This is a genomic window from Chryseobacterium sp. MDT2-18, from assembly GCF_030815285.1.
GTDB lineage: Bacteria > Bacteroidota > Bacteroidia > Flavobacteriales > Weeksellaceae > Kaistella > Kaistella salivictor.
Genome location: NZ_JAUSWQ010000004.1, coordinates 115,343 through 286,669 on the forward strand (window position 1 = coordinate 115,343; position 171,327 = coordinate 286,669).

Annotated in this window: 168 protein-coding genes and 4 tRNA genes (1 of these 172 running past the window's edge); 89 read left to right on the top strand and 83 right to left on the bottom strand. The window is 37.8% G+C overall.

Features of this window, described 5'->3' with window-relative positions; all coding sequences use genetic code 11:
- From QF004_RS05765 to QF004_RS05790, 6 genes are all read left to right on the top strand, one after another.
- On the top strand, positions 1–477 hold the 3' portion of the coding sequence (locus QF004_RS05765; RefSeq protein ID WP_307423846.1) for a hypothetical protein. The gene continues 288 nt to the left of window position 1, outside the view; only the last 477 of its 765 coding nucleotides appear in the window; its start codon lies off the left edge, out of view; the stop codon is at positions 475–477.
- Positions 444–959 (top strand): acyl-CoA thioesterase, encoded by a 516-nt coding sequence (locus tag QF004_RS05770; protein WP_133439065.1) that lies wholly within the window; start codon positions 444–446, stop codon positions 957–959. Before QF004_RS05765 ends, QF004_RS05770 begins: the two co-directional genes overlap by 34 nt.
- A 101-nt stretch (positions 960–1,060) precedes the next feature.
- Positions 1,061–1,996 carry a 2-hydroxyacid dehydrogenase gene (locus tag QF004_RS05775; RefSeq protein WP_307423849.1) on the top strand — a complete coding sequence of 312 codons (936 nt, stop codon included), beginning with the start codon at positions 1,061–1,063 and terminating at the stop codon, positions 1,994–1,996.
- An 80-nt stretch (positions 1,997–2,076) separates the two neighbouring features.
- The gene (locus QF004_RS05780) at positions 2,077–3,336 is read left to right on the top strand and encodes a serine hydrolase (RefSeq protein ID WP_133439067.1); all 1,260 of its coding nucleotides are present in this window, start codon (positions 2,077–2,079) and stop codon (positions 3,334–3,336) included.
- 28 nt (positions 3,337–3,364) lie between these two features.
- Positions 3,365–5,071 carry an Ig-like domain-containing domain gene (locus QF004_RS05785; RefSeq protein ID WP_307423852.1) on the top strand — a complete coding sequence of 569 codons (1,707 nt, stop codon included), beginning with the start codon at positions 3,365–3,367 and terminating at the stop codon, positions 5,069–5,071.
- Positions 5,068–5,526: a heme-binding domain-containing protein gene (locus QF004_RS05790; RefSeq protein ID WP_307423855.1), complete on the top strand. Its 459-nt coding sequence runs from the start codon at positions 5,068–5,070 to the stop codon at positions 5,524–5,526. Before QF004_RS05785 ends, QF004_RS05790 begins: the two co-directional genes overlap by 4 nt.
- Positions 5,527–5,601: 75 nt before the next feature.
- On the opposite strand, the gene QF004_RS05795 is transcribed toward QF004_RS05790, so the two are convergent.
- From QF004_RS05795 to QF004_RS05810, 4 genes are all read right to left on the bottom strand, one after another.
- Positions 5,602–5,934 carry a hypothetical protein gene (locus QF004_RS05795; protein WP_133439070.1) on the bottom strand — a complete coding sequence of 111 codons (333 nt, stop codon included), beginning with the start codon at positions 5,932–5,934 and terminating at the stop codon, positions 5,602–5,604.
- A gap of 3 nt (positions 5,935–5,937) precedes the next feature.
- Positions 5,938–6,786, bottom strand: a complete 849-nt coding sequence (locus QF004_RS05800) for a prolyl oligopeptidase family serine peptidase (protein ID WP_307423860.1) — start codon at positions 6,784–6,786, stop codon at positions 5,938–5,940.
- Positions 6,767–7,582 (bottom strand): 3-methyl-2-oxobutanoate hydroxymethyltransferase, encoded by an 816-nt coding sequence (gene panB / locus QF004_RS05805; protein ID WP_133439072.1) that lies wholly within the window; start codon positions 7,580–7,582, stop codon positions 6,767–6,769. The genes QF004_RS05800 and panB overlap by 20 nt, the downstream gene beginning before the upstream one ends.
- A gap of 173 nt (positions 7,583–7,755) precedes the next feature.
- The gene (locus QF004_RS05810; protein WP_133439073.1) at positions 7,756–8,469 is read right to left on the bottom strand and encodes a Crp/Fnr family transcriptional regulator; all 714 of its coding nucleotides are present in this window, start codon (positions 8,467–8,469) and stop codon (positions 7,756–7,758) included.
- A 91-nt stretch (positions 8,470–8,560) separates the two neighbouring features.
- Between QF004_RS05810 and QF004_RS05815 the strand changes: the two genes are divergently transcribed.
- The 8 genes from QF004_RS05815 (at position 8,561) to QF004_RS05850 (ending at position 17,422) form a co-directional block, all read left to right on the top strand.
- The gene (locus tag QF004_RS05815) at positions 8,561–10,951 is read left to right on the top strand and encodes a heavy metal translocating P-type ATPase metal-binding domain-containing protein (protein WP_307423867.1); all 2,391 of its coding nucleotides are present in this window, start codon (positions 8,561–8,563) and stop codon (positions 10,949–10,951) included.
- A gap of 117 nt (positions 10,952–11,068) precedes the next feature.
- Complete coding sequence (gene ccoS / locus QF004_RS05820) at positions 11,069–11,290, top strand: cbb3-type cytochrome oxidase assembly protein CcoS (RefSeq protein WP_133439075.1); 222 nt, start codon at positions 11,069–11,071, stop codon at positions 11,288–11,290.
- Between the two features lie 5 nt (positions 11,291–11,295).
- On the top strand, positions 11,296–13,575 hold the full coding sequence (ccoN, locus tag QF004_RS05825; RefSeq protein WP_133439076.1) for a cytochrome-c oxidase, cbb3-type subunit I: 2,280 nt from the start codon (positions 11,296–11,298) through the stop codon (positions 13,573–13,575).
- Positions 13,576–13,599: 24 nt separating this feature from the next.
- Positions 13,600–13,791 (top strand): cbb3-type cytochrome c oxidase subunit 3, encoded by a 192-nt coding sequence (locus QF004_RS05830; protein WP_133439077.1) that lies wholly within the window; start codon positions 13,600–13,602, stop codon positions 13,789–13,791.
- 19 nt (positions 13,792–13,810) lie between these two features.
- Positions 13,811–14,686 carry a c-type cytochrome gene (locus QF004_RS05835; protein WP_307423875.1) on the top strand — a complete coding sequence of 292 codons (876 nt, stop codon included), beginning with the start codon at positions 13,811–13,813 and terminating at the stop codon, positions 14,684–14,686.
- Positions 14,687–14,775: 89 nt separating this feature from the next.
- Positions 14,776–16,224: a cytochrome c oxidase accessory protein CcoG gene (ccoG, locus tag QF004_RS05840; protein WP_133439079.1), complete on the top strand. Its 1,449-nt coding sequence runs from the start codon at positions 14,776–14,778 to the stop codon at positions 16,222–16,224.
- An 8-nt stretch (positions 16,225–16,232) separates the two neighbouring features.
- The gene (locus QF004_RS05845; RefSeq protein WP_133439080.1) at positions 16,233–16,688 is read left to right on the top strand and encodes a FixH family protein; all 456 of its coding nucleotides are present in this window, start codon (positions 16,233–16,235) and stop codon (positions 16,686–16,688) included.
- Positions 16,679–17,422, top strand: coding sequence for a sulfite exporter TauE/SafE family protein (locus QF004_RS05850; protein ID WP_133439081.1), 744 nt, complete (start codon positions 16,679–16,681; stop codon positions 17,420–17,422). Before QF004_RS05845 ends, QF004_RS05850 begins: the two co-directional genes overlap by 10 nt.
- Positions 17,423–17,533: 111 nt before the next feature.
- Here the strand turns inward: QF004_RS05850 and serS are convergent, their stop codons facing one another.
- From serS to QF004_RS05895, 9 genes are all read right to left on the bottom strand, one after another.
- Positions 17,534–18,802 (bottom strand): serine--tRNA ligase, encoded by a 1,269-nt coding sequence (gene serS / locus QF004_RS05855; protein WP_307423879.1) that lies wholly within the window; start codon positions 18,800–18,802, stop codon positions 17,534–17,536.
- A 68-nt stretch (positions 18,803–18,870) separates the two neighbouring features.
- Positions 18,871–19,365, bottom strand: coding sequence for a hypothetical protein (locus QF004_RS05860; RefSeq protein WP_133439083.1), 495 nt, complete (start codon positions 19,363–19,365; stop codon positions 18,871–18,873).
- A gap of 147 nt (positions 19,366–19,512) precedes the next feature.
- Positions 19,513–20,445 (bottom strand): lipopolysaccharide biosynthesis protein, encoded by a 933-nt coding sequence (locus QF004_RS05865; protein ID WP_307423884.1) that lies wholly within the window; start codon positions 20,443–20,445, stop codon positions 19,513–19,515.
- A 331-nt stretch (positions 20,446–20,776) separates the two neighbouring features.
- The gene (locus QF004_RS05870; protein WP_307423887.1) at positions 20,777–21,913 is read right to left on the bottom strand and encodes a glycosyltransferase; all 1,137 of its coding nucleotides are present in this window, start codon (positions 21,911–21,913) and stop codon (positions 20,777–20,779) included.
- Between the two features lie 71 nt (positions 21,914–21,984).
- On the bottom strand, positions 21,985–22,482 hold the full coding sequence (locus QF004_RS05875; RefSeq protein ID WP_307423889.1) for a hypothetical protein: 498 nt from the start codon (positions 22,480–22,482) through the stop codon (positions 21,985–21,987).
- Positions 22,483–22,647: 165 nt separating this feature from the next.
- Positions 22,648–23,430 carry a (Fe-S)-binding protein gene (locus tag QF004_RS05880; RefSeq protein WP_133439087.1) on the bottom strand — a complete coding sequence of 261 codons (783 nt, stop codon included), beginning with the start codon at positions 23,428–23,430 and terminating at the stop codon, positions 22,648–22,650.
- A 69-nt stretch (positions 23,431–23,499) separates the two neighbouring features.
- Positions 23,500–24,828, bottom strand: coding sequence for a 4Fe-4S dicluster domain-containing protein (locus tag QF004_RS05885; protein ID WP_307423892.1), 1,329 nt, complete (start codon positions 24,826–24,828; stop codon positions 23,500–23,502).
- A gap of 11 nt (positions 24,829–24,839) precedes the next feature.
- Positions 24,840–25,790 (bottom strand): MlaD family protein, encoded by a 951-nt coding sequence (locus tag QF004_RS05890; RefSeq protein ID WP_133439089.1) that lies wholly within the window; start codon positions 25,788–25,790, stop codon positions 24,840–24,842.
- 129 nt (positions 25,791–25,919) lie between these two features.
- Positions 25,920–28,061: a peptidylprolyl isomerase gene (locus QF004_RS05895; RefSeq protein ID WP_307423896.1), complete on the bottom strand. Its 2,142-nt coding sequence runs from the start codon at positions 28,059–28,061 to the stop codon at positions 25,920–25,922.
- A gap of 235 nt (positions 28,062–28,296) precedes the next feature.
- On the opposite strand from QF004_RS05895, the gene lon reads away from it, so the two are divergent.
- From lon to QF004_RS05940, 9 genes are all read left to right on the top strand, one after another.
- Positions 28,297–30,702 carry an endopeptidase La gene (gene lon, locus QF004_RS05900; RefSeq protein WP_133439091.1) on the top strand — a complete coding sequence of 802 codons (2,406 nt, stop codon included), beginning with the start codon at positions 28,297–28,299 and terminating at the stop codon, positions 30,700–30,702.
- Positions 30,703–30,759: 57 nt separating this feature from the next.
- Positions 30,760–31,887: an AI-2E family transporter gene (locus QF004_RS05905; protein ID WP_307423899.1), complete on the top strand. Its 1,128-nt coding sequence runs from the start codon at positions 30,760–30,762 to the stop codon at positions 31,885–31,887.
- A 293-nt stretch (positions 31,888–32,180) separates the two neighbouring features.
- A complete protein-coding gene (gene pgi, locus QF004_RS05910; protein ID WP_307423903.1) occupies positions 32,181–33,821 on the top strand; it encodes a glucose-6-phosphate isomerase in 1,641 nt (546 codons plus the stop codon).
- A gap of 29 nt (positions 33,822–33,850) precedes the next feature.
- Complete coding sequence (locus tag QF004_RS05915; RefSeq protein ID WP_307423905.1) at positions 33,851–34,735, top strand: bifunctional 5,10-methylenetetrahydrofolate dehydrogenase/5,10-methenyltetrahydrofolate cyclohydrolase; 885 nt, start codon at positions 33,851–33,853, stop codon at positions 34,733–34,735.
- The gene (locus QF004_RS05920; RefSeq protein ID WP_307423908.1) at positions 34,728–35,360 is read left to right on the top strand and encodes a 7-carboxy-7-deazaguanine synthase QueE; all 633 of its coding nucleotides are present in this window, start codon (positions 34,728–34,730) and stop codon (positions 35,358–35,360) included. Before QF004_RS05915 ends, QF004_RS05920 begins: the two co-directional genes overlap by 8 nt.
- Positions 35,361–35,394: 34 nt before the next feature.
- On the top strand, positions 35,395–36,768 hold the full coding sequence (locus QF004_RS05925) for an exopolysaccharide biosynthesis polyprenyl glycosylphosphotransferase (protein WP_307423911.1): 1,374 nt from the start codon (positions 35,395–35,397) through the stop codon (positions 36,766–36,768).
- 37 nt (positions 36,769–36,805) lie between these two features.
- Positions 36,806–37,558 (top strand): ABC transporter permease, encoded by a 753-nt coding sequence (locus tag QF004_RS05930; protein WP_133439095.1) that lies wholly within the window; start codon positions 36,806–36,808, stop codon positions 37,556–37,558.
- Positions 37,558–38,367, top strand: coding sequence for an ABC transporter ATP-binding protein (locus QF004_RS05935; protein WP_133439096.1), 810 nt, complete (start codon positions 37,558–37,560; stop codon positions 38,365–38,367). Before QF004_RS05930 ends, QF004_RS05935 begins: the two co-directional genes overlap by 1 nt.
- Entirely contained in the window at positions 38,360–38,977 is a 618-nt protein-coding gene (locus QF004_RS05940; protein WP_307423915.1) for an outer membrane beta-barrel protein, read from the top strand. Before QF004_RS05935 ends, QF004_RS05940 begins: the two co-directional genes overlap by 8 nt.
- Positions 38,978–39,015: 38 nt before the next feature.
- Here the strand turns inward: QF004_RS05940 and QF004_RS05945 are convergent, their stop codons facing one another.
- Positions 39,016–39,342 (bottom strand): DUF1049 domain-containing protein, encoded by a 327-nt coding sequence (locus QF004_RS05945; RefSeq protein WP_133439098.1) that lies wholly within the window; start codon positions 39,340–39,342, stop codon positions 39,016–39,018.
- Between the two features lie 73 nt (positions 39,343–39,415).
- Positions 39,416–40,225, bottom strand: coding sequence for a M48 family metallopeptidase (locus QF004_RS05950; protein WP_133439099.1), 810 nt, complete (start codon positions 40,223–40,225; stop codon positions 39,416–39,418).
- Between the two features lie 100 nt (positions 40,226–40,325).
- Here QF004_RS05950 and QF004_RS05955 point away from each other — a divergent pair, with 100 nt between their 5' ends.
- On the top strand, positions 40,326–40,856 hold the full coding sequence (locus QF004_RS05955; protein WP_307423920.1) for a DUF4251 domain-containing protein: 531 nt from the start codon (positions 40,326–40,328) through the stop codon (positions 40,854–40,856).
- Between the two features lies 1 nt (position 40,857).
- Here QF004_RS05955 and meaB read toward each other — a convergent pair whose 3' ends face one another.
- Positions 40,858–41,841, bottom strand: a complete 984-nt coding sequence (meaB, locus tag QF004_RS05960) for a methylmalonyl Co-A mutase-associated GTPase MeaB (protein ID WP_133439101.1) — start codon at positions 41,839–41,841, stop codon at positions 40,858–40,860.
- A gap of 234 nt (positions 41,842–42,075) precedes the next feature.
- On the opposite strand from meaB, the gene QF004_RS05965 reads away from it, so the two are divergent.
- Genes QF004_RS05965 through QF004_RS05980 form a run of 4 tightly spaced genes read left to right on the top strand, consistent with a single transcriptional unit; the run spans position 42,076 to position 43,802 of the window.
- Complete coding sequence (locus QF004_RS05965; RefSeq protein ID WP_307423924.1) at positions 42,076–42,387, top strand: cytochrome C; 312 nt, start codon at positions 42,076–42,078, stop codon at positions 42,385–42,387.
- A 13-nt stretch (positions 42,388–42,400) separates the two neighbouring features.
- Positions 42,401–42,742, top strand: a complete 342-nt coding sequence (locus QF004_RS05970; protein ID WP_307423927.1) for a tRNA-binding protein — start codon at positions 42,401–42,403, stop codon at positions 42,740–42,742.
- Between the two features lie 19 nt (positions 42,743–42,761).
- Positions 42,762–43,460, top strand: a complete 699-nt coding sequence (locus tag QF004_RS05975) for a 3'-5' exonuclease (protein WP_307423929.1) — start codon at positions 42,762–42,764, stop codon at positions 43,458–43,460.
- A gap of 15 nt (positions 43,461–43,475) precedes the next feature.
- On the top strand, positions 43,476–43,802 hold the full coding sequence (locus QF004_RS05980; protein ID WP_133439105.1) for an SUF system Fe-S cluster assembly protein: 327 nt from the start codon (positions 43,476–43,478) through the stop codon (positions 43,800–43,802).
- A 40-nt stretch (positions 43,803–43,842) separates the two neighbouring features.
- Here the strand turns inward: QF004_RS05980 and QF004_RS05985 are convergent, their stop codons facing one another.
- From QF004_RS05985 to QF004_RS05995, 3 genes are all read right to left on the bottom strand, one after another.
- Positions 43,843–44,247 carry an OsmC family protein gene (locus QF004_RS05985; protein WP_133439106.1) on the bottom strand — a complete coding sequence of 135 codons (405 nt, stop codon included), beginning with the start codon at positions 44,245–44,247 and terminating at the stop codon, positions 43,843–43,845.
- A 139-nt stretch (positions 44,248–44,386) separates the two neighbouring features.
- A complete protein-coding gene (locus tag QF004_RS05990; RefSeq protein ID WP_133439107.1) occupies positions 44,387–44,794 on the bottom strand; it encodes an OsmC family protein in 408 nt (135 codons plus the stop codon).
- A 28-nt stretch (positions 44,795–44,822) separates the two neighbouring features.
- Positions 44,823–45,671 carry a hydroxymethylglutaryl-CoA lyase gene (locus tag QF004_RS05995; protein WP_307423934.1) on the bottom strand — a complete coding sequence of 283 codons (849 nt, stop codon included), beginning with the start codon at positions 45,669–45,671 and terminating at the stop codon, positions 44,823–44,825.
- A gap of 186 nt (positions 45,672–45,857) precedes the next feature.
- Between QF004_RS05995 and pepT the strand changes: the two genes are divergently transcribed.
- Positions 45,858–47,117, top strand: a complete 1,260-nt coding sequence (pepT, locus tag QF004_RS06000; protein ID WP_133439109.1) for a peptidase T — start codon at positions 45,858–45,860, stop codon at positions 47,115–47,117.
- A gap of 111 nt (positions 47,118–47,228) precedes the next feature.
- Here the strand turns inward: pepT and QF004_RS06005 are convergent, their stop codons facing one another.
- From QF004_RS06005 to QF004_RS06035, 7 genes are all read right to left on the bottom strand, one after another.
- Positions 47,229–47,795: a hypothetical protein gene (locus tag QF004_RS06005; RefSeq protein WP_307423937.1), complete on the bottom strand. Its 567-nt coding sequence runs from the start codon at positions 47,793–47,795 to the stop codon at positions 47,229–47,231.
- 242 nt (positions 47,796–48,037) lie between these two features.
- Positions 48,038–48,223 (bottom strand): hypothetical protein, encoded by a 186-nt coding sequence (locus tag QF004_RS06010; protein WP_307423940.1) that lies wholly within the window; start codon positions 48,221–48,223, stop codon positions 48,038–48,040.
- Between the two features lie 3 nt (positions 48,224–48,226).
- On the bottom strand, positions 48,227–48,469 hold the full coding sequence (locus tag QF004_RS06015) for a hypothetical protein (protein ID WP_307423942.1): 243 nt from the start codon (positions 48,467–48,469) through the stop codon (positions 48,227–48,229).
- Between the two features lie 403 nt (positions 48,470–48,872).
- Positions 48,873–49,643, bottom strand: coding sequence for a hypothetical protein (locus tag QF004_RS06020; RefSeq protein WP_307423945.1), 771 nt, complete (start codon positions 49,641–49,643; stop codon positions 48,873–48,875).
- Between the two features lie 721 nt (positions 49,644–50,364).
- A tRNA-Asn gene (locus tag QF004_RS06025) sits at positions 50,365–50,438 on the bottom strand.
- Between the two features lie 74 nt (positions 50,439–50,512).
- The gene (gene rseP, locus QF004_RS06030) at positions 50,513–51,850 is read right to left on the bottom strand and encodes an RIP metalloprotease RseP (RefSeq protein ID WP_307423948.1); all 1,338 of its coding nucleotides are present in this window, start codon (positions 51,848–51,850) and stop codon (positions 50,513–50,515) included.
- 110 nt (positions 51,851–51,960) lie between these two features.
- Positions 51,961–52,404: a DUF6646 family protein gene (locus tag QF004_RS06035; RefSeq protein ID WP_133439376.1), complete on the bottom strand. Its 444-nt coding sequence runs from the start codon at positions 52,402–52,404 to the stop codon at positions 51,961–51,963.
- Positions 52,405–52,533: 129 nt separating this feature from the next.
- On the opposite strand from QF004_RS06035, the gene QF004_RS06040 reads away from it, so the two are divergent.
- Positions 52,534–53,292, top strand: coding sequence for an amidohydrolase (locus QF004_RS06040; RefSeq protein ID WP_307423951.1), 759 nt, complete (start codon positions 52,534–52,536; stop codon positions 53,290–53,292).
- A gap of 164 nt (positions 53,293–53,456) precedes the next feature.
- On the opposite strand, the gene QF004_RS06045 is transcribed toward QF004_RS06040, so the two are convergent.
- The 13 genes from QF004_RS06045 to QF004_RS06105 all read right to left on the bottom strand — a co-directional run bounded on the left by QF004_RS06045 (position 53,457) and on the right by QF004_RS06105 (position 62,331).
- A complete protein-coding gene (locus QF004_RS06045) occupies positions 53,457–53,759 on the bottom strand; it encodes a co-chaperone YbbN (RefSeq protein WP_133439374.1) in 303 nt (100 codons plus the stop codon).
- 48 nt (positions 53,760–53,807) lie between these two features.
- Positions 53,808–54,008, bottom strand: a complete 201-nt coding sequence (locus tag QF004_RS06050) for a hypothetical protein (RefSeq protein ID WP_307423954.1) — start codon at positions 54,006–54,008, stop codon at positions 53,808–53,810.
- A complete protein-coding gene (locus QF004_RS06055) occupies positions 54,005–54,316 on the bottom strand; it encodes a rhodanese-like domain-containing protein (RefSeq protein WP_307423957.1) in 312 nt (103 codons plus the stop codon). The genes QF004_RS06050 and QF004_RS06055 overlap by 4 nt, the downstream gene beginning before the upstream one ends.
- Complete coding sequence (locus tag QF004_RS06060) at positions 54,309–54,521, bottom strand: DUF6132 family protein (protein WP_133439371.1); 213 nt, start codon at positions 54,519–54,521, stop codon at positions 54,309–54,311. The genes QF004_RS06055 and QF004_RS06060 overlap by 8 nt, the downstream gene beginning before the upstream one ends.
- Positions 54,518–55,183, bottom strand: coding sequence for a methyltransferase domain-containing protein (locus QF004_RS06065; RefSeq protein WP_307423960.1), 666 nt, complete (start codon positions 55,181–55,183; stop codon positions 54,518–54,520). Before QF004_RS06065 ends, QF004_RS06060 begins: the two co-directional genes overlap by 4 nt.
- 15 nt (positions 55,184–55,198) lie before the next feature.
- The gene (locus QF004_RS06070; protein ID WP_133439369.1) at positions 55,199–55,573 is read right to left on the bottom strand and encodes a rhodanese-like domain-containing protein; all 375 of its coding nucleotides are present in this window, start codon (positions 55,571–55,573) and stop codon (positions 55,199–55,201) included.
- Positions 55,573–56,982: a rhodanese-like domain-containing protein gene (locus QF004_RS06075; protein ID WP_307424175.1), complete on the bottom strand. Its 1,410-nt coding sequence runs from the start codon at positions 56,980–56,982 to the stop codon at positions 55,573–55,575. The genes QF004_RS06070 and QF004_RS06075 overlap by 1 nt, the downstream gene beginning before the upstream one ends.
- A gap of 86 nt (positions 56,983–57,068) precedes the next feature.
- Positions 57,069–57,452, bottom strand: a complete 384-nt coding sequence (locus tag QF004_RS06080; protein ID WP_307423964.1) for a hypothetical protein — start codon at positions 57,450–57,452, stop codon at positions 57,069–57,071.
- The gene (locus QF004_RS06085) at positions 57,449–58,255 is read right to left on the bottom strand and encodes a sulfite exporter TauE/SafE family protein (protein WP_133441066.1); all 807 of its coding nucleotides are present in this window, start codon (positions 58,253–58,255) and stop codon (positions 57,449–57,451) included. Before QF004_RS06085 ends, QF004_RS06080 begins: the two co-directional genes overlap by 4 nt.
- Positions 58,256–58,331: 76 nt before the next feature.
- Positions 58,332–58,775, bottom strand: a complete 444-nt coding sequence (locus QF004_RS06090; RefSeq protein ID WP_133439367.1) for a hypothetical protein — start codon at positions 58,773–58,775, stop codon at positions 58,332–58,334.
- Between the two features lie 95 nt (positions 58,776–58,870).
- Positions 58,871–60,862 (bottom strand): TonB-dependent siderophore receptor, encoded by a 1,992-nt coding sequence (locus tag QF004_RS06095; RefSeq protein ID WP_307423969.1) that lies wholly within the window; start codon positions 60,860–60,862, stop codon positions 58,871–58,873.
- A 132-nt stretch (positions 60,863–60,994) separates the two neighbouring features.
- Positions 60,995–61,858: a hypothetical protein gene (locus QF004_RS06100; RefSeq protein WP_307423971.1), complete on the bottom strand. Its 864-nt coding sequence runs from the start codon at positions 61,856–61,858 to the stop codon at positions 60,995–60,997.
- 110 nt (positions 61,859–61,968) lie between these two features.
- A complete protein-coding gene (locus tag QF004_RS06105; RefSeq protein WP_133439364.1) occupies positions 61,969–62,331 on the bottom strand; it encodes a hypothetical protein in 363 nt (120 codons plus the stop codon).
- Positions 62,332–62,464: 133 nt separating this feature from the next.
- On the opposite strand from QF004_RS06105, the gene QF004_RS06110 reads away from it, so the two are divergent.
- From QF004_RS06110 to QF004_RS06155, 10 genes are all read left to right on the top strand, one after another.
- Positions 62,465–63,991: a helicase HerA-like domain-containing protein gene (locus QF004_RS06110; protein WP_133439363.1), complete on the top strand. Its 1,527-nt coding sequence runs from the start codon at positions 62,465–62,467 to the stop codon at positions 63,989–63,991.
- A gap of 14 nt (positions 63,992–64,005) precedes the next feature.
- Positions 64,006–65,232 (top strand): PolC-type DNA polymerase III, encoded by a 1,227-nt coding sequence (locus QF004_RS06115; RefSeq protein WP_133439362.1) that lies wholly within the window; start codon positions 64,006–64,008, stop codon positions 65,230–65,232.
- A gap of 210 nt (positions 65,233–65,442) precedes the next feature.
- A complete protein-coding gene (lysA, locus tag QF004_RS06120) occupies positions 65,443–66,642 on the top strand; it encodes a diaminopimelate decarboxylase (protein ID WP_133439361.1) in 1,200 nt (399 codons plus the stop codon).
- A gap of 202 nt (positions 66,643–66,844) precedes the next feature.
- Positions 66,845–67,336 carry a hypothetical protein gene (locus tag QF004_RS06125; RefSeq protein WP_307423978.1) on the top strand — a complete coding sequence of 164 codons (492 nt, stop codon included), beginning with the start codon at positions 66,845–66,847 and terminating at the stop codon, positions 67,334–67,336.
- Positions 67,337–67,628: 292 nt separating this feature from the next.
- A complete protein-coding gene (gene miaB / locus QF004_RS06130; protein WP_133439359.1) occupies positions 67,629–69,062 on the top strand; it encodes a tRNA (N6-isopentenyl adenosine(37)-C2)-methylthiotransferase MiaB in 1,434 nt (477 codons plus the stop codon).
- Positions 69,063–69,085: 23 nt separating this feature from the next.
- Complete coding sequence (locus tag QF004_RS06135) at positions 69,086–69,382, top strand: hypothetical protein (RefSeq protein ID WP_307423983.1); 297 nt, start codon at positions 69,086–69,088, stop codon at positions 69,380–69,382.
- A gap of 34 nt (positions 69,383–69,416) precedes the next feature.
- Positions 69,417–69,662, top strand: coding sequence for a PDDEXK nuclease domain-containing protein (locus tag QF004_RS06140; protein WP_307423986.1), 246 nt, complete (start codon positions 69,417–69,419; stop codon positions 69,660–69,662).
- Positions 69,663–69,687: 25 nt separating this feature from the next.
- Complete coding sequence (locus tag QF004_RS06145; RefSeq protein ID WP_307423988.1) at positions 69,688–70,959, top strand: sigma-54-dependent Fis family transcriptional regulator; 1,272 nt, start codon at positions 69,688–69,690, stop codon at positions 70,957–70,959.
- The gene (locus QF004_RS06150; RefSeq protein ID WP_133439355.1) at positions 70,959–71,531 is read left to right on the top strand and encodes an LptE family protein; all 573 of its coding nucleotides are present in this window, start codon (positions 70,959–70,961) and stop codon (positions 71,529–71,531) included. Before QF004_RS06145 ends, QF004_RS06150 begins: the two co-directional genes overlap by 1 nt.
- 1 nt (position 71,532) lies before the next feature.
- Positions 71,533–73,350, top strand: a complete 1,818-nt coding sequence (locus tag QF004_RS06155; protein WP_307423993.1) for a hypothetical protein — start codon at positions 71,533–71,535, stop codon at positions 73,348–73,350.
- A 31-nt stretch (positions 73,351–73,381) separates the two neighbouring features.
- On the opposite strand, the gene QF004_RS06160 is transcribed toward QF004_RS06155, so the two are convergent.
- The 4 genes from QF004_RS06160 to QF004_RS06175 all read right to left on the bottom strand — a co-directional run bounded on the left by QF004_RS06160 (position 73,382) and on the right by QF004_RS06175 (position 75,826).
- Positions 73,382–74,029, bottom strand: coding sequence for a DUF4126 domain-containing protein (locus QF004_RS06160; RefSeq protein WP_307423995.1), 648 nt, complete (start codon positions 74,027–74,029; stop codon positions 73,382–73,384).
- Between the two features lie 63 nt (positions 74,030–74,092).
- Positions 74,093–74,473: a ribonuclease P protein component gene (rnpA, locus tag QF004_RS06165; RefSeq protein ID WP_133439352.1), complete on the bottom strand. Its 381-nt coding sequence runs from the start codon at positions 74,471–74,473 to the stop codon at positions 74,093–74,095.
- Positions 74,466–75,194: a tRNA threonylcarbamoyladenosine dehydratase gene (locus tag QF004_RS06170; RefSeq protein ID WP_307423998.1), complete on the bottom strand. Its 729-nt coding sequence runs from the start codon at positions 75,192–75,194 to the stop codon at positions 74,466–74,468. Before QF004_RS06170 ends, rnpA begins: the two co-directional genes overlap by 8 nt.
- The gene (locus QF004_RS06175) at positions 75,191–75,826 is read right to left on the bottom strand and encodes a TatD family hydrolase (protein ID WP_133439350.1); all 636 of its coding nucleotides are present in this window, start codon (positions 75,824–75,826) and stop codon (positions 75,191–75,193) included. Before QF004_RS06175 ends, QF004_RS06170 begins: the two co-directional genes overlap by 4 nt.
- 93 nt (positions 75,827–75,919) lie before the next feature.
- On the opposite strand from QF004_RS06175, the gene QF004_RS06180 reads away from it, so the two are divergent.
- The 11 genes from QF004_RS06180 (at position 75,920) to QF004_RS06230 (ending at position 86,942) form a co-directional block, all read left to right on the top strand.
- Positions 75,920–76,546: a TetR/AcrR family transcriptional regulator gene (locus QF004_RS06180; protein ID WP_133439349.1), complete on the top strand. Its 627-nt coding sequence runs from the start codon at positions 75,920–75,922 to the stop codon at positions 76,544–76,546.
- Between the two features lie 107 nt (positions 76,547–76,653).
- Complete coding sequence (bamD, locus tag QF004_RS06185) at positions 76,654–77,628, top strand: outer membrane protein assembly factor BamD (RefSeq protein ID WP_307424003.1); 975 nt, start codon at positions 76,654–76,656, stop codon at positions 77,626–77,628.
- 41 nt (positions 77,629–77,669) lie between these two features.
- Positions 77,670–77,993 (top strand): DNA-directed RNA polymerase subunit omega, encoded by a 324-nt coding sequence (locus QF004_RS06190; protein ID WP_133439347.1) that lies wholly within the window; start codon positions 77,670–77,672, stop codon positions 77,991–77,993.
- A gap of 135 nt (positions 77,994–78,128) precedes the next feature.
- Positions 78,129–79,325: a bifunctional phosphopantothenoylcysteine decarboxylase/phosphopantothenate--cysteine ligase CoaBC gene (gene coaBC, locus QF004_RS06195; protein ID WP_307424008.1), complete on the top strand. Its 1,197-nt coding sequence runs from the start codon at positions 78,129–78,131 to the stop codon at positions 79,323–79,325.
- Positions 79,326–79,362: 37 nt separating this feature from the next.
- Positions 79,363–80,268 carry a DUF4835 family protein gene (locus tag QF004_RS06200; RefSeq protein ID WP_307424011.1) on the top strand — a complete coding sequence of 302 codons (906 nt, stop codon included), beginning with the start codon at positions 79,363–79,365 and terminating at the stop codon, positions 80,266–80,268.
- Positions 80,269–80,445: 177 nt separating this feature from the next.
- Complete coding sequence (locus QF004_RS06205; protein WP_307424016.1) at positions 80,446–82,095, top strand: DNA repair protein RecN; 1,650 nt, start codon at positions 80,446–80,448, stop codon at positions 82,093–82,095.
- Between the two features lie 258 nt (positions 82,096–82,353).
- Positions 82,354–83,820: a DUF5687 family protein gene (locus QF004_RS06210; protein ID WP_307424018.1), complete on the top strand. Its 1,467-nt coding sequence runs from the start codon at positions 82,354–82,356 to the stop codon at positions 83,818–83,820.
- A 27-nt stretch (positions 83,821–83,847) separates the two neighbouring features.
- A complete protein-coding gene (locus QF004_RS06215; RefSeq protein WP_307424021.1) occupies positions 83,848–84,561 on the top strand; it encodes an ABC transporter ATP-binding protein in 714 nt (237 codons plus the stop codon).
- 147 nt (positions 84,562–84,708) lie between these two features.
- Positions 84,709–85,275, top strand: a complete 567-nt coding sequence (locus tag QF004_RS06220; protein WP_307424023.1) for an RNA polymerase sigma factor — start codon at positions 84,709–84,711, stop codon at positions 85,273–85,275.
- A complete protein-coding gene (locus tag QF004_RS06225; protein ID WP_133439340.1) occupies positions 85,256–85,870 on the top strand; it encodes a hypothetical protein in 615 nt (204 codons plus the stop codon). The genes QF004_RS06220 and QF004_RS06225 overlap by 20 nt, the downstream gene beginning before the upstream one ends.
- Positions 85,871–85,901: 31 nt before the next feature.
- Positions 85,902–86,942 (top strand): outer membrane beta-barrel protein, encoded by a 1,041-nt coding sequence (locus tag QF004_RS06230; protein ID WP_307424028.1) that lies wholly within the window; start codon positions 85,902–85,904, stop codon positions 86,940–86,942.
- Between the two features lie 593 nt (positions 86,943–87,535).
- Here QF004_RS06230 and fumC read toward each other — a convergent pair.
- The gene (fumC, locus tag QF004_RS06235) at positions 87,536–88,918 is read right to left on the bottom strand and encodes a class II fumarate hydratase (protein WP_307424031.1); all 1,383 of its coding nucleotides are present in this window, start codon (positions 88,916–88,918) and stop codon (positions 87,536–87,538) included.
- A 402-nt stretch (positions 88,919–89,320) separates the two neighbouring features.
- Positions 89,321–90,478 (bottom strand): ATP-binding protein, encoded by a 1,158-nt coding sequence (locus QF004_RS06240; protein WP_307424034.1) that lies wholly within the window; start codon positions 90,476–90,478, stop codon positions 89,321–89,323.
- A gap of 246 nt (positions 90,479–90,724) precedes the next feature.
- Between QF004_RS06240 and QF004_RS06245 the strand changes: the two genes are divergently transcribed.
- From QF004_RS06245 to scpA, 4 genes are all read left to right on the top strand, one after another.
- The gene (locus QF004_RS06245; protein ID WP_307424037.1) at positions 90,725–92,332 is read left to right on the top strand and encodes a fumarate hydratase; all 1,608 of its coding nucleotides are present in this window, start codon (positions 90,725–90,727) and stop codon (positions 92,330–92,332) included.
- 92 nt (positions 92,333–92,424) lie between these two features.
- Positions 92,425–92,703, top strand: coding sequence for a hypothetical protein (locus tag QF004_RS06250; RefSeq protein WP_133439335.1), 279 nt, complete (start codon positions 92,425–92,427; stop codon positions 92,701–92,703).
- A 453-nt stretch (positions 92,704–93,156) separates the two neighbouring features.
- Positions 93,157–94,245 (top strand): peptide chain release factor 1, encoded by a 1,089-nt coding sequence (gene prfA / locus QF004_RS06255; RefSeq protein WP_133439334.1) that lies wholly within the window; start codon positions 93,157–93,159, stop codon positions 94,243–94,245.
- Between the two features lie 192 nt (positions 94,246–94,437).
- Positions 94,438–96,555: a methylmalonyl-CoA mutase gene (gene scpA, locus QF004_RS06260; protein WP_307424041.1), complete on the top strand. Its 2,118-nt coding sequence runs from the start codon at positions 94,438–94,440 to the stop codon at positions 96,553–96,555.
- Between the two features lie 103 nt (positions 96,556–96,658).
- On the opposite strand, the gene QF004_RS06265 is transcribed toward scpA, so the two are convergent.
- From QF004_RS06265 to QF004_RS06290, 6 genes are all read right to left on the bottom strand, one after another.
- Positions 96,659–97,165: a hypothetical protein gene (locus tag QF004_RS06265; RefSeq protein ID WP_307424044.1), complete on the bottom strand. Its 507-nt coding sequence runs from the start codon at positions 97,163–97,165 to the stop codon at positions 96,659–96,661.
- Between the two features lie 449 nt (positions 97,166–97,614).
- The gene (sufD, locus tag QF004_RS06270; RefSeq protein ID WP_133439329.1) at positions 97,615–98,934 is read right to left on the bottom strand and encodes a Fe-S cluster assembly protein SufD; all 1,320 of its coding nucleotides are present in this window, start codon (positions 98,932–98,934) and stop codon (positions 97,615–97,617) included.
- Between the two features lie 52 nt (positions 98,935–98,986).
- A complete protein-coding gene (locus QF004_RS06275) occupies positions 98,987–99,355 on the bottom strand; it encodes a four helix bundle protein (protein ID WP_307424047.1) in 369 nt (122 codons plus the stop codon).
- A gap of 64 nt (positions 99,356–99,419) precedes the next feature.
- Positions 99,420–100,163: a Fe-S cluster assembly ATPase SufC gene (gene sufC, locus QF004_RS06280; RefSeq protein WP_133439328.1), complete on the bottom strand. Its 744-nt coding sequence runs from the start codon at positions 100,161–100,163 to the stop codon at positions 99,420–99,422.
- A gap of 120 nt (positions 100,164–100,283) precedes the next feature.
- On the bottom strand, positions 100,284–101,735 hold the full coding sequence (sufB, locus tag QF004_RS06285) for a Fe-S cluster assembly protein SufB (RefSeq protein ID WP_133439327.1): 1,452 nt from the start codon (positions 101,733–101,735) through the stop codon (positions 100,284–100,286).
- Between the two features lie 25 nt (positions 101,736–101,760).
- A complete protein-coding gene (locus tag QF004_RS06290; protein WP_133439326.1) occupies positions 101,761–102,090 on the bottom strand; it encodes an iron-sulfur cluster assembly accessory protein in 330 nt (109 codons plus the stop codon).
- Positions 102,091–102,238: 148 nt separating this feature from the next.
- Here QF004_RS06290 and QF004_RS06295 point away from each other — a divergent pair, with 148 nt between their 5' ends.
- Complete coding sequence (locus QF004_RS06295; protein WP_133439325.1) at positions 102,239–103,048, top strand: GLPGLI family protein; 810 nt, start codon at positions 102,239–102,241, stop codon at positions 103,046–103,048.
- Positions 103,049–103,102: 54 nt separating this feature from the next.
- Here QF004_RS06295 and QF004_RS06300 read toward each other — a convergent pair whose 3' ends face one another.
- On the bottom strand, positions 103,103–103,867 hold the full coding sequence (locus tag QF004_RS06300) for a murein L,D-transpeptidase catalytic domain family protein (RefSeq protein ID WP_133439324.1): 765 nt from the start codon (positions 103,865–103,867) through the stop codon (positions 103,103–103,105).
- 217 nt (positions 103,868–104,084) lie between these two features.
- Between QF004_RS06300 and QF004_RS06305 the strand changes: the two genes are divergently transcribed.
- The 3 genes from QF004_RS06305 (at position 104,085) to QF004_RS06315 (ending at position 107,622) form a co-directional block, all read left to right on the top strand.
- Positions 104,085–104,252, top strand: a complete 168-nt coding sequence (locus QF004_RS06305) for a hypothetical protein (protein ID WP_165983195.1) — start codon at positions 104,085–104,087, stop codon at positions 104,250–104,252.
- Positions 104,253–104,454: 202 nt separating this feature from the next.
- Positions 104,455–107,121: a TonB-dependent receptor gene (locus tag QF004_RS06310; protein WP_307424056.1), complete on the top strand. Its 2,667-nt coding sequence runs from the start codon at positions 104,455–104,457 to the stop codon at positions 107,119–107,121.
- A gap of 33 nt (positions 107,122–107,154) precedes the next feature.
- Positions 107,155–107,622, top strand: coding sequence for a hypothetical protein (locus QF004_RS06315; RefSeq protein WP_307424059.1), 468 nt, complete (start codon positions 107,155–107,157; stop codon positions 107,620–107,622).
- Between the two features lie 94 nt (positions 107,623–107,716).
- Here the strand turns inward: QF004_RS06315 and QF004_RS06320 are convergent, their stop codons facing one another.
- The 8 genes from QF004_RS06320 to QF004_RS06355 form a co-directional block, all read right to left on the bottom strand.
- Complete coding sequence (locus tag QF004_RS06320) at positions 107,717–108,223, bottom strand: hypothetical protein (protein WP_133439320.1); 507 nt, start codon at positions 108,221–108,223, stop codon at positions 107,717–107,719.
- Positions 108,224–108,277: 54 nt separating this feature from the next.
- A complete protein-coding gene (accD, locus tag QF004_RS06325; RefSeq protein WP_133439319.1) occupies positions 108,278–109,129 on the bottom strand; it encodes an acetyl-CoA carboxylase, carboxyltransferase subunit beta in 852 nt (283 codons plus the stop codon).
- Between the two features lie 80 nt (positions 109,130–109,209).
- Complete coding sequence (gene fbaA, locus QF004_RS06330; RefSeq protein ID WP_307424066.1) at positions 109,210–110,277, bottom strand: class II fructose-bisphosphate aldolase; 1,068 nt, start codon at positions 110,275–110,277, stop codon at positions 109,210–109,212.
- A 71-nt stretch (positions 110,278–110,348) separates the two neighbouring features.
- The gene (locus tag QF004_RS06335; RefSeq protein WP_133439317.1) at positions 110,349–111,215 is read right to left on the bottom strand and encodes an NAD kinase; all 867 of its coding nucleotides are present in this window, start codon (positions 111,213–111,215) and stop codon (positions 110,349–110,351) included.
- Positions 111,216–111,294: 79 nt separating this feature from the next.
- Positions 111,295–111,948 carry a CBS domain-containing protein gene (locus QF004_RS06340; protein ID WP_307424069.1) on the bottom strand — a complete coding sequence of 218 codons (654 nt, stop codon included), beginning with the start codon at positions 111,946–111,948 and terminating at the stop codon, positions 111,295–111,297.
- Positions 111,949–112,084: 136 nt separating this feature from the next.
- Positions 112,085–112,999 carry a DMT family transporter gene (locus tag QF004_RS06345; RefSeq protein ID WP_307424073.1) on the bottom strand — a complete coding sequence of 305 codons (915 nt, stop codon included), beginning with the start codon at positions 112,997–112,999 and terminating at the stop codon, positions 112,085–112,087.
- Positions 112,996–113,643, bottom strand: coding sequence for a leucyl/phenylalanyl-tRNA--protein transferase (gene aat / locus QF004_RS06350; protein WP_307424076.1), 648 nt, complete (start codon positions 113,641–113,643; stop codon positions 112,996–112,998). The genes QF004_RS06345 and aat overlap by 4 nt, the downstream gene beginning before the upstream one ends.
- Positions 113,644–113,691: 48 nt before the next feature.
- Positions 113,692–114,066: a DUF3127 domain-containing protein gene (locus QF004_RS06355; RefSeq protein WP_133439313.1), complete on the bottom strand. Its 375-nt coding sequence runs from the start codon at positions 114,064–114,066 to the stop codon at positions 113,692–113,694.
- A 161-nt stretch (positions 114,067–114,227) separates the two neighbouring features.
- Between QF004_RS06355 and QF004_RS06360 the strand changes: the two genes are divergently transcribed.
- The 4 genes from QF004_RS06360 (at position 114,228) to QF004_RS06375 (ending at position 115,377) form a co-directional block, all read left to right on the top strand.
- Positions 114,228–114,309: transfer RNA gene (locus QF004_RS06360), tRNA-Leu, on the top strand.
- A 31-nt stretch (positions 114,310–114,340) separates the two neighbouring features.
- Positions 114,341–114,416, top strand: a tRNA-Gly gene (locus QF004_RS06365).
- Positions 114,417–114,419: 3 nt separating this feature from the next.
- Positions 114,420–114,503 (top strand) — tRNA-Leu (locus tag QF004_RS06370).
- A 532-nt stretch (positions 114,504–115,035) separates the two neighbouring features.
- On the top strand, positions 115,036–115,377 hold the full coding sequence (locus tag QF004_RS06375; protein WP_307424079.1) for a hypothetical protein: 342 nt from the start codon (positions 115,036–115,038) through the stop codon (positions 115,375–115,377).
- A gap of 18 nt (positions 115,378–115,395) precedes the next feature.
- On the opposite strand, the gene QF004_RS06380 is transcribed toward QF004_RS06375, so the two are convergent.
- From QF004_RS06380 to QF004_RS06390, 3 genes are all read right to left on the bottom strand, one after another.
- A complete protein-coding gene (locus QF004_RS06380) occupies positions 115,396–118,068 on the bottom strand; it encodes a hypothetical protein (protein ID WP_307424081.1) in 2,673 nt (890 codons plus the stop codon).
- Between the two features lie 65 nt (positions 118,069–118,133).
- Positions 118,134–118,925: a DUF2797 domain-containing protein gene (locus tag QF004_RS06385; protein WP_307424084.1), complete on the bottom strand. Its 792-nt coding sequence runs from the start codon at positions 118,923–118,925 to the stop codon at positions 118,134–118,136.
- Between the two features lie 75 nt (positions 118,926–119,000).
- Positions 119,001–119,279 (bottom strand): hypothetical protein, encoded by a 279-nt coding sequence (locus QF004_RS06390; RefSeq protein ID WP_133439309.1) that lies wholly within the window; start codon positions 119,277–119,279, stop codon positions 119,001–119,003.
- Between the two features lie 201 nt (positions 119,280–119,480).
- On the opposite strand from QF004_RS06390, the gene QF004_RS06395 reads away from it, so the two are divergent.
- The 5 genes from QF004_RS06395 to msrA all read left to right on the top strand — a co-directional run bounded on the left by QF004_RS06395 (position 119,481) and on the right by msrA (position 126,050).
- Positions 119,481–120,509 (top strand): GDP-mannose 4,6-dehydratase, encoded by a 1,029-nt coding sequence (locus QF004_RS06395; protein WP_307424087.1) that lies wholly within the window; start codon positions 119,481–119,483, stop codon positions 120,507–120,509.
- Between the two features lie 94 nt (positions 120,510–120,603).
- Positions 120,604–120,825: a DUF2795 domain-containing protein gene (locus QF004_RS06400; RefSeq protein ID WP_133439307.1), complete on the top strand. Its 222-nt coding sequence runs from the start codon at positions 120,604–120,606 to the stop codon at positions 120,823–120,825.
- Between the two features lie 116 nt (positions 120,826–120,941).
- Positions 120,942–124,013, top strand: coding sequence for a preprotein translocase subunit SecA (gene secA / locus QF004_RS06405; protein ID WP_133441065.1), 3,072 nt, complete (start codon positions 120,942–120,944; stop codon positions 124,011–124,013).
- 336 nt (positions 124,014–124,349) lie between these two features.
- Positions 124,350–125,318 carry an ROK family protein gene (locus QF004_RS06410; RefSeq protein ID WP_307424092.1) on the top strand — a complete coding sequence of 323 codons (969 nt, stop codon included), beginning with the start codon at positions 124,350–124,352 and terminating at the stop codon, positions 125,316–125,318.
- Positions 125,319–125,399: 81 nt separating this feature from the next.
- The gene (gene msrA, locus QF004_RS06415) at positions 125,400–126,050 is read left to right on the top strand and encodes a peptide-methionine (S)-S-oxide reductase MsrA (protein WP_133439305.1); all 651 of its coding nucleotides are present in this window, start codon (positions 125,400–125,402) and stop codon (positions 126,048–126,050) included.
- 15 nt (positions 126,051–126,065) lie between these two features.
- Here msrA and QF004_RS06420 read toward each other — a convergent pair whose 3' ends face one another.
- From QF004_RS06420 to QF004_RS06440, 5 genes are all read right to left on the bottom strand, one after another.
- Positions 126,066–126,638 carry a DUF3267 domain-containing protein gene (locus QF004_RS06420; protein ID WP_307424095.1) on the bottom strand — a complete coding sequence of 191 codons (573 nt, stop codon included), beginning with the start codon at positions 126,636–126,638 and terminating at the stop codon, positions 126,066–126,068.
- Between the two features lie 114 nt (positions 126,639–126,752).
- Positions 126,753–128,891: a S46 family peptidase gene (locus QF004_RS06425; RefSeq protein ID WP_307424098.1), complete on the bottom strand. Its 2,139-nt coding sequence runs from the start codon at positions 128,889–128,891 to the stop codon at positions 126,753–126,755.
- A gap of 162 nt (positions 128,892–129,053) precedes the next feature.
- Positions 129,054–129,503 carry a GNAT family N-acetyltransferase gene (locus QF004_RS06430; RefSeq protein ID WP_307424101.1) on the bottom strand — a complete coding sequence of 150 codons (450 nt, stop codon included), beginning with the start codon at positions 129,501–129,503 and terminating at the stop codon, positions 129,054–129,056.
- Positions 129,504–129,528: 25 nt separating this feature from the next.
- The gene (gene yihA / locus QF004_RS06435; RefSeq protein WP_133439301.1) at positions 129,529–130,146 is read right to left on the bottom strand and encodes a ribosome biogenesis GTP-binding protein YihA/YsxC; all 618 of its coding nucleotides are present in this window, start codon (positions 130,144–130,146) and stop codon (positions 129,529–129,531) included.
- Positions 130,147–130,203: 57 nt separating this feature from the next.
- Positions 130,204–130,968 (bottom strand): alpha/beta fold hydrolase, encoded by a 765-nt coding sequence (locus tag QF004_RS06440; protein WP_133439300.1) that lies wholly within the window; start codon positions 130,966–130,968, stop codon positions 130,204–130,206.
- Positions 130,969–131,215: 247 nt separating this feature from the next.
- On the opposite strand from QF004_RS06440, the gene mraZ reads away from it, so the two are divergent.
- From mraZ to QF004_RS06520, 16 genes are all read left to right on the top strand, one after another.
- Positions 131,216–131,686 carry a division/cell wall cluster transcriptional repressor MraZ gene (mraZ, locus tag QF004_RS06445; protein ID WP_133439299.1) on the top strand — a complete coding sequence of 157 codons (471 nt, stop codon included), beginning with the start codon at positions 131,216–131,218 and terminating at the stop codon, positions 131,684–131,686.
- Between the two features lie 42 nt (positions 131,687–131,728).
- Entirely contained in the window at positions 131,729–132,625 is an 897-nt protein-coding gene (gene rsmH / locus QF004_RS06450; protein ID WP_307424106.1) for a 16S rRNA (cytosine(1402)-N(4))-methyltransferase RsmH, read from the top strand.
- A gap of 31 nt (positions 132,626–132,656) precedes the next feature.
- Positions 132,657–133,022, top strand: coding sequence for an FtsL-like putative cell division protein (locus QF004_RS06455; RefSeq protein WP_133439297.1), 366 nt, complete (start codon positions 132,657–132,659; stop codon positions 133,020–133,022).
- Entirely contained in the window at positions 133,006–134,997 is a 1,992-nt protein-coding gene (locus QF004_RS06460) for a penicillin-binding transpeptidase domain-containing protein (protein ID WP_307424111.1), read from the top strand. The genes QF004_RS06455 and QF004_RS06460 overlap by 17 nt, the downstream gene beginning before the upstream one ends.
- A 67-nt stretch (positions 134,998–135,064) precedes the next feature.
- Positions 135,065–136,525 carry a UDP-N-acetylmuramoyl-L-alanyl-D-glutamate--2,6-diaminopimelate ligase gene (locus QF004_RS06465; RefSeq protein WP_307424114.1) on the top strand — a complete coding sequence of 487 codons (1,461 nt, stop codon included), beginning with the start codon at positions 135,065–135,067 and terminating at the stop codon, positions 136,523–136,525.
- A gap of 29 nt (positions 136,526–136,554) precedes the next feature.
- On the top strand, positions 136,555–137,796 hold the full coding sequence (gene mraY, locus QF004_RS06470) for a phospho-N-acetylmuramoyl-pentapeptide-transferase (RefSeq protein WP_133439294.1): 1,242 nt from the start codon (positions 136,555–136,557) through the stop codon (positions 137,794–137,796).
- A gap of 72 nt (positions 137,797–137,868) precedes the next feature.
- Positions 137,869–139,206, top strand: coding sequence for a UDP-N-acetylmuramoyl-L-alanine--D-glutamate ligase (gene murD, locus QF004_RS06475; RefSeq protein WP_307424119.1), 1,338 nt, complete (start codon positions 137,869–137,871; stop codon positions 139,204–139,206).
- Between the two features lie 12 nt (positions 139,207–139,218).
- Complete coding sequence (locus QF004_RS06480; RefSeq protein WP_133439292.1) at positions 139,219–140,442, top strand: FtsW/RodA/SpoVE family cell cycle protein; 1,224 nt, start codon at positions 139,219–139,221, stop codon at positions 140,440–140,442.
- A 60-nt stretch (positions 140,443–140,502) separates the two neighbouring features.
- On the top strand, positions 140,503–141,615 hold the full coding sequence (gene murG / locus QF004_RS06485; RefSeq protein WP_307424123.1) for an undecaprenyldiphospho-muramoylpentapeptide beta-N-acetylglucosaminyltransferase: 1,113 nt from the start codon (positions 140,503–140,505) through the stop codon (positions 141,613–141,615).
- A 1-nt stretch (position 141,616) separates the two neighbouring features.
- Positions 141,617–142,975: a UDP-N-acetylmuramate--L-alanine ligase gene (murC, locus tag QF004_RS06490; RefSeq protein WP_307424126.1), complete on the top strand. Its 1,359-nt coding sequence runs from the start codon at positions 141,617–141,619 to the stop codon at positions 142,973–142,975.
- Entirely contained in the window at positions 142,975–143,811 is an 837-nt protein-coding gene (locus QF004_RS06495) for a cell division protein FtsQ/DivIB (protein ID WP_246012456.1), read from the top strand. Before murC ends, QF004_RS06495 begins: the two co-directional genes overlap by 1 nt.
- 113 nt (positions 143,812–143,924) lie before the next feature.
- Positions 143,925–145,298: a cell division protein FtsA gene (gene ftsA, locus QF004_RS06500; protein WP_133439289.1), complete on the top strand. Its 1,374-nt coding sequence runs from the start codon at positions 143,925–143,927 to the stop codon at positions 145,296–145,298.
- A gap of 16 nt (positions 145,299–145,314) precedes the next feature.
- Complete coding sequence (gene ftsZ / locus QF004_RS06505) at positions 145,315–147,153, top strand: cell division protein FtsZ (protein ID WP_133439288.1); 1,839 nt, start codon at positions 145,315–145,317, stop codon at positions 147,151–147,153.
- Between the two features lie 103 nt (positions 147,154–147,256).
- Positions 147,257–147,703, top strand: a complete 447-nt coding sequence (locus QF004_RS06510; RefSeq protein WP_133439287.1) for a GatB/YqeY domain-containing protein — start codon at positions 147,257–147,259, stop codon at positions 147,701–147,703.
- Between the two features lie 205 nt (positions 147,704–147,908).
- The gene (locus QF004_RS06515; protein ID WP_307424132.1) at positions 147,909–148,319 is read left to right on the top strand and encodes a BrxA/BrxB family bacilliredoxin; all 411 of its coding nucleotides are present in this window, start codon (positions 147,909–147,911) and stop codon (positions 148,317–148,319) included.
- A gap of 102 nt (positions 148,320–148,421) precedes the next feature.
- Positions 148,422–149,936 (top strand): GH3 auxin-responsive promoter family protein, encoded by a 1,515-nt coding sequence (locus QF004_RS06520; RefSeq protein WP_133439285.1) that lies wholly within the window; start codon positions 148,422–148,424, stop codon positions 149,934–149,936.
- Positions 149,937–149,967: 31 nt separating this feature from the next.
- Here QF004_RS06520 and QF004_RS06525 read toward each other — a convergent pair whose 3' ends face one another.
- From QF004_RS06525 to QF004_RS06555, 7 genes are all read right to left on the bottom strand, one after another.
- Positions 149,968–150,312 carry a hypothetical protein gene (locus QF004_RS06525; RefSeq protein WP_133439284.1) on the bottom strand — a complete coding sequence of 115 codons (345 nt, stop codon included), beginning with the start codon at positions 150,310–150,312 and terminating at the stop codon, positions 149,968–149,970.
- A gap of 39 nt (positions 150,313–150,351) precedes the next feature.
- Positions 150,352–150,714, bottom strand: a complete 363-nt coding sequence (locus tag QF004_RS06530) for a hypothetical protein (RefSeq protein WP_307424136.1) — start codon at positions 150,712–150,714, stop codon at positions 150,352–150,354.
- A gap of 2 nt (positions 150,715–150,716) precedes the next feature.
- Positions 150,717–151,697 (bottom strand): endonuclease/exonuclease/phosphatase family protein, encoded by a 981-nt coding sequence (locus QF004_RS06535; RefSeq protein ID WP_246012454.1) that lies wholly within the window; start codon positions 151,695–151,697, stop codon positions 150,717–150,719.
- 10 nt (positions 151,698–151,707) lie between these two features.
- Positions 151,708–152,349 carry a rhomboid family intramembrane serine protease gene (locus QF004_RS06540; RefSeq protein ID WP_133439282.1) on the bottom strand — a complete coding sequence of 214 codons (642 nt, stop codon included), beginning with the start codon at positions 152,347–152,349 and terminating at the stop codon, positions 151,708–151,710.
- 3 nt (positions 152,350–152,352) lie between these two features.
- Entirely contained in the window at positions 152,353–154,113 is a 1,761-nt protein-coding gene (gene mutL, locus QF004_RS06545; protein ID WP_307424139.1) for a DNA mismatch repair endonuclease MutL, read from the bottom strand.
- A gap of 204 nt (positions 154,114–154,317) precedes the next feature.
- Positions 154,318–154,959, bottom strand: a complete 642-nt coding sequence (locus tag QF004_RS06550; protein ID WP_307424142.1) for a hypothetical protein — start codon at positions 154,957–154,959, stop codon at positions 154,318–154,320.
- Between the two features lie 108 nt (positions 154,960–155,067).
- The gene (locus QF004_RS06555; RefSeq protein ID WP_307424145.1) at positions 155,068–157,404 is read right to left on the bottom strand and encodes a TonB-dependent receptor; all 2,337 of its coding nucleotides are present in this window, start codon (positions 157,402–157,404) and stop codon (positions 155,068–155,070) included.
- A 35-nt stretch (positions 157,405–157,439) separates the two neighbouring features.
- Here QF004_RS06555 and QF004_RS06560 point away from each other — a divergent pair, with 35 nt between their 5' ends.
- Positions 157,440–157,943, top strand: a complete 504-nt coding sequence (locus QF004_RS06560) for a superoxide dismutase family protein (protein ID WP_307424148.1) — start codon at positions 157,440–157,442, stop codon at positions 157,941–157,943.
- Between the two features lie 81 nt (positions 157,944–158,024).
- On the opposite strand, the gene QF004_RS06565 is transcribed toward QF004_RS06560, so the two are convergent.
- A complete protein-coding gene (locus QF004_RS06565; protein WP_133439278.1) occupies positions 158,025–160,544 on the bottom strand; it encodes an ATP-dependent Clp protease ATP-binding subunit in 2,520 nt (839 codons plus the stop codon).
- Positions 160,545–160,703: 159 nt separating this feature from the next.
- Between QF004_RS06565 and QF004_RS06570 the strand changes: the two genes are divergently transcribed.
- Genes QF004_RS06570 through QF004_RS06585 form a run of 4 tightly spaced genes read left to right on the top strand, consistent with a single transcriptional unit; the run spans position 160,704 to position 163,449 of the window.
- Positions 160,704–160,922, top strand: a complete 219-nt coding sequence (locus tag QF004_RS06570; RefSeq protein WP_133439277.1) for a uroporphyrinogen decarboxylase — start codon at positions 160,704–160,706, stop codon at positions 160,920–160,922.
- 9 nt (positions 160,923–160,931) lie between these two features.
- On the top strand, positions 160,932–162,029 hold the full coding sequence (locus tag QF004_RS06575) for a glycosyltransferase (protein ID WP_133439276.1): 1,098 nt from the start codon (positions 160,932–160,934) through the stop codon (positions 162,027–162,029).
- 38 nt (positions 162,030–162,067) lie between these two features.
- Positions 162,068–162,487: a SufE family protein gene (locus tag QF004_RS06580; protein WP_133439275.1), complete on the top strand. Its 420-nt coding sequence runs from the start codon at positions 162,068–162,070 to the stop codon at positions 162,485–162,487.
- A complete protein-coding gene (locus QF004_RS06585) occupies positions 162,487–163,449 on the top strand; it encodes a glycosyltransferase family 9 protein (RefSeq protein ID WP_133441061.1) in 963 nt (320 codons plus the stop codon). Before QF004_RS06580 ends, QF004_RS06585 begins: the two co-directional genes overlap by 1 nt.
- A 51-nt stretch (positions 163,450–163,500) precedes the next feature.
- On the opposite strand, the gene QF004_RS06590 is transcribed toward QF004_RS06585, so the two are convergent.
- The 7 genes from QF004_RS06590 to QF004_RS06620 form a co-directional block, all read right to left on the bottom strand.
- Positions 163,501–164,583: a mannose-1-phosphate guanylyltransferase gene (locus QF004_RS06590; protein WP_246012451.1), complete on the bottom strand. Its 1,083-nt coding sequence runs from the start codon at positions 164,581–164,583 to the stop codon at positions 163,501–163,503.
- Positions 164,584–164,585: 2 nt separating this feature from the next.
- Entirely contained in the window at positions 164,586–165,176 is a 591-nt protein-coding gene (locus tag QF004_RS06595; protein ID WP_133439274.1) for a SprT-like domain-containing protein, read from the bottom strand.
- Between the two features lie 76 nt (positions 165,177–165,252).
- Complete coding sequence (locus QF004_RS06600) at positions 165,253–166,602, bottom strand: TolC family protein (protein ID WP_307424158.1); 1,350 nt, start codon at positions 166,600–166,602, stop codon at positions 165,253–165,255.
- A gap of 156 nt (positions 166,603–166,758) precedes the next feature.
- Positions 166,759–168,546 carry a DNA mismatch repair protein MutS gene (locus QF004_RS06605; protein WP_307424161.1) on the bottom strand — a complete coding sequence of 596 codons (1,788 nt, stop codon included), beginning with the start codon at positions 168,544–168,546 and terminating at the stop codon, positions 166,759–166,761.
- 6 nt (positions 168,547–168,552) lie between these two features.
- Positions 168,553–168,939 (bottom strand): hypothetical protein, encoded by a 387-nt coding sequence (locus QF004_RS06610; RefSeq protein WP_307424164.1) that lies wholly within the window; start codon positions 168,937–168,939, stop codon positions 168,553–168,555.
- 121 nt (positions 168,940–169,060) lie between these two features.
- Positions 169,061–169,432: a four helix bundle protein gene (locus tag QF004_RS06615; protein ID WP_307424167.1), complete on the bottom strand. Its 372-nt coding sequence runs from the start codon at positions 169,430–169,432 to the stop codon at positions 169,061–169,063.
- 141 nt (positions 169,433–169,573) lie between these two features.
- Positions 169,574–170,977, bottom strand: a complete 1,404-nt coding sequence (locus QF004_RS06620) for a nucleoside recognition domain-containing protein (protein ID WP_307424169.1) — start codon at positions 170,975–170,977, stop codon at positions 169,574–169,576.
- Positions 170,978–171,327: the final 350 nt, after the last annotated feature.

The window sequence follows — 171,327 nt, forward strand, 5'->3', positions numbered from 1 at the left end:
GTAGAAGTAGATCATTTAGGAACTTTCTTCCTGGAAGACAGCAAAATGTTTTTTCAAGGAAACAGAGCTGAAAACCTTTCCGCCGATTTTTATGGATTAGAAGAAATAAACCTTTCGGACATTAAAAACAGCACGAAGAAAACAGGCAATTCCTACACATTAAAGACTTCTTTTTTATGGATTACACCTTTACTCATCGGAATTATAGCACTGACCTATTTCGGAGTTACCCAACCGGAAATGATTTTCGGCAGGAAATCTTTTTATAAAGAAACGCCAAAAAAAGAAGTAAAGCCCATTAAAACAGATACCGTAAAAAGAGATTCGCTCAAAGCAGTTCAACTGGCTGCGGATTCTATAAAAAATGATTCTTTGCAAAAAGCAATCGCCCCTGTAAAAACTCCAGCTAAAAAATGGAGTTCAAAAACCTATTCAAACTCTCAATGGAAAAAACCAAAACAGCATCAGAATCGCTGACCATAATGACCAATATCGTTCTACCGAATGAAACGAATTCCCTGCGGAATCTTTTCGGCGGCGAACTTTTAGCAAAAATGGACCGGTGCGCGTCCATCTCCGCGGCGCGACATTGCGAAAGACGTGTGGTAACAGCTTCGGTAAATCACGTCTCCTTTGACAAACCCATTCCGGAAGGTGGAATCGTGGTTTTAGAATCGAAAGTTTCGCGCGCTTTTTCAACTTCCATGGAGATTTATGTGGATGTTTGGCTGGATGATCCGATCAATCAGAAGAAAGTTCATACCAATTCCGGAATTTACACTTTTGTCGCGGTAGATGAATTCAACCGCCCTATTCCCATTCCGAAAATGACCCCGGAAACCGAAGAAGAAATTCAAAGATTTGAAGCGGCATTGCGCAGAAAGGAACTTTCCCTCATTCTGTCCGGAAGAATGAAAGCTGCAGATTCTGTGGAACTTCGGAAACTTTTTGGTTCATAAACAAGAATACTTTAACACTGATAGATACGCACAATAGTGCAAACTTAAATAGTGTCTTTCGTGTAAATAATTTGTGAAATTTCTTTTTAAAACACAAGAAAATGAAAATCCTGCTCCTCGATAAAAACCATCCTTTAATTACAGAACAGCTTTCTGTGAAAGGTTTTTTGTTTGAAGAAGATTTCACATCGCCTTACGAAGATGTTTTAAAAAAAATCGGGCATTACGACGGCATTATTATCCGCAGCAGAATTCCTATCGATCAAAACTTTCTGGAACATGCAAAAAATCTGAAATTCATTGCAAGAGTCGGTGCCGGAATGGAAAACATCGATGTGGAATTTGCGAAGAAATCAGGAATTCAACTGATCAGTTCGCCGGAAGGAAACCGCGATTCGGTTGCGGAACACGTTTTGGGAATGCTTTTGATTTTAATGCACAGATTATTTATTTCTTCTCAGGAAGTAAAGAATGGAATCTGGAAAAGAGAAGAAAACCGCGGCGATGAAATCCTTGGAAAAACAGTCGGCCTTATCGGTTATGGAAACATGGGAAAAGCCGTCGCAAAAAGGTTTTCAGGATTTGGGTGCAAAGTTATTTTCCATGATATTTTACCCGACATCGGCGACGAATTTGCAACGCAGGTTTCCTTAGACACCTTAAAAAAAGAAGCAGATATTCTCAGCATTCACCTTCCGATTACGAAAGAAACTCATTACATCATTGATGAGAAATTCATTTCGGAAATGGCAAAAGATTTCTATTTCATCAATACGGCAAGAGGAAAAAATGTAAAAACGAACGATTTAGTAAAAGCCTTAAAATCCGGTAAAGTTAAAGGAGCCGCGCTGGATGTTCTGGAGTTTGAAAAAGCATCTTTCGAAAATCTGGATACTGAAAACGACGATTTACAGTTTCTGCTTCAATCCGAAAAAGTAATTGTTACGCCCCATATTGCAGGTTGGACGGTTCAAAGCAAACAAAAACTGGCACAGGTTATTGTAGATAAGATTTTGGCTCAGTTTTCCGGGCATTAACAAATTTTTATGACTTCGGTCTTATTTGTTTTTACGAAAATCCCCTATATTGCGGAGATTTTTAAGCCAAAACTTTTTTAATGAAACTTTCCAAATCCTTCCTTTTCCTTCTTTTAATTACACTGGTTTTACTCTCCTGTAAAAAAGAAAGTTCTGAAGAAGCGCAAATCAAAACAACTTTACCCAATTACGGAAATGTCGATTTAGACGATGTTTTTACCCGCAAAGACAATAAGCTGGAGAACAAAGATTCCATTACTGCTGTACTACACCGTTACTATAAAAATGTTTGGGAAAAAGGAGATTTGTGGGGCGGATTTATCGTTGCCAAAGGTGACGAAATTCTGTACGAAAATTACCGCGGTTTTGCTCAGGACAAACAGCAGGAACCTATTAACGATACCGTTGCCCTACATGTTGCCTCGGTTTCGAAAACGCTTACCGCAATGGCAACGTTGAAATTAGTAGAAGCCGGTAAAATTAAACTGGAGGATCCTCTAACCAAATATTTCCCAAAATTTCCTTATCCGAAAGTGACGGTCTTCACGCTTTTAAGTCAAAGAAGTGGTTTACCGAAATACGAGCACTTCGTTGATAAAATAAAACCGGCACCGGCAGAACTTTCAAAAAAATTCCTGACCAATCAGGATATTTTAAATATGCTGATTCAATACCAGCCGGAACTTGCCCGGAATACAGACACGGGTTTTATGTATTGCAATACCAATTACGCTCTCTTGGCTTTGCTCATCGAAAAGGTGACCGGAAAAACATTCCCCGAGGCGATGAAACAAATGGTATTTCGTCCTTTAAAAATGAAAAACTCATATATCTTTCAGGAAAAAGATACATTAACCGCTGCGAAATCTTTTTATCAAAGAGGTCCAAAAGTTTATCCATACGATCAACTTGATTTGATTTATGGTGACAAAAATGTCTACACAACACCACGAGATTTGTTGAATTTTTCAAAAGCCCTTTATTCAAAAGAATTCCTGCGCGCCGATTTAAAAGAAAAAATTTTCGAGCCTTACAGCAACGAACGTCCAGGAATCAATAATTACGGCTTAGGTTTCCGGATGAAAATATTTAATAATAATGAAAAACTCACCTATCACAACGGCTGGTGGCACGGAACCAATTCTGTATTTGCCCATTTATTAAAATCCAAAGTGACCATTATCGCAATCGGCAACAAATATTCTACGCGGGTTTATTCTGCATTGGCGCTGTCGGGGTTGTTTGAAAACCTGCCTTATGAAAAGGAAAAAATCAAGAAAATGCTGAATGAAACCGATACGCTGAAACAGAATCAAGCGAATGACAGCTACAGTGAATAAATTTCTTAATTTTGTACAAATTCCTTTCATGAAAAGATTATTCTTTCTGGTTTTCATCAGTCTTCTATTAACCTCCTGCGCAAGAGTCGGCTCGCCGGTTGGAGGCGCGAAAGACAGCATCCCGCCAAAAGTTACCGGAAGCAATATCGACAGTCCGAGAGTGAATGTTCCGCGCGATATCAGGGAACTCAGAATCGATTTTGATGAATATATCACCCTGAAAGACATCAACAAACAACTGATTATTTCGCCGCCGTTAAAACAGATTACCAAAATGCTGCCTTCCGGAATGGCCAATAAATTTCTGCTGATTAAATGGGCAGATACTTTAAAAGAAAATACCACTTATAACTTTAATTTCGGAAACGCGATTGTAGATAATAATGAAGGGAATCCTCTCGGATATTATAATTTTGCATTTTCTACGGGTTCTAAAATAGACAGTCTTTACATCAGTGGTGAGCTGAAAACCATCTTTAATGATAAAGATAAAAAAACAGAAGAAGGAAATTTGGTCGTCGGACTTTATCAGGAAAAAGATTCGATGGATTACCGCCAAAAGCCTTATTATATTACGAAAGCAGATACTGACGGCTACTTTGAACTCAACTATTTAGCGCCAGGAAATTACCGGCTTTTAGCTTTTGAAGACAGCAACTCCAATTCGGTATATGATAGCGGAAAAGAAAAGGTAGGTTTCTTAAAAGACAAAATTACTTTAGATAAAAGTATTTCCGGTTTAAAAATTAATCTTTATCCCTCAAAAAAACCATTGAAATATATGGAAATGAAAGAGGTTCCGGGTGGAGTTTTAATGACTTTCGAAGGACAGCCGGATGAGGTGAAAATCATTTCATTAAACGAAAAACTGAAAGATTATAAAGTGACCCATTTGCCAAAATCAGATTCTGCAATGATCTGGTTTAATGCAACGGCACAAAATGTTGGAATTACCAGCAATGAAAATCTAAAATTCAGTTATGACAACGGCGTTAAAAAAGACAGCGTTTCGCTTTTCTACCGTTATAATACAAAGAACGAAATGTCGGTATCCAATAACCGCGGAAATTTACTGGCACCACAACAGGACTTCGTGATCACTTCTAATTATTTCGTAGATAAAATTCAACCCGAAAAATGGTCGTTGGTTTCTGATAGTATTAAACAGGATTTTACGGCAGAAGTTTCCGAAAAGAACCCTTTTGAAATTCATATTAAATCGAATTTTAAAGAAGGGAAAAAATACGCGCTTACCATTCCAAAGGAGACCCTGTCTTCATTCTATGAAACCATTAAAAAAACATACCGTTTTGAATTTGAAGCCGATAAAACAGAAAACTTTGGTGATCTATTGTTGACTTTAGAAAACGCACCTGAACATAAATTCTGGATTCAACTGATCAACGAAAGCGGAGCAGTCACCTATTCAAAATACGGAACTGAAAAGCAGATTAATTTCAAATCGCTGAAACCTGGAAAATATGAACTCCGCATTTTAGTTGACGAAAACGAAAATGGTCTTTGGGATCCTGCAGATTTCGCAAAAGACATTTTTGCAGAACCTGTTTATATTTTCGATAAAAAAATAGAGGTAAGGCCACTTTGGGAAATTCGTGAAACCTGGGATCTTTTAAAAGAAAACGGCAAAGATGCTTTAAAAGAAACCACAAAAGAAGTTGAAAAGCCAAAGAGTATTAATGCCAAAGAACCTCTAATTATAGCAAGCCCGAAATGAAAACTTTTTTAAACATCCTTTATTGGTTTCTGATTGTGATCGCGTTGATACAGTTTATTCCGATTGACAGAACCAATAAACCCGTGGATTCAAAAGTAAATTTTGTAAAGGTTTACAACACGCCGAAAAACGTACAGCAACTCCTGAAAACAGCTTGTTACGATTGCCACAGCAACGAAACTGTTTATCCGAAATATGCATATGTCGCACCGATTTCCTGGTCTGTAAAACATCATGTGAATGAAGGGAGAACCTATCTGAATCTTTCTGAATGGGGAAACTTCAACCGGGACTTGAAAAAAGACATGGTTAAAAAAACAGTTAATGCACTGAAAGTGTACAGCATGCCAATGCCGGGTTATATCGCCCAACATCCGGAAGCAAATCTAAATAAAGAGGAAAGAACTCTCCTCATCCATTACTTCGAAAACATTTTAAACACAGAGAATTACTAGATTTTCTTTACGCTAAAAAAGGACTAACGCGATTGCATCAGTCCTTTTTTCTATTCCATTTTTAATAAAATCAGCTTACTGTTGTCTCGGTGCTCTTGGTCTGCTGAAAATTGACATTAAAACTCCGGCAAAAAGACCAACCGTTTTCATCGCTGCGACCTGCGAATCAACCGGGATAAAAGCTCCAATGATGCAAAGTCCCGCCGCTGCGTACATCGGATAGAGAAAGTTTTTATTGGTTAATGTCGGAGCCTGTACAAAGAAACTGGCACCAATTAAAATGTAAAATAATTTCTGGTACAGAAAGTCATTGATTTCCGGTGAAAGAAGATTGAAAAATCCAACCAGGATGCACAGTAAAGCACCGATCGATAAAATTCCCTGAATAGTTGCTGTATTTGTTTTCATTGTCTATTTTTTTTGATTAAAAAGCCATTGTGGCATTGCATCTGCGAGTTTCGCAGATAATATATTGTTATGATATTTGTCTTTAAATTCCCAAAAAAGAACTTGCCCTTTATCCTTCATCTCTTCGTAAAATTTTAAATTACTTTGAGGAAAATTATCCGTGTCTAAACTTCCATGAACAAGCCATATCGGTGTTTTAAGAAGTTTTTCATTATTGTCAAATTGTGAAATTCCCGAAATATTAATTGCTGCTGCAAACAGATCCGGTCTTTTGGAAATCGCATTAGAAACAGTTGCTCCGCCCATCGAAAATCCCATCACGTAAATTCGGGACCGGTCGATATTTTTTGAATTTGCTAATGAATCGATAGATTTTAAAAGCAGATCCAAATATTCATTCGACTCCGAAGCAGAAACTCTGCGTTTTTCATCCAGATGATAATTGGAAGAACGCACAGGAAATTGCGGTGACAAAACAAACGACGGATATTTCTTTCTGTTTTCCGGCAGCAGCCACATTTTAGACAAAATTCCCATTTGAGATTTGTTGTCAGTGCCAACTGCGCCGGAGCCATGAAACACCACGATCAGCGGATATTTTCTCTCCAACTTTATTTTTTCCGGGCTTAGCATTCGGTATTTTAAGGATTCTTTTCCATTGCTGAACTGGCCTTCTTCAAATTCAGAATCATCTAAACTTTTAATAAAGGAAATTTTGGCAATACTTCGGGCTGAATCTTTCGAACCGTGGATTTCTGTCTTTTTTCCAAACTCTGTTTTTTGAGAAATACAGGATTGAAAAAGACAGAATAAAATAAGTAAAGAAAAGAACTTAATAACTTTCGTTTTCATTAGGAAAATCCCCGGTTTTAACATCTTTCACAAAACTGGAAACTGCGCCCGTAATTTCGGTATATAAATCAAGATATCTTCTTAAAAACTTTGGCGAAAAACCTTTGTTCATGCCGACCATATCGTGATAAACAAGAACCTGCCCATCACATCCTGCGCCTGCTCCAATCCCAATGGTTGGAATTGAAATGCTTTCTGAAACTCTTTTTGCAAGATCAGCCGGAATTTTTTCCAGAACTAAAGCAAAGCATCCTAATTCTTCGAGCAATTTTGCATCACTCATTAATTTCTCAGCTTCTTCATCTTCTTTTGCTCTTACCTTATATGTTCCGAACTGGTAAATCGACTGCGGCGTAAGACCCAAATGTCCCATCACAGGAATTCCGGCGTTAATAATTTTGGTAATCGATTCTTCAATTTCTTTTCCACCTTCAATTTTCACTGAATGCGCACCTCCTTCTTTCATCATTCTTACGGCAGATTCCAGAGCTTTCTCAGAATTACTCTGGTAAGAACCAAAAGGCAGATCTGCTACGATCAAAGCACGGTCTACACCACGAACCACACATTGGGTGTGGTAAATCATCTGATCCAAAGTAATGGGAAGTGTTGTTTCATGTCCGGCCATAACGTTGGCTGCAGAATCTCCGATGAGGATGGCATCAATTCCACCGGCATCCACCATTTTAGCAGTTGTGAAATCGTATGCGGTAAGCATGGTGATTTTCTCTTTGTCGAATTTCATTTTTCGCAAAGTTTCGGTGGTGATTTTTTTTATTTCTGAATGTACAGACATAATTTAATGTGATAATGGGTTGATGTTTGTGATGATATGCTGATGTGGATGATGTGAAAATGTGATTGATGGGTTGACCGATACTTACAGATCGATTTAAAATATTAAAAATAAGTCAATTAATAATATTAAAAGCAGTTCCTGAAGTAACTCATCAGCAAATCAAAACAGGATTAAATGATCACGTGCCCCAACCTAATTAGTTTTTCGTGGTTCAGGATTTTGATGTTTCTGCCTTCCACTTCGATGAGTTTGTCCTGTTTGAACTCAGAAATCAAACGGATTGCACTTTCAGTCGCGGTTCCGATGATGTTGGCAATTTCTTCTCTTGTTAAAGAAATCTTGATAAATCCCTCAGGATCTGTTCCTAATTTCTGTTCTAATAAAAGCAGGATTTCTGCCAGTCTTTCACGCACGGTCTTTTGTGCTAAGAAAGTAACGGTATTGGAGGATTCGCCCAATTCGAAGGCGATTTTCTGCAGCATTACAAATGAAAACTTCGGCGCTACTTCCAACATTTGAAGAAATAAATCAGACGGTAAAAAAGTCGCTTCCACTTCGGTCATTGCCTCCGCTTTCGCCTGAAAATCCTCACCGCAAAGTAAGGAACGGTATCCGATTAAATCGCCCTCTTTAATAAATCTAAGAATTTGATCTTTACCGTAAACTCCCTGTTTAGAAAGCTTTGCAGTTCCTTTATTTAAAAAATAAACTCCGTTTGGGATTTCACCATCTTCGAAAATAATTCCACCTTTATTAAATTTTAAAATTTGCTTGGCAGCAATGTATTTTTCATAATCTTCTGCCGGGAGCATTTCTTTGAAAGATTCATCATTAAATAGTTTCTGTAAATTCTCCTCGATTTGGGTTTGTTTCGCTAACGACATAATTGCATGACATTTATCAGCAAAAATAGGATATTTAAAACCCTAACACAAATATATTTATCATAATTTTGCCACTTCAACTTTAAATAAATTGTCAGAAAACTGTTTTCACTGTGGGCAAACCACAGACAAAGAGCTTATCAACTTCGATGAAAAATCCTTTTGCTGTAATGGATGCAAATCGGTGTACGAAATCCTGAATATGAATAATTTGGGGAATTTCTATGAACTTAATAAAAGTTCCGGAATCAGGCCAAATGATGATAACACTTCGCAATTCGATTATTTAGACACCCCGGAAGTATTTGCAAAAGTAACCGATTTCTCAGAAGGCAATACTTCTTTAGTTACTTTTAAAATTCCTGTAATTCACTGTTCGTCATGCATCTGGCTTTTAGAAAGCTTACAGACTCTGAATGGGAAAATCAATTATTCTCAGGTCAATTTCACCAGAAAAAATGTTCAGATTTCCTTTAATCATCAGGAATTAAAACTTAGCGAACTCGCCAAGTTCCTCACGAATCTCGGATATAAGCCGGTCATCAATCTGGAAACTGCCGACAAAAAAGAAGAAACTTTCGATAAAACTTTAATTGTAAAATTAGCCATTGCCGGATTTGCATTTGGAAACGGAATGTTTTTAAGTTATCCGGAATATGCCGAACAAGTAATGGGTACCACCGATTTCTGGATGGATACTTATAAAAATCTGTTCCGGTTTATCATGTTCCTTCTGGCGACTCCAGTCGTTTTTTATTCTGCTTCCGATTATTTTAAATCTGCCTGGTTTGGACTGAAAAACAAGATTGTAAACATCGATGTGCCAATTGTTTTGGGAGTTCTGATGCTTTATGGCCGAAGTATTTATGAAGTTTTAACCGATTACGGTCCCGGATATTTCGATACTCTATGCGGTCTTTTATTTTTCATGCTGATGGGAAAACTCTTTCAGAAGAGAACTTACAGTGCTTTATCCTACGACCGCGACTATAAATCCTTTTATCCTATCGCCGTTACAAAAGTAGATTTCGAGGGGAAACAGCAAAATATTTTATTGAATGAGTTAAAAATCGGTGACCGGATTATGGTCCGCAATCAGGAAATCATTCCGGTTGATGCGATTTTAATTCAGGGTGAAGGAAATATCGACAATAGTTTTATTACTGGAGAAAGTGCTTCGATACCGAAAAAACCGGGCGACAAAATCTTCGCCGGCGGAAAACAGGTTGGTTCTGTATTGGAACTGGAAGTCATTAAAAACGTTAATCAAAGTTATCTGACGCAACTCTGGAATAAAGAAGCCTTCAAGAAATTCGAAACCGGTCTCGACACGATGACCAATGACCTCAGTAAATATTTTACTTTTATCATTTTGGGAATCACGCTTATTGCAGGAATTTATTGGGGACAACACGATTTCGAAAAAATGTTTCAGGTGGTTGCAGCGATATTGATTGTGGCTTGCCCGTGTGCTTTGGCACTTTCTGCTCCCTTTACTTTGGGGCACATTATGCGGATCATGGGACGCAATAAATTTTATGTAAAAGACACTTTAACAATTGAGAAATTAGCAAAAATCGACACACTGGTTTTCGACAAAACAGGAACGATTACACACAATAAAAAAGCGAATGTCGTTTTCGAAGGTGAAGAAATTTCTGAATTTGATTTAAAGAATTTAAAAAGTCTATTAAAAAATTCAAATCATCCTTTATCAAAAAGTTTATATCATTTTCTGGAAACTCAGGAAGAATACTTCCCAACGGAGAATTTCGCGGAAACCCCGGGGAAAGGATACATCGGTACCGTCAGAGGAAAAAACTATAAAATAGGATCGGCCACTTTTATCGGGCAACCGTCTAAAAACCTTGAGACTGCTGTTTATATTTCAAGAGACGGTCAGTTTTTAGGCAAATATATTTTCACCAATGAGTATCGGGAAAATATGTCGGAAATGTTTTCAGAATTAAATGATTATCAAATTCATATTTTAAGTGGTGATAATTCTTCGGAAGAAAGTTCATTAAAGCATTTGGTCCCGAATGTAGATAAAATGAAATTTAACCAAAGTCCGGAAGATAAACTGAATTTCATAAAAGCCCTGCAGGATGACCACAAAAAAGTAGCGATGCTTGGTGACGGACTGAATGACGCAGGAGCTTTAAAACAAAGTAATGTAGGAATCGCTGTGGCAGATGACACCCATTCTTTCACGCCATCATCTGATGTCATTATGGGCGGTGATCAAATAAATGAGCTGAAAAAATATTTTGATTTATCGAAAGATGCAGTAAAAATTGTGAAATTCACTTTTGGAATCAGTTTATTTTACAATGTAATCGGGCTCTCCTTCGCTGTTACGGGGCATTTATCTCCGTTAGTAGCTGCGATTTTGATGCCCATCAGCTCTATCAGCGTCGTAATCTTTACATCCCTGGCTACCTGGATCCGATCGGCTAAATATTTTAAAATCAACCAATAAACCCACTTTGACCAATTATTTAGAAATATTTTAAATTAACGACATTTAACATTTAATGATGAATATCATAATTTTTAAGTAAATTTGAACCGGTTAAAAACTAAATTTGCAAAAGATATGGATATATTATATTTAATGATTCTTTGCAGTGTCTCTTTAGCTGTAATTTTCTTGATCATTTTTATAATAAGTGCAAGAAATGGCCAGTTTGAAGATGATGAATCCCCCGCAGTCCGCATATTGTTGGATTCAGAAATTATTAAAGAAGATTCACCCGTTTCTAAAGAAGCAGAATCAACAGAGAAGTTAGATAAAAGAACAGAAGAAAAAAGTGATTAGTATATATGGAAACACAGAAGTTTAGTTATGACAATAACATTGTGCGAGCCTTCCTTTATGCAACAATAGTATTTGGTATTGTTGGATTTTTATTAGGCCTTACGGCAGCATTAATGTTATTCTACCCAGAACTTCCGGAATTCTTTTTCGGAACAGATGATGCAACGATTGTAAGTTTGCGAAGTGGAAATCTACAAGGTCTTATCAACAGCCACGGTGCTCTTGGTTTTGGCCGTATCAGAATGCTGCATACCAGTGCGGTAATTTTTGCATTCGTTTGTAATGGTTTTTTCGCGGGAGCGTACTACTCTATGCAGCGACTCCTTAAAACAAGAATGTACAGCGACACCCTTTCCTGGATCCATTTCTGGGGCTGGCAGCTGATGATTGTATCCGTTGTTATTACTTTTTTAATGGGTATCAATACTTCAAAAGAATACGCAGAACACGAGTGGCCAATCGATATTTTGATTTTAGTAATCTGGTTGGTTTTCGGATTCAACATGTTCGCAACGATTATAAAAAGAAGAGTCCGTCACCTGTATGTTGCCATCTGGTTTTATTTGGGGACATGGGTTGCGATTGCGATGCTTCATATTTTCAACAACTTAGAAGTTCCTTTATCATTTACAGGCTGGAAATCTTACTCCGCTTATGCTGGAGTTAAAGATGCTCTTGTACAGTGGTGGTATGGTCACAATGCAGTAGCGTTCGTATTGACCACGCCTGTTTTAGGATTAATGTATTATTTCTTGCCAAAAGCTGCCGACAGACCGATCTTCTCTTATAAACTGTCGATTATTCACTTCTGGTCATTGATCTTCGTTTATATCTGGGCAGGTCCTCACCACTTGCAGTACACCGCAATTCCTGGCTGGGCACAAGCTTTAGCGACGGGATTCTCGATTATGCTGATCGCACCATCTTGGGGTGGAATGCTGAACGGTTTGTTAACCCTTCGTGGAGCGTGGGATAAAGTTCGGGAAAACCCAATTCTTAAATTCTTTGTCGTTGCAATTACCTGTTATGGGATGGCAACTTTCGAAGGACCAATTTTAGCAACAAAAACTTTAAATAAAATTGGACACTACACTGACTGGGTAATTGGTCACGTTCACATTGGTGCACTGGGATGGAATGGTTTCATGACTTTCGGTATGATCTATTATTTGATTCCAATTATGTGGAGAACAAAAATATGGTCTGTAAAATTAGCTAACTGGCATTTCTGGCTGGGAACTTTAGGAATTATTTTCTACGCTGTTCCTTTATATATTGCAGGATTTACCCAAGGATTAATGTGGAAACAATTTAATCCGGACGGAACATTACTATACAAAAACTGGCTGGATACTGTAACCGCAATCATCCCTTATTATCAAATGAGATTCGTTGGTGGTTTGCTTTATATTGCCGGAGCTATCCTGATGTGTGTGAACGTTGTTGCAACGGTTAGAAACGGTTCATTCCAAAAGAACGTTCCTGCGGAAGCTCCCGCTTTAGCAAAAATTTCAAATCAGAGAAAAGAAGGAGAAGGTCTTCACCTTTGGATAGAGCGTATGCCGACACTACTTACCATATTATCTTTTGTTGCGGTAGCTATCGGTGGTTTTGTAGAAATTGTACCTACTTTATTAATTAAAGAAAATGTGCCGACGATCGCAGCGGTAAAACCTTATTCACCGCTTGAATTAGAAGGTAGAGATTTATATATCAGAGAAGGATGTAACTCCTGTCACACCCAAATGATCCGACCATTCCGTGATGAAGTTGTACGCTTCAACGGTAAAAATGGTCAGTATTCAAAAGCGGGTGAATTTATCTACGACAGACCTTTCCTTTGGGGATCAAAAAGAACCGGACCGGATTTGCACAGAGAAGGCGGTAAAAACCCAAGTTCGTGGCATTACAAACACATGCTGAACCCAAGAGTAACTTCAGCCGGATCGATTATGCCGCGTTACCCATGGTTAATCGCAAGAGATTTAGACAGAAGCCAAATGGTTGCTAAAATCGAGCTGATGAAGAATACATTCGATGTACCTTATACCAAAGCACAAATCGATTCTGCAGATTCATGGGCAGACAATCAGGCAAGTTTCATCGTTAAGCAGATCTTCTCGGAAGCAGCAGACGTGAAAAACGCTTACGAAGCTAAGAAAAAAGCAGACGGTGCGAACTTTGTTCCATTAGAGAAAAAAGAGATTATTGCATTGATCGCTTATTTGCAGAGACTTGGAACTGATATCAAAACAACTGAAATTCAAACCGCAAGTATAAAGTAATTCATCTAAAAAGGAGCTAAAATAATGATACCTCAAAGCGTAAAAGACATTTTATCAAACGGCGAAAATGTAGGTTTTTACCAGACATTATCGATGATCCTATTTTTAATTTTCTTTTTAGGTATTATCTTTTATGTTTTCTCGCGACCGAAAAAACATTACGATAAAGAAGCAAATGCCCCTTTAGATGATGATATTGAAGATCAAAATCTTTAATTTAAAAAATTAAACTATTATGAGACAAAGAACGCCCGTATATGTAAACATTGCCGTAATACTTACGATTTTATTGGTCGTGTATTATATGTTTGTGCAGGAATCAGCATTCCTATCTTCTCCCTATTTTTGGGGCACAGTGGTAATCAGTATAATTCTTGCAATGATTCAGCATGCAATTGGCGACCTGATCGAAAATGATCAATTCAAAAAATTAACTGATGCAGAGAAAAGCGAATACATCACTGCTAAAAAAGTACCTTATTTCAAAGGATTATATGCAAGTGCTTTTAAAAAGCAGTCTACCACCGAAGAAAAAGACATCCTTATCGACCACGGTTTCGACGGGATTATGGAGTTAGACAATCAGTTGCCAAAATGGTGGTTAGGTCTTTTCTATTTTGGAGTTGCATACTGTGCGGTTTATATGATTTCCTATTTCACCACAGATTTTGCACATCAATATGTAGAATATGATGCGGAATATAAAGCGCAGACCGCGAGCATCGCAGAATATGTTAAAAACACACCGCCGCCGACCATAGAAAATGCAGTATATTCTCCAGACAATATCGCAGCAGGTGAAGAAGTTTTCAAAACAAACTGCGTGTCCTGTCACAACGAAGGAGGAAGAGGAGGAATTGGTCCGAACTTAACAGATAATACCTGGATCAACCAACCGGAAAAAACATTGTTTAAAAATGTCTTCCACGTTGTAGAAAACGGAGTTGCCGGAACTGCGATGCAGGCATGGGGCAAAAATGGTGTACTTACCGGTTTCGACATTCAAAATGTTGCAGCCTATGTTTACCATATCAACCAGGAACAACCTCCTATTACGGCATCAGAAGGTGGGGCAGCCCCGCAGGGAACTCCTGCTAACTGGCAAAAATAAGAACTAAAAACAAAATTACTATGAAAACATAATTCGTTATCTTTAACAAAAGAAGGTAACGGATTATGTTTTTTTAATTTAAGAAAGAAATGTCAGAAGATAACAATTTCAAAGGCGGACAAGGACAGGTAGTTGAAGCCGAAACTTTCAGAGATTCCGTGGGTACCATGGAACAGTCTGGAAAACGGAAATGGGTCTTTCCCAGAAAACCACAGGGCAGATACACCAACTACAGAACACTGGTGGCCTATTTTTTACTTGCCCTTTTTTTTGCGCTTCCGTTCATTAAAATTAATGGAAATCCTTTTTTACTTTTAAATATTCTCGACCGTAAATTTTTTATTCTCGGTCAACCCTTTTTCCTGCAGGATTTTTTCATTCTTGCCCTCGGAGCAATTACCTCGATAGTATTTATTATTCTTTTTACGGTAGTTTTCGGAAGAATTTTTTGTGGCTGGGTTTGTCCGCAAACCATTTTCCTGGAAATGATTTTCCGTAAAATAGATTATCTTGTCGAGGGTGACCGCAACAAGCAGATGAAATTAGACCGGCAGGAATGGAATGCCGAAAAAATCGGTAAACGTGCATTGAAATATTTTATATTTCTGATAATATCTTTAATTATCACCCACTGGATGTACATGTACATCGTTGGTTATAAAGAAGTTTTCAACATCATGCAGCAAGGCCCTTTCGCGAACTTCTCAAGCTTTTTAGTAATGATCATCTTTACCGCAGCGTTCTACTTTACCTTTGCCTGGTTCAGAGAGCAGGTGTGTACATTGGTTTGTCCATACGGAAGATTGCAGGGGGTATTAATCGATAAACAAACCATTAATGTTTACTACGATTTCAAAAGAGGAGAAAACCGCTCAAAATGGAGAAAAGGCGAAGACCGTTCCGCAGAAGGAAAAGGAGACTGTATCGACTGTAACCAATGTGTCGTAGTTTGCCCAACCGGCATCGACATCAGAGATGGTCAGCAATTAGAATGCGTCAACTGTACTGCCTGCATCGATGCCTGCGACGAGGTAATGGTAAAAGTGGGTCTTCCAAAAGGTCTTATCCGGTATGCAACTGAAGATGAGATCGAAAAAGAAGTTCCTTTCAAATTCACCAACAGAATGAAAGCGTATACGGCTGTTTTATTATTAATGGTGGGTTTCTTAGGGTTTCTGTTAAGTAACAGAGGTTCACTGGAAGCTAAGTTCATCAAACCTGCAGGATCTACATTCTTTGTCAGAGACGGTAATATTACCAACATCTACAATTATACTTTCCTGAATAAATCTACAAAAGATCAAATGGTGACCATCAAAGTAATCGAACCGCAACACGGTAAAATTACACTGAGTGGTGAGGAGAAAATTCTTCTTAAAAAAGATCAAATAACAAAAGGTACAGTGAACTTAAGTTTTCCTGAAAATGAAATAAAACTGTCGAAACAAAAAGTGAAAATCGGCGTTTACGATCCATCAGGAAAATTACTCGACTCTTTCGAAACCAGTTTCGAAGGACCATTTAAAATTCAATTCTAATTAAAAATATGTTTAAAAAGTTAACGTGGGCACACGGCGTAATTATCGCATTAGGTTCATTTATAGCATTTATTTTGTTTATGGTTTTTGGGTTTACCTATGGCCAGCAAACCTCCGAGTTAGTTTCAAATGACTACTACGGTGACGAACTGCTTTATCAGGAAGTAATCGATGCTAAAAGAAATGCAGAACATCTGGCTGAAATTCCAAAATACCAGGAAATGGCGGCAGGAATGAAAATCACTTTCCCAACCGAAATCGTGCCGGAAAATAAAAATGTAAAATTTGAACTTTTCCGCACCGACGATGCCAATCTGGACGTGAAAAAAGAAATTAATTTAGATACCAACAATGAAATTCTTGTCCCAAAACAGGTCATATCAAAAGGTTCATACACTCTAAAAATAAAATGGTCTCATGATAAAAAACCTTATCAGGTAGACTACGACGTTTTATGGAAATAGCACTTATCATTTCTGCACTTGGGTTGGGATTTGCGTCGGGCTTTCACTGTATTGGAATGTGTGGTCCCATTGCTTTATCGCTGGGACTTACCAAAAAACAGGCAACTAATTTCTATCTCCAAAATTTAACGTATCAGTTTGGAAGGATCATCACCTACTCTATTTTAGGAGCGATTTTAGGAATTATCGGGCAAGGTTTTGAAATGGCCGGATTTCAACAATACCTGACTATTGGTGTCGGGATCCTGTTAATCCTGATGGCGGTATTTTCTTTCGGAGGGAAAGATTTCGCCTCAAAAATTCCTTTTCTGACTACTTCATTATTAAAAGTTAAATTAAATTTATCTAAACTCCTTCAAAAAGCGGACTACCGCTCAAGATTTGCAACCGGACTTCTCAATGGACTTCTGCCTTGCGGTATGGTTTATATGGCATTAACTGCGAGTTTGGTCTCAGGTGGAATTTGGCAAAGTGCATTATTTATGGGACTTTTCGGATTAGGAACATTGCCATTTATGTTTATGGTAGTACTGCTGGGGAATTTGATGACTACCGCTTTCCGAATTAAAATTCTAAAATTCGTTCCTGTGATGATGATTGTTTTAGGAGGTCTTTTTATTCTTCGCGGTATGGAAGTCGGCATTCCTTATCTTTCTCCAAAAAAAGAAGCAATGCAGGTCATCCACAATGATTCTCCTGACCATTTGAAAGGAAACCATGAAAGCTGTCATTAATATTTTTGAGAAACTCTATAAAGTTTAAAATAACACTTACAGCAGATTTTAAAAAATAAAAAACCATCGGAATTCCGATGGTTTTTAGTTATTGTAAAGATTTTAAGACTTCTAATTTATTAAATCAAATTTGGCATATTCTGCAACTTTCGCCGGAAGTTTAATTCCGTGTTCCGTTTGATTATTTTCTAACAATGCTGCCATAATCCTTGGTAAAGCCATCGCAGAACCATTTAAAGTATGAACCAGCTGTGTTTTGCCGTCACCTTTATATCTGCATTTCAATCGGTTTGCCTGAAAAGTTTCAAAATTAGAAACCGATGAAACTTCTAACCACATTTCCTGAGCAGCACTCCAGACTTCAAAATCGTAAGTCATCGCTGCAGCAAAACCGGTATCGCCTCCGCACAATCTCAAAATCCTGAAAGGCAATTCTAAATCGACCAAAATTGATTTCACATGTTCTACCATTCCTTCTAAAGCAGCATACGAGTTCTCTGGTTTTTCAATGCGGACAATCTCTACTTTTTCAAATTGATGCAATCTGTTCAAACCGCGAACATGAGCGCCGTAACTTCCGGCTTCTCTCCGGTAACATTGTGAAAAGGCCGTGTTTTTTATCGGCAGATCCTTTTCATCCAAAATCACATCACGGTAAATATTCGTCACCGGAACTTCTGCTGTAGGAATCAGGTACAAATTATCTTCATTGATGAAATACATCTGCCCTTCTTTGTCCGGCAACTGCCCGGTTCCGTATCCTGACGCTTCATTCACCACGTGTGGCGGATTCACTTCCATATACCCGGCATCTACATTTTTATCTAAAAAATACTGAACCAAAGCCCGCTGTAATCTTGCCCCTTTCCCCAAGTAAACAGGGAAACCTGCACCTGCGATTTTCACGCCCAGTTCAAAATCGATGATATTATATTTTTTCGCCAATTCCCAATGCGGAATCGCGCCTTCGCCCAAACCTTCAACATCATGAGACTGATAAATAATTTCATTATCATCCGCGCCATTTCCGGCCACTACTTTTTCGTAAGGAATATTAGGAATTAAATAAAGAATTTCTAAAAGACGTGCTTCAGCAGCTTTCAGTTTTTGTTGAAGATCTTGTGCATTTTCTTTAAATTCCGAAGTTTTCGATTTGGCAGCTTCGGCCTCCTCTTTTTTACCTTCCCTCATTAATAGACCGATTTCTTTGGAAATGGTATTCATTTCTGCTAAATTCTGATCCAGTTGGAACTGCAATTTTTTTCTTTCGTCATCTACAGAAACCGCCTCACCGACCAATTCCGTTTGTTTGAAATTTCTTTTATGTAAACCTTCTAAAACGCGTTCTTTATTATCGCGCAAAAACTGAACTTGTAACATATCCTAATTGATGTATATTTCTGTGAATTTCTTCCTGACAGTAGAAGAATGAACTGCAAATTTAGTGATTATTTGACGATTTTCACGGTATTTGGCTGCCCGTCAACTTTAGTAAACTGAAGCACGCCGTTATACCAGATTTTCGAAACCTGAAAAAGTTCCGGTGTCGATTGATATTGAACTGTCATGGTATCATTGGTAATCCGGTTGGAATTATTAATTTTCTTCGTAAGCTGTAACGCAATTTTGGACTCATACGTTTTGGAATTTCCAGAGGAATCGATCCCAATTCGTTTTGCCCCAGCGAGATATTCAATATAATTAATGGTATCTGCATCCTTCTTCATTGAAACTGAAACCGGAGCATTATCTGTCAGTCCATAAACATCATTCATCGAAGAAGAAATATAAGATCCCGGTATTTTCGCATTCAGCATATCCTGTCCCAAAGAATCGATGTACAAATTGATGACCTGATCTATTTTCTGCACCGGTTCCTCCTCATTTCTACAGGAAAGGAAAGCAAAAAACACCAACAAAGTTATAAAAAACAAATTTTTCATTGATACAAAGATAAATAAATATGTATGTTCGCTTTTACTAAAAAAAATTATAATGCTAAGATTCCCAAAGATTATATTTACAAAACCCTGTTTTTAAGTCTATTTTTAAGTTCGTAAAAGCGTCATCATAAAATGATAATTTTTAATTTAAGATAACTTTCTTACTATCTTTCTTAGGTAAAGATTGAGATCTGATTTGGAAATGAGATAATCTTGAATTTTAAAATTGGTTATCGAAAAAAATTTCCAAAAAAGCACCCCTGATGAAACACAATAAGAAACTGTAGTAACTAAACAAGCGCCAAATATCCCCCATTTAGGAATAGCATAAAATGACAAACAAATAGTAATTAAAAATCCTATAACTGATTTAACATTTAATATTCCTAACCGATTGGTTCCCGCAAAATAATACCCTATAATATTGCTTACTGCGATGGCGACAATTCCAGGTGACAGCAATAATATAATCTTTTTGGTTTGATAAAAATCTTTACTGAAAATAACTGTATATACCTTTTCCGGAACCAAAAGCATGATTGCGAGAAAAAACACAGTTACAAATAACGTAATTTTCAGAGACGACTTTGTTTTTGTAATGGAATCCTGTTCATTTTTACTGTTAATTACGTCTGCATATAAAATAACTGCGAGACTTCTACTAAGGGTCCATATCGCTTCGGAAAACGCTACTCCAATAGAGAACACTCCAACGGTAGCGATTCCTTGGAAATATTCTAAAAAATAGAATGAAAGCCGGTAGTTTAAAAATTGAATAAACGCACTTAATTGTGTTTTCCAACCATAACTGAACATTGCTACAATTATTACAATAGAAAATGTAAAATTTGAAAGTTTAGATTTACTTAATATTTGAAAGCTGCTCAAAAAAAACAATATCGTATAACAGAAAATCTGGGCAATAAAGTAAGTTGCAACATCTTCAAAACCTACAACATAGATCAAAACTATAAGAAATAAAAAATGGACCAACTGTTGTAAAATCGTATATAAATTAAAGCGACGGATATCTTTTCTGCCAATAAATAAATTGATATTGGCCGAGAGCAGCGAAAACAATATTGATATAGGTATTAAGTACAAAAGATAGTCATCCTGCCGAAAAACTAAAGAAAAAGTCAATGGCACGACAACTCCTACAATGATTGACCAAAGATAGGCGTAGAGTAAAACCTGCTCCGTTTTAAATTTCGAGGAAAAATAAGAAATACTGCTGCCCGAAAACACGCTGCTGAAAAAGCCTACAATTGCCGCATTGGCAATAAGAATTGCAATTACACCTTTTCCCTCGGTTCCCCACATGTTCGTGGAAAAAATAACCAAACCAAAACTTAATACTAAAATTAAAAATCGGGAAATAAAGGTTTGAACGATTGTAAGTTGTTTCATCTTAATCCTTATGAATAAAAAGCGTTACGAAATCCGTAAAAGAACGTCGAATAATTTCCCAATTATATTTCCCTTCATATTCTTTTCGCGCAGCCACGGCGTGTTTATCATATAAATCCGTATTCTCGATATACTGAATGATATAATCTGCAATTAAATTTGAATTTTCCGGATTGACTAAATACCCGAATTTAGAAACATTTACAAATTCTCTCGTCGCTTTGAGATCAGTGTAAATGACAGGTTTACCGGCAGCGGCGTAATAGAAAATCTTTATCGGTAAACAGTGATTATTTTCAATATTGCTGGTTCGTAAGTCAAAACAAATATCTGCTTCCGAAAATGATTCTGTAAACTTTGCAAATGGAGTAGGTTTCTGAATTGAAACATTTGCCCATTTATACATTTTTACTAAATTTTCAAAATGGAACTGTTCTCCTTCCGATCTTGCTCCGCCAATAATAAGAATTTTAATTTGAAGAAGGGGTCTTTTTTTTCGTAATGCTCTACTAGCATTAAAGAAGTTATCTATTCCTTTTTCCTTGGAAATTTCGCCAGTATAACAAAGTGTAATTTCATTGGCTTTTAATTTTTTAATGTTTTTTTGAATATAAATTTCGCTCGGAAAATAGGGCAAAACCAACTTTAATTTGCGGGGAAAAAGATAGGCCAAAGGAAACTTCTTCGTGTGTTCGCCGAAAATAAATGCCGAACTTATAAAACCAGCATATAACTGAATGAGGCCGAATTTTATAAAATGAAATAATTTACCAAAAAAAGAGTAATTTTTAAGCATCCTTTTAGACGGGTACCACTCGGTAATGTCATACAAAACAGGCGCTTTCCGGTATTTCGTATACTCTTTTGTAGCAATCACTGCTAAAGGTTCCGAACAGATAATACAATCTGGCGAAAAACTAGTGCATATATTCCTGAATTTTTCAGTCTTCTCTTTACTAGAAAGCGTCAATATTCCAAATGACTGAATGAGGACACCTTCAATAACGCCTTGAAAATCAGAGCACAGACTACTTACCATAACCTCATGGCCTTGGGACTTTAATTCCTTTGCCTGATGATAAAAAATTCGGTCATCATCATAATTATGGGCCGTAGTTAAAAAAAGTATTTTTGCCATGTATATAAGAAAAATCCAATATTTAGCCTATCCGGAACCTATTTTAAAACCAAGGAATATTGAGAGTAGATTTACGTGAGATCGGTGAATGTCCCAGCCCAACTTCTCCTCAGGGGCAATAGGAAATCGCTTAAAAAAGCAACATAAGTATTTTTAGAAAAATCGAATACTTCGATGTCCGTTGAGATTTCGCCATTCTTCAAACCACTTCGGAAATCCTGTAATTTCATGGTTTTAATTTCTCCGTTTTCCACAAAAGTTGCTTTCATGCGGTCAAATAAACCGAGTTGAAATTCCTGATCAATTCTTTTCATCACAACGCCTAAAGCGTCAATTGAACAGCCCGAGGCCACTTCTATCTCTTCGTCAACACAAATAATGATGAATTGGTTTTTCTCAATTTTAAAGGAAGATGACAATGGTTTCCCATGTGCTGCCCATGTTGCCAAAAAATCATATAATTGCTCGGTAATCACTTTACTTTCTTTCGCTGTAAAAGGTCTGGAAGCCGGATAAATAATTACCCGGTAATCATTGGTTTCTACGATGGTTGATTCTTCAATTTTCATTTTTCTGCTTCTTTTTTAATTCAATAAATCCTAGAACGATCATCATAAGACTTGCTCCCGCACTCCAAAAATTAATTTTTTCGGTATCGAAATCTGCTGACCAAAGGTTAAGCACCAATAAAAATGCACCTGCAGTCATCAAAAAATAAGGAATGTTCTTTCTCATTATAAATCGTCGGCTTCTGCTAAAAGCTCGGCGATATCTTTTACGGAAACTTCCGTATTATTAAAATGTTTCACACCATCAGTCATCATCGTATTACAGAACGGACAACCGGTTGCAATAATATTCGGGCTTTCCCCTAACGCTTCTTCTGTTCTTTCAACGTTGATATCTTTATTTCCTTTTTCAGGTTCTTTAAACATCTGAGCGCCGCCTGCTCCACAGCATAAACCGTTGGATTTACAACGTTTCATTTCCACCAGTTCTGCATCTAATTTTTGCAAAAGCTGTCTTGGTGCTTCATATTCGCCGTTTCCCCGTCCAAGATAACACGGATCGTGGAAGATGATTTTCTTTCCTTTAAAAATACCGCCTTCAATTTTCAGGCGACCTTCTTCCATTAATTTTCTTAAGAATTGAGTGTGATGAAGAACTTCATAATTCCCGCCCAATCCCGGATATTCATTTTTAATGATATTAAAACAGTGCGGACAGGCGGTAACAATTTTCTTTACGCCATACCCGTTCATGATTTCGATATTGGTGTGCGCCATCATCTGAAAGATAAACTCGTTACCGGCACGCTTGGCAGGATCTCCGTTACAGGATTCTTCCTGACCCAATACGGCAAATTCTACCCCGACTTTATGCAAAATTTTACATAATGATTTGGTAACTTTCTTTGCGCGGTCATCAAAACTTCCCATACAGCCTACAAAAAATAGAACCTCTGGCATTTTTCCTTCGGCAGCATAATCTGCCATTGTTTTTATAGTGAAATCCATAATTAGTTTACCCATTTATCAATATAACAATTTACCGATAAATTGTTATGCTGCTACATTATTACATTGTTATTCGCTTGCCCACTTCAGTCGGTCAGCCTGATTGTACTGCCATGGAGCGGCGTTGTTTTCTATATTGGACATCATCTGATTGAGCTCCTGCGGTGCTGCAGATTGCTCCATGACTAGGAATCTCCGCATCTCGATAATAATAGAAAGCGGATCGATCAGAATCGGACAGGCTTCTACACAAGCGTTACAAGTGGTACACGCCCAAACTTCTTCTCGTTGAATATGGTCGTCTAATAACTTCTTACCGTCATCTACGAATTTTCCATTTTTGTTGATGTTTCTGCCCACCTCTTCGATCCGGTCACGGGTATCCATCATAATTTTACGTGGAGACAATTTCTTGCCCGTAATATTTGCCGGACAAACGGCCGTACATCTTCCACATTCTGTACAGGAATAGGCGTTGAGAAGCTGAACCTGTTTTAAATCGAAGATATCGCTGGCGCCAAATTTTTCGGGAACTGCGTTTGGATCTGCATCTGGTGTTGCGGCGTAGGGATCAGCATTGGGATCCATCATTAACTTAATTTCTGCGGTAACAGAATCTAAATTATTAAATTTCCCTTTCGGTTCTAAATTAGCGTACCACGTATTCGGGAAAGCCAAAATAATATGAAGGTGTTTCGAATAATACAGGTAATTCATGAAGAATAGAATCCCTATAAAGTGAAACCACCACGCTCCTCTTTCTGTAAAAATTAAAGCTCCGTCACCAAAGTTCTGAAAAATTGGGCCTAATAAAGTTGAGGAAACCGGAAAACTACCATGAGCAGCGAGAACCTGTCTTTGCTGCAAAACCCAGTCAGAAGAATTCATGGTTAAGAAGGCAACCATTAAGGCAAACTCAATAATCAAAATCCAGTTTGCATCATGTTTCGGCCAACCAAAAAGCTCCTTCATCGTCAATCTTTTGACCCCGTAGAAATTTCTTCTGATAAAAAAAACGACCACCGCAATGATAACAAGAAAAGCTAAAATTTCTAAAGTCGCCGTAAAAGCACCGTATAGAGAATCACCAAAAATACTTGCTAAAAACCGGTGGGTTCCGAAAATCCCATCGACAATTATTTCGAGCAGCTCGATATTGATAATAACAAATCCCACATAAACGATCACGTGAAAAAATCCGGCAATAGGTCTTTTTCCCATTTTACTTTGACCGAGAGCTACTTTTGCCATGGTTTCCCACCGTTTCGATTTCTGGTCAGAGCGGTTGCTTTCTTTACCGAGTTGAATGTTGCGGTAGATTTCCTTCAAACTTTTAAAAAAAAGGCCAAACCCTACAACCAGGGCGATGAAGAAAATAATATTGTCAATATACTGCATATTGAAGGGTTTTAGTCTTTGTTATTTTTCCCGAAAACCGAGAAATTCAAATATCTTTTTGGATTTGCTTTTAAATCTTCTACCAATTTATTCATGTTTTCGGCAGTTTGATTTAGGTTATCGTAAAGTTGCTCATCTTTTGTGAGTTTACCAAGACTTCCTTCACCGTTTTGTATGCCAGAAATAATACCATTCATTTTATCTGCAGTAAGACTTAATTTATCAATGGTATTATTTAATTTTTTCACATCAACTTCATCAGCTACCCGACCATATTTATCGATTGCAGCTTTCGCACTTAAAGTGGCAAGATTGGCGTTGTCCAACACTTTTTGTATGCGCGGATCGCTGTTTGCAAGTAGTGAATTGGTCTGTCTGGATGTTACTTCGAATGCCGCAACGGTTCTATTTAAGTTATTGAGCAATTCCCGGATTTCTGCACGGTTCTGTTCATCAAAAATTTTATTGGCATTATTCGTTAATGAATCCACTCTTTTCAAAACGGTTTGTAACTGGTCTTTTACGGGACCTACCTGAGACGAAATATTGTTCATCATCGATAATTGGAAGCTTCCGGAAAGGGTATCACCATCTTTTGCCATAGGTCTGCCGTACTGCAGATTCAGCCGCATTTCTTTTCCAGACATCAAACCGGGTTCAAAAATCTCTAAAGTCGATTTTTTGGAAAACTCAAAATTATCATCAATTATTACCTTTACCACAAAATGAATTCGGCCGTCTTTTTCGGTAACAGGAATGATCTTGTCAACCTGACCAACTTTCAAACCGTTTATAGACACTGGATTAGAAGCCGCTAACCCCTCAACATTGTCGAACTTGGCATAAAAGATATTATCGGTAGTGAAGAGACTTTTTCCCTTCATAAATTGGAATAAAAATACGAATCCAATAATTGCTAAAATAGCGATAAGGCCTGCTTTTATTTCTTTTGTGAATTTCACTTTTCTTTAAATTTTAGGGAACAAATATAATACATTTTAAATAAACCGCCGACAGAAGCAAGAAAACTGAAAACAAAAAAAAGCGACCTTTTACAGTCGCTTTCATCAATTATTTTATTTATAAAATCACTATTGTGAAACTTTATTATAAATTTCGATTCTATAATCTTTAATTTTTGCGTTGTCTTGTAAGCTTTTCAATAATGCCTGACCGAACTGCTGCGAACTTTGTCTTGCAATAGCTTCAGTCATTTGCTTTAGGTCTCCCGGTTGTTTATTGGTGGTTTCGGATTTTTTCAAAACAACATATACTCCAGTCATTCCTTCAACAGGATTAGAAAGTTTGTTTTTCGCAACTCCAAATGCGGCTCCGGCAACCTTAGGCTCCATTGCTCCATTAACCTGTGGGTTCAGCATATTTACCTGGGCAGATTGTTTGGCTACTCCAAACTGTTTCGCGATTTGATCTAAGTTTGTCGCTTTGGCTGCATTGATTTTATCAGAAATCTGGTTGGCCATCAATTTGTTTTTCACAATCGGTTCGATTTGCTCTCTTACCGCTTCCGGATTTGCTGTTCCCGCATCCTGGATTCCATTTACATAAGCAATAACCTTATCACCTGTTCCATCAACCGTAAAAATATCGGTATCTCCTTTTTCTCTTTTCTTATTAAAAGCCCAAGCGATGATTTCCTCATCTTTGTCTGTTCCTAAGCCAGGAAGTTGTCCCTGAAATCTTCCAACTTCTGTCGGATTAGAGAAGTTATAATTGTTTTTCTTCGCAATGTTTGCAAAATCATTGAAGCTTTTTCCCTGAACCTGCTGGATAAATTTGGTCGCTTTCGTATAGACTTCATTTTCCGTTTTGTCAGAAGCTTTAATCGCTTTTACTAAGTTAGCCACTTTATAAGTCATGGCACCTGATTTCTTATCTTCGATATTGATGATATGGTAACCGTACTGCGTTTCTACAACCGAAGTTGCGCCTTTTCCGTTGGTCGCCAGGAAATGTAAATATTCTGGAACGAATGGTGTAGCAGGTGTAGTCCAGCCTACGCTACCTCCCTGTGCTGCAGAACCCGGATCGGAAGAATATTTTAAGAATTCTGTAAACTTGGATGGATCCGCTTTCACAACAGCACCAATTGAATCGGCCAATTTCTTAGCCTGCTCTTTGGTTCTCGTTGCATCTCCGCCTGCCTGATTTCCTTTATAGCTAACCAAAATATGACGGGACAATGTAGAATCTGATGGTTTTTTATCTAACAGTTTAGAAACCACATAGAAATTCTGTTCTTTGTAAGGTCCGAAAGTTGCGCCAACACTCGCAGTTGCAACCTTGTCTCTAATCGGCATCGGCAACTGATCTTTCGAGAAGTAGCTTGGGTTAAATGGCAAATCAGAATTCAAAGCAATAAACATGGAATCGTTTTTTGTGTTTTGAAAACTTTCTTTTCCGCTCAGGTCATTTCCTTCTGTAAATAATTTATTGATATCTGCCTCGGTAGCTGCATCATCCTGCGCACTGGGTGCAGCCGGAAAATATACAAGACCTAAATTTCTACTCGCCTCTCTCTTGAACAGGATCGGATGTTTCTTGATATAATCAGCCAGATCATTGGTCGTTACTTTAACCGGATTTTTTTTAGCATATTCCGCATAGTCCACTTTTACAAAATCGATGTCTGCAAGTTGATCTCTTTGCTTCATGATTTCCTCTGCTTCTTTTTTGCTTGCGGTAATCCCGGTAGTAACGTTAGCGAAAAGTTGTCTCGCCATCATTCTGTACTCGATCGATTTTCTCGTTTTCAACCAGTTATTATATGCTTCAAGGTTGGTTCCTTTCATTTGCTCTACCTGACCTTTGATCTCCTGAACTTTGAAATTACCTTTCTCGTCAAACAATTCTTTATTCTGTGCAAACATAGGATCAAACTGCAGTTGATTCCAGAACATATCTTCTGTTAAAGTCAAACCCATTTTTTCAAACTGTTGCTTGATAAGTTTAGACTGTACCAGCAATTGCCAAGCCTGCTCTTCCAAACCTTTTGTAGGCTGGCCTTGCTGTTGTGCTTGCTGCTGAAGCATAAAAAGTTGATCATCGAAATCTTCTTTAGAAATCTCTTCACCGTTTACTTTACCGTAAACACCTGGCTCTGCGCCAAATAACTTTTCAAGACTATCCGGATTAACCACGAAAGCCAACATTGCTACTGCAATAATTCCCATCAAAAGCCAGGGTCTGTTTCTTATTTGTCCTAAAATTGCCATCTTTTTTGTATAATTTTATCAGTTTGCGAAAATACACATTTTTAACAGATTAGAAAAAAAATTGCACACTTATTTAAAACTGTCTGTAAAGTGGCGGTAATTTTGTCTAAATTTTTGCTTGGCATAATGCTTGTCAATTTATGCAAACCTTTTTAATACCCGCACATATAAGACAAATACGGGTAATCACCTTTAATTATTTATAAAAAATGACAATTTGTCATTCCATAATATTATGACAGAATTTGAAGACATCAACTTTGATGAAATTTTAGACGACGCTTTCGGTATTATATCAGAAGGAATTAACATTACCGATATGTTGGATACAGAAGAAAACAGTGAACAAACCGTATTTCCAATCCTTCCGGTAAGGAACATGGTGATGTTTCCTAAAGTAATTATTCCCATTACCGCAGGGAGAGAAATGTCCATTAAACTGTTAGAAGAAGCACAGCGAAACAATGAGTTCATAGGTATTCTCACTCAAAACAATTCCGGTATTGAAAATCCTACCACCGGTGATTTATTTCAAGTGGGAACATTGGCGAAAATCCTTAAGATCATTAAACTTCCTGAAGGCAATATCACCGCCATAACCAGAGGTTTCCAAAGATTTAAAATAAAAGAATTCACCGGAACAAAACCGTATTTTACCGCAGAAATAACCAAACTCAAAGACACTTCCAGCAAGAAAAAAGAAGAGTATGAAGCGTTATTGGATAACATAAAAGACTTGGCACTCAAAATAATCGACATCGATCCAAACATTCCGAACGGCGCCAATTTCGCGATTAAAAACATTTCCAATAATGAAGATCTTCTGAACTTCGTTTGTTCCAACGCTAATTTTTCACCAGATCAAAAGCAGAAATTGCTGGAAGAAAAAAGCCTGATGATCCGTGCTGAAAAGTGCTACACTCTGATGCATGATGAATATCGAAAACTTGAACTGCGAAGCCAGATTCACAATAAAACTTCCAAAGACCTCGACAAACAGCAACGGGAGTATTTCCTGAATCAACAAATCAGAACCATTCAGGATGAATTGGGCGGCGGTCCCGAATCTGATGTCGATGAACTTTTGGAAAAAGCCAAAAAAGTAAGATGGAACGACGAAGTTGAGGAACATTTCAAAAAAGAAATCAACCGGCTGCAAAGACAAAATCCGAATTCTCCGGATTATAACGTTCAAAGGAACTACCTGGATTTCTTCACAGAATTACCTTGGGAAAAATACTCAAAAGACGTTTTTGACATTATTAAGGCCGAAAAAGTTTTAGACAAAGCCCATTATGGTTTAGAAGATATTAAAAAGAGAATTTTAGAACACATGGCGGTTCTGAAACTCAAAAACAATATGAAATCGCCGATTCTCTGTTTAGTTGGCCCTCCGGGAGTTGGGAAAACGTCATTGGGAAAATCGATTGCAGATGCTTTGGGCAGAAAATATGTGCGGGTTTCCCTGGGCGGACTGCATGACGAATCTGAAATCCGTGGCCACCGCAAAACCTATATCGGTGCGATGGCAGGGCGAATTCTTCAATCCATTAAAAAAGCAGGAACCTCCAATCCTGTAATTGTTTTGGATGAAATCGATAAAATCGGACAGGGAATTCATGGCGATCCAAGTTCTGCATTATTAGAAGTTTTGGATCCGGAACAAAACAATTCGTTCTATGATAATTTTCTAGAAATGGGTTACGACTTATCGAAAGTGATGTTTATTGCGACTGCAAACTCTCTTTCCACCGTTCAAAGACCACTTCTTGACCGAATGGAAATTATCGAAATCGCGGGTTATACTTTAGAAGAAAAAGTAGAAATCGCCAAACGACATCTCATTAAAAAACAGCAGGAAGAAAATGGTCTAAATGCAAAATCATTCAAACTTGGCAACGCGGAACTGAAACATATTATCGATGCGCACACTTCAGAAAGCGGCGTTCGTGGTTTAGAAAAACAAATCGCTTCCATTGCGAGATGGGTCGCTTTGCAAACTGCGATGGAAAAAGAATATGATCCGAAAATAACCATAGAAAAAGTGGACGAAATCTTAGGGGTTCCCCGTCCTAAAAGTCTGTCAGAAATTACCGGAGTTCCGGGTGTTGTCACCGGTTTAGCCTGGACTCAGGTTGGTGGCGACATCCTCTTCATCGAAAGTATTCTGAGTGAAGGAAAAGGAAACCTGACCATGACCGGAAATCTTGGAAATGTGATGAAAGAATCTGCCACGATCGCGCTTGAATATATTAAAGCAAAACACGACGAATTGGGAATTTCTTCAGAAGATATCCAGAAAAACAACATTCACGTTCACGTCCCGGAAGGCGCAACACCAAAAGACGGACCGTCTGCCGGAATCGCAATGCTGACTTCGATTGTGTCGAGTTTTAAGAATAAGAAAGTCAAATCACATTTGGCGATGACCGGCGAAATTACCTTGCGTGGAAAAGTACTTCCTGTGGGCGGAATCAAGGAGAAACTTCTTGCCGCGGCAAGAGCCGGCATCAAAGAAATCATTCTTTGTGAAGCCAATAGAAAGGATGTAGAGGAAATCAAAAAAGATTACCTTAAAAATCTGAAAATCAATTATGTACAGCGAATGAGCGAAGTCATTGATCTGGCCATTGAAAAATAGAAAAACAGAAAACGCTTCAATTTATTTTGAAGCGTTTTTTTATAAAAAAAAGAAAATTTGTCGTTATTTTGTGATATGAAAGATATTAAACTCCCTTTTATTGCTAAATTAGCCTTGGTACTCATCAGTATTTTGGCTTTAGGATATTTGGCCAAAATCGGCAAAGGCGTTTTAGCACCCCTCTTTTTCGCTATTTTAATGGCGTTGTTATTTCTTCCTTTTGCCAATTTTCTGGAGAGAAAACTAAAGTTCTCAAGAACAGTTTCTACCTTTTCATCGCTTTTGATCATGTTGCTTTTTTTGACAGGATTAATCTATTTTTTCTCCACGCAATTAAGCGATTTTGTCAATGATTTTCCCATTTTGAAAGAGCAGGTTACAAGGTCATTTAATGAATTGCAAATCTGGGTTTCCCAAACTTTCCATCTCAATTTTGCCAAACAAATGAGCTATATCAATCAGGCATTAGATAAATTGCTTTCTTCTACAGGACTCATTTTAGGCTTCACCGTTTCGATGTTTTCATCGACGATGGCGTTTTTTCTTTTCAGTGCCTTATTTTTCATCTTCATCCTGAATTACCGGCGTGTTTTATACCAGTTCATTATATCTATCTTTCAAAGCCAACATTTTAAGAAAGTAAATGAAGGAATTGTTGAAATTCAGAAAATCATCAAAAATTATATTTCTGGATTATTTATTCAGATTATTATAGTCAGCAGTTTAACGAGTATTTTGCTTTCCGTTTTAGGAGTAAAATATGCCATCCTTTTAGGCGTTTTAAGCGGCTTGCTGAATGTAATACCTTACATCGGCATCCTATTCTCCTGTTTAATCGCATGTGTGATCTCTTTTGCAACCGGTGGAACTCATATCCTTTTTGTCCTGATAGGTTACGTAGTCATCCATTTGATAGACGGGAATATAACCCTGCCTTTGGTGGTAGGTTCAAAAGTAAAAATCAATGCCCTGTTTACTTTTATCGGCCTTTTAATCGGTGAGGAATTGTGGGGGATTTCCGGTATGTTTTTGAGTATTCCTTTTTTAGCAATTTTGAAAATTATTTTCGAAAGAGTTGAAGGCTTAGAACCTTGGGGCAGAGTTTTAGGGGAAGAAACGAAAGTAAAAAAAGCGCGTAAAAAATACAAAATAACTAAAAATATTACTTTGGAAGAAAAGGAATAGTCTAAAAATCTGTTTATTAAGCTATTGTATTTTAAAATTGATTATTTGTAACTCCAGGAAATAATTCAAAAATCTCAGTTTTGCTTGATTTAAATCCAAATTTTAAAAAGCGGTGATTGCGGCGAAAGATTGACAGAACCTACTTCTATAAAAAGATTAATTACAGACAAAATAAGTTTTTGAAACCCACAAGCCTTACTCTCCTTATATTTCTTGGAGGTTTTATTTTTCCGTAAATTTGCGATTATTTTTAAAACATCAAAGTTTAAAATCTCTAATTTAAAATCTCTCAAATGTTACCCAAAATAAATCCTACCCACACCACAGCCTGGAAAAACCTCCACGAACATTTTGCTCAAAACGATTTCGATCTGCGCACTCTTTTTCGACATAATCCTGAACGTTTTCAGCAGTTTTCGGTTAAAAGAGAAGATTACCTTTTCGATTTTTCTAAAAATTTAATCGATCAGAAAACCTTTGATCTTTTACAAAGTCTGGCAGCAGAATGTGATTTAAAATCCGCAATCGAAGCCATGTTTTCCGGTGAAAAAATAAATGAGACCGAAGGACGGGCAGTTCTTCACACCGCATTACGGGATTTTTCAGACAAAGAGATTTTAGTGGATGGAGAAAATATAAAACCGGCGATCAAAAGAGTTTTAGACCAGATGAAAAACTTCTCCGGGAACGTTATTTCCGGCGAACACAAAGGTTTTTCAGGAAAAGAAATTACCGATGTCGTGAATATCGGAATCGGCGGCTCAGATTTGGGACCGGTGATGGTTTGTTCAGCATTAAAGCATTTTAAAACAAGATTGAATGTTCATTTTGTTTCGAATGTTGATGGAAATCACATCGCAGAAGTTTTGAAAAATTTAGATCCGGAAACCACGCTTTTCATCATCGCTTCTAAAACTTTTACGACTCAGGAAACGATGACCAATGCAGAATCTGCGAAATCATGGTTTTTGAAATCGGGAAAACAGGACGAGGTTGCGAAACATTTCGTGGCACTTTCTACCAATATCGAAGCCGTGAAAAATTTCGGGATCGCCGAAGAAAACATTTTCGAATTCTGGGACTGGGTTGGCGGAAGATATTCACTCTGGAGTGCGATTGGCTTAAGCATCGTACTTTCGGTAGGTTACGAAAATTTCGAACAGCTATTAATGGGAGCGAATGAAACCGACATTCATTTTCAAACCGCAGATTTTAAAGAAAATGTTCCGGTATTAATGGGACTTCTCGGAATTTGGTACCGTAATTTCTTCGATGCCGGAACGTATGCGATACTGCCATACTCTCAATATTTAGATCGTTTTGCGGCATATCTTCAACAGGGAGATATGGAAAGTAATGGAAAATGTGTAGACAGAAATGGTGAATTTGTAGAATATGAAACCGGCCCTATTATTTGGGGAGAACCAGGCACCAACGGTCAACACGCTTTTTACCAGTTGATTCATCAGGGAACAGAATTGATTCCGGCTGATTTTATTGCTTATGCAAAATCATGCAATGTGGTTTCTGACCATCAGGAAAAATTATTAGCAAACTTTTTTGCCCAGACAGAAGCATTAGCTTTCGGAAAAACCGAAGAAGAAGCAAGAACAGAATTAGAAAAATCAGGCATTTCGGAAGAAGAAATTCACAGGTTGGTCAACTACAAAGTCTTCCACGGAAACACGCCAACCAACTCATTAATTATCAATGAACTAACCCCATTTTCACTGGGACAGCTGATCGCCTTATATGAACATAAAATATTTGTTCAGGGCGTGATTTGGAATATCTTTAGTTTTGACCAGTTCGGCGTAGAATTAGGGAAAGTTTTGGCAGGGAAAATTTTATCTGAATTAAAGAATAATGAACCTGTTACCACTCATGATTCCTCTACAAATGGTTTGATCAAATATTTCAACGAGAAAAAGTAAATCTAAAATAAATCTAAAGTAAAAACGAAATGGCACAAATTCTCGATGGACTGAAAGTCTCCAAAGAAATAAAAGAAGAAATACGCATGGATGTTGACAAAATTGTTCAACACAATAGACGTCCGCCACATTTGGTAGCGATTCTGGTTGGGAAAAACGGCGCAAGCATGACTTATGTGAATAACAAAATCAAAGATTGCAAAGAAGTTGGTTTCAAATCTTCCCTAATCGATTTTCCAAGCACGGTGTCCGAAGCGGAACTTTTGGAAAAAATCGATGAACTCAATAAGTCGAAAGAGGTGGATGGATTTATCGTTCAGCTCCCTTTACCAAAACAAATTGATCAGGAAAAAATCATCATGGCAATCGATCCAAGGAAAGATGTAGATGGCTTCCACCCGGAAAATTTCGGAAAAATGGCTTTGGAAATGGACACCTTTTTACCCGCAACTCCATTTGGAATTTTGACTTTATTAGAAAGATATCATATCGACACCAAAGCCAAACACTGCGTGGTAATCGGCAGAAGCAGGATCGTAGGAAAACCGATGAGTATCCTGATGGGAAGAAAAGATTTCCCCGGAAATTCTACGGTCACCCTTACGCATTCTTACACTCCTCATATCGAAGAATTCACCAAAAAAGCAGACATTATCATTACCGCTTTGGGCGATCCCAATTTCTTAAAAGCAGATATGATTAAAGAAGGCGCAATCATCATCGATGTAGGAATTACCCGCGTTGAAGATCAATCTGAAAAAGGATACAAACTGGTGGGCGATGTAGATTTTGAAAGTTGCAAAGAAAAAGCGAGTTGGATCACTCCCGTGCCAGGCGGAGTGGGTCCTATGACACGGGCCATGTTGATGAAAAACACCATTTTGGCTTATAAAACCTCAGTATATAATGATTAAAAAAGAAGAAAATATTTTATTGGAACAAGGTAAAATGCTCCCCGTGATGGAGCATTTTTACACTTTACAGGGCGAAGGCGCCCATACCGGAAAAGCCGCCTATTTCATCAGACTGGGAGGCTGCGATGTCGGCTGTCACTGGTGTGACGTGAAAGAAAGCTGGGATCCCAATTTGCACCCTTTGATGGATACTGTAGAAATTGCAGAAACTGCAGCGGGTTTTTGTAAAACCATCGTTTTAACCGGTGGCGAGCCTTTAATGTGGAATCTGGAAATCTTAACCAACAGACTGAAAGAACTTGGTTGTGAAATTCATATCGAAACTTCCGGGGCGTATGAAATGAGTGGGACGCTTGATTGGATTACCCTTTCACCAAAGAAAACAGGCTTACCAAAACCAGCAATTTATGTTAAAGCCAATGAGTTGAAGATGATTATTTTCAATAATAATGATTTAAAATTTGCGGAAGAACAGGCAGCGAAAGTTTCGGCAAACTGCGTTCTCTATCTTCAAAGTGAATGGAGCAAAAGAGATGAAATATATCCGAAAATTACCGATTTTATCCTGGCAAATCCAAGATGGCAGGCATCGGTACAAACACATAAATATTTGAATATTCCATAAATTACATTAGATTTACTTCTAATTAAAAGGCTATATGCAAAGAATCCGATACTCCAGATACTTCAGAACCGGCTTTATTCTTCTTGACGTCTTGGTGATAGCGGCAGTTTTTGTCTATTTTTTTCTGCGGAATAATGATCACCTTTTTTCAGAAGAAACTTCGGAGCAAAATATATTATCGATTATCCTGCTGATTTTTTACTGGATTTTACTCAGCAGCAGAACAAAATTATACTCCGTTGCCAGAAATATTACCTACACTCTTTATTTGGAAAGATTTGTTACCCATATCTTTATTTTCATTTTCGGCGTTATTTTATTGGCAAAAGTTAGCAATAATGAATTTCTGAAGCAAGACCGGTTTTTACTGGGGTTATGTCTGTTTCTTATTCTGCTCATCATCAAATCCACCCTGTTTTTTGCTTTAAAATACATTAGAACTTTAGGTCTTAACTATCGGAATATAATGTTTCTGTCAAGTGATTCATCGTCAGAAATATTAAAAAATATTTTAACAGAACGAAAAGATTATGGATTCAAAATTTATGATTATCCGGCAGATGACCGGTTTAATTTTGAAAAACTCGCAGCATTCTGGAAAGAAAATGGAATACACACCATGTATATTTCTACTGAATTCAAAAAGTACAATAAAAAACAGGAAGCAGAAGTTCATGGTTTAGCAGAAAGCCACAAAGTACGGATCTCGCTAATTCCCAGCATCATAGAAAACAACTTCTTTCAATATGATTTGGAATATACGGAAACCCAGCCTATATTGGTACGGTCTAAATTTCCTTTGGATTATTTAACGAATGTTGTTTTGAAGCGGACATTCGATCTCCTGTTTTCAGTTTTAATATTGGTATTTATAGGCTCATGGCTGTTTCCGATTATCGCGATATTAATTAAACTGGATGGTAAAGGCCCCGTCTTTTTTGTCCAAAAAAGATATGGCTTTCATGATGAAGTTTTTAATTGTATAAAGTTCCGTACCATGCATATCAACAGTGAATGCACGACTAAAACAACGGAAGAAAATGATCGCCGGATCACAAGAATCGGCAAATTTCTCCGAAAGACCAGTTTAGATGAAATGCCGCAATTTCTGAATGTTTTAAAAGGTGAAATGTCAGTCGTAGGGCCGAGACCGCACATGCTTTTGATCGATGATTTTTACAAATTAAAAATTGGCCGTTACTCCATAAGAAGTTTGGTGAGACCTGGAGTAACAGGCATGGCTCAGGTAAACGGGTTGCGCGGCGACACGGGAAATATGGATCTTAAAATGCAAAAAAGAATTCTAGCAGATGCGTTTTACGTAAAAAACTGGACGTTAAGTTTAGACTTGGTTATTATTTTGAAAACGATTTTTTTAGTCGTCGGCGGAGATAAGAATGCCAATTAAAACCCTATTAAAAAATAAAAAACACTAATTTTGCAACATGTTAAAAAATCTGTTGAGCCAAGTTGGCGCATATTTCTTTCTCTTATCGAAAACATTAAAAAAGCCACAAAAGGCTTCGATATTTGGTAAATTATTCATGCGTGAGATTTATGATCTGGGAGTTAATTCGTTCGGCTTAGTACTCTTTACTTCCACTTTCGTGGGAGCAGTTGTAGCTATTCAAATGTTCAATAACTTCAATGCATCGTCATTTCCGATCCCCAACTCTTTTATTGGTTATGCAACCAAAGTTGTTCTGATATTAGAATTTGCACCAACTATTATATCTGTTATTCTTGCCGGTAAAGTAGGGTCCTACATTGCATCAAGTATCGGAACAATGCGTGTTACCGAGCAAATTGATGCTTTAGATATTATGGGAGTTAATTCTCCTAACTTTCTGATTTTACCTAAAGTTTTAGCCAGTGTCATTTTTAATCCTTTACTCATTGCAATCAGTATTGTTTTTGGAATTTGGGGCGGATATCTGGCGGGAACTGCTACAGGAAGCTGGAGTAAAGCAGATTATATCACCGGAATCCAAATGTATATGCCACAACATTTTATATGGTATGCCTTTTTCAAAACAGCCGTATTTGCTTTTTTAATTGCAACAATTCCTGCTTATTTTGGTTATAATGTAAAAGGCGGCTCGCTGGAAGTTGGCCGCGCAAGTACACAGGCTGTAGTTTGGACCATTGTCGCCATTATTATTATGAACTTAATATTAACTCAAATGTTCCTCAGCTGATGATAGAAGTAAAAGATTTAAAGAAACGTTTTGATCAGGTAGAAGTATTAAAAGGAATTACGACAACCTTTGAAACAGGCAAAGTAAACCTCATCATCGGTCAGAGTGGCTCTGGAAAAACAGTATTTCTAAAGAGTTTGCTTAATGTTTACCAACCAACTTCCGGTGAAATATTATTTGACGGCAGAAACATCAATAATATGTCACGGGACGAAAAACAGCAGCTTCGTTCTGAAATAGGAACCGTCTTTCAGGGAAGCGCACTTTTCGATTCGATGACAGTGGAAGAGAATATTACTTTCCCTTTGGATATGTTTACCAATCTGACTTTCAGAGAAAAGAAAAGAAGAGTTTTCGACGTGATTGGCCGTGTCCATCTGGAAAAAGCCAATCGTAAATATCCATCGGAGATTTCTGGAGGAATGCAAAAAAGAGTTGCCATCGCAAGAGCAATTGTCAACAACCCGAAATATCTTTTTTGCGATGAACCAAACTCTGGTTTGGATCCCTATACTTCAAATATTATTGATGATCTACTTTTGGAAATCACTAAAGAATATAACACTACAACCATCATTAATTCCCACGACATGAACTCGGTGATGACGATTGGCGAGAAAATTGTATATCTCCGTCTTGGGATAAAGGAATGGGAAGGTAACAAAGACATCCTGATCAATGCAGGCAATAAAAACCTTATCGATTTCGTTTATTCATCAGAGTTATTTAAGGAATTACGCGAGTATTTCTTAGAGACCAAAAAAACCTCAATAGATAATATAATAACAAAACCCCATTCTAATGAATAAATTATTCAGTTTCGTTCTAATTGGTGCAAGTGTTCTGGGTTCTGCACAGATTAAATTTGCAGCAAAAGCCAACTTACTTTTCAAAACCGACAGTCCTTCCTGGGAAAGCATAAAAGGCAGCGCTGTACAGGCCTACAACGATTCAGGAAAAAACAGTGCCGGCTTTAATGTTGGTCTTTCCGCGAAAGTTAATTTACCAGCGTCACTATTTTTAATGCCGGAAATTTATTACACTACTTTTAAATCAGAATTTGATGTTCCCACAGAAAACACCACTATAGAAGCAAAAAGCAATCGTGTGGATGTACCTGTCCTTTTGGGATATAAGCTTTTAGGAGACAACTTAGGAGTATTTATTGGTCCGGTTGCATCTTATAATCTTTCTACAGATAATCAGTTCAAAGACTTTAAAGAAAATGCCACCAAAGATTTCACAGTAGGATATCAGTTTGGAGCACAGGTTCAACTTCAAAAACTGATTGTGAATGCGAGATATGAAGGTGCTTTCAGCAGCGATCAAAGAAATTTCATTAATAACAATACCAATGAAACGATTCGTTATGACAGCCGACCAAGTTTGTTTATGGTAGGTTTAGGGTATGAGTTTTAAGAAAAACCAAACTTTAAGAAAAAAAAGAATCCTCTGAATTAGTAATTCGGAGGATTTTGGTTTTCTTCTGTTGTTGTATAGGTTACCGTCTGTTGCCTTGCCAATTCAGCCGCCTGCTTTTCAAGATCTTCTTTTTCTTTCCGTAGCTGTTTTAATTCTCTCCGCTTTTCTTCCTGTTTTAATGCGGTTCCCTTGCTGATATAACCGACAATTCCTCCGATTATTAAACCAATTCCAATTCCTGCAAGAATACCCATTAAATTAGTGGGCTCAAAAAGCTTAACCGCAGAAAACTGCGGCGTAATATAATACAGCAAAAAAGCTAAACCCAGTAAAAGAAATCCTATAAATGTTAAATTTTTCATGTCGGTATAAATTAAAAAACCTTTCCAAATTTAAGAAATTTTCGGAAAGGTTTACTATAAATTTAATTAAGTGTTAGATTTTGCCGCCAGCAGCTGCATAATATTGCAGGGCTTTTGACATGTGTTTTTCTAAATCTGCTCTTCTGGTATCTGGATTAGGGTGAGTTGACAAAAACTCCGGAGGTCTGTTTCCTGTAGAAGCCGCCTCCATTCTTTGCCAGAAAGGTTGCGCTTCTCTCGGATCATAGCCAGCCATACTCATTAAATAAAGTCCCATTTCATCAGCTTCTAGCTCCTGGCTTCTTCCGTATTTCAATAAAGCAACCTGAGCACCGAGTGGATAAGCCTGTTGGAAAATTGACGCTAGCTGCCCATTGGAAATAGTACTTCCTAAAATGGCGCCGCCATATTCTGCGATCATGGCTTGTGAAATTCTTTCATTTCCGTGGCCAGCAAGTGCGTGAGAAATTTCATGACCTAAGACCACCGCTAAACCAGTATCAGTTTTAGTAATAGGTAAAATACCCGTATATACTGCTACTTTACCACCAGGCATACACCAGGCGTTAACTTGTTTATCGTCGAGTAAATTAAATTCCCATTGGTAATTCGCAAGATCTGCTTCTCTGCCAATTCCCCGATAATAATTGTTTGCGGCGTTCTTAATCCTTAAGCCTACATTCTGTACGCTCTTTGCCTGAGTCGTTCCTGAAATAACTTTTGCCTGAGACAGCGCCTGCTTGTATTGCTGCAGAGCCATCGCAGAAATCTCCTGATTATTGGCCAATTGCAAAGATTTACGCCCCGTGATTGGGTTGGTGGTACACGCAATCATCATGGCAGATACAACACCTATTCCTAGTATTTTGTTAATGTTTTTCATAGTAGTCTAAATTGATTTTAAAGGATTAAACAATTTTTATTCCAAATCATGAGTTAGTAGTTAATATTGCATAATTTTTGTACATTTATAAAAAAATCACATGAAAAATCTACCCAAAATACTGATTGCTCTTTTGACGATTACTTTAGTATTATCATGCAGTTCCCAGAATAATATCCCATCGGCAAACACAAGCGCTCTTTTACAATCCAATGAATTTACTTTTGTAGCTGAGCATGCCAACCCTAATAACGCAGACGTTATTAATGTTTTAAATTCGCTTCCCAATGGTTCCTCCCGAATGCTCAATTTAGATTCCGGTTACACCATTGAAATCAGAAAAGATAAAATAGATGTGACCCTGCCTTACTTCGGACGAATGTACACTCCAAACATAGATCCCAGTAAAAACTCCTACAGGTTTACGTCAAAGGATTTTACAATTACTAAAAAAGAAGGTAAAAAAGGAAGTTCTGTTTTTAACATCATCGCCAAGGATCAACAAAACATTATTACATTTAATATGGAAGTATTCAAGAATGGGAAAACTTATGTATCTGTAGACTCCAATGACAGACAACCGATTTCCTATGATGGATATATTACTGCGAATTCGACCACAAAAAATTAATTTACCGGCCTATTAATTTCTCGACAAAAATTTTCGCTTCTGTACTTGGATTTGATTTCAATTCAGAAGCATTTTTTTTATGCTCTTCGTAAAAGTTTTCTGTCGGTTTATCCGATTTTGTTTTTTGCAGAATATATTCCTGCACCCAGTAGTCAAAGCGTTTCTCCGCTTGTTTTTTTCGGGTCTCCTCAAAAGAATGATTTGAAATTTTCAAATCAATAAACTCCTGAATCTTTTCATAAACTTCTTCCAAACCAGTATTATTCAAAGCAGAACCGAGCAGAACCGGAACTTTCCAGTTTTTTTCTTTTGACGGCAAGAAATGGAGCGCGCGCATTAATTCTACTTTTGTATTTTTAGCTTTAAGACGGTTATCTTCCTCAACTTTATTAATGAAAATAAGATCGACCATTTCCATAATTCCACGTTTGATTCCCTGGAGTTCATCGCCACCGCCAATAATTTTTAAAAATAAAAAAACATCGGTAATATCAGAAACCAAAACTTCACTTTGTCCAACGCCTACAGTTTCAATTAAAATAAAATCATAACCTGCAGCTTCACAAATCAACATGCTTTCAAAAGTCGCATTGGCTACTCCACCCAAAAATCCCGAAGTGGGACTCGGCCGGATGAAGGCATTCCTTTCTCTGGCCAACTCTTCCATTCTGGTTTTATCACCCAAAATAGATCCTTTGTTTAATGACGAACTCGGATCAATCGCTAAGACCGCTACTTTTTTCCCGTGTTGAATGGCCAACTTCCCAAAACTTTCAATGAAGGTCGATTTTCCCGCACCGGGAACTCCTGTAATTCCGATTCTGACTGATTTTCCAGTAAAAGGCAATATTTCTTTTAAAAGTTCCTCTGCTTGCGCGCGGTGTTCCTCTTTTTTACTTTCCACCAACGTGATTGCTTTTCCGAGCAATCGTTTGTCGCCGGACTGTATTCCTTTTATCAGGTCTTGGTTAGAAGGAGTTTTCATTGAGTCAAAAATACAATACTTTTACGAAATAAATTCTGTAATGCCCAAAAGAAGCAGCCGGGAACTATTTTAATTAAATGTGAATACCAATAAGAAAACATGCGTTGTAATAACGCATATCCGATTTCAGATAAAAGTTATCATTTATTGCCATTGCCTTAATTTTCTACGACTGAAACAAATCTAAGAAGAAATTTACTTATTTTTGAAATGAATTAATATTAAATTAATAAAATGAAAAACCAAAAACGAAGCAGAAACCAGACCGCTCACAACTTATTAATCGCTGTATTTGGTGCGGCAGGATTAATGGCCTCCTGTAGTCCAAAATCCGCAGTTAAAGGAACAAAAGTGATGACCGCGGAATATCTCTCACAAGGCAAAGTTATTTTCGATAATTCTTGCGGAAAATGCCATGACTTGCCCAACCCAAAAGATCATTCTGCCCAGAACTGGGTAGGAATTATGAATTCGATGGCTCCGAAAGCAAAGCTGAATGACACACAACATCAAATGGTGTACGACTATATCGTATCTGTAAAATAGAAATAATTTTTGAATGATTAAACCTGAAATCAGCTGGACCGACTTTGAAAAGATTGATTTAAGAACTGGAACAATCGTTTCCGTTTCGGATTTTCCAGGTGCAAAAAATCCTGCCTATCAATTGGAAATCGATTTTGGCAATTTAGGAATTAAAAAATCTTCAGCTCAGATCACAGAATTATATACAAAAGAAGACCTCCTCGGAAAGCAAATTATCGCCGTGGTCAATTTTCCTAAAAAGCAAATTGCCAACTTTTTCAGCGAATGTTTGGTCCTGGGAGTTTATGGCGACAATAAAGAAGTGACGGTTCTCACCTCCACATTACCCGTGAAAAACGGTTTGCAAATTGGCTGAAAGCTTAAAAACTAAAATTATGATTCAAAACATCCCGTTAGAAAAAGTATTATTTCTGGATATTGAGACCGTTCCGCAATTTGGAAACTGGGAAGATTTAGATGAAACCGACCAATATCATTGGGATAAAAAAACAAAATTCCAGCGGAAAGAAGAATTTACCGCAGAAGAATATTACCGCGAAAGGGGCGGAATTATGGCAGAATTCGGTAAAATAATCTGTATTTCTGTGGGGATCGTAGAAAAATCCGGCAAGCTGATGGTAAAGAGCTTTTACGGTGATGATGAAAAAAAATTACTGGAAGAATTCGGCGAAATTTTTAACAGACCAAAACTGCGCGACGTCATTCTTTGTGCGCACAACGGAAAAGAGTTTGACTTTCCATGGATTGCCAGAAGGTTTTTGATCAATGGAATGCAGCCGCCGGTTCCCCTTCAGATGTTCGGGAAAAAACCGTGGGAAATCCCTCATCTCGACACCATGGAACTTTGGAAATTCGGCGACTATAAATCATTTATCTCACTGGAATTACTGGCGCATCTCTTCGGAATCCCAACACCGAAAGACGATATCGACGGTTCAATGGTGGCATCAATTTACCATATAGAGAAAGACTTATTTAGAATCGTTACATATTGTGAGAAAGATGTCTTAACTTTGGCAAATGTTTTTCGGCGCATGCGCCAGGAAGACCTTTTAGAAAAAAGTGAAAATTAAATGTTCCCAAAATAAATGAAATATACAGACGACAAAATTGCCGAAATCGGTGAAAATATTATTACAGCCCTAAAAACAGTTTACGATCCAGAAATCCCTGTCGACATTTATGAATTAGGATTAATTTATGATGTACAAATTTCTGATGAAGGTAAAGTAAAAGTAATTATGACTTTGACAACACCCAATTGCCCGGTGGCAGAAAGCTTACCTGCAGAGGTCAGAGAGCGCGTCACCGAAGTGGAAGATGTGACAGAAGTCGATTTGGAACTCACCTTTGAACCTTCCTGGAACAAAGACATGATGAGCGAAGAAGCCCGGTTCGAATTGGGAATGATTTAAAATAAATGCCGGAAATTTCCGGCATTCGTTATTTAAGGATTTATCCTTCAAACTCAAACATCACTGTTTTCTGAACATTGGGATGTATGGATAGTGCTACAGGACAGTTCAGTGCTGTTTCTTCTATAAATTTCTTTTCTTTATCCGTAAACTTTCCAGGAATTCTCACGATACAGAAAATCGTCCCTATTCTCTTCGGTTCGGGATGGGTTGATTTTTTCAACTCACAGGTGGCTCCGGTGATGAAGATTCCTCTGGGCTCGCCCAAAACCGCCACCGCCATTAACATCGACTGGCCGTAAGATATTCCGAAAATATCAGAAGGGGAAAATAATTCTGAAGTACCGCCTTCTCTTAATGGAGCGCAGGTTTCAATGGTAGCACCCGATTTCTCATGTTGCGAAACTATTTTAAAGTCGCCCAAATAGGTAATTGTTGAAGTCATAATCTGTGTTATTTTGATATAAAGATAACAAAAGTTTTATCACAAACTATAATTTATAACCTGCTATTAATCAGATATTAAAAACAAATACTTTTTTATATATTCTGTCTTTTTCGAAATGACAAAATCCAGAAACAGACTATGCTGAGTAATTAAAACTGACTGTTTTTTTTACCTCAGAACTCAGTGACAATGCAACCGGACAGTTCATCGCAGTTTCTTTGATGAACTCCTTTTCACTATCCGAAAAGTTTCCTTTAAAATGCAGGTCACAAACAATTTCCGCAATTTTTCTCGGTTTTGGATTCATATTTTTTTGGATTTCTCCATAAGAACCGTCAATAATAATTCCCTTGTCTTTTCCCAAAATCGCAATCGTCGTCAGCATGCACTGCACTAGAGAAGTTGCACAAAGATCCGTAGGTGAAAAAGCTTCTCCTTTGCCGTGATTGTCGGTAGGAGCATCGGTGAAAATTTTCGATCCTGACTGCAGATGCTCGGATTCGCACCGCAAATCAGTAAGGTAAGTTACTTTTGAAGTTGCCATAAATTGCAGGTTTTAATGGTGATAAAAATTAAAAATGAAAAATATCTTTTGCTTTATTATAAGCACTTTCGAAATGGAGTAAATTTAATGAATGCTCGATTTTTTCTAAGGCCATAAAATTAATCACCTGCTCAGTGGGCATATTTCCGACCAGATCATCTTTAGCCATCGGACAGCCGCCGATTCCTTTAATTGCAGAATCGAATCTGCGGCAACCATTATCGTACGCCGCTTTTAATTTTTTGTAAGAATCTTCATAGCGGTTATGAAAATGCGCTCCAAAATCAATTTCAGGATATTTTGCCGGAATGGTTTTAAAAAGCAGTTCGATTTGTTCTAATGTACCTGTTCCGGTCGTATCGGAAAGTAAAATATTTTTAATACCAATATCATTAAATCTTTGCGCCCAATAATCAACATCAGCCGCTTTCCAGATTTCACCGTAAGGATTCCCGAAGGCCATCGAAAAATAAACGTTCAACACCCGGCCATCTGATTCTAAAAGTTCCGTGATTTTCTTAATATCTTTAAAGGCTTCTTCCTGATTCTTATTGGTATTTCGGTATTGAAAAGTTTCGGAAATAGAAAAAGGAAACCCTAAGATATCTACAGATGGATGTGCAAGCGCTTTCTCAGCCCCGCGATAGTTGGCAACAATTACGGAAAGTTTGGTATTCGAAACCCCTTTATCAATCTCATCGACCACGGTTCCGGAATCGGCCATCTGCGGAATTGCTTTCGGGGAAACAAAACTGCCGCAATCCAGCACATCAAACCCTACTTCCATTAACGAATTAATGTAATCAATCTTCTTTTGCGTCGGGATAAATTCACCCCAACCCTGCATTGCATCTCGTGGACATTCAGTTAGAAACATTTCTATTTTTTGATGTTCTCAAATATACCAAAACTTTAAAAAAGGTCTGATTAAAATTTAAATACTTTTAAAAAGTTGACTATCAGTAATTTAAATAAAATTCAATTACAGAAACAATAAAAATAATTACAACATATTTGCCTTAACCTTCGCCTAAAATTTTAACTTTGTTTAAAATATGCAATTATGATAACCATAGATTTTAACCTCGACTGGAAACTGAAATTACAAAACCGTTTTATTAATTATGTAAAAATATATTCAACCAGCGATCCCGAAAGTGAAGCAACGCCTTCAACGCCGCAACAGTGGGATATTGCCAAATATATTTTTGAAGAACTGAAAACCTTGGGTCTGAGTGATGTTTCCATGGATGAGCACGGCTATATTTACGCTTACGTGCCTTCAAATCTGGAAAACGACGATGAGCCGGTAGTCGGATTTATATCGCATTACGACACCTCTCCTGACTTTAACGGAGAAAATGTAAAACCACAAATTTGGGATGATTACGACGGTGGCGACCTGGTTTTGAATAATGAAACCGGATTTACCCTTTCTCCTTCAAAATTTGAAAGATTAAAAGATTACGTTGGCAAAACATTGATTACGACCGACGGGACAACTTTACTGGGCGCTGACGATAAAGCAGGTATTGCAGAAATCGTTACCGCGGCAGAATATTTATTGGCACACCCGGAAATTAAACACGGCCGAATCGCCATCGGATTTACCCCCGATGAAGAAATCGGAAGAGGTGCACATAAATTTGATGTGAAAAAATTCGGCGCAGAATGGGCGTACACCATGGACGGCAGCGAAGTTGGAGAACTGGAATATGAAAATTTCAATGCCGCCGGAGCCGTGGTGAAAATCCACGGTTTGAGTGTGCATCCCGGTTATGCCTTCGGGAAAATGGTAAATGCTTCTTTACTGGCAGCAGAATTCATTAAAATGCTTCCTGAAAACGAAACGCCTTCTACCACAAAAGGATTTGAAGGTTTTTATCATTTAACCGATTTAAAATCTGAAGTTTCAGAGGCAAAAATTCAGTATATCATTCGCGATCATGATCATGAGAAGTTTGAAGCAAGAAAAAAATTCATGACGGATGTGGTCGCAGAATTCAACAAAAAATTTGGAGCCGGAACTGCCGAAATTGAAATCAAAGAACAGTATCTCAATATGAAACAGCAGTTTGAGGGAAAAATGCATATTGTAGACATTGCAGAACAGGCCATGAAAGACGCCAACATCGAACCGAAAATAAAGGCCATCCGCGGCGGCACAGACGGCGCACAGCTTTCTTATATGGGATTGCCGTGTCCGAACATTTTTGCGGGCGGATTAAACTTTCACGGACCTTACGAATATGTTTGCCTGGAATCAATGGAAAAAGCGGTGAAGGTAATTGTGAACATTGCGAAAGCCATCAAGAAGAGATAAACCGGAACAATTCTTATTAAAGCCATCAATGTGATCAGTGGTGGCTTTTTTTTGTTCTTTTAGTTTTATGGGTACGAGCGTGACGCTCGCAGCAGCGGGGGCTTTGTTACTTTATTTATACTTCGTAATTATATATTTACCTCCATAATCATCAAATGAAATTAAATAATTATTTATAAACATTTTGTACAAGATTGTTTGATTTTGGTTTAAATCGATATCTTTTGGATAAAAATAAAAAGTTTCATTATTTATTTTTTTCAAATATTTTTTTTCTATTTGGTTGGCAGAAGTTTGTATTATATTATTATCCAAACTAAACATTATCACTTCATATTTTTGCACTTGGTTTGTTTTTAAACTAACTTCTTGTTTTAAGGCTTTATTTAAAAAATTATAAAATGTTTTGTAATTATTTTTATAATAACTGCTATAAATATCCTGTAACTCCAAAGCATTAATAGATATCATTTTGTTATTATCTAATTTCAAATATAATAAGTTTGTCGCCTTTTCTGGGATATAAGATATAACACTATCGTTGTTCCCATTATCAATGATTGATATTTCTCTAATTAACTTATCATTTATATGAATTTCTGATTTGGAATAAGAAATTAAAATAAATACTATCGATAAGAAAGCTGGTTTAATATTAAATTTCACAGTCGATTTCATTTTTATTGTATTCTGTTGCTTTCAGGTAAACCAGTTTTTTTCTTTCTTCCCTAATTTTTTGACCTGGTAAAATGTAGTTTGATGGATTAGGATTTACTTTGTCTCAATCATAAGTTGTCCGTTTCGGTATCCCTTCTATTTCTCTTGCTCGCTTTTCTGTTTGAACAGCTCTTTGTTCATTTGGATCTCTTGCTGTTTGTCTGTCAGAATATTTTCCATCGAATGCATTCTCTATCTCATAGTCATACTGATGCTGTTTTGGCAGATGGATTTTGAGAATTCTGATAATAGCCTGCCCTAAGACGGTTCAAGTCATCATATACGTAACCGTATCTCCGTAAAATACCGTCATTAGCAGTTGCCCAATCAACTTCTGCGATATTGCCCCACCGCTGTCGCACGAATCCTTTAGTGTGGCTATCGCACAACTTTTAAAGACCAATCTCAACTGGTTTGATCTGCTGTTGCCAAAATTGATGTTTTTTGACATTTGAATTTCTTTTTCCTGCTTGTCCAAACATCCAGAGCAGCCATTGGCTACGCCGAATCACTTCGTTACTTTCCTGCTTTTTAAAAGCTTTCAACCATCCAATCACGCCGGATTTCTGGTTCAAACTGTATCCCACACCGACAACACCTCCATCCCAAAAGCATCTCCCCCGGTCAATAAACATCTTTTCCCATGAACCGTCGGATAAAATGAAACCCTAGCTACCGAAAACAAAATCCCGTTACCCGCTGCGCAAAGTCTCCGACTTTGAGCCTCTTCGATCTCACTCCTCACCATTATTATATTTCCAAAACTCATTAGTTTCAGTGATGTTTATAATCGAAGAATCTGCCAATTTTATATTCTACAATCCTTTTCCCGAAACATAGTTGCTTGCTGAAAAATTATAATGTTGTGCTTTTCCAACCAAACCCTTTCTAATGGGATTAAGAGGCCCATAATTCAGTTGATCCCATAGGAAAGATAAGGTATAAATTTCTTCCGCGTGTTTTCAATATTTCAAAAACTGACAATTTTTATTTGTGCCGTGAGTTTCGGTTGCTTTTCGAAAACTTTCGACCATCCAATCACGCCGGATTTCTGGCTTCAACTGTATCCCACACCGACAACACCTCCAGCCCAAAAACATCTCCTCCAGCCAATAAACATCCTTTCCCATGAACCATCTGATAAAATGAAACCCTAGCTACCGAAAACAAAATCCCGTTGCCTTCCGGTATTGTATCGAAAAGAATCTCAAAAGAATCTTCTTTGAAATCAGGGGCGATAATCATTGGGGCCGCAAATACCTGTTGGTAAGCAAGCGCCTCAAAATCAAAACGGATCAAACCGACACGTACTTCCATAGCGTCTGCTTCCTCAGGAAATCCGGTTTCATCCGCTCTAAAGTCATGCACTTTTAAACTCCGGCTTTCCCAGTCAAATATATAGGGACACGGTAAAATAGCAGGCCGCTGAGGAGTGAAAATAAAATGCTCTAAAAGCTGTTTCCCCGATGTTGAAGAAATCCCATGAAAAACCGACCGCTTTCCTCTTTCTGAACTGTGATCACAATCTCTGATTGTTAAAAACAACTTCATAAGCCTCTGGTGTAATTTGCCGTCTTTATGACCGGCAAGAAAAGGCGCTATGGATTTTTTGAATTCCTTATTCACCTTAGAGCAGGCCGTAAACTCGCTGCAGGTTTCACGTACCCTCGCCATATTTTTACCGTTTCTGATCGCCTCACCGTTAAAACCGCCACCCGACATACGCGCCAGTGGTTCTCCGTCCTGCACATAAAAGTTCACCTCTCCTATCGTGCCTTTAAGTAAAATGCCCCCGATCTGCTTTGCCATTGTAATTTATTTTTAACATTGTTATAGTGATCGCTTCCTCTGGTCATCTCCATAGCAACCCGCAGTGTATGCTGACTGTATGCTGACTGTATGCTGACCTGACTCCTCATATAAACCTTACAATAAGCAGACAATTCTCTATCATCCGAACCCTGTTGAAGTTCCCTCAACACTAATCCATATCATTCACATTAAAGAATAAATCCGCTTATATATCCAGACTAAATTAGTAAATTATTTTCAATTACACAGCAAATCAAACACTTATAAAGCCAAACACATGACAAAGTCACAAACAATACAAAAATATAATAACTTCTGTATTTAAAACGATATCTTAATTCCACAGCATTACCAACTTCCAGTAGTATCGCAGCTTGAAGAAATGTACTTTGCCTAAGTGCAATGTATTGACGCCTTAAAAAATGAAAAAAAAGCCTTTTGGCAACTGAAATATTTGCCGGGTTCAAGACAAGATTAAAATATTCACTATCATTAAAAACGGATATACAGATAACACTACATCCCGTAAAATGGATTTCTTATAACCCTGATCTTTCCAATCAGCGAAACCGGAATTGCGTCTTAAAGCAGAATCAGAAAAGAAATTTTTCGTTTGTTTTTAAACAAGCACTTGACTTTAAACAACTTAGAATCCTTAAAAACCCTTCATCTTTAAAATTAAACACAAAAAAACCACCACATTTCTGTGATGGTTTTGCTCCTCTTCTTGGGCTCGAACCAAGGACCCTCTGATTAACAGTCAGATGCTCTAACCAACTGAGCTAAAGAGGAGTGTAGCTCTTTGCTTTAAGCGTGTGCAAATATAGAAACTTTTTTTATACTACCAAAATAATTTTAAAAATATTTTAAAATTTTCCGGTAATCCATTTTAAAATATCGTTTCCGAAGATCAGAACCATGAGTCCCATTAGGAAAATAACGCCTATCATTTGTGCATTTTCTAAAACTTTCTGCGGAACCGGTTTTCCGGTGATCATTTCCCAAAGTGTGAAAACCACGTGTCCACCGTCTAATCCCGGAATCGGAATCAAATTGAGAAAAGCCAACCAAACTGAAAACATCGCTGTAAAGCTCCAGAAAAACTCCCAATTAATCGTCTCAGGCATCTGTTTGATGATTCCAATAGGTCCGGAAACTTTTTTATACCCTTGCGTTTTGGTGTTGAAAACAATTTTAAACTGCTTGATCTGCATCGTCAAAACATCAACTGTTCTGGTTAATCCTCTCGGAATTGCTTCGCCAAGAGAATACTTTTTGTTCACCTGTGTTTTCTCGAATTCTTTCTGAGCGATCGACAGGTCATTTGCGAATCCAAGTTTGCCTTCGCCGCTTACTTTTACATTCACTTTTTCAAGCTGATTATTTCTTTCAACATCTAAAACAACCTCTTGATTTTTTAACTTAGACAGCTCAGGTGCCAGTTCATCGAAAAAATTAACAGGCTTGCCATTAATGCCAACGATTCTGTCGCCTTTCAACAATCCGGCCGCCTCCGCATTGCCTTTCGGGAAAAGACTGTCGATAACCACAGGATAACGTGGCCCGAAATACATCTTAGCTTCATTCTCTGCCAGTACATCTGCGACACCATCTTCGTTTACAGGAAAAGTAACTTCTTTACCTTCTCTTAAAACGGTGACATGATTAGCGAAAAGCATGTTAATAGTTGAAGTTTCCATTCTTTCCGCCGGTTTTTCATCGATTTTCAGAATTCGGTCTCCGTTTTTCAAGCCCATTTTTTGACCTGCTGCTGACACTGAAATTCCGTTTTCAAACTTGGCATTATCGTGATAGGTTTCCCCTTTAAAATAACTTAATGAAGAATAGATCAACCATGCTAAAAAGAAATTAACCGTAACTCCTCCCATCATGATGATTAACCGCTGCCACGCAGGCTTACTGCGAAATTCCCATGGCTGAGCAGGTTGCTTCAATTGCTCGGTATCCATACTTTCGTCAACCATTCCTGCAATCTTTACATAACCCCCAAACGGCAGCCAGCCAATTCCGTACTCTGTACCCCGGAATTTTAATTTAAATAAAGAAAACCATGGATCAAAGAAAAGATAGAATTTTTCAACTCTTGTTTTGAACAGTTTAGCAGGAATAAAATGTCCCAGTTCATGGAGGATTACAAGAATTGAGATGCTCAATATAAATTGAAATAACTGTATTAATGTCATTGAATATTTTTAAATTATTTTAAAGATTTGCGAAGATACAAATTATCAAAGTATGCCAAACAAAAAAGGCTCTCAAAATGAGAACCTTTTGTCTTATGTGCCTGAATTTCTTACAAGTTGAAAGAAACCCCGATGCTTCCGTTATTCCCTGCTTCAAGGAAAATACCGACATTATTGTTGAAGAAATATCTTACTCCTAAATGCGCTCCGAAGTAGGTACCGCTTTTACCCAAAAGTCCTAAATCAACACCTGGATAAATGTCCCATTGTGAAGGCAATCCCAAAGGCTCCTGTAGGTGAAAATTCAATCTACCGAATACTCCGAAGTCATCATCTTTGTATTTGTCGTTACTATGATCAAAAAAGAAATTAGCACCTGCGCCGATTGATATCAATTTGGATAAACCGTAATCATATGTTGCTGTAATACCTGTTCCGTAACCCCAACCGTTAAGACCTACCTGAATTTTTTGGTCTCCTTTACCTTGCCATGCTTGTGCAAATGCCATTTGTCCTAAAAAGAAAAATGAGCAAACTACTAATAACTTTTTCATAATGTTAAAATTTTAATGTTAATTTATAATAATGTATTTCACCATTCAAAAATGAGACCACTTTATGATTTTATTAACTTTTTTAAGAAAAAATATGTATATTGAAGTTCATTTTATAAAATAATAATCATGAATGATTTAATAATTAGTGGGTTAAATTTAAATATCGCCTGGAAAAACAAAAGTGAAAATTTTAAGCAAATTGAATTGGCCTTCAAACAAACCTCGGCGGATCTGCTTATTCTACCCGAAATGTTTTCCACTGGTTTTTATATGAAGCCGGAGGAAATAGCAGACCGAAATGAAGAAACACTGCAATGGATGAAAAATTTCGCAAAACAAAAAAACACAGCAGTCTGCGGGAGCGCTTCTGTTTTTGGAGGCGACCAGTATCTCAACCGGTTTTATTTTGTGAAACCCGATGGCGAATATTTTTTCTATGATAAAAGGCATCTCTTTTCTTACTCCGGTGAAGATAAAAAATACAGTTCCGGACAGGAACGGGTGATCGTTCAATATAAAGGATGGAGAATTTTGCTGCAGGTTTGCTACGATTTGCGGTTTCCTGTTTTTTCCAGAAACAATAATGATTATGACGCCATCTTATATGTTGCCAATTGGCCGAAAAGCAGAATTGACGCCTGGCAGACTTTATTAAAAGCAAGAGCAATTGAAAACCAAGCGTATGTTTTTGGCTTGAACAGAATCGGAACTGATGGCAATGATTTAGAATATCCGGAAAGCTCTTATTGCTATTTTGCTGACGGAAGTGAAACCTCATCAACAAAAAACAATATCATATCCACTATTTTTGAAGCAGAAAAGCTGGACAAATTCAGAACGAAATTTCATTTTCTATCGGATCGTGATGAATTTGAATTAAAGTAATTCTTATCACATTTTCAACATTAAGGCCCTGTTTAAGAATTTACGAAAATAAAGATTCCCCCAGAATTGACTGCTTTACGACACAAACTGCACAAATTATTTTCATCAATAATACAAATGTTTAATGAAATTTGTGAAAAAGATTCGTGCGATTTCTGTTAAAATTACGAAGCAAATCCTTTCAACAGATCTGTCAGTGTATTAACATCGTGTACGCCGCTTTGCTTATAAAGCATTTCGCCTTTTTTGAAAACCGCCAAAGTGGGAACACCACGAACGCCATATTCTGCGGCAATTGCCGGGAACTGATCAATATCTATCTTTACGATTCTGGCCAGATCACCTATGTTTTCTTTAACAGTCGTCAGGACCGAAGACTGTACTTTGCAGGGACCGCACCAGGTGGCAAAAAAATCAATCAATACTGGACGTTCTGAATCTATAAGTTCTTTAAATTTTTGTGACATCACTTTTAAATAAAATAGTTACTGAAATTGCTCAACTAAAACTTTAGTTTAAATATTATTTTCCTCTTTTCTTGGCACTTCACAAGCTCCGGCTACACAACCCAATTTAAAAATTGCCATCGCCATGAAATACAGCCCGAAAGGAATCATCAACCAAACCCGGTCATTTGCTGCGATGAGTACAAAAAATATTCCACCGGCTAAATATAAGAACCGGCTCAAAGTCCAGCTTTCAAATAAACTTTTCATTTGTTCAATTTATTCTGAAGGGAGCTCCAACCGCCTCCGTTATATGCTTCGAAACCATTTTGCTGAAGAATTGCTTTGGCAGAAGCGCTTCTCATTCCGCTTGCACAACAGGTGATGATTGGTTTTTTCAAGTCGAGTTTTTTCATTTCACTTTGCAGCTGCTGCAAGGGAATATTCGCCGACTGTTTAATATGACCGTTGCTGAATTCAGCAGGAGTCCGCACATCAATTATTTGTGCACCGGCGATAAAAAGCTGTTTAAAATCAATATTTTTTACACCAAAAATATTTTTAATAAAATTAAACATGTTCTTTTTTTGTTTTAGATTTCTGAAATACCGAAAACATTAAATAGCCCATCACCATTCCGTAAACGGTCGAATTAAACGGTTTGGATGTTATTGCACAGGTTCCTGTCGTGCAGCCAATAAAGTGATAATATGCATAACCCAGAATTCCGCCGACCAGAATTCCGGTCAATGCAATTTTATATTGTTTTAAAATAGATATCATATTATTTTCTTCTTTTTTAGGTTGATGAAAACTTCGCTTCCTTTTCTGGGTTCGATGCTGTTATAGCATTCTTCCATTTTTTGAATATTAAAATATTGGCTGAAAAGAGTCTGATATTCCTCAACGCTTCCACCAAAAGGCGGTCCGTTTTTATCAAAAACTTTATTAAACAACACTCCGATTATCCGACCGTTTTCGTTTAATAATGAATGCATTTTTTCTGCATACCGAGTTCTTAACAAAGGAGAAACTGCACAGAAAAAAGTCTGTTCAATAATGAGATCGTAAATTCCTGTATGGTCAAAGAAATCTTCACAAATTACCTTCACACCTTCCCTATCTTTGTATTTCTCTTTTAAAATATCAACTGCTGTTGGCGAAATATCAACAACGGTAATGTTTTTAAAGCCAAGATTATAAAGCGATTCAACTTCGTAAGCATTCCCACAACCGGGAATCAAAATAGCCGCCTTTCTATCTGGATATTGCAACAAATATTCTACAATTGCCGGTGAGGAAAAACCAATACCCCAACCGGTTTCCCTTTTCGCCCATTTACTTTCCCAAAAATTTTTATCGGGAACATTTGGGTCAGGAACTTTATCGCAAGGGAAATCGTCCATCATATTATTGAGTGAATGAAAATAGATTTTCTTCTGCAAGAACTACGCTGTTTTTCACTTCTTTTCTTTTTTAACTGCGGTTACATTTTGAAGCGTTTTGGCATCATAAACATTTTGAATTCCGTTCTTTTTCAAAATTTCAACTGCCTGAGCGGCTTGCTTTCCACTATTGCAGAAAACGACGGTTTGTTTTTGTTTTCTGAAAAAATCGAGATGATCTTCAATTTTGGCTAAAGGAATATTAATAGCTCCTGGAGAAGTCTTCTCAGAAAACTGTTCCGGAATTCTAACATCCACCAAAGTGGTTTCCGGACTGGTAATCATTTCTTTGACTTCTGCACGGGAGACTTCTGAAACTGGCGTTGCTGTTTTACAGGACCATGAAATCATTGAAATCACCGCTACAATAAAAATCTTTTTTAAACTCATCACTTTAAAGTTTTTGATTGACAAACGAAATTACTTTTGGGAACATCCGTTTCTTTAATTTTATTGAAACCACCTTCAATTTCTGTAAAATTTCTAATCCCTCTGGAATTTAAAATACTTGCAGCGATCATACTTCTGTAACCACCGGCACAATGCAAAAAGAAATGTGCCTCTTTATCCAAAGTTGATGCCCATTCATTGATATCAACCAAAGGTCTGCTATACGCTTCATTCACATGTTCTGCGGCATATTCGGTTTCGTTCCTCACATCGATAACTTTTGAATCTTCTTTGAACTGCTCTGAAAAAGTCTGGGCAGAAATCCTGTTAACATTGTCAGTTTCCTTTCCGGAATTTCTCCATGATTGAAAACCACCTTCCAAATAACCAATCACATTATCAAAACCAACTCTTGACAAACGGGTAATTGCTTCTTTTTCGAGTCCCGAATCAGTCACCAATAAAAGCGGTTGTTTCACATCATAAATCATGGCTCCAACCCAGGGTGCAAAATCTCCCTGTAAACCTATATTGATTGAATTAGGCACAAATCCTTTATGAAAATCGGCAGCATTTCTGGTGTCTAGAATCAAAGCTCCGCTATCTTCTGCAACCGCTTCAAAATCCTGGGCAGAAACTGGATGCGATCCTTTTTTAAGAATCACATCGAAATCTTCGTAACCGCTTTTGTTTAGAGCGACATTCATTCCGAAATATTTTGGCGGCGCAGATAAACCATCCAGAACTTCTCTGACGAAGGATTCCTTGTTTGGCTGGTTCAGTGCATAATTTGTTTTCTTTTGATTCCCCAAAGTATCTACTGTTTCTTTCTGCATATTTTTGCCACAGGCAGAACCGGCGCCATGCGCAGGATAAACTGTGATATCATCAGACAAAGGCATGATCTTATTTTGCAAACTGTCATATAGAATCCCGGCCAATTCTTCCTGAGTCATGCTTGCTGCTTTTTGCGCCAGATCAGGTCTCCCGACATCACCTAAAAAAAGCGTATCTCCACTGAAAATCGCAGTTTCTTTTCCGTGTTCATCAATCAAAAGATAGGTAGAACTTTCCATGGTATGACCCGGAGTATGCAAAACTTTAATCTTAATTTTTCCGATCTCAAAAATCTGTCCGTCTTCGGCAATGATGGCATCAAAATCTGGATTTGCTGTCGGTCCGTAAACAATTGGCGCACCCGTTTTCCTGGATAAATCAACATGTCCTGAAACAAAATCTGCATGGAAATGGGTTTCAAAAATATATTTCAACTGTACCTTATCTTTTTCTAAACGGTCGGTATAAGGTTTTGTTTCCCGTAACGGATCGATAATTACGGCCTCATTCTCTGAGACAATATAGTAGGCTCCCTGGGCGAGACATCCTGTATAAATCTGCTCTATTTTCATCATATTCAATTTTTTCGACTTTACACTTATTTTTTTTTAAATAAGATGTAAAGGTATTTTCGTCTTAATTAATTAAGGAATAAGGTTTAGTTAATTTCCTCGATTTCACTATATTGAGTTGCGTTACCCTGGTCGTCCGTCAGTTTTCCTCCGGCTCCGAGAGCACCTTCCCACATCATTTTTTCATTGGCGAAAACAGGTTCACCTTTGGTGTTGATTTTTTTCGCAATCAGTATTTCTTCTTTTTTACCGTCCTGCTCCAACTTCACGGCAATATCATCTCCCTGCGCAAAATAAGTGACGTTCATCTCTTCCCCTTTGTCATTTTTCAACTTTGTGGTTTCCTGCACCAAACTCACTTCTTTCGGATCTTTTGCAGAAACCTCAGTAGTGTTCAGGGTTTTTGCCTGTTCTTTGTCACACGCGGTCACTAAAAACAATCCTAAGGTAAAAATCAATAACTTCTTCATATTGCTATTTGTTGTTTAATAAATATTTCTTTAATAATGATAAATAATCCCATAAACAGGACGACCCAACCAAAAAGGGGTTTCAATTTCCGCCCGTCCATTTTTTTCGCCAATACGATTCCTATGAAAATTCCGGCTACGGATAACGAGGAAAAAACAATGAGGAAAGTCCAGTCGTGTGCAACCATCTTCATGGTGCTGAGAAAACCAAGAATCGAATTCAGTGCGATAATAAAAAGCGAAGTTGCTACTGCTCTTTTCATCGGCAGACCGATTAACATGACCAAGGCCGGCACGATCAGAAATCCGCCGCCCGCACCGATTAAACCCGTGATGATGCCGACTAAAAGCCCCTGCGATATTAGAATGGTGTAATTATTTTCGGTTTGTTTTCTTCCCGAAGGTCTTTCGGTTTTCCTGATCATTTTGGCAGAAGCGATCAACATCAGTATTGCGAATAAAAAAAGCAGAAACATATCTCTGGTCATGGTAATCCCCCAACGGCTGATAATGTATTCAGGCAAATGGGGCAAAACCAGTCTTCTCGAAAACAACACGCCCAAAACGGAAGGAATACCGAAAATTAAGGCGGTTTGAAAATCAATCATTTTTTCTTTTACAAAACCGGCAGAGCCTACCAAACTGGTAACACCGACCACGAAAAGCGAAAGCGTTGTTGCGGTTACCGGATCAAAGCCAAAAACATAAACAAAAACCGGGACACTGAGAATACTTCCGCCACCGCCGATCAATCCCATCACGAGACCAATAACGACTGCTGAAAAATATCCTAATAACTCCATTGAAATAATTTCAGCAAAAATACTCTTTAATTTTTTCATAAAATGTAACCCAGGTTACAGAAGGCAAATCATTCATTTAACAGAAATCAATAATCTGAAGTGATTTTGAGCCAACCTCAATGCTCTCGCCCTTATTCTTTCTTTTTATATTTTGGAAAACAGGAGCATGGTCTGAAAAGGTAACCACTTCCTTACTTTCAAATATAAAAACAGGCACAGAAATCCCAACGAATAAAAAACTCTGATCAGTTTCTATCAGGGCTCCCCTTTCAATTTTATCGTGTGAAGTCTTAAGCTCCCCTTCCAGAAAGGCAAGATTTTGTTCCGCTTCTTTCAACGTTTTCTCGTAACGGAGCTGCATATCCTTTGCTTGCGTCTGCTGCGAAAAATCTTCCGGATCATGCGTGCTCTCTTCATCCATATCAGAGGCTGTTTTATAACGCTCAACCGTTTGTTTTAAACTGTCGATAACTCCTTTTTGTTTTTCAATAATAATGGTGATGATATCTGCTCTTTTCATGATTTCGATTTTGTGATCTAACAAATTTACAGAAATTTTCCCGGAACTTCTTTTGTAAAACAGCCAACATTTAGCAGGTTTAAATCCTTCTTTTCCTACCAACTAAAAGTGAGATTGATAAAGAAATTCCTCCCGGGTTGTGGGATTTTATTCCAATCGGAATAAGTGGTGTAGTACCAGTCAAAAACATTCTCCACGCCAATTTTCGCATACGTTTTAGCGTATCCAAGCGGGAATGAATAGCCTAAATTTGCATTTACAACCGCATAACCCGGCGTTTCAGATTCGCCATATTGGGGTGCAAAATCCCGATATTCCGTATTTCCAAAAACCGAAATTTCCGAAGAAAATTTATTTCTTTCATACCGCAAGACGGTTTGGTAACTGAACGGACTCATAAATGGCAAATTGCCTTGTTCATTATCTTTTCCACGCGTGTAAACGAATTGAGTTGTCCATTTCAACGGTTCTGTAATCCGTAACTCTGTCGATAAACTGACATTAAATAAAGTCGCGTAATCTAAAGCCGTATAACTTTTCACCCCATTTGCACCAATAGTCATGGGAACAAGATGAGGAATGATTTTCCCTACGATGTAATTGGAAATATGAAAATAAGACGATGAAATTTTAGCACTGTATTTTTCTTTTTTCAAACCGATAAAGGCATTGGCTTCAAGTGATGACTCATTTTTCAAATAGGGATTTCCAATATAATCGTATTTCTCAAAACTGTTGAACAAATAAAATCCGTAGCCTTCTGAAACCGAGGGCGCACGGTCACCATATCCCAAACCGAAACCGGCCTGAAATCCATTTTTATCAAACTGATAATTGGCCGCGAAACTTTTCAGAATTCTGTTTTTTTCAGCTTTCATTTCAGGGTAAAAAATCTGTAAACTGTTTAAGCCGAATTCACTTTCCACTTTATTTTGATGCATCGTGACAGAAGCAGACAATCTCACACTTGAACTTTGATTAAAATTGAGCTGATCTTCCAGATAAAGTGACTGTGCCAAAGTTCTCACATCCGGCCAAGTCAGCATAAACATCAGCTTCTCATTTTTATCTTCAGGATACATCGTCATTTCTGCTGATGACTTATTGTAAAACCCATTGATATTTAATAAAAAATGATGCTGATCAACCACCGATTTCAAGTGAGAATAATATCCGAAAGTTTTACTCCAGCCGGGCATATCCATGTGAATCGGAACATTGGGTCTTTTGGTATCATCCATTCTGTGCATGATCGTATTAAAATAAACTTTGGTTTCCCAGCTTTTCAGGAAATCACTTTTGGGCAACATCTGAAATTTCAAGGAGGCAATTAAAGCTTCTGCAATTGAAACATCCATTGGCAAGGCAGGATAACCTACATCATTGGCTTTGTCGTAAATAACAGCTGCTTCTAGTAATTTGTTTTCCCCCAGTTTCACTCCGGAAATTCCTGAAATATTTATTTTTTGAAATTGAGAATAAGGAACTTCGATATTTTGGCCGGCTTTATAATTCTCCGCATCACGCGTCATAAAATTAACGTCGGTGTAGAATTTCTCTGTCTTAAAACGGGTTCCGGCACCAAAGATTTTTTGCTGATTAACCGTTTCATACCCGCTGTTGACATTAAAGTTCCATTTCTTTTGACCAAACATCATTTTATTTCTTTTCAAATCAATAGCGCCACCGATGGTATTCCCGTGACAGGAACCTTCCTGACCTGAACTGATGCTGGCTTCCATTAAATTGGAAACTTCAATATAAGAAGTAATCGGATCCATTTTATCGGTACATGCGCCGAAAATTCTCATTCCATCAATGGTGATCAAAGTTCTTTCCGTCGGCATGCCATTAATAAGCGGTTCCCACGCATAAGCTCCCCGTTTAATCATATCTACTTTTGCAGATTTTTGCAGGTATTCGTCAATCGAACCCAATGGCTTGTTTTCTTTGCTCGAAATTTTGGTTGTTCCAATCACGATGACTTCCTGAATATGTTGTGATTTGGTAGAATCTGATGAATATTGTTGCGCAAAACTATTGGTAAACAGAAGGACAGAAATAGTTGGAAATAGGATTCGTTTCATGATAAAGCATTTTGGTTAACAGAATAGCTCTAACCTTTTTAATAAAAGATTCAGCATCTGAGAAAAAGAGAAAATCAAGACTAACCCATATTATTTCAATCAATCAGTCCTGATGTTTTTTGTAATAAAAAATTAGAAATCGATTTCGAAAAAGAGGTTGCTCGCCAAATTGGTTTCTGTAACTTCCTGTCCCGCCAAAACGGTTCCGTCTGCTTTCGCCAGCTGTAAATTGATTTTCCAGTAACCCGTCATAGTCAATGAAAATTTACCTTTATACAATTGTCCGGCAGCAGTTTGAGTTGCGTGAACATTATTTGGAGAACCGTGATTTCCCATTCCCGGCATTCTTGGATCTACTTTTACGGTAAAACCATCTACCACAGGAAAAGTCATCATATCCTGCATTTTCCAGACTCCCAGAACCATATCATTAATGGCAACTTTTGGAGATTTCGGTTCAATATATGCCACCACATATTTTACATTATCGCTTCCCGTAAAAGAGTTGACTGTTTTTTTGGTTTCAACAGGAACGTTTACCACAGTAGTTGCAGTATAAGCAGTTGCGCCAATGGTATAATCAATTTTCAGATCCCAATATTCACTTTCATTTCCCGGCATTTGAAAAACAATATAACCGGAATAAAGAGATCCTTCGGGAGTTACTTTTTGAATCACAGAATTAGGGCAGGAATGCGTCATCATGGTCATGTGCATCAGCGGTTTCCAGGTAATGACTGCGTTTTTTTCGTACTGATTGGTTGCTTTATTTTTAAGCCGAAGTTTAATATCATTATACCCTAAACTGGTCGCTCCCGACTTAGAATACAATTCGATAATATGAGTATCATTGGTTATTTCTTTTATTTTTAATAAACCTTCGATTTCAGTATTTGGATTTGCGGGATCCACCGGATCATCGTCAGAAGTTCTACAGGAGATTACAAGAAATGCCATTGCCAAAAGGGCAAGTATCGTTTTGAATGAAAATTTCATTTTTTTTTAATTTAGTGATAATTTGACTGAATATTTTTTTCTCTTTTTAAGAGACGGTCAAACCGCTTCAGTTTCTGTTGAAAAAGAAGAGTTTAACACTGGAAATCAAATCACACTTGCGGCGGATGGGGAGGAATACTGAGCAAAATTTCGGGAATGAAAAGCTCTTGGTAGCTGAAATCCGCAGATCTGGAAGGAGCGGAGTTTTGTTTTTTAATAAAAAAATCAACCGGTGCTGTCGGCAAAATATTAAATTCAAAAGCGTATTTTACCAGATTAAAAGGGTTCGTGCTTTTATCACTTTCTTTTTTCATCTGACATTTTCCGTGACAACTAAGCTCCGGTTTCGCTTTATTGATACAGTGAATTTCGTAGAAATCCTGATTGATCTTATAATCAATCATAAAAAGCGAGTTCTGAAAACTTGCTCCAAAAATGATAAATGAAAATATGACCGTTATTAAGGATTTCATAACAGGTCAAAATTAAGACTTTTTAATCTTAATTAAAAAATGATTTTCATCATCTAAATCAGGGAATTTTTCGCCCAACGCATTTCCTAATCTCTATTATTTTTTATCTTTAACCTCTCAAAGAATATTAAAGATGGCAGATAAAGCAAAATTCGTTCAGGAACTTTCTTCAAGATACGCCCCAAAAGGCGAATTCATCACTTTAGGAAAAGCCATGCTCGACGGCGAAGTAGTGAGCGAAGTGGATATAACCATTCCATTAAAAACGATCAACCGCCACGGATTAATTGCGGGAGCCACCGGAACCGGAAAAACAAAAACAGTTCAGGTTTTTGCAGAACAACTTTCCCACGCCGGAATCCCCTCTTTGGTTCTGGATATTAAAGGTGATTTCTCTGGTATCGCAGAACCGGGAACCGAAAACGCCATTATTAATGAAAGATACGCCAAGACAAAACTTCCTTATCAACCACAGGCTTTTCCTGTAGAACTCATGTCGATTTCGGGAGAAAAAGGAATTAAACTAAGAGCAACCGTTACCGAATTCGGCCCGCTTTTATTATCGAAAATCCTTAATCTTAATGATACGCAACAAAGCATTATTTCGATCGTTTTCAAATATTGTGACGACAAAGGCTTACCGCTTGTCGATTTAGATGATTTGAAAAAAGTCTTACAATATGTGACCGATAATGCGCAGGGAAAGGCTGATTTGAGCAATAACTACGGTTCGATTTCTACCGCTTCTCTGGGCGCGATTCTTCGTTCAATCGTGGCATTGGAACAGCAAGGCGCCACCTCATTTTTCGGAGAACCAAGTTTTGATGTAGAAGACCTGCTTCAAAAAAGAGATGGAAAAGGCGTTGTGAACATTTTGAGAGTCGCCAATATCCAAAGCAAACCACAACTTTTTTCTACCTTCATGCTTTCTTTGTTTGCTGAAATTTATATGATGTTTCCGGAAGAAGGAGATTCCGGCAAACCGAAACTGGTGCTTTTCATCGATGAAGCCCATTTGATTTTTAATGAAGCCTCGAAAGTTTTATTAAGTCAAATTGAAACCATGGTAAAACTGATTCGTTCCAAAGGAGTCGGAATTTATTTCATCACGCAGATTCCTGGAGATGTCCCCGAAAATGTTTTATCTCAGTTAGGCTTAAAAATACAGCACGCCCTTCGCGGATTTACCGCCAAAGACAAAAAAGAAATTTCGAAAGCGGTTGAAAATTATCCGACCACAGAATATTACAATGCGAAAGACCTGATTCAAAACCTGGGAATTGGCGAAGCATTCATTACGGCATTGGATGAAAAGGGAATCCCGACACCGTTAGTTCAAACTTTCTTAATTTCACCAGAATCAAGAATGGATATCCTAAGTGACGCAGAAGTTGCGGATTTAACAGGCAAATCGGCAATGGTTGCGAAATACGAACAGACCGTCAATAAAGATTCTGCCTACGAAATGCTGACCAGCAGAATGGAACAGGCAGTTCAGCAAGCAGAACCAACATTGAAAACGCGCCCTGTAAAACAGGAGCCCGGCATGTTTGAAAGTGTAATGAAATCTCCTGCAGGGAGAACATTTGCCACGACTTTGGCTAGAGAAGGCGCAAAATTTGTTTTGGGAATGTTTGGTTTAGGCGGAAGAAAGAAATAATAAAAAAATAAATTTTGTACTCAGTAATAGATATAGAAAGTAACGGTGCCCCTTTCCGGAAGGAGAGTATCATCGAAATCGCCGTATATAAATATGACGGCCACCGGATTATAGATCAGTTTATTTCTTTGGTCAATCCGGAGCGAGACATCACCCCGTTTGTTCAGAAATTAACCCAAATTTCACCGAAAATGGTGAGAACTGCGCCGAAGTTCCATGAGATCGCAAAAAGAATTGTAGAAATCACCGAACACACCACTTTGGTTGGGCACAATATCGAATTTGATTACCGGATGCTCCGACAGGAATTCAAGCGGTTAGGCTACGAGTTCAAAATCAACACGATAGACACCATTCCTTTAGCCAAAAAATTAATTCCTGAGGCCGAAAGTTATAATTTGGGGAAACTGGTAAAGTCGCTGGGAATTCCGCTGGTTGACCAACACCGTGCGTCGGGGGACGCCAAGGCGACGTTGGAACTGTTCAAATTATTGATGATTAAAGACAAGGATTCCGAAATCATTCAACAACATCATGACGAAGTTAATTCGAAATCTTATTTGAATAAAATCCGGGATCTAACACAGGATCTGCCTGCAGAAAAAGGAATTCTCTATTTTCAGAACAGAGAGGGAGAAATCATTTATTCAGAATTTGTGGACGATCTTAATAAATCTTCCAAAAACATTTTCCACTCGAAATCAAAGCGTTGGGTTACCGTTCAGGAGGACGTAGAACAGATTCAGTATGAATTAACCGGAAGCGATATTCTGGCAAAACTGATGATGAGAACCAAAGGCCTGAAAAAGAAAGAATCGTTACCGTTTGGGCTTTACCACAAAAGTGAAAAATATTTCGTCGATAAAATCACCAATCAAAAAGTAGACAAACCACTGTTGAAATTTAAATCCTTTACGCAGGGAATAAAAGCGGTGAGTTTCATCAACGGAAGACCCGAATTAAAGGAAATAAAAAATCTTGAACAATTAATTACCATTAATAAAACCGATGAACTATGGTTGTCACCCGGAAGGATTTTAGGAGAAAAATCATTCTTACAATTTGAAAAAGGAAAACTCATTGCGTACGGCTTTTACGAATTATATACCCAAATCGAATCTTTGAAAAAATTATCGGGTTTAAAAATTAACATCGATTTCCCAACCGAAGATTTGAAAAATGATTTGAAAATGGGGCTTTTACGGGGTGATTTTGAAATAATTCCAACTCCTTTAAAATAAATAGCGCAGAATTAAATTAAAAATTTTAATTTTGACGGGAATTTAACAAAACAAAATAATGAAAATTCAAAAATCTATAAAAAAGGGTGCTTCTAAAGGGAAAAAGTTTTTCTCTAAAGCAAACTCCGTGGATTAAGAGCAGATATTTTAATAATATTGTAAAGCAGGCTCTTTGGGGTCTGCTTTTTTTAATGTAAAAAATAAAATAATATGACAGATAAAAATTTAATTAAAATCGCCGAGGAATTCGGAACGCCCACCTACGTTTATGACGCAGAAAGCATCAAAAATCATTATGAAAAACTCACCTCATCGTTTCATAAAAGCACCCGCTTTTTTTATGCTGCAAAAGCACTGACGAATATTAATATTTTAAAATACATTAAAAACTTAGGTGCCGGTTTAGACTGCGTTTCGATCAATGAGGTAAAACTGGGTCTGAAAGCAGGATTCACGCACAACAATATTCTCTTCACGCCCAACTGTGTCGATTTATTGGAAATCGAAGAAGCGATGAAATTAAAAGTTCATATCAATATCGATAATATTTCAATACTGGAGCAGTTTGGCACCAAATACGGCAATACCTATCCGATTTTTGTCAGAATCAATCCGCATATTTATGCAGGTGGAAATCACAAAATATCGACCGGTCATATCGATTCTAAATTCGGAATTTCTATCCATCAGCTTCGTCACATTACCCGGGTAATGAAATCGACAAACCTTTTAATAGAAGGTCTTCACATGCATACCGGAAGTGAAATTAAAGATCCGGAAGTATTTATTCAGGGACTCGAAATTATGTTTGAACTGGCCGAGCATTTCCCCGATTTAAAATATATCGATATGGGAAGCGGCTTCAAAGTCCCTTATCAGGAAGGCGACATCGAAACCGACGTGAAAACTTTGGGCAAAAAAGTGGAAAAAGTTCTGGCGGAATACCATAAAGAAAGCGGAATAAAATTCGAATTATGGTTTGAACCGGGAAAATATCTGGTGAGCACAAGTGGACATTTTTTGGTAAAATCAAACGTGATCAAACAAACAACCGCCACCGTTTTCGTGGGAATTAATTCCGGTTTCAATCATTTAATCCGCCCGATGTTTTACGATTCTCACCACATTATCGACAACTTGTCAAATCCAAAAGGAGCGGAAAGAATTTACACCGTCGTGGGAAACATCTGTGAAACTGATACTTTTGCCTGGGACAGAAAATTAAATGAAGTCCGTGAAAATGATATTTTAGTTTTCAGAAACGCCGGCGCTTACGGTTTTGAAATGAGTTCTAATTTTAACTCACGCTTAAAGCCTGCAGAAGTTCTGTTCCTTGATGGAAAAGCACATTTAATAAGAAGGCGCGAGGAATTCGATGATTTGCTGAAAAATCAAATCGAAGTTTTGTAAAAAACATTCAAAACGAAATGACGGAAATTTCCCTAATTTCCGTTATTCTACTTTATACAAAAATCCGGCACTCTGTCGGATTTTTTTGCTGTGGATTCAATCTTGGATCGAAGCTAATTTTAATCAGTTTAAACAACAAGGTCTTTTTTGTTTTGTTTTAATTTTAAAAATGAAGTAACTTTCAATATTAAAATTTCAAACCATGAAAAAAATATTTTTGCTATTAATTTTTGCTTCCGTTTTTTCTTACGCCCAAGAAGTAGAAGATTTGCAGGAAGGTTATTTTTTCTCTGAAAACAGTAAAAATTTCTTCAGAGTTGACATTAAAAAACCTTACGATTACTATAAAGTAACCTCTTGTTTGGATGATTCCCAGTTTACAAGAGCACAATTCGACGGCGGTGATGCCGCTTTTAACAGAGAACTATTCAAATATATTTCGGCTTATGTAGATAAAGAAATTTATGTGGTAAACGGGACTTTCTTTCTTCACCTCAATATCGATAAAGATGGAAAAGTCACCAATCTGGAAGTCACGCCGAAAGCAGCAAACAGCGAAGGATTTTTACGTGATTTGAAATTCGCTGTAAAAAAAATCAAAAAAACCTGGACGCCCTCAAAATGCAATAATGTGCCGGTAGATTCTAGAATCCGGATTAAATTAAATTTCGTCACAGAAAGTGTTGACGCCTAAGAAAAACAAAAGTATATTTTTAAAAACTTTGTCGGTAAGCGCAAAGTTTTTAGTGTTTATATTGAGTCAGCAGGAAATTTACCTTGATTTTTTTGTAGATTGATGGCCAAATCAGCTTTAACAAAAAATGGAATCTCCTTTCTTCCGTGGAATTGCTATAAATCCAGAATGTCGATTCGGATTGGTTTTCTGTTAATTACTATCCGGAACAAACCCTGCCATTCTGTCATAGAAATTTGTATCTTTGCACTCTTATTTTGAATATAAAATTCGAAATCTAAAATTTTATACCGTGCAAGAAAAATATATAGACGAAACCAAACAAGGGGAAGCCTTTGCCATAGCAGAAAAACCACAAAACTCTAAAAAATTGTTTCTGGAAAGCTACGGCTGCCAGATGAATTTTTCTGACTCGGAAATTGTTGCTTCGATTTTGAACGAGCAAGGCTACAACACGACTCTACTGCCGGAAGAAGCAGATCTTATTTTACTGAACACATGCTCGATCCGTGAAAAAGCAGAACAAACCGTCCGGATGCGACTTTCTCAGTTTAAAAATTTAAAAAAAGAAAAACCAAATTTAACCGTAGGCGTTTTAGGGTGCATGGCGGAACGTTTGAAAACCAAATTTCTGGAAGAAGAACATTTAGTTGATTTGGTTGTTGGACCAGATGCTTACAGAGATTTACCCAATTTATTAAAAGAAACAGAAGGGGGCCGCGATGCCATCAATGTTATTTTATCCAAAGAAGAAACGTATGCCGATATCAGCCCGGTTCGTTTAGGTGGAAACGGTGTTACCGCTTTTGTGACGATTACCCGTGGTTGCGATAATATGTGTACGTTCTGCGTCGTTCCTTTTACACGTGGTCGTGAGCGCAGCCGTGATCCTCATTCAATCATTGAAGAATGCAAAGAATTGTGGACCAATGGTTACAAAGAAATTACGCTGCTCGGACAAAATGTAGATTCTTATCTCTGGTTTGGAGGCGGCGCTAAAAAAGACTTTAAAAAAGCGACTGAAATTCAGCAGTTGACAGCAATTAATTTCGCACAGTTAATGGAAATGGTGGCCGTAGCAGTTCCGGAAATGAGAATCAGATTCTCAACTTCTAATCCGCACGATATGAGTACGGAGGTTTTCAAGGTCATGGCGAAATATGACAATATCTGCAAATATGTTCACCTTCCCGTACAAAGTGGAAGCGACAGAATGTTGGAAAAAATGAACCGTCAACATACCCGTGCAGAATATCTGGCTTTAATTAATAAAGCAAAAGAGCTGATTCCTGAAGTTTCATTTTCACAGGATATGATTATCGGATTCTGTGGCGAAACAGAAGAAGATCACCAACTGACTTTAAGTTTAATGCGCGAAGTAGAATACGATTACGGTTATATGTTTGCGTATTCGGAACGCCCGGGAACTCCGGCAGAGAAAAAAATGGAAGACGATATTCCGGCGGATGTTAAACAAAGAAGATTGGCAGAAGTAATTGCATTGCAAGGCGAACTTTCCCGAAAAAGAATGCAGGGTTATGTGGGCAGAAATCACGAAATCCTGATTGAAGGAACTTCCAAAAAGAATCCCAACCAGTGGAAAGGCAGAAATTCTCAGAATGCAGTTTGTGTTTTCGATAAACTCGAAGGCCAGAAATTGGGCGATATTGTGACGGTTTTCGTTCATGGAAATACACAGGGAACGCTTTTGGGGGAAACGGTTTAGAGTTACCAGCTTCAAGTTTTTTAATGATGAAAAAAATTAAAATCAATAAAGCGGTATTAATTTACTTTTCAATAAGTTGGATTCTAGGAATCTTTGTTTATTTTTTTGGCTTTTATAAAGAAGATAGTTTTATGATATTCTGGTTTTTTGCTGTTGCATTTAATGCAGTAATCAATCTGACAGCTTTAATTTTTTTATTGATTTTGACCTTAGTTTTTATAGAAAATCGAAAAGAATTTGTCACATCAAGTCTTGTGTTACTTTTTAATTTTCCTTTTATAGTAAGCTTTATAGTATTAGTAAATTCATTATTGGAATAAAAAATCATTTTAAAGGAAATAAGTTCCAATAAACTTGAAAAAATGTAAATTCCGCAAACAGCAGATGCAGATGTACATAAACTATTACGACAGAGAAGTAAAATTAGAGGACGGGAATAAGACCATAGGAATCATTCTTTGTCAAGATAAAAGCGAAGCCTTGGTACGCTATACATTGCCAGAAAACAATGAGCAGATATTTGCGAGTAAATGCTTAACCATTTTGCCAAGCAAAGAATCATTGAAAAAATTATTAGAGGAAAACACATTTGAAATCTGATGCCAGGCATCTAAATTTATTAAAAATGACAGACTTACAATCCATAAAGACACGCTTTGGAATTATCGGAAATTATCCGGTCCTTAATCGGGCATTGCAAAAAGCAATTCAGGTAGCACCCACAGATATTTCTGTTTTGGTGATGGGAGAAAGTGGTGTAGGGAAAGAATTTATACCAAAAATAATCCACGCCGAATCCCGCCGCAAACACCAACCTTATATTGTGGTCAATTGTGGTGCAATCCCGGAAGGAACCATTGATTCTGAATTATTTGGCCACGAAAAAGGAGCTTTCACCGGTGCAACTTCAACCCGAAAAGGATATTTCGAAGTCGCAGATGGCGGAACTATTTTCCTGGATGAGGTGGGCGAACTGCCTGTTCAGACGCAAGTCCGTCTTCTTCGTGTTTTAGAAAGTGGCGAATTTATGAAAGTGGGTTCTTCCCAAGTCCAAAAAACCAATGTGAGAATTGTAGCCGCAACCAATGTGAATATGCTGAACGCCATTAATGACGGAAGATTTCGCGAAGATTTATATTACAGATTAAATACCGTACAAATCGACATGCCGGCTTTGCGTGAAAGAAAAGGTGATATACATTTGCTTTTCAGGAAATTCGCCATTGATTTTGCGGAAAAATACAGAATGCCGGAATTGGTTCTTACTGACGACGCCATTAATTATTTAGAAAACTATCCTTTCCCTGGAAATATCCGTCAGCTGCGAAATCTGGTAGAACAAATGACAGTTGTGGAACAGGAAAGAACGGTCAACTCTGTGAAGTTAGCAGAATACATCCCGATACAGACCCAACTTCCAGCGGTGATTCAAAATGGAAGCGGCAGATCGTCGAACGATTTTAATTCGGAGCGCGAGATCATGTACAAGATTCTTTTCGACATGCGAAATGACCTTAATGATTTAAAATCCTTAACTTCAGAACTGATAAAAAATCGTGAAAACAGTGATTTCAGTCATCACGAAAAAAATCTGATTAACCGTGTTTTCACCCCTGAAACTCAGGTTCAGAATCCGAATTCAATGCTCTATTTTGAAAATCAAAATCAATATCAAAACCCGATAATTTCAAAAACAGAGGAGGAATACAGCGATGTAGAAGATATCGAAATCGAAGAAACAAAAGCAGATTCCTTATCGCTTCAAAACAACGAAAGAGAACTGATTGTCAAAGCATTAGAAAAACACAAAGGCAGACGAAATAAAGCGGCGGACGAACTGGGAATTTCCCAAAGAACCCTGTACCGAAAAATTAAACAATATAATTTAGAAGACTAATGAAGAGATTTCAAACAGCAAAACCTACATTGCAAGCCGAGAAAACCCGCTTCATCCGGCTCTTTTTCCTTGGCTCTTTTTCCTTGGCTCTTCTAACCAGTTGTTACAGTTTCACCGGATCATCATTAAGCCCCGAAACTAAAACGATTGAAATACGTGATTTCCCTAACAATGCACCTCTGATGAATGCCAGTTTATCGCAGGAATTTTCCACAGCGATCCAAAACAGGTTTTTGCAGCGAACAACTTTAAAAGGGACAAAAGAAAAGCCGGACATTTTAATTGAGGGAGAAATTACAGATTACTCCATTACGCCAACGACCATTTCCAGTTCAGTAAATGCACCGGGTGGAAATATTCAGGCTGCCCAAAACAAACTGACCATTACAGTGAAAGTACATTATGAAAACCACGTTCCTAATGAGGAAAACAAAAGTTTCGACCGGGTTTATTCTGACGAGGCGGTTTTCAGCAGCGACTTAGACATCAACACCATTGAAACCTCCCAGGTTAAAGTGGTGAATGAGCGAATCATCAATAAAATTTTTAATGATATTGTAGCCAACTGGTAAAATGAACGGACGAATTTTAGAATTAGCAAAAAACCCTGACCAATTTCAAATCAAAGATTTGGAACTGCTGAGCAGTGAGATCAACAAACATCCTTATATTCAAAGTTTGCGGGCGTTACACCTTTTAGGAACACACCGATTAAAGCCAGAAAATTATTCGAATGAACTTTCAATAACTGCCGCCTACACCACAGATAAAAAAATTCTTTATCAGTTGATTAATGCGGTGAAAGAAACTAAACCTTCTATTGAAAGCATTCCTGAAACCATTACCCCAAAAGAAACCGAAACCGCCCCAAAAAACAAATTCACCGAAATTGAATCTAAAGTAACCGAAACCCCAAAAGCGGTTTATGTTAATGGTGAATTGAACAGGATTTTATTTGAAGGTGAAGAAGATTTTCTCGAGAGAGAAACCGAAACCATCGATTTAGAATCCTCTCTGGAAGCCGGGCAAATTGTAACACAAAAAACCGAAAAATTAATCAATGCGGAGGAAAAAGAAGCGTTCTCTGAAATAGAGGATGCCGAAACTTTCAGCACTGAAACTATTATTAAAGAGGAAATTGTTTCCGAAGAAAAAGCGGTTATTGAAAACCCTTCTGAACTTAGTTTTCACGAAACGGCAGAATTTCTACCTGATACTAAAGTGGAACCGAAAGCCATTACCAAAGAAGTTCAGGAATTCGAAGAAAGTTCGGATTATGAATCCTTCAGCAAAGAAACAATTATTGAGGAAGATCTTATTTTGCAGGAAAAACCCATCGTAGAAGATCCAAGTGAGCTAAGTTTTCACGCTACAGATGATTTTTTACCGAACGTTAAAATAGCTTCAAATCCGGAAAAAGCAGAAATTCAGGAAACGGCAAAACCTGCTTTGAACAAACATGAAGAAGAAATGAAACGCCTGATTGCCGAAGTGGAGGAAAAAATGAAAGCCTCGAAAAAGCAGAAAACTCCGTCACAAACAAAAGACGAATCTCCCCAAAGCGCTGAAGTTAATTTTTCTGAAACCCAAAGTTTTGAAATCGAAAAAGCAGAGCAAAAAAATAGTGAAAAACCTGAAAATATTCAAAAAACAGAACATTTAATTAAAGAAAAAACACAAATTCAACCCGTTGAAATTTCTCAAAAAACAATTGAACTTGAAACAGAATTTATTCAAGAAGAGAAACCTGTTTGGAAGCCAATGTCATTTTCCACCAACATTCCCGATGCTTTAATTTCTAAAAAAACAGAAGAAAAATCGGTAGGAAAAGAAGACATTAAATTAGCAGAAGCTCCGGTCAAAACTGAAATGTCCGGAACGAACACAGAGCAAAACGCCGTGGTTGAGCGACCGGTTTTCAATGTTTCGTTTTTTACCCAAAATGTTTCGGCGCTCGAAAAAGCAAACAGGGAAGAGGAAACTCAAACCTTTCAAGAAGAGGGAAAAACCAACGAAATCTTAGAAGACAGCAATGTTCCTGATTTCATCAACACCTGGCAAAGCTGGCTGAAAATCGACCGGACTAAAGAGGAAGCCAAAGAGAAAATAGAAATATCGATAACGGAAATTAAAAACAAAGTCATCGAAAACTTCATCGAAAAAGAACCGAGAATATCGAAACTCAAAGAGGAATCGGATTTCGTAATCAAAGAAAGAAATGACGATATTTCGCATTTGATGACCGAGACTTTAGCCAACCTTTATACCGAACAAAAACTATACACGAAAGCGATTAAAGCCTTCGGAATCTTATCCGAAAAACATCCAGAAAAGAAACCTCATTTTGATGATAAAATAAAGCAAATCAAAGAATTAAGGCAAAACAAATAAAACGATAACCCACTGAATTTAGTGGGTTATTTTATTCTATATTCCTGCGGTCAACCGCTTCTACATTGATTGTTTTCGAAGTTCGGTCTGTCTTAAAGTTTTGAAATTTCCGCCAAAGTTTTCGGCCCAAAACCAAAACAATTATAATTAAAATAATCGTCACAATAAATGCGATAATTGGTGCAGCCATAGCTAAAATTGACATTACTCCGGCGCCAGCAGTTTCGGTGGTTGCGACAACCGAATTCCCTAATCCCCCAGTAGTTGCGGTTGATGCAGCACGAGTTCCGGCAAAACCCGAACTGATTGCAGCAGCCGTTCCGCCACCGGCAATTAATGCTAAAGTCCATTGGGGAAAAGTTCCTAAATCTGCAAACTGACTCGCAAACATCACAGAACCCGCAATGGTCGCCAAGGGCACCGACATGGTATCCAAAAGATGATCTACGAAAGGAATATAATAGGCAAGAATTTCAACAACTGTTGCAATACCCGTGGTAATTAAAACAGGTAAACCGGCAAGCCATGCGAAACTCTCATTCATCGGAATCCAGCCCATGTAAGAAGCGAGACTTACGGCAAACATCGGCAGAAAAACCCTGAATCCAGTTGCTGCAGCTAAACCAACGCCCATAAAAGCACTCAGAACATAAGGCAAATAAGGAATATTATCAAACATTTGTGTGGATTTTAAGTGTATTTGTTTTCCAAATTTACAAAAAACGTGCTACGCTTTTAAATTTCACTTCACTGATTCACAAAGCTTTAAAAAATTCTTTTCTACAATCTCAAAACGGGCAGGCATTTCGGTAGAAACCCAAAACAGCATTGACAGTGAGTTCGTTCCAAATTTTTCAATGAACAGTTCTTTGTTTAACCGATAACATTCCCGCAATAATCTTTTGATTCTGTTTCGGTCATGGGCTTTTTTAAAATGTCTTTTGGAAACAGAAACTCCGACTTTTTGATTGTTAAAAGAGAAACCTTCCTGCGGTTTTTTATCTAAATTGAGTGTTATGATTCTTACATGGTCACACGTTTTCCATTTGCCTTTCTCAAAAAGCAAACCGATTTCTTTCTTATGTTTCAGTTTTTCCTCTGTCGGAAATTTGCAATCACTCATCTCTTTTTATTAAATAATTAATGACTTCTGCCGCAGCATAAAGCCCGAAAATAGCGGGAATATAACTGATGGTTCCGTAAAAAGATCTTTTGAAATTTGTTCCGTCGGTCATTTTCAAACTTTTTTCATCCTGAATTTCAGTAGAAAAAACACACCTGATTCCTTTGTCTATATTTTCCTTTTTCAGCCGTTTGCGAACCTGTTTGGCAAGATGGCAACTTTGCGTTTTGTGAATATCCCGCACCAACACTTTTGAAGGATCCATTTTCCCGCCAGCTCCCATACAGCTTACAATTTTCACTTTCCGGCGGCGGGCATTCAGAATCAGCGTAACTTTTGGCGAAACGCTGTCAATGCAATCTAAAACATAATCATACTGTTGGTTATCGAAAATGGTATCCATGTCCTCGGGATTTAGAAACTGATTCAACTGTGTCAGTTTTAAATCGGGATTAATGTCTAAAAGCCGGTCTCCAACCACTTCAACTTTTGGTTTTCCAAGGGTAGAATTCAAGGCTGGAAGTTGGCGGTTAATATTTGTTAAATCTACAGTGTCACCATCAACAATCGTCATTTTTCCCACTCCAGCTCTGGCCAAAAACTCCGCAGCAAATGAGCCAACTCCACCCAAACCAATCACCAACAGATTGGCTTTCTGCAGTTTTTCTACACCGTTTTTTTTAATCAGCAATTCTGTTCTTTCGAGCCAGTCTTTTTTCATCTTATCAGGGAAATATTAAAAATTTTCAGATTTTCTTCGATTTGTAAAATAAGATCTTCCACATTCAAATTCTTCAATTCCGCTACTTTGTGATACAGTAACTGAAGATCAAATTCAGCGTTATCTGTTTCCAGAAAAAGTTTATCGGCCGGAAAATCCTTTACAAATTCCTGCAAATTTACATTTTGCAAAACAGATTTTCCAAAACTTAAATAAAAATCGTGCTTTTGTAACTCTTCACCAATGGTTTTTCTTTTATTAAAACCATGAATTATCATCGGAACCTTAGCAGATTTCTGAAAATGAATCATTTGTGAAAACCTTCTGACACAATGAATAATTAAAGGTTTCTGGCGTTCATTGGCCAATTCAATCTGTCTTTTAAAAAGTGATTCCTGTATCGCATCATCAATGCTGATCGATCCATCCAAACCGCACTCACCAATTGCCACGCAATTTTCATTTTTTGAGATTTCTCTGAGCCAGACAAACTGTTCTTCCGTAAATTGCAAACTTAAATCAGGATGAAATCCGGCAGAGAAAAAGCCATCGGGCGGAGATTCTCCAACACCCAAATTATAAATCCCAGCATGTTTTTTGAAATGATGATGATGGAAATCAAAATAAGCCATCCTCAAAAATAACTAAAAGTGATCGTTTGCGATTAAACATTTGTTTTAAATTTTGTTATATTTTATTTAACTTTACTAAAAACTACAACACCGATGAAAAAAAAATTTACCGAAAAACAAATCCATATTTTAAATGTGGCAGAAAAACTGATTGCAAAGAAAGGCTTTGAAGGTACTTCTGTACGGGACATTTCTACCAATGCCAATATTAATGTAGCAATGATTTCCTACTATTTTGGGTCAAAAGAAAAAATGATGTCTTACCTCTACCGTTACCGCGTGCAGAAAACAAGAGAAAGTTTTGCGGAATTTGCAGAAATCATCAGAGAGGGAAAACCTGAAATGCAGATGAAAGAACTGATTAAATATGTGGTGAATCAACTATTTAAGTTCAATTATTTTCATGGCTTTGTCACCCAGGAACTCCGTCACACAGAACATTTGAAAGAAGATTTACTGGGATTCTATACCACTTTCACATCCAAAATTGATGACGTTATTAAAAAAGGGGTTGCATCCGGAATTTTCACCAATGCTCCAAAACCAGAAGATATTTTAACACTTATCGTAGGTTCTTCTTTATTTGTTATCAGAAATAAAAACTTTTATGAATTATATGTGTCTGGCCCGGAAGAAAATTATTTCGAAGAAGCAGAGAAAAAAGTGATGGCGAACGTTTTGGTGACCGTTTTTTCACTTTTGGGCTACCATGCTGATTAAATTATTAGTTAAATTATCATAAAAAAAAATCTATTGATAAAAAAGTTATATTTTTGCACCCTAAACCGCAGAAATTAGAATTATATAATTTCTGCTATATTTTATTTATGAAAAAGTATTTGATTATTACACTTGCATTCTTTGCATTATCTGCCTGCAACAAACAACAGGATTTAGCATTGAAAAGTGCAGATAAAGATTATATCCTGAAAGTAGCGAACGAAAAATTCGAAAAGAAAAAGTGGAAAGACGCTTTGGCTTTGTACGAAAGGCTTTCGAATCTGGTAGCAGGAACCGATGACGCACCAAACGTCGTCTATAATTCTGCGTATGCCAATTATTATGATAAGAACTACAAGCTGGCCGGGCACCAGTTCAAAAACTTCTCGGTAACATTCCCGCAGGACAAGCGTGCAGAAGATGCTGCTTACATGTCGGCACTATGTTATTATGAAGGAAGCATGGATTATAACTTAGATCAAACGAGCACAGATTTAGCGATCAATGAAATGCAGAATTTCCTCAATAATTATCCGAATTCTGACCGATCCAAAAACATCAATCAACTGATTGATGAGTTAACCTACAAATTAGAGTTTAAGGCTTACGAAAACGCGAAGCAGTATTATAAAATGGCTGATTATAAAGCCGCAAGTACCGCTTTTGAAAACGTACTGGATGATTACCCAAGTACGAAACTGCGTGATAAAATCTACGATTACATGTTGAAATCGAAATATGAATTAGCCGTTAATTCAATTTACAGCTTAAAGAAAGACCGTATTGAAAGTGCTTTGGCCTTTACCAAACAAATCGAGAGAGAGGTACCGGGAACCGAAAATGCAAAGACTGCTACAGATCTTCGAAACAAATTATTAAAAGAAAAAGAAACGTTTGCTGAACTTGAGAAAAAAGTAGAAGCACGAAATAAGGAACTCAAAGACAAACAACAAGCAGAGGAAGCAAAAATCAACGCGGAGAAAGACCTGCGTGAGGCAGCAAAGAAAGCTGAACAAATGCGGAGAGATAGCGCCGCCTTGGCAACTCCTGCTCCTGCGGCCACTTTCAAAATCAAAAAGTAATCCGTATATTTGCAAACTCCAATTATAACAACTAACTGAAAATGAGCGTAAAAGATTCTAAAGCCGAATTAAGTACAATAACTTACGATAGAGATAAAATCGAAGAAAACGTAGGTTCTATCTACGAAGCAATCGTAGTGATGGGTAAAAGAGCAGAGCAGATCAATGCAGAAATCCGCTCTGAACTCCATAATAAATTAGATGAATTTGCGGTGCATAATTCAACTCTTGAAGAAGTTTTTGAAAATAAAGAACAAATCGAGATTTCTAAACATTACGAAAAACTTCCGAAACCAACTTCTATAGCAATCAGAGAATGGTTGGATAACGAAATCTACTACAGAAAAACCGAAGAAAGAAACTAATTATTTATTTCTTTAATTATTTTAAAAGTCACAGAACATCTTGTTTTTGTGGCTTTTATATTTAATATAGTCCCTGAAATCCCGGTCAGTTTGTAAAAATTTAAGTAAATTCGTTCAACTTTTAAATTCTAATTAATGAAACTTCAAGGTAAGAAAATCCTCATCTGTATTTCCGGCGGAATTGCCGCGTACAAAATCAATTACCTTATCCGGGATTTCATAAAAAAAGGAGCGGAAGTTCAGGTTTTGATGACGCCTTCTGCCGAACAGTTTGTGCCGAAACTTACGCTTTCTACCCTTTCTAAAAATCCCGTTTACAGCGATTTTTATTCTGAAAACGGCACCTGGAACAATCATGTGGAATTAGCGCTCTGGGCAGAGGTTATTTTAATCGCGCCCTGCACCGCAAATACTTTATCGAAGATGGTTCACGGCCTGTGCGATAATTTAGTTCTAGCAACTTATATGTCGGCGAAATGCCCGGTTTTTATCGCGCCGGCGATGGACTTAGATATGTATCAGCATCCTTCCACGAAGCAGAATTTAGAATTGGCTGAAGATTTCGGACATCATATTATTCCTGCAGAAGACGGCGAATTGGCCAGTGGGCTTTCCGGGCTAGGGAGAATGGCAGAACCGGAAAACATCGCTCAAATCATTGAAGAGTTCTTTTCTTCAAATAAAAATCTGGCAGGTAAAACCGTACTGATCACAGCAGGACCCACTTATGAAGCTATTGATCCCGTTCGGTTTATAGGAAATCATTCTTCCGGGAAAATGGGTTTTTCATTGGCTGAGGAAGCTGCCAACCGAGGAGCAAAAGTAATTCTGATTTCCGGACCGAGTGCTGAGAAAACAAATCACCCGGATATTGAAGTTCATCGCGTAACTTCTGCAAAGGAGATGTTTGCAAAGGTATTTGAATATTACGGAAATGCCGATATCGCCATTGCAAGTGCGGCCGTAGCAGATTACGCACCGAAAGAAATCGCTCAGGAAAAAATCAAAAAAAATGATGATTCCTTAACAATTGAACTGGTGAAAAATCCGGATATTCTGAAAACAATGGGCGAAATGAAAACCAAACAATTTCTGGTAGGTTTCGCACTGGAAACTCAAAATGAAGAAGAAAACGCCAAAGGAAAACTCCACAAAAAAAACCTGGACATGATTATTTTGAATTCACTTCGGGATGAAGGCGCCGGTTTCAAAGGGACAACCAATAAAATTAAAATTATTACAGAATCATCGCTTACAGAATTTCCTTTAAAATCAAAAGAGGCGGTGGCCAGGGATATTTTAAATTTTGTGGAAGACCAGATTTTGAAATAATATCCTTAAATTTCCGTTTTCAAACTTTAATTTAATAATGAAGAAACTTTCTACGATATTCATCATTCTGCTTTCCTTTAACTTTAGTTTTTCTCAGGAACTTTTGGCAAATGTGCAAGTCAACACCCAGCAGGTCAGCGGCAGCAATATGCAGGTTTATAAAACTTTAGAGAAAAACTTACGGGATTTTATCAACAATACAAGTTGGACCGGAAAGAAATTACAGAATTTTGAAAAGATCAAATGTAATTTCGCCATCGTTATCAATGAAAAGGCCGGCAGCAATAATTTCAAAGCAAGTATTGTGGTGCAGGCGGTCCGTCCGGTTTTCAACACGACTTATGAAACGCCACTTCTGAATGTTAACGACACCAACTTCAGCTTTGATTATACCGAAAACGAAAACCTTGTCTTCAACGAAAGACAGTTCTCCGGGAAGAATTTGATCGATGTGATCAGTTTTTATGTTTACACCATTTTAGGCTACGATGCCGACAGTTTTAAAGTAAGAGGCGGCCAACAGTGGTTTGAAAAAGCACAAAAAATTTCGAACAATGCGCAGAACCAAAAATTCGCCGGTTGGTCTTTGATGGAAGGAACGAAAACCCGGGCTGCCCTGATCGACAATATGCTGAAACCGGATCAGAATACCCTGCGAACCGTTTACTACACCTATCACCGTGCCGGTTTAGACAATCTCGGCAAACAGGACCAGTCGTCCGGTAAAAAAATTATTGCAGACGCGCTGATGCAGTTGAAAGCCTACGAAAATAATTTTCAGATGAATTATCCGGTGAATGTTTTTATTGATACCAAAAAACAGGAAATTTTCGATATCTTTAATAACGGAAATAATACCAACGTCAATATGGCAGATTTAAAAGCACTTTTCAGCACATTATCGCCCAAAGACATTGACAGCAAATGGAATAAGTGGAAATAATTCCCGGTTTCATTCCACCGTAATTTAAAAGCAAACGTCAGCAATTCATTGTTAAAATCTGCCAGAACCGCGATTTTAGGCTTTTGCAATTTGCTTTTGTATTTCATAATCTCTTTTAAAGTCTTAAATTTACAGTCCGAAGTTTGATTTAAAACTTCGTAATTGATTTTTCAAAATATGCTTTCAAGAATATTCATTCAAAATTTTGCCCTTATTGATTCACTTGAGATTACTTTAAACAAAGGTTTACAGGTAATTACAGGCGAAACAGGTGCAGGAAAATCGATTATTCTGGGAGCGTTGCGTTTGATTTTGGGCGAAAGAGCGGACGTGAAATCGATCCAAAGTACTGAAACCAAAAGTGTCGTTGAAGCCGAATTCATCATTAATGAAAATTTCAAAAATTTCTTTGAAGAAAATGATCTGGATTTTGAGATCAATACCGTTATCCGAAGAGAAATTTTGCCGACCGGAAAATCACGGGCATTCATAAATGACGTTCCCGTTACTTTGGAAATACTGAAAAAACTTTCTGAAAAACTCATTGACATTCATTCTCAATTTGAAACATCTAATCTTTTTGATGAAGAATATCAGTTCCGAATGATTGACGGACTTTCGAAAAACAAAACATTACTTTTAAAATATCAAAAAGAATTTACCGCTTATAAAAAACTGCTGCGGGATTTAGAAAACTTTAAAAAACAACTTTCAGAAGGCAACAAAGAAAGCGATTATAAAGGTTTTTTATTAGAAGAACTATTAGAAGTTAATCTGGATGAATTCGATCTGGAAGATGTTCAGAACCAGTTAAGCAAACAGGAAAATGCCGAAACCATTATCGAAAATCTTTCGATGATTTTTAATAAAATCGATGCGGAAGAAATCGGCGTTCTCGATTCTCTGCTTGATGTTAAAACAAAATTATCAAAAGTTGCTTCTTTATCGCACGAATATTCCCAACTCAATCAGCGGTTTGAAGAAGCTTTTGTAGAGTTCAAAGACCTGCTTTTCGATCTTCAGAACGAGGCCGAGAAAATGGAAACCAATCCGGAAACGCTCGAGCATTTGAGTTCGCAGCTCAGCAAGATCAATTCTTTATTCCTGAAACATAAAGTAAATTCTGTAGAGCAATTGAAGCAGATTCGCGATCAGATTCAAAATGAACAGAGCGGTTTCGCAGATTTAGAATTTCTCATCAGCCAAACTGAGAAGGAAATAGAACTTGCGGCGGAACATTTAGAAAAATCTTCTGCGGAATTATCGCAGAACCGAAAAAAAGCAATTCCGAATTTCATTAATAAAACCGAGAAATTACTGCATCAGTTAGGTTTGGAAAAAGCCAAAATAGAAGTGCAGTTAACCGATCTTGAACACTTCACTTCTTTTGGAAAAGAAGGTATTCAGCTGTTATTTCAGGCGAATTCGGGCTTTCCTTTAAAGCCGATTCAAACTGCAATTTCCGGTGGCGAACGTTCCCGCGTTATGCTTTCCATTAAAAAACTCATGGCGGAAAATTCTGAACTTCCGACTTTAATTCTGGATGAAATCGACACCGGAGTTTCCGGAAAAGTCGCGGAAGAAATCGGAAATGTGATGAAAGAAATGTCGGAAAACATGCAGTTGATTGTCATCAGTCATCTTGCACAGGTCGCTGCCAAAGGAAATAACAATTACAAAGTCATCAAACGGGAAATTTCCGGTAAAACCCAAACGACGATTATTTCATTGAATCACGACGAGAAATTACAGGAAATCGCGCAATTACTTTCCGGCAGTAAAATTACCGATGCCGCAATTTCGCAGGCAAAGGAGTTGATGAAATAAACCTTTAAAGCAATGGACTTTCTTTATGCCGGAGTTTTACTGTTTTTCGCTATCTATCTTCTTTTATTTTTAAAAATTAAAAGAAAGACAGTTAAAGAAACTTCTAAGTTTAAAGTACAAAGTCCTGATGATCTAGGTGAACTTTTCCAATTGTACTTAACCCTTACGATTCTTGCTGGTTTCATAATTTATTTTATTTTTCGCTAATTTATCTGTAACATTTTCCTTATTTTTAGACTTATCCTAAAAAGTAAGACTATGTACTGGAGACTTCTACAACTTGAATTCAAAAATTTTATACGGAATCCACAATTCGGCGCCAATCTCGCAATGAAAATTCTGATGTTTTTCGGAATGGCCTATTTCAGCGCCATATTCGCAGCATTGCCTTTTATACTTTATTTCTTTGCCAAGAAAAAATTACATGCAGATCCGATTCTTCTCTTCAGCAAATACTTTATTTATTATTGGGCGTTTGATTTATTAATAAGGTATTTCATGCAGCAGATGCCGACGCAGAACATCAAACCTTTTCTAACTTTAGGAATTACCAAGAAAAAACTGGTGAATTATACGCTGCTGAAAATCCTCTTTAATTTTTTCAACTGGGGAAATCTTTTATTTCTTCTTCCCTTCGCCGGCTTGCTGATTTTCGATGGCGGTTACCCTGTAATTCAAGTCATCCTGTTCACCATCGGGATTTTTGCAATTTTTTATTTTAATAATTTTCTGAATATTTTATTGAATGGAAAAGATATCGTGGTGATTTCAGTTTTTGGATTGATGGCCATTTTCGGAGCTTTAGAATACTATAAAATCATTGAACTTTCTCAATATTCTCAGAAAATATTTTATAGTTTTTATCAATATCCGGGCGCTTTTTTACTTCCCGTGATTTTGGCAATTTTAGTTGCATATCTCGCTTATCAGGAAATTTATAAAAACTTTTATTTAGACAAAGGGCTTGAGTTAAAAGTCGCCGAAGGAAAAACCGAAAACATCGCTTTTCTTAACCGTTACGGCGTGATGGGAACTTTCATTAATAATGATATTCGTTTATTAAAGAGAAGCAAAGCCGCAAAATCTGCTGTAATAATGAGCATCTTCTTTTTATTTTACGGGTTATTGACTTTCTCAAAAGGCTACGAAAACAGTTTCATGCAGTTATTTACCGGAATCTTTGTAACAGGCGGATTTATGCTCATGTTCGGTCAGCGCGTGCCAAGTTGGGACAGTTCTTATTATCCGCTGATGATGACGCAAAACGTTCCTTACAAACAGTATTTAAAAGCAAAATGGGCTTTGATCGTCATGGCAATTTTCATTTCCATTATATTGTCTTCGGCTTATCTTTTGATCAGCTGGGAATTTTACCTTACCGTTCTTGCAGCAGGATTGTACAATCTGGGAGTGAATTCTTACATCACTTTATTGGCGGGAGCTTTTAATAAAAAACCAATCGACCTGAATTCTAAAGCGAAATCTTTCGGCGCCGGCGGAAATAATTTCAATATGAAAATTATGCTGCTCCTCCTTCCACAGATGATTTTACCAATGGGCGTTTTTGCGGTTGCCAAATATTTCTTCGGAATTTATCCGGCGGTTGGAAGTTTGGCCATTTTGGGAATTATCGGTTTTATTTTGAGAGATAAAGTCTTTGACATTATTGTTAAAGTGTACAAAACCGAGAAATATTCAACGCTCGAGGCTTTTAAAAAAGTTTAAATTCTACTAATTATTAATATTCATACCATGATTTCAATTCAAAATATATCTAAAGTTTACGGCAACAAAAAAGTTCTTCACATCGAAAACCTCGAAATTCCGAAAGGCGAAAGTTTTGGTTTGGTCGGTAATAACGGTGCCGGAAAAACAACGCTTTTCAGTCTTTTACTCGATTTAATTCAGCCTACGACAGGTTTTATAGAGATCGACGGCCATAAAGTCAATGAAAATGAAAACTGGAAAAATAAAGTTTCTGCTTTTATTGACGACACTTTTTTGATCGGCTACTTAACTCCCGAAGAATATTTTTATTTTCTGGGCGAGCTTCGCGGACAAAACAAAGCCAGCGTTGATGAATTTCTAAAACAGTTTTCGGATTTTTTCAATGGTGAAATTTTAAATGCTAAAAAATACGTGCGGGATCTCTCCAAAGGAAACCAGAAAAAAGTCGGAATTATCGGTGCGCTGATCGGCACGCCGGAAATCATTGTTCTCGATGAACCTTTTGCCAATCTGGATCCTTCCACGCAAATCAAGCTTAAAAAATTAATCAAAGACTGGTCTCAGAAAGAACAGGTAACTTTTCTAATTTCCAGCCACGATTTGGCGCATACAACGGAAGTCAGCAACAGAATTGTTTTGTTAGACAAAGGTCAGATGATCAAAGATATTATCACGGCACCGGAAACTTTGCAGGAACTGGAAGATTTTTTCACCAGTTCGGTGGAAGTTTTTATCTAAATTCGCAGAGACCTCCATTTTCCCTTACCGGAAAATGGATTTTTTTTCAATTCATTATCAAGCACTTATAATTTAAACTAAGAGAAATAATTATTTTCTGTAACCTTTTCAATATTTTTTTGTCTTTAAAGTAGAAATAAAATAAGTATGAAGATTTTGTTCAATCATAAAAAAGATGATTTGTTGAGCCGCCTGAAAAAGCAGGATCCGGTTGCGCAGAAAATCTTCTATGAACAGAATGTAAAGAGATTCTTAAGCATCGGCAAAAGTTACGTAACCGATCTGTACCAAGCGGAAGATTGCGTCATCAAAGGATTTTGTAAAATCTTTAAAAGCATCGACAGTTTCCGCGGCGAAGGCAATCTTGAAGGTTGGGCCAGAAGAATTGTAGTCAACGAATGTTTAAATTTCATTAAAAGCCACAAAACGGTTTTTTATATTGATGACATCAATCCCGCTTTTCTGGAGGATTTTCAGGACGAGATCACAGACTCTGATTTTAATGCGCAGGAACTTTTGGACCAACTTCCCGATGCGTACCGAATGGTTTTCAATCTCTATGTTTTAGAAGATTGCTCGCATCAGGAGATTTCCGAAATACTTAACATTTCTGTTTCAGTGAGCAAAACGCAACTCTTTCGGGCAAAAGAGAAACTCCGAAAAATCTACTTTCAGCAACAGAAAAACTTGAAAAATGAATACCTCGAAATATAATATCGAACAGCAGATTAAAAAACAAATCGACGAACGGGAAATTACTCCATCGAGAGATTTGTGGGCAGAAATTGAAGTTCAAAAAGCCAGTAAAAAGCCTGCCAATGCAAGAATGAACTGGTTTTTAGCGGCGGCATGTCTGGCTTTAATTTTAAGTTTGGGAATTATCCTGATCTCTAATAATGATGAAGTTCCCCAACCGCAAATGGCAGAAACAAAAACTCAACCTGAGAATATACGGGCGGAAAAAAATCTTAAAACGGAATCTTCTTTCCTTGCCGAAAAAACCGAAACGCTCTCTACAGAAAATAAGGTTGCAGTTTCTACTCCGGAAGCAAAATTTGCTAGATCAGAAATTACTGCAAAAAAAAGCGAAGCTCCATTAATAAAGGAAAAACAGGAACAGATTATTTCTGGAATCACCCAAATTCAAATTTCCAGCAGTATTGCGAAAATAGATTCTGCAAAAATTCCGGTTAAGAGAAAGAAATTTGTAGATCCGTCGACCTTACTTTTCTCTGTGGAACACAAAGACGTTATCGAAAATTCCAAAGATGGAAGCAATGTGGCGACGATTGACCTCAACTCTAAATAATTCAATATAAACTTTAAAAAAAATTACTAAGATGATCAAGAAAATTATCATGATGGGATTGCTGTGCCTTTTTTCAACCTCCCAGATGTATGCACAAAAATCATTAAAAATCAACTTGCCTTCCAAAAAAGAATCCGAGATAAGCCCTATCGTAAAGGAAAAAGTTGAAGAATATGCTTTAAAAATAAACGCCATTATTCAGGAAGAAAAAGTATTAATGGAAGCAGAACTTAAAGTTCTTCAGGATAAAAACCTCGACAAAACTGAATTTAGCCTCCAAAAGACAGCAATTGCTGACCGTTTTTCAGAAAAAATAGACCGCAGAATCGAAGCTTTAGGATTTGATCTGGATTCGGTAATCCAAAAGCAGGTGCGATTTTCACTGCTTAATTCCGACACCACTTCCGATGCTGAACTAAAAGCCAATTTGCTGAAAAAATACAGTGCAACAAGAAATGTCTCAGGATATTTTACTTACGGAGTGATGACGCTTACCAATAATTTACCCGACAATGATCTGGATAAAAACATTGGCTACAACAGTAATCTGGAAGTAGGATTAAAACTCAATCATCAGTTTAGCAGAACGAGTCCGTGGGGTTTAATTTCGGGAATAGGTTTGTCCTGGAGAACAGTTCGTCTGGAAAATAATATGATTTTTGCAAAAGACGGCAGCCAGGGTGTTTATGTAGAAAATTATCCCGGAAACACAGATAAAAGTAAATTGAGAACAGCTTATCTAATGGTTCCGTTTGGCTTACAATACAATTTTTCGAAACTGAAAAATGCAGGAATGGATATTCAATACAGAAGTTATTCTGACGGTTTCAGAATTGCGGCAAATGTTTACGGCGGTGTACAGATGTCAACCAATAATATTGTACGTGGAAATCGGGATGATTATAAAAACAGATCAAATTATCAGGTGAATCCTTTTGTTTATGGTGGCCAGCTTACTTTCTCCTATAACAGCATCAGCGTTTTCGTCAAGCGGGATTTCAGCAATTATTTCAAAGACCAATATTTCAAAAACGACAAAGCTTTAATCATTGGCTTGGGCATTGGCTTATAAAATTTCATTCACATTCATATCAACAAAGAATTCCGAGCGATTTGCCCGGAATTTTTATTTTAAAATGGATGTGGAAAATTGCTTTTGCACTGGAATAAATTCGGATCAGTTTCAAAACTTGGGGACTAGGCAAAAATTTTGAATAATCTGAAAATGATACAGTCATTAGTCAGCAATCGGATTTCTGTGCGGGAGCTAAAAAGACATTGTAACTTCGCAAACTATACCCATTTCTACACAAAACCAAAGTGCACCCATCCCCATACCAACCCCTGGCTTATGCTGACTGTATGCTGACTCTTATCATGGTTTCAGGAGGTGAATATCGGTATTCGGAGAATAATTGAAGGTCTGGCTCCTCTTTATTGCCTGGTTGAATCAGCAGGAATTTAAAAATTAACATTCTTCAAAAATAAATATTTCTATCTTTCTCTCCAAGTTTTAGACTTGATCCATAAATTCCAGTGTTGTAATATCGGTCGTTCCTCTGGAACTCTTATCACATTTTAATCATGTTAAGAAAACTTTAATTGATCTTTTCAACCTTTTATCTATAGTCTATAATCCATCAGTCTATTATCTATCCGTCTATTTTAAACCATATCTTCCGGTTTCACCCATTCATCAAACTGTTCAGCAGTCAGAAGTCCTAAATTGATCGCTTCTTCCTTCAAAGTTGTTCCGTTTTTGTGAGCGGTTTTTGCAATTTTTGCGGCATTTTCATATCCGATATGCGTATTTAAAGCAGTGACCAGCATTAATGATTTCTCTACCAGTTCTTTGATTCTCGGTTCATTCGGTTCAATTCCAATGGCACAGTGGTCGTTGAAAGAAATACAGGCATCGCCCAACAATTGTGCGGATTGCAGAAAATTATACGCCATCACCGGTTTGAAAACATTGAGTTCGAAATTCCCCTGCGTTCCCGCAAAAGAAATCGTGGTATCATTTCCTAAAACCTGCGCGCAAACCATCGTCATTGCTTCATTCTGCGTCGGATTTACTTTCCCCGGCATAATCGACGAACCCGGTTCGTTTTCCGGAATATGAATTTCGCCAATCCCACTTCTCGGCCCGGAAGCCAAAAACCGAATATCCTGCGCTATTTTGTAAAGTGCTACTGCAAGCTGTTTCAGCGCGCCGTGACTTTCTACAACCGCATCGTGAGCAGCCAACGCTTCGAATTTATTCGGAGCCGTCTCAAACGGAAGTCCTGTAAATTCGGAAATATATTTCGCGACCAAAATATCGTAACCTTTTGGCGTATTCAATCCCGTTCCAACCGCAGTACCGCCCAAAGCAATTTCCTGCAAATGTTCGAACGTATTGGTAATCGCTTTCATCGCATAATCTAACTGCGCCACATAACCGGAAAATTCCTGACCGAGCGTCAAAGGAGTTGCGTCCATCAAATGCGTTCTGCCGATTTTTACAATGCTTTTGAAATTCTCTTCTTTTTCGTGCAGAGTATTGCTTAGTTTTTCAACTGCCGGCAAAGTATGTTCCACCACTTTCTTATACGCTGCAATATGCATCGCTGTGGGGAAAGTATCGTTTGAACTCTGGGATTTATTTACATCATCGTTGGGATGAATTTCAGATTTTTCTCCTAAAGTTCCGCCATTATTTACATGAGCTCTATTAGATATCACTTCGTTCACATTCATATTCGACTGCGTTCCGGAGCCGGTTTGCCAAATCACCAGCGGAAACTGATCGTTTAGTTGACCTTCTAGAATTTCATCACAAACCTTCGCAATCATATCTCTTTTTTCAATAGAAAGTACGCCCAATTCGGCATTCGTGTAAGCGGCAGCTTTTTTCAGATACGCAAATGCTTCAATAATTTCATGAGGCATCGAAGCTTCCGGACCGATTTTAAAATTATTTCTGGAACGCTCGGTTTGCGCGCCCCAAAACTTATCTGCAGGCACCTGCACATCGCCCATGGTGTCTTTTTCTGTTCTGTAATTCATTGCTTTATTTTTTTAGGAGCAACAGTATTTTCTCTGTTTTTCAAGTTCAGTCCCGCTTTCCACTATATCTTTTATTCCACTGCGTTTCATAAAAGGATGCCGTTGCAATCGGGGCTATTTATTCAATTCGGCTTTTTTTTCCAAAGGTTTGAAAATCCGGCTCTTTAAAATTAAACAATTATAAATCATCCAACGATTTATAACCATTTTAAATATCAATCAAAAGGACAGATTAAATTTATTAAAAGGTAATATTCCTACATTTGAATAAAACCCCCTACATCAATTTTGAATTTACATCGCTTTTATTTTGAATTTACATAAACTATAATCTTATTAAACAATTAGTTATAATTTATAATCACAAATTTATTTTGAATTTACATAACTTTTATTTTGAATTTACATAAAATTATTTCTCCAGGAAATAATCTCGATATTGTTTTTTTTTATCGAAGTTTCGCCTCCATAAATCAACCATTTCTCATCGATCTTCAAAGGAAAAGTTTTCGAAAAATAATGCAGTCCCGAAAACAACTTATCGCTAATTGTTTTGGTGGATTTTATTTCTGCAATTTTCAAATTGCCTTTTCCTTCACTTATCAAATCAACTTCGTTTCCATTACTGTCTCTCCAAAACCAAAAATTCTGCAGCGAATAATGGTGTGCATTTTCTTTTTGCAGATCTGCAATGATGAAATTTTCAAAAATATTTCCCATCATTCTGTTTTCGGAGAATTTCGTGGCATCTGGAATGTTCAGAAGATAACATAATAATCCCGTGTCGTAAAAATACAATTTCGGACTTTTGATAATTCTTTTATTGAAGTTTTCATAATACGGTTCCAACAAAAAAATAACAAAACTGCCTTCCAAAATCGAAAGCCAGGATTTTGCCGTTGGCTGAGAAATCCCACAGTCTTTTGCCAATGCACTCAAGTTCAAAATTTGTCCTGCTCTTCCAGCACAAAGCCGTAGAAATCTCCGAAAAGTCATTAAATCCCGAATATTCAAAAGCTCGCTCAAATCTCTTTGAATATAGGTTTCAATATAATTTTGATAAAAAATATCAGAAGGAATTTCGAGGTCGAAAAGGGCAGGATAAAACCCTTTGGTAATTAAAGTTTCAAAATGGGTTGGCAACAGATCCGCCGCAGAAAGCTCCTGATTATCAAAGGGAAAAAGTTTAAACATCGCAACTCTTCCCGCCAGACTTTGGGTAATATTCTGCAAAAGATGAAAATTCTGAGAGCCCGACAGAATATATTGTCCTTGAATTTTGTCGTTATCAACTTTGGTTTGTAAAAAAGAAAAAAGTTTCGGCGTGCGCTGCACTTCATCAAAAATTATTTTATCTGAATATTTTTCCAGAAAAGAATTAGGGTCTGCTTCCGCAATCGTTCGAATGTCAGGATTCTCAAGAGAAATATATTGATATTCAGGAAAAGCAGATTTCAAAAGAGTGGTTTTTCCCGACTGTCTGGGCCCATTTACGGCAATTATAGGAAACAATTGAATGTATTTTCTTATCGTGTCTTCCAATGTTCTTTTTACAATCATAGCCTCATTACTTACCTACAAAGATAATCTTAATTTTGAATTTACATAGCTTCTATTTTGAATATACATAACTTTAACAACTGATTAATAATAGATTATAATTTTTATCCTTTTTTTACTTTGAATTTACATAAGTTTTAGTTTGAATAATAAATCAAAAAATATCAACCTGATAATAATCCTGAAAATGCGGTTTCGTGGCAAGTCTAAAATTCCTTAATTTTACACTTCAAAAAAAATTAAAAAATGGAATTCCACTACCAAGAACCTTATCCGATCTTAAAAGACGATACCCAATATAAAAAACTCACCTCCGAATATGTAACCGTGGAACAGCTCGGCGACAGAGATATTTTAAATATCGATCCAAAAGGATTAGAACTTCTTGCAGAAAATGCTTTGGCAGACGTTTCTTTTATGTTGCGTTCTGCACATTTACAAAAACTGAGAAACATTATTGAAGATCCTGAAGCAACTGATAACGACCGTTTTGTGGCCTATAATCTTTTACAGAATGCTGCAGTTGCGATTGAAGGAGCACTGCCTTCCTGCCAGGACACAGGAACCGCAATCTGTGTAGCAAAAAAAGGTGAAAACGTTTACACCGGAGCTGACGACCCAGAATGGATTTCAAAAGGAATTTACAACACCTATCAGGAAAAAAACCTGAGATATTCCCAAATCGTTCCTTTAACAATGTTTGAGGAAAAGAATTCCGGCTCTAATCTTCCCGCTCAAATCGACATTTATGCCGAAACTGGAAACGAGTACAAGTTTTTATTTTTAGCAAAAGGCGGCGGCTCAGCAAATAAAACTTTTCTCTATCAGAAAACGAAATCTTTGCTCAATGAAAATTCTTTGGATGCTTTTGTCCGTGAAAGAATTATGGATCTGGGAACTGCGGCTTGCCCGCCCTACCATTTGGCTTTGGTGATTGGCGGAACTTCTGCAGAAGCCAATTTAGCAGCAGTGAAAAAAGCGAGCGCCGGATATTACGATCATCTTCCAACTGAAGGAAATATGGGCGGACAGGCATTCCGTGATTTGGAATGGGAAAAAAGAGTTCAGAAAATATGCCAGGAAAGTTCCATCGGAGCACAGTTTGGCGGAAAATACTTAACCCACGATGTTCGGGTGATACGACTTCCCCGTCACGCAGCTTCCTGTCCCGTTGGAATGGGCGTTTCCTGTTCTGCCGACAGAAATATCAAAGGAAAAATTACCAAAGACGGAATCTTTCTGGAACAGCTGGAAACCAACCCAAAACGTTTTTTACCGGAAACAGCACCACACTTGGAAGCAGCCGTAAATATCGATCTAAACCAACCAATGCCGGACATCTTAGCGGAACTTTCAAAATACCCTATTAAAACACGGCTAAGTCTAAACGGTACTTTAATCGTTGCCCGGGATATCGCTCATGCAAAAATCAAAGAATTGTTAGACAGCGGAAAACCGATGCCTGACTATTTCAAAAACCACCCGATTTATTACGCAGGTCCGGCAAAAACCCCAACGGGAATGGCTTCAGGAAGTTTCGGTCCCACCACCGCCGGCAGAATGGATGTTTATGTAGACGAATTCCAATCTCATGGAGGAAGTATGATTATGCTCGCCAAAGGAAACCGAAGTAAAGAAGTTACCGACGCCTGTCACAAATATGGCGGATTTTACCTAGGATCGATTGGCGGACCGGCAGCAATCTTAGCAAAAGAAAACATTACCTCCGTAGAAATTGTTGATTTTGAAGAGCTTGGAATGGAAGCTGTGCGAAAAATTGAAATTAAGAATTTCCCGGCTTTCATTATTTCGGATGACAAAGGAAATGACTTCTTCGAATCAATCGCCCATTAAGTAAATTTATAATCAATTAAAATAACAAAAATCAGGAGCAAATTTTTTGTCCACATCAAAATTTATCCTATTTTTGCCTAAAATCTATTACAATGATCCTGTTATCATCATTTTGGCCTTTCTACCAGTTCCTTTGGACCATATATTTCGTATGTATGTTCTTGATTGGGTTCTGGTGTATTTTTATGTTTTTTGGATATATCATTCCACTTTGGCTTACTGTCGGATTGGCAGAATATTTTGGAAAAACAAAACCTTTTGATCCAGAAGAAGTAAGAAGAAAAATCATGACCGAGCAGGAAGGAGTAGAACTTCTTTACAGCAACCCAAAAGGGCGCGGTCCATTTCTTCACACCGACGGTCATCACTAGTTGATGTCATTGCTTTCCCTCATTAATTCGGGAAAAGCAATCACAAAGCAAAATCATATATAACAATCAGTTTCTATTTTTAGGAACTGATTTTTTTGTGCGGCTCCACTCTCGCAGAGAGCTGTCATTTGAATTATCGAAGGACGCGGTGTTTTTTTAAGGAGCTACAAAACTCCGTTGTTTTACAAGACCCCACCCGTTTTCCGCTGTATCTTTTACTCCACTTCGTTCCGCAAAAGGATGCCGCTGCAACCGAGGCTACAACAACTTGCAGTTCTTATTTCCACAGGCAGAATCAACGTTGCCCTCCTCCAGAAAGGGATTTAAAATGAGAATCCCAGCTGCAAGACGATTGATTAAAAACATCCATTTCTTCAGCAGTCCTATTTAGGAAACCTGCTCTTTCTACTTGGCTCATTTTTCTTTATCTTTGCACACTACAAAAATCCCAAAATGTCAAAGTCACTTATACCGAAACTCGAAGCCATAAAACAACGCTATAACGAAGTTGCAGACCTTATCATCCAGCCGGAAATCATTTCTGACCAGAAAAAATACTCCACGCTGAATAAAGAATACAGCGACCTGGGGAAAATTGTTGCTGTTTTCGACCAATACATGCAGGCTTTGAACACGATTGAAGAATCCGACGAAATCATCGCCGACGGTTCAGATAAAGAGTTTGTCGAAATGGCAAAAGTAGAAAAATACGAAATGCTCGATAAAATCCCAGGATTGGAAGAACAGTTAAAAGTTCTTTTGATCCCAAAAGATCCGACCGATGACAAAAACGTTATCGTCGAATTAAGAGCCGGTACTGGTGGCGATGAAGCGGCAATTTTTGTAGAAGATGTCTATCGCGCCTACGCCATGTATTTCAAATCAAAAGGCTGGAAACATGAAATAACCGATTTCAGCGAAGCTTCAAAAGGCTACAAGGAATTGATTTTAAGAGTTGAAGGAAATGACGGCGTTTATGGCATCATGAAATTCGAATCCGGCGTTCACCGGGTACAGCGCGTTCCTGAAACAGAATCGCAAGGAAGAGTTCACACCTCGGCAATTACCGTAGCCGTTTTACCGGAAGCAGAAGAAATTGACTTTGAACTAAATCCGGCAGACATCGAAATGCAGACTTCGAGATCTGGTGGTGCAGGTGGGCAAAACGTAAATAAAGTAGAAACAAAAGTTCAGTTGACGCACAAACCTTCCGGAATGGTCGTGGTTTGTCAGCAGGCACGTTCCCAGTTGGCTAACCGTGAACTGGCAATGGAAATGCTTCGTACCAAATTATACGATATCGAATTGCAAAAAGCAGTTGGTGATGTTGCCGCCCAAAGAAAATCAATGGTTTCCACCGGAGACCGTTCGGCAAAAATTAAAACCTATAACTATTCTCAAGGAAGAGTTACCGATCACAGAATCAACAAGTCAATGTACAACCTTGATGCATATATGAACGGTGATATCCAGGAAATGATTGACGCCGTGATTATGGCGGAAAATGCAGAGAAAATGAAAGGCGAGGAGGATAATTATTAATATAATCCTTAAACAGGTTCAACATATTTATAAAACTTTCAGATTTTTCTGGAAGTTTTTTTTAATAAATCTTTGGTCGCTGCGTTATTGAATTCGTGAATGCACAAAAATCAACAGTTAAATTGCGATATTTTTTCTGCCATAAAAATTTCTTAAAAAACCGTAACTTTACTTCCTCTAAAGCCAAGAACAATGCGCCAAAAAATACAAAACACAAATCCAGACTTTTCCCTAAAACCGGAACAAACAGTTCCCTATTTTTTCGAAAAAGACGGTTTGGAAATGAAATCCTCTTACACCGAAAAAGATTCAAAAACTTTAACAGAAAAACAATATTCTGCAGGAGTTGCACCTTATTTGAGAGGACCATATTCAACCATGTATGTTCAAAAACCTTGGACGATTCGGCAATATGCAGGATTTTCGACGGCGGAAGAATCCAATGCTTTTTATAGAAGAAATTTAAAAGCTGGACAAAAAGGTTTATCTGTTGCATTCGATTTGGCAACGCATCGTGGCTACGATTCCGATCATCCGAGAGTGGAAGGTGATGTCGGAAAAGCTGGCGTTGCGATTGATTCCATCGAAGACATGAAGATTTTATTTAATGAGATTCCTTTGGATGAAATCTCGGTTTCTATGACGATGAACGGCGCCGTTTTACCGGTATTGGCATTTTACATTGTGGCGGCAGAAGAACAGGGAGTTTCACAAGAAAAGTTATCAGGAACCATTCAGAATGACATTCTAAAAGAATTCATGGTTCGGAATACCTATATTTATCCACCGACTCCTTCCATGAAAATCATTGCTGATATTTTTGAATATACGGCTAAAAACATTCCGAAATTTAATTCCATTTCCATTTCGGGTTATCACATGCAGGAAGCTGGTGCGACGCCGGTATTGGAAATGGCGTACACTTTAGCCGACGGTTTAGAATATGTAAGAACCGGAATGAAAGCCGGAATGAAAGTCGATGATTTCGCTCCCCGTTTATCTTTTTTCTGGGCAGTTGGAATGAATCATTTTATGGAAATTGCCAAAATGCGGGCAGCGCGCTTTATCTGGGCAAATTTATTAACGCAATTCAATCCGCAGAATCCCAAATCTTTAGCCTTAAGAACCCATTCGCAAACTTCGGGTTGGAGTTTAACAGAACAGGAACCTTTCAATAATATTACCAGAACGGCTATTGAAGCTTTGTCTGCAGCACTAGGCGGAACGCAATCTTTGCATACGAATGCCTTGGATGAAGCGATCGCTTTGCCAACCGATTATTCCGCAAAAATTGCCAGAAATACCCAAATCATTCTACAACAGGAAAGTGGAATCTGCGATGTCGTCGATCCAATGGGCGGAAGTCACCTGGTAGAAAGTTTGACTCAACAAATGATTGATGAAGCTATGAAATTCATCGATGAAGTTGAATTGGAAGGCGGAATGACCAAAGCCATAGAAGCCGGAATTCCGAAAATGAGAATCGAAGAAGCCGCCGCAAAAAAACAAGCGAAAATCGACAGTGGCGAAGAATTTATCATTGGGGTAAATTCCTTTAAATCCACTCAAAAACAAATGGATTTAGAAATATTGGATATCGATAATTCCGAAGTTCGAAGAAAACAGATTGAAAGATTGCATCAAATCAAGAACGATCGAAATCCCGAAGCGGTTGCAGAAGTTTTAAATCAATTAAAAGAAGCTGCAAAATCCGGCGACGGAAATTTACTTGAAATCTGCATTGAAGCGGCAAGAAGAAGAGTAACTTTGGGAGAAATGAGCGACGCTATGGAAGAAAGTTTCGGACGTTACAAAGCCAATATCAGAACCATACAAGGAGTTTACGCCATGAATGCAAGCAAAAATGAATACTTCGGTAAAGCACTTTCTTTAGCGGAAAAGTTTGAAGAAAACGAAGGACGAAGACCGCGAATTATGGTCGTGAAAATGGGACAGGACGGTCATGACCGTGGTGCAAAAGTAGTGGCAACAGCATTCGCCGATATGGGATTCGACGTTGATGTGGCACCATTATTCCAAACACCGGAAGAAGTGGCAAAACAGGCGGTAGAAAATGACATTCATATTTTGGGTGTTTCCTCTTTGGCGGCCGGCCATAAATTTCTAGTTCCGCAGGTTGTGGCAGAATTGAAAAAGCTCGGTGCAGATGACATTACCATCGTTGTTGGAGGCGTAATTCCTAAACAGGATTATGAGTTTCTTTATGAAAACGGTGCTGATTTTATTTTCGGACCTGGAACGAATCTACCTAAATCGGCTTGTGAGATTTTGGAAGGATTTTTAAAATAGACTAATAGATAAAAGAAGAAAGATAAAAGACTTCGAGTCGTAATATTAAATTAAGAGAGAGAAATAAAGTCTAATTACTCTCTTTTAATTATTTTAAGTTAGATTAAAGAGCAATAATCAAATTTTCTACTTCCGACTTTCGGTCGAAATATTTCTTTTGTAAATCCGAATTCTCTCCCATTCTTTTATAATATTCCAAAGCTTTTTGTCCGAAGAATTTTTTATGAAAATCAGAAACATCGGGAACTAGTGGAAATTCTTTATGAAAGAGCATTTCGTAATACGACTGAAATTCTCTTTCGTTTTTATCTTCTACTAAAGTTTCCTGCGCTTTCTGACGAACGTGCAACATTTCATGCGCAACCATGTTTGCAACCAAATTCAGATCGAAATCAAAAAGGTTTCGGGGAATCATAACCATTTGTTTTTCGCCGAGAACTCCTTCTGTGGTCAACAACATTTTATCAGGTTCCAATTCTGTCCGGAAACCGAAACCTGCAAAGTTTTCGCTTTCTAATCCGAAGAAATTAATGAGAAATTGTGCAGCATCGAAAATCTGATCATGCTGTTTGTAAGCGTTGAGATGGTCTTTGACATGTTCTAAATTCATCACTTAAAGATATTAATTTTTGCTTCAAAACATGATCTGTAACTAAAGTTTTTTAATACAAATGGGCAAAGAAACTACAAATACACTTAAAAAATTACGGTCGCAAAGGCGTTTGACTTCGTCGAATCTTCGGTTCCACTTAGCAAAGTGCAGATTTAAAAATATTAATATTGAATTTACGATTGAATGAAATTTGTAAACCGTTGATTTGGCTAAAGCCACTCACTTGTTTTCATAAAAAAACGAGCCGAAGCCCGTTTCTATTGATGGTTTTGTTTAGAAAACAATTTTATTTTTAAATCCCAGTTGCGACCCGACTTGAGTGGAGCTCTTTTTAATTGTGGGCTGAGCGATGCAGAAGCCGATAATTAAAAAAGCGGGAACGGAAGGCGGAAAAGTCGCCAAAAAAAAATAAAAAATTAACTTTCGACGTAGTCAAGTTTGTCGCCCTAATAAATATCTTCAAACTCCATATCCACTTCTAATTTCTCTGCCAAAAGTTTGGAAATTTTAACTCTAAGTGGTTCAATATCGATATTTTCCATTGCGTCATTCGCAAAGGCGAACAATAACATTGCCTGCGCTTCTTTTTTGGAAATTCCACGGGCACGAAGGTAAAACAAAGCGTCTTCATTCAATTGACCGACTGTACAACCGTGAGAACATTTCACATCATCTGCGAAAATTTCGAGTTGTGGTTTGGTGTCAACCGATGCTCCTTCATCCAACAGAATATTATTGTTTTGCTGATAAGCATTGGTTTTCTGCGCGATTTTATCTACAAAAACTTTACCGTTGAAAACCCCGTGAGATTTGCCTTTGTAAATTCCTTTGTAGTTTTGGTAGCTCTCGCAATGTGGCGTTTTGTGATGAACTGCGGTATGATGATCCACCAATTGCTCGCCATCGATGATCGTAATTCCGTTCATAAACGAGTTGATATTTTCACCGTTATGAATGAAATCCAAGTTGTTACGCACTAATTTTCCTCCGAAAGAGAAAGTGTTCACCGTCGTTAAACTGTCACGTTCCTGTTTGGCGAAAGTGTGATCCATCATGTACGAAGTGTCGCTGTCATTCTGCACTTTATGCCAATCTGCTTTTGCATTTTGGTACGTAAAAATTTCAGTCACAGAATTGGTAAAAACGTAAGTTTCATCGAAATTATGGTGGCTTTCGATGACTTCGATTTTAGAGCCTTCTTCAGCAATCAATAGATTCCGGGTGTTGTAAACTGTGTTTTCTTCCTGGTTCTGAGAAATATAGAAAACGTGAATCGGTTTTTCGATGACCACATTTTTTGGGACTTTTAAGAAAAATCCTTGCTTGCAATAAGCAGTATTCAAATTCGTAAACGCTAAATTTTGATCAGCGATTGTATTGAAATACTGATCGAAAACGTCTTTATGTTTTGGATCGTTGAGTGCATAATTGAACGAAAGTAACTCTACATTTTCAATGGTAATTTTTGACAGTTCTTTATGCAACTTTCCATTAATGAAGACAATCCAGTCGAAATTTTCTTCGCCCAAATGCAGTTCCTCAATCTGTTCTTTGGAAATCGTATGTGCTTCTGTAGGGAAGAAATTATAATTTTTCTCGGTGATTTCCCGTAAGTTCGTGTATTTATATTCCTCGTCTTTTTTAGTGGGAAAACCGTAATGAAAGAACTTTTTGAGTGCTTCATTCCGGGTCTCATCCAGAAAACGGTGTTGAAGCGTTTCTAAAAAAGCGGTGTGGTTATTCTGTATATTTTCTAATAGAGCCATTATTTATATTTGATATTTGAAGTTTGATATTTGAAATTCTTATGCTCAAACATCATTCATTTTCTTTATTCCTATTAAATTTATTGCCTTTATGTTCCGAATTTTTAAGATAAGTAATAAATCCTGACAGCATTTCCGACATGTTAGCTGCTTCATCTTTAAGAGCTAAAAAAGTACTTTCATCCAGATAATTCCGATCAAATGCCCTTATTAACTGAGAACGGACTTCTCCTACAGACCCTTTCGACATGGTAAGGAAATTTACAAATTCTCTGTTTCCCTCCCTTTCGAAACCTTCAGCAATATTATCCATCACAGAAGCAGAAGACCGATCGATTTGATTTTGATCATGTTTTTGAAATTTGATATTTTTAAGACCATGCCTGTCTATATTTTGACAAAAAATCCTTGATTTTTCCAAATTTCCAGATCTTCGAAGTTTTTATCGTTCGCATAATATCAAATTTCTAGCATCAAATTTCAAATTAATTAAGCAGCCAATCGTACCCTTTTTCTTCCAATTCTAAAGCAAGAGATTTATCACCGGTTTTGATGATTTTTCCGTCAGCTAAAACGTGTACAAAATCGGGTTGAATATAATCTAAAAGTCTTTGGTAATGAGTGATTAAGAGAACCGCATTTCCTTCACTTCTGAAAGAGTTTACGCCGTCTGCAACGATTCTTAAGGCATCAATATCCAATCCGGAATCGGTTTCATCCAGAATCGCTAATTTCGGATTCAACATCATCATTTGGAAGATTTCGTTTCTTTTTTTCTCGCCACCGGAAAAACCTTCGTTGAGTGAACGGGCCAGAAAATCTCTTTTGATATTTAATTTCTCAGAATTTTCTTTGACCAAAGCCAACATTTCTTTCGCCGGCATCGCTTCTAAACCTTTTGCTTTTCGGTTTTCGTTGATGGCCGCTTTGATAAAGTTGGTCACGGTAACTCCCGGAATTTCTACCGGATATTGGAACGAAAGGAAAATTCCTTCGTGCGCTCTTTCTTCAGGCGCATCTTCGATGATATCTTTACCTTCGAAAAGAATTTCACCGTCGGTAACTTCATATTCCTCTTTCCCTGCAATAACTGAGGCTAAAGTAGATTTTCCTGCTCCATTGGGTCCCATAATAGCGTGTACTTCGCCGGGATTGATTTGTAGATTGATTCCTTTTAAGATTTCTGCTCCGTCCTGGATTCTCGCGTGTAAGTTGTTAATTTTTAACATAATATGAAATGAGGTAATTAGATAATTTAAAAGTTAATTACTTCCTGTTTTTTTACTGTTATGATATATAATTTCTTTAAAAAAAGTTTTGAAATGAAAGTTCAAATGGAAAGATCATTTTTACCCAACACTTCCTTCTAAAGAAATTTCTAATAATTTTTGGGCTTCAATCGCAAATTCCATCGGTAGCTTATTCAAAACTTCTTTTCCGAAACCGTTGACGATCAATGCAATTGCTTTTTCGGTGCTGATTCCTCTCTGATTGCAATAGAAAATTTGGTCTTCACCTATTTTTGAAGTCGTCGCTTCGTGCTCGAGTTGAGCGGTCGGATTTTTTACTTCGATATAAGGGAAAGTATGTGCGCCACATTCATTGCCCATTAAAAGAGAATCACATTGCGAAAAGTTGCGTGCTCCTTTTGCAGAAGGCATCATTTTCACTAATCCTCTATAAGAGTTGTTTGATTTTCCTGCGGAAATTCCTTTAGAAATAATCGTTGATTTGGTATTTTTCCCGATGTGGATCATCTTGGTTCCGGTATCTGCATACTGGTGATGATTGGTTACCGCAATTGAATAAAATTCTCCAACAGAATTATCACCTTTTAAGATACAGCTCGGATATTTCCAGGTTACAGCAGAACCGGTTTCAACCTGCGTCCAGGAAATTTTTGCGTTTTTCTCACAAATTCCCCGTTTGGTTACGAAATTGAAAACGCCACCTTTACCTTCTGAATCTCCGGGATACCAGTTTTGAACGGTAGAATATTTAATTTCTGCATCATCCATTGCGATTAACTCTACGACCGCCGCATGCAGCTGATTTTCATCTCTTGCAGGTGCAGTACAGCCTTCCAGGTAAGAAACATAGCTACCTTCATCAGCGATTAACAAAGTTCTTTCAAACTGACCGCTTCCGGATTTATTAATTCTGAAATAAGTGGAAAGTTCCATCGGACATTTCACGCCTTTTGGAATATAGCAGAAGCTTCCGTCTGAAAATACGGCTGAGTTTAAAGCTGCATAGTAGTTATCCCCTCTTGGAACTACCTTTCCGATATATTTACGCACCAATTCCGGATAATCTCTGATGGCTTCAGAAATAGCGCAGAAAATAATTCCTTTATCTTTTAAAGTTTTTTGAAATGTAGTTTTTACAGAAACTGAGTCAATCACAATATCCATTGCAACCCCTGAAAGTCTTTTCTGTTCCTCAATATTGATTCCTAATTTTTCAAAGGTTTTCAGTAATTCCGGATCTACTTCATCTAAACTGGCTAATTCCGGTTTTACTGTTGGCGCCGCATAATAACGAATGGCTTGGAAATCTGGCTTTTCATAAGTCACATTTGCCCATTCCGGCTCCTCCATTTTCAGCCACATTCTGTAAGATTCCAGACGCCACTCGGTCATCCATTCTGGTTCTTCTTTTTTCGCAGAAATCATTCTTACGATTTCTTCAGATAAACCGGTCGGAAAATCGTCATATTCTATATCCGTGGTAAACCCGTATTCATATTTTTGATTTTCAAGATCGACCCTAAGATCGTCTTCCGTATATTTTGTTGCCATTTTTTATATGAAAATTAAATGTGTTTTACAGCGAGAAACTCTCACCGCAACCGCAAGTTCTGTTTGCATTGGGATTGTTGAATACAAATCCTTTCCCATTCAACCCTGCTGAAAATTCTAGTATTGTTCCTGCTAAATAAAGCACTGATTTTTTATCGACAATGATCTTAATCCCATTATCTTCGAAAACCTGATCTGAATCTGTTTTTACATTATCAAATTTCAGAACATATTCTAAACCGGAACAACCGCCGCTTTTTACACCGACTCTTATATAATCTTCCAAAGGATCGAAACCGTCTTCAGTCATTAACTGAAAGGCTTTTTCTTTCGCTAGATCGCTAACTTTTATCATTGTTTTTATTTAGAATCATTTTAGATTGCAAAATTACTAATAATATAATGAATATCAAATTTGCTTCGGTATATTTGTCTATCAATCTTATAGACGGTGAAATTTAACTTTTACCTTTAATTATTATCAAAAATCAAATTATTTAAGAATGAAAAAAATCGCCGTGCTTACCCTGGGCTTAGCTGCCCAAATTATTTTCGCTCAAGCGAACCGTTTTGTGTATCAAGTCACTATGAAACCAGATTCTACGGATAGAAGTGCCACAAAAACAGAATTAGCCCATCTTGACATTTCCGGAGGAAACTCTATTTTCTACGCTGAAAACAGATTGAAAAGAGATTCCATTATGGGACGGATGAGACAGACCGGAAGTTTTAATTTTGACAGAAGCCAAATGCAGAATTTGCGAACCAATATGGATTTCATTATTGAAAAAGATTACAAAACCGCGAAAAAATTATATAAAGCAAGAATTCTGCGCGATCAGTACGCTTATGAAGAAGACCGGCCAATGAACTGGAAAATCCTTCCCGAAACAACAACTATTGGCGAATACAAAACCCAGAAAGCAGAAACACAATTTGCTGGGAGAACTTGGCACGCTTGGTTTACGACCGAAGTTCCTTTTCAGGATGGCCCTTATAAATTTTCAGGATTGCCGGGTTTAATTGTAAAAGTTGAAGATGCTAAAGGCGATTACAGTTTCGATTTAAAAGAAGCAAAGAAAATTAATGAAATTGCTGCTTTCGAACAATTTGGCTCTACGATTTCGGTGAAAAGAGCTGCATTTGAAAAGCAGCAGGATCAGTTCAGAAAAGACCCAGCTGCAGCGATGGCAGCGATGACACGTGGTGGTGGATCATTTAGAATTCAGATGGATCCAAATCAGCGAAAACAAATGGAGGAACGCCAAAAAGAAGAACAGAAGAAAAATAACAATCCGATTGAGTTAAAATAAATTATAAACAATCCCGGTTCGCAATTGTGAACCGGGATTGTTTTGTTTTAGGTTTTAAATATTCTCCTCAGCCTTCAGCCATTTCGAACTGGAAAGGTATTGATTGTCGGGATAATAAATAAAAAGACAATTTTTCCCTTTGATGGTATTGATAATCGGTTCAGCCAAAGCGCGGGGAACAGCGGGGCAACCCCAGCTTCTGCCAATGCGTTTTTGATTTTTAATAAAACCTTCGCTCACATAATCTGCACCGTGCATCACGATCGCGCGACGGAAGGCGGCATCATTGTAACCGGAATCCATTCCTTCAAGTTTCAACGAATAACCGTTGGAACCATTATAAGTACTTTCTGTAATGAAAAAACCAAGACTGCTTTGCAAAGAACTCTCGGTATTTGAAAATTTCTGAGCGAATTCTTCACCTGTGTTTTTTCCGTGTGCAACCAGCGAGTTATAAAGGACTTTTTTTTCATTCAAATCAATGACCCAAAGTCTCTTCTCTGTGGACGATAACGAAAAATCGCAAATGGTTAATAAATGAGAATCTTCATCTAATTTTCCTTCTTTTTTAAGATTGGTAAATCCTAAAAAGGCTTTTGAAAAAACTTCGGACTGCAGCCGGTTGATGTTGTCGAAACTGATCGAACTGTAAATTTCTTCCGCATATTTTGCGGTGGAGCTCGGCTCTGCTTTCAGGACTAAATTTTGTGTTTGTTTATTTAAAGGAGTTTCTGTCGGGTTTTTCTCCAAATCTTCTAATTTATAAAAAGAGGTAGCGAAAAATAAAACAGTTATTAATGGTAAAAGGACCTTCTTCATTCTATATTATGTTAAACGATTTTTCGTTGGCAAAATTACAATTAATTAATTGTCAAGCAATTGAATAGTAAATTTTTAACTTTATTTAAGAAGATTTAACGATTATCAGGTTACGTCGATTATATTTATTAATTTTGCAAAAGCATGTCACGAACTTTGAAAATATTTTTTATCGTTTTGGGATTGAGTATTTTTATTCTTCCCAAGCAGATGATTTATGCTCAAACTACTGTTCAGTGCTGTGATCAGAAACCGACCAAAGAAGAGTGTTGCAAAACAAAAAAACCAATCTCCTGTCATTCTGAAAACTCCACAGACCATTCCCAAAAAAACAAATGCGGCGACGATTGTAACAAATGTCATTCCTGCACGGTTCATTTCGTAATGAATTATCTTTCATCAGAATTTAATTCAAATTTAAAAAAGCATTTGTTTATTCAGGACCTTAATTTCGGGTATGGGAATTCTTATTTCTCTTCCAACATTCAAAACATCTGGCAACCGCCTAAAATAGGTTAACACATTAGACTACAGCCAAAAGAACGTTCTTTTGGCAACCTTTTTATGTTAATTAACTTATTTTAAAAATGAAAACTTTGTTAAAAAGTCTTTGCTTATTTTCCCTGATATTCACTTCATTCTTATACGCACAAACGGTCACAAAATCAACTTTTCTGGTTAAAGGAGAATGTGCGATGTGTAAAGAAAGAATCGAAAATACCGCAAAAAAAACAGGCGCAAAAGCCGCCAACTGGAACGCCAACACTCAGCAGCTTGAAGTAGAATTTGATGCTACAAAAACTTCGGCTGATCAAATTTTAAAGAAAATCGCAAATGTTGGACACGACAACGAAAAATTCACTGCAGCTGATACGGTTTACGAAAACCTGCCTTCCTGCTGTCATTATGATCGAGCGCCTTCTTTTCTAAAAAAGGAAATTGTTACGAAACCTTTGAAAAATGACAATCAATTTTTTGTACGCGGAAACTGCAGTTCATGCAAAGCAAGAATCGAAAAAGCAGCGGCCAATGCTGGTGCAGATTCGGCAACCTGGGATGCAGAAACGCAGATTGTAACTTTAAACTTTAATCCTGAAAAAACTTCAGCGGATTTAATTTTAAAAAAGATCGCAGATGTTGGTCATGATAATGAGATGTACACTTCGAAAGATGATACTTACAAAAATCTTCCCGGCTGCTGCCTGTACGACCGGGAATTACCTTTGGGTGTAAAAAGCGATTTGGTTCACCATGACGAAGCGCCAGCACCTAAAAAAGATTTTTCACAACATGCTGACCATTTCGATAAATCCATCGAAGAAGTCCGGTTAATCAAACTGGCAGATGCGACCGCTTTAAGCAAGAAAGAAACGGGATTAACCTTTAATATCGGAACCAAAGAGTTATTGAAAGCAGCCTGCTGCAATTTATCGGAAAGTTTTGAAACGAATGCGACCGTTGACGTTTCTTTCACGAACGCTGTTACCGGAACCAAGCAACTTAAAATGTTAGGTTTGGATCAGAAATACACCGCTTTAACAAAAGAACTTTTGCCCTCAATCCGTGGTTTAGCAGCACCTTATGGCCTGAATTTAATTCCCGGAAGATGGATTGGCGGAATCCAGTTGACAAAAGGCGGAAGTACCGTGGTTAATGGCTACGAAAGTATCACGGGTCAAATTAATACTGAACTTTTAAAAGTTAATGAAAAACCGGAAACAGCGATCAACTTTTTTGCAGACGCAAACGGAAGACTGGAGAGCAATATTACCGCGACTTCTCAGTTGAACGAACATTGGAATCAGTCGATATTGCTTCATGGCAATGCAACTTTAGGAAAAATTGATTCTAATAATGACGGCTTTCTGGATCAACCGACGGGAAATCAAATTAACGCTGCCTATCTTTTAAATTATAATGATTTGGAACATTCCGGCTTAGGAACTCATTTCGGAGTTAGCTTTGTAAAAGATGAACGTTTTGGCGGACAAACTGCTTTTGATAAAAAGATTGACCGTTCTCAACAAACTGCTTACGGCGTCGGAATTGATCTTTCGCGTTTTGAAATCTGGAATAAAACCGGATATATTTTTAAAGGTAAACCTTACCAAAGTATCGGCTGGATGAATCAGTTCACGACGCATCAACAGGACAGTTTTTTTGGAAACAGAAATTATTGGGGCAACCAGAATACTTTTTACTCGAATTTGGTTTTTGAAAGCATTATCGGAAACACCAATAATAAATTCAAAACGGGTGCAAGTTTTCTGTATGACCAATATGATGAGGACTATCTGACTCAAAATTATAAAAGAACGGAAACCGTGCCTGGATTATTTTTCGAATATACTTTGACAGGACTGAAATACACTTTGGTTGCCGGCGCCAGAACAGATTTTCACAATTTGGCAGGAACGCAGTTTACGCCGAGATTAAACTTTAAATATGATGTTTTGCCTAAAACCATTCTTCGCCTTTCGGCCGGAAAAGGTTTTAGAACCGCTAATGTTTTTGCAGAAAGTCAGCAATATTTCGGATCGAACAGACAAATTGAAATCTTAGGAAATGGCGGAAAAATTTATGATTTACAACCAGAAATTGCCTGGAATTACGGGGCAAGTGTACAGCAGGAATTCAAGTTGTTTAACAGAAAAGCAACTTTGGTAGCCGATTTTTTCAGAACAGATTTTCAAAATCAGGTATTGAGCGATTTAGATATTTCACCACAGAAAATCGTTTTCTATAATCTGGAAGGAGAATCATTTGCGAACAGTTTTCAAACCCAGTTAGATTTTGTACCAGCGAAAAATTTAGAAATGAGACTGGCTTATAAGTACTACGATGTAAAGGCCGATTTCTTGGGAGGGAAAAGAGAAATTCCATTTATGGCAAAAAACAGAGGTTTCTTTAATGCTTCCTACGCTACCGATAAAACAGACAAAGGAGCTTTCTGGAATATCGATGCAACGCTTCAGCTGATTGGAAAACAGAAGCTTCCCAATTTAAATGCGAATCCATCAGAATACAGATTACCGGAATATTCTAAAAGTTACACGACCCTTAATGCCCAAATTTCCAGAAACTTTAATAAAAACATTCGTGCATATATCGGTGGTGAAAACCTGTTAGGTTACACCCAGAACCGTCCGATTATCGATGCTGAAAACCCTTTTGGGAATTACTTTGACGCAGGAATGATTTATGCACCGGTTATGGGAGCAAATGTATATTTCGGCTTGGATTTTAAGTTCTAATTAAATTTCATACTTTTGAAAAAAATAGAAAACATGAGATTATTACCTTTATTAATAGCAGGTGCAACGCTTCTTTATTCCTGCGATAAAAAAGAGAAAACCGTTTCAGATACTGAAAATGTAACGGAAGTACAGAAAGATTCGGTTATGAAGGATGGATCTGTTACTTACACCGCTGAAGAAGGCGAAGTTGCGACCGCCGTCGCCGCAAATAATCAGGCAGTAAAACCGGCATTGAATCCGGAACATGGTCAGCCTTATCACCGTTGCGAAATCCCCGTTGGCGCACCGATTGACAGCGCGCCTTCTCAAAGTGCGGCACCTCAGGTAATGCCTCAACAAAATGCTTCAGGCAATAATTTTGACACGAGACCCATTTCGCCTTCAGTTTCGTCTTCGCCTGCACCAATGCAGGCCTCAGGACCGAAACCTGCTAATAATCCAGCACACGGCGAACCTCATCACCGATGTGATTTAGCAGTTGGTGCTCCTTTAACTTAAAAATCAAAAATTAAAAAAGCGGAAAATACAAAATATTCCGCTTTTTGAAACTTGAACTTGACTTTTAAAACCTCGGCAATGTCGGGGTTTTTTTCTATTTTAAATAAACCAGGTCGCCTTTAAAATCATCTTCTAAACTATTCAGGACTTTTGCTGTTTTGGTTTTTTCAATAAGTCCTTTCACAAAAAAACTGGTTTCGAAGAATTGGCGGTGGACACCCGGAAGCAGTTCCATGAAATAATCCATCCCAACTTGATTGTTATGCAGATCCATTTTGGTTTCGAGCGGCTTATTGGGGAAGAGTTCTTCGTGCAAGTCAGTCATTTCCTTACAATACTGCAAAGCTTTTTGTGGCGAAGAAATTTTACAACAGTACATCAGAATCAGGCAGTTCCAAAGCGCATGTCGGAAAGCGTTTCCTTCTCCATTGGTCGCATGGGATTTGGGGAAATGTTTTTGTGCTAACGAGAAACTCCTCACGGTTGCGTAAAATCCCAGAATTGAAAATAACGGATGCGCAAGAATCAACCGCAAAAGTTTCATAATTTTGGTAAAACTTAAGGATCTTAAAGCATTAAATATTATTTTGATGTTTCTCATAAAAAGAAATCCCACCTTCAATTGAGGTGAGATTTTATTGATAATTCAAATGTGTTAAGCGTGCGCTAACAATCTAACTGTTTTAGAAACTTTATCTTTGATTTCGGTTCTTTTAACGATGAAATCTACGAATCCTTTTTCCTGCAGAAACTCTGAAGTCTGGAATCCTTCCGGTAAATCTTTACCGATTGTTTCACGGATCACGCGAGGTCCTGCGAAACCGATCAAAGCTCCCGGTTCTGCAATAATAACATCAGCAGTCATCGCAAAAGAAGCGGTAATTCCGCCGAAAGTAGGATCACATAAATAGGCGATGTACAGCAAGCCTGCTTCGGAAAGCTGAGCCAGCTTCGCCTGCACTTTTGCCAACTGCATGAGTGAATAGGTGGCTTCCTGCATTCTGGCTCCACCTGATTGGCAGATAATCATATACGGAAGTTTGTGTTCGATACAGTAATCAATTGCACGACGGATTTTCTCGCCCATCACGGAACCCAGGGATCCACCGATAAAACTAAAATCCATACAGGAAATTACCATTTTTTCACCATTAACAGTTCCTACGGCATTTCTGATCGAGTCTGTTAATTTCGTTTTGGCTTTTACTTCTTTCAACCGGTCTGTGTAAGACTTGGTATCTTTGAAACTCAACATATCTACACTTTCAACACCAGCGTCGAGTTCCGTAAATTTGTTGTCATCAAAAAGAATTGAAAAGAATTCTTTACTGCCTATTCTCACGTGGAAACCATCTTCTGGAGACACATAATTATTGGCTTTCAGTTCTTCATGTTCCACAATCTTTCCGCTTGGCGTCTGATGCCAAAGTCCTTTGGGAACGTCTTTTTTATCTTCTGTGGAAGTGGTAATGTTTTGTGTTTTCCTTTTAAACCAGTCGAATGCCATTGAGTTTAATTTTAGATTATAAATTTCAGACTGCAAATAAAAACAAATTGCTTTTAAAAACAATGTCTAAAATAATTTAATTACAAAGTATTAATATTGTTAAGGTCTTCAAATGCCTGCTCCAATCTTTTGCTAAAGGTTTCTTCGCCTTTTCTCACCCAACCTCTTGGGTCATAATATTTTTTGTTCGGTTTATCACCACCGTCAGGATTTCCGATCTGGGTTCTTAGATATTCGATGTTATTGACCATGAAATCTCTGATTCCTTCAGTGTAAGCAAACTGCAAGTCGGTATCGATATTCATTTTAATTACCCCATAATCGATTGCTTCTCTGATTTCTTCTAAAGAAGAACCGGATCCTCCGTGGAAAACAAAATTAATTGGTTTTGCGCCCAGTCCGTATTTCTCTTCTACATATTTCTGAGAATTATCAAGAATTTTCGGCGTCAATTTTACATTCCCCGGTTTGTAAACTCCGTGAACATTTCCAAAAGCAGCAGCGATCGTAAAGTTCGGTGAAATCGCATTTAATCTTTCGTAAGCATAAGCAACTTCATTAGGCTGGGTATATAATTTTGAAGAATCTACCCCTGAATTATCTACGCCGTCTTCTTCACCACCGGTAATTCCCAGTTCAATTTCCAGAGTCATGCCCATTTTTGCCATTCTCTCGAAATATTTGCAGGAAATATCCAGGTTTTCTTCGATTGATTCTTCAGATAAATCAAGCATGTGAGAGGAGTAAAGCGATTTGCCGGTTTGGGCAAAGAATTCTTCGTTGGCATCCATCAGTCCATCAATCCACGGCAATAATTTCTTCGCACAGTGATCGGTATGCAAAATAACGGTTGCTCCGTATGCTTCTGCTAAAGTATGAATATGTTTTGCTCCGGCGATCCCTCCTAGAATTGCGGCTTTCTGGCCATCGTTGTTCAATCCTTTTCCTGCATTAAAAGCGGCGCCACCATTAGAAAACTGAATAATTACGGGAGAGTTCAGTTTTGCGGCGGTTTCCATGGTTGCATTGACGTTGCTGGAACCAATAACATTCACTGCGGGAAGTGCAAATTTATTTTCCTTTGCGAATTGGAAAATGTCTGAAACCATTTGCCCTGTGGCAACTCCTGCCGGAAATTTCTTGCTCATAACTGATATTTTTATAGATTTATTATTTGCTGATTTTGAACAGTAAAGTTAAGTATTTTAAAGTTGAATATCTAATTTCTTTTGTCATTTCCCCACAGCAGTTTCTGACGGATTGTTTCGTAAAAACTGAGATTCGTGGGGTGAATCAACAGTATTTTAAAATGGGCTTTCCGCAAGATGACTTCTACATCGGTTTCCATGTGAAACAGGCGGGAATCCAGTGACAGTGAATATTGTGGAACACGGCTTTTGACCTTTAATCTGATCTCAACATCATCATTGACGATGAGTGGGCGAACATTCAAATTATGTGGCGCAATAGGTGTAATGACGAAAGTGTTGTTATTGGGCGTAATAATGGGACCGCCACAGCTTAGTGAATAAGCAGTTGATCCCGTTGGAGTCGAAATAATAATCCCATCACCCCAAAAAGTATTGAGAAACTCATTATCAATAAAAGATTCCACCGTAATCATTGCAGTAGTTTCTTTTCGTGAGATGGTTAAATCGTTTAATGCATAAGGGAAAAACAGCGAATTATTGGGAGAAATAATTTCAATGACCGACCGTTCACTGATTTTCATATCTCCTTTGATAATCCCGTCGAGCTCCAAAAAAACTTCTTCTTTGGTGAAACTCGCCAGGAAACCGAGGCGTCCTGTATTAACACCGACCACCGGGATCAGTAAATCCTGCACAAAAAGAAGGGAATTCACAATGGTCCCGTCGCCACCGAAAGTAAAAAACAAATCTACTTTCTTTTCCTTCAAATCCTGTTTTCCGGCAAAGGTTTCAAAGATTTTAGAAAACTGCATTGCATCGGCCATTTCCTCATACAGAATCGCTTGAACTCCTCTTTTTTCGAGTTCAGATACAAATTTACTCAGATACAAAAAGGTATCTAAATCATTTTTCTGGGAATAAATAGCTGCTTTCATCTTCTTATTTCATTTGTCAGATATAACACCGACAGATTTTCATTTCCTTTCAATAAGCGGTTACCGCATTTCATCTGTTTCAGATTTCCATATATTTTTGAAAAAAACCGAACCGGTCTTTCAACAGTTCTTCTTTTTGGTCATCATAGTATTTATGAACCACGCTGTATCCGTAGCGTTCAAAAGTTTCATCAATCGAGCTTAGGTTTTCGCTGTTTATTTTTAAAGTAATCTGTACGTCATCTCCTTCAAAAGCACTGATATAGCAGCCATAAATCCTACCATTGTTCGATTCTACGATTTTACAGATATCAGTCATCGAGTAGTTTCTTTTATTGTTTTGGATAACCAACAATGCCCCATTCTCTGAGAATAACGGGTATTTTGCAAACTCACAGAAAACGTCGTCACAGGTAAGATAACCCTGGTATTTTTCCAATTTATTGATCACAGGAATGACGTTGCTGTTGAAGGTATAAAAAAGTTTAATCGAATCTAAAACGTTTCCATCCTCTAGCAATGCAAATTTTTCAAAATGATGCTCCAGGGTCTGCAATGTTCCTTCAGGACTTTCCTCCAAAAACTGCTGGCTCAGGGCTCCCTGGTAAACCCCTTTCTTCTTGATAAAAATGTGGGTATAGCCAAATTCTTTAGCTACCTCATTGGCCTGCTCTATGGAATCACTGGTATTGAACGCAGGATAATCTTTAGAAATGTAATCTTTGATAAACATTAGCCAAATTTAGCAAAATAATAAAAGAGAATGATCCTTTTTGAAATAATTTAAAATTTACAAAAAAAGATTTGGATAGTATAAATCTAATTATATATCTTTGTCGCCTTTCATTTTTACTTTTTATTAGATTTATTTAAAACCGCACCACTTTAGAGTCTTGCGGTTTTTCTTTTTTAGGGCTTTTCGCTCGCAGGAAAATGAGTCCAGCAAGGATAATAAATGCCCCTGCAAACTGCATCGCCGTTAATTTTTCACCATCCAATAATCCCCAGATCACAGCAACTACCGGCATTAACAAAGTGACCGTAGAAGCAAATAAAGGCGTAGAGATATTGAGCAGGCGATAATTCAGCATCATGGCCAGCCCGGTTCCGAAAACTGAAAGCAAACTCACAAAACCCAATCCGATGAATAAATCTTTGTCCGGATGAAGATCATTAAAGAATCCTGCAAATACAAGCGCAATGAGCGACGGGACAATTAATACAAAAGAAAACACAAATGCAGACAGGATTTTCGCCGGTATTTCATGGAGTTTGGATTTTACAGTAGTCATCGAAATGGCGTAACCCAAAGTAGCAACCAAGAGCAAAACAATGGGTATTAATTTAAGTTCACCGCCTTCACCGCCGGAAAGCGCTAAAATACACGCACCAGAAAAACTTATTCCCACGCCGATTAATTGTCTTTTCGTTGTTGAAAATTTCCAGAAAAGAAATCCAACGATGATTACAAAAATGGGCATCATCGAATTGACAATTCCTGCAATACTGCTGCTGACTTTGGTCTCAGCAATTGGAAAAAGAAACATCGGAATAAAATTCCCTGTTAAAGCCGCCAGGACTAACCACTTTAAATGTTTTCTGGGAAATTTTCTAATATTACTTATTGCCATTGGAAGCAAAAGAATTCCGGCGATTAAAACCCGTAAAGCACCCACTTCATAAGGATTAAAATGCTCGAGCGACTTTTTAATAAGAATAAATGAAGAACCCCAAATTACAGAGAGCACTATCAGCAAAACCCATCTTTCTTTTTCAGGATTCATATTTGTTGATTTTTTAAGAGATTTAAATAGTCTTTTTTAGAAATCATGGTTGCGCCCAAACTTTCCAGATGTTCGGAATAAATCTGACAATCAATCAGTTCCAAGTTTTCTTTCTGACTTTGAATAAAATGAATAAATCCTGCTTTGGAGGCGTTACTCACTTTCGCAAACATGCTTTCTCCACAGAATATTTTCCCGATCTGCAGGCCGTAGAATCCACCGACTAACTCATCGTTTTGCCAAACTTCAATACTTTTTGCAATCCCATTTTTCTGAAGTTCCACAAAAGAATCGATTAATTCATCTGAAATCCAGGTTCCATCCTGATCTTTTCTAAAGGTATTTTTGCATTCTTCCATGACTTCGCGAAAATGTGTATTTTCGGTAAAAGTAAAAACCTCATCGCGCAAAATCTTTTTCATCGATTTAGAAATTTTTAAATCTTGGGGAAAAAGCACGAATCTTGGATCAGGACACCACCAAAGGATTTCTTCGCCCGGATTATACCACGGAAACAGCCCGAGTTGATAAGCAAAATACAACCTCTGAGGCGACAGATCGCCACCCATGGCCATGATTCCGGATTCTGACTCCAGCAAAGCGGGATCAGGAAAAGAAATTTCATTGGGATCTAGGAGAATCATCTGAAAATTAAATCCTGCCAAAAAAGCAGGATTTATAAAATTTCAATATTAAAACGGCAAATCGTCTTCGTCTTCTTCAAAAACGCCTTTTCCTTCCGCAGGTTTAGTTGCAGATGGTGTTGCCTGAGTTGGTTCAAAACCTCCGGCTGATTCTAAGTTTTCAACTTTCCAGCCTGTGATAGAGTTGAAATATTTCACTTCTCCTTGTGGTGAAGTCCACTCTCTCCCTCTAATATTGATAGAAACTTTCACTTTATCACCTTCTTTCAAGGGATTAAGCAAATCTCCTTTCTCCTGAAGAAATTCGATATTAATGGGTTGCGGATACTGTTCTTCGGTTGTTAACACCATCTCTCTTTTCTGAAATCCGCTCGCAAACGTCTGAACTTCAGTTATTTTCTTTACTGTTCCTTGTAATTCCATGATATAAATTCGTTAAAGCGGTAAAAGTAATAAAAAGGAATCTAAAAAGAAAGTTCTCGGTGTCTTTTCGAAAAAATTAAATTTTTTATAAAATAGTTTGGTTTAGAAAGAAAAAATCTTTTATATTTGCACTCACAAAAAAAAGGAACAGTGTTCATTTAGCGGATGTGATGTAATTGGTAGCCATGCCAGACTTAGGATCTGGTGCTGTGAGGCGTGGGGGTTCGAGTCCCTTCATCCGCACGAAAATTTCTGAGGATTTTTTCAAGAAATTGCGAAAATAGCTCAGCTGGTAGAGCACGACCTTGCCAAGGTCGGGGTCGCGGGTTCGAATCCCGTTTTTCGCTCCACTTGCCTTGGTGGTGGAATTGGTAGACACGCAGGACTTAAAATCCTGTGTCCGTAAGGATGTACGGGTTCAAGTCCCGTCCGAGGTACTTTAAAGCCTTGTTAATCGTTTGATTAGCAAGGCTTTTCTATTTTTCATGCAATGTATGTGCAATGTTTTAATTGGATCAGTATCAAAACTTGGGGACTAAGCAAAAATTTTGGATAATCTGAAAAATGATACAGTCCTTAGTCAGCAATCGGATTTCTGTGCGGCGCTAAAAAGATATTGGAACTTCGCAAACCATATCCATTTCTCCACATAACCAAAGTACACTCATCCCCATACCAACCCCTGGCTTATGCTGACCTTATGCTGACTGTATGCTGACTCCTATCATTGCTTCAGGATATTCGGAGAATAATTGAAGGCCGGCTCCTCTTTACTGCCTGTTTAGATCAGCAGTAATTTAAGAAGTTACATTCTTCAAAATTAAATATTTTTATCATTCTCTCCAAGTTTTAGACTTGATCCAAAACATCTTCTTTTTTTTCTTTCTTTCTGAACCTGAAAACCTTCCAAAGTCCTGCTTTTAAAATTGATGGTACTTTTTTTGTTACGTTAAATTTAAATACCATACCATGTCAGATCACAATTTAAAAACACTTTCCGAAGTGCTCAATATTCTCAGACAACGAGGAATCACCAAAGAAATCACAATGAATTCACAAAAACAAATGGTTTTGGGAAAAGACGAAAAACTTTATCAACCTGAAGATCTGTGCATCGTAAAGTCTTACCGGTTTGAAGGAGACAGCAGCGCAGATGACAACGCAGTGTTATATATACTCGAAGACAAAGAAGGTGAATTATCTACGATACTGGACTCCTACGGTGGCGAAAGCAATTATAGCGGTGAGGAATTCGCCGATTTTTTACGAAAAGTTCCCGTTCAGGAAAAAGAGATACATAATATTGACTGACAGGAGATCCGTCGCAGTTTAATGAGAAGAGGAATTTTTTTTGAATAAATTTTTGAAACCCTTCTGCTTTAACGCTTCTTTTTTTTCCTGAACCTTCCCATTAACGGTGTTAAGTTTTTCCTTCACCTCTGCTTTCGTTTCTTTCAGTTCGATATTATTTTGTTCCAAAGCAGATTTAGTATTGCCAACTGTATTTTTTATCGACTGTTCTGTTTTAGGCGCATTTTTTCCGATTAAGGTTTTCTTTAAGCCCTGTTCGATCCCGCGCCATAACATATTGAAAAAAGATTTCGTTTTATCCCTTTCTACCCCTTCGACTTCTACTGACGCAGGGTAATTTCCGGAATCTGATTTTACAAAAACATTGGCCATCGCCGAAAGAAGTTTATTTTTCTCTCCGGTCGGTTTCAGGATAGATACTTTTAAATTCTGATGAACCATTTTCAAAGTTCCCCGGATGCCTTGCTTCGTTCCTTTAAAATCAAAAATCAGATCAGAAATCAAACCGGTTGCCTGGATTTTCAGATAAGGTTCGATAAACGGATTAATTCTGGATGCCGGCAGATCCGCAATATTCCCCGAAATTACAAAAGCATCAGTGGTGTTTGCCGTATCAAAACTCCACTTTATATTCATCGGAGAAGCATTCATAAACCTGCAGTTAACCGAAATCGGAATCTGCGTAGATTTCCCTGCCATCTTCGCTGAATTCAGGTTTTTCACATTCATATTGAAATCACTGAAAATCAGTTTTCCGGGCCCGTCACTTTTTTTGGTATCTTCTTCATACACCAAAAGTGAGTTTGCAATATCTAAATTATCAATGAAAAGAGGAAACTTAATTGATCTCAATAATTCAGAATACATCGGCTTTTCCGTTAAATCATCTTTGGGAATTTTACTCCGGAAAACATTGGCATTTACATTATTAAGAGCAACATTTCCCAGATTGAGATATTGGTTTTCCGAAATCAAATCCCACTTTCCATTTGCGCTGATTTTACTGACTGTAATATCATACAAATCTCTTTCAGCCGGAATCATTCGGATAAATTGTTCCCGTGAAACGGTAGGCTTCACCGCAAAATTAGAAATCTGAACCGAACTTTTATTCAGTTTTAAAAGCGAAGCCGTCAGATTATAGAATTTAGTTTTATAATTAAAGTCCCTGGTCGTCAAATTGTAATTCCCGGTTTTAAAAGGAATGGTCTCTTTGATGGTTTGCGCATTCATTTCGATATTTTGAAAATTGGCGTTCAAATCTTTAAAAACCAAAGGCTGATTTTTACGGTCCACAACCACATTTGAATTCTTTAAAACCACATTTTTCACTTTCAATGGAAACTGAATTCCCTCGAAAGTAGGTTTCTTTTTCTTTGAATTATTGGCAGTTCGAACAGTTCCGTTTAATTGATCGACTAAAATATTCTGAACATCTAATTTCAGTTTATTATTGATGAATTGCCAGTCATTAATTTGAAAACTGAGTTGATTTGCGGTAAGATTCAGACTTGTTTTATCAGCATTCACCGTGGTTGGCTTTACCGAAATATTCTGGAAATCCGCAGACTTTGGCTGTACCCACAAATGGGCAACTTTCACGTTTTCATGGCCCGAAACAAAACTGATGTTTTTTCCTTTGATATCAAAATTCTCATATTTAAAAGGAATGTTTCCCTTTGCCGTTTCGTCATTCATCTGCAAATGACTGATCTGCATTGTTAAATTTTCAGCAACAAATAAAGGATTATCTCCGGGTTTGAGAATCTTGATTTTTGCGTTATTTAAAAGTACATTTCCCAGATTAAGCTCACTGGTAAAACTTCGCTTCTTCTCCTTCGGTTTTACATGGGTCGTAAACACCGTTATTTCCAGATTATCAAATTTTGCATCGCTGAGAGACCATTTATTATCTTTAATAATGAAATCTTTAAAACTCATCTCCGCTGCTTTTACATCAAAGAGATTTCGCTTTTCAGGAAAATATTTCAGAAAGTTCTGATAGGATAAAAGCGGAACCACGGCGAACTTTTTCACGTTCATTTGCCCATTTTCAGTCGAAATCGATTCTGCGGTAAACGCGTACAAATTATCAGGACGGAAAAAGAAGTTTTTCCCTGTAAGATGGTACTTTTCAAAAGCAATGGGTAATTGATCGCCGAGGGATTTTTCGGTCATTTGAAGATTTTGAACCATCAAAGTCAAATCTTTTACGGACAGCAATTTCTGTTTGGTATGCCGGAAAATCTGAATATTTCCGCGACTGATATTGATATTTTTAAACTGAACAGGATTTGCTTTTTTACCCGTTTTTTCATCAATCGGTTTTGGGAGGTTGATATTGAGTCTTGGATTTTTAAGTGTTAAATTATCGGTAGAAACACTTTTGTTAAAAATCAGATCAAAAATCCCTAATCTGGAAACCGATAATGTATCTATCCTCCCCTGCAATCCAACTTTGTCGGTACGATCCGGATTTTGATTATTGATGGTAATTCCGGTGGCAAAAATATTTCCGGTTTCTAACTCAACATCCAGTGTCTTATAAGTAATAATATATTCAGAATTTTTTTTGATGTAACCTGGCAGATTGTTTCTGAGCCACAAGTTCAACCCAAAATTGATGGAAAGAAAAAGCAAAAGCAGAATCCCCAGGATGATTGAAAAAATTCTAAATTTTTTATTCTTCATGGAACCGAAGATACAATTATAGAACCATTTTCACTTCTTTAAAATCACTAATTACCTGCCAGAATTTAGATTTCCATCTCAATCACATACCCTTCATGACCTCGAACATTCATGAACTTCCCACCTTCGAAAGCAAGATATTGCCCTTTAATTCCTTTTAGAACCCCTTCAAATTCCGGATTTTTATCTAATGTAAAAGACATAATTTTTTCTGGTGCTTCATACGGAAAATCGAGTTTTACAATTTCTTCATCACCGGAATAGAAATTTTTGAAATCCTCCGGGAAATGGTTTTTTATTTTCTCGCGGAAGTCGGCTAAATCCAAATCATCTTCATAATCATCTTCGAGCATTTTGCGCCAGTTGGTTTTATCGGCAAGATGTTCTTTCATCGCCACTTCAATCATGCCGGCTTCATAGCGGTTTTCTGTTTTTGCGATGGGAAGCGCGAAAGTTGCGCCCTGATCGATCCATCTTGTGGGAATTTGAGATTCCCGCGTAACGCCAACTTTCACATCGCCGGTATAAGCAAGATAAACGATATGCGGTTTTAATTGAATCGACTGCTCCACTTCTAAATCCCGTTCGCCAATTCCCAAATGCGCCGTAGAGAGTTCCGGGCGTATAATCGATTCGCTGGCAAAAGGACTTTCGAAAAAACATTTTTTACAGAAACCCATGCGGTAGATTTTCTCATCACTGTCGCAACTTACACATTCGTAACCAATATGTTTCAATTTAATATTCCTGCCGATCAACTGATTCATATTGATTAAATCATTCGACAGGTTAAGAAAGTACTGAATTGGACGGCCATTTTGAGTGGCCATTTTAAGAATCTGTCCGGAGAATTTCATGAGTAAATATTTAGAGCCAAATATAGAAAAAACATCCTGGATTAGGATGTCTTTTAAGTTTATAAAAGAGAAAAACTACTTTTCGTGTTGTTCGTCTTTTTTCAGTTTTTCGGCATCTTCTTTTTCATCTTTTACCGCATTTTGCTCCTCATCCTTAACGCCAACTGCCGTTTTCACGGTGGCAGAATCATAACTCAAATCAGTAGAATCATTATGCAACAATGAATCTGAAGTAGGCATTACCACTTCAGGATTTTCAGTCGCTGTACTTTCGGTTTCTTTCTTTTTGCATGAGACAACAAGCAGAAATGCCGCCATCATCGCTAATGGATACTTAACAATCATTGGTTTCATAAACTTTAATTTTTATTACACAATATTACGTAAAACACCACTAAAATACTATGCGTTAAATCATACAAAATGAACCACTTAATCCGTTTTTATCAGCAGCAATGAAGTGCAGTTTGACTGTTAAAAAAAATACGGAAATCCCTACGTTTCAGGATTGAAATTTTTTATTAAATCCCTATCTTAGCGTTTTAAAAACACATCATGAATTACATCGTAACAGGCGGATCGGGATTTATAGGTTCTCATTTGGTCGAGCACTTATTAAAAAATGGACATTCTGTCATTAATATTGACAACTTTGATGATTTTTATGATTACAAAATTAAAATCAAGAATACGCTGGAATCCGTTGGCGAAATGCTGGAGTTTACCTTCCATGAAAAAGAACTCGACATTCAGAAATTAATTTTTGAAACTTCATCAAAAAATTATCAACTTTATTATCAGGACATTAGAGATAAAGAAGGTTTAGAGAAAATTTTTCAAAAGCATAAAATTGATATGGTGATTCATCTTGCAGCTCTAGCAGGAGTTCGGCCTTCGATTGAGCGGCCGCTTGAGTATGAGGAAGTGAACATCAAAGGAACCATGAATCTTTGGGAATTGTGCAAAGATTTTAAAATTAAAAAATTCATCAACGCTTCAAGTTCGAGTGTTTACGGGAATAATGAAAAAACGCCTTTTTCAGAAGAAGATGCCGTAGAGAAACCTATTTCGCCTTATGCTGCCACGAAGAAATGTGTGGAGATTTTAGGACACGTTTATCATCATCTTTATGGAATTGACATCATCCATTTGCGGTTTTTTACCGTTTACGGCCCCCGGCAAAGACCTGATCTTGCGATTCATAAATTCACCAGACTCATATCCGGAGACCAAGAAATCCCTTTTTATGGAGATGGTTCTACCGCAAGGGATTATACTTTCATTGAAGACATCATTGAAGGAATTCAGAAATCAATCGTGTATATTGAAACCCACGATCACGTGCACGAAATCATTAATTTGGGTGAAAGTGAAGTGATTTCCCTGGACGAAATGGTAACTGCAATTGAAAATGAATTAGAAAAGAAATCGCTGAAAAAAAATCTGCCAATGCAACCCGGCGATGTGATAAAAACCAGTGCGGATATTGAAAAAGCCAAAACTTTAATCGGTTATCAGCCAAGAACTCACTTCCAAAATGGCATAAAAAAGTTTGTGGAATGGTTTTTGAGAAATGGTTCTTGAAAAAAAATAAATATTAATCAAAGTTTGTTGAAAATCAGAGACAAAAATATTTTTATGTCAATGATTTTTATACTTTTGCAAAAAATTATATTATATGTATTGGACATTAGAATTAGCTTCTTATTTAAGCGACGCACCTTGGCCTATGACAAAGGCGGAACTTATTGATTATGCAATTAGAACAGGTGCACCAATGGAAGTGGTAGAAAATCTTCAGGCCATCGAAGATGAAGGGGAAATCTATGACTCGATTGAAGAGGTATGGAGCGATTATCCTACTGATGATGATTATCTTTGGAATGAAGATGAATATTAAAAAACACAGTCGATCGTCGTTTTCGGCAATCGACTTTTATATTTTAGAAAAATTCTAAAAACTAAAATTTTTAAAATGGCCGCGTGTTCCCACGCATTGAGCCGAAAGCAAATACTATGGGATTTATAGACAATGTTCTTAAAGGTTTTCTTGGTGACAAAAATGTGACCGACCTCAAGGAAGTAAAAAAAGTTTTAAATAAAATAAAAGCAGCAGAACCAAAAATTCAGGAATTAACCGATGATGGTTTACGAGCGAAAACTGCCGAATTTAAAGAAAAATTAAAAACTGCAACTGCTGGTTTTACCACGCAGATTGAGGAAACCAAAGAACAGATCAAGAATTCTACTAACGTTGATGAGAAAGAATCGCTTTTTTCCAAAATCGAAACTTTAAAGAAAGATTCTTATCAAGTCGAAGAAAAAATTCTTAACGAAATTCTTCCTGAAGCTTTTGCTCTTATCAAAGAAACTGCCCGCAGATTGGCCCAGAACGGAGAAATCCGCGTTACGGCAACCGATCTGGACCGGGAATTTGCAGCAACGAAAGATTTCGTTGACTTAGACGGCGACACCGCAGTCTGGAAAAACCATTGGGATGCCGCAGGAACTCCTATCGTTTGGGATATGGTTCACTACGATGTACAGTTCATCGGTGGAGTGGTACTGCACAGCGGTAAAATTGCGGAGATGGCCACCGGTGAAGGTAAAACCCTGGTGGGAACATTACCGATTTACCTGAATGCACTTCCCGGAAGAGGTGTTCACGTCGTTACCGTAAATGATTATTTGGCCAAACGTGACTCCCTTTGGATGGGTCCACTTTATCAGTTCCATGGAATGACCATCGACTGTATTGACAATCACCAGCCGAACTCAGACGCCAGAAGAAAAGCCTACCAATCAAGCATTACTTACGGAACCAATAACGAATTCGGTTTTGATTATCTGAGAGACAACATGGTAACTTCCCCTTCTGAACTGGTTCAGGGAGAATTAAACTTTGCCATTGTCGATGAGGTAGATTCAGTATTAGTAGATGATGCGAGAACACCATTAATTATTTCCGGTCCGGTTCCACAGGGAGACCGACAGGAATTTGATACTTTGAAACCGTCTGTTGACCGGATTGTTGAAATTCAGAAAAAAACGGTAAGCGCCATTTTCCATGAAGCGAAAAAGCTGATCGCTAACGGAAATACCAAAGAAGGAGGATTCAAACTTCTTCAGGCATACAGAGGTTTACCTAAAAACCGACAGTTGATTAAATATCTTTCGGAAAGCGGGCATAAAGCGCTTCTTCAAAAAGTTGAAGGTCAATATATGCAGGACAATAACAAGGATATGCCGATTGTCGATAAAGATTTATACTTCGTCATCGACGAAAAAAACAATCAGATTGATCTTACCGATAAAGGCGTAGAATATATGTCTGCCGGAAATGAAGATAAAGATTTCTTCGTCTTAAATGATATCGGAACCGAGATTGCTGAAATCGAAGCAAAAAATTTAAGCAAAGAAGAAGAATTTGAGGCCAAAGAAAAAGTATTCAGTGAATTTGCGGTAAAATCAGAAAGAGTTCACACCTTAAGCCAGTTGCTGAAAGCGTACACCTTATTTGAAAAAGATGATGAATATGTGGTTATCGACGGTGAGGTGAAAATCGTAGATGAGCAAACCGGCCGTATTATGGAAGGAAGACGATATTCTGACGGACTTCACCAGGCGATTGAAGCGAAAGAAAATGTGAAAATTGAAGCTGCGACACAAACCTTCGCAACCATTACGCTACAGAATTATTTCCGTATGTACAATAAACTCGCAGGGATGACGGGTACAGCAGAAACTGAAGCAGGCGAACTTTGGGAAATTTACAAACTGGATGTAGTGGTAATCCCTACCAACAGACCCATTCAAAGAGATGACAGACAGGATTTGGTTTATAAAACAAACCGCGAAAAATACAACGCCGTAATTGAAGAAGTTGAAAAATTAACTGCCGCCGGAAGACCGGTTTTGGTGGGAACAACGTCCGTTGAAATTTCTCAGTTATTATCAAAAGCATTACAGTTGAGAAAAATTCAGCATAATGTTTTGAATGCAAAACTTCACGCCAGAGAAGCAGAAATCGTTGCAATGGCAGGTGGTCCTGGTGTCGTAACTATCGCAACCAACATGGCAGGTAGAGGAACGGATATTAAATTGCAGGGCGAAGTCAAGAAAAATGGCGGTCTGGCAATTATCGGTACCGAAAGACATGACTCCAGACGTGTTGACAGACAGCTAAGAGGTCGTGCCGGAAGACAGGGAGATCCGGGAAGTTCTCAGTTCTATGTTTCACTGGAAGATAATCTGATGCGTCTTTTCGGTTCAGAAAGAATCGCAAAAATGATGGACAGAATGGGTCATAAAGAAGGGGAAGTAATTCAGCACGGAATGATTTCTAAATCCATCGAAAGAGCACAGAAAAAAGTAGAAGAAAATAACTTCGGTATCCGAAAAAAACTTCTGGAATATGACGATGTAATGAACAAACAGCGTGACGTCATCTACAAAAGAAGAAAGAACGCCTTATTCGGTGATCACCTGAAATATGACATTTCAAACATGATCTATGACGTGTCACAATCGATCGTTACCCAAGGAAAACTGGAAGGAGATTATAAAGAATTCGAATACGAAATCATTAAATATTTCACCATGGAAACTCCGGTTACCGAAAGTGAATTCAAAACGAAACAGGTTCCGGAATTGACCAATATTCTTTTCAAAGCGGCAACCGAAGATTACCAAATGAAGTTGAATCTGTTGAAAGAAAAATCATTCCCAATTATCGAGAATGTGTTCCAAAACCAGGGTTCAATGTTCAAAATGATTCAGGTTCCTTTCACCGATGGAATTAAAACAATGACCATTGTTACCGATTTGAAAGAAGCACATGATACCCATTGTGATTCTTTGATCAATGATTTCGAGAAGAATATTTCTCTAGCAATTATCGATGAAAACTGGAAATTACACTTGCGTGAAATGGATGATTTAAGACGTTCCTCACAAGGTGCGGTTTACGAACAGAAAGATCCTTTGGTGATTTACAAACAGGAATCTTTTTATCTTTTCACCGAAATGGTCGAAAGAGTCAACAAAGAAATCGTATCATTCTTGTACAAAGGAGAAATCCCAGCTTAGGAAAATAATACTATTCAATAAAAAATCCCAAAGTAAGTTTTGCTTTGGGATTTTCTTTTTTAAAGCAAAGTTCAACCTGAAAAAAATCCCATAAACCCATCAATCAAAAAGATGAGTTTATAGAATATTTTTTTTGAAAAGTTTACATCAAAAATTCATGACAAATATCAAGTGAAACAAACACTCAATCAATAACTCCATATCCATCAACAATATAAGCATGTAGTCAGGTCTGCCATTCATTTAAATTCATTTCCAGGCGGTGCATCATTAGCGTTCTTTTTTAGCAACAGTTCTAATATTTTTTGTAATTTTAATGATTAAATAATTTCATTAATGGCATTAATAGATCTATCCAAGCAAGTCGCACTCGGCGTTGATATTGGCGGAACCAATACAAAATACGGACTCGTCAATCACCGGGGCGAAATTTTAGAAAAAGGAAGCCTTAAAACGGAGGAATATCCCAATGTAGAGGATTTTATAAATGCCTTATATGATAAAGTTTCCCCTTTAATAATGAAGCATTGCGGACAAAGACAATTCGATGGAATCGGAGTGGGCGCGCCCAATGCCAATTATTACACCGGAACCATCGAACAGGCTCCAAATCTGCACTGGAAAGGAATTGTCCCTTTTGCAAAGATGATGACCGATAAATTTGACGTTCCCTGTAAAATGACCAATGATGCCAATGCTGCCGCCTTAGGTGAAATGATGTTTGGTGCGGCCCGGGGAATGAAAGATTTTATCATGATGACCTTGGGAACGGGTGTGGGAAGCGGAATTATTTCGAACGGGAAATTAATTTACGGACACGACGGTTTCGCCGGAGAACTGGGCCATACCATTGTAAAACCAGGTGGCAGAAAACACTGGAGCACTGGTTCCGAAGGTTCCCTGGAAGCGTATGCTTCTGCAACCGGAATCACCATTACCGCTAAAAAAATGCGCGCAGAATTCCCTAATTCGATGCTCAACGATTATCCGGAAGAAGAAGTGAATTCTAAAGTTGTTTTTGAATGCGCCACAAAAGGAGATCCGGTAGCCATTGAAGTTTTCCGTTATACCGGGCAGAAACTAGGCGAAGCGCTGGCTAATTTCGTGATGTTTTCTTCACCTGAAGCGATTTTACTTTTTGGCGGCGTCATCAAAGCTGGTGATTTTATTATGAAACCTACAAAACTGCACATGGAAAGGAATCTGTTCCCCATTTTCAGAAATAAAGTAAAATTGGTTTTCAGTGAGTTGGATGAAGCCGATGCTGCCATTTTGGGCGCAAGTGCATTGGTTTGGGAGAAGTGACTTGCATGGTTTTCGTGAAAAACAAAACTAATAATTGTTTTTTATCGTATATGATTAAAAATATAATTTAGTTTAATTACAATGAAAAAATTATTAATTCTTATTATCAGTATTTTTTTAATTTCCTGCAATGGTCAGGAAAATAAAAAGTTGGTTACAAATAACAAAAAAATGGACAAACAAAATTTAGAATACCTCACTTTTGGTGGTGGTTGCTTTTGGTGCGTTGAAAGTTGTTTCAATTTACTAAAAGGCGTAGATAAAGTAATTTCCGGTTACTCCGGCGGTCACAAAGAAAACCCGACCTATGAAGAAGTTTGTACCGGAGAAACCGGCCATGCAGAAGTAGTGCAGATTGCTTATGATCCAAAAATAATCTCTTATGAACAGTTAATGGACGTTTTCTTTTTCCTGCACGATCCCACTACTTTGAACAGACAGGGAAATGATATAGGAACCCAGTACCGCTCCGTGATTTTCTATAAAGACGACGCCGAGAAAGCTAAAGCCGAACAAGCCCTGAAAAAATCTGAAGCTTCCGGAAAATACAGCGGAAAATACGTAACAGAGATCACGAAACTTGAAAAATTCTGGCCTGCGGAACAATACCATCAGGGCTATTATGAAGCGAATCCTACGCAACCTTATTGCAGCGCGGTCGTAGGACCGAAGATTGCCAAATTCAAAAAACATTATGGCGATCTGGGAATGCTGAGACCCGAAGTTGACTAATACAAAAAGCGAAGATTAATTCTTCGCTTTGTTTTTTCTGAAAATATAGTAACCCGCTTCCGAAGGATGATCCTGAACATAATCATCGGGACTTTCTTTTCTGATAAGAAAGTAAATCATAAGATCTCCTGCTGCTGCCGACGAAAAAAATATTCCTAAAATTAAGATAAAACCATTTCCGATTGCTAAACCAATGATGGAGGGAATGATTCCTAAAATCAACAATGGAGCAAGCAATGCAATGATGTAGTGTTTTATTTTCAAAGGTTCTTTGCAGTGACAATACGGAGTCAGCGACTTCCACAGAATCCCGAACTTAATCGATTTAATTCCTTTGGAAGCATATAGTGCGAAAAATAGCCCGTGGATTAATTCGTGCACTACAATACCAAGAAGCAGAACGATTAAAGGAGTTAAAGCCTTAATTATTAAATAGTCTGTGTTTATTTTTGGCAGTTGGAAACCCCAGATGAAATAAAAAGGAATGGCAAATACCACCATAAAAAAAAGAAGATATTTTAATGCTTCTAAGTTTGCTTTTGCTAAATCTATTGTTTTTTTCTCTTTTACAAAATGATCAAAATCCATCGTTATTTTTTAAATTTTTTATCGTAAGAAACGCTGTTCTCAATATTCATCCTATTTCAAAACATAAAAAAGACCGCTGAAAAGTCCAGCGGTCTTTAAAAATTCTAAGTAGAATTATTTTACCAAAGTCATTTCACTGATTAAGTGACCTGCATTACCGTATTTTTCAATAGTCCAAAGAACCATTCTCACATCTACGTTAATTGTTTTCTGCAATTTTGGGTCGAAAATAATATCTCCACTTAATGCTTCGCTGTTTCCGTCGAATGCTAAACCAAGAAGATTTCCTTCACCATCAAGTACAGGTGATCCAGAGTTTCCTCCAGTAATATCATTATCTGTTAAGAAATTAACAGGCATGAATCCTTTTTTATCTTTATACCGACCGAAGTCTTTTTTCTTCACTAAGTCAAGGAATCTTTGGGGTAATTCAAATTCCTCATCTCCTTTTTTATGCTTTGCAACCATCCCGTTAATTTCGGTATAGTAATTATTTTTCTGTTTGATACCTGCGTAATTTCTGTCTGCTCTTTCCGGAAGAGTGGTAACCTTACCGGTAGTTAATCTCATGGTAGAGTTCGCATCCGGATAGAAAGCGGTTTCTGGCTGGGATTTTCTAAGACCATCTAAAAACAGTCTGCTGTTTTTTGCAAAAGCATCATCAACTTTAGCAAATTTCTCTCCGTTTAATTTTTGGTCTGTGATGAATCCCTTGGCTAATTTCAATAAAGGATCCGCGTCGATTTTTAAACGGTCTGGATTATTTACAAAATTCAGGGCTGATTCTTTTGTTGCAAAAATTGAAGAGAATGCCATGTTGGAAAGATTTTTAGCATCAGCTGCAAATAAGGTAGCAGAGCCCACTCCTTTGTTCACTCTCTGTTGGTAAAGACTTACCATAGCGCCCAACATATCGCCTTCCAGCTGCACATTAAATTTATCATAAGCTCTGTCAATCGCATCCGTTACTTTGGTTTTCATGGCTGCTTTTCCGGCTGCGTCCTGATCGGCATACGTATTCATAAGTGAGCCTAACTGGTAAGCAATTCTGATATATTTTGCATTTCTCTGCAATTGTGAAGAATAGTTTCCTTCGACATTACGGTCAGAAAGCTGTGCATAGTTTGATTTAATATCCTGTAAAATCCCACCGTACAATTCGATGTTTTCCGGCATCAATGCCCAAGTCTGGAATTTTTGTTCTAAAGCCTGTTTCTCTGCAACCGTTCCGTTTTTGATGACCGCATCGATTGTTCCCTGTCTGTTTTTCCAGTAATTGGCTACGGACGCATATTGAGAAGCATAATCAATTTTGGTTGCCTGATCTTTGTCCATATATTTTTTCATGACATCCATGGCAACTTTAGACGCTTCTACCCAAGCCGGATAATCTTTGGTGACCATTTGCTCGATACCGTAGGAAGTCAAAAACCGGTTGGTTCTCCCAGGATATCCTAAAATCATCGCAAAATCTCCAGGCTTATAGCCTTTCATTGAAATAGGAAGCGCATGTTTTGGTTTCATTGGAACGTTGCTCGGGGAATATTCTGCCGGATTACCGTTGGCGTCAGCATATACTCTGAATACTGAAAAATCTACAGTATGTCTTGGCCACTCCCAGTTATCGGTATCGCCACCGAATTTTCCCAACGCATTTGGAGGAGTTCCTACCAAACGAACATCTTTGAAGTCCTGATAAACAAAATAATAGAATTCATTTCCGTTATAGAAATCTCTTACCACAACAGTGTATTTCCCGTTTTCTGAGTTTTCTGCCTGGATCAATTTATATTCTGAATCGATGATATTTTTTCTTTCTTCAGCAGACATACTGTTATTAAGTTTGGCATTGATTCTTTTAGAAACATCATCCATTCTTACCATAAATCTTACCGAAAGCCCTTTTGAAGGAAGTTCTTCACTTTTTTTCATCGCCCAGAAACCATTGGTTAAATGGTCTTTTTCCGGAGTAGAAAGCGCCGCAATATTTCCGTAACCACAGTGGTGATTGGTAAACAGCAAACCTTCTTTAGAAACCATTTCGGCAGTACAGCCGCCACCGAACTGAACGATAGCATCTTTCAGACTGGAATTGTTTACCGAGTAGATTTCGTCGGGTGTTAACTTTAAACCGTCTTTTTTAAGATCGACTCCATTCAGTCTTTTGATCATGCTCAAAAGCCACATCCCCTCATCTGCTTTTAACTGCAGGAAACTCAACATAAACGTGAGTAATAAAAAAATTCTTTTCATTTAATAATTTATTTAAGGTGCTAATTTAAGAAATTCATTTTACTTGACAGATAACAAAAAAATGCGTGATAAAATCTTCAATCTTTCAATATTAAATAAAAGATTGCGCTTGTTTGCATATTGAAATTTTATTGGAAAACGGATAATAAATACTACCTTTCTTTAAGCTCTCAGCATTTCAGAATGGGGAATATCATCTTCTAAATAGCTTTTACCTGTGTGAACAAAGCCAAATTCCCGATAAAAATCGAGAAGATAATCCTGGGCAGATATCCGCACCGAACTTTTTCTAAATCTCGCTTCAACAGTATTCGTTGCATACCTCATCAGCGTTTTCCCCAGATTCATTTTGCGGTATTTATAACTTGTTAAAACCCTGCCTATGGAACTTTCGGGATATTTTATTCCTGGCGGAAAAATCCTGCAGTAGGCCGCAACTTCCCCTTTATGTTCTACCCAAAGATGAATGGCCTGCGGATCATAACCGTCAACTTCAGGATAAGGACAATTTTGTTCTACCACAAATACATCGATTCTGGCCTTTAAAATCCGATGTAATTCCTCCGTTGAAAGTTGATCAAAAGTCTTAATGTTCCAAATGAAATCTTCCATTTTTAGATAATCAATAAATTAAACGCTAGAATTTAACGTGATTATGCATAAGGAACTCATTTGTTTTTGTAATAAAGTCCAGTATTCCTTCACCACCCGTTTTTTTCTCGGCAGAGGTCACATAAACTTCCGGCAGATCTTCCCATGTTTTCAAAAGTTCTGCTTTATAATGCTCTACGTTTTTATCGATTACGGTAGGTTTCAACTTATCTGCTTTGGTGAAAACAATTGAAAAAGGGATTGAGTTTTCGCCACACCATTCAATAAATTCAATGTCGATAGCCTGTGGCGTGTGTCGGGAATCAATTAAAATAAAAAGATTAACTAAATTTTTCCGATTCAGGATATAATTGGTAATCAGTTTTTCAAAATCGCGCCGCATGCTTTTGGAAACCCGTGCGTAACCATAACCCGGGAGATCGGTAAGAAACCAGCTTTCATTGATAACAAAATGATTAATAAGCTGCGTTTTCCCCGGCGTGCCCGAAGTTTTTGCCAGATATTTATGATTCATCAGCGCATTGATCAGCGATGATTTGCCCACATTTGATCTTCCAATAAATGCATATTCCGGCATGGTCGGCTCTGGACAATCCTGCCATTTATCACTACTTTTTACAAATTCTGCTGTTTTGATAACCATAATTAGTTCTTTTAAAATGTAACTAAATAAAAAATGGAAGAATAAACTTCCATTCAACTACTTTTTTTGTTTCTGTAACCATGAATATAACAGATCATTAAATTCTTTTGGTCTTTCCATCATTGCGGCGTGACCACACTGATCAATCCAATATAAATCTGAATTGGGCAATGCATTATGCATATCTATTGCCACATCCGGCGGGGTTACATTATCTTGTTTTCCCCAAATCAAACACACCGGTATTTTTATTTTCGGCAAATCGTTTAACATATTATGTTTAATGGCGCTTCTTGCCAACATCACCGTTTTAATTCCTTTCATTCTGTCGTTCACAACAGAGAAAACTTCTTCTACCAAATCATTTGTGGCAACTTTTGGATCAAAAAAAACTTCTTCAGTTTTCTTTCTGATATAATCTTTGTCGCTTTTTCTGGGGAAACTGTCTCCGAAAGATTTTTCGTATAAACCGGAACTGCCGGTAAGAACAAGATTCTCAACCAGATCAGGTCTTGCCAAAGCAAGGATTAATCCGACGTGGCCACCCATTGAGTTTCCTACTATTGTTGCTGCTCTTCCCACTTTTTCTTCAATGAATTTCGCCACATATTTCGCGATGGTTGTAAGATTGGTATTAAGAACCGGTAAATCATATATTGGAAGTACAGGAACAAAAACGGTATACCCTCTCTCTGAAAAGTAATTAACAGTATCATCGAAATTACTTAATCCACCCATTAAACCATGTAATAAAATTACAGGGTCACCATCTCCAGCTTCTATAAAAGCGAACTTCTTGTCCTTTTTAGTTTTAAATATCATAAATATTACGCTATAAGCGTTTGCAAAAATACAAATTAAACGCCAAAACCAACTTATTTAGCATTATTTATATATTAAATTTAAGATTTTTTCACCGAACCACCAAGTTCTGCGAAAAAAAATCAAAACAAGTTATTAACTTCTTTTTAATCAATACGTTAATCATAAAGTCAAAACTTATTAACATTAAGTCAAAAAGTGGGAAAAAGTGGGAGCCTTTGGAAATTTTTATATAAATTTGTCCCAAATGAAGAATTTCATCGGAACATATGAATGCAGAATAGACGACAAAGGTCGGCTGAAACTTCCTTCTTCTCTGGTAAAACAGATGGGGGACTTTGGCGGCGATTCCTTTGTGGTCAAACGCGCTGTATTTCAACCCTGTCTGGAAGTTTACCCGATGCAAGGCTGGGAACAACTGATGAACAAACTCAACCAACTCAACCGTTTCATTAAGAAAAACGCAGATTTTATCCGAATGTTTACAGCGGGAGTGAAAATCGTGGAGCCCGATAATGCGGGACGCTTACAAATTTCAAAAGACCTTACGCTCTTTGCGAACCTTCGGAAAGAAATCGTAATTACCAGTGCTGGCGAACTTTTTGAAATCTGGGATAAAGAAGCCTATGAAAAAGTAATCACCACTTCAGAAGAAGATTTCGCAAAATTGGCTGAAGACGTGATGGGAACGATCAGTTTCGACGGCGAAGAACCGTAAAAAGTTCAAATAAATTTAAATTAAAACACCTAGAAGAAAAAAATGTATCACAATCCTGTTTTGCTGAAAAAAAGTGTCGATGATTTGGTAACGAATCCAGACGGCATCTACGTGGACTGCACTTTCGGAGGCGGAGGACACTCGCGTGAAATCCTGAGCAGACTTTCTGCAAAAGGCAAACTTTACGCTTTCGACCAGGACTTAGATGCCCTCAAAAATACGATAAACGATCCACGGTTTACGCTTATTAACCAAAATTTCAGGTTTTTGGAAAATGCTTTGATGATGTACGGTGTTTCTAAAGTGGATGGAGTTCTCGCGGATTTCGGCGTTTCTTCTCATCAGTTCGACGAAGCCGAAAGAGGTTTTTCAACCAGAAGCAATGCGCCGCTGGATATGAGAATGAATGTGATGCAACTTCTGGATGCTAAAAAAGTCATTAATGAATATGAGGAAGAGCATCTCGCAGATATTTTATACCAATACGGTGAAATTCGGGAATCCAGAAAGTTAGCACGGGAAATTGTGAATCACCGAAAACTGAAACCTATTGAAACCACCGAAGATTTGAAGAAACTCTTCAGTTATATTCCGCAGTTTAAGCAGAACAAAGTTTTTGCCCAGATTTTCCAGGCCATCAGAATTGAAGTCAACCAGGAACTGGAAGTCATTAAAGAATTACTGGTTCAGGCGCACAGAATGCTGAAACCCGGTGGCAGATTAGTCGCCATTTCTTACCATTCTCTGGAAGACCGGCTGGTAAAGAGATTTTTGAAAAACGGAATGTTCGAAGGTGAACCAGCCAGAGACATCTACGGAAATTACGACAAGACTTTTGATCTTTTGCAGACCAAAGCAGTCGTGCCGGATAGCGAAGAAATCAAGGAAAACTCGCGGTCGAGAAGTGCAAAATTAAGAACAGGTATTAAATTAAAATAAAAAGGAGGCTCGACTCAATCAACCTCAAGTCATGGCAAAAAGACCAGCAAACCGTCCACAGAAAAAACTCACTTTTATTGATATTATAAAAGGGAATTTTTTGAACCGTGATGAAGTCACTATTCATTACAGGTATTTTTTGTTGGTGTTCTTCTTATTGATGTCTATGATTTACAGCAATCACTTAGTGAGCAAGAAAATCGAACATGTTAATATTTTAAAAGAACAGACAGAAGAGTTTAAATCGAGAAACGCGTTTGCCCAAAGCAGACTCATTAAAGTAAAATTAGAATCAGAATTAGGAAAAGAAATGGTACAGGATTCTTTGCTATCCTTAGAGAATCATCCCCATAAAATCCTGATAAAAATAGACAGTTTAGATGGCAGTACAAAATGAATTTGAAAAAAAACGCTCAAACACATTGAGATGGGGCTACCTTTTTGCGGGGTTTGCCTTTATTTTGTTTGTGGTGTTTCTTGGAAGAATTCTGTTTTTACAAAACACTAATGTTCAGGAAATTAAAGATGACTACATCAATAAAAATTATCGCGAAGCCACTTTAAAAGCAGCCCGCGGAAATCTATATGCTTCCGATGGTTCAATCCTCGCCACTACCGTTATGCGGTATGACGTTTATATCGATTTTAAAATAATTAAAGACACGGTTTATTTTAACAACATCGGAGCTTTGACCGACTCATTATCTAAAATGTTCGGAAAACCCAGAAGCTATTTCAGAGACCGGTTTGACCAGCAGAAGAAAACCAAAAATCAATATTATTCTTTGGTTAAAGGACTTGATTTTGATGACTACGACCGCATTCGCCAGTTTCCTATTTTCAAAAAAGGTAAAAACAGAGGCGGATTTATCGTTGACAGAAATTACAAACGGGAATTGGCAACCACACAAATTGGAGCGGGAACCATCGGTATGGATAATGCCATTTCCAAATCCGGGCTGGAAGGTGCTTTTTCTAAATTTCTGACCGGAACCGACGGAACACGACTCGAACAGCGCGTTAACTCCAGCCAATGGAAACCTATTGATTACTGGAAAGTGAATGAACCCATCGATGGTCAGGATGTTTATACCACTATTGATATCCGGATTCAGGATATTGTTCATTCCGCTTTGGAAAAACAACTGGTGAAATTTGATGGGGAACACGGTACCGTTTTGGTCATGGAAGTCGCCACCGGAAAAATTAAAGCCATGGTGAATCTTCGCCGGACAGAACCGGGAATTTACGTCGATGCTTACAACTATGCAATAAAAGACAATATTGAACCGGGATCTACCTTCAAAACAATTTCATTATTGGCGGCTATGGATGACGGATTCATCAATGAAAAAACAACCGTGAATGTTGGAAACGGCGTGTGGACCTATGCTAAACAAAGAATTTCTGATGGTCACGGTGGAGGAATTTATGAGATTTCCGATGTATTGGCAAAATCAAGCAACGTAGGAACAGCAAAGCTGATTACGCAATATTATGCAGATAAACCTCAGGTTTTCTTAGATCACCTGCGCCGCTGGAAACTATTCGATAAAATGGACATCGAACTTCCGGGAATTACAAAACCAAGAATTTTAACGCCGAAAAGCACCACCTGGAATGCTGCGACACTGGCGTCGATTTCTTATGGCTACGCTACCAACATTAACCTTTTGCAGTTAACTACTTTTTACAATGGTATTGCTAATAAAGGAAAAATGCTTGAACCTCTTTTTATTGAAAAAATAGCAAAAGACGGCAGAATCCTTTATGAAGCAAAACCCAAGATAATGGTAAATAAAATGGCTTCTGAAAACGCAATCAGGATGATGACAGGCGCTTTAACGCAAGCGGTGGAAAAAGGAACAGCAAAAAGTATTTTTACACCGAACCTGAAAATGGCCGGAAAAACCGGAACCGCAAGATTTGAATACTGGAAACCGGGCCCCATGAAATACAGAGCCTCATTTGCAGGATTCTATCCGGCGGACAATCCTAAATATACCTGTTACGTAATGATCAGTGAGCCGGACAATTCAAAAAGCTTTTATGGTTCAACAGTTGCAGCACCTGTATTTAAAGAAATTGCCGGAAAAACATTCCTGAAAACACCACAAAACATCGAGAAAGAAATGTTGGTAGATAAAAAAGTGGATCTCAGCAAAATGATTGAGCAACCGGTAAAAGTGGCGGTAACCAATAAAATAATGCCCAACGTAACCGGTTTAATCGGAAAAAATATTATTCCGCAATTAGAAAACCAGGGTTACCGCGTCGATTATAAAGGAGTCGGAAAAATAAAAGAACAGTTTCCTCTGGAAGGAACTGTCATCAACAAAAACCAAAGAATTTATCTGCAGTTGCAGAATTAAAATAACACCGTTCCCGAAAAGGACGATTAACAGTGGATAGGAAAAATTCCTGTCATATATAAATAAAATGAAATTAGAAGAAATCTTAAGCAGAATCCCAGTTCTGGAAATCATCGGAAATCAAGACCGTGAAGTTTCAGCATTAATTTTCGACAGCCGGAAAGCAGTTGAGGATTCCCTTTATGTAGCGATCAAAGGAACGGAATCTGATGGCCATGATTTCATCAGTTCTTCTGTTGAAAAAGGAGCGGCTGTAATTGTCTGCGAAAATGTTCCAACTGAAATAAAAGCAGAAATTACTTATATAAAAGTAAAAGATGCCGCAAAAACTTTGGGTCTTCTTGCTTCTAATTTTTATGGAAATCCTTCTTCGAAACTGAACCTCATCGGGATTACAGGAACGAACGGAAAAACTTCCACCACTACCCTTTTATTTGATATTTTTAAAATTTTAGGTTTTAAATCAGCGCTGATTTCTACTGTAGAATACAGAATCGGTGACGAAATGATTCCTTCCACGCACACCACTCCGGATGTGGTCCGTTTGAACCAAATTCTGGCAAAAGCGGTTGAAGAAGGCTGTGAATATGCTTTCATGGAAGTTTCTTCGCACGGAATCCATCAGTACAGAACCGAAGGTCTACATTTTAAAATCGCAGGATTTACGAATATAACGCATGATCATCTTGATTATCACAAAACGTTTGAAGAATATCTAAAAACGAAAAAAAGATTTTTTGATGAATTGAGTTCAGATGCCATTGCCATTACCAACGCTGATGATAAAAACGGGAACGTAATGTTGCAAAACACCAAAGCGAAAAAGAAAACTTACGCTTTGAAAACCATGGCAGATTTCCACGGAAAAATCACAGAAATTGATTTTAATGGAATGCTTCTCAACTTTAATGGAAAAGAATTCTGGACCACTTTGACCGGGAAATTCAACGCTTACAATTTGCTTCTTGCGTATGCAGTTGCGATTGAATGCGGTTTTCATGAAGATGACATTTTACCGGCTATTTCACAATTAAAGAGAGTGAACGGCAGATTTGAAACTTTAAAATCTGACGGCGGAATCATCTTCGTTGTCGATTATGCACATACTCCCGATGCTTTAGAAAATGTATTGGATTCCATCAACGATATCCGGACAAAAAACGAAAGGCTGATCACCGTATTTGGTTGTGGCGGAGACAGAGATCACGCGAAACGTCCTGAAATGGGAAAAATCGCAACGAGAAAATCTACGCTGGCCATCATCACTTCCGATAATCCAAGAACAGAAGATCCTGCAGAAATCATTAAACAAATTGAAGCAGGCGTAGAACCTCAAAATTTCAGCAAATACACATCAATTCCTGACCGTAGAGAAGCGATTAAAATGGCAATTAAATTTGCAGAACCGAAAGATATTGTCGTAGTAGCCGGCAAAGGACACGAAACTTATCAGGAAATCAATGGCGTGAAAAACCATTTTGATGATAAGGAAACCATTATTGAGCTGGCAAGGCTCATGTCTAAATAATTATCAACTGAAAGATTAAATAAACCGCTATGTTATATTACCTCTTCGAATATCTAAGCAGCCACGGAATTCACGTTCCTGGAATGGGAATGTTTAAATTCATCTCTTTCCGTGCAGGAATGGCCGTTTTGTTTTCCCTGCTTATTGCATTGGTTTTCGGTAAAAAAATCATCAACTATCTGCGAAATAAACAGATGGGAGAATTGGTACGCGATCTAGGTTTAGAAGGTCAGAAGCAAAAAGAAGGCACACCCACCATGGGTGGTTTGATTATCATTTTGGCGACTTTAATTCCGGTCTTACTTTTTACCAGAATTATGAACATTTATATTGTTTTACTGATTGTATCTGTGGTTTGGATGGGCGCGATCGGATTTATTGACGACTATTTAAAGAAAATCAAAAAAAACAAAGACGGGCTCAGCGGTAAATTCAAGGTGATCGGCCAGGTTGGTTTAGGTTTAATTGTAGGAGTTACCATGTATTTTCATCCGGATATTACGGTGAAAAGAAAATATGCAGACGCCAAAGAAGTCAACCGGAATAATGTAGAAGCCAACTTTATGAAAACGGAAAAATCGACCGTTTCCACTGTTCCGTTTGTGAAAAATAACGAGTTCGATTACAGCGGTCTTTTATTTTGGATGACTCCAGAAAAAGCACACGAATGGGCCTGGATTGTTTTTATCCCAATTGTAATTTTTATCGTTACCGCAGTTTCCAACGGTGCCAATATTGCCGACGGAATCGATGGTCTAGCGGCCGGCACGAGTGTCGTCATTTTGCTCACCCTTTCACTTTTTGCCTACCTGTCCGGGAATATTATTTTCGCGGATTATCTTAATATTATGTTCCTGCCGAATATGGGTGAGACGACCATTTTCGCCCTCGCTCTGGTGGGTGCTGTTATCGGTTTTTTCTGGTACAACACCTATCCGGCTCAAGTATTCATGGGCGATACCGGAAGTTTAATGCTCGGCGGAGTCATTGCCGTTTTAGCAATTATTCTCAGAAAAGAATTATTGATTCCTGTACTGTGCGGAATTTTCTTAATTGAAAACCTTTCAGTCGTACTGCAGGTAGGAGTCTTTAAATACAGAAAAAGAAAATACGGATTGGAGTACGCGCAAAACAACAGACTGTTCAAAATGTCTCCTCTCCATCATCATTATCAAAAAGAAGGATATCACGAAAGCAAAATCGTCAACCGAATGATCATCATCGGGGTTTTGTTTGCCATTATTTGTTTAATCACTTTAAAAGTCAGATAACACAAGATTGTTCCATAGGGACGACCGATATTTTAGACAGGAAATTGTTCCTGTTAAATTAAAAAACAGAATATGAAAATAGTTGTTTTAGGTGGCGGAGAAAGCGGAGTAGGTGCAGCTTATTTAGCGAAGAAGAAAGGCTTGAATGTTTTTCTTTCGGATAAAGGTGCGATAAAAGACGATTATAAAAAACAGCTGACCGAAGCCGGAATCGAGTTTGAAGAAGGACAGCACGACGAAGCCAGAATTCTTGAAGCAGACTGGGTGATCAAATCTCCAGGAATCCCGAAGAAAGCTGATATTATTTTTAAAATCAACCAAAAGGGAATTCGCCTCTCTTCAGAAATTGAATTTGCCGCTGAATTTACCCAGGCCAAAATTATAGCCATTACCGGAAGTAACGGAAAAACAACAACGACTTCGTTGATCTATCATATTTTAAAGAATGATCATCTGAAAGTGGGTTTAGCCGGAAATATCGGAAAAAGCTTCGCAAGACAGGTCGCAGACGAAAATTTCGACTACTATGTCTTAGAAGTGAGCTCTTTCCAGCTGGATGATATTCAAAGTTTCCGGCCTTATATTTCTTTATTATTGAATTTAAGTCAGGATCATCTTGATCAGTACAATTACAATTATGAAGATTATGCGCTGGCAAAGTTCAGAATTGCAGAAAATCAGGAGAACGACAATTTCTTTATCTATAACAAAGATGATGAAATGAGCATGAACCTTCTGGAACAGCTGGCCATCCGAGCGAAGAAGATTCCGTTTTCCACAAAAGGCAATTTAAATGAGGGCGGTTTTATTAATAATGATAAAATAGTGGTGAAGATCGAAGATGAGTTTTCAATGAAAATTGCAGAACTTTCTTTAGTTGGAAATCATAATATCGCCAACAGTCTGGCCGCCTCAATCGCCAGTAAAATATTGAAAATCAGCAATGAAAGCATTCGGAATTCATTGATGACTTTTCAGGCAGTTGAACACAGGCTGGAACCGGTTGCCCAAATTAACGGAGTTACTTTTATTAATGACAGCAAAGCCACCAACGTGAATGCAACTTACTTCGCTTTGGAAAGCATGAACCAGCCAACCATCTGGATTGTAGGCGGTGTTGACAAAGGAAATGATTATAGCGAAATCGAAAATTTGGTCAAAAGAAAAGTAAAAGCAATTGTCTGCCTGGGACTTGATAATCAGAAAATCATCGATTTTTTCAAAGATAAAAAAGAATCTATTTACAGCACCTCAAGTATGGAGGAAGCAGTAAGAGTCTCCAAATCACTGGCAGAAAAAGGCGATACCGTTTTGCTTTCGCCATGCTGCGCAAGTTTCGATTTATTCGATAATTATGAAGACCGCGGACATCAGTTTAAAAATCAGGTATTAAAAAAAGCCATCGACTAACCGTAGATTAAAATGCAGGAAAGAGAAAACAAATTCGAGTTGTTAAAAGGCGACAAAGTGCTGTGGAGCGTAATCTTACTGATTTCGTTCTTCTCGGTATTCCCCGTCTATTCTGCAAGTTCTAATTTGGAATATATCGTCAACAGCGGAACCACCACTTCGCACCTCATCAAGCATTCTTTCTTCGTAGTGCTTGGTCTTGCAATCATGCGTGGTGTCGGCTATTTTAAATATGAACATATCGGCAAACTGAGCAGTTACCTTTTGGTATTTACCATTGTTCTCTTAGGCTTAACCATGTTTTCCGGACAAACCATCGATGGTGCTTCTGCCTCGCGCTGGTTAAAAATCCCGGGAACACCCATTTCCTTCCAACCTTCTTCTTTTGCTTATTTGATGTTGATTATTTATCTCTGCAGGTATTTAACAAAGAAAATCAAAAGAGAACGTCTTCCGATTGAAAACATCTTTTACATCTTCGGCCCGGTTTTACTGGTCTTTGGTCTGGTCGCAAAAGATAATGGGTCCACGGCTTTAATGATATTAATGGTTTCATTAATTGTAATGCTCATCGGTCAGTTAGATAAAAAATACATCTTTGGATTCGTAGGTCTTTCATCAGTAATGATTGGGATTTTCATGTTTCTTGCTTTAAAGACCGACCTCATCGGAAGCAACCGGGTTCATACCTGGATGAGCCGCGTAGAAACTTTTACCAAAAAAGAAAATCAAATTGAAGACGAAGCAGATAAAGCAAAAAATTATCAGGTCATGCAGGCAAAAGCCGCAATCGTTCATGGTGGAATCACCGGAATGGGTCCTGGTAAAAGCGCCTTGAAACAAATGCTTCCTCAGTCTGCCTCGGATTTTATTTTCGCCATTATTGTGGAGGAATATGGTTTTATAGGAGCAACAGTTTTAATTGCACTTTACCTCATCATGATTATCCGGATCGTAATGATTGCCAGTAAAATGCCGGCCTTCTTTGGGAGTTTACTGGTCTTAAGTCTCGGGACCATGATTTTTATACAGCTGACCGTGAATATTGCGGTCGCCATCAATCTGATTCCGGTTACCGGTCAACCGCTGCCACTAATAAGTTATGGTGGAACTTCCATGCTGGTAACTTATATTCAATTAGGAATTATCTTAAATGTAAGTTCGAGAATTCAGGTTTATGATGAAGAAGGAATGGGCAAAAAACAAAGCATCGAAGAAATAAATGACATTGCATAAAATCCCGAAGAAACGGTCTAACCAGGCATAGGTGAAAACCTATGGAAATCAAAAAAAAAAATGAACAAAAAAATAAAAATTCTAATGAGCGGCGGCGGAACCGGAGGACATATCTTCCCGGCGGTTGCTATTGCGCAGGAAATTCAAAAGAGATTTCCGCAGGCAGAATTTTTGTTCATCGGAGCCAACGGTAAAATGGAAATGGAAAAAGTTCCACAAGCCGGATTCAAAATTATCGGTTTAAATATCGCAGGATTCGACCGTGGAAACATATTGAAAAATTTAAGATTACCATTTAAACTGCTTTCGAGTATTACAACAGCCAGAAAAGCAATTAAAGAATTCCAGCCGGATTTCGCCATCGGGACCGGAGGATTCGCAAGCGGACCTGCGCTTTTTATGGCAAGCAATTTAAACGTTCCGATTTTTGTTCAGGAGCAAAATTCATTGCCCGGAAAAACCAATACGTTTCTGGCGAAAAAAGCAAAAGCAGTTTTCACCGCTTACCCGAATATGGATCATTTCTTCCCGAAAACAAAAACGTTCTTTTTAGGAAATCCTGTCCGGAAAAATATCATCACCGATTTAATTACGAAAGATGTAGCGAAAGAGAAATTAGGGTTAGACAAAAACAAACTCACCATTCTTTCAGTGGGTGGATCTTTAGGATCAAGAACCTTGAACAATGGTTGGAAAGAGAATATAGAAAAATTAATAGAAAAAGATTTCCAGCTGATCTGGCAGACCGGAAAACTGGATTATCAAAGTTTGAACGAAGATTCGAAAATTTCATATCCACCTCAAATTCAGTTGAAAGAATTTATTTCCGATATGGCTTTAGCCTATTCCGCAGCCGATGTTATTGTTTCGCGCGCCGGTGCAATCGCAATTTCGGAATTGGCAATGGCACAGAAACCGGTGCTTTTGGTTCCGTTTCCTTTTGCGGCAGAAGATCATCAAACCAAAAACGCGATGACCTTAGTTGAAAAAAATGCAGCAAGAATGGTGAAAGATACCGAAATGAAAGAAAAATTCTGGACGACTTTAATGAAAATCTGTGAAAACGAAAATCTAAGAAATGAGATGAGCGAAAATTTAAAATTCTTCGCAAAACCTTTGGCCACAGAACGAATTGTAGATGAAATTTTATCATCATTAAATATCAAAGCATAAAATGAAAGCTTTAACAACATATCAGAACTTCTACTTTGTAGGAATCGGCGGCATCGGAATGAGTGCCTTGGCGCGGTATTTCAACGCCTCAGGGAAAAACGTTTTGGGCTATGATAAAATGCACACCAAGCTGACAAAAGCTTTGGTGGAAGAAGGAATTGGTATTGAGTTCGAAGATCTTGTTAATGATAAAGTAAAAAATTTAACCCCGGAAAACACTTTGGTGATTTTTACACCGGCCATTAAAAAACTGGATATTCTCACTTATTTTAATGATCAAAAATTCGATGTTTTAAAAAGAGCGAAAGTCCTCGGAATGATTACCGAAAACACCGACTGCATCGCAATTGCAGGAACCCACGGAAAAACGACAACCTCTTCTTTGGTCGCTCATTTATGCGAAGAAGCAAATCTTCCTTTCTCGTGCTTTTTAGGAGGAATTGCTGAAAATTTTAAATCTAATTTTCATTTTAATGGAAAAGACATTTCCGTTGTTGAGGCCGATGAATACGACAGAAGTTTCCTAACGCTCTCTCCGGATTGGGCCGTGATTACTTCCACAGATGCCGATCATTTGGATATTTACGGTGACAATGCCACCATTCAAAAAGGATTTCAGGATTTTGCAGATTTGATTCCGGAAGGGCAGCAACTTTTTGTCCGGAAAGGAATTCAGATTGGGCGTGACGCAAAAACGTACGCGGTGAATGAAGAAGCTGATTATTACTCCGATAACATCAGAGAAATCGGCGATAAAATACATTTTGATTTCCACACTCCGACTGAGGAATTTGATGATTTTGTTTGGGAAATTCCGGGAATTCACAATGTTGAAAATGCAACGGCCGCCATTGCTTTGTTAAATAATTTCGGTGTTGATTTCGAAACTTTGAAAAGAGGAATCGCCAGTTTTAAAGGAATTAAAAGGCGTTACACCAAACATAATTTTGAAAGCGGAAAAATTTATATCGATGATTATGCGCATCATCCAACGGAATTAAATGCGGTAATCGGTTCTATTAAAACTTTTTATCCGAAGAAGAAATTATTGGTGGTTTTTCAGCCGCATCTTTTCAGCAGAACAAGAGATTTCGCTGATGGATTCGCAGAAAGTTTAGATAAAGCTGACGAATTAATCCTGCTCGATATCTATCCGGCAAGAGAATTACAGGAAAACTATGAAGGCATCACTTCAAAATGGTTATTAGAAAAAGTAAAAACAGACAAAAAGGAAGTTTCCACGTTGGACGACGCCTTTAATAAAATAAAAGAAAAAGACTTCGACGTATTGTTAACCGTAGGTGCCGGGAATATCGACACTTTGTATGACGGAATTGTAGAATGGCTCTCAGATAAATAATGAAAAACAAATTCAGAATATTAAAGATTTTTGTTACCGTAATCCTGTTTGGGTTTCTGCTGAGTTTTTCGTTGAAAAGATTCAACGGAAAACCGATGGAAAAAGTCACCGTAAAATTGACAACAACCAAAGATCCAGTTTATTTCATCGATGAAAAAGACATCAAGGAATTGGTGAAAAAATCGAATCCAACAAAAAAAATCGGCGACATTAATATTCCTGATTTAGAAAAAAAATTAAACCAACTCCCGGAGGTTGACAGCGCAAATGTTTACCTGAATCTGAATGGAAATTTGAATCTGGATATCAAGCAACGGGTGCCCGCTTTCCGTCTGACCAAAGCTGACCGCGATTTTTATGTCGATGAAAAAGGGGTCGAATTCCCGATTTCAAAAAATTATTCGTTCCCATGTATGTTGGTTACAGGAAATGTAAAACAGTCGGAATATGTAAAGCTCGCCGAACTCATTGCAAAAATTAACCGTGATGATTTCAGCAGAAAATATTTCATCGGAATTTCTAAAAAGAAAGGAAATTATGAATTATTGACCAGCGAAGGGAATTTCAAAGTTGAAATTGGCGATTTAGAAAAAATAGATCTGAAGGTAAAAGGATTTAAAGCTTTTGTAGAAAAATATCTGATTCATCAGCAGCCAGAAAAATACACGAAAGTTTCTTTGAAATACGATAACCAAATTGTAACAACACTGAATCCCAAGTTTAAAGAAAATGACAGCATAATTGCCGTTGGCAAAAAGGAACTGGCAAATTTGCCGGTCATTAATCAGAAAAAAATCGAGGCTCAAAAAACAGCAGCTAAAACAAATTCTAATTAATGGCAAGAATGAACAGTACAACAGAAAGTCACGGAATGACAATCTGAAGATTAAAAAATAAGAAAACAGAGGATGCAAATCCTTGAAACGATAAAAAATCAAATCGACATATAATGGAAAATCACGAGTATTCAGTAGGCCTCGACATCGGTACCACCAAGATTGTGGCCATTGTCGGACGACGAAACGCCCACGGAAAAATTGAAGTTCTCGGCGTAGGAACGGCAAAAAGTTTAGGCGTTCACAAAGGTATTGTCAACAATATCTCCCAAACTATTCAGTCCATCAAAGCAGCGGTAGCGCAGGCCCAATCAAGTTCTGGCGTACCGATTCAAAAAGTAACCGTCGGGATTGCAGGCAAACATATCCGTTCGCTGCAGCATTCAGATTATATTATGCGGGAAAACCCGGATCAATATATCACGGATGACGATATCGATAAATTAAAAGACCAGGTAAAACAGTTGGTGATGTTGCCTGGTGAAGAAATCATTCATGTACTTCCTCAGGAATATAAAGTCGATTCTCAGGGAGAAATCCAGGAACCGGTCGGAATGCACGGAACCCGTCTTGAGGCGAACTTCCATGTAGTAGTCGGTCAGATGGGAAGCATCAGGAATATCGCCAGATGCGTTCGTGAGGCAGGTTTAGAAATGGAAGCACTGACTCTTGAACCATTAGCATCGTCAGAAGCTGTTTTAACCAAAGAAGAAAAAGAAGCCGGAGTTGCGATCGTAGATATCGGTGGCGGGACAACGGATATCGCTATTTTCAAAGACAATATTATTCGCCACACCTGCGTCATTCCTTATGGCGGCGGGATTATTACCGATGATATTAAAGAAGGCTGCTCTATTATTGAAAAACATGCGGAAAAACTGAAAGTGAATTTCGGTTCTGCAGTTCCGGAGTTAGAAAAAGATACCACTTTCGTTACCATCCCGGGCTTACACGGCAGACCCGATAAAGAAATTTCATTAAAAACTTTAGCACAAATCGTGAGTGCCAGAGTGGAAGAAATTTTGGAAATGGTGAATACAGAATTAAAAGCATATGGCGCGTTTGAACAAAAGAAAAAATTAATCGCGGGTATCGTTTTAACCGGAGGCGGCTCTAATCTTCGTCACCTGCGACAGTTGGCCAATTACACCACTGGTTTCGACAGCAGAATCGGTTTTGCCAATGAATATGTGACCAACGATAAAAGCCAACATTTAAAAGGGCCGGAATATGCAACTGCCATTGGTCTGTTAATGGAAAGTCTCAAAATCCGCGACAAGAAAACTACTCCCGAAAATGTTGAAGAGAAAGTTGAAGTTACAGCAACACCAAGCGCCAAGCTCACCGCAGATGAAATCTTAAATCAGGATGAATTTATTATTAAAGAGGCTTTTGTGGAACAGGCAGCAGAAAAACGACGGAACAAACTGACTATCGGACAAAAAATAATGGAAAGCGTAAAAAAATTCTTTGAAGAAGTTGAATAATTAAAAAACCAAGACTATGGAAAATATAAACACCCCGGGATTTTCATTTGATCTACCAAAAGGAAATTCATCAATAATTAAAGTAATCGGCGTAGGCGGCGGCGGAAACAATGCACTGAAACACATGTACGAACGTGGAATCTATGGTGTAGATTTCGTGATCTGTAATACCGATTCACAAACCTTAGATAATAATCCAGTTGCAAACAAAGTGCAGTTGGGATTAACCATCACCGAAGGACTGGGCGCAGGAGCTGACCCCGAAGTTGGGGAAAAAGCTGCGATCGAAAGTATTGAAGATATCAAAGCGGCTATGGGCCAAAACACCAAAATGGTTTTCATTACTGCCGGAATGGGTGGTGGTACCGGTACCGGCGCTGCTCCTGTTATTGCAAAAGTGGCCAAAGACATGGGAATTCTTACCGTGGGAATCGTTACCGTACCTTTTAGTTTTGAAGGAAAAAGAAGACTGGATCAAGCAGAATTAGGTTTGGACAAACTAAGAAACAATGTGGATTCACTGATTGTCATTAATAATGATAAATTACGTCAGCAGTTTGGTAATCTGGGTTTTAAATCAGGATTCTCCAAAGCGGATGAAGTGTTAACCAACGCTGCAAAAGGAATGGCAGAAGTTATCACCGGATATTTCGATGTAAATATCGACTTTCGTGATGCGAAATCGGTGTTGGCAAATTCCGGAACGGCCCTAATGTCAAACGGTGTTGCTTCCGGTGAAAACAAAGCGGAAGAAGCCGTGAAAAAAGCATTGGACTCCCCATTATTAAATGACAATAAAATTACCGGAGCGAAAAATGTACTGTTGCTCATCAGAAGTGGCTCGGAAGAAGTAACCATGGACGAAATCGGAGTAATTATGGACCACATCCAGCAGGAAGCCGGCCATACCGCAGACATTATTTTCGGAGTTGGAACCGATGAAGAATTAGGTGATGCTGTCAGCGTACTGGTTATTGCAACAGGATTTTCCAAAGATCATCAAAAAAAATCAGGCGTAACGGAAAAGGTAAAGTTTACTTTGGCAGATTCGATGGAACCGGCGAAGAAAAGAGAAACCGCTTTTAAAGCTACCCAGGAAAATCAGCAGGCACCCACAGGTTATCCGTCTTCAAAAAATCTATTTATTTTAGATGACGAAGATGATTTTCCTACCAATGAATTTCAGGTAAAAACAGTGGAGCAAAGCAGAGTGATTGAAAAAGAAACTCCAACTGAAATCAATCGTTTTGTGGAGGAAAATCATGTGGCATCACCAGGCTTTCATCAGGAACAGGAAATACCGGAATTTGATCTTTTCACATACGATGATGATCTCAGCGACGAGCCAGTTTCCCACTCTTTCAGTTTTGAAACTGAAGATAAAAAACCGGAAAAACCAGTTGAAAGACGAAATCCGTTTGACGAAGAAAAGCCAATGGAATTCAGTTTTTTCGTAAACGAACCGATTGAAGAGCCCAAAGTTGAAACACCGCAACCCAAAGCAATCATCAAGGAAGAACCGGTTCAAAGATCAGAACCTAAGGTGGAAGAAAAACCAATAGAGAAAGTAGCAGAGAAAACGATTTTCGAAGTTCAGGAAGATTTTACTTTCATTAATAAAACGACAAACAGTGATAAAGTTTTAGAAAGAAGAAATAAGCTGAAAGAATTTAATTCAAGATATCAGAACTTCGAACCGGAAAATGATTTTGAGAGCATCCCTGCTTTCCGTAGAAAAAACATTTCGATCGGACAGGAAAATGCTTCGGCACAAAAAATCAGTAATTTCCTGACCGAAAGTGACGGAAAAATGCAGGTTAGAGAAAACCGTTTTTTAAATAAAGACGTAGATTAATAATTTAATGCAATAATGTACTGGTTCACCAATATGACAAATTGCAAAAGGCGTCACAAATTGGTAAATTGATATATTGTTTCATTGTTACACTATAAAAAATATGAGTTTAGAAATCATCATCAGCGACGCGATCAAAGACGCGATGCGCGCAAAAGATAAAGTTGCTCTGGATGCTTTGCGTGCAGTAAAATCCCAAATCCTGTTGTTGAAAACAGAAGCAAAAGGAGCGGAAGTTTCTGCCGAACAGGAAATCGCAATTTTACAAAGAATGATAAAGCAGCGCAAAGATTCTTATGACCAGTTTATGGCACAAAACAGAGGCGATCTTGCCGAAGTTGAAGAAGCACAAAGCAAAGTCATTGAGAAGTACTTACCGCAGCAAATGACCAGCGATGAACTGGAAGCAGCGATGAAAGAAATCATCGCAGAAACCGGCGCCACCAGCGCCAAAGATTTAGGAAAAGTAATGGGAACGGCAAGTAAATCTCTTGCAGGAAAGAGCGACGGAAAAAGTATTTCCGAGATGGCTAAAAAATTACTTTCTTAAGGATCAGTTAGGATATTCAACCTTTGCATATCGATTTGATTAAACCCGGAGCATTTTTGTTCCGGGTTTTTTGCGGACAAAAAGTCGTACTTTAGAAGATGGAATGGTTTTGATGAAAATACAATTGAAGCAGTCTGATTAATAATACTTAAATTTGCAAATCAGAACAGTTCTAAATAAAAGTACAATTTAAAAAAAATACAATATGTATCCAGAAGATTTAGTAATGCCAATGAAGCATGAGCTAACCGATAAAGGGTTCCAAGACTTAACCTCTGCTGAAGCAGTAAATCAAGCGATTAAAAGAGAAGGTACAACGTTATTAATGATCAACTCCGTTTGTGGTTGTGCAGCAGGTGCAGCAAGACCAGGCGCGGTTTTCTCTCTTACAGGAGATAAAAAACCTGACCACCTTGTCACCGTGTTCGCAGGTTACGACAAAGAAGCAGTTGACGAAGCGCGCAAGTTTTTGGCACCATTCCCGCCAAGTTCTCCATGTATTGCTCTTTTCAAAGACGGCGAACTGGTTCACATGTTGGAAAGACACCACATCGAAGGAAATCCTGCCGGAGCTATCGCTGCAAACCTGCAGGGAGCCTATCAGGAATACTGCTAAACTAAACCTTTAGTTAAAAAAAATCCGCTTGTAATAAAGCGGATTTTTTTTTGTCATTCTCTGCATAATATCATTTAGCAGAAATATATTATATTTGTCGTTATGGCGACGAAAGCACTTTTCAATACCGTGGTTAATTGGTTTATCCGACAGCGGATTGACCAGATTCAGAAATTCATGGATAATCCCATAGAAACCCAAAACGGAGTGCTCTTCTCCCAGTTGTATTATGCCGAAAATACCGATTACGGAAAAATTCATGGCTTCAGTTCTATTTCAACGTATCGGGACTTTACGGCCAACGTTCCCATCGTTACTTACGAAGATTTCGAACCGTATATTGAGCAGGCAAGACAAGGCAAAAAGGATGTTTTCTGGCCGGGTTTGGTGAAAAACTTCGCCAAATCTTCGGGAACAACCAATGCGAAAAGCAAATTCATTCCCATTACCGATGAGAGTTTAGAATTATGCCACATGAAAGCAGGCAAAGACCTCATCTCTATTTACGCCAACAATCACCCCGACAATCAACTCTTTACCAATAAAAATCTCCGTTTAGGCGGAAGCGCGGATTTCTACGAAAACTTCAACACCAAATTCGGAGATCTTTCTGCCATTTTAATAGACAATCTTCCTTTTTGGGTAGAGATTACGACCACACCGAGCAAAAAGGTGTCGCTGATGTCGGAATGGGAAACCAAATTAAACGCCATCGTTTCTGAAGTGACCAATGAAGAAGTCGGAAGTTTAACCGGCGTGCCCAGTTGGATGATGGTTTTGTTGCAAAGGATTTTAAAAGAAACCGGTAAAGAAAACATTTCAGCATTATGGCCGAATCTGGAAGTTTTTTTCCATGGTGGAATCAGTTTCAAACCTTACCGCGAACAGTACAAAAAGATCATCGGAAAAGACATTAATTACTACGAAATTTATAATGCTTCAGAAGGATTCTTTGCCATTCAGGATCAGTACGGAAGTGACGAAATGCTGCTCATGCTGGATTACGGGATTTTCTACGAATTTATTCCGATGGATCAGTTCGACCCGGACAACTTACAGGCAATTCCTTTAGAGGAGGTAGAAATCGGCAAAAATTACGCGATGGTTATTACCACGAACAGCGGACTTTGGCGCTATTTAATTGGCGATACCGTTCGGTTCACCTCATTGCAGCCTTACAGGATCAAAGTTTCCGGAAGAACGAAACATTACATCAATGCTTTTGGGGAAGAACTGATGATCGACAATGTAGAAACGGCACTTTCAAAAGCTTGTGAAGCAACAGATTCCTCCATTCTGGATTTTACCGGTGCCCCGGTTTTTATGCAGCAGGGCGAAAGTGGCGCCCACGAATGGATTTTCGAATTCACCCAACAGCCTGCTGATTTAGAAAGATTCAGCGAAGTTTTCGACAATCATTTAAAATCGGTAAACTCCGATTATGAAGCGAAAAGGTATAACAATATAACGTTGAAAAAACCGATCATTCACGTTGCCAAACCTCATCTTTTCTACAACTGGATGTCTGAAAGAGGAAAACTCGGCGGCCAGAACAAAGTCCCGCGTCTGAGCAATGACCGCGAATATATCGAGCCGTTATTAAAGATGAATGAATAAAAAAAATCTGCTGAATCAACAGCAGATTTTCCTATTTTTTCTTCAGATCTTCTTTTACCTTTTCGGCGCCTTTTTCTACTTTCTCAGCACCTTTCGCTGCGGCGTCTTTTACCTCTTCACCCGCTTTTTTCAGTTGATGAAGGCCTTTGTCTGCCGCAGCATCAATTTTATGTCCGGCTTCATCCAGTTTTTCCTTTGCCTGATCAACGGTCGCATTAATTTTTGCAGAATCAACGGTGGTAGAATGCTCACTTTCTGTCGTGGTAGTCGTTACCGTGCCGTCAGGATTTTCTGTGGTTTCAACTTTTGTTTCTGACTTTTTACAGCTCATTAATCCTAAAGAAAGAACTGCTGCAATTAAAAAATAATTTTTCATAATGTATGTATTTAAGTGAAATTCAAATGTAAAACAAAATTACGGATTAATCGTCTCCTGCGTAACCTGAGGTTTTTCTTTAGATTTACCAAGGTCTGTTTTCTTTATCGCTTCTGCCACTTTTTTCTCAGCATTCAACTTTTCTTCCTTCGCTGTTTTCAGCAGTTGCTCCTCTTCGTTCTTCATTTTAATCTGTTTTAAAGAATCCTGATATTTTAGCGAAGATATTTTAATCTTCCTTGCAATATCAACAGATGTCGCCCCCTGCGAGAAAGAATCGATGGCGATGGTATCATACGGCGGAACAGAGTTGGTTTCCTGCGGAATCACCTTTTGTTTAGCAGTTTCCTTTCCACAGGAAATAAAGAGTAAAAGAATAATTATAATGGACGTACTTCTCATTTTTAATCAATTTTAAATTCAGCAATAACCGGAAAATGGTCCGAAAGTTTAACCGACCGATCGACGCGGTAGCTGATGGGTTTTATTTCTTTCGAAGTAAAGATATAATCAATTCTGATCGGGAATTTATAATCATGAAAACTGGTTGAGCTTCCTCTTCCCACTTCTACAAAAGCATCTTTCAAACCACGGCCCAATGTATAATATTCATACGAATTAGGAACCGAATTAAAATCGCCCGCAAGAATGACCGGATACGGAGAATCATCGATGGCTTTACGGATATCCGCAATTTCCTGCTGATGTATTTTAAAAGTCGGCACCAATTTTCTGATAATGCCTTTTAGTTTAGTTGTATTTTTCTCCAGATCTTCTACCGGTTTTACCATCTGTTTATCAAAAGAAAAAGGATTCAGATACACATTGACCACCCTGATTATTTTACCTTTAAACTTGATATCTGCGAAAAAAGCGTTGCCGTTTCCGGTGGTGGTTAATTTTCCCTGATTGACGATTTCAGTCTTTGAATTAAGAGCAACAATCTCGTATTTATCGGTTCGGTAAGGATAAGTGGGAATGTTAAACTCACCTCCATATTCCTGCCCAAAGATAAGATCTGCATCGGTTTTTTCTAAATATTCATTTATTTTGTTATTTCCGCCTATTGATCCGGCTTTAATGTTCATGGTCACAATCTTAAGATTTGGTTTTTCTGCAACTTTTTCGGTCCAGTTCACCCATCTTCGGATCGGCATAATCATCATTAAGGTGATGGCGATAAAAAACAACGCCCGTTTCTTCCACAGAATTATCCAGAAAATACAAAGGATGATATTCAAAATCATCAATACCGGAAATGCTAGCGAAAGCAGATTTAAGTAGGGAAATACATTGGGAGAAACGTAATCGTTCAATACCGTTCCGCTGTGCGAGACAATAGTGAAGAGATGAATAAGAACTAAACCAGATCTGAATATTTTCACCAGTTCAGTTTTAATTAATTCTGTACTGATTGTCTTTCCATCTCTTTGCCAGAAGATACCCGACGACGGCGCCACCAATATGAGCAAAATGGGCAACTCCTGCCATCGATCCACTGAATCCTAAATAGAGTGAAATCACGATGATTGCGGGTAAAAGATATTTGGCTTTAATCCCAAAAGGAACAAACATAAAGAATAATTTGGAATCCGGGAACATGGTCGAAAATGCAGCAACAACACCGAAAATCGCACCCGAGGCGCCCATCATAGGAATGGCATAAATATCCGCTGGATTTGCGCCCTGGCTGAGCTCAAAATAATTCCAGCCACAGTTCAAAGCATACGCTCCGATACCGCTGGCAAAATAAAGAATGATATATTTTCTATCACCAACAACCTGCTCCAGAACCGGACCGAAACTCATTAATGTCAACATATTAAAAAGAATATGCGTAATCCCCATCCCGCTTTCCAACGGTGCATGCATAAACATGTGCGTGATGACCTGCCAAACCTTGAAATAAGGAGAAGCGATATAATACACCGAAAACATTTCATACAGTTTTGGAAACATAATGAAATTCGAAGCCAAATAAAATATGACATTCAGGATGATGATGTTTTTGGTGATCGGCGTGAGTCTTGGAAACATAATTTAAAATTTATTTTTTAATTCATCTAATGGGACTTCGATAAAACATCTTTTCCCCGATGGTAAATATTCTGGAAAACCCAATGCAGTGAAATCTTTAATCACCTGTTCAGCATCCATTTTATATAAGAAATCAAAACGCGATTTGCTCTGGATTTTATTCCATTGGCTGTTATAAAAATCCAGAAATTCCTCTTCCGTACGGTATTCTAATATTTCAAAAATATTTTCGAGGAATTTCATCACCTGGGTTTCTTTTAATCCTTGCGGCACCGCATCGATCCGCAGCACATTGTCGTTTGCAATAATCATTTCAAAACCCAGTTCCGGTAGATACTTTTTAATGGAGCGGAACTTATTTTTCTCCGTTTCATTCATGTGGTATTCGAGCGAAAAAAGAAGCGTATGTTTTTCATTACTGCGTTTCTTTTTTGCATTTCTTTCACTCACGATCAGGCGGTGCATTCTGCCCAAGTCGAGCATTAATGTTTTTCCGTTTTTATTAAAAAGCCAATATCCGTTTGGAAGACGCATTAAATCCTCATCGAAATCTTCTTCTTCAAATAAATTAATTTTCGAAGGTTCTGCCTGTATATTTTGCTGATACATTTCAGCCATCGCCACTTTTTCACCCGGCGAAACGGTTTCTTCACGGAAAGGATTGTAATCACGGTCGACCACGATTTCAGGTGCTTTAAAACTTCCACCGGTTTTTGGTTGGTTTAAAAAAGCATCCATTCCTGAATCGCGTTCAAAATCCAGACTTGGCGAAACATTATAGATGCCCAAAGACCGCTTGATCGTGGATCGGATCAAAGCGAAAATCAAATTATCATCTTCAAATTTAACTTCCGTTTTTTGAGGATGAATGTTGACATCCACTTTCTGCGGATCCAATTCCAGAAACAGGAAAAATGTCGGAATATATCCGGGCAAAAGCAAGCCTTCGAATGCTTCCTGAACGGCTTTATTAAAGTAAGGACTTCTGAAATATCTCCCATTAACAAAGAAAAACTGTTCGCCCCTGGTTTTTTTAGCGCCTTCCGGTTTTGCGACAAATCCGTTGAGTTGAATCCAGCCCAAATCTTCTTTAATAGGAATAAGAAGCGGCTGTAATTTTCGGCCAAAAACATCTACAATTCTCTGCAACAAACTGCCTTTCCGCAATCTGAAAACAATATCGTCATTGTGGAAAAGCTCGAAATCCAGATTTTCGTGAGCCAAAGCAACCCTTTGAAATTCGTCAATAATATGACGGAATTCAATATTGTTGTTTTTCAGAAATTTTCTTCTGGCCGGAACATTATAGAACAGATTCTTCACTGAAAAATTGGAACCTTCCGCTGTTTGAATCGGTTCCTGAAATTGGAATCCTCCGCCTTCAATATAAATATTGGTACCGATTTTGGCATCTTTCGTTTTGGTTTTCAACTCCACTTCTGCCACCGCGGCAATCGAAGCCAAAGCTTCACCACGAAAGCCTTTGGTAGAAATCCGAAAGATATCTTCGGTGGTACTGATCTTTGATGTTGCGTGTCTTTCGAACGCCAGCCGCGCATCAGTTTCACTCATGCCGTTTCCGTTATCTACGACCTGAATCAAGTTACGCCCGGCATCCCGAATAATCAGTTCGATTTTTGTGGCACCAGCGTCGATGGAATTTTCGACTAATTCTTTTACGATAGAAGCAGGCCGCTGCACCACTTCTCCGGCGGCGATTTGGTTGGCAACATGATCTGGTAAAAGTTTTATAATATCCGACATTTTAATAAAAGGGTCTAATCTGTTTTTGGCAGTTATTCATTATTGCAACTGCGTCATTTTTCATTAAATGAATTGCGGAGAAAGTCCGATGTTAAAAGAAATTCCCGCTCATTTTTTCAACGGGTAAAAATAGCGATTTATTTTTTGCTTCAAACAAAAATAACCTCTGGAAATTCCAGAGGTTTTATGGCGAATTAAATTGAATTAAGGTTTACTCGCCAGGAAATATTCCGCTTCGCCTTTCCCCCAAGTCGGATGTAATGCTGATTTTGACTGGTACACTTTGAACTGGTCCAGCGATTTTTGAAATAATTCCAAACCTTTTGTTTTACTGCCACCAAACTGTTCCGGCGTATAATACGTATCTTCTGCTTTCAATAAAGTAATTCTGGGGTTTCCGGAATCCAGTTTTTCTGCCTTTCCTAAAGCATCTGCGCCCAACATTCCTTCGCTCATAAATCTCGCCTGCGGGTCGACCATCATTTTTAAACCGTGAATCATTTTCTGTAAAATCAGGATTTCTGCATTATCTTTACTCAGTGAATATGCTTTGTCTAAAGAAGTTTGTGCTTCTGCCGCAACAGCGTCCAGTTCTGAAAGTTTTCCGGCACGCATTAAACTTCTGCCTTTTTCAATCATAGCATGAGCAGCGTAATAATAAGGCAGCCACTCTGTTTTTTCTTTATCACCGATTCTTACAAAATCATTTGAAACCGCAGTAAAATCTTCCGCCGTTTTAGACTGTTCTAATTTTTCGATTTTTTCAGACATTACTTTTTCGAAGGCAGTTTGGGCAAAAATGCTTACTGAGCAAACGACAAACATTATTAATACTAATTTTTTCATTGTTTTAAATTTTTGATGATTATGTTTTTGATAAGTCAAAGGTAATTGAGGTAAAAGCCGGATGAAATTCTTTCTCTCCGAAGGGTTAATTTTCTTTTCTGAACCGTATTAAAGATTGTTATTTATTGCATCCTGCGTTCTGTCAATACCAAAATTGATGAAAGCTCCGATAAAAACAAAAGTGCTGGCAGACGGTAAAACCGGTTTACTTCTTAAGCCGTCATTTGAAAATTGGTAGCCGTAAATATTCTTTTGTCCCAAAATATTGTTCACAGACAATACCAATACTGTAAATGCTTTCGAGTCTTTTTTACCCAGATTTGGCAGATAATTTAAACTGAAATTCAAAGCATTAAAATCTTTTAATTTCCCTTGACTGTTCAAATAATACTCTCCATTTTCTTGTGTTTGAAAATTATAAAACGGTCTTCCGGAAGCGTAAGAATAAGAAAGATTAAAACCGGTTTTCCAGTCGGTGACAAATTTTTTAGCCACGACAGAAAGCGTGTGTTTTGCCGCGAAATTGGGAAATAAACTTTGGTCATAATTCAGGTAATTACGCCTGGAATCCAGATAAGAATATGAAATCCAGTAGTCGATATTTTTGATTGACTTTTTATCCCGCCAGAAAATTTCGAAACCTTTGGCAAAACCATTTCCGTTATTATTAATGGCGATGGGACGATAATCTAAAACTTTTGTTTTAATGAGATCGCTGTAATTTTTATAAAAAGCTTCGAGCCGAAAACTTCTTCCTTCTTCTGATTTTTGTATTTGTAAAATATAATGTTCCGCTTTTTGATAGTTTAAAGGACTGCTTCCAAAATATTTCTGCTCCGGATTTTGGTAGAAAATTCCATACGCCAGAGAACTGGTCCAGTTTTTTGAAATTCGATATGCCATTGCCAATCTTGGGGACAGATTCCATTGATTAACTGCTGATGAATACTCCGTTCTTACACCAACTTTCGCTGACAAATGATTGCTGAAACCTAATTCTGTTTCGGCAAAAACCGAAGTAATTTGATTATGGGACTGAAAAGAAACTTGGGATATTTCAATATCTGTTATTTCTCGGGCCTGATTAAATTCAATACCGCCTCTAACCGCTGAAATCCGATTGATTTTTCTTTCTACCACGCCTTTCACATTGAAATAATTTCCTTTAATCTCTATTGAATTTGGATTAATTTCTACATTTTCATACGTATTGCTAAGGTGAATAAAACTGGAATTAAAAGTATAAGAACTTCCTAAATTCACCACATATTCGCCCCATTTCTGCCTGACAGATAAGTTATGAAAAGTGTTTTTCCCTTTTAAAGAAGTCTGATCAAAATCGATATTCGGCTCTAAACTTTCTGTCTGCAATCCGATTGTATTGGTGTCAAAACTTCCGTAATATTTCAGGATTCCTCCTTTTTTATTTTTTAATCTAAAGTTAAAGTTGGTCCCAAAACTTTCGGGAGCTTTGGTAAAATCATTATTGAATTTAATTAATTCCGTCATTAATCCCAGATTAGAGTACGAACCAAAAACACCAAAAGACTTCGATTTTTCTCCGTTTACATTTTGAAATCCCGCGGTTACAAACAGAGCCGAAATCCCTAAATCAATCGAATTCTTTTCCGGAAAATCGATACTTTCCAAGACCAAAACTGAAGATAATGCCTGTCCGTAAACGGCAGAATATCCGCCGCTGGAAAACACATTCCCTTTAAATAAAGAAGTATTTAACCGATCCATCGCTTTGATCCCGGGAACTGAATTTCCGAAAAAATTGTTGACTAAATTTCCATCCATAAAAAATTTAGTTTCCTCGCCGGTTCCGCCGCGGACAAACAACCCTTCGGTTTCACCGATTTTCTGAACTCCTGGCAGGGTTTCCAAAGCGGAAGAAATTTGTCCGTTTGCACCCGCAGTGGTGTAAATATCAATTGGAGTTAACAGTGCCGTCGCTCTTTTTTTATCACTCGCTTCAATGGAACCGGCAGAAATAACTACGGCATCAATTTCAGAAATCTGTTCTTCAAGATCAGAATTAACGCTAAGATTTTCCGTTCCGATCAAAATTGGTTTCTCAACTTCGACAAATTTAGAATTTGAAAAAACCAAGACCTGCGCTCCTTTTTCAGTGGTTTCAAAAGAATAGTTTCCATTTTCGTCAGTTGTTGCACCGTCGTAAGTATCTTTTAAAGTGACCGAAATATCTTTGATCCCTTTATTTTTGAAATTAACTTTCCCCGACACCGTAATCTGTGCATTGGAAAAAATGCCTGCCAAAAAAAACACAAAAAGGAGAACTTTAGAAATAATGAAAGGCTGCATGATGAGAATTTTATACCGCAAATCTATTACGGAATGGCTTTTGATGAAAATATAATCTACCGAATGGTTAAATTTGTAAACCGAATGGTATTTTAAATTATCTTTTAGCTTATTCAAAAACAATTATTTACATTAACCTCAAAATAAATATTATGAAAATCGCTTCATTTTCTATGTTGCTATGCAGCGCAATTATTGCTGTATCCTGCACCACCACAAAGTCTTATGTCATCAATTCTAAAAGCGGAACCGCCACTCAGGGAACCGCTGCATTTTCTCAAACGGGTAAAAATGTCGAAATGGACCTGAATGTTTACAAATTAACTCCAGGCATTCACGCCGTACATATTCATGAAAAAGGAGACTGCTCGGCGGCGGACGGAAGTTCTGCAGGCGGACACTGGAATCCCACGGCAGAGAAACACGGAAAATGGGAACATGGCGAATTTCACATGGGCGACATCGGGAATCTGGTTGCCGACAAAGATGGAACTGCGAGACTGGTTTTCAAAACCGACAACTGGTGTTTGGGGTGTAAGGATGATACCAAAAATATCATTGGAAAATCAATTATCATTCATGCAGGTGCAGATGATTTCCATACCCAGCCCACCGGAAATGCAGGTGGCAGAGTTGGATGTATAGAAATTAAATAAAACATCCTGCTTTTATTAAAATAAAAAACCGTCCCGTCAACATACTGACGGGACGGTTTTTTTTATAAGTTAATTGAAAAGTTATTTTGCCGTTGCTTTAGTTTTAACAGGCTCACCTTCTAAACCGTCTTTGGCTTCATTCAGTTTCAAGACTACCGTTCCGCCTTCGGTCAGCAGTTTGTTCACCAACATTTCTGCCAAAAGATCTTCGATATATTTCTGGATGGCACGTTTCAGAGGTCTGGCTCCAAAGTCTTTGTCCCAGCCTTTTTCAGCGATAAATTCTTTGGCATCGTCTGTCAGTTCAACTTTGTAGTTTAATTTTTCGAGACGGCTGTAGAGTTTAGCCAATTCCAGATCGATAATTTTAGAAATATCTTCTTTTTCTAGGTTATTAAAGATCACGATGTCGTCAATTCTATTTAAGAATTCAGGAGCAAAAGCTTTCTTCAGGGCATTTTCAATGGTACTTCTGGCTCTTGCATCGGTATTTGATTTCTTCGCATTGGTGCCAAAACCGACTCCGTCGCCGAAATCTTTTAAATCTCTGGTTCCAATATTAGAGGTTAAAATGATGATTGTATTTCTAAAGTCTATTTTTCTGCCTAAAGAATCGGTTACAAAACCTTCATCTAAAATCTGCAGCAAGATATTGAATACATCGGGATGGGCTTTTTCAATTTCATCTAAAAGCACCACCGCATAAGGTTTTCTGCGAACCGCTTCGGTCAGCTGGCCGCCTTCTTCATAACCCACATATCCCGGAGGCGCACCGACCAAGCGGGAAACCGCGAATTTTTCCATGTATTCACTCATGTCGATTCTGATTAAAGCTTCATCAGAGTCAAAGAGTTCACGAGCCATTACTTTTGCAAGTTCTGTTTTACCAACACCGGTTGTTCCCAGAAAAATGAAAGTTCCGATCGGACGGTTTGGATCTTTCAGACCGGCTCTGTTTCTTTGGATGGCTTTCACCACTTTTTTCACCGCATCCGCCTGTCCAATTACTTTTCCGCTAAGTATCGTTTCCATCTGTGCCAGTTTATCGAGTTCGTTTTTACCGACTTTGGTTACCGGAATTCCACTCATCATAGAAACCACTTCCGCGACACTTTCCTCGTCTACGATTTCTTTTTTCTCTTTGACATCTTTATCCCACTGTTCCTGCGCTGCATTTAGTTCCATCTGCAAGCGCTCTTCTTCATCTTTTAGTTTTCGTGCTTCAAGGTAATCCTGCTTTTTAACTGCTGCCTGTTTCAGTTCCTTAATTTCTTCGATGCTTTTTTCGTGTTCGATGATTTCGGTAGGAACTTTCATATTTTTAATATACACTCTGGAACCTGCTTCATCCATTGCATCGATCGCTTTATCCGGCAAAAACCGGTCGGTAATATACCGTGCGGTTAAATTCACACAGGCCAGAATCGCCTCATCGGTATAAGTCACATTGTGGTGGTCTTCGTATTTGTCTTTAATTTGATTTAAAATCTGTACGGTTTCCTCCACGGTAGTTGGCTCTACCATTACCTTTTGAAAACGTCTTTCTAAAGCACCGTCTTTCTCGATATACTGTCGGTATTCGTCAAGAGTCGTGGCACCAATACATTGAATTTCGCCCCTTGCGAGCGCAGGTTTAAACATATTGGAAGCATCTAAACTTCCGGTTGAACTTCCTGCTCCAACAATCGTGTGCAATTCATCGATGAACAAAATGACATCGCGGTTTTTTTCCAGTTCGGTCATGATGGCTTTCATTCTCTCTTCGAACTGACCACGGTATTTTGTTCCAGCCACTAAACTTGCCAGATCTAAAGTAATCACGCGTTTTCCATAAAGAACCCGGGAAACTTTTTTCTGTTGAATCCGTAAAGCTAAACCTTCTGCTATTGCCGATTTACCAACACCAGGCTCCCCGATTAAAAGAGGGTTATTCTTTTTCCTTCTGGATAAAATCTGTGAAACCCTTTCGATTTCTTTTTCACGACCGATTACCGGATCCAGTTTTCCTTCCCGGGCAAGCGTGGTAAGATCTCTTCCGAAGTTATCCAAAGTCGGTGTTTTGCTTTTACCGGTGCCAATATTGCCGGTAGGTCTTCTCATTTGTCCGAATTCCTCCCGTTCTTCGTCATCATCGTATGCACTCATTTTAGGACTTTGTCCTGAGTTTTTCAACATCGTCTGATATTCCTTGGTTACTCTTTCATAATCGATATCGTACGAACTTAAAATACTGGTCGTAGGATCCTCTGATTTATAAAGAATACCGAGTAACAAATGAACGGTATTCACTTCTGAACTTTGGTACTGTCTGCATTCCAATTCCGACCTTTTCACGGCTTGGTCAGCCATTTTGGTAAAAGATATCTTTTCACTTTCTGCAGAAAATGGGTTTAAACTGGCCACGGCCATGGTCTCGATTTTTCTTTTGATTTGGGTTAAATCGGCTCCCAAATTATGCATGATCTCCTTGGCAGAGTTGTCTGTTTTAATCATTCCTAAGATGAAATGCTCTGTATTAAGAAACTCGCTGTGCAAGCGTCTTGCTTCGTCTTTACTGTGTTTGAAAACTTGATTCAAACCGTTTGAAAATTGACTATCCATATTATTGTTTCTCGTCTGTTAATTGAAGATAGATAAAAATCTTTAAATTCTCTATGTAAGTTACAAATTCTTTACCAAAATCAATTCAAGACTAAATGGCAGAAATGATTTTCTTATTTCAGTGAAAATCATTACGTTTGTCTCTCAAAAAAGAATACTATGACTCCCGAAATTACCAACTACATCGGTTACGCTGCATCTTTTTTCATCGTTTTGAGTTTTGCGCTGAAGGACATCAAGAAAATCAGAATTATCAATCTTATTGGTTGTGTCCTGTTTGTGTTATATGGTATTTACAGCAATTATCTTTGGCCGATTATTATTCCCAACGCTGTGCTTTGCGGTATTCAGGTTTATCATCTGGTGAAAAAATCGTAAATACGCATTATGAAAGTTATTGTTTCAGCATTTAGCAGTTTGTATACCGACCAAAGAATTGAAAAGGTGTGCGAAACTTTGCATAAAAATGGATATGAAGTACTTTTAATAGGAAATGATTGGGGAGGCGCAGGAGCAATGCACCGTCCTTATAAATTCCTTCGGATCAAACATTTTTCATCTTCGTTAAAAACTGCCTACGCAGAATTCAACTGGAAACTTTATAAAGAACTTAAAAAGAATGCCGATAAAAACACCATCCTCCTTGCGAATGATTTGGATGCGCTGTTGCCCAATACACTCATTTCTAAAAAATTAAATATCCCACTTCTATTTGACAGTCATGAAATCTTTACTGAAATGCCTGCCATCCAAGGTAAAATTTCGCAAAAAATATGGAGATTTTTAGAACAAAAACTGGTGCCCAACATCAAATATATGATGACGGAAAGTTACAGCTACGCAGAATGGTTCGCTGATCAATATGGCGTAAATCCTGTGGTTGTAAGAAATATCCCAAGGCGAATTTCAGAGCCAATTGATATACCCAAAAATAATCCGAAAATCCTGCTCTATCAAGGAATTATTAACCAGTCGAGGGGAATTTCTCAAGCCATTTTAGCCACCAGACATTTAGACAATGTTATTTTTAAAATTGCCGGCGACGGCCCCAAAAGAACGGAATACGAGGCGCTTGTAAAAAAAGAAGGATTGGAAAACAAAGTTGTGTTTTTAGGAAAGTTAATTCCAACAGAACTTAGAAAACTAACGAAAACGGCGGATGTCGCTTTAAGCATTGAAGAAAACGGTGGTGTCAGCTATCTTTATTCCTTACCTAATAAGGTTTCAGACTGTATTCAGGCAAGGGTTCCCTTGGTTTTAATCAATTTCCCTGAAATGATGCGGGTTTACAATCAGTTTAAAGTGGGAGAAATTGTTGAAAATCACGATCCGCTTAATCTTGCAGAAAAAATAAAAACAGTTATTGCAAAAGGACGCGAATTCTATCAGCCTGAATTGGAAAGAGCTTCACAGGAACTGTGCTGGGAAAAGGAAGAACCCAAAATCCTCGCCTTATTCAAACAGGTTGTTGAAGAAAATTTCTAACACCGAATTTCTTATCTTTGCACAAATTGAACTGAGCAATGACCATCAAAGAAAAACAGCAGGAAACCGTAGATGCATTCGCATTTATGGAAGATTGGGAACAGAAATACGAATACATTATCGATCTTGGGAAAGAACTGAAAGGATTACCTGAAGACCGGAAAACCGATGACAATTTAATTAAAGGCTGCCAGTCAAAAGTATGGATTGATGCAGAATTCAAAGAGGGAAAACTATACTTCAATGCTGATTCTGACGGGATTTTACCCAAAGGAATCATCTCACTTTTAGTCTCTATTTACAGCGGTCATACAACCCAGGAAATTTTAGATTCTGATTTTAAATTCATTGAAGAAATCGGATTGCAGGAGTTCCTTTCGCCGTCACGAGCCAATGGTTTGATGGCGATGACCAAGCAAATTAAGTTTTACGCAGTCGCATTTCAATTAAAGTCTTGATCAGAATATTAGCATATCGTTTTTCCGCTTTCGGAGACGTCGCGATGACCGTTCCCGTTTTCACCGAGTTTCTTCAGCAGAATCCAGATGTACAGGTGGTCATGGTTTCCCGGGATAACTTCAAAGATTTATTTGAAGGCATTCCTAATCTTATTTTCAGGGGAATTGATGTCGACGATTACAAAGGTTTCTGGGGGCTGCGAAAATTAGGCAGAACTTTATTAAAAGAATACAGACCCGATTATATTGCTGATTTACACGATGTGATCCGAACAAAGACCCTCGATTTATTTTTTATTAAAAATGGGTTCAAAGTCTTTAAAATCAACAAAGGAAAAGAGGAAAAGGAAGCCCTTACAGATGTCTGGAATCTGGATAAAAAAAAGCTGAAACCGACCAGCGAACGGTACGCAGATGTCTTCCGTGCGATGAATTTCAACCTCGAACTTTCTCATCAATATCCACAGAAAAACATCACCAAAAAAGGAATCGGAATTGCACCTTTCGCGCAGCACAAAGGAAAAATGCTTCCTTTAGAAAAAACCTTTGAGGTCGTTAAAATCCTGGCACAAAACCATAAAGTCTATTTTTTTGGCGGCGGCAAAAATGAAATCACCGTTCTCGGCGACTGGCAACGGCAAATCCCCAATACCGAAAATTTAGCAGGAAAACTGAATTTAAAAGAAGAATTACAAAAAATCGCAGAACTGGAAGTAATGATTTCGATGGATTCTGCCAATATGCATTTGGCAAGTCTGGTGGGAACCCGATGCATTTCCGTTTGGGGATCTACCCATCCTTACGCCGGATTTTTAGGCTACGGACAAAGTGAAAACGACATCGTTCAGGTCAAGGATTTAACCTGCCGACCTTGCTCTGTTTTTGGTGATAAAGAATGTTATCGCGGCGACTGGGCCTGTTTAGAAGAAATTAATATTCAAAGGATTATCGATTTGGTATAAAAAAAATTCCTTTCAACTCAATGAAAGGAATTTTTATTTTATGACCTTTTTTTACATAAATTTCTCACCTTTTTTCAAGGTTTTCAGGTCATGCACATAATCTTTGATGAGCTGGTCATTTTCTCTCGGGCAAATTAAAAGTGCTTTTTCGGTATCCACCACAATGAAATTTTCTAATCCATCGATCACAACGGCTTTATTCACATTTTTCAACTTAATTAAATTCCCTTTTGAGTTGTAGGTGACCACATGTTTCGTATTGACCGAGTTTTCATGCTCCCCTTTTTCGGCATTTTCATAAATTGAAGTCCAGGTTCCTAAATCGCTCCAACCCAGATCTGCAGGAATAACGTACACGTTTTTTGCTTTTTCCAAAATCCCGTTGTCAATCGAAACTTTATTTACTTTAGGATAAATCAAGTCAATACACCGCTCTTCATCTTTTGAATTGTACTCGCAGCTTTCAAAATTCTGGGTCATTTCCGGCAAATAACGGTCAAACGCAGAAAGAATCGATTTTACATTCCATACAAAAATCCCGGCATTCCACAGGAAGTCACCGCTTTCCAGAAAGGTTTTGGCAATTTCCAAATCGGGTTTTTCGGTAAAGGTTTTAACTTTAAAATAGTCAGAATTGTTGTTTTCAACGAACTGAATGTAGCCGTAACCGGTATCAGGACGTGTTGGGTTAATTCCCAAAGTGATCAGATAATCATTTTCCTCTGCCAAACTAAAAGCGAGTTCTACTTTTTGCAGAAAAGTCTCTTCCTTTAAAATTAAATGATCTGCGGGAAGCACAATGATATTGGCATCTGCGTCTTTATCGGCGATCTTTTTGGCCATATAAATATTACAGGCTGCCGTATTTTTCATCATCGGTTCACCTACAATATTTTCCGGATTAATTTCGGGCAATTGTTCGGCCGTGAGCGAGATATATTCCTTATTGGTGATAACATAGATGTTTTCAACTGGTACAATTTTTTTAATTCTATCGTAGGTTTGCTGAATCATCGTTCGGCCTGTTCCTAAAATATCCTGAAACTGTTTTGGGTATTTTTGAGTGCTCATTGGCCAGAACCGACTTCCGATTCCTCCTGCCATTATCACACAGTAATTATTTGACATAGACATATTTAACTTATTTTTTCTACTCGTGCCAAAGGTTTAAAAATATATTTTTTATCGGTATCGAGCTGTGTACAAAGATAGTTTTTTTTACGTTTTTCTTCAATGATATAAATCTGCTTTCTGTAAATGAACCGGTCTTTTACATCCAGATCTTCAATATACGAAGTTTCATCTTCATAATCCTCGATGTGGAAGTATCTTACCAGATCCGGACTCGACATAAAATTGGCTTTGGGAGACTTTAAAAATTTAAAAATAATGGGTTTTAAATCTTCAGCATACACCGAAATACTTTCTAAAAGCATTGTTCTGAAGGTATGTTTCCACTCCGCTCCGTGTGGTGAAATCCGGTGACCGAAATTTTCGAATGCTAATAAGTGCGCCAGCTCATGGGTCAGAACAAAGAAAAAAAGCTGCGGCTGTAAGGTTGAATTGATGGTGATCTGATGCGATTTGTCCGGCATTTTGCGATAATCGCCCAGTTTGGAATTTCTGCCTCTCGTGATTTTGATATGGATGGGATAACCGCCAAACCATTTCTTGAGATGCGGTAAACATTGGTCCGGTAAATATTTTTCTAAAAGCGAAATCGACATTTTTTATCTTCCGTTTAAAAGTAAGAAATTCTTTTTTCCCACTTTTTTAAAGGATTAAGAATTTCTCCAAAAATTTCTATAAAGATAAAGGAATTCCGGCATAGAAGTTCAACAGTTTTAAACTAAACAGATAATTAAACTTCGATTGCTCGACACTTCCCTGGGCATTTGCGTAATTATTCCGGGCAATGTTTAAGTCGTAAATCGTCGTTTTTCCGGCGTTATAGCTTTTCTCTGCAAAATCCAGTGCAAGCTTCGCGCTTTTCACGGCTTGTGAAGCTGCGAGATAGGCCTGGTAATTACTTTCTGCGTCAAACTGGGCTTGCTGCACATTCTGTAAAACCTGCTGCTTTTGTTGAAGCAAAGCATTTTTTGCAATATCTTCATTAATTTTCGATTGCTCAACATTTAATCGGGTAATCCCTTTATTGAAAATAGGAATGTTGGCAGAAAGGCCGAGCTGTTGTCCGAAATTATCTTTGTACTGTTTGAAAAAACCACTTTCTTTAATCGGGTTTCCGTTGATATCACGGCCGGCATAATTGGTCACCAGAGAATTAAAATAGGAAGTTCCAATTCCTGCGCTTGCGGTTACCGTCGGCCAAAAAGCAGTTTCTGTAATTTCGGTTTGTGCTTCTGCGGATTTTATTCTTACTTCTGCGGATTTTATTTGAGGCTGATTTTCAAATGCCTTTTCAATAATTTGGTCTGCGGAAAATAATGGGGCCTCGATCTCACTTTGAATATTGACATTCTGAATATCGAAATTTTTATAATCAGGAAGTTGCAAAAGCATCGCTAACGCAAACAAACTCCGCTCCGTGTTGATCTGTGCGGTTTTTATATTTTGTTTTTCCCGGGCCAGAGCCGCTTCCGCTTCTGCCAAAATCGTTTGTGGCGTGGTACCGACTTCTGTGGTGATCTTCGCTCTTTTGTAGAGCTTGTCGGCATTATCCAGAGCACTTTCCGAAATTTTGGTAATTTCCCGGTTCAATAAGATGGAAAGATATTGCTGTGCAATTTGAAGTGAAATATCATTTTTGATCTTTTCGATATCAAATTTGCTGGCCTCAACATCAAACTCAGTTTTTCTGATATTCTTTTCTAATCTGCCATTATTATAAATCAAAATATCGGCGCCAACGCTTGTATTATTGTTGAAATTATCGTTTCGGTTGGTGTTTCCAAAAATATCTCTTCCCTGGCCGAAACTTGCATTGCTATTAATGGTTCCGGAAACTCCCGGCAAATATTGCCGTTTGGCAATTTGTAAAGAATTATCCTGAAGTTTCTTATTATAAGTGTTCTGAATAACTTGTAAATTGTTTTCTACAGCGTAATTCACACATTCCTGCAACGTCCATACTTTTTGAGAAAACACAAAAGCGGACAGCAAACTCAGAAAAAAAACAGCAGATTTCTTCATTGATCATTTTAGAGAATAAGACGGAATTTTTGGTGATTTGTTACAAATTACTTTAGCACTTATTTAAATTAAACTCAGCATTAAAATCTTAAAGCTTCCGGTTACTTTTATTTTAAATATATAAGTCACAACTTATAAGTTAAAATTTAAATAACGTTACTCAATAATCCCGAATTTCTTCATCAGATAAATCGCATTCATGCTTTTGGTAACGCCGTTTCGAAGTTTATAATCGGTTTCCAATTCCCCATTTTTTTGCTCTAATTCAAAACAATAGTTTTTAATCTCAGCAGGAAATTTCTGTTCAATTTTGGTGAGTTCCAAATCGTGGGTGGCAATGAGGCAGGAAAAAAGGGTTTTGCTTTTCATTAATTTTTCCAAGAATAATTCGGAACCAGTGAGTTTATCCCGGGAATTGGTGCCTTTTAAAATCTCATCTAAAATAATGAACTGCGGGATTCCTTTCTCTAAATTTTCGACCAGACTTCGGAGACGAAGAATCTCTGCATTAAAATAAGAAGTTCCATCGTTTAAAGAGTCACTCGTTCGCATCGACGTAAAAAGTTTCATCGGAATAAATCGAAATTCTCTTGCAGCAACGGGACAACCGTTCATTGCCAGCACTAAATTAATTCCCACCGTTCGCAGAAACGTAGATTTTCCCGTCATATTTGCACCGGTAATGATTGAGATTTCTGTATTTTGAGAGATCTGAAAATCATTGGAAACCACTTCTGGCTGATATAAAAGAGGATGAATTATTTTTTCTGCGCTCAACTTTTCGCCGGAATCAGAAATTTTCGGATATTGATATTCCGGATTTTTAAATTTGAAAATTCCCAAAGAAATCAACGCTTCAAACTCTGAAAAAGCATCAAACCATTGCGGTAAATCCTGTTCAATATTTTTAATCTGATTTTCAATTTTCAGGGCAAAATTCAGTTTCCAAAGGAAGAAATTATTCAGAATGACGCCGATATTACTTTGTCCGTTTTCGTAATTTCTAAGGAGACGCGCCAGTTTCTCGATTTCTTTCCGCGACGATTTGCTTTTCCCCGAAACAAATTTCTTCTGCAGCTGTTGATTCAGTTCTTCTTTGAACTGTTCTTTTTCGATGTGAGAAAATACCGCTAAAAACTGTTCGTACTGTTCCGAATTAAAAGACAAAGTCTCGGAAATGGATTCGATCTTTTTACCATAAAACATTAAAATAAATCTAGAACAGGTAAAAATGCCAACAAAGATTAAAGTCAGATATAAAGAGGGAATACTGATAAAAACCAAAGAAAACAAAACACCGAAAGTTAAAACAGGAATTACAACGACCGCAATTTTTGCTAAAACGGCATTTTTAAAAACAGGTTCTTTAGGTTCAGGATGTTTGATTTCACCATTGATATCCAGCGATTTCGCTAAAGTGAGAAAATGAATGTACCATTCGGTCTTTTGAGAAAGTTCGGTGATTGATTTTTGCTTAGCGACTATTTTTGCTTTTTCTAAACTTAAATTTAAAAGAAAATCTTTGAGTTTATTTTTACCTAAAACCGTTTCACAATAGTTAAGATAACTGAAAAGTGAATTTTTGCCCAGAATATCCAGATCTTTTGCAAAAGGATGATTGTCAATATCTTCGTCAAAAGCAAGTCCTGTTTCGAATTCTGTTTTGGTGATGATTTGATTTCCAATGTGGAGATAATTTTTATAAAAAAGCAGTTGCTGTTTTACCTTTAAAAGGAAATATCCCAAAATGAAAAATAAAAACGTGAAGAAAATCCCCAAATACAAATGACTTTGCAAACCACTTTCAAAAATGAAATATTTTAATAAAAAATAAGCAATAGAAAGGAATACTGCCACTCTGATCCAGCCTAAAACGGTCAGCTTTTTCTGGAATTTCTGTAAGGTTTCCTTTTTTTCAGCAAGAAGCTCATATAATTCTTCCATTCCGTTTTATCCTTTTTTCAACTCCCCGATTCTACTTACAACCGGCATCGAAAAAACGCCGCTTGTCTGTAAATATTTTTCGTAGAAAACGATGGCTTTTGCCGCAAAACCGGGATTCGGATTTTCTTTATTTTTAAAGTAGAACAGGTTTCCCAACAATTCAAAATATGGAATATGATGGCTTTTGTCTTTGTCATTGATTAACTGAACAATTTCGTCAGCAGATTTTGAAGCCAATGTTTCAAAATCCATTTTAAACGTATCGTTCATATTGGTATCAAAAATCCTTTGAAGTTCTGAAAGGTCGCCGTTGCTTCCTCCCAAAATCATTTTAGAAAGGAATTCTGAAAACTGTTTTACTATTCTGATGATGTAGTCTTTGTCGTGGATCATGGTTTATTTTTTAGAGTGTGAAGTTGGTTAAATGGGTGCAGCGGGTGCAAATAGTTGCAAGATGGTGCAAAGGGTGCGACTGGTGCAAAGGTGCACTGGGTGCAGAGGGATAATTGGGTTTTTAGGTGCGCCAGTTGTTTTTTACATATTCAATATAGTTATGAATTTTTATACTTAAAGTCCGATAATTTCCTGCCAATTTTTCAAGTTCTAATTCTGATGAAAGATCAGGATAAACGTGAATGAGTTTTTTAATGTGGTTTAACGTTTCATCGCAACTGCTGTGAGAAAATCTCAAAAATTTCAGATAATCATTTTTGTAAATCCTTCTTCCATATCCTTCCACAATATTAGAATTCACTGAATCTGAAGATCGTCGGATTTGACTTCCCAGCTCATACAGTTCGTGTTTAGGGAGTTTTAGAGATTTCCGATGAGTTTCAATGAATAAATCAAATGAAATTTTGTAAATATCAAGATCCTCGTAACTCATATTTTATTATTAATATTTTTAAAAACAGAACAAATCAAATTTCCACCTTTTGCACCATTGCACCATTGCACCTTTTTGCACCAACTTCTGCACCATTTTGCAACCATTTGCACCAATTTCACCAACTTTACACCCACATTTCTACGCAAAAAACAAATACGCCAAAACCACCGAAGTGATAATCCCTACCAAATCTGCCAAAAGCATTGCTGTAACGGTATAACGAGTGTTTTTAATTCCTACGGCACCGAAATAAATGGCAATTACATAAAAAGTGGTATCTGAACTTCCCTGTAAAACCGCGGCTAATCTTCCCTGAAAACTGTCTGCACCAAAAGTCTGCATCGTGTCGACCATCATTCCGCGCGCTCCGGAACCTGAAAGCGGTTTAATTAAAGCAGTCGGCAAACCATCAACAAATCTCGTGTCAAAACCGACAACTTGTGCGACCCATTTCATTCCATCAATTAAAACATCGAAAACGCCGGAAGTTCTTAACAAAGAAATTGCGATGAGCATTCCGACCAGATAAGGAATGATTTTCACACAAGTCCAGAATCCTTCTTTAGCGCCATCAATAAAAGCATCGAAAACATCTATCTTTTTGTAAAGTGCACCCAAAACGATCGCGAAGAAAATGAGAAGAATAATTCCGTTGCTCAACAGCATGCTGAAATTATCGAGTCCTTCTTTGCTTAAACTCACCAAATAAACAACCAATAAGCCGATAATTGCAGAAATTCCACCAACATACGCAATGACAATCGGCTGTAACAAATTGATTTTCTGATAAATAGAAACCACAATCATCGCTGCCAAAGTTGCCGCAAATGTCGCAATCATGCACGGCAGAAAAATGTCGGTCGGTGTATGAGACCCCATCGAAGCGCGGATTGCAATAATCGAAACCGGAATTAAAGTTAATCCACCGGCATGCAGACAGAGAAACATAATTTGGGAATTACTTGCGTTGTCTTTGTCGGGGTTTAAGGTTTGTAAACTTTCCATCGCCTTCAGGCCAAAAGGTGTTGCGGCATTATCTAAACCCAAAAGGTTGGCCGAAAAATTCAGTAACATGTGCCCAAAAGATGGGTGATTTTTCGGGATTTCTGGAAACAATTTGGAGAAAAAAGGCTGAATCATTCGGGACAGCAGATTGATTCCACCAGCTTTTTCGGCAATACTCATGAATCCCATGAAGAGCGTCATAATCCCGATTAAACCCAAACAGATTTTCACCGCAGTTTCAGAAGTTCCGATAACGCCATCAGTTTGCTGAACACGATAAACGGCAACTTTTGATTTTGCAGAATCCGTTTTATAATGAATTCTATTTTGTTCAAAAACGGGTTTCAGCAATAAGGCATTTTTAATTTCAGGACTTAAATCATCGATATTATGATTGGCTATCTGCACGGTATCGCCACTTTTACCAACGACCATATCGTTATAAATCGCTTTGTAGGAATCGGAAAAAAGATATTTTATACTTCCGACAATGATGGCGACAATAATAAACGCGCTCCAAATTCTGCTTAAAACCATGAATTAAAAATTTGAGTAAAAGTAACTAAAAAGTTTATTTTTAACGGAATTAGGGACGGCAAATTATCGCGACAAAGTCTTTATGCATGACAAAAGCCACAAATGCACTAATTTTTTCTCCTGGATTAAAAAAAAATTCAGTCAAATATGTAGATATTCATTCATAAAAAAAGAGGTATTCTCTTTGAGTTAATTGAATTCGTGCATTAGTGGCACATATCCATGCCACAAATACACTAATTTTTCTCCTGGATTAAAAAAAAATTCAGTCAAATATGTAGATATTCATTCATAAAAAAAGAGGTATTCTCTTTGAGTTAATTGAATTCGTGCATTAGTGGCACTTATCC

Bases quoted from the DNA above. Each gene is read 5' to 3' on its own strand.
- QF004_RS05770 (WP_133439065.1), top strand. From the start codon at position 444: ATGGAAAAAACCAAAACAGCATCAGAATCGCTGACCATAATGACCAAT.
- QF004_RS05775 (WP_307423849.1), top strand. From the start codon at position 1,061: ATGAAAATCCTGCTCCTCGATAAAAACCATCCTTTAATTACAGAACAG.
- QF004_RS05780 (WP_133439067.1), top strand. From the start codon at position 2,077: ATGAAACTTTCCAAATCCTTCCTTTTCCTTCTTTTAATTACACTGGTT.
- QF004_RS05785 (WP_307423852.1), top strand. From the start codon at position 3,365: ATGAAAAGATTATTCTTTCTGGTTTTCATCAGTCTTCTATTAACCTCC.
- QF004_RS05790 (WP_307423855.1), top strand. From the start codon at position 5,068: ATGAAAACTTTTTTAAACATCCTTTATTGGTTTCTGATTGTGATCGCG.
- QF004_RS05795 (WP_133439070.1), bottom strand. From the start codon at position 5,934: ATGAAAACAAATACAGCAACTATTCAGGGAATTTTATCGATCGGTGCT.
- QF004_RS05800 (WP_307423860.1), bottom strand. From the start codon at position 6,786: ATGAAAACGAAAGTTATTAAGTTCTTTTCTTTACTTATTTTATTCTGT.
- panB (WP_133439072.1), bottom strand. From the start codon at position 7,582: ATGTCTGTACATTCAGAAATAAAAAAAATCACCACCGAAACTTTGCGA.
- QF004_RS05810 (WP_133439073.1), bottom strand. From the start codon at position 8,469: ATGTCGTTAGCGAAACAAACCCAAATCGAGGAGAATTTACAGAAACTA.
- ccoS (WP_133439075.1), top strand. From the start codon at position 11,069: ATGGATATATTATATTTAATGATTCTTTGCAGTGTCTCTTTAGCTGTA.
- ccoN (WP_133439076.1), top strand. From the start codon at position 11,296: ATGGAAACACAGAAGTTTAGTTATGACAATAACATTGTGCGAGCCTTC.
- QF004_RS05830 (WP_133439077.1), top strand. From the start codon at position 13,600: ATGATACCTCAAAGCGTAAAAGACATTTTATCAAACGGCGAAAATGTA.
- QF004_RS05835 (WP_307423875.1), top strand. From the start codon at position 13,811: ATGAGACAAAGAACGCCCGTATATGTAAACATTGCCGTAATACTTACG.
- ccoG (WP_133439079.1), top strand. From the start codon at position 14,776: ATGTCAGAAGATAACAATTTCAAAGGCGGACAAGGACAGGTAGTTGAA.
- QF004_RS05845 (WP_133439080.1), top strand. From the start codon at position 16,233: ATGTTTAAAAAGTTAACGTGGGCACACGGCGTAATTATCGCATTAGGT.
- QF004_RS05850 (WP_133439081.1), top strand. From the start codon at position 16,679: ATGGAAATAGCACTTATCATTTCTGCACTTGGGTTGGGATTTGCGTCG.
- serS (WP_307423879.1), bottom strand. From the start codon at position 18,802: ATGTTACAAGTTCAGTTTTTGCGCGATAATAAAGAACGCGTTTTAGAA.
- QF004_RS05860 (WP_133439083.1), bottom strand. From the start codon at position 19,365: ATGAAAAATTTGTTTTTTATAACTTTGTTGGTGTTTTTTGCTTTCCTT.
- QF004_RS05870 (WP_307423887.1), bottom strand. From the start codon at position 21,913: ATGGCAAAAATACTTTTTTTAACTACGGCCCATAATTATGATGATGAC.
- QF004_RS05875 (WP_307423889.1), bottom strand. From the start codon at position 22,482: ATGAAAATTGAAGAATCAACCATCGTAGAAACCAATGATTACCGGGTA.
- QF004_RS05880 (WP_133439087.1), bottom strand. From the start codon at position 23,430: ATGGATTTCACTATAAAAACAATGGCAGATTATGCTGCCGAAGGAAAA.
- QF004_RS05885 (WP_307423892.1), bottom strand. From the start codon at position 24,828: ATGCAGTATATTGACAATATTATTTTCTTCATCGCCCTGGTTGTAGGG.
- QF004_RS05895 (WP_307423896.1), bottom strand. From the start codon at position 28,061: ATGGCAATTTTAGGACAAATAAGAAACAGACCCTGGCTTTTGATGGGA.
- lon (WP_133439091.1), top strand. From the start codon at position 28,297: ATGACAGAATTTGAAGACATCAACTTTGATGAAATTTTAGACGACGCT.
- pgi (WP_307423903.1), top strand. From the start codon at position 32,181: ATGTTACCCAAAATAAATCCTACCCACACCACAGCCTGGAAAAACCTC.
- QF004_RS05915 (WP_307423905.1), top strand. From the start codon at position 33,851: ATGGCACAAATTCTCGATGGACTGAAAGTCTCCAAAGAAATAAAAGAA.
- QF004_RS05920 (WP_307423908.1), top strand. From the start codon at position 34,728: ATGATTAAAAAAGAAGAAAATATTTTATTGGAACAAGGTAAAATGCTC.
- QF004_RS05925 (WP_307423911.1), top strand. From the start codon at position 35,395: ATGCAAAGAATCCGATACTCCAGATACTTCAGAACCGGCTTTATTCTT.
- QF004_RS05930 (WP_133439095.1), top strand. From the start codon at position 36,806: ATGTTAAAAAATCTGTTGAGCCAAGTTGGCGCATATTTCTTTCTCTTA.
- QF004_RS05935 (WP_133439096.1), top strand. From the start codon at position 37,558: ATGATAGAAGTAAAAGATTTAAAGAAACGTTTTGATCAGGTAGAAGTA.
- QF004_RS05940 (WP_307423915.1), top strand. From the start codon at position 38,360: ATGAATAAATTATTCAGTTTCGTTCTAATTGGTGCAAGTGTTCTGGGT.
- QF004_RS05945 (WP_133439098.1), bottom strand. From the start codon at position 39,342: ATGAAAAATTTAACATTTATAGGATTTCTTTTACTGGGTTTAGCTTTT.
- QF004_RS05950 (WP_133439099.1), bottom strand. From the start codon at position 40,225: ATGAAAAACATTAACAAAATACTAGGAATAGGTGTTGTATCTGCCATG.
- QF004_RS05955 (WP_307423920.1), top strand. From the start codon at position 40,326: ATGAAAAATCTACCCAAAATACTGATTGCTCTTTTGACGATTACTTTA.
- meaB (WP_133439101.1), bottom strand. From the start codon at position 41,841: ATGAAAACTCCTTCTAACCAAGACCTGATAAAAGGAATACAGTCCGGC.
- QF004_RS05965 (WP_307423924.1), top strand. From the start codon at position 42,076: ATGAAAAACCAAAAACGAAGCAGAAACCAGACCGCTCACAACTTATTA.
- QF004_RS05970 (WP_307423927.1), top strand. From the start codon at position 42,401: ATGATTAAACCTGAAATCAGCTGGACCGACTTTGAAAAGATTGATTTA.
- QF004_RS05975 (WP_307423929.1), top strand. From the start codon at position 42,762: ATGATTCAAAACATCCCGTTAGAAAAAGTATTATTTCTGGATATTGAG.
- QF004_RS05980 (WP_133439105.1), top strand. From the start codon at position 43,476: ATGAAATATACAGACGACAAAATTGCCGAAATCGGTGAAAATATTATT.
- QF004_RS05985 (WP_133439106.1), bottom strand. From the start codon at position 44,247: ATGACTTCAACAATTACCTATTTGGGCGACTTTAAAATAGTTTCGCAA.
- QF004_RS05990 (WP_133439107.1), bottom strand. From the start codon at position 44,794: ATGGCAACTTCAAAAGTAACTTACCTTACTGATTTGCGGTGCGAATCC.
- QF004_RS05995 (WP_307423934.1), bottom strand. From the start codon at position 45,671: ATGTTTCTAACTGAATGTCCACGAGATGCAATGCAGGGTTGGGGTGAA.
- pepT (WP_133439109.1), top strand. From the start codon at position 45,858: ATGATAACCATAGATTTTAACCTCGACTGGAAACTGAAATTACAAAAC.
- QF004_RS06005 (WP_307423937.1), bottom strand. From the start codon at position 47,795: ATGAAATCGACTGTGAAATTTAATATTAAACCAGCTTTCTTATCGATA.
- QF004_RS06015 (WP_307423942.1), bottom strand. From the start codon at position 48,469: ATGTTTATTGACCGGGGGAGATGCTTTTGGGATGGAGGTGTTGTCGGT.
- QF004_RS06020 (WP_307423945.1), bottom strand. From the start codon at position 49,643: ATGGCAAAGCAGATCGGGGGCATTTTACTTAAAGGCACGATAGGAGAG.
- rseP (WP_307423948.1), bottom strand. From the start codon at position 51,850: ATGACATTAATACAGTTATTTCAATTTATATTGAGCATCTCAATTCTT.
- QF004_RS06035 (WP_133439376.1), bottom strand. From the start codon at position 52,404: ATGAAAAAGTTATTAGTAGTTTGCTCATTTTTCTTTTTAGGACAAATG.
- QF004_RS06040 (WP_307423951.1), top strand. From the start codon at position 52,534: ATGAATGATTTAATAATTAGTGGGTTAAATTTAAATATCGCCTGGAAA.
- QF004_RS06045 (WP_133439374.1), bottom strand. From the start codon at position 53,759: ATGTCACAAAAATTTAAAGAACTTATAGATTCAGAACGTCCAGTATTG.
- QF004_RS06050 (WP_307423954.1), bottom strand. From the start codon at position 54,008: ATGAAAAGTTTATTTGAAAGCTGGACTTTGAGCCGGTTCTTATATTTA.
- QF004_RS06055 (WP_307423957.1), bottom strand. From the start codon at position 54,316: ATGTTTAATTTTATTAAAAATATTTTTGGTGTAAAAAATATTGATTTT.
- QF004_RS06060 (WP_133439371.1), bottom strand. From the start codon at position 54,521: ATGATATCTATTTTAAAACAATATAAAATTGCATTGACCGGAATTCTG.
- QF004_RS06070 (WP_133439369.1), bottom strand. From the start codon at position 55,573: ATGAGTTTAAAAAAGATTTTTATTGTAGCGGTGATTTCAATGATTTCA.
- QF004_RS06075 (WP_307424175.1), bottom strand. From the start codon at position 56,982: ATGAAAATAGAGCAGATTTATACAGGATGTCTCGCCCAGGGAGCCTAC.
- QF004_RS06080 (WP_307423964.1), bottom strand. From the start codon at position 57,452: ATGAAGAAGTTATTGATTTTTACCTTAGGATTGTTTTTAGTGACCGCG.
- QF004_RS06085 (WP_133441066.1), bottom strand. From the start codon at position 58,255: ATGGAGTTATTAGGATATTTTTCAGCAGTCGTTATTGGTCTCGTGATG.
- QF004_RS06090 (WP_133439367.1), bottom strand. From the start codon at position 58,775: ATGAAAAGAGCAGATATCATCACCATTATTATTGAAAAACAAAAAGGA.
- QF004_RS06095 (WP_307423969.1), bottom strand. From the start codon at position 60,862: ATGAAACGAATCCTATTTCCAACTATTTCTGTCCTTCTGTTTACCAAT.
- QF004_RS06100 (WP_307423971.1), bottom strand. From the start codon at position 61,858: ATGAAATTTTCATTCAAAACGATACTTGCCCTTTTGGCAATGGCATTT.
- QF004_RS06105 (WP_133439364.1), bottom strand. From the start codon at position 62,331: ATGAAATCCTTAATAACGGTCATATTTTCATTTATCATTTTTGGAGCA.
- QF004_RS06110 (WP_133439363.1), top strand. From the start codon at position 62,465: ATGGCAGATAAAGCAAAATTCGTTCAGGAACTTTCTTCAAGATACGCC.
- lysA (WP_133439361.1), top strand. From the start codon at position 65,443: ATGACAGATAAAAATTTAATTAAAATCGCCGAGGAATTCGGAACGCCC.
- QF004_RS06125 (WP_307423978.1), top strand. From the start codon at position 66,845: ATGAAAAAAATATTTTTGCTATTAATTTTTGCTTCCGTTTTTTCTTAC.
- QF004_RS06135 (WP_307423983.1), top strand. From the start codon at position 69,086: ATGATGAAAAAAATTAAAATCAATAAAGCGGTATTAATTTACTTTTCA.
- QF004_RS06145 (WP_307423988.1), top strand. From the start codon at position 69,688: ATGACAGACTTACAATCCATAAAGACACGCTTTGGAATTATCGGAAAT.
- QF004_RS06150 (WP_133439355.1), top strand. From the start codon at position 70,959: ATGAAGAGATTTCAAACAGCAAAACCTACATTGCAAGCCGAGAAAACC.
- QF004_RS06155 (WP_307423993.1), top strand. From the start codon at position 71,533: ATGAACGGACGAATTTTAGAATTAGCAAAAAACCCTGACCAATTTCAA.
- QF004_RS06160 (WP_307423995.1), bottom strand. From the start codon at position 74,029: ATGTTTGATAATATTCCTTATTTGCCTTATGTTCTGAGTGCTTTTATG.
- rnpA (WP_133439352.1), bottom strand. From the start codon at position 74,473: ATGAGTGATTGCAAATTTCCGACAGAGGAAAAACTGAAACATAAGAAA.
- QF004_RS06170 (WP_307423998.1), bottom strand. From the start codon at position 75,194: ATGAAAAAAGACTGGCTCGAAAGAACAGAATTGCTGATTAAAAAAAAC.
- QF004_RS06175 (WP_133439350.1), bottom strand. From the start codon at position 75,826: ATGGCTTATTTTGATTTCCATCATCATCATTTCAAAAAACATGCTGGG.
- QF004_RS06180 (WP_133439349.1), top strand. From the start codon at position 75,920: ATGAAAAAAAAATTTACCGAAAAACAAATCCATATTTTAAATGTGGCA.
- bamD (WP_307424003.1), top strand. From the start codon at position 76,654: ATGAAAAAGTATTTGATTATTACACTTGCATTCTTTGCATTATCTGCC.
- QF004_RS06190 (WP_133439347.1), top strand. From the start codon at position 77,670: ATGAGCGTAAAAGATTCTAAAGCCGAATTAAGTACAATAACTTACGAT.
- coaBC (WP_307424008.1), top strand. From the start codon at position 78,129: ATGAAACTTCAAGGTAAGAAAATCCTCATCTGTATTTCCGGCGGAATT.
- QF004_RS06200 (WP_307424011.1), top strand. From the start codon at position 79,363: ATGAAGAAACTTTCTACGATATTCATCATTCTGCTTTCCTTTAACTTT.
- QF004_RS06205 (WP_307424016.1), top strand. From the start codon at position 80,446: ATGCTTTCAAGAATATTCATTCAAAATTTTGCCCTTATTGATTCACTT.
- QF004_RS06210 (WP_307424018.1), top strand. From the start codon at position 82,354: ATGTACTGGAGACTTCTACAACTTGAATTCAAAAATTTTATACGGAAT.
- QF004_RS06215 (WP_307424021.1), top strand. From the start codon at position 83,848: ATGATTTCAATTCAAAATATATCTAAAGTTTACGGCAACAAAAAAGTT.
- QF004_RS06220 (WP_307424023.1), top strand. From the start codon at position 84,709: ATGAAGATTTTGTTCAATCATAAAAAAGATGATTTGTTGAGCCGCCTG.
- QF004_RS06225 (WP_133439340.1), top strand. From the start codon at position 85,256: ATGAATACCTCGAAATATAATATCGAACAGCAGATTAAAAAACAAATC.
- QF004_RS06230 (WP_307424028.1), top strand. From the start codon at position 85,902: ATGATCAAGAAAATTATCATGATGGGATTGCTGTGCCTTTTTTCAACC.
- fumC (WP_307424031.1), bottom strand. From the start codon at position 88,918: ATGAATTACAGAACAGAAAAAGACACCATGGGCGATGTGCAGGTGCCT.
- QF004_RS06240 (WP_307424034.1), bottom strand. From the start codon at position 90,478: ATGATTGTAAAAAGAACATTGGAAGACACGATAAGAAAATACATTCAA.
- QF004_RS06245 (WP_307424037.1), top strand. From the start codon at position 90,725: ATGGAATTCCACTACCAAGAACCTTATCCGATCTTAAAAGACGATACC.
- QF004_RS06250 (WP_133439335.1), top strand. From the start codon at position 92,425: ATGATCCTGTTATCATCATTTTGGCCTTTCTACCAGTTCCTTTGGACC.
- prfA (WP_133439334.1), top strand. From the start codon at position 93,157: ATGTCAAAGTCACTTATACCGAAACTCGAAGCCATAAAACAACGCTAT.
- scpA (WP_307424041.1), top strand. From the start codon at position 94,438: ATGCGCCAAAAAATACAAAACACAAATCCAGACTTTTCCCTAAAACCG.
- QF004_RS06265 (WP_307424044.1), bottom strand. From the start codon at position 97,165: ATGAATTTAGAACATGTCAAAGACCATCTCAACGCTTACAAACAGCAT.
- sufD (WP_133439329.1), bottom strand. From the start codon at position 98,934: ATGGCTCTATTAGAAAATATACAGAATAACCACACCGCTTTTTTAGAA.
- sufC (WP_133439328.1), bottom strand. From the start codon at position 100,163: ATGTTAAAAATTAACAACTTACACGCGAGAATCCAGGACGGAGCAGAA.
- sufB (WP_133439327.1), bottom strand. From the start codon at position 101,735: ATGGCAACAAAATATACGGAAGACGATCTTAGGGTCGATCTTGAAAAT.
- QF004_RS06290 (WP_133439326.1), bottom strand. From the start codon at position 102,090: ATGATAAAAGTTAGCGATCTAGCGAAAGAAAAAGCCTTTCAGTTAATG.
- QF004_RS06295 (WP_133439325.1), top strand. From the start codon at position 102,239: ATGAAAAAAATCGCCGTGCTTACCCTGGGCTTAGCTGCCCAAATTATT.
- QF004_RS06300 (WP_133439324.1), bottom strand. From the start codon at position 103,867: ATGAAGAAGGTCCTTTTACCATTAATAACTGTTTTATTTTTCGCTACC.
- QF004_RS06305 (WP_165983195.1), top strand. From the start codon at position 104,085: ATGCTCAAACTACTGTTCAGTGCTGTGATCAGAAACCGACCAAAGAAG.
- QF004_RS06310 (WP_307424056.1), top strand. From the start codon at position 104,455: ATGAAAACTTTGTTAAAAAGTCTTTGCTTATTTTCCCTGATATTCACT.
- QF004_RS06315 (WP_307424059.1), top strand. From the start codon at position 107,155: ATGAGATTATTACCTTTATTAATAGCAGGTGCAACGCTTCTTTATTCC.
- QF004_RS06320 (WP_133439320.1), bottom strand. From the start codon at position 108,223: ATGAGAAACATCAAAATAATATTTAATGCTTTAAGATCCTTAAGTTTT.
- accD (WP_133439319.1), bottom strand. From the start codon at position 109,129: ATGGCATTCGACTGGTTTAAAAGGAAAACACAAAACATTACCACTTCC.
- fbaA (WP_307424066.1), bottom strand. From the start codon at position 110,277: ATGAGCAAGAAATTTCCGGCAGGAGTTGCCACAGGGCAAATGGTTTCA.
- QF004_RS06335 (WP_133439317.1), bottom strand. From the start codon at position 111,215: ATGAAAGCAGCTATTTATTCCCAGAAAAATGATTTAGATACCTTTTTG.
- QF004_RS06340 (WP_307424069.1), bottom strand. From the start codon at position 111,948: ATGTTTATCAAAGATTACATTTCTAAAGATTATCCTGCGTTCAATACC.
- QF004_RS06345 (WP_307424073.1), bottom strand. From the start codon at position 112,999: ATGAATCCTGAAAAAGAAAGATGGGTTTTGCTGATAGTGCTCTCTGTA.
- aat (WP_307424076.1), bottom strand. From the start codon at position 113,643: ATGATTCTCCTAGATCCCAATGAAATTTCTTTTCCTGATCCCGCTTTG.
- QF004_RS06355 (WP_133439313.1), bottom strand. From the start codon at position 114,066: ATGGAATTACAAGGAACAGTAAAGAAAATAACTGAAGTTCAGACGTTT.
- QF004_RS06375 (WP_307424079.1), top strand. From the start codon at position 115,036: ATGTCAGATCACAATTTAAAAACACTTTCCGAAGTGCTCAATATTCTC.
- QF004_RS06380 (WP_307424081.1), bottom strand. From the start codon at position 118,068: ATGAAGAATAAAAAATTTAGAATTTTTTCAATCATCCTGGGGATTCTG.
- QF004_RS06385 (WP_307424084.1), bottom strand. From the start codon at position 118,925: ATGAAATTCTCCGGACAGATTCTTAAAATGGCCACTCAAAATGGCCGT.
- QF004_RS06390 (WP_133439309.1), bottom strand. From the start codon at position 119,279: ATGAAACCAATGATTGTTAAGTATCCATTAGCGATGATGGCGGCATTT.
- QF004_RS06395 (WP_307424087.1), top strand. From the start codon at position 119,481: ATGAATTACATCGTAACAGGCGGATCGGGATTTATAGGTTCTCATTTG.
- QF004_RS06400 (WP_133439307.1), top strand. From the start codon at position 120,604: ATGTATTGGACATTAGAATTAGCTTCTTATTTAAGCGACGCACCTTGG.
- secA (WP_133441065.1), top strand. From the start codon at position 120,942: ATGGGATTTATAGACAATGTTCTTAAAGGTTTTCTTGGTGACAAAAAT.
- QF004_RS06410 (WP_307424092.1), top strand. From the start codon at position 124,350: ATGGCATTAATAGATCTATCCAAGCAAGTCGCACTCGGCGTTGATATT.
- msrA (WP_133439305.1), top strand. From the start codon at position 125,400: ATGAAAAAATTATTAATTCTTATTATCAGTATTTTTTTAATTTCCTGC.
- QF004_RS06420 (WP_307424095.1), bottom strand. From the start codon at position 126,638: ATGGATTTTGATCATTTTGTAAAAGAGAAAAAAACAATAGATTTAGCA.
- QF004_RS06425 (WP_307424098.1), bottom strand. From the start codon at position 128,891: ATGAAAAGAATTTTTTTATTACTCACGTTTATGTTGAGTTTCCTGCAG.
- QF004_RS06430 (WP_307424101.1), bottom strand. From the start codon at position 129,503: ATGGAAGATTTCATTTGGAACATTAAGACTTTTGATCAACTTTCAACG.
- yihA (WP_133439301.1), bottom strand. From the start codon at position 130,146: ATGGTTATCAAAACAGCAGAATTTGTAAAAAGTAGTGATAAATGGCAG.
- QF004_RS06440 (WP_133439300.1), bottom strand. From the start codon at position 130,968: ATGATATTTAAAACTAAAAAGGACAAGAAGTTCGCTTTTATAGAAGCT.
- mraZ (WP_133439299.1), top strand. From the start codon at position 131,216: ATGAAGAATTTCATCGGAACATATGAATGCAGAATAGACGACAAAGGT.
- rsmH (WP_307424106.1), top strand. From the start codon at position 131,729: ATGTATCACAATCCTGTTTTGCTGAAAAAAAGTGTCGATGATTTGGTA.
- QF004_RS06455 (WP_133439297.1), top strand. From the start codon at position 132,657: ATGGCAAAAAGACCAGCAAACCGTCCACAGAAAAAACTCACTTTTATT.
- QF004_RS06460 (WP_307424111.1), top strand. From the start codon at position 133,006: ATGGCAGTACAAAATGAATTTGAAAAAAAACGCTCAAACACATTGAGA.
- QF004_RS06465 (WP_307424114.1), top strand. From the start codon at position 135,065: ATGAAATTAGAAGAAATCTTAAGCAGAATCCCAGTTCTGGAAATCATC.
- mraY (WP_133439294.1), top strand. From the start codon at position 136,555: ATGTTATATTACCTCTTCGAATATCTAAGCAGCCACGGAATTCACGTT.
- murD (WP_307424119.1), top strand. From the start codon at position 137,869: ATGAAAATAGTTGTTTTAGGTGGCGGAGAAAGCGGAGTAGGTGCAGCT.
- QF004_RS06480 (WP_133439292.1), top strand. From the start codon at position 139,219: ATGCAGGAAAGAGAAAACAAATTCGAGTTGTTAAAAGGCGACAAAGTG.
- murG (WP_307424123.1), top strand. From the start codon at position 140,503: ATGAACAAAAAAATAAAAATTCTAATGAGCGGCGGCGGAACCGGAGGA.
- murC (WP_307424126.1), top strand. From the start codon at position 141,617: ATGAAAGCTTTAACAACATATCAGAACTTCTACTTTGTAGGAATCGGC.
- QF004_RS06495 (WP_246012456.1), top strand. From the start codon at position 142,975: ATGAAAAACAAATTCAGAATATTAAAGATTTTTGTTACCGTAATCCTG.
- ftsA (WP_133439289.1), top strand. From the start codon at position 143,925: ATGGAAAATCACGAGTATTCAGTAGGCCTCGACATCGGTACCACCAAG.
- ftsZ (WP_133439288.1), top strand. From the start codon at position 145,315: ATGGAAAATATAAACACCCCGGGATTTTCATTTGATCTACCAAAAGGA.
- QF004_RS06510 (WP_133439287.1), top strand. From the start codon at position 147,257: ATGAGTTTAGAAATCATCATCAGCGACGCGATCAAAGACGCGATGCGC.
- QF004_RS06515 (WP_307424132.1), top strand. From the start codon at position 147,909: ATGTATCCAGAAGATTTAGTAATGCCAATGAAGCATGAGCTAACCGAT.
- QF004_RS06520 (WP_133439285.1), top strand. From the start codon at position 148,422: ATGGCGACGAAAGCACTTTTCAATACCGTGGTTAATTGGTTTATCCGA.
- QF004_RS06525 (WP_133439284.1), bottom strand. From the start codon at position 150,312: ATGAAAAATTATTTTTTAATTGCAGCAGTTCTTTCTTTAGGATTAATG.
- QF004_RS06530 (WP_307424136.1), bottom strand. From the start codon at position 150,714: ATGAGAAGTACGTCCATTATAATTATTCTTTTACTCTTTATTTCCTGT.
- QF004_RS06540 (WP_133439282.1), bottom strand. From the start codon at position 152,349: ATGTTTCCAAGACTCACGCCGATCACCAAAAACATCATCATCCTGAAT.
- mutL (WP_307424139.1), bottom strand. From the start codon at position 154,113: ATGTCGGATATTATAAAACTTTTACCAGATCATGTTGCCAACCAAATC.
- QF004_RS06550 (WP_307424142.1), bottom strand. From the start codon at position 154,959: ATGAAAAAATTAGTATTAATAATGTTTGTCGTTTGCTCAGTAAGCATT.
- QF004_RS06560 (WP_307424148.1), top strand. From the start codon at position 157,440: ATGAAAATCGCTTCATTTTCTATGTTGCTATGCAGCGCAATTATTGCT.
- QF004_RS06565 (WP_133439278.1), bottom strand. From the start codon at position 160,544: ATGGATAGTCAATTTTCAAACGGTTTGAATCAAGTTTTCAAACACAGT.
- QF004_RS06570 (WP_133439277.1), top strand. From the start codon at position 160,704: ATGACTCCCGAAATTACCAACTACATCGGTTACGCTGCATCTTTTTTC.
- QF004_RS06575 (WP_133439276.1), top strand. From the start codon at position 160,932: ATGAAAGTTATTGTTTCAGCATTTAGCAGTTTGTATACCGACCAAAGA.
- QF004_RS06580 (WP_133439275.1), top strand. From the start codon at position 162,068: ATGACCATCAAAGAAAAACAGCAGGAAACCGTAGATGCATTCGCATTT.
- QF004_RS06590 (WP_246012451.1), bottom strand. From the start codon at position 164,583: ATGTCTATGTCAAATAATTACTGTGTGATAATGGCAGGAGGAATCGGA.
- QF004_RS06595 (WP_133439274.1), bottom strand. From the start codon at position 165,176: ATGTCGATTTCGCTTTTAGAAAAATATTTACCGGACCAATGTTTACCG.
- QF004_RS06600 (WP_307424158.1), bottom strand. From the start codon at position 166,602: ATGAAGAAATCTGCTGTTTTTTTTCTGAGTTTGCTGTCCGCTTTTGTG.
- QF004_RS06605 (WP_307424161.1), bottom strand. From the start codon at position 168,546: ATGGAAGAATTATATGAGCTTCTTGCTGAAAAAAAGGAAACCTTACAG.
- QF004_RS06610 (WP_307424164.1), bottom strand. From the start codon at position 168,939: ATGATCCACGACAAAGACTACATCATCAGAATAGTAAAACAGTTTTCA.
- QF004_RS06615 (WP_307424167.1), bottom strand. From the start codon at position 169,432: ATGAGTTACGAGGATCTTGATATTTACAAAATTTCATTTGATTTATTC.
- QF004_RS06620 (WP_307424169.1), bottom strand. From the start codon at position 170,977: ATGGTTTTAAGCAGAATTTGGAGCGCGTTTATTATTGTCGCCATCATT.